The organism is Azonexus caeni (genome assembly GCF_048146105.1).
GTDB lineage: Bacteria > Pseudomonadota > Gammaproteobacteria > Burkholderiales > Rhodocyclaceae > Azonexus > Azonexus aromaticus_B.
Genome location: NZ_JBKJAD010000002.1, coordinates 160,498 through 385,364 on the forward strand (window position 1 = coordinate 160,498; position 224,867 = coordinate 385,364).

General features: G+C 64.7%; 207 protein-coding genes, 6 tRNA genes and 2 riboswitches (1 of these 215 running past the window's edge). Of the genes, 102 read left to right on the top strand and 111 right to left on the bottom strand.

Annotated elements, in window-relative coordinates; genetic code table 11:
* The 7 genes from pheT to ACLIIZ_RS03840 form a co-directional block, all read right to left on the bottom strand.
* Positions 1 to 1,253, bottom strand: the 5' portion of a protein-coding gene (gene pheT, locus ACLIIZ_RS03810) for a phenylalanine--tRNA ligase subunit beta (protein ID WP_416690872.1). The gene continues 1,144 nt to the left of window position 1, outside the view; the window shows 1,253 of its 2,397 coding nt (coding positions 1-1,253); the start codon lies at positions 1,251 to 1,253; its stop codon lies off the left edge, out of view.
* 22 nt (positions 1,254 to 1,275) lie between these two features.
* Positions 1,276 to 2,322, bottom strand: a complete 1,047-nt coding sequence (pheS, locus tag ACLIIZ_RS03815; RefSeq protein WP_416690873.1) for a phenylalanine--tRNA ligase subunit alpha — start codon at positions 2,320 to 2,322, stop codon at positions 1,276 to 1,278.
* 76 nt (positions 2,323 to 2,398) lie between these two features.
* Entirely contained in the window at positions 2,399 to 2,758 is a 360-nt protein-coding gene (gene rplT / locus ACLIIZ_RS03820) for a 50S ribosomal protein L20 (RefSeq protein WP_121459511.1), read from the bottom strand.
* Positions 2,759 to 2,769: 11 nt separating this feature from the next.
* Positions 2,770 to 2,967, bottom strand: a complete 198-nt coding sequence (gene rpmI / locus ACLIIZ_RS03825) for a 50S ribosomal protein L35 (protein WP_028995804.1) — start codon at positions 2,965 to 2,967, stop codon at positions 2,770 to 2,772.
* 90 nt (positions 2,968 to 3,057) lie between these two features.
* The gene (infC, locus tag ACLIIZ_RS03830) at positions 3,058 to 3,579 is read right to left on the bottom strand and encodes a translation initiation factor IF-3 (RefSeq protein ID WP_416691093.1); all 522 of its coding nucleotides are present in this window, start codon (positions 3,577 to 3,579) and stop codon (positions 3,058 to 3,060) included.
* Positions 3,580 to 3,604: 25 nt separating this feature from the next.
* Positions 3,605 to 5,521 carry a threonine--tRNA ligase gene (gene thrS, locus ACLIIZ_RS03835; RefSeq protein WP_416690874.1) on the bottom strand — a complete coding sequence of 639 codons (1,917 nt, stop codon included), beginning with the start codon at positions 5,519 to 5,521 and terminating at the stop codon, positions 3,605 to 3,607.
* Between the two features lie 134 nt (positions 5,522 to 5,655).
* Positions 5,656 to 5,732 (bottom strand) — tRNA-Val (locus ACLIIZ_RS03840).
* A 239-nt stretch (positions 5,733 to 5,971) separates the two neighbouring features.
* On the opposite strand from ACLIIZ_RS03840, the gene ACLIIZ_RS03845 reads away from it, so the two are divergent.
* Positions 5,972 to 6,172, top strand: coding sequence for a SlyX family protein (locus ACLIIZ_RS03845; protein WP_416690875.1), 201 nt, complete (start codon positions 5,972 to 5,974; stop codon positions 6,170 to 6,172).
* Between the two features lies 1 nt (position 6,173).
* Entirely contained in the window at positions 6,174 to 7,154 is a 981-nt protein-coding gene (locus ACLIIZ_RS03850; protein ID WP_416690876.1) for a DHHA1 domain-containing protein, read from the top strand.
* Between the two features lie 3 nt (positions 7,155 to 7,157).
* On the opposite strand, the gene ACLIIZ_RS03855 is transcribed toward ACLIIZ_RS03850, so the two are convergent.
* Positions 7,158 to 8,084: a bestrophin family protein gene (locus ACLIIZ_RS03855; protein ID WP_416690877.1), complete on the bottom strand. Its 927-nt coding sequence runs from the start codon at positions 8,082 to 8,084 to the stop codon at positions 7,158 to 7,160.
* A 52-nt stretch (positions 8,085 to 8,136) separates the two neighbouring features.
* A tRNA-Leu gene (locus tag ACLIIZ_RS03860) sits at positions 8,137 to 8,221 on the bottom strand.
* Between the two features lie 53 nt (positions 8,222 to 8,274).
* Here ACLIIZ_RS03860 and hpnC point away from each other — a divergent pair.
* Genes hpnC through hpnE form a run of 3 tightly spaced genes read left to right on the top strand, consistent with a single transcriptional unit; the run spans position 8,275 to position 11,147 of the window.
* Positions 8,275 to 9,084, top strand: a complete 810-nt coding sequence (hpnC, locus tag ACLIIZ_RS03865; RefSeq protein WP_416690878.1) for a squalene synthase HpnC — start codon at positions 8,275 to 8,277, stop codon at positions 9,082 to 9,084.
* Positions 9,085 to 9,088: 4 nt separating this feature from the next.
* Positions 9,089 to 9,922 (top strand): presqualene diphosphate synthase HpnD, encoded by an 834-nt coding sequence (gene hpnD, locus ACLIIZ_RS03870; protein WP_416690879.1) that lies wholly within the window; start codon positions 9,089 to 9,091, stop codon positions 9,920 to 9,922.
* Between the two features lie 4 nt (positions 9,923 to 9,926).
* Entirely contained in the window at positions 9,927 to 11,147 is a 1,221-nt protein-coding gene (gene hpnE / locus ACLIIZ_RS03875) for a hydroxysqualene dehydroxylase HpnE (protein WP_416690880.1), read from the top strand.
* Between the two features lie 5 nt (positions 11,148 to 11,152).
* On the opposite strand, the gene ACLIIZ_RS03880 is transcribed toward hpnE, so the two are convergent.
* Positions 11,153 to 12,127, bottom strand: a complete 975-nt coding sequence (locus ACLIIZ_RS03880; protein ID WP_416690881.1) for an alpha/beta fold hydrolase — start codon at positions 12,125 to 12,127, stop codon at positions 11,153 to 11,155.
* 180 nt (positions 12,128 to 12,307) lie between these two features.
* Between ACLIIZ_RS03880 and pqqA the strand changes: the two genes are divergently transcribed.
* Genes pqqA through pqqE form a run of 5 tightly spaced genes read left to right on the top strand, consistent with a single transcriptional unit; the run spans position 12,308 to position 15,563 of the window.
* A complete protein-coding gene (gene pqqA / locus ACLIIZ_RS03885; RefSeq protein ID WP_141353941.1) occupies positions 12,308 to 12,382 on the top strand; it encodes a pyrroloquinoline quinone precursor peptide PqqA in 75 nt (24 codons plus the stop codon).
* Between the two features lie 54 nt (positions 12,383 to 12,436).
* Positions 12,437 to 13,357: a pyrroloquinoline quinone biosynthesis protein PqqB gene (gene pqqB / locus ACLIIZ_RS03890; protein ID WP_416690882.1), complete on the top strand. Its 921-nt coding sequence runs from the start codon at positions 12,437 to 12,439 to the stop codon at positions 13,355 to 13,357.
* 18 nt (positions 13,358 to 13,375) lie between these two features.
* Positions 13,376 to 14,167, top strand: a complete 792-nt coding sequence (pqqC, locus tag ACLIIZ_RS03895; RefSeq protein ID WP_416690883.1) for a pyrroloquinoline-quinone synthase PqqC — start codon at positions 13,376 to 13,378, stop codon at positions 14,165 to 14,167.
* On the top strand, positions 14,164 to 14,439 hold the full coding sequence (gene pqqD / locus ACLIIZ_RS03900; protein ID WP_416690884.1) for a pyrroloquinoline quinone biosynthesis peptide chaperone PqqD: 276 nt from the start codon (positions 14,164 to 14,166) through the stop codon (positions 14,437 to 14,439). The genes pqqC and pqqD overlap by 4 nt, the downstream gene beginning before the upstream one ends.
* Positions 14,436 to 15,563 carry a pyrroloquinoline quinone biosynthesis protein PqqE gene (gene pqqE, locus ACLIIZ_RS03905; protein ID WP_416690885.1) on the top strand — a complete coding sequence of 376 codons (1,128 nt, stop codon included), beginning with the start codon at positions 14,436 to 14,438 and terminating at the stop codon, positions 15,561 to 15,563. The genes pqqD and pqqE overlap by 4 nt, the downstream gene beginning before the upstream one ends.
* A gap of 18 nt (positions 15,564 to 15,581) precedes the next feature.
* On the opposite strand, the gene ACLIIZ_RS03910 is transcribed toward pqqE, so the two are convergent.
* Positions 15,582 to 16,256: an ABC transporter ATP-binding protein gene (locus tag ACLIIZ_RS03910; RefSeq protein ID WP_416690886.1), complete on the bottom strand. Its 675-nt coding sequence runs from the start codon at positions 16,254 to 16,256 to the stop codon at positions 15,582 to 15,584.
* Here ACLIIZ_RS03910 and ACLIIZ_RS03915 point away from each other — a divergent pair.
* Positions 16,255 to 16,857, top strand: a complete 603-nt coding sequence (locus ACLIIZ_RS03915) for an arylesterase (protein ID WP_416690887.1) — start codon at positions 16,255 to 16,257, stop codon at positions 16,855 to 16,857. The genes ACLIIZ_RS03910 and ACLIIZ_RS03915 overlap by 2 nt on opposite strands.
* Here the strand turns inward: ACLIIZ_RS03915 and ACLIIZ_RS03920 are convergent.
* Positions 16,850 to 17,392: a class I SAM-dependent methyltransferase gene (locus ACLIIZ_RS03920; RefSeq protein ID WP_416690888.1), complete on the bottom strand. Its 543-nt coding sequence runs from the start codon at positions 17,390 to 17,392 to the stop codon at positions 16,850 to 16,852. The genes ACLIIZ_RS03915 and ACLIIZ_RS03920 overlap by 8 nt on opposite strands.
* Between ACLIIZ_RS03920 and ACLIIZ_RS03925 the strand changes: the two genes are divergently transcribed.
* Together ACLIIZ_RS03925 and ACLIIZ_RS03930 are read left to right on the top strand one after the other, a co-directional pair.
* Complete coding sequence (locus tag ACLIIZ_RS03925; protein ID WP_416690889.1) at positions 17,391 to 17,798, top strand: OsmC family protein; 408 nt, start codon at positions 17,391 to 17,393, stop codon at positions 17,796 to 17,798. The genes ACLIIZ_RS03920 and ACLIIZ_RS03925 overlap by 2 nt on opposite strands.
* Before the next feature lie 113 nt (positions 17,799 to 17,911).
* A complete protein-coding gene (locus ACLIIZ_RS03930) occupies positions 17,912 to 20,608 on the top strand; it encodes a bifunctional acetate--CoA ligase family protein/GNAT family N-acetyltransferase (RefSeq protein WP_416690890.1) in 2,697 nt (898 codons plus the stop codon).
* A gap of 68 nt (positions 20,609 to 20,676) precedes the next feature.
* Here ACLIIZ_RS03930 and ACLIIZ_RS03935 read toward each other — a convergent pair whose 3' ends face one another.
* Together ACLIIZ_RS03935 and ACLIIZ_RS03940 are read right to left on the bottom strand one after the other, a co-directional pair.
* Entirely contained in the window at positions 20,677 to 20,886 is a 210-nt protein-coding gene (locus tag ACLIIZ_RS03935; RefSeq protein ID WP_374326317.1) for a DUF3460 family protein, read from the bottom strand.
* A gap of 46 nt (positions 20,887 to 20,932) precedes the next feature.
* Positions 20,933 to 21,166, bottom strand: a complete 234-nt coding sequence (locus ACLIIZ_RS03940) for a DUF3567 family protein (RefSeq protein WP_416690891.1) — start codon at positions 21,164 to 21,166, stop codon at positions 20,933 to 20,935.
* A 239-nt stretch (positions 21,167 to 21,405) separates the two neighbouring features.
* Between ACLIIZ_RS03940 and ACLIIZ_RS03945 the strand changes: the two genes are divergently transcribed.
* Positions 21,406 to 23,046 (top strand): tetrathionate reductase family octaheme c-type cytochrome, encoded by a 1,641-nt coding sequence (locus tag ACLIIZ_RS03945; RefSeq protein ID WP_416690892.1) that lies wholly within the window; start codon positions 21,406 to 21,408, stop codon positions 23,044 to 23,046.
* Positions 23,043 to 23,663: a cytochrome b/b6 domain-containing protein gene (locus ACLIIZ_RS03950; protein WP_416690893.1), complete on the top strand. Its 621-nt coding sequence runs from the start codon at positions 23,043 to 23,045 to the stop codon at positions 23,661 to 23,663. Before ACLIIZ_RS03945 ends, ACLIIZ_RS03950 begins: the two co-directional genes overlap by 4 nt.
* Before the next feature lie 75 nt (positions 23,664 to 23,738).
* Here ACLIIZ_RS03950 and ACLIIZ_RS03955 read toward each other — a convergent pair whose 3' ends face one another.
* The 4 genes from ACLIIZ_RS03955 to ACLIIZ_RS03970 all read right to left on the bottom strand — a co-directional run bounded on the left by ACLIIZ_RS03955 (position 23,739) and on the right by ACLIIZ_RS03970 (position 27,913).
* A complete protein-coding gene (locus tag ACLIIZ_RS03955) occupies positions 23,739 to 24,209 on the bottom strand; it encodes a hypothetical protein (protein ID WP_416690894.1) in 471 nt (156 codons plus the stop codon).
* Between the two features lie 77 nt (positions 24,210 to 24,286).
* Positions 24,287 to 25,843, bottom strand: coding sequence for an alkyl hydroperoxide reductase subunit F (ahpF, locus tag ACLIIZ_RS03960; RefSeq protein WP_416690895.1), 1,557 nt, complete (start codon positions 25,841 to 25,843; stop codon positions 24,287 to 24,289).
* 107 nt (positions 25,844 to 25,950) lie between these two features.
* Entirely contained in the window at positions 25,951 to 26,514 is a 564-nt protein-coding gene (gene ahpC / locus ACLIIZ_RS03965; protein ID WP_416690896.1) for an alkyl hydroperoxide reductase subunit C, read from the bottom strand.
* 106 nt (positions 26,515 to 26,620) lie between these two features.
* Positions 26,621 to 27,913 (bottom strand): sigma-54 interaction domain-containing protein, encoded by a 1,293-nt coding sequence (locus ACLIIZ_RS03970; protein WP_416690897.1) that lies wholly within the window; start codon positions 27,911 to 27,913, stop codon positions 26,621 to 26,623.
* Positions 27,914 to 28,219: 306 nt separating this feature from the next.
* On the opposite strand from ACLIIZ_RS03970, the gene ACLIIZ_RS03975 reads away from it, so the two are divergent.
* The 8 genes from ACLIIZ_RS03975 (at position 28,220) to ACLIIZ_RS04010 (ending at position 33,388) form a co-directional block, all read left to right on the top strand.
* Complete coding sequence (locus ACLIIZ_RS03975; RefSeq protein WP_416690898.1) at positions 28,220 to 29,788, top strand: cytochrome ubiquinol oxidase subunit I; 1,569 nt, start codon at positions 28,220 to 28,222, stop codon at positions 29,786 to 29,788.
* A gap of 9 nt (positions 29,789 to 29,797) precedes the next feature.
* Complete coding sequence (cydB, locus tag ACLIIZ_RS03980) at positions 29,798 to 30,940, top strand: cytochrome d ubiquinol oxidase subunit II (protein WP_416690899.1); 1,143 nt, start codon at positions 29,798 to 29,800, stop codon at positions 30,938 to 30,940.
* 10 nt (positions 30,941 to 30,950) lie between these two features.
* Complete coding sequence (gene petA, locus ACLIIZ_RS03985) at positions 30,951 to 31,574, top strand: ubiquinol-cytochrome c reductase iron-sulfur subunit (RefSeq protein ID WP_416690900.1); 624 nt, start codon at positions 30,951 to 30,953, stop codon at positions 31,572 to 31,574.
* An 11-nt stretch (positions 31,575 to 31,585) separates the two neighbouring features.
* The gene (gene cydX / locus ACLIIZ_RS03990; RefSeq protein WP_416690901.1) at positions 31,586 to 31,714 is read left to right on the top strand and encodes a cytochrome bd-I oxidase subunit CydX; all 129 of its coding nucleotides are present in this window, start codon (positions 31,586 to 31,588) and stop codon (positions 31,712 to 31,714) included.
* 35 nt (positions 31,715 to 31,749) lie between these two features.
* On the top strand, positions 31,750 to 32,142 hold the full coding sequence (locus tag ACLIIZ_RS03995) for a NifB/NifX family molybdenum-iron cluster-binding protein (protein WP_416690902.1): 393 nt from the start codon (positions 31,750 to 31,752) through the stop codon (positions 32,140 to 32,142).
* Positions 32,143 to 32,251: 109 nt separating this feature from the next.
* Entirely contained in the window at positions 32,252 to 32,644 is a 393-nt protein-coding gene (locus ACLIIZ_RS04000; protein WP_416690903.1) for a DUF6858 family protein, read from the top strand.
* A 154-nt stretch (positions 32,645 to 32,798) separates the two neighbouring features.
* Positions 32,799 to 32,969, top strand: a complete 171-nt coding sequence (locus ACLIIZ_RS04005) for a hypothetical protein (RefSeq protein WP_416690904.1) — start codon at positions 32,799 to 32,801, stop codon at positions 32,967 to 32,969.
* A gap of 110 nt (positions 32,970 to 33,079) precedes the next feature.
* Positions 33,080 to 33,388, top strand: a complete 309-nt coding sequence (locus ACLIIZ_RS04010; protein WP_416690905.1) for a CZB domain-containing protein — start codon at positions 33,080 to 33,082, stop codon at positions 33,386 to 33,388.
* On the opposite strand, the gene ACLIIZ_RS04015 is transcribed toward ACLIIZ_RS04010, so the two are convergent.
* The 11 genes from ACLIIZ_RS04015 to acs form a co-directional block, all read right to left on the bottom strand.
* The gene (locus ACLIIZ_RS04015) at positions 33,380 to 33,652 is read right to left on the bottom strand and encodes a hypothetical protein (RefSeq protein ID WP_416690906.1); all 273 of its coding nucleotides are present in this window, start codon (positions 33,650 to 33,652) and stop codon (positions 33,380 to 33,382) included. The genes ACLIIZ_RS04010 and ACLIIZ_RS04015 overlap by 9 nt on opposite strands.
* A gap of 3 nt (positions 33,653 to 33,655) precedes the next feature.
* On the bottom strand, positions 33,656 to 33,904 hold the full coding sequence (locus tag ACLIIZ_RS04020; protein WP_416690907.1) for a DUF4212 domain-containing protein: 249 nt from the start codon (positions 33,902 to 33,904) through the stop codon (positions 33,656 to 33,658).
* Positions 33,901 to 35,934 (bottom strand): sodium:solute symporter family protein, encoded by a 2,034-nt coding sequence (locus ACLIIZ_RS04025; protein ID WP_416690908.1) that lies wholly within the window; start codon positions 35,932 to 35,934, stop codon positions 33,901 to 33,903. Before ACLIIZ_RS04025 ends, ACLIIZ_RS04020 begins: the two co-directional genes overlap by 4 nt.
* A 7-nt stretch (positions 35,935 to 35,941) precedes the next feature.
* The gene (locus tag ACLIIZ_RS04030) at positions 35,942 to 36,607 is read right to left on the bottom strand and encodes a PolC-type DNA polymerase III domain-containing protein (RefSeq protein WP_416690909.1); all 666 of its coding nucleotides are present in this window, start codon (positions 36,605 to 36,607) and stop codon (positions 35,942 to 35,944) included.
* 2 nt (positions 36,608 to 36,609) lie between these two features.
* Positions 36,610 to 38,553, bottom strand: a complete 1,944-nt coding sequence (locus ACLIIZ_RS04035; protein WP_416690910.1) for a DUF294 nucleotidyltransferase-like domain-containing protein — start codon at positions 38,551 to 38,553, stop codon at positions 36,610 to 36,612.
* A gap of 62 nt (positions 38,554 to 38,615) precedes the next feature.
* Entirely contained in the window at positions 38,616 to 39,659 is a 1,044-nt protein-coding gene (locus tag ACLIIZ_RS04040; RefSeq protein WP_416690911.1) for a DUF294 nucleotidyltransferase-like domain-containing protein, read from the bottom strand.
* 1 nt (position 39,660) lies between these two features.
* Positions 39,661 to 41,811: an exonuclease domain-containing protein gene (locus ACLIIZ_RS04045; protein ID WP_416690912.1), complete on the bottom strand. Its 2,151-nt coding sequence runs from the start codon at positions 41,809 to 41,811 to the stop codon at positions 39,661 to 39,663.
* Positions 41,812 to 41,894: 83 nt separating this feature from the next.
* Complete coding sequence (locus tag ACLIIZ_RS04050) at positions 41,895 to 42,266, bottom strand: response regulator transcription factor (RefSeq protein WP_416690913.1); 372 nt, start codon at positions 42,264 to 42,266, stop codon at positions 41,895 to 41,897.
* Positions 42,267 to 42,283: 17 nt separating this feature from the next.
* Entirely contained in the window at positions 42,284 to 44,995 is a 2,712-nt protein-coding gene (locus tag ACLIIZ_RS04055) for an ATP-binding protein (RefSeq protein ID WP_416690914.1), read from the bottom strand.
* Complete coding sequence (locus ACLIIZ_RS04060) at positions 44,996 to 45,190, bottom strand: hypothetical protein (protein ID WP_416690915.1); 195 nt, start codon at positions 45,188 to 45,190, stop codon at positions 44,996 to 44,998. It abuts the gene before it with no gap.
* A 333-nt stretch (positions 45,191 to 45,523) separates the two neighbouring features.
* The gene (gene acs, locus ACLIIZ_RS04065) at positions 45,524 to 47,488 is read right to left on the bottom strand and encodes an acetate--CoA ligase (RefSeq protein WP_416690916.1); all 1,965 of its coding nucleotides are present in this window, start codon (positions 47,486 to 47,488) and stop codon (positions 45,524 to 45,526) included.
* Positions 47,489 to 47,747: 259 nt separating this feature from the next.
* Here acs and ACLIIZ_RS04070 point away from each other — a divergent pair, with 259 nt between their 5' ends.
* From ACLIIZ_RS04070 to ACLIIZ_RS04090, 5 genes are all read left to right on the top strand, one after another.
* Complete coding sequence (locus tag ACLIIZ_RS04070; protein ID WP_416690917.1) at positions 47,748 to 48,296, top strand: TIGR00645 family protein; 549 nt, start codon at positions 47,748 to 47,750, stop codon at positions 48,294 to 48,296.
* 13 nt (positions 48,297 to 48,309) lie between these two features.
* Positions 48,310 to 49,830: a fumarate hydratase gene (locus ACLIIZ_RS04075; protein ID WP_416690918.1), complete on the top strand. Its 1,521-nt coding sequence runs from the start codon at positions 48,310 to 48,312 to the stop codon at positions 49,828 to 49,830.
* A 167-nt stretch (positions 49,831 to 49,997) separates the two neighbouring features.
* Positions 49,998 to 51,458, top strand: coding sequence for a Do family serine endopeptidase (locus ACLIIZ_RS04080; RefSeq protein ID WP_416690919.1), 1,461 nt, complete (start codon positions 49,998 to 50,000; stop codon positions 51,456 to 51,458).
* A 122-nt stretch (positions 51,459 to 51,580) separates the two neighbouring features.
* Entirely contained in the window at positions 51,581 to 52,606 is a 1,026-nt protein-coding gene (locus ACLIIZ_RS04085) for a cyclic nucleotide-binding domain-containing protein (protein WP_416690920.1), read from the top strand.
* Between the two features lie 66 nt (positions 52,607 to 52,672).
* Positions 52,673 to 52,855, top strand: a complete 183-nt coding sequence (locus ACLIIZ_RS04090) for a hypothetical protein (protein ID WP_416690921.1) — start codon at positions 52,673 to 52,675, stop codon at positions 52,853 to 52,855.
* 18 nt (positions 52,856 to 52,873) lie between these two features.
* Here the strand turns inward: ACLIIZ_RS04090 and ACLIIZ_RS04095 are convergent, their stop codons facing one another.
* From ACLIIZ_RS04095 to ACLIIZ_RS04105, 3 genes are all read right to left on the bottom strand, one after another.
* Positions 52,874 to 53,569, bottom strand: coding sequence for a UPF0149 family protein (locus ACLIIZ_RS04095; protein ID WP_416690922.1), 696 nt, complete (start codon positions 53,567 to 53,569; stop codon positions 52,874 to 52,876).
* Between the two features lie 268 nt (positions 53,570 to 53,837).
* Positions 53,838 to 54,926, bottom strand: a complete 1,089-nt coding sequence (locus ACLIIZ_RS04100) for a CobW family GTP-binding protein (protein WP_416690923.1) — start codon at positions 54,924 to 54,926, stop codon at positions 53,838 to 53,840.
* A gap of 240 nt (positions 54,927 to 55,166) precedes the next feature.
* Positions 55,167 to 55,976, bottom strand: coding sequence for an AraC family transcriptional regulator (locus ACLIIZ_RS04105; protein WP_416690924.1), 810 nt, complete (start codon positions 55,974 to 55,976; stop codon positions 55,167 to 55,169).
* Between the two features lie 90 nt (positions 55,977 to 56,066).
* Between ACLIIZ_RS04105 and ACLIIZ_RS04110 the strand changes: the two genes are divergently transcribed.
* Positions 56,067 to 57,275, top strand: a complete 1,209-nt coding sequence (locus tag ACLIIZ_RS04110) for an MFS transporter (RefSeq protein ID WP_416690925.1) — start codon at positions 56,067 to 56,069, stop codon at positions 57,273 to 57,275.
* A 1-nt stretch (position 57,276) separates the two neighbouring features.
* Here ACLIIZ_RS04110 and ACLIIZ_RS04115 read toward each other — a convergent pair whose 3' ends face one another.
* From ACLIIZ_RS04115 to ACLIIZ_RS04125, 3 genes are read right to left on the bottom strand one after another with little or no spacing between them, the layout of a single operon-like run.
* Positions 57,277 to 58,161 (bottom strand): radical SAM protein, encoded by an 885-nt coding sequence (locus ACLIIZ_RS04115; RefSeq protein ID WP_416690926.1) that lies wholly within the window; start codon positions 58,159 to 58,161, stop codon positions 57,277 to 57,279.
* Positions 58,158 to 58,586 carry an acyl-CoA thioesterase gene (locus ACLIIZ_RS04120; protein ID WP_121459029.1) on the bottom strand — a complete coding sequence of 143 codons (429 nt, stop codon included), beginning with the start codon at positions 58,584 to 58,586 and terminating at the stop codon, positions 58,158 to 58,160. The genes ACLIIZ_RS04115 and ACLIIZ_RS04120 overlap by 4 nt, the downstream gene beginning before the upstream one ends.
* Positions 58,587 to 58,629: 43 nt before the next feature.
* Positions 58,630 to 60,510: an AsmA family protein gene (locus ACLIIZ_RS04125; RefSeq protein WP_416690927.1), complete on the bottom strand. Its 1,881-nt coding sequence runs from the start codon at positions 60,508 to 60,510 to the stop codon at positions 58,630 to 58,632.
* A gap of 116 nt (positions 60,511 to 60,626) precedes the next feature.
* Between ACLIIZ_RS04125 and chrA the strand changes: the two genes are divergently transcribed.
* The gene (chrA, locus tag ACLIIZ_RS04130) at positions 60,627 to 61,808 is read left to right on the top strand and encodes a chromate efflux transporter (protein ID WP_416690928.1); all 1,182 of its coding nucleotides are present in this window, start codon (positions 60,627 to 60,629) and stop codon (positions 61,806 to 61,808) included.
* On the opposite strand, the gene ACLIIZ_RS04135 is transcribed toward chrA, so the two are convergent.
* Positions 61,805 to 62,842: a serine endopeptidase gene (locus tag ACLIIZ_RS04135; protein WP_416690929.1), complete on the bottom strand. Its 1,038-nt coding sequence runs from the start codon at positions 62,840 to 62,842 to the stop codon at positions 61,805 to 61,807. The genes chrA and ACLIIZ_RS04135 overlap by 4 nt on opposite strands.
* An 89-nt stretch (positions 62,843 to 62,931) precedes the next feature.
* Between ACLIIZ_RS04135 and ACLIIZ_RS04140 the strand changes: the two genes are divergently transcribed.
* Complete coding sequence (locus tag ACLIIZ_RS04140) at positions 62,932 to 63,444, top strand: GNAT family N-acetyltransferase (RefSeq protein ID WP_416690930.1); 513 nt, start codon at positions 62,932 to 62,934, stop codon at positions 63,442 to 63,444.
* Positions 63,445 to 63,447: 3 nt separating this feature from the next.
* Here the strand turns inward: ACLIIZ_RS04140 and nfsB are convergent, their stop codons facing one another.
* Together nfsB and ACLIIZ_RS04150 are read right to left on the bottom strand one after the other, a co-directional pair.
* Positions 63,448 to 64,101: an oxygen-insensitive NAD(P)H nitroreductase gene (nfsB, locus tag ACLIIZ_RS04145; RefSeq protein ID WP_416690931.1), complete on the bottom strand. Its 654-nt coding sequence runs from the start codon at positions 64,099 to 64,101 to the stop codon at positions 63,448 to 63,450.
* A 60-nt stretch (positions 64,102 to 64,161) separates the two neighbouring features.
* Positions 64,162 to 64,566: a LuxR C-terminal-related transcriptional regulator gene (locus ACLIIZ_RS04150; protein ID WP_416690932.1), complete on the bottom strand. Its 405-nt coding sequence runs from the start codon at positions 64,564 to 64,566 to the stop codon at positions 64,162 to 64,164.
* Here ACLIIZ_RS04150 and ACLIIZ_RS04155 point away from each other — a divergent pair.
* The gene (locus ACLIIZ_RS04155) at positions 64,538 to 64,774 is read left to right on the top strand and encodes an ATP-binding protein (protein ID WP_416690933.1); all 237 of its coding nucleotides are present in this window, start codon (positions 64,538 to 64,540) and stop codon (positions 64,772 to 64,774) included. The genes ACLIIZ_RS04150 and ACLIIZ_RS04155 overlap by 29 nt on opposite strands.
* 12 nt (positions 64,775 to 64,786) lie before the next feature.
* On the opposite strand, the gene ACLIIZ_RS04160 is transcribed toward ACLIIZ_RS04155, so the two are convergent.
* The gene (locus tag ACLIIZ_RS04160; RefSeq protein WP_416690934.1) at positions 64,787 to 67,048 is read right to left on the bottom strand and encodes an autotransporter domain-containing protein; all 2,262 of its coding nucleotides are present in this window, start codon (positions 67,046 to 67,048) and stop codon (positions 64,787 to 64,789) included.
* A gap of 276 nt (positions 67,049 to 67,324) precedes the next feature.
* On the opposite strand from ACLIIZ_RS04160, the gene ACLIIZ_RS04165 reads away from it, so the two are divergent.
* Together ACLIIZ_RS04165 and parE are read left to right on the top strand one after the other, a co-directional pair.
* Positions 67,325 to 68,164, top strand: a complete 840-nt coding sequence (locus ACLIIZ_RS04165) for a hypothetical protein (protein ID WP_416690935.1) — start codon at positions 67,325 to 67,327, stop codon at positions 68,162 to 68,164.
* Positions 68,165 to 68,251: 87 nt separating this feature from the next.
* Positions 68,252 to 70,201, top strand: coding sequence for a DNA topoisomerase IV subunit B (parE, locus tag ACLIIZ_RS04170; protein ID WP_416690936.1), 1,950 nt, complete (start codon positions 68,252 to 68,254; stop codon positions 70,199 to 70,201).
* A gap of 33 nt (positions 70,202 to 70,234) precedes the next feature.
* Here the strand turns inward: parE and ACLIIZ_RS04175 are convergent, their stop codons facing one another.
* Positions 70,235 to 70,693 carry a hypothetical protein gene (locus ACLIIZ_RS04175; RefSeq protein ID WP_416690937.1) on the bottom strand — a complete coding sequence of 153 codons (459 nt, stop codon included), beginning with the start codon at positions 70,691 to 70,693 and terminating at the stop codon, positions 70,235 to 70,237.
* Between the two features lie 25 nt (positions 70,694 to 70,718).
* The gene (locus ACLIIZ_RS04180) at positions 70,719 to 71,903 is read right to left on the bottom strand and encodes a C39 family peptidase (RefSeq protein ID WP_416690938.1); all 1,185 of its coding nucleotides are present in this window, start codon (positions 71,901 to 71,903) and stop codon (positions 70,719 to 70,721) included.
* A gap of 279 nt (positions 71,904 to 72,182) precedes the next feature.
* Between ACLIIZ_RS04180 and ACLIIZ_RS04185 the strand changes: the two genes are divergently transcribed.
* Genes ACLIIZ_RS04185 through ACLIIZ_RS04195 form a run of 3 tightly spaced genes read left to right on the top strand, consistent with a single transcriptional unit; the run spans position 72,183 to position 74,436 of the window.
* Positions 72,183 to 73,079, top strand: a complete 897-nt coding sequence (locus ACLIIZ_RS04185) for a patatin-like phospholipase family protein (protein WP_416690939.1) — start codon at positions 72,183 to 72,185, stop codon at positions 73,077 to 73,079.
* 11 nt (positions 73,080 to 73,090) lie between these two features.
* The gene (locus ACLIIZ_RS04190; RefSeq protein ID WP_416690940.1) at positions 73,091 to 73,357 is read left to right on the top strand and encodes a biotin/lipoyl-containing protein; all 267 of its coding nucleotides are present in this window, start codon (positions 73,091 to 73,093) and stop codon (positions 73,355 to 73,357) included.
* A gap of 41 nt (positions 73,358 to 73,398) precedes the next feature.
* Positions 73,399 to 74,436, top strand: a complete 1,038-nt coding sequence (locus tag ACLIIZ_RS04195) for a patatin-like phospholipase family protein (protein WP_416690941.1) — start codon at positions 73,399 to 73,401, stop codon at positions 74,434 to 74,436.
* Here ACLIIZ_RS04195 and ACLIIZ_RS04200 read toward each other — a convergent pair.
* From ACLIIZ_RS04200 to dinB, 4 genes are all read right to left on the bottom strand, one after another.
* On the bottom strand, positions 74,430 to 74,624 hold the full coding sequence (locus ACLIIZ_RS04200) for a DUF3079 domain-containing protein (RefSeq protein WP_416690942.1): 195 nt from the start codon (positions 74,622 to 74,624) through the stop codon (positions 74,430 to 74,432). The two genes, ACLIIZ_RS04195 and ACLIIZ_RS04200, sit on opposite strands and share 7 nt — an antisense overlap.
* Positions 74,624 to 75,721: a methyl-accepting chemotaxis protein gene (locus tag ACLIIZ_RS04205; RefSeq protein WP_416690943.1), complete on the bottom strand. Its 1,098-nt coding sequence runs from the start codon at positions 75,719 to 75,721 to the stop codon at positions 74,624 to 74,626. Before ACLIIZ_RS04205 ends, ACLIIZ_RS04200 begins: the two co-directional genes overlap by 1 nt.
* An 85-nt stretch (positions 75,722 to 75,806) precedes the next feature.
* On the bottom strand, positions 75,807 to 76,676 hold the full coding sequence (locus ACLIIZ_RS04210) for an EamA family transporter (RefSeq protein WP_416690944.1): 870 nt from the start codon (positions 76,674 to 76,676) through the stop codon (positions 75,807 to 75,809).
* Positions 76,677 to 76,728: 52 nt separating this feature from the next.
* Entirely contained in the window at positions 76,729 to 77,877 is a 1,149-nt protein-coding gene (gene dinB, locus ACLIIZ_RS04215; protein WP_416690945.1) for a DNA polymerase IV, read from the bottom strand.
* A 220-nt stretch (positions 77,878 to 78,097) separates the two neighbouring features.
* Here dinB and ACLIIZ_RS04220 point away from each other — a divergent pair, with 220 nt between their 5' ends.
* The gene (locus tag ACLIIZ_RS04220) at positions 78,098 to 78,733 is read left to right on the top strand and encodes a hypothetical protein (RefSeq protein WP_416690946.1); all 636 of its coding nucleotides are present in this window, start codon (positions 78,098 to 78,100) and stop codon (positions 78,731 to 78,733) included.
* 77 nt (positions 78,734 to 78,810) lie between these two features.
* On the top strand, positions 78,811 to 80,727 hold the full coding sequence (locus ACLIIZ_RS04225) for a B12-binding domain-containing radical SAM protein (protein ID WP_416690947.1): 1,917 nt from the start codon (positions 78,811 to 78,813) through the stop codon (positions 80,725 to 80,727).
* A gap of 54 nt (positions 80,728 to 80,781) precedes the next feature.
* Here ACLIIZ_RS04225 and ACLIIZ_RS04230 read toward each other — a convergent pair whose 3' ends face one another.
* Together ACLIIZ_RS04230 and ACLIIZ_RS04235 are read right to left on the bottom strand one after the other, a co-directional pair.
* Positions 80,782 to 81,615: a hypothetical protein gene (locus ACLIIZ_RS04230; protein WP_416690948.1), complete on the bottom strand. Its 834-nt coding sequence runs from the start codon at positions 81,613 to 81,615 to the stop codon at positions 80,782 to 80,784.
* A gap of 20 nt (positions 81,616 to 81,635) precedes the next feature.
* Positions 81,636 to 82,373, bottom strand: coding sequence for a tetratricopeptide repeat protein (locus tag ACLIIZ_RS04235; RefSeq protein ID WP_416690949.1), 738 nt, complete (start codon positions 82,371 to 82,373; stop codon positions 81,636 to 81,638).
* A gap of 255 nt (positions 82,374 to 82,628) precedes the next feature.
* Here ACLIIZ_RS04235 and ACLIIZ_RS04240 point away from each other — a divergent pair, with 255 nt between their 5' ends.
* A complete protein-coding gene (locus ACLIIZ_RS04240; protein ID WP_416690950.1) occupies positions 82,629 to 84,215 on the top strand; it encodes a sensor domain-containing diguanylate cyclase in 1,587 nt (528 codons plus the stop codon).
* A 10-nt stretch (positions 84,216 to 84,225) separates the two neighbouring features.
* Here the strand turns inward: ACLIIZ_RS04240 and ACLIIZ_RS04245 are convergent, their stop codons facing one another.
* Positions 84,226 to 85,581 carry a sodium-dependent transporter gene (locus ACLIIZ_RS04245; protein ID WP_416690951.1) on the bottom strand — a complete coding sequence of 452 codons (1,356 nt, stop codon included), beginning with the start codon at positions 85,579 to 85,581 and terminating at the stop codon, positions 84,226 to 84,228.
* A gap of 151 nt (positions 85,582 to 85,732) precedes the next feature.
* Here ACLIIZ_RS04245 and parC point away from each other — a divergent pair, with 151 nt between their 5' ends.
* A complete protein-coding gene (gene parC, locus ACLIIZ_RS04250; RefSeq protein ID WP_416690952.1) occupies positions 85,733 to 88,123 on the top strand; it encodes a DNA topoisomerase IV subunit A in 2,391 nt (796 codons plus the stop codon).
* A gap of 9 nt (positions 88,124 to 88,132) precedes the next feature.
* On the opposite strand, the gene ACLIIZ_RS04255 is transcribed toward parC, so the two are convergent.
* Both ACLIIZ_RS04255 and ACLIIZ_RS04260 read right to left on the bottom strand, forming a co-directional pair.
* On the bottom strand, positions 88,133 to 89,236 hold the full coding sequence (locus ACLIIZ_RS04255) for a sugar phosphate nucleotidyltransferase (RefSeq protein WP_416690953.1): 1,104 nt from the start codon (positions 89,234 to 89,236) through the stop codon (positions 88,133 to 88,135).
* A 48-nt stretch (positions 89,237 to 89,284) separates the two neighbouring features.
* A complete protein-coding gene (locus ACLIIZ_RS04260) occupies positions 89,285 to 90,466 on the bottom strand; it encodes a nucleotide sugar dehydrogenase (protein WP_416690954.1) in 1,182 nt (393 codons plus the stop codon).
* A gap of 292 nt (positions 90,467 to 90,758) precedes the next feature.
* Between ACLIIZ_RS04260 and ACLIIZ_RS04265 the strand changes: the two genes are divergently transcribed.
* From ACLIIZ_RS04265 to ACLIIZ_RS04315, 11 genes are all read left to right on the top strand, one after another.
* Positions 90,759 to 90,834 (top strand) — tRNA-Ala (locus tag ACLIIZ_RS04265).
* Between the two features lie 28 nt (positions 90,835 to 90,862).
* A tRNA-Glu gene (locus tag ACLIIZ_RS04270) sits at positions 90,863 to 90,938 on the top strand.
* A 168-nt stretch (positions 90,939 to 91,106) separates the two neighbouring features.
* On the top strand, positions 91,107 to 92,396 hold the full coding sequence (locus ACLIIZ_RS04275; protein WP_416690955.1) for a M23 family metallopeptidase: 1,290 nt from the start codon (positions 91,107 to 91,109) through the stop codon (positions 92,394 to 92,396).
* A gap of 140 nt (positions 92,397 to 92,536) precedes the next feature.
* Positions 92,537 to 92,613: transfer RNA gene (locus ACLIIZ_RS04280), tRNA-Asp, on the top strand.
* Between the two features lie 432 nt (positions 92,614 to 93,045).
* Positions 93,046 to 93,213: a hypothetical protein gene (locus ACLIIZ_RS04285; protein ID WP_416690956.1), complete on the top strand. Its 168-nt coding sequence runs from the start codon at positions 93,046 to 93,048 to the stop codon at positions 93,211 to 93,213.
* A 36-nt stretch (positions 93,214 to 93,249) separates the two neighbouring features.
* Positions 93,250 to 93,609, top strand: a complete 360-nt coding sequence (locus ACLIIZ_RS04290; RefSeq protein ID WP_416690957.1) for a NifB/NifX family molybdenum-iron cluster-binding protein — start codon at positions 93,250 to 93,252, stop codon at positions 93,607 to 93,609.
* Between the two features lie 72 nt (positions 93,610 to 93,681).
* Positions 93,682 to 95,145: a protein adenylyltransferase SelO gene (locus tag ACLIIZ_RS04295; protein WP_416690958.1), complete on the top strand. Its 1,464-nt coding sequence runs from the start codon at positions 93,682 to 93,684 to the stop codon at positions 95,143 to 95,145.
* Positions 95,146 to 95,254: 109 nt separating this feature from the next.
* A complete protein-coding gene (locus tag ACLIIZ_RS04300) occupies positions 95,255 to 95,878 on the top strand; it encodes a histidine phosphatase family protein (RefSeq protein WP_416690959.1) in 624 nt (207 codons plus the stop codon).
* Positions 95,879 to 95,885: 7 nt separating this feature from the next.
* Entirely contained in the window at positions 95,886 to 98,825 is a 2,940-nt protein-coding gene (locus tag ACLIIZ_RS04305; protein WP_416690960.1) for a hybrid sensor histidine kinase/response regulator, read from the top strand.
* 28 nt (positions 98,826 to 98,853) lie between these two features.
* The gene (locus ACLIIZ_RS04310) at positions 98,854 to 99,327 is read left to right on the top strand and encodes a hypothetical protein (protein ID WP_416690961.1); all 474 of its coding nucleotides are present in this window, start codon (positions 98,854 to 98,856) and stop codon (positions 99,325 to 99,327) included.
* A gap of 173 nt (positions 99,328 to 99,500) precedes the next feature.
* Complete coding sequence (locus tag ACLIIZ_RS04315; protein ID WP_374327886.1) at positions 99,501 to 99,701, top strand: hypothetical protein; 201 nt, start codon at positions 99,501 to 99,503, stop codon at positions 99,699 to 99,701.
* Position 99,702: 1 nt separating this feature from the next.
* On the opposite strand, the gene ACLIIZ_RS04320 is transcribed toward ACLIIZ_RS04315, so the two are convergent.
* The 3 genes from ACLIIZ_RS04320 to msrA form a co-directional block, all read right to left on the bottom strand.
* On the bottom strand, positions 99,703 to 101,019 hold the full coding sequence (locus ACLIIZ_RS04320; protein ID WP_416690962.1) for an NAD(P)H-dependent oxidoreductase: 1,317 nt from the start codon (positions 101,017 to 101,019) through the stop codon (positions 99,703 to 99,705).
* A gap of 78 nt (positions 101,020 to 101,097) precedes the next feature.
* A complete protein-coding gene (gene senB, locus ACLIIZ_RS04325; protein ID WP_416690963.1) occupies positions 101,098 to 102,066 on the bottom strand; it encodes a selenoneine biosynthesis selenosugar synthase SenB in 969 nt (322 codons plus the stop codon).
* A 66-nt stretch (positions 102,067 to 102,132) separates the two neighbouring features.
* Entirely contained in the window at positions 102,133 to 103,488 is a 1,356-nt protein-coding gene (gene msrA, locus ACLIIZ_RS04330) for a peptide-methionine (S)-S-oxide reductase MsrA (protein ID WP_416690964.1), read from the bottom strand.
* Positions 103,489 to 103,841: 353 nt separating this feature from the next.
* On the opposite strand from msrA, the gene ACLIIZ_RS04335 reads away from it, so the two are divergent.
* Together ACLIIZ_RS04335 and ACLIIZ_RS04340 are read left to right on the top strand one after the other, a co-directional pair.
* Positions 103,842 to 104,840, top strand: a complete 999-nt coding sequence (locus ACLIIZ_RS04335) for an AAA family ATPase (protein ID WP_416690965.1) — start codon at positions 103,842 to 103,844, stop codon at positions 104,838 to 104,840.
* Positions 104,749 to 106,398, top strand: coding sequence for a cobaltochelatase CobT-related protein (locus ACLIIZ_RS04340; RefSeq protein WP_416690966.1), 1,650 nt, complete (start codon positions 104,749 to 104,751; stop codon positions 106,396 to 106,398). The genes ACLIIZ_RS04335 and ACLIIZ_RS04340 overlap by 92 nt, the downstream gene beginning before the upstream one ends.
* Positions 106,399 to 106,478: 80 nt before the next feature.
* On the opposite strand, the gene ACLIIZ_RS04345 is transcribed toward ACLIIZ_RS04340, so the two are convergent.
* The 3 genes from ACLIIZ_RS04345 to ACLIIZ_RS04355 all read right to left on the bottom strand — a co-directional run bounded on the left by ACLIIZ_RS04345 (position 106,479) and on the right by ACLIIZ_RS04355 (position 108,344).
* Positions 106,479 to 107,465, bottom strand: coding sequence for an SAM-dependent methyltransferase (locus ACLIIZ_RS04345; RefSeq protein ID WP_416690967.1), 987 nt, complete (start codon positions 107,463 to 107,465; stop codon positions 106,479 to 106,481).
* 3 nt (positions 107,466 to 107,468) lie between these two features.
* Positions 107,469 to 107,756: a lasso peptide biosynthesis PqqD family chaperone gene (locus tag ACLIIZ_RS04350; protein WP_416690968.1), complete on the bottom strand. Its 288-nt coding sequence runs from the start codon at positions 107,754 to 107,756 to the stop codon at positions 107,469 to 107,471.
* Between the two features lie 78 nt (positions 107,757 to 107,834).
* Entirely contained in the window at positions 107,835 to 108,344 is a 510-nt protein-coding gene (locus ACLIIZ_RS04355) for a GNAT family N-acetyltransferase (RefSeq protein ID WP_416690969.1), read from the bottom strand.
* A 97-nt stretch (positions 108,345 to 108,441) separates the two neighbouring features.
* Here ACLIIZ_RS04355 and ACLIIZ_RS04360 point away from each other — a divergent pair, with 97 nt between their 5' ends.
* The 4 genes from ACLIIZ_RS04360 to ACLIIZ_RS04375 all read left to right on the top strand — a co-directional run bounded on the left by ACLIIZ_RS04360 (position 108,442) and on the right by ACLIIZ_RS04375 (position 110,635).
* Positions 108,442 to 108,744 carry a DUF6916 family protein gene (locus tag ACLIIZ_RS04360; protein WP_416690970.1) on the top strand — a complete coding sequence of 101 codons (303 nt, stop codon included), beginning with the start codon at positions 108,442 to 108,444 and terminating at the stop codon, positions 108,742 to 108,744.
* A 277-nt stretch (positions 108,745 to 109,021) separates the two neighbouring features.
* The gene (locus ACLIIZ_RS04365) at positions 109,022 to 109,543 is read left to right on the top strand and encodes a phage tail protein (RefSeq protein WP_416690971.1); all 522 of its coding nucleotides are present in this window, start codon (positions 109,022 to 109,024) and stop codon (positions 109,541 to 109,543) included.
* 15 nt (positions 109,544 to 109,558) lie between these two features.
* Positions 109,559 to 110,086, top strand: a complete 528-nt coding sequence (locus ACLIIZ_RS04370; RefSeq protein WP_416690972.1) for a phage tail protein — start codon at positions 109,559 to 109,561, stop codon at positions 110,084 to 110,086.
* Positions 110,087 to 110,098: 12 nt separating this feature from the next.
* Positions 110,099 to 110,635 carry a phage tail protein gene (locus tag ACLIIZ_RS04375; protein ID WP_416690973.1) on the top strand — a complete coding sequence of 179 codons (537 nt, stop codon included), beginning with the start codon at positions 110,099 to 110,101 and terminating at the stop codon, positions 110,633 to 110,635.
* A gap of 134 nt (positions 110,636 to 110,769) precedes the next feature.
* Here ACLIIZ_RS04375 and ACLIIZ_RS04380 read toward each other — a convergent pair whose 3' ends face one another.
* Positions 110,770 to 110,922 (bottom strand): hypothetical protein, encoded by a 153-nt coding sequence (locus ACLIIZ_RS04380; RefSeq protein ID WP_416690974.1) that lies wholly within the window; start codon positions 110,920 to 110,922, stop codon positions 110,770 to 110,772.
* 148 nt (positions 110,923 to 111,070) lie between these two features.
* Between ACLIIZ_RS04380 and ACLIIZ_RS04385 the strand changes: the two genes are divergently transcribed.
* Complete coding sequence (locus ACLIIZ_RS04385) at positions 111,071 to 113,008, top strand: asparagine synthase-related protein (RefSeq protein ID WP_416690975.1); 1,938 nt, start codon at positions 111,071 to 111,073, stop codon at positions 113,006 to 113,008.
* A 58-nt stretch (positions 113,009 to 113,066) separates the two neighbouring features.
* On the opposite strand, the gene ACLIIZ_RS04390 is transcribed toward ACLIIZ_RS04385, so the two are convergent.
* The 5 genes from ACLIIZ_RS04390 to ACLIIZ_RS04410 all read right to left on the bottom strand — a co-directional run bounded on the left by ACLIIZ_RS04390 (position 113,067) and on the right by ACLIIZ_RS04410 (position 116,887).
* Positions 113,067 to 113,969 carry a hypothetical protein gene (locus ACLIIZ_RS04390; RefSeq protein ID WP_416690976.1) on the bottom strand — a complete coding sequence of 301 codons (903 nt, stop codon included), beginning with the start codon at positions 113,967 to 113,969 and terminating at the stop codon, positions 113,067 to 113,069.
* Positions 113,970 to 114,238: 269 nt separating this feature from the next.
* Positions 114,239 to 115,207, bottom strand: coding sequence for a hypothetical protein (locus ACLIIZ_RS04395; RefSeq protein ID WP_416690977.1), 969 nt, complete (start codon positions 115,205 to 115,207; stop codon positions 114,239 to 114,241).
* Positions 115,204 to 115,422, bottom strand: coding sequence for a hypothetical protein (locus tag ACLIIZ_RS04400; RefSeq protein WP_416690978.1), 219 nt, complete (start codon positions 115,420 to 115,422; stop codon positions 115,204 to 115,206). The genes ACLIIZ_RS04395 and ACLIIZ_RS04400 overlap by 4 nt, the downstream gene beginning before the upstream one ends.
* 4 nt (positions 115,423 to 115,426) lie before the next feature.
* Positions 115,427 to 116,065, bottom strand: a complete 639-nt coding sequence (locus ACLIIZ_RS04405) for an aspartyl/asparaginyl beta-hydroxylase domain-containing protein (protein ID WP_416690979.1) — start codon at positions 116,063 to 116,065, stop codon at positions 115,427 to 115,429.
* A 240-nt stretch (positions 116,066 to 116,305) separates the two neighbouring features.
* A complete protein-coding gene (locus tag ACLIIZ_RS04410) occupies positions 116,306 to 116,887 on the bottom strand; it encodes an SCO family protein (RefSeq protein ID WP_416690980.1) in 582 nt (193 codons plus the stop codon).
* A gap of 92 nt (positions 116,888 to 116,979) precedes the next feature.
* Here ACLIIZ_RS04410 and coxB point away from each other — a divergent pair, with 92 nt between their 5' ends.
* Genes coxB through ACLIIZ_RS04435 form a run of 5 tightly spaced genes read left to right on the top strand, consistent with a single transcriptional unit; the run spans position 116,980 to position 121,473 of the window.
* The gene (gene coxB, locus ACLIIZ_RS04415) at positions 116,980 to 118,212 is read left to right on the top strand and encodes a cytochrome c oxidase subunit II (RefSeq protein WP_416690981.1); all 1,233 of its coding nucleotides are present in this window, start codon (positions 116,980 to 116,982) and stop codon (positions 118,210 to 118,212) included.
* Between the two features lie 10 nt (positions 118,213 to 118,222).
* Positions 118,223 to 119,821: a cytochrome c oxidase subunit I gene (gene ctaD, locus ACLIIZ_RS04420; protein ID WP_416690982.1), complete on the top strand. Its 1,599-nt coding sequence runs from the start codon at positions 118,223 to 118,225 to the stop codon at positions 119,819 to 119,821.
* A gap of 29 nt (positions 119,822 to 119,850) precedes the next feature.
* Positions 119,851 to 119,997, top strand: coding sequence for a hypothetical protein (locus tag ACLIIZ_RS04425; protein ID WP_416690983.1), 147 nt, complete (start codon positions 119,851 to 119,853; stop codon positions 119,995 to 119,997).
* A 4-nt stretch (positions 119,998 to 120,001) separates the two neighbouring features.
* Positions 120,002 to 120,604 carry a cytochrome c oxidase assembly protein gene (locus ACLIIZ_RS04430; RefSeq protein ID WP_416690984.1) on the top strand — a complete coding sequence of 201 codons (603 nt, stop codon included), beginning with the start codon at positions 120,002 to 120,004 and terminating at the stop codon, positions 120,602 to 120,604.
* Positions 120,601 to 121,473 (top strand): cytochrome c oxidase subunit 3, encoded by an 873-nt coding sequence (locus tag ACLIIZ_RS04435; protein ID WP_416690985.1) that lies wholly within the window; start codon positions 120,601 to 120,603, stop codon positions 121,471 to 121,473. Before ACLIIZ_RS04430 ends, ACLIIZ_RS04435 begins: the two co-directional genes overlap by 4 nt.
* On the opposite strand, the gene ACLIIZ_RS04440 is transcribed toward ACLIIZ_RS04435, so the two are convergent.
* Positions 121,461 to 121,661, bottom strand: a complete 201-nt coding sequence (locus ACLIIZ_RS04440; protein WP_416690986.1) for a twin transmembrane helix small protein — start codon at positions 121,659 to 121,661, stop codon at positions 121,461 to 121,463. The genes ACLIIZ_RS04435 and ACLIIZ_RS04440 overlap by 13 nt on opposite strands.
* On the opposite strand from ACLIIZ_RS04440, the gene ACLIIZ_RS04445 reads away from it, so the two are divergent.
* Genes ACLIIZ_RS04445 through ACLIIZ_RS04460 form a run of 4 tightly spaced genes read left to right on the top strand, consistent with a single transcriptional unit; the run spans position 121,660 to position 124,947 of the window.
* A complete protein-coding gene (locus ACLIIZ_RS04445) occupies positions 121,660 to 122,427 on the top strand; it encodes an SURF1 family protein (RefSeq protein ID WP_416690987.1) in 768 nt (255 codons plus the stop codon). The genes ACLIIZ_RS04440 and ACLIIZ_RS04445 overlap by 2 nt on opposite strands.
* A complete protein-coding gene (locus ACLIIZ_RS04450) occupies positions 122,424 to 122,978 on the top strand; it encodes a hypothetical protein (RefSeq protein ID WP_416690988.1) in 555 nt (184 codons plus the stop codon). The genes ACLIIZ_RS04445 and ACLIIZ_RS04450 overlap by 4 nt, the downstream gene beginning before the upstream one ends.
* Before the next feature lie 10 nt (positions 122,979 to 122,988).
* Positions 122,989 to 123,882 carry a heme o synthase gene (cyoE, locus tag ACLIIZ_RS04455; protein WP_416690989.1) on the top strand — a complete coding sequence of 298 codons (894 nt, stop codon included), beginning with the start codon at positions 122,989 to 122,991 and terminating at the stop codon, positions 123,880 to 123,882.
* 6 nt (positions 123,883 to 123,888) lie between these two features.
* Positions 123,889 to 124,947: a COX15/CtaA family protein gene (locus tag ACLIIZ_RS04460; RefSeq protein WP_416690990.1), complete on the top strand. Its 1,059-nt coding sequence runs from the start codon at positions 123,889 to 123,891 to the stop codon at positions 124,945 to 124,947.
* A gap of 90 nt (positions 124,948 to 125,037) precedes the next feature.
* Here the strand turns inward: ACLIIZ_RS04460 and ACLIIZ_RS04465 are convergent, their stop codons facing one another.
* The 3 genes from ACLIIZ_RS04465 to ACLIIZ_RS04475 form a co-directional block, all read right to left on the bottom strand.
* The gene (locus ACLIIZ_RS04465; RefSeq protein WP_416690991.1) at positions 125,038 to 125,958 is read right to left on the bottom strand and encodes a VTT domain-containing protein; all 921 of its coding nucleotides are present in this window, start codon (positions 125,956 to 125,958) and stop codon (positions 125,038 to 125,040) included.
* Positions 125,959 to 126,019: 61 nt separating this feature from the next.
* Entirely contained in the window at positions 126,020 to 126,901 is an 882-nt protein-coding gene (locus tag ACLIIZ_RS04470) for a pirin family protein (RefSeq protein WP_416690992.1), read from the bottom strand.
* Positions 126,902 to 126,952: 51 nt separating this feature from the next.
* Positions 126,953 to 127,552, bottom strand: a complete 600-nt coding sequence (locus tag ACLIIZ_RS04475) for an FMN-dependent NADH-azoreductase (protein ID WP_416690993.1) — start codon at positions 127,550 to 127,552, stop codon at positions 126,953 to 126,955.
* A gap of 154 nt (positions 127,553 to 127,706) precedes the next feature.
* On the opposite strand from ACLIIZ_RS04475, the gene ACLIIZ_RS04480 reads away from it, so the two are divergent.
* From ACLIIZ_RS04480 to ACLIIZ_RS04500, 5 genes are all read left to right on the top strand, one after another.
* Positions 127,707 to 128,609: a LysR family transcriptional regulator gene (locus ACLIIZ_RS04480; RefSeq protein ID WP_416690994.1), complete on the top strand. Its 903-nt coding sequence runs from the start codon at positions 127,707 to 127,709 to the stop codon at positions 128,607 to 128,609.
* Positions 128,610 to 128,718: 109 nt separating this feature from the next.
* The gene (locus ACLIIZ_RS04485) at positions 128,719 to 128,961 is read left to right on the top strand and encodes a type II toxin-antitoxin system Phd/YefM family antitoxin (protein ID WP_416690995.1); all 243 of its coding nucleotides are present in this window, start codon (positions 128,719 to 128,721) and stop codon (positions 128,959 to 128,961) included.
* Positions 128,958 to 129,344: a type II toxin-antitoxin system VapC family toxin gene (locus tag ACLIIZ_RS04490; RefSeq protein WP_416690996.1), complete on the top strand. Its 387-nt coding sequence runs from the start codon at positions 128,958 to 128,960 to the stop codon at positions 129,342 to 129,344. Before ACLIIZ_RS04485 ends, ACLIIZ_RS04490 begins: the two co-directional genes overlap by 4 nt.
* A 312-nt stretch (positions 129,345 to 129,656) precedes the next feature.
* The gene (locus ACLIIZ_RS04495; RefSeq protein WP_416690997.1) at positions 129,657 to 131,474 is read left to right on the top strand and encodes an NACHT domain-containing protein; all 1,818 of its coding nucleotides are present in this window, start codon (positions 129,657 to 129,659) and stop codon (positions 131,472 to 131,474) included.
* A 371-nt stretch (positions 131,475 to 131,845) separates the two neighbouring features.
* Positions 131,846 to 132,373 carry a hypothetical protein gene (locus tag ACLIIZ_RS04500; protein WP_416690998.1) on the top strand — a complete coding sequence of 176 codons (528 nt, stop codon included), beginning with the start codon at positions 131,846 to 131,848 and terminating at the stop codon, positions 132,371 to 132,373.
* A 43-nt stretch (positions 132,374 to 132,416) separates the two neighbouring features.
* Here the strand turns inward: ACLIIZ_RS04500 and ACLIIZ_RS04505 are convergent, their stop codons facing one another.
* The 4 genes from ACLIIZ_RS04505 to ACLIIZ_RS04520 are packed head-to-tail and all read right to left on the bottom strand — an operon-like array spanning position 132,417 to position 138,825.
* Positions 132,417 to 133,544, bottom strand: a complete 1,128-nt coding sequence (locus ACLIIZ_RS04505; RefSeq protein ID WP_416690999.1) for a ribonucleotide-diphosphate reductase subunit beta — start codon at positions 133,542 to 133,544, stop codon at positions 132,417 to 132,419.
* Between the two features lie 16 nt (positions 133,545 to 133,560).
* A complete protein-coding gene (locus ACLIIZ_RS04510; RefSeq protein ID WP_416691000.1) occupies positions 133,561 to 135,195 on the bottom strand; it encodes an adenosylcobinamide amidohydrolase in 1,635 nt (544 codons plus the stop codon).
* A 58-nt stretch (positions 135,196 to 135,253) separates the two neighbouring features.
* The gene (locus ACLIIZ_RS04515; RefSeq protein ID WP_416691001.1) at positions 135,254 to 136,063 is read right to left on the bottom strand and encodes an ABC transporter substrate-binding protein; all 810 of its coding nucleotides are present in this window, start codon (positions 136,061 to 136,063) and stop codon (positions 135,254 to 135,256) included.
* On the bottom strand, positions 136,060 to 138,825 hold the full coding sequence (locus ACLIIZ_RS04520) for a ribonucleoside-diphosphate reductase subunit alpha (RefSeq protein WP_416691002.1): 2,766 nt from the start codon (positions 138,823 to 138,825) through the stop codon (positions 136,060 to 136,062). Before ACLIIZ_RS04520 ends, ACLIIZ_RS04515 begins: the two co-directional genes overlap by 4 nt.
* Positions 138,826 to 138,982: 157 nt before the next feature.
* A riboswitch (cobalamin riboswitch) is annotated at positions 138,983 to 139,180 on the bottom strand.
* Between the two features lie 260 nt (positions 139,181 to 139,440).
* Here ACLIIZ_RS04520 and ACLIIZ_RS04525 point away from each other — a divergent pair.
* The gene (locus tag ACLIIZ_RS04525) at positions 139,441 to 141,078 is read left to right on the top strand and encodes an acyl-CoA synthetase (RefSeq protein WP_416691003.1); all 1,638 of its coding nucleotides are present in this window, start codon (positions 139,441 to 139,443) and stop codon (positions 141,076 to 141,078) included.
* A 36-nt stretch (positions 141,079 to 141,114) separates the two neighbouring features.
* On the opposite strand, the gene ACLIIZ_RS04530 is transcribed toward ACLIIZ_RS04525, so the two are convergent.
* Positions 141,115 to 142,998 carry a sensor histidine kinase gene (locus ACLIIZ_RS04530; protein ID WP_416691004.1) on the bottom strand — a complete coding sequence of 628 codons (1,884 nt, stop codon included), beginning with the start codon at positions 142,996 to 142,998 and terminating at the stop codon, positions 141,115 to 141,117.
* Between the two features lie 100 nt (positions 142,999 to 143,098).
* Positions 143,099 to 143,304, top strand: a riboswitch (cobalamin riboswitch).
* A gap of 102 nt (positions 143,305 to 143,406) precedes the next feature.
* Here ACLIIZ_RS04530 and ACLIIZ_RS04535 point away from each other — a divergent pair.
* A complete protein-coding gene (locus tag ACLIIZ_RS04535) occupies positions 143,407 to 145,269 on the top strand; it encodes a TonB-dependent receptor domain-containing protein (protein ID WP_416691005.1) in 1,863 nt (620 codons plus the stop codon).
* Between the two features lie 37 nt (positions 145,270 to 145,306).
* Here ACLIIZ_RS04535 and ACLIIZ_RS04540 read toward each other — a convergent pair whose 3' ends face one another.
* Positions 145,307 to 149,482, bottom strand: coding sequence for an SNF2-related protein (locus ACLIIZ_RS04540; protein ID WP_416691006.1), 4,176 nt, complete (start codon positions 149,480 to 149,482; stop codon positions 145,307 to 145,309).
* Positions 149,483 to 149,583: 101 nt separating this feature from the next.
* A complete protein-coding gene (locus ACLIIZ_RS04545; RefSeq protein ID WP_416691007.1) occupies positions 149,584 to 150,249 on the bottom strand; it encodes a GntR family transcriptional regulator in 666 nt (221 codons plus the stop codon).
* Positions 150,250 to 150,506: 257 nt separating this feature from the next.
* On the opposite strand from ACLIIZ_RS04545, the gene ACLIIZ_RS04550 reads away from it, so the two are divergent.
* The 6 genes from ACLIIZ_RS04550 (at position 150,507) to ACLIIZ_RS04575 (ending at position 157,719) form a co-directional block, all read left to right on the top strand.
* Positions 150,507 to 151,913, top strand: a complete 1,407-nt coding sequence (locus ACLIIZ_RS04550; RefSeq protein WP_416691008.1) for a short-chain fatty acyl-CoA regulator family protein — start codon at positions 150,507 to 150,509, stop codon at positions 151,911 to 151,913.
* Positions 151,914 to 152,134: 221 nt separating this feature from the next.
* Positions 152,135 to 153,271, top strand: a complete 1,137-nt coding sequence (locus ACLIIZ_RS04555) for an SPFH domain-containing protein (protein WP_416691009.1) — start codon at positions 152,135 to 152,137, stop codon at positions 153,269 to 153,271.
* 12 nt (positions 153,272 to 153,283) lie between these two features.
* Complete coding sequence (locus tag ACLIIZ_RS04560) at positions 153,284 to 154,588, top strand: hypothetical protein (protein ID WP_416691010.1); 1,305 nt, start codon at positions 153,284 to 153,286, stop codon at positions 154,586 to 154,588.
* Positions 154,585 to 154,845 carry a hypothetical protein gene (locus tag ACLIIZ_RS04565; RefSeq protein WP_416691011.1) on the top strand — a complete coding sequence of 87 codons (261 nt, stop codon included), beginning with the start codon at positions 154,585 to 154,587 and terminating at the stop codon, positions 154,843 to 154,845. Before ACLIIZ_RS04560 ends, ACLIIZ_RS04565 begins: the two co-directional genes overlap by 4 nt.
* Positions 154,846 to 154,948: 103 nt before the next feature.
* Positions 154,949 to 156,334: an exonuclease domain-containing protein gene (locus ACLIIZ_RS04570; protein ID WP_416691012.1), complete on the top strand. Its 1,386-nt coding sequence runs from the start codon at positions 154,949 to 154,951 to the stop codon at positions 156,332 to 156,334.
* Positions 156,331 to 157,719: a diguanylate cyclase gene (locus ACLIIZ_RS04575; protein WP_416691013.1), complete on the top strand. Its 1,389-nt coding sequence runs from the start codon at positions 156,331 to 156,333 to the stop codon at positions 157,717 to 157,719. Before ACLIIZ_RS04570 ends, ACLIIZ_RS04575 begins: the two co-directional genes overlap by 4 nt.
* Before the next feature lie 13 nt (positions 157,720 to 157,732).
* Here ACLIIZ_RS04575 and ACLIIZ_RS04580 read toward each other — a convergent pair whose 3' ends face one another.
* The gene (locus ACLIIZ_RS04580; RefSeq protein ID WP_416691014.1) at positions 157,733 to 157,885 is read right to left on the bottom strand and encodes a hypothetical protein; all 153 of its coding nucleotides are present in this window, start codon (positions 157,883 to 157,885) and stop codon (positions 157,733 to 157,735) included.
* A gap of 89 nt (positions 157,886 to 157,974) precedes the next feature.
* The gene (locus ACLIIZ_RS04585; RefSeq protein ID WP_416691015.1) at positions 157,975 to 158,547 is read right to left on the bottom strand and encodes a DUF2726 domain-containing protein; all 573 of its coding nucleotides are present in this window, start codon (positions 158,545 to 158,547) and stop codon (positions 157,975 to 157,977) included.
* A gap of 241 nt (positions 158,548 to 158,788) precedes the next feature.
* Here ACLIIZ_RS04585 and ACLIIZ_RS04590 point away from each other — a divergent pair, with 241 nt between their 5' ends.
* Both ACLIIZ_RS04590 and ACLIIZ_RS04595 read left to right on the top strand, forming a co-directional pair.
* Positions 158,789 to 159,349, top strand: coding sequence for a hypothetical protein (locus ACLIIZ_RS04590; protein ID WP_416691016.1), 561 nt, complete (start codon positions 158,789 to 158,791; stop codon positions 159,347 to 159,349).
* A gap of 591 nt (positions 159,350 to 159,940) precedes the next feature.
* Positions 159,941 to 161,215: an Hsp70 family protein gene (locus ACLIIZ_RS04595; protein WP_416691017.1), complete on the top strand. Its 1,275-nt coding sequence runs from the start codon at positions 159,941 to 159,943 to the stop codon at positions 161,213 to 161,215.
* 340 nt (positions 161,216 to 161,555) lie between these two features.
* On the opposite strand, the gene ACLIIZ_RS04600 is transcribed toward ACLIIZ_RS04595, so the two are convergent.
* Positions 161,556 to 161,631: transfer RNA gene (locus tag ACLIIZ_RS04600), tRNA-Asn, on the bottom strand.
* 101 nt (positions 161,632 to 161,732) lie between these two features.
* Positions 161,733 to 162,707, bottom strand: a complete 975-nt coding sequence (moaA, locus tag ACLIIZ_RS04605; protein ID WP_416691018.1) for a GTP 3',8-cyclase MoaA — start codon at positions 162,705 to 162,707, stop codon at positions 161,733 to 161,735.
* 408 nt (positions 162,708 to 163,115) lie between these two features.
* Between moaA and ACLIIZ_RS04610 the strand changes: the two genes are divergently transcribed.
* The 12 genes from ACLIIZ_RS04610 (at position 163,116) to ACLIIZ_RS04665 (ending at position 174,573) form a co-directional block, all read left to right on the top strand.
* Positions 163,116 to 163,421, top strand: coding sequence for a 4Fe-4S dicluster domain-containing protein (locus tag ACLIIZ_RS04610; RefSeq protein ID WP_374327840.1), 306 nt, complete (start codon positions 163,116 to 163,118; stop codon positions 163,419 to 163,421).
* Entirely contained in the window at positions 163,418 to 163,669 is a 252-nt protein-coding gene (locus ACLIIZ_RS04615; RefSeq protein ID WP_416691019.1) for a chaperone NapD, read from the top strand. Before ACLIIZ_RS04610 ends, ACLIIZ_RS04615 begins: the two co-directional genes overlap by 4 nt.
* A 2-nt stretch (positions 163,670 to 163,671) precedes the next feature.
* The gene (gene napA / locus ACLIIZ_RS04620; RefSeq protein ID WP_416691020.1) at positions 163,672 to 166,248 is read left to right on the top strand and encodes a nitrate reductase catalytic subunit NapA; all 2,577 of its coding nucleotides are present in this window, start codon (positions 163,672 to 163,674) and stop codon (positions 166,246 to 166,248) included.
* Positions 166,249 to 166,273: 25 nt separating this feature from the next.
* The gene (gene napG, locus ACLIIZ_RS04625) at positions 166,274 to 167,092 is read left to right on the top strand and encodes a ferredoxin-type protein NapG (protein ID WP_416691021.1); all 819 of its coding nucleotides are present in this window, start codon (positions 166,274 to 166,276) and stop codon (positions 167,090 to 167,092) included.
* Positions 167,089 to 167,964: a quinol dehydrogenase ferredoxin subunit NapH gene (gene napH / locus ACLIIZ_RS04630; RefSeq protein ID WP_416691022.1), complete on the top strand. Its 876-nt coding sequence runs from the start codon at positions 167,089 to 167,091 to the stop codon at positions 167,962 to 167,964. The genes napG and napH overlap by 4 nt, the downstream gene beginning before the upstream one ends.
* Entirely contained in the window at positions 167,961 to 168,419 is a 459-nt protein-coding gene (locus tag ACLIIZ_RS04635) for a nitrate reductase cytochrome c-type subunit (protein ID WP_416691023.1), read from the top strand. Before napH ends, ACLIIZ_RS04635 begins: the two co-directional genes overlap by 4 nt.
* A 70-nt stretch (positions 168,420 to 168,489) precedes the next feature.
* Positions 168,490 to 169,113 carry a NapC/NirT family cytochrome c gene (locus tag ACLIIZ_RS04640; protein WP_374327931.1) on the top strand — a complete coding sequence of 208 codons (624 nt, stop codon included), beginning with the start codon at positions 168,490 to 168,492 and terminating at the stop codon, positions 169,111 to 169,113.
* 98 nt (positions 169,114 to 169,211) lie between these two features.
* Entirely contained in the window at positions 169,212 to 171,077 is a 1,866-nt protein-coding gene (locus ACLIIZ_RS04645; protein ID WP_416691024.1) for a histidine kinase, read from the top strand.
* On the top strand, positions 171,074 to 171,727 hold the full coding sequence (gene narL / locus ACLIIZ_RS04650; protein ID WP_416691025.1) for a two-component system response regulator NarL: 654 nt from the start codon (positions 171,074 to 171,076) through the stop codon (positions 171,725 to 171,727). Before ACLIIZ_RS04645 ends, narL begins: the two co-directional genes overlap by 4 nt.
* 108 nt (positions 171,728 to 171,835) lie before the next feature.
* Complete coding sequence (locus ACLIIZ_RS04655) at positions 171,836 to 172,408, top strand: mechanosensitive ion channel domain-containing protein (RefSeq protein WP_416691026.1); 573 nt, start codon at positions 171,836 to 171,838, stop codon at positions 172,406 to 172,408.
* A gap of 264 nt (positions 172,409 to 172,672) precedes the next feature.
* On the top strand, positions 172,673 to 173,866 hold the full coding sequence (locus ACLIIZ_RS04660) for an acetylornithine transaminase (protein WP_416691027.1): 1,194 nt from the start codon (positions 172,673 to 172,675) through the stop codon (positions 173,864 to 173,866).
* On the top strand, positions 173,866 to 174,573 hold the full coding sequence (locus ACLIIZ_RS04665) for a hypothetical protein (protein ID WP_416691028.1): 708 nt from the start codon (positions 173,866 to 173,868) through the stop codon (positions 174,571 to 174,573). Before ACLIIZ_RS04660 ends, ACLIIZ_RS04665 begins: the two co-directional genes overlap by 1 nt.
* Positions 174,574 to 174,727: 154 nt before the next feature.
* Here ACLIIZ_RS04665 and ACLIIZ_RS04670 read toward each other — a convergent pair whose 3' ends face one another.
* The 22 genes from ACLIIZ_RS04670 to ACLIIZ_RS04775 all read right to left on the bottom strand — a co-directional run bounded on the left by ACLIIZ_RS04670 (position 174,728) and on the right by ACLIIZ_RS04775 (position 199,594).
* Complete coding sequence (locus tag ACLIIZ_RS04670) at positions 174,728 to 175,081, bottom strand: hypothetical protein (protein ID WP_416691029.1); 354 nt, start codon at positions 175,079 to 175,081, stop codon at positions 174,728 to 174,730.
* Positions 175,082 to 175,140: 59 nt separating this feature from the next.
* Entirely contained in the window at positions 175,141 to 175,962 is an 822-nt protein-coding gene (locus ACLIIZ_RS04675) for a crotonase/enoyl-CoA hydratase family protein (RefSeq protein WP_416691030.1), read from the bottom strand.
* A gap of 71 nt (positions 175,963 to 176,033) precedes the next feature.
* Entirely contained in the window at positions 176,034 to 177,836 is a 1,803-nt protein-coding gene (locus ACLIIZ_RS04680; RefSeq protein WP_416691031.1) for an acyl-CoA dehydrogenase, read from the bottom strand.
* 28 nt (positions 177,837 to 177,864) lie between these two features.
* A complete protein-coding gene (locus tag ACLIIZ_RS04685; protein ID WP_416691032.1) occupies positions 177,865 to 178,818 on the bottom strand; it encodes an NAD(P)H-dependent flavin oxidoreductase in 954 nt (317 codons plus the stop codon).
* Position 178,819: 1 nt separating this feature from the next.
* On the bottom strand, positions 178,820 to 180,478 hold the full coding sequence (locus ACLIIZ_RS04690) for a long-chain-fatty-acid--CoA ligase (RefSeq protein ID WP_416691033.1): 1,659 nt from the start codon (positions 180,476 to 180,478) through the stop codon (positions 178,820 to 178,822).
* Positions 180,479 to 180,515: 37 nt separating this feature from the next.
* Positions 180,516 to 181,088 carry a chalcone isomerase family protein gene (locus ACLIIZ_RS04695; protein ID WP_416691094.1) on the bottom strand — a complete coding sequence of 191 codons (573 nt, stop codon included), beginning with the start codon at positions 181,086 to 181,088 and terminating at the stop codon, positions 180,516 to 180,518.
* The gene (locus tag ACLIIZ_RS04700; RefSeq protein WP_416691034.1) at positions 181,006 to 181,599 is read right to left on the bottom strand and encodes a DUF4442 domain-containing protein; all 594 of its coding nucleotides are present in this window, start codon (positions 181,597 to 181,599) and stop codon (positions 181,006 to 181,008) included. The genes ACLIIZ_RS04695 and ACLIIZ_RS04700 overlap by 83 nt, the downstream gene beginning before the upstream one ends.
* 29 nt (positions 181,600 to 181,628) lie before the next feature.
* Positions 181,629 to 182,825 carry an acetyl-CoA C-acyltransferase gene (locus ACLIIZ_RS04705; protein ID WP_416691035.1) on the bottom strand — a complete coding sequence of 399 codons (1,197 nt, stop codon included), beginning with the start codon at positions 182,823 to 182,825 and terminating at the stop codon, positions 181,629 to 181,631.
* Positions 182,826 to 182,847: 22 nt separating this feature from the next.
* Entirely contained in the window at positions 182,848 to 185,247 is a 2,400-nt protein-coding gene (locus ACLIIZ_RS04710; RefSeq protein ID WP_416691036.1) for a 3-hydroxyacyl-CoA dehydrogenase/enoyl-CoA hydratase family protein, read from the bottom strand.
* A gap of 157 nt (positions 185,248 to 185,404) precedes the next feature.
* Positions 185,405 to 186,637, bottom strand: coding sequence for an OmpP1/FadL family transporter (locus tag ACLIIZ_RS04715; protein WP_416691037.1), 1,233 nt, complete (start codon positions 186,635 to 186,637; stop codon positions 185,405 to 185,407).
* A gap of 133 nt (positions 186,638 to 186,770) precedes the next feature.
* Positions 186,771 to 188,675, bottom strand: coding sequence for a 3-hydroxyacyl-CoA dehydrogenase NAD-binding domain-containing protein (locus tag ACLIIZ_RS04720; RefSeq protein ID WP_416691038.1), 1,905 nt, complete (start codon positions 188,673 to 188,675; stop codon positions 186,771 to 186,773).
* A gap of 2 nt (positions 188,676 to 188,677) precedes the next feature.
* On the bottom strand, positions 188,678 to 189,961 hold the full coding sequence (locus ACLIIZ_RS04725) for an acetyl-CoA C-acetyltransferase (RefSeq protein WP_416691039.1): 1,284 nt from the start codon (positions 189,959 to 189,961) through the stop codon (positions 188,678 to 188,680).
* On the bottom strand, positions 189,958 to 192,312 hold the full coding sequence (locus ACLIIZ_RS04730; RefSeq protein ID WP_416691040.1) for an acyl-CoA dehydrogenase: 2,355 nt from the start codon (positions 192,310 to 192,312) through the stop codon (positions 189,958 to 189,960). Before ACLIIZ_RS04730 ends, ACLIIZ_RS04725 begins: the two co-directional genes overlap by 4 nt.
* A gap of 38 nt (positions 192,313 to 192,350) precedes the next feature.
* On the bottom strand, positions 192,351 to 193,028 hold the full coding sequence (locus ACLIIZ_RS04735) for a TetR/AcrR family transcriptional regulator (protein ID WP_416691041.1): 678 nt from the start codon (positions 193,026 to 193,028) through the stop codon (positions 192,351 to 192,353).
* Positions 193,029 to 193,108: 80 nt separating this feature from the next.
* The gene (locus ACLIIZ_RS04740; RefSeq protein WP_416691042.1) at positions 193,109 to 195,355 is read right to left on the bottom strand and encodes a putative bifunctional diguanylate cyclase/phosphodiesterase; all 2,247 of its coding nucleotides are present in this window, start codon (positions 195,353 to 195,355) and stop codon (positions 193,109 to 193,111) included.
* A 61-nt stretch (positions 195,356 to 195,416) separates the two neighbouring features.
* The gene (locus ACLIIZ_RS04745) at positions 195,417 to 195,953 is read right to left on the bottom strand and encodes a dihydrofolate reductase (protein ID WP_416691043.1); all 537 of its coding nucleotides are present in this window, start codon (positions 195,951 to 195,953) and stop codon (positions 195,417 to 195,419) included.
* On the bottom strand, positions 195,932 to 196,315 hold the full coding sequence (locus ACLIIZ_RS04750) for a dihydroneopterin aldolase (RefSeq protein ID WP_416691044.1): 384 nt from the start codon (positions 196,313 to 196,315) through the stop codon (positions 195,932 to 195,934). Before ACLIIZ_RS04750 ends, ACLIIZ_RS04745 begins: the two co-directional genes overlap by 22 nt.
* Before the next feature lie 100 nt (positions 196,316 to 196,415).
* Positions 196,416 to 196,796: a hypothetical protein gene (locus tag ACLIIZ_RS04755; RefSeq protein ID WP_416691045.1), complete on the bottom strand. Its 381-nt coding sequence runs from the start codon at positions 196,794 to 196,796 to the stop codon at positions 196,416 to 196,418.
* Positions 196,797 to 196,842: 46 nt separating this feature from the next.
* Positions 196,843 to 197,055: a hypothetical protein gene (locus ACLIIZ_RS04760; protein WP_416691046.1), complete on the bottom strand. Its 213-nt coding sequence runs from the start codon at positions 197,053 to 197,055 to the stop codon at positions 196,843 to 196,845.
* A gap of 73 nt (positions 197,056 to 197,128) precedes the next feature.
* Positions 197,129 to 198,226 (bottom strand): ATP-binding protein, encoded by a 1,098-nt coding sequence (locus ACLIIZ_RS04765; protein WP_416691047.1) that lies wholly within the window; start codon positions 198,224 to 198,226, stop codon positions 197,129 to 197,131.
* Entirely contained in the window at positions 198,219 to 199,373 is a 1,155-nt protein-coding gene (locus ACLIIZ_RS04770) for an FIST N-terminal domain-containing protein (RefSeq protein ID WP_416691048.1), read from the bottom strand. Before ACLIIZ_RS04770 ends, ACLIIZ_RS04765 begins: the two co-directional genes overlap by 8 nt.
* Before the next feature lie 62 nt (positions 199,374 to 199,435).
* Positions 199,436 to 199,594, bottom strand: a complete 159-nt coding sequence (locus ACLIIZ_RS04775) for a hypothetical protein (protein WP_416691049.1) — start codon at positions 199,592 to 199,594, stop codon at positions 199,436 to 199,438.
* Between ACLIIZ_RS04775 and ACLIIZ_RS04780 the strand changes: the two genes are divergently transcribed.
* On the top strand, positions 199,594 to 200,094 hold the full coding sequence (locus tag ACLIIZ_RS04780; protein WP_416691050.1) for a hypothetical protein: 501 nt from the start codon (positions 199,594 to 199,596) through the stop codon (positions 200,092 to 200,094). The two genes, ACLIIZ_RS04775 and ACLIIZ_RS04780, sit on opposite strands and share 1 nt — an antisense overlap.
* A 176-nt stretch (positions 200,095 to 200,270) precedes the next feature.
* Here ACLIIZ_RS04780 and ACLIIZ_RS04785 read toward each other — a convergent pair whose 3' ends face one another.
* Together ACLIIZ_RS04785 and ACLIIZ_RS04790 are read right to left on the bottom strand one after the other, a co-directional pair.
* Positions 200,271 to 201,263 carry an aldo/keto reductase gene (locus ACLIIZ_RS04785; protein WP_416691051.1) on the bottom strand — a complete coding sequence of 331 codons (993 nt, stop codon included), beginning with the start codon at positions 201,261 to 201,263 and terminating at the stop codon, positions 200,271 to 200,273.
* A 13-nt stretch (positions 201,264 to 201,276) separates the two neighbouring features.
* Positions 201,277 to 202,044, bottom strand: coding sequence for an SDR family NAD(P)-dependent oxidoreductase (locus ACLIIZ_RS04790; RefSeq protein ID WP_416691053.1), 768 nt, complete (start codon positions 202,042 to 202,044; stop codon positions 201,277 to 201,279).
* 112 nt (positions 202,045 to 202,156) lie between these two features.
* Here ACLIIZ_RS04790 and ACLIIZ_RS04795 point away from each other — a divergent pair, with 112 nt between their 5' ends.
* Positions 202,157 to 203,053 carry a LysR family transcriptional regulator gene (locus tag ACLIIZ_RS04795; protein WP_416691054.1) on the top strand — a complete coding sequence of 299 codons (897 nt, stop codon included), beginning with the start codon at positions 202,157 to 202,159 and terminating at the stop codon, positions 203,051 to 203,053.
* Between the two features lie 151 nt (positions 203,054 to 203,204).
* On the opposite strand, the gene ACLIIZ_RS04800 is transcribed toward ACLIIZ_RS04795, so the two are convergent.
* The 7 genes from ACLIIZ_RS04800 to acnB form a co-directional block, all read right to left on the bottom strand.
* Positions 203,205 to 206,348, bottom strand: coding sequence for a type I restriction endonuclease subunit R (locus tag ACLIIZ_RS04800; RefSeq protein WP_416691055.1), 3,144 nt, complete (start codon positions 206,346 to 206,348; stop codon positions 203,205 to 203,207).
* Positions 206,345 to 207,316 carry a restriction endonuclease gene (locus ACLIIZ_RS04805; RefSeq protein WP_416691057.1) on the bottom strand — a complete coding sequence of 324 codons (972 nt, stop codon included), beginning with the start codon at positions 207,314 to 207,316 and terminating at the stop codon, positions 206,345 to 206,347. Before ACLIIZ_RS04805 ends, ACLIIZ_RS04800 begins: the two co-directional genes overlap by 4 nt.
* Positions 207,317 to 207,318: 2 nt before the next feature.
* Positions 207,319 to 208,428 carry an SIR2 family NAD-dependent protein deacylase gene (locus tag ACLIIZ_RS04810; RefSeq protein ID WP_416691059.1) on the bottom strand — a complete coding sequence of 370 codons (1,110 nt, stop codon included), beginning with the start codon at positions 208,426 to 208,428 and terminating at the stop codon, positions 207,319 to 207,321.
* Positions 208,421 to 209,749, bottom strand: a complete 1,329-nt coding sequence (locus ACLIIZ_RS04815) for a restriction endonuclease subunit S (protein ID WP_416691060.1) — start codon at positions 209,747 to 209,749, stop codon at positions 208,421 to 208,423. Before ACLIIZ_RS04815 ends, ACLIIZ_RS04810 begins: the two co-directional genes overlap by 8 nt.
* Entirely contained in the window at positions 209,742 to 210,908 is a 1,167-nt protein-coding gene (locus ACLIIZ_RS04820) for a PDDEXK nuclease domain-containing protein (protein WP_416691061.1), read from the bottom strand. Before ACLIIZ_RS04820 ends, ACLIIZ_RS04815 begins: the two co-directional genes overlap by 8 nt.
* Complete coding sequence (locus ACLIIZ_RS04825; protein WP_416691062.1) at positions 210,898 to 212,544, bottom strand: class I SAM-dependent DNA methyltransferase; 1,647 nt, start codon at positions 212,542 to 212,544, stop codon at positions 210,898 to 210,900. The genes ACLIIZ_RS04820 and ACLIIZ_RS04825 overlap by 11 nt, the downstream gene beginning before the upstream one ends.
* Before the next feature lie 204 nt (positions 212,545 to 212,748).
* On the bottom strand, positions 212,749 to 215,337 hold the full coding sequence (gene acnB / locus ACLIIZ_RS04830; RefSeq protein WP_416691063.1) for a bifunctional aconitate hydratase 2/2-methylisocitrate dehydratase: 2,589 nt from the start codon (positions 215,335 to 215,337) through the stop codon (positions 212,749 to 212,751).
* A gap of 329 nt (positions 215,338 to 215,666) precedes the next feature.
* Here acnB and tal point away from each other — a divergent pair, with 329 nt between their 5' ends.
* The 3 genes from tal to ACLIIZ_RS04845 all read left to right on the top strand — a co-directional run bounded on the left by tal (position 215,667) and on the right by ACLIIZ_RS04845 (position 221,655).
* Complete coding sequence (tal, locus tag ACLIIZ_RS04835) at positions 215,667 to 216,704, top strand: transaldolase (protein WP_416691064.1); 1,038 nt, start codon at positions 215,667 to 215,669, stop codon at positions 216,702 to 216,704.
* A gap of 10 nt (positions 216,705 to 216,714) precedes the next feature.
* Positions 216,715 to 219,948 carry an ABC transporter substrate-binding protein gene (locus tag ACLIIZ_RS04840; RefSeq protein ID WP_416691065.1) on the top strand — a complete coding sequence of 1,078 codons (3,234 nt, stop codon included), beginning with the start codon at positions 216,715 to 216,717 and terminating at the stop codon, positions 219,946 to 219,948.
* Between the two features lie 81 nt (positions 219,949 to 220,029).
* The gene (locus tag ACLIIZ_RS04845) at positions 220,030 to 221,655 is read left to right on the top strand and encodes a methyl-accepting chemotaxis protein (RefSeq protein WP_416691066.1); all 1,626 of its coding nucleotides are present in this window, start codon (positions 220,030 to 220,032) and stop codon (positions 221,653 to 221,655) included.
* On the opposite strand, the gene ACLIIZ_RS04850 is transcribed toward ACLIIZ_RS04845, so the two are convergent.
* From ACLIIZ_RS04850 to ACLIIZ_RS04860, 3 genes are read right to left on the bottom strand one after another with little or no spacing between them, the layout of a single operon-like run.
* Positions 221,652 to 221,972: a YkgJ family cysteine cluster protein gene (locus tag ACLIIZ_RS04850; RefSeq protein ID WP_416691067.1), complete on the bottom strand. Its 321-nt coding sequence runs from the start codon at positions 221,970 to 221,972 to the stop codon at positions 221,652 to 221,654. The two genes, ACLIIZ_RS04845 and ACLIIZ_RS04850, sit on opposite strands and share 4 nt — an antisense overlap.
* Positions 221,969 to 222,634 carry a tRNA (guanine(46)-N(7))-methyltransferase TrmB gene (gene trmB, locus ACLIIZ_RS04855; RefSeq protein WP_416691068.1) on the bottom strand — a complete coding sequence of 222 codons (666 nt, stop codon included), beginning with the start codon at positions 222,632 to 222,634 and terminating at the stop codon, positions 221,969 to 221,971. Before trmB ends, ACLIIZ_RS04850 begins: the two co-directional genes overlap by 4 nt.
* A gap of 4 nt (positions 222,635 to 222,638) precedes the next feature.
* Positions 222,639 to 223,598, bottom strand: a complete 960-nt coding sequence (locus ACLIIZ_RS04860; RefSeq protein WP_416691069.1) for a tRNA dihydrouridine synthase — start codon at positions 223,596 to 223,598, stop codon at positions 222,639 to 222,641.
* Between the two features lie 141 nt (positions 223,599 to 223,739).
* Here ACLIIZ_RS04860 and ACLIIZ_RS04865 point away from each other — a divergent pair, with 141 nt between their 5' ends.
* Both ACLIIZ_RS04865 and ACLIIZ_RS04870 read left to right on the top strand, forming a co-directional pair.
* Positions 223,740 to 224,153, top strand: coding sequence for a secondary thiamine-phosphate synthase enzyme YjbQ (locus ACLIIZ_RS04865; RefSeq protein WP_416691070.1), 414 nt, complete (start codon positions 223,740 to 223,742; stop codon positions 224,151 to 224,153).
* Between the two features lie 200 nt (positions 224,154 to 224,353).
* A complete protein-coding gene (locus ACLIIZ_RS04870; RefSeq protein WP_416691071.1) occupies positions 224,354 to 224,848 on the top strand; it encodes a Dps family protein in 495 nt (164 codons plus the stop codon).
* Positions 224,849 to 224,867 lie beyond the last annotated feature (19 nt).

Below are 224,867 nucleotides of genomic sequence, written 5' to 3' on the forward strand. Positions count from 1 at the left end.
ACCTTTTCAGCGCGCGCGGTGCGCAAACGGACCGGTTGGCGTGCCGGCAGTTCGGCACTGGCTTCGACAACCGGACCGGCCTGGCCGCCGCAGACATCGAGAATCAGTTGCGTGGCGCGCTCGATGGCGCGACGCGTACCGCCGAAATCGACGCCGCGCTCGAAGCGGTGCGAAGCGTCCGACGCAAAACCGTGGCGGCGGGCACGGCCGGCAATGGCAGCCGGCGCGAAGAAGGCGGATTCGAGGAACAGTTCGCGCGTTTCCAGCGTAATGCCGCTCTCCTCGCCGCCCATGATCCCGGCCATGGCGAGCGGCTTGGCATCGTCGGCAATCATCAAAATATCGGCGTCGACCGCAATGGTCTGCTCGTTGAGCAGAAGCAGCTTTTCTTCCGGCAACGCCAGGCGGGCATGCACCGCACCTTCAAGATGGGCGTTGTCGAAGGCATGCAGCGGCTGGCCCAGTTCGAGCATGACGTAGTTGGTGATGTCGACCAGCGCGGAAATCGAGCGGATACCGCTGCGTTCCAGGCGGCGCTTCATCCATTCCGGCGTCGGCGCCTTGGCATCGACGTCCTTGATGATCCGTCCACAGTAAAGCGGACAAGCGGCCGGCGCGTCGAGCACGACGGCGCGCGTGTCGGCAATGGTGGACGGCACCGCGTCGACCTGCGGCAGCTTCGTTGCAGCGCCGGTGATGGCACCGACTTCGCGCGCGACGCCGAGCAAGGACAAACAATCGGCGCGGTTCGGGGTGAGCTTGATCTCGAAAACCTGGTCGTCGAGATCGAGGTATTCGCGAATCGACTGACCGACCGGCGCATCGGCGGGCAGCACGAGCAGACCGGAGGCGTCTTCGGCAATACCGAGTTCCTTCGCCGAGCAGAGCATGCCCGAGGATTCGATGCCGCGCACCTTGGCCACCTTGATCTTGAAATCGCCGGGCAGTTCGGCGCCAGGCAGCGCGCACGGCACTTTCAGACCGGCGACGACGTTGGGGGCGCCACAGACGATCTGCACCGGCGTGCCGGTACCGCTCATTTGCCCAATATCAACCTGGCAGACATTGAGACGATCGGCATCGGGATGCTTGACGACTTCAAGCACCCGGGCGACGACCACTTGATTGAAGGCGGGCGCGACCGGCGACTGGTCCTCGACTTCGAGGCCGGCCATGGTCAGCAGATGGGAAAGCTCGTCGCTCGACAGGGCCGGATCGACGAAGGTACGCAACCAGGATTCGGAGAATTTCATGGACGTGTTCCGAAAAAGGGGATCAGGCGAACTGGCGCAGGAAGCGCAGATCGCCTTCGAAGAACAGGCGCAGGTCATTGACGCCGTAGCGCAGCATGGTCAGGCGGTCCGGCCCCATGCCAAAGGCGAAGCCGGTATATTTTTCCGGATCGATGCCGGCATGACGCAGGACGTTCGGATGGACCATGCCGCAACCGGCGATTTCCAGCCAGCGGCCCTTCAACGCACCACTCATGAACGCAACGTCGATTTCCGCAGACGGTTCGGTAAACGGGAAGAAAGACGGGCGGAAACGCACGGTCAGATCATCGGTCTCGAAGAAACTCCGGAGGAAATCGGCGATCACGCCCTTGAGGTCGGCGAAGGAGACATTCTCGCCGACCCACAGGCCTTCGACCTGGTGGAACATCGGCGAGTGCGTCGCATCGGAATCGACACGGTAGACGCGGCCCGGCGCAATGATGCGGATTTCGGGCATTTTCTCCAGTTGACCGTAACGGGCGACATGCGCCTGCATGTAACGCGCCTGGACAGGACTGGTATGCGTGCGCAGCAGCACCTTGTCGGCCAGCGAGCCGTCCGGGTTCTGCAGATAGAAGGTATCGTGCATCGAACGCGCCGGGTGATCCTCGGGCGTGTTCAACGCGGTGAAGTTGAAGAAATCCTCTTCGATTTCCGGGCCGTCGGCGACTTCGAAGCCGATCGAGGCAAACAGCGATTCGATGCGCTCCAAGGTGCGCGTTACCGGATGCAGCCCGCCGCGCGCTTCGCTGCGGCCGGGTAAGGTGACGTCCAGTGCCTCCTCGGCCAGACGGGCGGCCAGCGCCGCCTTGCGGATGGCTTCACGGCGTTCGTTGAGCGCTGACTCGACCGCCGTCTTGGCAACGTTGATCGCGGCACCGGCAGTCTTCTTGACCTCGGGCGGCAACTTGCCCAATTCCTTCAGAAGCTCGGTGATCTGCCCGCTCTTGCCTAGGAAACGGGCCTTGACCTGCTCCAGCGCATCCGGGTCGGAAATGGCGGCGAAGGCAGCCTTCGCTTCGCTAACGATCTGTTTGAGATTGTCCATGGACTTCTACCAACGATTACACCGTGAGGAAACAAAAAAGGAGGCTTGCGCCTCCTTTTTTTTCAAGAGCTTAAGCTCAGGCGCCGAGCTTGGCCTTGGCTTGCGCAGCCAGGGCCGCAAAAGCCGGCTGATCGAAGACGGCCAGATCGGCCAGGACCTTGCGGTCGACTTCGATGTTGGCCTTCTTCAGACCGTTCATGAAGGTGCTGTACTTCATGCCCAGCTCACGAGCGGCGGCATTGATACGGGCGATCCACAGGGAACGGAACTGACGCTTGCGCTGACGACGGTCGCGGTACTGGTACTGACCGGCCTTCATCACCGCCTGCTTGGCGATGCGATAGACGTTCTTGCGACGACCGCGATAGCCCTTGGCCTGGGCCAGGACCTTCTTGTGACGGGCGCGGGCGGTTACACCACGTTTGACTCGGGACATGTGCTATCTCCTTACGCGTAGGGCATCATGGCGCGAACGGAGGCGACGTCACGCTCGTTCACTGCTGCGGCACCGCGGAGGTGACGCTTAACCTTGGTGGTCTTCTTGGTCAGGATGTGACGCTTGAAGGCTTGGCCACGCTTGATGGAACCACCAGCGCGGACCGAGAAACGCTTCTTGGCGCTGCTCTTGGTCTTCATCTTGGGCATTTTGATGCTCCTTAATGTCATGCCGTCAGGTGGTTCCCGGCGGGAACGCTTGTACTACCCGAAAGCACTAATAACTGCTATTTACTGCACTTACTTCTTCTTGGCCGGCCCGATGATCATGATCATCTGGCGCCCTTCCATCTTCGGCATCTGTTCGACTGCACCAATCGCGTCGAGATCCACCTTGATCCGTTCCAGCTGGCGCATGCCGAATTCCTGGTGCGCCATTTCGCGGCCCCGGAAGCGCAGGGTCACCTTGACCTTGTCGCCTTCTTCCAGGAAACGCGTCATGTTCCTGAGCTTGATCTGGTAATCGTTTTCGTCGGTACCCGGGCGCAGTTTGATTTCCTTGACCTGCACCTGTTTCTGCTTCAGCTTGGCTTCGTGTGCGCGCTTCTGTTCCTGGTACTTGAACTTGCCGTAATCCATGATGCGACAGACCGGCGGTTTCGCCGTCGGTGCGATCTCGACCAGATCGACACCGGCCTCTTCGGCCATCTGTAGCGCGGAACGGATGCTGACGATCCCTAGCTGTTCACCTTCCAAACCTTGGAGACGAATCTCCGGCACCGTAATCTCATCGTTTAAACGATGGGCCTTGTTCTGAGCGATGGTAAAACCCCCGAAATATCAATAATTAGGCCGTGCCACTACGCGCCGCGACTTCCCCTTGGAGTCGCTCGATCAGTGCCTCGACAGTCATCTGTCCGAGATCCTGACCGCCGCGTGTACGCACGGCCACCAGCCCAGCTTCCTTTTCCTTGTCGCCAACAACAAGCTGATAAGGCAGCCGGTTCAAGCTATGTTCGCGTATTTTATAGGTAATTTTCTCGTTGCGCAAATCCGCCTCGGCCCGGAAACCCGCCCGGTGCAGCTTTTGCGCAACATCGGCGGCATAATCCGCCTGCTTTTCCGAGATATTCAGCACCACCGCCTGCACCGGCGCCAGCCACAAGGGCAGCGCACCGGCGAAGTTCTCGATCAGGATGCCGATGAAGCGCTCCAGCGAACCGAGAATCGCCCGGTGCAGCATGACCGGCACCTTGCGTTCATCGTTGCCGGCCACATACTCGGCGCCAAGCCGGCCCGGCATCGAGAAATCGACCTGCATGGTGCCGCACTGCCAGGAGCGGCCGATCGCATCCTTGATGTGAAATTCGATCTTCGGTCCGTAGAAGGCACCCTCGCCCGGCAATTCGGTCCATTCCAGACCGGAAGCACGCAAGCCCTGACGTAGCGCATCCTCGGCCTTGTCCCAGACTTCGTCGGAACCGACCCGCCCTTCCGGACGCAGCGCCAGCTTGACGGCGACGTCGTTGAAGCCGAAATCGGCATAAACCTTCTTGACCAGCGCGTTGAACGCCGTCACTTCGGACTCGATCTGGTCTTCGGTACAGAAGATGTGACCGTCGTCCTGGACGAAGCCGCGCACCCGCATCAGGCCGTGCAGCGCACCGGTCGGCTCGTTGCGGTGGCAGGAGCCGAACTCGCCGTAACGCAGCGGCAGTTCGCGATAGGAACGCAGGTCGGAATTGAACACCTGGATATGGCCCGGACAGTTCATCGGCTTGACCGCGTAATCGCGATTTTCCGACGAGGTCGTAAACATGTTGTCCTTGTAGTGATCCCAGTGCCCAGACTTCTCCCACAGCGAGCGATCGAGAATCTGCGGGCAGCGGACTTCCTGGTAGCCGTTGTCGCGGTAAACCTTGCGCATGTATCCCTCGACTTCCTGCCACACCGACCAACCCTTGGGGTGCCAGAAAACCAGGCCCGGCGCCTCATCCTGCATGTGGAACAGGTCGAACTGCTTGCCCAGACGACGGTGGTCGCGCTTCTCCGCTTCTTCCAGCATGTGCAGGTAAGCGTCAAGGTCTTCCTTCTTCGCCCAGGCGGTGCCGTAGATGCGCTGCAGTTGTTCGTTGCGATGATCGCCACGCCAGTAGGCGCCGGCCACCTTCATCAACTTGAACACCTTGAGCTTGCCGGTCGACGGCACGTGCGGACCGCGGCAGAGGTCGACGAAATCGCCTTCGCGGTAAAGCGAAACCTGCTGATCGGCGGGAATCGCGGCAATCAGTTCGGCCTTGTATTTTTCACCCTGACCGAGGAAGAAATTCACCGCGTCGTCACGATTCCAGACTTCGCGCGAGACCGGAATATCCCTCTTGGCCAGCTCGGCCATGCGTTTTTCGATGGCAACCAGATCCTCCGGCGTAAACGGGCGCTTGTAAGCGAAGTCGTAATAGAAGCCGTTTTCGACGACCGGGCCGATGGTCACCTGGGCTTCCGGGAACAATTCCTTGACCGCGTAGGCCAGGAGGTGCGCCGTCGAGTGGCGGATCAGTTCCAGGCCATCGGCGTCACGATCGGTGACGATGGCCAGATCGATATTTTCTTCAATCAGGTACGAGGTATCGACCAGCTTGCCATTGACCTTGCCGGCCAGCGCCGCACGCGCCAGACCGGCGCCGATGCTGGCTGCCACCTCGGCGATGGTGACCGGCTGCTCGAAGGAACGGATGGAACCATCGGGAAGTTTGATATCGGGCATGACAGGATTCTCTGGACGAAAAAAAAGTGCGGGCTGAGCCGCACTTTTTTTGGATGAACGAAAGCCGACTCGATTAGAGTTTCTGAACTGCAGTGCAAGTTCGGAAAGTGATCAAAACGACTCCGTCAGGAATTTGGTAGGCGGTATTGGAATCGAACCAACGACCTCCACGATGTCAACGTGGCGCTCTAACCAACTGAGCTAACCGCCTGAAGAAGCGCGCATTATAGACACCGCACAGGATAAGTCAACATTTCGCCACGATTATTTTGATCCGCAGTAACATGCGCGGGTCAGCGACTCTTGCCAAGGCCATGAACACCGGCTGGATTGTTTTCGGACTCTGCGTACTGACCTTGATCGGCGCCACACTACCCTTGCTTCACGAGCGCCGGCGCTCTCTGCGCGAAGACGCCGGGAAGCACAACCCAAAGAATGATGGAACACCGCATGGAATCCCGGATCACCGAACTGGAAATCAAGATCAGCTTCAATGAAGACCAGATCGAGGAATTGAACAAGATCATCTATCAGCAGCAACGCCAGATCGAGTTGCTCGCCGCCGAGTTACGCAATCTGCGCGACCAGGTGAATAGCGCACGCCCCCAGGAAGGACGTAGCCTGCGCGACGAAATTCCGCCGCATTACTGAAATGGCAACAGCGCTCGTTGCTTACCACGCCGACTGCCTGGACGGTTTCGGCGCCGCCTGGAGTGCATGGCGCGCACTTGGCGATGCGGCACTCTACCGCCCGCTGCACCACGGGGAACACCTTGCCGGCGAAGAGATTGCCGGGCGCGACGTATACATCCTCGATTTCTCGTTCGCCCCCGCCGAACTGGAGGCGATGACCGAACTGGCTCACTCGGTTACCCAGATCGATCATCACGCCACCGCCCACGGCGACTGGTGCGGGCGTTTGCAAGACAGCGGGGACGGCCGCGAAATCTATTGCGACCCGCAACGTTCGCTGACCGTGATTTTCGCCCTCGACCGCGCCGGCGCCATGCTTGCCTGGGCGCAGTTTCATCACACCACCCCGCCTTTGCTGCTCCAGCACGTCGAGGATCTCGATCTGTGGCGCTTTGCCCTGCCCGGCACCCGAAACTTTTGCCGGGCGCTGCGCCTGCAGCCGTTCTGTTTCACGATCTGGGAGCGCCTGGCCGAGGAACTCGCATCGCCAGAAGCCCCCGCCTATCTTGCTTTCGTTGAACGCGGCGCGGCGGTCGAACAGTTCCATCAGAACGAAGTCGCCCGTCTTGCCGCCCCAACACTGAGCATGCCCGCCCGCTTGCGCGGCGAACCGATCGATGCCGTACAGGCTCGCCGGCACGGCTTGCCGATCATCAGCGACGAACACGGAGACTGGCAAGCCATCGAAGGTCTCGCGGTCAATGCCGGCGCTCTCTTCGCCTCCGAACTGGGGCATCGACTGGCCGAGCGCAGCGGCAGCTTCGGCCTGACCTGGCAATTGGTGGCGGACGGCCAGGTGAAAGTCTCGCTACGTTCGCAGACGCCGTTCAATGTCGGCGACATCGCCCGCCGCTACGGAGGCGGCGGACACCCGCAAGCGGCCGGATTCCGCCTGCCAGCGGCACAGTTCTTTGCCGAAATACTCGGCCTGCCCCGGTAAGACTCAGGTCAGCACGAAGCCCTTGACCGGCGGCACCTGGCCCAACGGCGCCAGACCCGCCAACTCGCAGGTCGTGGTTTCGATGGTGTGGCATAGGGCGTCGAGCGCCAGATCGTTGGCTTCGGTGCCGAAAGGCTCCTCCAGTTGCTCGCCAACCGTTTCCAGCGCCAGGAAGGTATAGGCGACGAAAGTCGCGATCAGCGGCGTCAGCCAGCCCAGCGTCGTGGTCAGCCCAACCGGCAGCAACAGGCAATAGATGACGATGGTCCGGTTCATCAGGACGCGATAGGTATAAGGAATCGGTGTGTTGGCGATGCGTTCGCAGGCACCGGCAACCTCGCCCAGCCGATCGAGGTCGCCACCGAGCGCCAGCCACTCCATCTCGGCCAGTGCGCCGTCGCGGCGCAGCGCTGCCAGGCGCCGGGCCAGCGCGGCCAGAATCAACTGCGCCGGAAAACGCCCAGCCAACACCGCGTCGCACCATTCGGGCGGCAGCCGTACACTCAGGTCGGCTGCCGGATCGCTGCCGCGCAACTGGTGCTTGAGGGCAAAGGCAAAGGCGGCGATGGCGCGCGTCAGCTCGTGGCGCAGCGCTTCATGCTCGCGCCCCGGAAGCAGCGCGCACAGCTTGATGACCAGGTTGCGGGCGACGATCAGCAGCAAGCCCCACTGTTTGCGCGCCTCCCAGAAGCGCTCGTAGCTGACCGAATTGCGGAACCCCAGGAAGATCGCCAGGGCGATGCCCATCAGCGTAAACGGCGGAATGCTGAGGGCCGAATCGGGGTAATGCTGCATCCACCAGTCGCGCCCGAGGACACTGCCGACGGAGACTGCGAAAATCAGCAACAGGCGCCCGGAAATCTGCGGCAGAACCGAACCGCGCCAGACGAAAAGCAGGGGAAACCAATGGAGGCGCGGGCGGACGATCATCTTCGACGAGCCGCATCCGGTTCGCACAAGATGCGATGGATGCAAAAGAATATGGTGCCCAGGAAGGGACTCGAACCCCCACGTATTTCTACGCCAGAACCTAAATCTGGTGCGTCTACCAATTTCGCCACCTGGGCAGGCGGGCCGCATTCTAGCACTTAGTCGCCCCGCCCCCTATACTTGCCGCCCCATGCCCGTCGATCACTACGAAAATTTTCCGGTTGCTTCCTTCCTCGTGCCGGCGCCGCTGCGCCGGCCGATCGAGGTGATCTACCGCTTCGCGCGCAGCGCCGACGACATCGCCGACGAGGGCGAGGCGACGCCCGAGCAGCGTCTGGCCGAACTGGCCGCCTACCAGGCCGAACTCGACCGCATCGCCGCCGGCACCCCGCCGCAGACAGCACTGTTCGTCGACCTGGCCGACGTCGTCGCCGCCCACGCCCTGCCCGTCCAGTTGTTCCGCGACCTGCTCGACGCCTTCGCCCAGGACGTGGTCAAGACGCGCTACGCCGACTACCCGGAGCTGGTCGATTACTGCCGGCGCTCGGCCAACCCAGTCGGCCGGCTGGTGCTGGCCTTGTTCAAGCGCACTGGCGACACGCAACTGATGCAGTCCGACTGCATCTGCACCGCGCTGCAGTTGATCAACTTCTGGCAGGACATCGCCATCGACTGGCAGAAGGACCGAATCTACCTGCCGCAGGTCGAGATGCAGCGCTTCGGCGTCGGCGAGGACGATATCGCCGCCGGCCGTTGCGGCGAAGGCTGGGAAAAACTGATCGCTTTCCAGGTCGACCGGGCGCGCACCCTGATGCTGCGCGGGGCGCCGCTGGTCCATGCGCTGCCCGGGCGGATCGGCTGGGAAATCCGCCTAACCGTGCAGGGCGGCCTGCGCATTCTGGAACGCATAGCGCGCGTGCGCGGCGACGTCTTCCGCCACCGGCCCAAGCTGGGCAAGGCCGACTGGTTCGTGCTGCTCGCCCGTTCCATTAGAATGTGAGCCCATGAGCCCCGACCAATACTGCCAGGAGAAGTGCGCCAAGAGCGGCTCCTCCTTCTATTACAGCTTTCTCTTCCTGCCGCCCGAACGCCGCCAGGCGATCATGGCGCTGTACGCCTTCTGCCGCGAGGTCGACGACGTCGTCGACGAATGCTCCGACCTCTCGCTCGCCTCGACCAAGCTGGTCTGGTGGCGGATGGAGGTGCAGCGCGTCGCCGAGAAACAGGCCACCCACCCGGTCGGCCTGGCGCTGCAGGCGGTCGCCCCCGGCATCAACCTGCCGAGCGAGCAGTTGCTCGAAATCATCGACGGCATGGAGATGGACCTGCAGCAGTCGCGCTACCTCGACTTCAAGGGGCTGTCGCTCTACTGCTACCGCGTCGCCAGCGTCGTCGGCCTGCTCGCCGCCGAAATCTTCGGCTACCAGGACCGGCAAACGCAGAAGTACGCGCACGACCTGGGCATGGCCTTCCAGCTCACCAACATCATCCGCGACGTCGGCGAGGACGCGCGGCGCGGCCGCATCTACCTGCCGATGGACGAACTCAAGCAGTTCAACGTGCCCGCCGCCGACATCCTCAACGCCCGCTATTCGGACAATTTCACGGCGCTGATGCAGTTCCAGTACGAGCGCGCCCAGCGCTACTACGAACAGGCATTCGCCCTGCTGCCGGCGGTCGACCGCAAGAACCAGCGCCCCGGCCTGATCATGGCGGCGATCTACCGCACCTTGCTCGAAGAAATCCGCGGCGAGAACTTCCAGGTGCTGCACCAGCGCATTTCGCTGCCGGCGACGCGCAAGCTGTGGCTGGCGGCGAAGACCTGGATCAAGGGCTGAACGGGTGAAGGTCGCCGTCGTCGGCGCCGGCTGGGCCGGGCTCGCCGCCGCCGTCGACCTGACCCGGCGCGGCGCCGCCGTCACCCTCTACGAAGCCGGCCGCGTCGCCGGCGGTCGCGGGCGTTCGGTCAACATCGACGGGCGCACGCTCGACAACGGCCAGCACCTGCTGCTCGGTGCTTACCGCGAGACGCTGGCGCTGATGCGCTTGGTCGGCGCCGACCCGGATGCGCTGTTCGAGCGCCGCCCATTGCAAGTCGTCGACCGCGACGGTTTCCGCCTGGCGCTACCGTCCTGGCCGGCGCCGCTCAACGTCGCCTGGGGGTTGCTCACGGCTGCCACGGTCGACCTGCCGGAAAAGCTGAAAACCGCGCTCTGGATGCAGCACGTCAAATGGCGCGGCTTTCGCCTGACGCGCGACGAGAGCGTCGCCGACTGGCTCGACGCCGCCGGCCAGACCGGCGTCCTGCGTAAAAAGCTGTGGGAGCCGCTCTGCCTGGCGGCACTCAATACCCCGGCCGAACGCGCTTCGGCGCAATTGTTTGCGAATGTCCTGCGCGACAGCCTGGGCAGCCCGCACCGCGCCGACACCGACCTGCTGCTGCCGCGCCTGCCCTTCGGCGAACTGCTGCCGGAACCGGCCTGCCGCTGGCTCACGGCAAACGGCGCGACGCTGCGCTTCAGCCACCGGGTGCGCAGCGTCACCGATGCCTGCGTCGACGGCGAAGCCTACGATGCGGTTGTCGTCGCCGTCGCACCGCAACATCTGCAAGCGCTGCTACCGGAAGCCGACGCCTGCTTCGAATACGAACCGATTGCCACGGTTTACCTGCAATTTGCGGCAAATACCCGACTGCCCTTCCCGCTCCTGCACCTCGGCGGCGCCACCGGTGCCTGGGCAATCGACCGCGGCCACGGCCTGTTCGGCTGCGCAATCAGCGGCCACGGTGACTGGGAAGCCCGGTCGGACGAGGCGCTGGCAGGGGAAATCGAAACCGCGCTCGGCCTCGGCCCGGCCGACTGGCGGCGCGTCATCCGCGAAAAACGGGCAACTTTTGCCAGTCGCCCGCAACAGGCGCGACCGTCCCATATCACCGCCGACCCGCGCCTCATCCTGGCCGGCGACTACACCTGGGCCGACTACCCGGCAACGCTCGAAGGCGCCGTCAGGAGCGGCCGGCGGGCGGCCAGCGAAGTCCTGGCGAGAGCATCGACCATAGGCTGAACGATTCAGGCGAGCGGCAGCCGGTTCCCCGGCGGAAAGGCGGCGGTCGCCGCAAAGCAATCCAGTGCAGCGCGGATCGCCTCTTGCATCGGCGCCGCAAACGGATCGTGACCGACACCGGCGATGGCGTCCCAGGAAGCGTGCGGCAGACGCGCCAGCAACAAACGCGTCGCCGCTGCCGGACAGACATCGTCGGCCAGGCCCTGCACGACATGAACCGGCAGCGCCGCCGTAGCCAGCGCCGGGCTCGCGTCCAGAATGCCGTTCTCCGCCAGGAAACAATTCTGGCGGAAATAGTGACACTGCAGCCGATAGCGGCGCCGCAGTGCGTCGCGCTCACGCGCCGACAAGGGGCGCGCCGGCGCGCCGGCGAGCGCGCCTTCCCAGCCATGCCAGGCGGCAACCAAGGCCGCCTGCCGCGCTTCGCTGGCCGCGTGCAGGTCGGCGTCCAGCCACGGCAACATGGCGCCCGGCGCAGCCGGCGCGCCCAGTTCGGCCCAGGCAAGCCAGGCCGCCGGATGTTTCGCTTTCGCCCCGCCGAAGAACCACTCGAGATCGGCGCCCCGTGCCAGAAAGGGATTGCGCAACAGCAGCCCGCGCACGCACTCCGGGCGCGCCGCCGCATACAGCACCGCCAGCGTCGCCCCCCACGAGCCACCGACCACCAGCCAGCGCGCAATGCCAAGATGGACGCGCAAGCGGTCGAGATCGGCCAGCAGGTCGGCCGTGGTGTTGTTCTCCAGCCGGCCGGCCGGCTCGCTGCGGCCGGCCCCGCGCTGATCGGCCAGGATGACGCGGTAGCGGTCGGCGGCAAAGAAAACGGCGTGCGCCGCCGAGTTCCCCGACCCCGGCCCGCCGTGCACGACGACGACCGGGATGCCATCGGCCGCCCCGCGCTGCTCGTAGTGCAGACGATGCCCGCCGTCGACCGGCAGATAGCCGCTCGCCCAGGGTTCATCGGCCGGTGACAGGTAGCGCATGGGGGCATTCTAACCAGCACGGGCAGCCCATCCGTCATGAAAATCTGGAGATGCAAATCATGTTTCTCTGGACGCGCATCGGGCGCCGGCTTGCGATAGTTGATCCCAGCCGGTCGCCTGCTTCGACCAGCCAATCGCGACAACAACGTCACCCTATCCACCGACCAAGGAGACCAACTCATGAAATGGGAAACCCCGACCGCCTGTGATTTCCGCTTCGGCTTCGAAATCACCATGTACATCGCCGCCCGCTAAGCGCGCTGCCGTCGCCTGCTCCCAGCGGGCGACGGCTTTTTCCGGACCTCGATCATGAAACTCATCGTTCTCGGTGCCTCGGCCGGCGGCGGCTTTCCGCAGTGGAACTGCAACTGCCGCAACTGTGCCGGCGTGCGCGACGGCAGCGTGCGCGCCAAGCCGCGTACCCAGTCGTCGATCTGCGTTGCCGCCGACGACAGTCCGGACTGGGCGCTGCTCAACGCTTCGCCCGACATCCTGCAGCAGATCAAGGCGACGCCCGCCCTGCAACCCGCTCGCGCGCTGCGCGACACCGGCATCGGCGGCGTGCTGCTGGTCGATGGCCAGATCGATCACGCCACCGGTCTCTTCATGCTGCGCGAGCAGAAGACGCCGATGGCGCTGTGGTGCACCGACCCGGTTCATGAAGACCTGAGCACCGGCAACCCGGTGTTGCGCGTGCTCGAACACTATTGCGGCGTCGACCGCCAGCATATCCCGCTCGACGGCACGCCTTTCCGCATGCCCAAGGTGCCGGGCATCGAATTCTCGGCGCTGCCGCTCTCCAGCAAGGCGGCGCCCTACTCGCCGCACCGCGAGGCGTCGGTGGCCGGCGACAACGTCGGCGTCACCATCACCGACCTCAACAGCGGCAGGAAGCTCTTCTACGCCCCGGGCCTCGGCGCCCGCACGCCGGAAGTCCATGCCCGCCTGCTGGCAGCCGATTGCGTGATGGTTGACGGCACCTTCTGGACCGACGACGAGATGATCGCAGCCGGCCTATCGACCCGGACCGCGCGCGACATTGGCCACCTGCCGCAGTCCGGCCCCGACGGCATGATGGAATGGCTGGACGAACTGCCGCGCCATGTCCGCAAGATCCTCATCCACATCAACAACACCAACCCGATTCTCGACGAAGCCTCCGCCGAACGCGCCGAACTGACGCGCCGTGGCATCGAAGTCGCCGAGGACGGTTGGCTGATCCACATCTGACAACCGGAGAGACGAACCATGATCCGAGCCGACCTTCTGGCCGAACTGCACGACGCCGACGACGGCCGCCCCGCCTGGAGCCGCGAGGAATTCGAGCGGCAACTGCGCGAAAACGGCAAGGCCTACCATATCCACCACCCGTTCAACGTCATGCTGAACACCGGCCGCGCGACGCCGGAACAGATTCGCGGCTGGGTAGCCAACCGCTACTATTACCAGATCGCCATTCCGGTCAAGGACGCGGCGATCATGGCCAATTGCCCAGACCGCGAGGTAAGGCGCGGCTGGGTGCAGCGCATCCTCGACCACGATGGTTTCGAATACGGTCTGCCCGACGGCGAAAAATTGCGCGACGCCGGCGGCATCGAAGCCTGGATCCGCCTCGGCGAAGCCGTCGGCCTCTCCCGCGCGGAAATCACCGATCTGCGCCACGTCCTGCCCGGCGTGCGTTTCGCCGTCGACGCCTACATCAACTTCGCCCGCCGCGCGCCGTGGCAGGAGGCCGTCTGCTCGTCGCTGACCGAGCTGTTCGCCCCGGTGATCCACCGCCAGCGCCTGGCCACCTGGCCGGAGCACTATCCGTGGATCGAATCGTCCGGTCTGGAGTACTTCCGCAACCGGACCAGCCAGGCACCGCGCGACGTGATCCAGGGGCTCAACGTCACCCTCGATCATTTCCGCAACCGCGTCCAGCAGGAAAGGGCGATCCAGATTCTCCGGTTCAAGCTCGACATCCTGTGGAGCATGAACGACGTCATGGCCCAGCACTACGGCACCAACGGCGTCGCGGCCGAACGGCGGGCAGCATGAACGACGGCACGCCCCGCCTCGGCCACGGCTTCCGCTTCCAGTGGGAGCCGGCGCAGGACTGTCATGTGCTGCTCTATCCGGAAGGCATGATCAAGCTCAACCGCAGCGCCGGCGAAATCCTCGCCCGCTGCGACGGCACACGCAGCGTGCGCGGGATCGTTGCCGAACTCGAACAGACTTTCGCCACCGCCGGCCTGGCCGGCGAGGTCGAAAGCTTCATCGCCATCGCCGTCGAGAAGCGCTGGCTGCGCCTGGACCAGGAGACAAGATGAACGCACCGCGCCAACCCGGCCCGCCGATGTGGCTGCTCGCCGAGGTCACCTACCGCTGTCCGCTGCACTGCGTGTTCTGCTACAACCCGGTCGACTTCGCCAGCCACGAGCAAGAGCTATCCACCGACGACTGGCTGCGCGTGCTGCGCGAAGGCCGCGAACTCGGTGCCGTGCAATGCGGCTTCTCCGGCGGCGAACCGCTGCTCCGCGACGATCTCGAAATCCTCGTCGGCGAGGCCCGCCGGCTCGGCTACTACACCAACCTGATCACCTCCGGCGTCGGCCTCACCGAAGCCCGGCTCGATGCCTTCAAGGCCGCCGGGCTCGACCACATCCAGCTTTCCTTCCAGGATTCGACCCGCGAGATCAACGACTTCCTCAGCCACACCCGCACTTTCGATCTCAAGCAGAAGGTCGCCCGAATGATCCGCGAGCGCGGCTGGCCAATGGTGATGAATGTCGTCATCCACCGTCTGAACATCGGGCAGATCGGCCGCATCATCGAGATGGCCGACGAACTCGGTGCCGAATACCTGGAACTGGCGAACGCCCAGTACTACTCCTGGGCGCTGCTCAACCGCGAGCAACTGATGCCCAGCCGCGAACAGCTCCGGGCGGCCGAGGCCGTCACCAACGAATGGAAGGCCAAGCTGGCCGACCGCATGCGCATCCTCTTCGTGGTGCCGGATTACCACGAAGGCAAACCGAAGAAATGCATGAACGGCTGGGGCAACGTCTTCCTGACCGTGACCCCGGACGGCACCGCGCTGCCCTGCCACACCGCCCGCATGCTGCCCGGCCTGAGCTTCCCGAACGTCGCCGACAGCAGCCTGCGCGACATCTGGTACGACTCGCCGGGCTTCAACCGCTATCGCGGTACCGGCTGGATGAAACAGCCCTGCCGCGACTGCGAGCACAAGGAAGAAGACCTCGGCGGCTGCCGCTGCCAGGCCTATCTGATCGCCGGCGATGCCGAGGCCGCCGACCCGGTGTGTCCGAAAAGCCCCAAGCACGAGCGCGTGCTCGACGCGCTGGCGGCCGCCGAAAGGCCGGGCGCCGCGCAACGCCCGCTGATCTTTCGCGACCCGCAGGAAAGCCGGCGCCGCTGCGCCGAGGGCGCCTGAGCAGCGCCTGAGCAGCGCTCAGTCGGCCAGCCGGCCGGCCTGGATGCGCAGCACGCGGCCGCAGCGGGCGGCAATCGCCTCGTCGTGGGTGACCAGCACCAACGTCGTGCCCTGTTTGGCGTTGAGGTCGAACATCAACTCGATGACCTGCTGGCCGGTCGCCGCGTCGAGATTGCCGGTCGGCTCGTCGGCCAGCACCAGCCGCGGCGCCGGCGAAAAGGCGCGGGCCAGGGCGACGCGCTGCTGCTCGCCGCCGGAGAGGTGCTTCGGGTAGTGCTTGAGGCGATGGCCGAGGCCGACGCGCTCCAGCCAGTCGGCCGCCTGCGCCGCCGCGTCCTTGCGGCCGGCGAGTTCGAGCGGCAGCATGACGTTCTCCAGCGCGGTCAGCGCCGGCAGCAACTGGAAGGACTGAAAGACGAAGCCCAGGAGTTTGCCGCGCTGGACGGCACGCGCGTCCTCGTCGAGTGCGGCGAGCGAGACGCCGTCGAGGCGGATTGCGCCGGCCGAGGGAACGTCAAGCCCGGCGAGCAGTCCGAGCAGCGTGGATTTTCCCGAACCGGAGGCGCCGACGATGGCCACCGTCTCGCCCGGCATGACCGTGAAGGAAATATCCTGCAGAATCGTCAGCGGCGCGCCGCCGTTATCGACGGTCTTGCCCAGCCCTGTCACTTCAACCACCGGTTTTTCCGCCATGCGTGCTTTCCTGTTCCTGTTGTCGCTACTCGTTGTCGCCCCGTCGGCCTTCGCCGCCAAGACCATCCTGGTGATGGGCGACTCGCTTTCCGCCGGCTACGGCATCCGCCCGCAACAGGCCTGGCCGTCGCTGCTCGCCGAGCGGCTGGCCGATGAACGCCCGGATTATAGCGTCGCCAACCTGTCGATCTCCGGCGAAACCACGGCTGGCGGCCGCTCGCGTTTCACCGCCGCGCTGGCCGAGCACAAGCCGGCGGTGGTCATCCTGGCGCTCGGCGCCAACGACGGCCTGCGCGGCCTGCCCTTGAAGCAGATGGAAAACAACCTGGAAACGATGATCGCCGCCGCGCAAAAGGCCGGCGCCCGCGTGCTGCTCGCCGGCATGCGCCTGCCGCCGAATTACGGACCGTACGCCGAGCAGTTCTTCCAGCGTTTCGGCAGCGTCGCCAGGGCGGAAAAAACCGCCTACCTGCCCTTCCTGCTCGAACCGGTGGCCTCCCGCCCGGAACTGTTCCAGGCCGACGGCCTGCATCCGACCGCCGCCGCCCAGCCGCTGCTGCTCGACCACGTCTGGACAGCGCTGCGCCCGTTACTCAAATAGGACGGCGGGCGACGATGGCCTGGCGCTGGCAAGGTTTGGGCTCGCTCGCGTAGCCCTCGAAGAAGGCGATCTCCAGCAGCCCGGCCGCCGCCGCAACGCTGCGCAATTCGCCCGGGCGGAGCAGGAAATCGGGGTTCGACGGCTTCCCATACGCCGCATTGCCGTCCATGAAGGTCTCGTAGATCAGCACGCCGCCAGGCAGCAGCAGTGCCAGCAGATCGGGCAGCCGCGCTCGCCAGAGATAATTCGTGACGACGATGCCGGCAAAACGACGGCCGGCCAGCGGCCAGACTTCCCCCTCGAGATCCGCACAGACGGTGACGATGCCGGCCACGCCGGCCAGCCGTTCGAGCGCCGCCGCATCGCGGTCGACGGCGCATACCCGATACCCCAGTTCCGCCAGCCACCGGGCGTGGCGGCCGCTACCGCAGGCGAGGTCGAGCACCTCGCCGCCTGCCGGCAACAAGGCGCTGTAATGTTCGACCCAGGGCGATGGGCGTATCATGCCCGGCAGTTCATCAGAGGAGGTAAGCATGTCAGGCAACGTCACCGTCAGGGAAAACGGATTGGGAAGATACCAGCAGGAAGTCATCGCCGGCCAGCACCATCTGCTGGCAGGAGAACCGGCGGAACTGGGCGGAGACGACGCCGGTCCGGCCCCCTTCGATTACCTGATGGCGGGCCTCGGCGCCTGCACCTCGATCACCTTGCGCATGTACGCCGAACGCAAGGGCCTGCCGCTGCGCCAGGTCAGCGTCGATCTGTCGCTGCACAAGGTGGACGTTGATGGCGTCGCCCGCCACTGCATCCACCGTCAGATCACGCTCGACGGCGACTTGACTGCGGAACAGCGGCAACGCTTGCTGGAAATCGCCAACAAGTGCCCGGTGCACCGCGCCCTGTCGCAATCCTTCCTGCTCGATTGCGCGCTGACCGACTAAGTGTTTTCCGAGGGTAAATACCAATAGGCGATTCGTGGTATTACCCGGGCTGCCATGCGAGAATACCGCACTGCAGCATCCCTAAAATATCATCGCCTTAAGCGAGACCAGCCATGTTGGAACAGCACTATCTCACCGCGCTTTTCGAGCCGAAATCGGTCGCCGTGATCGGCGCCTCCGATCGCGAGAACTCGGTCGGCAACGTCATCTTCAAGAACATCCTCGGTTCGGGCTACAAGGGTCGCTTGTACGCGATCAACCCGAAACACGAGACGATCCAGGGCCAGCCAGCCTACAAGTCGATCGAGGAAATCGGCGCTCGCGTCGAGATGGCGGTGATCGCCACCCGGCCGCAGACGGTGCCGCAGATCATCGAACAGTGCGGCCGCAGCGGCGTGCGCAACGTCATCGTCATCGCTTCCGGCTTCTCGGAAGCCGGCCACATTGGCGCCGCGCTCGAGCGCAAGGCGATGGAAATTGCCCGCTCCTACAATGTGCGCGTCCTCGGCCCCAACTGTCTGGGCATCATCCGTCCCGAGCTTGGGCTGAACGCCACCTTCACCAAGATTTCGGCCGCCCCCGGCAACCTCGCCCTGGTCTCGCAATCGGGCGCCATGTGCTCGGCTGTACTCGACTGGGCCCAGGCCAATCAGGTCGGTTTCTCCTCGGTGATTTCGCTGGGCATGACCGCCGATGTCGATTTCGGCGAAATCCTCGATTACCTGATCTACGACAACCGCACCCACTACATCCTGATGTACGTGGAAGGCATCCGCAACGCCCGCCGCTTCATGAGCGCCCTGCGTTCGGCAGCCCGGATCAAGCCGATCATCCTGTTGAAGGCCGGTCGCCACGAGGCCGGCTCGCACGCCGCCCGTGTCCACTCGGGCATGGCGGCTGTTTCCGACACCGTCTTCGACGCCGCCGTACGGCGCGCTGGCGTCGTCCGCGTCAAGAACGTCGGTCAGTTGTTCTACGCCGCCAAGGCGCTGGCTTCCAAGTTCCGGCCACAGGGCGACCGCCTGGCGATCATCACCAACGGCGGCGGCCCGGGCGCGATGGCCGCCGACCGCGCCGGCGACCTGGGCATTCCGCTCGCCGAACTGTCGGCCGAGACGATGGGCAACCTGAACAAGGTGCTGCCGGCCAACTGGTCGCACAGCAATCCGATCGACATCGGCGGCGACGCAACTCCGGAGCGCTACCGCGACGCGCTGTTGTCAATCACCCAGGACCCCAACGTAGACAGCACCCTGGTCATGCTCTCGCCGCAGGCGATGACCGACCCGCTCGGGGTCGCCCAGGCCATCGTTGCAATCTCAGACAAGCTCAACCGCCGCATCATCTGCTGCTGGATGGGCGAGGCCCAGGTTGCCGAAGCGCGCAGATTGCTCGAAGACTCCGGCATTCCGGCCTTCCGCATGCCGGAAACGGCGATCGAGTTGTTCCACCACATCTCCAAGTACTACCGCAACCAGAAGCTGCTGCTGCAGACGCCGGAGCCGACCCGCCAGCACAACCGCCCCGAGGCTGAAGGCGCCAAGATGCTGATCGAGGCGCTGCTCGCCGAACGACGCAAGGTGCTGTCGGAAATGGAATCGAAGGCCATCCTGCGCGCCTTCAAGGTGCCGGTCGCCCAGACCATGGTCGCCCGCACCGCCACCGAAGCCCTGCTGCTCGCCGAGCAGATCGGCTTCCCGGTGGCGATGAAGGTCGATTCGCCGGACCTGCCGCACAAGTCCGACGCCGGCGGCGTCCGCCTCAACATCCAGAACGCGCCGGCGGTACGCAACGCCTACCACGACATCATCGAAACGGTGCAGAAGCGCAATCCGAACGCCAAGATCAATGGTGTCTCGATTGAGCCCTTCCTGTCCCGTCCGCACGGCCGCGAAATCATGATCGGCGTGCTGCGCGACCCGATCTTCGGGCCGGTCATCACTTTCGGTGCTGGCGGCTTCGACAACGAAATCTTCAGCGACCGTTCGGTCGCCCTGCCGCCGCTGAACAAGTTCCTGGCCAAGGACCTGATCGACTCGACGCGTACCGCCAAGATCCTCGACCAGTTCCACAACATGCCGCCAGTCGACCGCGAAGCGCTCAAGGAAGTCCTGCTCTGCATCTCGGAAATGGTCTGCGAACTGCCGTGGATCATCGAGATGGACCTCAACCCGCTGATCGTCGACGAGCATGGCGCCATCGCCGCCGATGCGCGCATCGTCATCGACCACGCCAGCAGCAGTTCCGGTGACCGCTACGCGCACATGGCGATCTACCCGTATCCGGTGCACCTGGTCCAGGAATGGACGATGAACGACGGCCAGGTCGTCACCGTCCGTCCGATCCGCCCGGAAGACGCCGACCTGGAACAGGAATTCGTCAAATCGATGTCCGACGAATCGCGCTACTACCGCTTCATGGACACCCTGCGCGAACTGACCCAGACCATGCTGGTGCGCTTCACGCAGATCGACTACGACCGTGAAATGGCACTCGTGGCGACCATCGCCGATGACGAAACCGGCAAGGAAAAGCAGATCGGCGTCGCCCGCTACGTGCTCAACCCGGACGGCGAGTCGGTCGAGTTCGCTCTCGCCGTCGGCGACGACTGGCAGAAGCACGGCGTCGGCCGCAAACTGATGACGGCGCTGATCGACTGTGCCCGCACCAAGGGTTACCGCGCCGTCGTCGGCGACGTACTGTCGACCAACACCAAGATGTTCCGTCTGATGACCAGCCTCGGTTTCACCATCCACCCGCACCCGGAAGACACCGCGGTCAAGCGCGTGGTCAAACCGCTGACCGGCTGATCGGCGTCGCGCCCACAAAAAAGCCGGGGTTGCGACCCCGGCTTTTTCATTGGTAGAACGGCTGTGGCTTATTCGCCGAAGAAATTGATGTCGTAAGGATAGGGCTTCTGCGCCACCTTCGACTCGGCGTTGCGCGCCGTCGTCTCGACATCCTGCGGTTTGTCCCACCACAGCGCGCGCCCGGCCTTCTGGTCGGCGACCCACTGCGGATTCTTTTCCAGCTGCTCGTTCATCCAGCGCGTGTGATCGGACACGTACCCACTATCGACGACACCCATGTTGCGAACCTCGGACGGATTGAAGAATGGCCGCGATTCTAGCACGTCAATGGACGACGATCGGTGTTGCAACGCCGCTGCAGTATTCGTCGAGAAAGGCGTCGATGGTTTCGATGTCGCGCGCCGCCTCGGGAATGCCGTCGATCGCCGCCCGGAAACTCCACGCTTCGATACCGTGCAGGAACAACATGCGTCGACTGTCCTTGTCCACCAGTTCGAAGCCCTGGCAAGACGGATAAGCCAGTACGGAAAAATGCTCGCTGTCGTAGACGATGTTCATGAGCTGACTCCTTTATCTCGCATCTCACGACTTCAATTACGGCCGCCAGGGCCAGTTTTCAAGAGCAGCGAACGCATTCGCAAAAGATTTTTTCATGCAATCCATTTCGCATTAAAAAATCACGCCTTGCAAAACATCAGCTTTTTCTTATAATCAATGACGGTAAGCCTGCGATTGCGGGATGTTTCGGCTTGGGGAGGCCGGACGCTCGCGCCATATACGAAGCCTGAGGAAATCACATGAAACTTCATGTGCACTTTGTCGTGGGCGCCTGCCTGTCGTTCTGCGCACTTTTCGCGCACGGCACTCAGGAACCCGCACCGCCAGCCGCTGCCGTCAAGCAGCCATCCACGTCAACCACCGACCACAGCAAGCTCGAAGCCCTCAAGGGCCCCTTCACTTCCGGACCGGAAGTGACCAAGGCTTGCCTGAGCTGCCACAACACGGCGGGACACCAGGTCATGAACAGCATCCACTGGACCTGGGAAGCAAAAAGCAAGACCACCGGCAAGACCCTCGGCAAAAAATGGGCGGCCAACAATTTCTGCGGCTCGCCGATCTCCAACGAACCACGCTGCACGAGCTGTCATGCCGGCTATGGCTGGAGCGGCAAGGACTTCGACTTCACCAAACAGGAAAACGTTGACTGTCTGGCCTGTCACGACAATACCGGCACCTACAAGAAGTTCAGCACAGACGCCGGTCATCCGCTGTACGCCGACCGCGAATTCGAACCGATGGAAGGCCCGCCAGGCAAGAAACCCTTCAAGGCCCCCGACCTGACCAAAATCGCCCAGCACGTCGGCAAGCCTGGCCGTAGCAACTGCGGCAATTGCCATTTCAATGGCGGTGGCGGCGATGCGGTGAAGCACGGCGACCTTGACTCCTCGCTGAAGAATCCACCGCGCGAACTCGACGTGCACATGGCCAAGGAGGGGGCCAACCTGGTCTGCGCCGACTGCCACACCTTCAACGCCCACCAGCCGTCGGGCAGCCGCTACGCGGTCAACCCGAAGGACACCCACGGTTTCGATCTGCCCAAGGACGACCACAATCGCGCCACCTGCGAATCCTGTCACAGCCAGACGCCACACAAGCAGGCCAAGATCAACAACCACGCCAAAAAGGTGGCCTGTCAGACCTGCCACATCCCGGAATTCGCCCGTGGCGGCATTGCCACCAAGATGTTATGGGACTGGTCAACCGCCGGCAAGATGGGCCCGGACGGCAAGCCCCTGTTCATCAAGGACGATCACGGCCATCTGAAATACTCGGCGGCCAAGGGTGACTTCAAGTACGGCGAGAATGTCCGCCCCGAGTACAAGTGGTACAACGGTACCGTTGAACAGGTTTCGATTGTCGATAAGCTGGACCAGTACATCGACAAGGACGGCGTCCTCGAACTGAACCGCATCCAGGGTTCGGCCAGCGACGAGAATGCCCGCATCTGGCCGTTCAAGGTGATGCACGGCAAGCAGGCCTACGACCCAGTCAACAACACTCTTGTGGTCAACCATGTGTTCGGCGACGACGACACCGCCTTGTGGAAGAACTATGACTTCGCGAAGTCGATCAAGGCCGGGATGGACTACGCCGGCCTGCCCTACAGCGGCAAGTTCGACTTCATCGAGACGCGGATGAACTGGTTCATCACCCACATGGTTGCGCCCAAGGAAAAGGCCGTGCCCTGTGCCGAATGCCATACCCGCGCCGCCGACGGCCGTCTGGCTTCGATCACCGGCGTCTATCTGCCCGGCCGCGATCACAATCCCCTGGTCGACCTGTTCGGCGGGCTGGCGATCGCCGGCGCCATCGGCGGCGGCCTGATCCATGGCCTGGTCCGCATCGTCACCCGTCGCCGCAAGGAGCAAAATCAATGAGTGCAGAACGCATCTACATCTACAAGCGCTACGAGCGCTTCTGGCACTGGTCGCAGGCCCTGCTGATCATCGGCATGATGATCACCGGCTTCGAGGTGCATGGCACCTACACCTTGCTCGGCTTCCAGAAGGCAGTCCAACTGCACACGCTGGCGGCGTGGACGCTGCTCACGCTATGGGCGTTCACGATCTTCTGGCAATTCACCACCGGCGAGTGGCGGCAGTACCTGCCGTCGCTGAAGAACGTGCTGGCAATGGTCAATTACTACCTGATCGGCATCTTCCGCGATGCGCCGCACCCCTTCCGCAAGACCGTGGTACAGAAACACAATCCGCTGCAGCGCCTGGCCTACCTCGCATTGCTCGCGGTGATCTCGCCGCTGATCTGGATTTCCGGGCTGTTCTACCTGTTCTATGGCAACTGGCAGCAACTCGGCATCGACCGTTACCTGACGCTGGAATGGGTGGCCGTCGCCCACACCCTGGGCGCCTTCCTGATCACCGCCTTCTTCTTCATCCACGTCTATCTGACGACCACCGGCCACACCGTCTTCGCCCACATCAAGGCGATGGTCACCGGCTGGGAAGAGGTCGACGAGCACCACAAGGCGCACTGAGCGAAACGATTTACCTTGCGTGTTTATGGCGGGGATATTCCCCGCCATTTTTTTGTCCCGCAGCCGGGCAGCGCCCTACTTCAACGCATCCTGCAGACTCTTCGCGTCGCAGGCATGGCTGGCCTCGCCGAGCTTTCCTGCTGTCACCGGCAGCAGCGTGACGCAGTTCTCGCGCGCCGGAAGCATCGCCAGATCGCCGGCTTCGCGCCCGAGAACGATGGCGTAGGGCTTGTCACGCAGCTTCGGCAAGGCGAACATGCGCGTCACCAGACTTGGCATCTTGTGGATGTCGGCCAGATAGACGCGCTTCGTCCGTGGCAGCCAGTCGGCCGGCTGCTGGTCGAGCCAGTCGGTGACCAGCGCCGACCCTGCCTTGTCGGCAGCGAAGATGATCTGCTGCAGATCGCCGGGAATGCTGGCCGGCTTGTCGTGCTGATCCTTGAGTTGCAGGCGGGGCATGGGATCGCCGGCGCGCAAGACGGGAACTTGCGCCAGCGCGGGCAAGGTGAGGCAGGCCAGACTGAGGGAAAGCAGGGTTTTCTTCATGGAAGCACCGTCAGGAGTAAAAAAAACCAATGCCCCTGCGTCGCTGACGCAGGGGCCGTGAATCGGCAGCCGGCAAATCAGCTACCGCTGCGGATCAGATGATCGAAGGCTGACAACGATGCCGTCGCCCCCGCCCCCATGGCGATGATGATCTGCTTGTAGGGTACCGTCGTGCAGTCGCCGGCGGCAAAGACGCCGGGCACGCTGGTCTGCCCCTTGGCGTCGATCTCGATTTCGCCGAAACGGCTCAGGTCAACCGTCCCCTTCAACCAATCGGTCGCCGGCAACAGGCCGATCTGGACGAAGATGCCCTCCAGCTCGACGTGCTTCTCCTCGCCCGAAACGCGGTCCTTGTAGGTGATGCCGTTGACCTTCTGGCCGTCACCGGTGACTTCGGTGGTCTGTGCCGACTTGATCACGGTGACGTTGGGCAGGCTATAGAGCTTCTTCTGCAGCACGGCGTCGGCACGCAGCGTGTCGGCGAATTCGAGCAAGGTGACGTGGGCGACGATGCCGGCCAGGTCGATGGCCGCTTCAACGCCCGAGTTGCCGCCGCCGATCACGGCGACGCGCTTGCCCTTGAACAGCGGGCCGTCGCAGTGCGGGCAGAAGCAGACGCCCTTGGCCTTGTATTCCTTCTCGCCGGGCACGTTCATCTCGCGCCAGCGGGCGCCGGTGGCGATGATCACCGACTTCGACTTGAGCGCCGCGCCGTTTTCCAGTTGCACCTCGACCAGACCGCCCTCCTCGGCCGCCGGCACCAGCTTCGCCGCGCGCTGCAGGTTCATGATATCGACGTCGTAGGCCTTGACGTGTTCTTCCAGCGCCATGGCGAGCTTCGGTCCTTCGGTTTCCTTGACCGAGATGAAGTTCTCGATGCCCAGCGTGTCCATCACCTGGCCGCCGAAGCGCTCGGCGACGACGCCGGTGCGAATGCCCTTGCGTGCGGCGTAGATCGCCGCCGCCGCCCCGGCCGGCCCGCCGCCGACGACGAGCACGTCGAACGCTGCCTTGGCGGCGATTTCCTCCGCTGCGCGGGCTGCAGCACCGGTATCGACCTTGGCCAGGATCTCCTCGATCGTCATCCGGCCCTGGCCGAATTCGGCGCCGTCCAGGAAGACGGTCGGCACTGCCATGATCTGCCGCGCCTCGACCTCGCCCTGAAACAGCGCACCGTCGATCATCGTGCTGGTCACGTTGGGGTTGAGTGCCGCCATCAGGTTGAGCGCCTGGATGACGTCCGGGCAGTTGTGACAGGACAGCGAGATGAAAGTCTCGAAATCGAAATGGCCGGACAGACCCTTGATCTGGTCGATCACCGCCTGGTCGACTTTGGGCGGGTAGCCGCCGACCTGGAGCAGGGCCAGTACCAGCGAGGTGAATTCATGCCCCATCGGCAGCCCGGCAAAACGGATGCGGGCGGTTTCGCCGGGAACGGCGACGCCGAAGGACGGGATGCGGGCATGCGCTTCCTCGCGCAGGCTGACCTTGGCCGAACAGTCGAGAATGTCGTTGAGCAAGGCGCGCATTTCCTGCGACTTGGCGTCGTCGCCCAAAGCGGCAACGATTTCGATCGGCCGCTGCAAGCGTTCGAGATAAGCCTTGAGTTGTTCCTTGATGGCACTGTCGAGCATGGTTTTCTCCCTGTTTGCGATGTTGGATTGCACTGGAATGCCGCGCCCACCGCGGCAGTCCGCTGCAATCCGCCGGGCGGACGGCCCGGCGGTGAGGGTTCGCTTGCTTAGATCTTGCCGACCAGGTCGAGCGACGGCTTCAGGGTTTCGGCGCCTTCCTGCCACTTGGCCGGGCAGACTTCGCCCGGGTGCGAGGCGACGTACTGGGCGGCCTTGACCTTGCGCAGCAGTTCGGAGGCGTCACGGCCGATGCCCAGGTCGTGGATTTCGGCGACCTTGATCTCGCCTTCCGGATTGACGACGAAGGTGCCGCGCAGCGCCAGACCTTCCGATTCGATCATGACGTCGAAGTTGCGGGTGACGGTGCCGGTCGGGTCGCCGAGCATGACGTACTTGATCTTCCTGATCGTGTCGGAAGCGTCGGCCCAGGCCTTGTGCGTGAAGTGGGTGTCGGTCGAGACGGAATAGACTTCGACGCCCAGCTTCTGGAATTCGGGGTACAGATCGGCCATGTCGCCGAGTTCGGTCGGGCAGACGAAGGTGAAGTCGGCCGGGTAGAAGAAGAAGATCGACCACTTGCCCTTCAGGTCGGCATCGGACACGGTGATGAACTTGCCGTCCTGGTAGGCCTGGACGACGAAAGGCTTGATCTTGCTGTTGATGATGGACATGTTTTTCTCCTGAGTGGGTTGGGTGATTGGCTGCGACGGAATGAATCATAAAAAAGCCGAACCAATCAATCCAATTGATTAAACAAATCCGATCAATGAGGCATGACTATCGAATCCGTCCGCGCTGCCGCAAATCGAGCAGACGGCGATACAGGGTCCGCTCCGAGATACCCAATTGCTCGGCCAGCATCTTGCGGCTGCCGCCATGGCTTTCAAGCAGGCGCTCCAGATCGTCAATGATCGCCGGTCGCGGTGCTACTGCTTCGCCGGCGGCACCGAACCTGGCCTGGGCCAGCCCGGGCAGATGTTCGACCTGGATTTCCTCGCCATCGCAAAGCAGGCAAGCCCGCTCCAGGATATTGCGCAACTCGCGCACGTTGCCCGGGTAGCGATAGCCGGCCAGCCAGCCCCGGGCCGCCCGCGACAGCGTCAGTGGCCGCCCGTTGGCCAGCCTGGCGAGCAGGGCTTCGGCCAGAAGCAGGATGTCTTCGCCGCGCTCGCGCAGCGGCGGCAGGAAGATGGGAAAGATGTTGAGCCGGAAATAGAGGTCCTGGCGGAAGGTGCCGGCCTCGACCATGTCGGCGAGCGGCCGGTGGGTGGCTGAGACGATGCGGATTTCCGCCTTGCGCAGCTCCGGCGAACCGACCCGCCGGTAGGTGCCCGTCTCCAGCAGGCGCAGCAGCTTGACCTGGATCGACAGCGGAATGTCCCCCACCTCGTCGAGGAACAAGGTGCCGCCGGCAGCGGCCTCGACCAGCCCGGTCTTGCGTGCCGAAGCGCCGGTAAAAGCGCCCCGCTCGTGCCCGAACAACTCACTCTCGAACAGGGTTTCCGGCAAACCGGAACAGTCGACGGCGACGAAAGGCTGCTCCGCCCGCTTGCTCATCCGGTGAATGGCGCCGGCAACCAGCTCCTTGCCAGTCCCCGATTCGCCTTGCAGCAACACCGCCGCCTCCGACGGCGCGACCCGGGCGACCATTTCCATCATGTGCAGGAAAGGCGGCGAACGTCCGATCAGGCCCTGCCCATGCGCCTGGCTGCGCGCCCCCGGCAGGGGTTCGAGTTTCTCGATGTAATAGACGATTTCGCCGCTCTCGGCGCGAATCGGTGACAGCTCGATATTCTCGAAAGTCTCGCCGTCCGGCGTGTGATGCAGATGCAGGACCCGCTCGCGCTGGCCCGAATGCAGACTGCGCTGCAGCGGGCAGAACTCGCCGGCTTCGTTGCATGGCACTTCGTAGCCATGGGAAACCTCGTAACACTTGCGCCCGACCACCTCGCGCTGGTCGGTCCAGGCGTTCCGATAGGCATCGTTGGCGGCGATGATCCGGTTCTCACGGTCGCACAGGATGTGCGGTTCGGGCAGGGTTTCCAGGAAAGAAATCAGTTCGCTGAGCATTGCCGCTTCCAGTCACCATGGGGTAGAGCAATTCTGCCATCAACTGCCATTACTGTCTGCCATTTAACTGCCAAATGGCAGTCGACAGCCTTCGGCGCTTTACAAGACATTAAAATAAAAATTAAATTTCAGATACTTAGCTCGAACCAACTGAGAGCAACCGGCTGGCACGCGTCTTGATAAGTAAATGCTGTTCTAGCTTCTGCTGTCCTTCCTCCGCACTCTCGCGGAAACGATCGTCCGCAGGCTGATCCCAGAGACGGGCCAGGGTCCGTCATTCGATCATTGCATCACAAGGAGAAACCGATGCTCAGTGAGCAGCTCGTCGACCTGTCCCGGTTACAGTTCGCGATCACCGCCCTGTACCACTTCCTGTTCGTGCCCCTGACCCTCGGCATGACCTGGATTCTCGTCATCATGGAAGCCAGTTACGTGATGACCGGCAAAACCATCTACAAGGACATGACCCGTTTCTGGGGCAAGTTGTTCGGGATCAACTTCGCGCTCGGGGTCACCACCGGCATCACGATGGAGTTCCAGTTCGGCACCAACTGGGCCTATTACTCGCACTACGTCGGCGACGTCTTCGGTGCGCCGCTGGCGATCGAAGGGCTGATGGCCTTCTTCCTCGAATCGACGCTGATCGGCCTGTTCTTCTTCGGCTGGGACCGCCTGTCGCGCCGCCAGCATCTGATGGTCACCATCTTCATGGCGATCGGCACCAACCTGTCGGCACTGTGGATCCTGATCGCCAACGGCTGGATGCAGAATCCGGTCGGCGCCGAGTTCAGCTACGTGACCATGCGCATGGAAATGGTCGATTTCTGGGCCGTGCTGTTCAACCCGGATGCCCAGGCCAAGTTCGTCCATACCGTATCGGCCGGTTACACCACCGGTGCCATCTTCGTCCTCGCCATCTCCTCCTTCTACCTGCTGCGCGGCCGCGACGTCGAGTTCGCCAAGAAGAGCTTCCGTGTCGCCGCCGCCTTCGGCTTTGCTTCCGTCTGCTCGGTCATCGTGCTCGGCGACGAAGCCGGCTACAGCATCGGCGAAGCGCAGCAGACCAAACTCGCGGCAATGGAGGCGATGTGGGAAACCGAACCGGCACCGGCCGGCTTCAACCTGATCGCCATCCCCAACGAGAAGGAAATGAAGAACGACTTCGCAATCGAGATTCCCTGGGTCATGGGCATCATCGGCACGCGCTCGCTGGACAAGCAGATCCCCGGCATCAAGGAAATCCGCGAAACCAACCGCCAGCGCATCCTTTCCGGCCAGATCGCCGTCACCGCGCTGGAAGCCCTGCGCCAGAACCCGGCCGACGCTGCAACGCGAGCCCAGCTCGACCAGCACGTCAAGGATCTGGGCTTTGGCCTCCTGCTCAAGAAGTACGTCAGCGACGTGCGTCAGGCAACGCCGGAAATGATCGACAAGGCCGTTTCCGACACCATCCCGTCGGTCGCCCCGATGTTCTGGACTTTCCGCATCATGGTCGCCTTCGGCTTCCTGATGCTGGCGCTGTTCGGCCTCGCTCTGTGGTATTCGGTCAAGGGCACTTTCGCCGAAAAACCCTGGCTGCTGCGCTGGGCCCTGTGGATGCTGCCGGTCCCGTGGCTGGCCTGCGAAATGGGCTGGTTCGTCGCCGAATACGGCCGTCAGCCCTGGACCATCTACGGCGTCCTGCCCACCCACCTGTCGGTTTCCAATCTGTCGGTGGCCAGCATCTATGGCTCGCTCGCCGGTTTCGTCGGTTTCTACACCGTGCTGCTGATCGTCGAGATGTACCTGATGGTGCGCTTCGCCAAGCAAGGACCGGGCAGTCTCGGCACCGGCCGCTACGCCAATGAAATCGCCCACGAACCTGCTCACGCCTGAGGAACAAGCATGATCTTCGACTATCCAACCCTGAAACTCATCTGGTGGCTGCTGGTCGGCGTGCTGCTGGTCGGCTTCGCCATCATGGACGGCCACGACATGGGCGTCGGCACCCTGCTCCCCTTCGTCGCCAAGGACGACGTCGAGCGCCGCGTCGTCATCAATACCGTCGGCCCGCACTGGGACGGCAACCAGGTCTGGTTCATCACCGGCGGCGGCGCCATCTTCGCCGCCTGGCCGCTGGTCTACGCGACCGCCTTCTCGGGCTTCTACTGGGCGATGCTGGCCGTGCTCTGGGCGCTGTTCTTCCGTCCGGTCGGCTTCGACTACCGGAGCAAGATCGCCAACCCGACCTGGCGCAAGACCTGGGACTGGGGCCTGTTCGTCGGCGGTGCCGTGCCGCCGCTGATCTTCGGCGTCGCCTTCGGCAACCTGTTCCAGGGTGTCCCCTTCCACTTCGAGAGCAACCTGATGCCGATCTACACTGGCAGCTTCTGGGGCTTGCTCAATCCGTTCGCGCTGCTCTGCGGCATCGTATCGACGGCGATGATCACCTTCCAGGGCGCCACCTACCTGATGCACCGCACCGAAGGCGACGTCTACCGCCGCACGCAGATCGCCATGCTTGCCTTCGGCGCCCTGCTGCTGGTCACCTTCTCGGCCGCCGGCGTCTGGCTGTGGCTGGGCATCGACGGCTACGCCATCGCCTCCACCGTCGATCCGGCCGCGCTGCCCAATCCGCTGGACAAGGAAGTGGTCCGCCAGGCCGGCGCCTGGCTAGCCAACTACGACAAGTATCCGCTGACCATGGCACTGCCCGCGCTGGCCTATGCCGGCACGCTGGCCGCCATGCTGCTGGCGGTCAACGGCGCGACGCTGGCCGCCTTCGTCGCCTCGTCGCTGGCCATCGTCGGCGTCATCGGTACCGCCGGTGTCTCGCTGTTCCCCTTCGTGATGCCGTCGTCGACCGACCTGCGCTCCGGTCTCACTGTCTGGGACAGCGTTTCCAGCCAGCTGACACTGAACATCATGCTCTGGGCCACCCTGATCTTCATGCCGCTCATCATTGCCTACACCAGCTGGGCATACAAGGTGATGGCCGGCAAGGTCACTGCCGCCTACATCCGCGAAAACGACCACGCTGCCTACTGAGGAAAACGCCATGACCACTTGTACCTGCCAGGGAACATCCTTCACCGTCTGCGACAGCCCGGCCCGTCGCCAGTGGATCATGGCAACGGCCGGCGCTGGCGGCGCACTGACGCTGACCGCCATCGTCCCCTTCGTGAGCAGTCTGATGCCTTCGGAACGGGCGCTGGCGGCCGGCGCGCCGGTCGAGGTCGACATCGGCAAGCTGGCCCCCGGCAACATGATGGTTGTCGAGTGGCGCGGCAAACCGGTATGGATCCTCAACCGGACGCCGGAAATGCTGGCCGCGCTGAAAAAGGCTGAGCCGATGCTGGCCGACCCGGCCTCCGAGGTCACGACGCAACAACCGGCCTACGCCGCCAACGAGACCCGCTCGCGGGTCCCGGAAATGCTGGTTGCCGTCGGCATCTGCACCCATCTCGGCTGCTCGCCGTCGGCCGCCTTCACCCCCGGCGATCCGGCGCTCGGCGCCGACTGGCCAGGCGGCTTCCTCTGCCCCTGCCACGGCTCGACCTTCGACTTTGCCGGCCGCGTTTTCAAGAACAAGCCGGCCCCAACCAACCTGGAAATTCCGCCGCACCAGTATCTGACGGACAGCCGTCTGATCATCGGCAGCGACGAATTCGACAAGACCTGAAAGGAAACATCATGTGGTATTTCGCCTGGGTACTCGGCATCGGCTTCGCCGTGCTGCTCGCCATCCTCAACACCCTGTGGGGCGACTACGAGGAAAACCGCGCGCAAGACGAAGCAGCCTCGCGCTCCGAGACTGCTTGAAGCGGTCTCCCCGCCGTAATCATCGAGGAAACGACATGCAAATCGCCATCACCAGCCAGAATCGCAAAACGATTACCGAACATGCCGGCAAATGCCGCAAATTCTGGATTTACGACATCAACCAGGAACAAATCGCCGAACGGCGACTGGTCGAACTACCGATCGAACAAAGCTTTCACGCCAGCCATGGTCTGCCGGAAGCACTCACAGGCGTCGAAGTCCTGATCAGCCGCGGCATGGGCGGCAATCTGTATCAACGACTCATCAGCTTGGGCATCCAGCCCCTGCTCACCGATAGCGAAGATCCGGACCAAGCCATTGCCGATTTCCTGAGCGGCAAACTGGAAACCCACTCCCTGGAGGACGGCTGTCACGAGCACGAGCATGAGCACAGCCACCATCATCACCAGCATTGCCACGGCAAATGACTTCAGCGTGGACTGGCGCTGGAAGACGCCTTCCCGCTCTGCTAACATCCACGATGTCATGCCATTGGCAAGCCACTTCTTTCAACACCTAGCGGATCATCTCCCTGACATGAAACAAACCCTGCTCAACGACAAATACCCCGTTTTCGTCGCCGAAATCGCCAAGAACGAAACCACCTTCCAGTCGGTTCCGGCGCTGGTCGAATATTACAAGGCCAAGATCGCCGAAAACCCGAAAGTCCAGTTCATTGGTGTCTTCGACCACCTCGCCCACACCACCAAAATCGGCGGCGAGATCATGAGCGGCCTGCAGGCCGCCGTCGACGTCATCTTCTGCTTCGGCTTCGCCCTGCCCAATCCGCAGGTCCTTGCCGTGCGTCCCCGCTCGATCGGCATCGCCGACCTCGGCGACAAGTTCGTCATCAGCTTCATGGAAGCCCCCATGGCGCCAGCCAACCAGGCCATGGAAGCCTGGACCCTGGCGCTGCGCAACGTAGGCTGACTCCGAGTACCACCTCCGCAACACGCTTCGCCCGGCCTCGCGCCGGGCTTTTTTTCGCCTGCGAAAAAATCGCCCGACAGCTGTACAAATCAACAGTATTGCTTTACGCTTCAACCACTGTTCGTTTATCCAGTTACCGCATCGGGAGCAATTCATGAAACAGCTGCAAAAATGGTTCGACATCCTCGCCGGCATTTCCGAAGCCGAACGTCACCGGCAAGCGCTGGCCCAAGCCATCTTCAACCATGCCGGCCCGGACCTCAGCGCGCTGGCGACACCGGCATGCTGGCGTCGTGCCAGCCACGTGCGCTCCGGCCGGCGCTGACGTATTTCCCCCCCACGATGGCAGCCGCGCTTGCAAAGCCGACGGCAAGCTGCGGCATAATGGCGCTCCGAAACGACCCGGCAGTCGCCGTTAACAGGGGGAAAGCACAGATGAAGGCCATCGATATCGACGAAACCATTCGGCTTCATGTCAAATGGCGGCGGCAATTCCTGAATGCCTTCGCCGGTGGCAACTACGTCGATATGCCGCTTTCCGACCATCGCGCCTGCCACCTGCTGGGCTGCAAGGAAAGCGGCCTGCCGGCCGAGGTCGTCGCCGTGCACCAGCGTTTCCATGCCTTGGCCGACGAGATTGTCGAACTCAGCCAGAACGGACTCGGCGACTCCGCCGACCTGCTGCTGCCCGAACTCAACGAAGCCGCCCACCAGTTCGCGGCGGCGCTCGACCAGCTACGCTAGCTTCAGGCGCCACGCGGCAAGCAGGATCCAGGCCGCGAACAGGGCGCAGAAACAAAGCACGCCTGCCAGCAACGGACGCTCGCGCCCCGGCAGCAGGCTGACCACCAGACGGCGTGGCGCCCGGGTGAGCAGTTCGAACAGGCGGTAGATCATGTTCTCCTGGCGCCGCTCACCGGCCAGCAGGGCCATTGCCGCAAGGCCGAGCAGGCTGAGGCCCAGCATCTCGATCACGGCGCGCAAGGCGCCGATCAGGAACAACAACACCGCCTATTCTTCCCTGATCTCGTATTCGGCATCGAGAGCGCTCATGCGCTGGCTGTAATAGACAATGATGCCGAGATAACAGAGCAATATCCCCTGCGCCGCGAAGTAGAAGCCGAAGGGAAAGCCGAAGAACTGGTATTCGTTGAGTTCGCGGGCGAACCAGATGACGACGAAAGTCAGTAGCGCCCAGATCAACAACAGCCAGGCGGTCAGCCGGCGCGTCTTGCGCCAGTACGCGGAAACCGCCTTCATCGGCCCTCTCCCGGTTCGCGTATGCAGGCCAGGAACTCCGCCGTCTGCGGCGACTGCCGGGTCAGCAAGCTGACCACGACATTGGTGACGAAACCGGCGACGATGCCGAACACACCGGCCGAGGTCGATTTGAGATGAAACCAGGGGTCGAGCGTGCCGTCGGCGAAACCGAGCCAGGAATAACCGCCGAATTCGAGACGCAAGATGTAATAAAGCGTCAGCAGCAGGCCGACGACCATGCCGGCGATGGCGCCGGCGCGCGTCGCCCGCGCCCAGAAGATGCCGAGCACCAGCGCCGGGAAAAGTGCCGCACCGGCGATTGAAAAGGCCCAGGCGACCATCGACAGGATGGTCCCCGGTTTCTGCGCGGCAACCGTCGCCGCCAACACGGCGACGAGGAGCAACAGCGACTTGGCGATGACCAGCCGGAACTGGGTCGACGACTGCGGCCGGAAGACGCGGTAATAGACATCGTGCGACAGCGCGCTGGTGATCGTCAGCAGCAGGCCGTCGGCGGTGGACAGCGCCGCCGCCAGGCCGCCGGCGGCGACCAGGCCGGACACGACATAGGGCATGCCGGCGATTTCCGGCGTCGCCAGGACGATCACGTCCGGATTGAGCGACAGCTCGGCGAACTGCAGGATGCCGTCGAAGTTGATATCCTCGATCGACACCAGACCGACCTTGCTCCACGCCGCCACCCAGCCCGGCAGCTTGGCGATCGGGATACCGGCAAGATGAGACAGCACCTCGAACTTGGCGAACACCGCATAAGCCGGCGCCGTCACGTACAGCGCGGTGATGAAAAGCAGCGACCAGAACACCGACTGCCTGGCCTGCGCCACCGTCGGCGTCGTGTAATAACGCATCAGGACGTGTGGCAGCGCCGCCGTGCCGACGGTCAGGCAGAAGATCAACGCCAGGAAGTTGATGCGCTGGGCATTGCGTTCCGCCGCCGTCTCCCCGGGAAAGGGTTCGGCGTGGGGGGTCGGCGGCTTGCTGCGATCAAGCGCCAGGTACATGTCCTTTTCCCACTGCTCGCGGGCCTGCGCCGGATCGGGCGGCAACTCGCGGCGCTGGCGTTCGAGAGCGACGATATCGCGCATCTGCGCATCGGAAGCCTTCAAGGCGTTGATCTCGATCGACAGCCGTTCGCGTTCCTGGATCAGCGAATGCGGCAACTGCATGATCTTCTGCGCATAGAGATCGGCCCGGTCGGCGTAGAGCGCGCGCACCGCAATCTCTTCCGGGGAATTGAAGAGCTTCTTCTCGAGTTCGGTGACTTCGGCCAGCACCTTGCCATACACCGCCTGCGGCACCGGCACGCCGGTGACGTTCCAGGACAGGATGGCAACCGGCGTGATGTAGGCGACGATCAGGATCAGGTACTGGGCGACCTGCGTCCAGGTCACCGCCCGCATGCCGCCGAGGAAGGAGCAAACCAGGATGCCGGCGAGGCCGACGAAGACGCCGACTTCGAACTGCAGGCTGACGAAGCGGCTGGTGATGACGCCGACACCGTAGATCTGCGCCACGACATAGACGAAGGAAGCGAGGATGGCCGCGAACACGGCGATCAGGCGGATGGCGTTGCCGCCGTAGCGGGCGCACAGGAAATCGGGAATCGTGTATTGCCCGAAGCGGCGCAGGTAAGGCGCCAGCAGCAGGGCGACCAGGACGAAGCCGCCGGTCCAGCCGATGACGTAGGCCAGCCCCTGGAAGCCCTGCAGGTAGAGGGTGCCGGCCAGCCCCATGAAGGAGGCGGCGCTCATCCAGTCGGCGCCGGTCGCCATGCCGTTGAAGAAGGCCGGCACCCGGCGGCCGGCGACGTAATACTCGGAAACGTCGGTGGTCCGGCTGAAGACGCCGATCAGCGCGTACATCGACACGGTAAACACCAGGAAGGCGTAGCCGACCCAGCGCGGCGGCATGCCGGCACGTTCGAGCACAGCCAGGAAAAAGATGAAACCGAAGAAAATCCCGGTGTAGTAGAGGTAGTAACGCTGCAGCCGGGTCAGGGAGGCGAGCATACCGGCGTCAGTGGGTACGGCGCAGGTGGCTGCTGGCCTTCGATTCGTCGATCAGCGCGGCGACGTCATCGACCCCCTTGGCGTGTGCGCGTACCACCAGCATCTGCATCAGGCGCGCCAGCAACAGGCTGTTGGCGATCGGACTGCGCCGCCCTTCGCCGGCATCGAGCCCGAAGGCGTCGAGCCAATCGTCGAGCGGCAATGGCTTGACGCTGCGCTCGCCGAACAGCGCCGGCAACAGCCAGACCAGATCGACCCAGCGTGGCTGGAAAGTGACGCCGAGGCGCTTGCGGATCAACTGTTCCAGAAAGGCCGCGACGTAGGCGGCATGGTAGGCGACCAGCGGCGACTTGCCGACGAAGCGCAGGAAAACCGCCAGTTGCCGGTCGAGCAGTGCCGGGGCGGCGCCCGCCGGGTCGAGGTCGATGCACAGGCTCTGCTCCGGGGCGATGACGCCCTTGTGCAGGACGGTCGCGGCGATCCCGGTCAAGCGGTCGCGCTCGGGGTCGAGGCCGGTGGTGGCGATATCGACGACGACATAACGGGTCAGGAAATGCGAGGATTCAAACGCTTCGCCCTGACTTGCCGACCAGGCGTTGACCGCGTTGCGCACGTCCTCCGGGAGCGTCCCGCTGGCGCCTTCCCCGAACAGGAGTTTCTTGATCCCGAACATGATCAGTTATTCACCTGGTAGTCGAGTTTCAGGCGCGACTGGATCTTGCGTGCCTGGCGGAAGGATTCCTTGAGGATGCGGCGATCCAGCTCGTTGAGCTTTTCCGGATCGATCAGGTTGTCGCCTTGGCGCCCCGGCTCGCCTTCGAGGTACTGATGCTGCAGGCGCAGTAACTGGATGAAGTTGAGGCCGTCGAGGACGGCGTTGATCTCCTCGCCGCGGATGTTCATCTTCTGCGCCGACAAGCGCAGGCGCTGCAGCGTGTTGGTCCCGTGCACGCCGGCAGCGAGCGCGTAGATGCGCGCGACGTCGACGAAGATGCGCGAGCCGTACTTCTTGAGGTCGATCTTGCCCGGATGATCGGGCTCCAGGTCGGTGACGAAATCGCGGATCTTGCCCAGCGGCGGCCCGACCTCGAGCGCGTTGCGCGCCATCGCCTGCAGGAAGATCGGCGTCGCCGACGCCTGATCCAGCAGATGGCGGCGCATCGCGTCGGGCAGTTCGACCTTGCCGTAGAGCGGCCGGAAATCGAAGAAGATCGTCGCGTTGAGCAGCGCCACCGGCTCCGGCGTGCGGATCCACTTGCTGAACTGCGCCTTCCATTCGTCCAGCGTCAGGCACCACTGCGGATTGCTGGCCATGATGTTGCCCTTGCACAGCGGGAAACCGACCTGGTCCAGGTCCTGATTGGTGGCCAGCGCGAAAGCCAGGAAGCGCTGCTTCAGCGCGTCCTTGTCCTCGCCGTCAGGAACAACGAAGACGATGCCGTTGTCCTGGTCGGTGCTGAAGGTCTGCTCGTCGCGCCCTTCCGAACCGAAAGCCAGCCAGCACCAGTCGATGCCGGTGAAATCGTGGTTTTCCAGGTTGAGCTGGATGACGCGCCGGGTCAGCGCATCGTTGAGCGCCGAGATGAACTGGGTCAGTTGCTCGGCGCCGATGCCCTGGGCCAGCATGTTGAACGACAGTTGGCGGACGTCGGCGGCCGAGGCCTTGAGCGCCGCGACATTGGGCGCCGCCTCGATGGCCTGGCGAATCTGGCGCAGGCCGACGCGCTGCAGCGCGAACAGGTCGCGCTCGGAAACGACACCGGACAGGCAGCCGGCGTGATCGGTGACCAGCACATGGCGGATGCCGTGCGTCGCCATCGCCAGCATCGCGTCGTAGGCCGTCGCGTGCTCGTCGAGGGTCAGCGGCGACGCCGACATCGCCGCGCTGATCGGCGACTCCAGCGGCAGTCCGGCGAGGACGACGCGGTCGAGCAGATCGCTGCGGGTGAAGATGCCGAGCGGCTTGCTCTCCGGATCGACCACCACCATCGAACCGATGCCGGCTTCCGACATCGTCTGCAGCGTCTGGCGCAACGGCGTCTCAGGCTGCACCGCCAGCGGATTGCGGGCGCCGATGCCGGCCAGCGGCGAGTTCAGCGTCTGCTGCTCGCTCGCCTTCTGCGCGAACTGCGCCTGCAACTGGCGCCGCGACTGGTCGAGCAGGCTGGCGATGTACTGGGTGCAGAAAAGGTTGAATTCCGGGCTGGTCGCCATCAGGACCAGGTAGTCCTCGGCCGGCAACTGGTAGCAGAAGCTATCCTCGAGCGCGGTGTAGAGGTTGGTCGACGGGCGGCCGGCGGTCACCGCGCCGATCGGGAAACTCTCGCCGGGACCGAGGCTGAGGATGGAATACTCGGTCACCGTCACCTCGCCGGCCTGCCGCGCCTGGACCTTGCCCGATTCGATCAGGTAGAAGAAACGGACGTTGCCCGAATCGGGACCGACGATCACGCTGCCCGCCGGATAGAAGGCGACGTGCGCCTTGTCGGCGAAATGCTGCAGGGCCGCCGGCGCCATCTTGTTGAACGGCGCATGGCGGACCAGGAAGGCCTGGGTCGCCGCCGCCGCCCGCTGCTGCCCGGCTTGCCGGAGCATCGCCTCGAGCTGTTGAACATCCATGACTTCCCCCGTCTCCACTGTTTCTTGTTTTTGGCTCACGACAATCCCCTGCCGATGGACTTTCAAAGTAGATAGTTTAACTTGAGTCGTTGCTGCAGACGCCTGGCCTGGCGCAAGGACTCCTTGAGTACGGCGAGGTCGAACTCGTTCAGTTCGCCCGGCCGGAACGCGCTGTCGCCCGGCTCGGCGCTTGCCATCGCCTGTCGTTCGAGACGCAGGCCGAGCAGACTGGACAAGGCCTTGGTGGCGGCGGCGACTTCCTTAGGCTGCATGCTGCCGGCCGCCCCCGCCTGGCGCAGCCGCTCGAAGCTGTTGACCGCCGGACTGCCAGCGGCCAGCGCCAGAATGCGCGCAACGTCGACGAAGATGCGGCTGCCCAGCTTCTTGAGGTCGAGGTTCGCATCGTCGTCGACCACGACATCGCCGAGCATCCCCAGCGGCGGATGAACGACCAGCGCGTTGGCCGCCATCAGGTGCAGGAAAGCCGGATTGTCACTGCTCAGGTCGGCGATGCGCCGCCGCAGGCGCCAGCCAAGCGACAACTCGCCGTACAGGGGACGCAGATCGAAAAAGATCGTCGCGTTGAGCAAGGCCGTCGGATCGGGACAACGCACCCAGTCGAAGAAGCGCTCGCTCCATTCATCGTAGGAGAGGCACCACTGCGGGTTGCCGGCCATGATCTGGCCGGGACAGAGGGTGAAGCCGCAAGCGGCAAGCTGAGCATTGACCGCCTGCGCGAAAGGCAGGAAGAGTTCGCGCAGGGCGCGCGCTTCGGCGGCGCCGTCGGCGACGAAAACCAGGCCGTTATCCTGGTCGCTGACCAGGGTCTGCTCGTCGCGCCCCTCGGAGCCCATCGCCAGCCAGCACCAGGCGGTCGGCGGCAAGCGCTGACGAGCGGCCAGCAGGTCGACGACGCGCCGCGTCAGGCTGTCGTTGAGCCGGGAAATGGTGCGCGTCGCCAGCTCGCCGGAAAACCCGAACGCCGGCAACCCGGTCAGAAACTCCCGCAGGCGTGCGGCGACTACCGGCGCCTGGTCGATCCGCTCAAGTCCCGCCAGTTCCGCCTCGATGGCAGCGATCGCCGGTCCGGGATCGGTGGTACCCATATCAGTACTTGATGCGGGAGAAATAAGTCTTTTCCGAGGCTTCCAGCGCCTGACGGACGGTGACGATGCCCTGCTCCTCAAGCAGTGGCAACAGCTTGAGGAAGACTTCGCCGGTCGCCAGCGCATCGTCGAGCGCGTTGTGCCGGGTGTTGATGCTGATCCCGAGGCGCTCGAGCAAGGCGTCGAGCTTGTGCGATTCCTGGTTCGGACTGACCACCGCCGACAGCAACAGGGTATCGAGCACCGGCTGGGTGAAGCGGATGCCGGTGCGCTCTTCCTTCAACTGCAGGAAGCGCATATCGAAGGCCGCGTTATGGGCGATCAGCACCGTCTCCTCGCAAAAGGCATGGAAGCCGGGCAAGACGATGTCGATGTTCGGCTGACCGCGCACCATGTCCTCGGTGATGCCGTGGATCGGGATCGACTCCGGCTTCAGCGGGCACTCGGGATCGACAATCTGGTTGAAGATTTCCTGCTTCAGCAGCCGGTTGTTGACGATGCGCACAGCACCGATCTGGATGATCTCATCGCCGTTCGACGGCTCCAGCCCGGTGGTCTCGGTGTCGAAGACGGTATAGGTCAGTTCGGACAGCTTGCGGTCGAGGTCGATCGACTTGTCCTCGAACTTGAAGAGGTCGAAGTCGTAGTATTCCGGCCGCCCGGTGCTGCGTTCGTCGGCGACTTCGGTGACCGGCACCGCCACCGGCAGGACGAAGCGGAAGAAGGCGCGGTGCGCGGCCTTCTCGCGTTGGTACCAGATTTCGCCGCCGTGGCGGTCGATGACGTCGCGCAAAGACAACGACGAGGTCTCGCCGAGCGCCTGCATGGTCTCCATTTCCCAGGAATAGAAGGTTTCCGAGGAAATCGCCTGGCCGATCCAGATCAGGTCGAGATAGGCGAGCTTGCCCTCGCAGACGGTGCGGAAGCGCAGGTCGCGAATCTGGTAATGGTCCTGCAGGCGTTCGGCAATGAAGAGCAGCGCGAACACCAGCGAGAAGCTGTCGGCCTTGATCCACAAGCCGTCATCGACTTCCTCGGTCTTCGTCGGCAGCTTCAGCTTGTCCTCGATGCGGCGCTGAGCGGCGCTGATGATGTCCATCGCCAGCACGTCCTCGAGCGGCCAGCGGGTCTTCATCGCATCGGTGAACTCGTTCATCGTCTGGTCGAGCCGCTTGCTCATCCGCGACGCCTCGTCATCGACCACCTTGACGAAACGCTCGCGCAGTTCCGGGTCCATGTCCGGGTAGTCGATCAGGTTGGCGACCGCCGCCCGGATGCTGCCCAGCGCCGCCCGGCTGCCCTCGGTCAGCGAATGCAGCGCGTTGTCGCGGCGCGCTTCCTCTTCCAGCGTGCGGGTGATGTTGTCCACGGTCAGCACGAAACCGCTCATTGCCGGCTCGCCCTCGTCGCCGCCCGACAGCACCGGCACCATCTGCACGCGCAGCAGTTGTCCGCCGCGCGTCGTCGTGACGAAATTGGCGATCGCCGATTTGCCCCCGACCAGACGCTGGCGGATGATTTCCAGCGAATGTTCGACCTGGTTCTTTTCGAGGATTGAAAAAATCGAGCGACCGAGACCGATCAGCGCCCCGCCCGCCGCCGACGTCGGCCCCTGCGACAGCGCCTTGAACTGCAGGCGGGCGCGGTTGTTGTAAAGGAGGATGCGACCGTCGAGGTTGCAGACGACAACCGCCTGCGCCAGTTCCGACATCAGCGCGGCGAGGCGGTTCTTCTCCGCCTCGACCGAAGCATTGGCCTCGGCGATGCGCGCCTCGACGTCGTCGAGCAAGGCGTCGCGCTGCGCCGCCAGATCGTTGGCCACCTGCGCCACGCGCTGCACTTCCGGCGGCCCCTGCAGCTTGACGCGGAAATTGCGGTTGGCGCCGAGCATCAGGCGCAACTGCTCGGCCATGCCGCGCAGCCCCTCGACGTACTGCTTGAACAGATTGTGCAGGACGGCGATACCGATGGCAAAGCCGAACAGCGTCATCAGGGTGCCGATCGGCAGGCGCGACAGCAAGAGATCGAGCAGCAGCTTGCGCTCGGTTTCCTGCATCTCGACCCAGACCAGGAAGGAAGTGACGACGAAAGGACCGGTCATCAACAGACCGAGTACGGCAATGGCAAGCAGGAAGCGGGCTTTAGCCTTCATCTCAACGACCCCGTGTATTTTTTTGCCGGTACGCTGGCAAGCGTCTGAGAGGCGACCACCGGCCGGTAGTCGCGGCATGCGTTTCAGGCTAGGCCGAGCATCTGCCTGACCCGGGCCACCAGATCCTTGGTCGAGAACGGTTTGGTCACGTAGGCATCGGCACCGATCGCCAGCCCCTTCGCCACTTCCGTCTCGCGCCCCTTGGCCGTCAGCATGACGATCAGCAAGCCACCCTGCGCCGGATCGGCACGCAGCGCCTCGCAGACCTCGAAACCCGATTTCTTCGGCATCATGACGTCAAGCAGCAGCAGATCGGGGGAAAAAGCGGCGACCTGGGCCAGCGCCTGTTCGCCATCGGTGGCAGTGGCGACTTCGAAGCCTTCCTTTTTCATCAGGAACTCGAGCGACATGACGATGTTGGGCTCATCGTCGACGATGAGTATTTTCTTGGACATTAGGTTTGTCTCCCTACTTATGCATCCGGCGCCGGCAAAGGCACCGTGAAAACGAAGGTGGCACCGGCACCCGGCGCACTTTCCACCCACAGCTTACCACCAAAATACTCGACGATTTGCCGGCTGATCGGCAGCCCGAGGCCCGTCCCCTGAGGCTTGTCGGTCATCGTGTTGCCGCCCTGGCGGAACTTCTCGAAGACCTGCGTGCATTCCTCGGCGGTCAATCCCGGCCCGTTGTCGGCAACGGCAACGCGCAAGACGGCATCGTCACGGACAACGCTGACGCGAACCTGACCGCTGCCGCCGGAAACGAACTTGACAGCATTCGACAGCAGGTTGACGACGACCTGCGTCAGCCGGTCGCGGTCGGCCAGCACGCTCGGCAAATCTGCGGCGATGGCATGCGTGAGACTCACCTTCTTCTCGCGGAACAGCGGCTCCAGCGCCACCATCGCCTCGTTCACCACCTGACCGACGTCGACCTCGCCGGTGGTCCATTCGGCGCGCCCGGATTCCAGCTTGGCCATGTCCAGCACCTGGTTGATCAGCCGGGTCAGGCGCTCGGTTTCGCTGACGATGACCCCGAGGAAGCGCGTCCGTTGTTCGAGCTCGAGGCGCGGATCGTCGTAGAGCATTTCCGACAGGGCGCGAATCGAAGTCAGCGGCGTGCGCAGTTCGTGCGTCACCGTCGAGATGAAGTCGTCCTTCATCCGGTCCACCTCGCGCAGGCGCTCGTTGGCGGCGCGCAGTTCGTTGGTTGCCGCTTCGAGCGCCCGCTGCTTGCTTTCCAGTTCGCGGCTGTAGGCGCGCACCTGGCTTGCCTCGTCGAGGATGTCGAGGACTTCTTCGAGGCGCAGATCTTCCTCGCGGGTGACGCCGGCCATCAGCGCTCGCGCGCTGGCCGAACCGATCGCCGCCGCCAGTTCGGTTTCGGCGAAATGCACGAAGCCGGCGTCCGGCGGCAGGCTGCGCCAGTCGGCCAGGCCGCGCATCCGGGCATGGGCGGCCAGTTGCTGACGGGCTCGCGCCGGGCCGAGGAAACGTTCGAGCAGACCGGTGATTTCCGGCAAGGAGGCATCACCCCGCCACAGCCGCGCATCCGGCGCCCGCTCGCCGTGCCGAAAGACATCGACGAAACGTTCGGCCTGCCCGGCCTCGACGGCGTCCGGCGTGCTTATCAGCGACACCAGGACATAAGCGCCGAGGTTGGCGAACAGGCTCCACCACAGACAATGCGAAATCTCGTCGAAGCCGCTCAGACCGAACAAGGCCTGGGCGCGCAGCCATTCGATGCCGAACAGACCATGTTCGACGAAGCCGTTGCCGATCCAGCCGGAACGGGCGAACGACGGCAGCAGCAGCGTGTAGGCCCAGACCACGAAACCGGCGAGCAGACCGGCCAGCGCGCCAGCGCGCGTCCCCTGCTTCCAGTACATGCCGCCGAACAAGGCCGGCGCGAACTGGGCGACTGCGGCAAAGGAAATGAGCCCGATGCCGACCAGCGCGTAGGCTTCGCCGGCAGCCCGGAAATAGATGTAGCCAAGGAGCAGGATGAGAACGATGGCGACGCGCCGGATGGCGATCAGCGTCCCCGAGAGATCGGCGTTCTGGCGCCGCGCCAGCCAGGTCGAGCGCAGCAGCGCCGGCATTGCCAGGTCATTGCAGACCATCGTCGACAAGGCGATGGTCTCGACGATGACCATGCCGGTCGCCGCCGACAGGCCGCCGACGAAAGCGAGCAGAACCAGCGCCTCGGCACCGTGGGCGAGCGGCAGGGTGAGCACGAAAGTGTCCGGATTGTGGCCGGCCAGCCGCGGCTCGGTCAGTCCGCTGGCGGCCAGCGGCAGGACGAAGATATTGATCAGCAGCAGGTAAAGCGGGAACAGCCAGACCGCGCGCTTGAGGTGCGATTCGTCCACGTTCTCGACGACGATGATCTGGAACTGCCGCGGCAGCAGCAGGATCGCCAGCCCGGAAAGCAGGATCAGCGCCGCCCAGTTGCCGGCACGCGCCGCATCCGGCGCAAACAGCCCGGCCAGCGCCGGCTGTGCGCTCGCCCGGGCGAAGACATCGGCAAAGCCATTGTGGATGCCGTAAGTGACGAAGAGGCCGACGGCGCAGAAGGCGACCAGCTTGACCACCGACTCGACGGCGATCGCCGCCACCATGCCTTCATGGCGCTCGGTGGCGTCGAGGTGGCGGGTGCCGAAGAGGATGGTGAACAAGGCCAGTACTGCCGCCACCAGTAGCGTCGAATCGACCCCCAGCAGACCGGCGGCGGTCCCGGAATCGGGAAACAGGATGTCGAGGCTGGCCGCCACCGCTTTCAATTGCAGCGCGATGTAGGGAACGACGCCGATCACCGCGATCACAGTGACCAGCCCGGCGAGTAGCGGGCTCTTGCCGTAGCGGGCGGCAATGAAATCGGCGATCGAAGTGATGCGCTGCGCCTTGGCGATGCGGATCATCTTGATGACGACGCCGACGCAGAGCAGCATCAGCGTCGGCCCGAGATAGATGGTGAGGAAGGACAGCCCCCCCGAGGTGGCGCGACCGACGCTGCCGAAAAAAGTCCACGAGGTGCAATAGACGGCGAGCGACAGCGCGTAGACATTGGCGTTGATGATCGAGCGCCCGGCGTCGGCGCGCGCGTCGCCCCAGCGGGCGACGCCGAACAGGAGGCCGAAATAGGCCACGGTCACCAGCGCGACGAAGCCCCCGGAAAGCATCTAGCGCCCCGGCCTTTCGGCAATCCAGGCGGCCAGCGCGATCGCCCCGCCCCAGACACCGAACAAGTAGACGAGACCGGCGGGGAAGCCCAACCATTCACCCTGCGGCAGACCCAGCAAGGGGAAAGTCAAGAGTGGCAACGCCGCCAGCGCGACTGCCGTCAGGCGTTGCCGGGTCGGCCCGCTGCGCTTCATCTCGCCCCCGGAAAAAATGGAAAAACGGCTGACACGCCAAGCGTGTCAGCCGTTCTTGGCATGCAGTCTGGTGCGACCGCATCGGCGGTCACCTTATGGGCGACCATTGTCTCCTCCTTGCCCTTTTTGTCTTGTCGAAGCAGCCTGGCAAGCGTGCTGCCTCGTGATTGGCGCGACCGGCCGTCAAGCCGGTCGCTGATGTTGCTTAGCCCTTCAACTGCTCGAGAATCGCCGGGTTTTGCCTGACGGCGAAACCCGGTACGACCGCTTTAGCCCTTGAGTTGCTCCAGAATCGCCGGGTTTTGCCTGACGGCGAAACCCGGTGCGACCGCTTTAGCCCTTGAGTTGCTCCAGAATCGCCGGGTTTTCCAGGGTCGAGATGTCTTGCGTCAGTTCCTCGCCCTTCGCCAGACCACGCAGCAGACGACGCATGATCTTGCCGGAACGGGTCTTCGGCAGGTTGTCGCCGAAGCGGATGTCCTTCGGCTTGGCAATCGGACCGATTTCCTTGGCCACCCAGTCGCACAGTTCCTTGACCATCTTCTTGGTCGCTTCCGGATCGGTCGGACGCTGACCCTTGAGCACGACGAAGGCGACGATCGCTTCACCGGTCAGATCATCCGGGCGGCCGACGACGGCGGCTTCGGCAACCAGCGGGTTGGCAACCAGCGCCGATTCGATTTCCATCGTGCCCATGCGGTGACCGGAGACGTTCAGCACGTCGTCGATACGACCGGTGATCGTGAAGTAGCCGGTGTCCTTGTCGCGGATCGCACCGTCGCCCGCCAGGTAGAGCTTGCCCTGGAAGTCGGCCGGGAAGTAGGACTTGACGAAGCGCTCGTCGTCGTTCCAGATGGTGCGGATCATCGACGGCCACGGCTTCTTGCAGACGAGGATACCACCCTGGCCCCACGGCAGTTCGGCGCCGGTCTCGTCGACCACGGCGAACTGGATGCCCGGGAAGGGCAGCGTGCAGGAACCCGGCACCAGCGGCGTCGCGCCCGGCAACGGGGTGATCATGTGACCACCGGTTTCGGTTTGCCAGAAGGTATCGACGATCGGGCAGCGCGAGCCACCGACGTTCTGGTAGTACCACTCCCAGGCGGCCGGGTTGATCGGCTCGCCGACCGAACCGAGGATGCGCAGGCTGGACAGATCGTAGCTCTTCGGATGCACCGCCGGGTTGGCATCGGCGGCCTTGATCAGCGAACGGATCGCGGTCGGCGCGGTGTAGAAGATGGAAACCTTGTGATCCTGAATCATCTTCCAGAAACGGCCGGCGTCCGGATAGGTCGGCACGCCTTCGAAGACGATTTCGGTGGCGCCGCAGGCGAGCGGACCGTAGGTGATGTAGGTGTGGCCGGTGACCCAGCCGATGTCGGCGGTACACCAGAAGGTGTCGCTATCCTTGATGTCGAAGGTGTACTTCATGGTCAGGATGGCGTGCAGCAGATAGCCGCCGGTGGAATGCTGAACGCCCTTCGGCTTGCCGGTGGAGCCGGAGGTGTAGAGCAGGAACAGCGGGTGTTCGGCACCGACCCATTCCGGTTCGCAGGTTTCCGGCTGGCTGGCCAGACCTTCGTGCAGCCACTCGTCGCGGCCGGCAACCATGGTGACGTCCATGCCGGTACGCTTGAAGACGACGACGCCCTTCAGCGTGTCGCAACCGCCAAGGGCGATGGCTTCGTCGGCGATCGCCTTGAGCGGCAAGGACTTGCCGCCGCGGAACTGGCCGTCGGCGGTGATCAGCAGGGTGGCGCCGGCATCGTTGATGCGGTCGCGCAGGGCCTGGGCGGAGAAGCCGCCGAAAACGATCGAGTGGGTGGCGCCGATACGGGCGCAGGCCTGCATGGCGACGACGCCTTCAACGGTCATCGGCAGATAGATGACGACGCGGTCGCCCTTCTGCACACCCTTGGCCTTGAGCAGGTTGGCCATCTTGCAGACCTTGACCAGCAGTTCCTGATAGGTGACCTTGGTGACGTCGCCATTGTCGGCTTCGAAGACGATGGCGACCTTGTCGCCCTTGCCGGCTTCGACCTGACGATCGAGACAGTTGTAGGAGACGTTCAGCTTGCCGTCGGCAAACCACTTGTAGAACGGTGCGTTGGACTCGTCGAGCACCTGGGTGAAGGGTTCCTTCCAGGTGATCAGTTCGCGGGCACGCTTGGCCCAGAAACCTTCGTAGTCGGCTTCCGCTTCCGCGCACAGCGCCCGGTAGGCGTCCATCCCCGAAACCGCCGCGTTCTTGACGATTTCGTCGGACGGATAATAAAGCTGCACGGACTCATTCGACATATTCTTCTCCTCTGCGTTACATCGCATTTGTGTTGAAAACAACCGGTCGGGCCTCGGGAATTTCCCGGATTGCAGCTAGGCCTTGCGCGCCGTCGCCACCTCGTTCCCCGGCGCAGCGTCAAGCCCTAATTACACTTCGATAATCTTACAATGGCCTTACGAAATCACGCTGCGGCGCAGCATTCGGCGGTTTCGGGCAAGCCTGCCGCGCCATGCTAAACTTTGCGCCCCCAAGCCAACGCCATCCCATAAGACAAATATGTCCTTGCATAGCGCCCCCACGCCGGCCCGTTTCCTGCAATCCTTCATTTTCGCCAGCCGCTGGATCCAGGCGCCGCTCTACGTCGGCCTGATCGTCGCCCAACTGGTCTATGTCTGGCTGTTCATGGTCGAACTCAGCCATCTGGTGTCCGGTGCCTTCGGGCCGCACAAGATGACCGAAGCCGACATCATGCTGATCGTCCTCGGCCTGATCGACGTCGTGATGATCGCCAACCTGCTGATCATGGTCATCGTCGGCGGCTATGAAACCTTCGTCTCGCGCCTCGAACTCGAGGACCACCCGGACCAGCCGGAATGGCTCAGCCACGTCAACGCCGGGGTGCTGAAGATCAAGCTGTCGACGGCGATCATCGGCATCTCGTCGATCCATCTGCTGAAAAGTTTCATCAACGCCGGCAACCTGCCCGAACACACGCTCTACTGGCAGGTGGCGATCCACCTGGTGTTCATCGTCTCGGCCGTCGCCATGGCCCTGGTCGACAAGATCATGACCCAGACCCTCATTCTTCAACACAACAACCACTGACCCGGAGTTGCGCATGACCGCCATCAAGCAGGAAGACCTGATCCAGTCCGTCGCCGATGCCTTCCAGTACATCAGCTACTACCACCCGCTCGATTACATCAAGGCGCTCGGTGAAGCCTACGAGCGCGAAGAAGCGCCGGCTGCCAAGGACGCCATCGCCCAGATCCTGACCAACTCCCGGATGGCCGCCGAAGGCCATCGTCCGATCTGCCAGGACACCGGCATCGGCATGGTCTTCATCAAGGTCGGCATGCACGTCACCTGGCCGGATGCCACCATGAGCATCCAGGAAATGATCAACGAGGGTGTGCGTCGCGCCTACGCCAACCCGGACAATCCGCTGCGCGCTTCCGTGCTCGCCGACCCGGCCGGCGCCCGCCGGAACACCAAGGACAACACCCCGGCCGTGGTGCATTTCGAGATTGTCGAAGGCCATCACGTCGAAGTGATCTGCGCGGCCAAGGGCGGCGGCTCGGAAGCCAAGTCCAAGTTCGCCATGCTCAACCCGTCCGACGACCTGGTCGACTGGGTCCTGCACAAGATTCCGGAAATGGGCGCTGGCTGGTGCCCGCCGGGGATCATCGGCATCGGCATCGGCGGCACGCCGGAAAAGGCCATGCTGCTGGCCAAGGAATCGATCATGGCGCCGGTCGACATCCATGAACTGAAGGCGCGCGGCCCGCAGAACCGCGCCGAGGAACTGCGTCTCGAACTGTTCGAGAAGATCAACGCGCTCGGCGTCGGCGCCCAGGGCCTCGGTGGCCTGACCACCGTGCTCGACGTCAAGGTGCTCGACTATCCCTGCCACGCCGCGAACCTGCCGGTCGCGCTGGTCCCGAATTGCGCCGCCACCCGCCACTGCCACTTCCACCTCGACGGTAGCGGCCCGGCCAAGCTGGAAGTGCCGAAGCTGGAAGACTGGCCGGCCGTCACCTGGACGCCGGACCTGAAGTCGGCGACCCGCGTCAATCTCGATACCCTGACCAAGGAAGAAGTCGCCTCCTGGAAGGTCGGCCAGAAGCTGCTCCTCAACGGCAAGATGCTCACCGGCCGCGACGCCGCGCACAAGCGCATCGCCGACATGCTGGCGGCGGGTGAAAAGTTGCCGGTGGACTTCACCAACCGCATCATCTACTACGTTGGCCCGGTCGACCCGGTGCGCGACGAAGTCGTCGGCCCGGCCGGCCCGACCACTGCCACGCGCATGGACAAGTTCACCCGCATGATGCTGGAAAAGACCGGCCTCATTTCGATGGTCGGCAAGTCCGAGCGTGGTGAAACCGCCATCGCGGCGATCAAGGATAACAAGAGTGCCTACCTGATGGCCGTCGGCGGCGCTGCCTACCTGGTCGCCAAGGCGATCAAGTCGGCCAAGGTGGTCGGTTTCGCCGACCTCGGCATGGAAGCCATCTACGAGTTCGACGTGCAGGACATGCCGGTGACGGTGGCCGTCGATTCGGGCGGCAACAACGTGCACGAAAGCGGCCCCAAGGAATGGCAGGTCAAGATCGGCAAGATTCCGGTCAAGAGCTGATCCGGCACCACCGCCGGCAAAGGCCGTCCGCGCTGCGCGGACGGCCTTTTTTCTTGGTGGAGGACGATCCGGATAAATTTCGTAACAAATCGTCGCACAAGGACTGATGGAAAAATCGCTGGCGAGCGCAAATATACGGCCCGTAACCATCACCCGAGGAGGACCGCATGTCACTCAACCGCCTGAAGCTCACCGTCGCCGCCATTGCCGTCTCCGCCGCCATTGGCGGTGCCTGGGCCCTGGGCCAGGCACCGGTTGCCGCAGCCACGCCGGTGGCGCCGCCCCCGGCCCCCGTCGTCGCCCCACTCGCCGCGCCCGTTCCCGCTGGCTACCCCGACATGCGCAGCATCGTCGCCAGCAACGCGCCGGCGGTCGTCAACATCAGCGTCAGCGGCAACCGCAAGACCGCCGCCAACGTCCCCGGCATGCCGCAGATCGACCCCGACGATCCCTTCTTCCAGTTCTTCCGCCAGTTCCGCGGCATGGTGCCACAGGACAACACGCCGGTACGCGGCCTCGGCTCCGGCTTCATCGTCAGCCCCGACGGCACCGTGCTGACCAACGCCCACGTCGTCGCCGACGCCGACGAAGTGATCGTCAAGCTCAACGACAAGCGCGAGTTCAAGGCCAAGATCCTCGGCATGGACCAGGCCAGCGACGTCGCCGTGCTCAAGATCGACGGCAAGAACCTGCCGACGGTGCGCGTCGGTAGCGCCAAGGCGTCGCAGGTCGGCGAATGGGTGCTCGCCATCGGCTCGCCCTACGGCTTCGAATCGAGCGCCAGCGCCGGCATCATCTCCGCCAAGTCGCGCAGCCTGCCGGACGGCAGCTACGTTCCCTTCCTGCAGACCGATGTCGCGGTCAATCCCGGCAACTCCGGCGGCCCGCTGTTCAACATGCGCGGCGAAGTGATCGGCATCAACTCGCAGATCTACTCGCGCAGCGGCGGTTACCAGGGTCTCTCCTTCGCCATCCCGATCGAGGTGGCGATGAACGTCGAGCGGCAGATCGTCGCCCACGGCAAGGTCGAGCGCGGCCGCCTCGGCGTCGCCATCCAGGAAGTCGACCAGGCGCTGGCTGACAGCTTCGGCCTCGCCCGTCCCGCCGGCGCCCTCGTCTCCTCGGTCGACAAGGACGGTCCCGCTGGCCGCGCCGGCCTCGAAGCGGGCGACGTGATCCTCGGCATCGACGGCCAGGCGGTGGAGATCTCCGGCGAACTGCCATCGATCATCGCCGCCAAGCGACCGGGCGAGACAGTGCGTCTGCAGGTCTGGCGCAACAAGGCGGCGCGCGACATCACGGTGAAGGTCGGCGCCTTCCAGGACGACAAGGTCGCCGCAGCCGAACCGGCCAAGGCCGACAAGGGCCGCCTCGGCGTCGCCGTCCGTCGGCTGACCCCGGAAGAACGCCGGCAAAGCGGCATCGCCGGCGGACTCCTCGTCGAACAAGCGAGCGGCGCTGCCGCCCGTGCCGGCATCCGGCCAGGCGACGTGATCCTGTCGGTCAACGGCGAATCAGTAAACGACACTGAGCAGTTGCGCCAGTTGATCGGCAAATCCGGCAAGAAGGTCGCCCTGCTGATCGAGCGCGGCAAGGCCCGGCTTTTCGTGCCGGTCGAACTGGGCTGACGCGGCAGCGCGAAAAATGACACAGGGGCCGGCGCAAGCTGGCTCCTTTTTGCTGGGTGGCGGCCAAGTCAGCTGGGCATTGCCGTAGAATCACGGCGTCGCCTGCGGCTGCCACGCCCATCATGAACGCGCAAGACCTCGCCCACCTGATTCCTCTCTCGGACCTCTCCAGCGCCGCCTTGACCCAGGCCTGCGCGCTGGCTCGCCCCTTCGTCGCCGAGCCCGGGCAACTCGTCTTCCCGCAGAAAAGCGCCGATGCTCACAGCTACTATCTGCTGTCCGGCGAAGTCGCGCTCGACCGCGAGGACGGTTCGTCGCCGACCCGCCTGAGCGCCGGCACGCCTGCCGCCCGGCACCCGCTGGCGCGCCAGAAGCCGCGCGCCTTCAGTTGCCGGGCGATGTGCCGCTCGCTGCTGGTGGTCTTCGGCGACGACGACCTCGACCACCTGCTGACGCGCGACCAGGCCACCGCCTATGAAGTCACCGAGTTCGAAGGCGACGATCCGCAATGGATGTTCGACGTGCTAAAGAATCCGGCCTTCAGCAAGGTGCCGCCGGGCAACCTGCATCGTCTCTTCGGCCGCTTCGAAGCGCTGCCGGTTGCCGCCGGCCAGGTCGTCGTCCGCCAGGGCGAGCCCGGCGACCACTACTACCTGATCCGCTCCGGCAGCGCGCGCGTCACCCGTCGTGCCGGCGAGCAGAAGGAAATCGTCCTCGCCGCCCTCGCCGCCGGCCAGGGATTCGGCGAGGAGGCGCTGCTTTCCGGCGAGCCGCGCAACGCGACGGTGACGATGACCAGCGCCGGCGAACTGATGCGCCTGCCGGCCGCCGATTTCGACGCGCTGCTGCGCGCGCCGCTGGTCCGTCAGGTGACGCTGCTCGAAGGCGCCCGCCTGATCAAGCAGGGTGCGCGCCTGATCGACGTCCGGCTGGAAGCCGAATTCGCCGCCGGCAGCCTGAAGGGCAGCAGCAACATCCCCTTGTATTTGCTGCGCCTGAAAGCCGACAGCCTCGACCGCCGCGTACCCTGCATCCTGTTCTGCCAGAGCGGTCGCCGCAGCAGTGCCGCCGCCTTCCTGCTCGCCCAGCGCGGTTTCGACGCGCGGGTGCTGAGCGGCGGGCTGGATGCCCTGGACGGAACGGCCTGAGGCCGGAAAATCCCCGGAAAACGGCCAAGTTCGGGTAAAGTGCGCGGCTTTTGCCGCCTGCCTGCCATGAAATCCGCCAGACGCCGTACCACCTACCCTGCCGTTTCCTTCCCGCCGGCACTCGACGCTCTCGTCGACGCCGAAGTTCAGGAGAAGGGCTACAGCAACCACCCGGAAGCGATGCAGAGCTTCAGCAAATACCTGAAGCGGGCCATCGCCTTCGAGCAGAAACAGCGCTACGGCCGCTGAGCGGCCGTAGCTGGCGGATCAGTTCAGTTTTTCCGGACTGCCGCAGCACTGCTTGAACTTCTTGCCGCTGCCGCAGGGACAGGGATCGTTGCGGCCGGTTTTCGGTTCCTCGCGCTGCACCGTGCCGCCGCCGCGCTTGGCGCGCCAGAAGTTGTACAGGGTCTGGACGATCACCGGCAGGTTTTCCTGGATGTCGGCGATCAGCCGCGCTTCCTCGGCCGGCGGGAACCAGCGCTCGCCGTTCTTCTCGGCGTCTTCCTTGAGCATGCCGTTGAGCACGAACAGCGGTTCGAGCAGTTCGTCGAGATCGTCGGCGTGCTTGCCGGCGAGGTCGTACCAGTCGCCGCCCAGCCCCGCGCCGTAGATGTAGGCGTCGGCCCAGGCCGCGAAATCGTATTCCTCGGAACCTTCGTCGACCGGGTAGAGCAGCGGCGAGACCATTTCGTCGGCGAGCAGCGCTGCAGCGATGCCGTTGTTCAGGCGCATCAGCAGTTCGACGGTTTCGCCGACCAGCGGATCGTCGCTCTTCTCGATACCGGCGCCGAGTACCTCGGGTAGCCATTCGCCCGGCGGGATCGGCTGCGGGCAACTGACAACGGCGCAGATCAGCGCCTGTGCTTCGTCGAGGCGCATCGCCTCCTCGCCGAAAACTTCTGCCTCGAGCAATTCTTCAAGCCGGTCGAGATCGGCTTCGGTCAATGGATTCGGATTCATCTGTGGTTCCTCGGGAATGGTTGAATCATAGCCCAGATTGCCGGTCATTCAGGCGCGGCCGGCGAATTCGCGGCCCTGGCGTCGCCCTGGGCCGGATCAGAATTCGTTCTGCAAACGTTTGTAGCCCTGTACCAGTTCGTGGCTGGTACGCACGACGTCTTCCGAGAATTCGGTGGCGGCGGCGCTGACGCGCGGGACAGAGGAGAGATCGGTCTTCGGCCTGATGCGCAGGGAACAGGCGCGTTTGCGAAGGCGAAGCGCTTGCGCATCAGCATTCGGCTTTCGTCTCGCCGACGTCGCGCACCCCACAGAACATGGCGAAGGCCTGTTCGATCATGCCCCGCGGAATGTCCCGCACGATGAAGACCAGGCGGCTGCGCCGGTCGTTGTAGGGAGCCTGCGCCGGCCAGTCGTCGAGCCGGCTGTAGGGATACATGACGTGCTGCACGCACTGCACGACGCGCGGCTTGTGGTCGCCGACCACATTGAGTAGCCCCTTGATGCGCAGGATGCGGTCGCCCATGCCGTCGAGCAGGGTCGCCACGGCGTCGGCGAACGAAACCCAGGCCAGGGGCTGATCGAAGGTCAGGGCAAAACTGTAGACATGGGCATCATGACGATCGACATCGTGTTCGTGGTGGTGATGACCAGACGCCCGCCGAGCTTCCTCGCGCACTTTCTCCTCGGCCAGCCAGCCGGCGACGTCCGGCGTCTTGGCGGCGGGGTCGTAGAGACCGCAATCGGTCAACGCGGCGACGGCCAGAACGCCTTGCCGTACCGGGAGCTGGGCAGCGGCCGGGTTGAGGCGGGCCAGGGTGCGGCCGACCGCGGCCAGTTGCTCGCCGCTGGCTAGGTCGCATTTGCTGAGCAGCAGCCGATCGGCCATCGCCACCTGCTTGACCGGCTCGGGATGGTGGGCGAGCTGGCCGAGGATGTGGGTGCTATCGACGACGGTGACGACGCCATCGGTACGGAAGCGCTCGGCAATGAAGAAATCTTCCATCAGCGTGAAAATGACCGGCGCCGGATCGGCCAGCCCCGTCGTTTCGATGATGACCCGGTTGAGCGGCGGCAGTTCGCGCCGCAGGCTGCGCATGAAGAGTTCCTTGAGGCTCTTCTCGAGGTCGCTGCGCACCGTGCAGCAGATGCAACCGGAATCGAGCATGACCAGGTCTTCGTCGATTTTGGTCACCAGATGGTGATCGACCGCGACACTGCCGAATTCGTTGATCAATACCGCGGTCCGGTTCATCTCGGGCTGCGTCAGCAGGTGGTTGAGCAGGGTCGTCTTGCCGGCGCCGAGGAAGCCGGTAAGCAGGGTGACCGGAATGCGTCGGTCGCTGGCGGAAGGATTCATGGCCTTGCCTCGCTGTTGTGCTCGCCGCCAATGCGGCAAGCGGACAGGACGGCGGCGCGCCCGGCAGGCGTGGAGTTTTTCATCGGACTGGGTTCCGGAAGGCGGCTCGCTGGCGACAAGCAGCGGCGGGATCGGGGGCGGAAAAATGCAATGTTATAACACCGCACCGCCGACTTCCATGCCGGACAGGCAGCCAGCACGTATTCGCAAGGCTCAAGGCCATCCACAAGCGCCCTTCCCCTACCCGTTCGCCCCGGCATGCGCTGCTCCGCCCCGCTGCTGCATGAAGCGCCCCGGCGGCACGCCGAAGGCGCGTTTGAACATCGCCGAGAACGCCGCTGGGCTGGCGTAGCCGAGTTCGGCGGCGACTTCGCCGCTCGGGCGGCCGCGGCCGATCAGGTCGAGGGCGCGGGCCAGGCGCAGTTGCTGGCGCCAGGCGCCGAAGCTCATCTTCAGTTCGTCGGCGAAGAGGCGCGCCAGCGTGCGTTCGCTGGCGCCGACGCGGGCCGCCCAGTCGGCGAGTGGGCGGTTGTCGGCGGGGTCGTCGAAGAGCGCGCCGCACAGCGCCTGCAGCCGGCGGTCGCGCGGTAGCGGCAGGCCGAGCGAAAGCGGCGGGGCGATGCCGATTTCGCTGAGCAGGAGCTGGATCATCTGCTGGCGGCGCGCCGTTTCGCTTTCGCCAAGCGCGCTCAGGGCTTCGATCAGCGCCCGCATCAGGTCCGAGACCTCGACCACCGAGCAGGCGTCGAGCGGCAGCGGCGCGGCTTCGGTGGCGATGTAGACGGTGCGCAGCTCGACCTGGCCGAGCATCACCACTTCGTGCTCGATGTGCGGCGGAATCCACACCGCGCGGAAAGCCGGCACCAGCCAGGCCATGCCGGCGGCAGCGATGCGCAGCGCGCCGCGCAGCGGGAAGGCGAGTTGCGCCCAGTCGTGGCTGTGCGCCGGCACATGGACGTCGGCCGGCAGGCGGCGCAGGTTGACGGTGAGCGGCTCGGCGGCGGTCGGCGCGCGACGCGGGCAGGGATCGAAAGGCAGGGTTGTCAGCATTGCGATAATTTTTGTCGGACTATCGCGTTCGCGTCAATAGGCCGGCTGGTTAAACTCGTCGCATAACAAAAGCCCCACCCCGACCCCGACATGACGACCACCACCCTGCCCCGCCCCGCCGCCGGCGACATCGAGACGATCGCGCTGATCGGCTTCGTCCATGGCGTTTCGCATTTCTTCCACCTCCTACTGCCGCCGCTGTTCCCGTGGCTGATGGCCGATTTCGGCCTCAACTTCACTGCCGTCGGCGTGACGATGACGGTCTTCTTCGTGATTTCCGGGATCGGCCAGGCTGCCGCCGGCTTCTTCGTCGACCGTTTCGGCGCCTTCCGCGTGCTCTTCGCCGGCATCTGCTGCTTCGTGCTGGCCGGCGTCACTCTGCACTTCGCCAGCGGTCTGCCCTGGCTGATCGCCGCCGCGGCGCTCGCCGGGCTGGGCAACAGCGTCTTCCATCCGGCCGATTTCACGGTGCTCAACCGGCGCGTTTCGCAGCCGCGCCTCGGCCATGCCTTCTCGGTGCATGGGCTGTCCGGCAACCTCGGCTGGGCGGCGGCGCCGGTGTTCATGACCGGCATCGCCGCCGTCGCTGGCTGGCGCGAGGCGGCGCTCGGGGCCAGCGTCGTCGCCATCATCGCCCTCGGCATCCTGAGCTGGCGCCGCCTGGCGATTGCCGACCCGCTCGCCGAACACGCCGCCAAGCAGAGCGGCGAAGCCGTGCCGCCGCTCGCCTTCCTGCGCGTGCCGGCAGTCTGGCTGTGCTTCCTGTTCTTCTTCCTGATCACCGCCGCCTTCGGCGCCATCCAGAACTTCGCCACGCCGATCCTGCAGGCGCTGTACGCCTTCAGCCTGGGTAGCGCGGCGACGGCGCTGTCCACCTATCTGCTCGGCGGCGCCGCCGGCATCGTGCTCGGCGGTTTCCTGGCGCAGAAGAACGCGCACGACGGGCTGATCGCCGGCGCCCTCGGCGTCGCCGCGTTGCTCGCGCTGCTTCTTGCCAGCGGCCTGCCGCCGGCCTGGAGCATCCTGCCGTTGATGGGGGCGATCGGTTTCTGCACCGGCGTCGCCGGTCCGTCGCGCGACCTGCTGGTGCGCCGTGCGGCGACGGCGCGCTTCGGCCAGGCGGCGTTCGGGCGCATCTACGGCTTCGTCTATTCCGGGCTCGACCTCGGGCTGGCGACGGCGCCGCTGATTTTCGGGCGGCTGATGGACAGCGGCAATTTCAGCGGCGTGTTGTTCGGCATCGCCATCTTCCAGGCGCTCGCCATCTTCACCGCGCTGCGCGTCGGCAAGGCCGGCTGAGCTACAGGCCGCGCGCCCAGGCCGGGCGCAGCGGCGCTTCGCCAGCGATGGCCTGGCGCACCTGGGCAAGCAGGCGTTCCTTGTCGGCACCGAGCGTGCCCTTGAGGACCAGCCAGTTCGACGCGTGGTCGGAACGAAAGACCGTGCGCTTGAGTTCCAGGCCGCTCAGTAAGATCTCCATCTCGGCGAACAACTCCGGCTGGGTCAGCGGTTCCCAGCCGGGAAAACCGGCGCGCAGGCGCTGTTCGCCCTTGGGAAAACTGACCACCAGCGTCGCCAGATATTCGGGCTGGGTGGCGTTGGCCAGGCACGCCGAGTTTTCGGCGTGCTGACGCGACAGTTCGCGCCCGCCGAGACCGTTGAGGATCATCACCGACCGGCTGATACCGGCGGCGCCGAGCTTGTTCAGCGCGTCGACGGTGGAGTCGAAGGTTTCGCCCTTGCTGACCGCGGCGAGCACCGTGTCGTCGCCCGATTCGGCGCCGACATAGACCATGCTCAACCCGGCGGCGGCGAGTTCGTCGATCTCCTGCTGACTTTTCTTCTTCAGGTTACGCGGCAGGCAGTAGCTGGAAATCCGCCGCACCGCCGGCAGGTGGGCACGGATCGCCTCGAGCACGGTGAGCAGGCGGCGCGTCGGCAGGACCAGCGCATCGCCGTCGGCCAGGAAGACGCGGCGGATGTCGCTGCCGTAACGTTCGCCGGTGGCGCGGATGCTGTCCAGCACCTCAGCCTCGTCGCGAGCGCGGAATTTCTTCTGCGGCGCGGTGTACATCTCGCAGAAGGTGCATTGGTTCCACGAACAGCCGTCGGTCACCGGCAGGATCAGCGATTCGGCTTCCGACGGCGGCCGGAACACCGGCTCGACGTAGCGGATCGGGATCATGCGCCGGCCATCCTTTCGGCGAACACCGCCGGCACCTTGACCTTGCTGCGCGTCGCGTAGTCGAAGAAGACGATGCCGTGCTTGCCGCGCGCCACTTCGCGGCCGCTCGCCTGGTCGTTCAGTTGCCAGACCAGGTCGCAGCCGTAATCGTGGAAATCGGCGGCGGCGAAGGCGATCACCAGCGTCTCGCCGTGGAAGGCTTCGGAACGGTACTGGGCGGCGACGTCGGCAACGACGATGCCGGGCCCGCCGACGTCGAGTTCGCTCCAGCCGAAATGCTTGAAGAAGCGCACCCGCGCCTCGGCGACCAGCATCAGCAGCGCGGCGTTGTCGAGGTGGTGGCCGTAGTTGATGTGCTGGATGTAGATCGGGATTTCGGTGCTGAAAACGAACTTCTCGGGCAGGGCGATCTTGATGCGGGGCATGGTGTCAGTCCGGCGGATAAAGGCGGCATTCTAGGCCGGCGGCTCATTTGCCGAACAGGCCCTTGAGTTTGTCGCCAAGTTTTTCTTCCAGCTTCTTGCCGGCCTTTTCCTTCAGTTCGTCCTTCTTCTCGTCGAGTTTGGCTTTCGCCGCGTCCTTGAGCAGTTCACCGGCCTCCAGCGAATAGGAAAGATTGTCGAAGGGCCCGCGCAGGCGGACCGGCACGGTGATCCCGCGCAATTCGTCGCGTTCCTTGCCTTCCTGCCCCTTCGAGGTTTCGACGACGCTGACTTTCGCCAGGTAGTCGATCTGGCTGTTGCCGATATCGATGTCGCCGGCACCGGCCAGGCGCAGGAAGGGCGATTTCATCGCCAGGTCGTCGTTGTGGGCGACGCCGTTGGCGATCCGGAAGCTGGCGACCAGTTCCGAGAAATCGGTCTTCTCGGCAGCGTTCGGCGCGCTCGCCGCGCCCTTGCCGCCGCGCAGCACCGCCTTCGCGTCGCGCAACTGCTTGGCCAGGTTGACGCCGCGGATGGCGCCATCCTTCAGTGCCAGCGAGGCCTGCCCGGCCAGCCCGCGCTTCAGCGCATCGACCGTGGCGCCACGGGTATTGACGTTGAGCGTCACCGTGCCGCGACCTTCCAGCGGCTCCTTGTGGATCAGGTCGGCGAGCAGCGGGCGGATGTCGATGCCGGAGAGGTTCTGGCGGACGGTAAACACATTGCCCCGGGCATTGACCCCGAGCGCGCCGTCGAGGCTGCCGCCGTAGAGCTTCGCCTGCATCGACGTCACGTCCAGCCGGCCGTCGGCGGCGGCCAGGCGCGCCGCCAGCGCCGAGAGTTTCAGGCCCTTCGCCTGCAACTGGCCGATGGCCAGCTTGCCGCGGAAGTTGAGCGCTTCGAGCGCGCTCAGGTCGATCTTCGCCGCCGGCTTCTCCGCCTTGCCGCCTGCGCCAGCATCGCCGCCCGCCGCGCCCGGCTTGGCCGGCGGCAGGTAGTGATCGACGTTCAACTGGTCGATGTTCAGGTCGAAATCGAAGAAGAGCGGCGACAGGCGTTCGACCGCCAGTTTCAGCGCGATGTTCGAGGCGTCGAGCTGGGTGTCGAGCGTGAGGTCGGCGGTGGATTTGCCGAGATCGAGCGCCAGCTTGCCGGACAGCGGCAGCTTGACGCTGCCCATCGGCATGGCCGGGCTGCTCAGCGCGAGCTTGCCGGAAAACGGCGTCGCCAGGCGCTGCTCGGCAAACTTGATGGCGGGCAGTTCGATGCTCGCTTCGAAGCGATCGTCGCCGCTACTGCCGCGCAGCGCCAGCTTGAGTTGGTCGATGGCGAGGCTGCCGGCGGCGCCGTCGGCCTGGACGCGGCCGGTGGAGAAATCGAGCGCCGACAGCTTGGTCGTCTTGCCGGCCATTTCGTCGCGCCAGGTGAAGCGGGCGTCGCGCAAGGCCAGGCCGGCGATGTCGAGCTGCAGCGGCTGGCTGCCAGCGGCCGGCGCCTTTTCTTCCTGGTTGGCGGGCTTTGCCGCGGCCTCGCCGGCCGTCAGGTCGTCGATGTTGAGCTTGCCGTCGCGACGCTTGACCAGGGTCAGCGCCAGGCCGTCGATGCCGATCTCGCGTGCTTCGACCTTGCCGGCCAGCAAGGGCATCACCGCGACGGCAACGCGCAACGATTCGAGCGCCGCAAACTCGGTCTTGCCGTCGGCTTCGGACAGGCTGACCTGGCCGGCGCTGACCGCCACTTCCGGCCACAGCGAGAGGCTGACATCGCCGCCAATCACCAAGGTACGACCGGTCTTGACCGCCACCTGTTCGACCAGGTGACGCTTGATCGCCGCCGCATCGAACAGCGCGTAGGCGACGCCGGCGGCGAGCCCGAGCAGGGCGATCAGCGCGGCAAGCGCCAGGGCAAGTTTGCGCAGGACTGACATGTTCAGAGCACTCCGAAAATCCGACAGGCGACAGCCTAGCAAAAGCCGGCATCGATGACTGTTCGCAAGTGTAAGACTGCAGCCGTGCAGTCATGTGACAGCGTTAAACTTTCACCATGCCGCTCAGCACCGTCCGAGAAATCTTCGTCGCCTTCCTGCACCTCGGCCTGACCGCCTTCGGCGGGCCGGTCGCCCATCTCGCCTACTTCCGCGACGAATTCGTACACCGTCGCCGCTGGCTGAGCGATGCCGCCTACGCCGACCTGGTCGCCCTGTGCCAGTTCCTGCCCGGCCCGGCGAGCAGCCAGGTCGGACTGGCGCTCGGCCTGCAGCGCGCCGGCTATCGCGGAGCGCTTGCCGCCTGGTGCGGCTTCACGCTGCCGTCGGCGATCCTGATGATTCTTTTCGCACTCGGTCTGGCCGAATTCGGCCAAAGCCTGCCCCACGGACTGCTCACCGGACTCAAGATCGTCGCCGTGGCGGTCGTCGCCCAGGCGGTCTGGGGCATGGGCCGCAGCCTCTGCCCGGACTGGCCGCGGCGCCTGCTTGCCCTGCTTGGCGCCGCACTGCTGCTGGCCTGGCCGGGTATCGCCGGACAACTGGCGGTGATCGCTGGCGGCGCGCTGGGCGGGCTGGCGCTCGGTGCCGCCGTCCCGGCCGCCGGCCCGGAACGGCTCGCCGACGGCATCGGCCGACGCGACGCAAGCTTCTGGCTGGCGCTCTTCGCCGCCGGCCTGCTCGGCCTGCCCTGGCTCGCCGCGACGCTCGCCACGCCGGCGCTGGCCATGGTCGATGCCTTCTATCGCGTCGGCGCGCTGGTCTTCGGCGGCGGCCACGTCGTCCTGCCCTTGCTGCAGACGGCCATGATCGACCTTGGCCGGGTCGACAATGAAACCTTCCTGGCCGGCTACGGCGTTGCCCAGGCGGTACCCGGCCCGCTGTTCACCTTCGCCGCTTTCCTTGGCGCCGCCGGCGGTGCCACGCCGAACGGCTGGGCCGGCGGCCTGCTGGCGCTGGCGGCGATCTTCGCCCCGGCCTTCCTGCTGGTTGCCGGCGCCCTGCCCTTCTGGGACGCGCTGCGCGCCAACGCCCGCGCCCGGGCGGCGCTGGCCGGGATCAACTCGGCGGTGGTCGGCATCCTGCTCGCCGCGCTTTACGACCCGGTATGGACCGGCGCCATCCACGGCCCCGGCGAACTGGCGCTGGCCGCCGTCGCGCTGGCCGCGCTGACCTGGGGAAAACAGCCGCCGTGGCGCGTCGTCGCCGGCTGCGCGCTGGCCGGGGCGCTGCTCCTCTAGCTTTTCGCTGCCGCGCCGCAGGCGTGGCAGAAGCGGGCGAAGGCACTCTTGCGTTCGTTGCAGGCAGTGCAGTGGTCGAACAGGCAGATGCCGCAATGCGGACAGTAGTCGATCGCCGTGTTGGCCAGATCAACGCTGCGCTCGCAGCCCGGGCAGACCTTCTTGCCCAGCCGTGCCAGGGCGACGTCGTAGGACAGTTCCTTGCGCCGTTCGACGTCGGGCAGCGCCTCGGCCAGCTTCTGGCGCTCGAGGTAGCGGTTCAGCGCCAGGATCGCGTAGCGGCCGACCAGCACGGTGAGGACGATGCCGACGCTGTAGCGGATCCAGCCGCCGTAGCTCGGGATGTAGGGCACCAATTCGACGAAGAAGGCAAACAGCGCGAAGTAGATGAAGCCCCAGACGAACGGCCACCAGGTGCTCTTGCGCTGCTTGGCGAAGAGCCAGCCGGCGACGCCGAGCAGTGGCAGAGTCAGTGCCAGGCGATAGCCGAAGACGCGCAGTTCCTGACTGCGCATTTCGTCGTGGTAGCGTTCGGCGGCGGCCGCGCGCAGTTCGCCCAGTGCCGACTGGGCGCGCGCTTCCGCCTGTTGCTGGTCGAGCAGCGTTTGCTGCTGCGCCTGCACCGCGGCCAGCGCCTTGCGCTCGAGGGCCTTCAAGGCGTCAAGCGCGGCGGTGCGGACGATCAGTTCGCGGTCCTGCTCGGGGCGCTCGGTGGCGCGCCGGGTGGCCAGCCAGTTGGCGAAGGTGTCGCGGGCGCTGGCGGCGTCGGCGCGGGCGACGTTGTGTTTCAGTTCGGCCTGGTCGAGCGCGTCCTGCGCCGCCTGGCGCGCGAGCTGGGCGGCGTCGATCTCGGCGCGCAGTTTGCCGGCGGCGACCGGGTCGAGAAAATTCTCAAGGCTCAGCGTCGCTTCGACGCGCGGCAGGTTCTCGACGATGTTGCCGCCAAGCCCGATCAGGAAACTGCCGAAAGCCAGGGCGACCAGCCACAATCCGAAGCGGAACCAGCGTTCCGACCAGCGCAATGCCTTGCTCATCTTCTTTCTCCGCAGGTGGTGACGGGTCGATGATACGCGCATGACCGGGAATTGACTTCGCCCGGCCGCCGCCTACAATCGCGCCAGTCATGAGACCCACCGCCTTCCGCCTGCGCCCCGCGCAGGCCGCCGATCTTTCCGCCATCCTCGCCGTGCAGCACCAGTGCTACCTGCCGTCGATGAACGAGGACGCCACCACCTGGGCCGGCCGTCTGGCCGCCGCCGCCGGTTTCGTCTGGGTCGGCGAACAAGCCGGCGCAGTCGGCGCCTATCTCGCCACCTACCCGTCGCGTCTCGGCAAGGTGACGCCGCTGGGCGGCGACTTTGCGCCCGCCGCCAACGCTGACTGCCTCTACCTGCACGACCTCGCGGTGGCGCCGAGCGCCGCCGGCCGCGGTCTCGGCGCGCGCCTGGTCGCGTGCGCGCTGGCCGCCGCCCGCCGCCACGGCTGGCGGCACGCCGCGCTGGTCTGTGTGCAGGACGCCTATACCTTCTGGCTGCGCCAGGGCTTCAGCGAACCGGCGACGCTGGCGCCGGCCGCGCAGGCGGCGCTCGCCAGCTATCCCGGTCCGGCGCGCTACATGACGCGCCCGCTCGACTGAGCCTCAGATCTCGCTGATCACCGCCGCCGCCGGCAGGCGCGACTTCGGCAGCCGGGCGTTGAAATCGTCGCCACTGCTGTAACCGAGCGCGGTCAACACGACGCAGCGCAGCCCCTGCGCCTCCAGGTCGAGCGCGGCGTCGATCGCCGCCGCGTCGATGCCTTCCATCGGGCAGGCGTCGATGCCGAGCGCGGCGGCGCCGAAAAGCAGCGCTCCGAGCGCGATGTAGATCTGCTTTTCGGTCCACCGCGGCAGATCGTTCAACTGGTCGCGGTGCAGGTTGGTGTAGAAGCTGCGCGCGTTGTGCTGGGTCGCCTTCGCCTCGGCGGTGGCAAAGCGGCCGTCGGCATCTTCCTGGTCGGCCAGCGCCTGCAGGTGGGCGTCGTCGAGATCGCGGCGGACACAGTGGACGACCACGTGCGACGCGTTGCGCACCTTGGGCGCGTTGTACTCGAAGCGGCCGGCCAGCGTCGCGGCAATCTTCTCCTTGCCTTCGGCGGTGCTGGCGACGATGAAGTGCCAGGGCTGCGAATTGACCGACGACGGGGCAAAGCGCAGCAAGGTCTTCAACTGTTCGATGGCGGCGGGATCGACCTTGCGGGTCGGATCGAAGGCCTTGCAGGTACGGCGGGTGGTGGCGATTTCGGCAACGTTCATGAAGGGTTCTCCAATGGGGGACGGGACTTGGTCAGCGAGCTTAGCAGGAAGTTCGCCGCTTCAGATCAGGCCCATGTCGCGCGCCAGCACCGCCGCTTCGGCGCGCGACGAAACGTTGAGCTTGCGGTAGAGGTCCTTCACGTAACCGGCCACCGTATGCTGCGAAATCGCCAGCAGGCGCGCCGTCTCGGCCTGCGTGATGCCCTTGGCAATCAGCCGCAGGACTTCGGTTTCGCGCGCGGTCAGGGCCACCGGCGGCGTCACCGGGCGGTTGAAGAAGGCCAGCATGCGGCGGGCGATGGCCGGCGACAGCGGCGGCTCGCCGGCGGCGATACCGCGCAGCGCGACGACGATGGCCGACACCGGCTGGTCCTTCAGCAGATAGCCGCGGGCGCCGGCGCGCAGGGCCGGGAAGACGTGGCCATCGTCGTCGTAGATGCTGGCGACGACGCACAGCGTCGCCATCCGTCTCGAAGCCAGCGAGGATGCCCTGCACCTGAGCATCGCCGACGACGGCCGCGGCCTGGCCGAAGACGCCCTGCCGCGCGGCCGCGGTCTGCGCAACATGCAGGTGCGCGCCCAGCGACTGGGCGGCGAAGTGGTGCAGGTCAACGGCGACGGGGGCGGTTGCCGGATCGCCCTGCGCGTCCCGCTCACCGCCCCCGTCGCTTGATTCCCGGCGCGTTTAGAAAGCCACGCGCACCCCGACGCTGCCCGACCATTGCGGGTCGTTGCCGTCCGACGCGACATTGACCGAAGTCGCCAGCGCAGCGCTGCGCGTCAGGCGGTGGTCGATCTCCAGACCGAGCCGGCCCCAGGTCTCGGTATCGTGCGAACTGCCGGTGTTGAAGGCAAAGCCGCCGGCACCCAGCAACAGACCACTGCTACCGCCGCTGCGGTTGCGCGCAACGACCAGTTCGCCGCTCGCCCGCAGGTCGGTGTTGGCACCCAGCGCCAGGCGACCGACCAGGCCGCCGCGCAACTCGTCGCTGCGCCGCTGCTGGCTGCCGTAGGCAACCGGGAAACCGCCGCCGGTTTCGGTATAGCTGTCGAGCTTGCTGCTGACGTGCGTGTAGGCGACGAAGGGGCTCCAGGAAACCTCGCCGGTCCGCCAGGCATCGTAGCGATCGACCCGCAGGCGCAGCGCCCAGCTCGTCGCGTCCGGCGTACCGGTCGACGCATCGGCGACGCCGGCATTCAGGTAACCGCGGCGCAAGCTGGTGTCCATCCGGCCATAGAGACCGGTCACGCTGTACACCCAGTCACGCCGGGTTCCGGGCGCGTAATCGGCCTCGAGCACCAGATAACTGCCGTCGGCCTTGCTACGTCCGCCAAAGGCCTGATCCTGCCGGTAGTCGTTGCGGCCGACGCCGACGCCCCAGCGCAGGTTTGGCGTCAGGTCGTGATAGACGCCGAACTCGCCGAGCACCTGACGGCCGTCGCCGTCCCGTTCGTGGGCGTAGTCGCCGGTCGCCCAGAAACCGATGCCGCGCTCGCCGCTGACGCCGGAATCGATCAGCGTCCGGTGGTGCGCGCCCCACAGGTTGAGGCCGAAGCGCTGCGAGATCGCATTCAGCGCCTGCTGCCACAGCGCCAGCGAACGGTTGAAATCGGTCAGGCCGATGACGCCGCTGCCGCCGCCGGTATTTCCGCCGCCGGTATTTCCGCCGCCCGTGTTTCCGCCGCCCGTGTTTCCGCCACCCGTGTTTCCGCCACCCGTGTTACCTCCACCCGTGTTGCCGCCTCCTGTGTTGCCGCCGCCGGTATTGCCGCCGCTGACCCTGGCCAGATAGCTTTGGGTCCGCCCATCGATCTGCCCCTTGCCGATGACGGCATTGCCGCTGGCATCGACCGCCACCGCATCGCTGAAGGTATTGCTGCCGACGGCGACGCCGTTGGCGGTGAGCCAGTCGCTGACCGTCTGCAGTCCGCCGGCGGCCGTCCAGCGGAAGGCGTAAGCGCCGCGGATGCTGGGAATCAGCGGGGTCGGCTGGTCGGCGCTGCCGACGACGACGCTGCCGTCGGCATTGACGCCGTTGGCGATGCTGTAGGTACCGCCATTCAGGGTGCCGAGGCCGAGCATGCCGCCCGCAGCGGTCCACCGGAAAGCCTCAGGGATATCGTTGACGCCGACGCCGCGCGAAATGCCGACCACCGTGCTGCCGTCGGCCGACACCGCGTAGGCGCGGCTGCTCGGGGTCATCGTGCCGACCACCGGATCGTTGTCGGAAGCGAGCACGCCCAGCCCCTGCATGCCACCGCCCGGTGTCCAGACGAAGGCCTCTTCGACCTGACCGCTGATATGGACGAGGTTGCTGCCCTGATAGCCGAGAACCATCGTGCTGCCGTAGCCGACGACCGTATCGCCGCTGGCATCGATGCTGCGGCCGAAACTGCTGGTGAAGGCGCCGCCGTTGAGATCCTGGACCGACCAGCCGGCAGCGCCGTCGAGCCAGCGCACGGCGTGGTAGCCGCCGCCGCTGGCATAACTGAAACCGGCCACCTTGCGGCCGTCGCCGGCAATCGCCCAGGCCTGGCTGGCGATGGTGCCCGGCCCGCTCGCCAGGTCCGGCAACTGGGTCATGGTGGCGCCGTTCCAGACCAGCGCCCGCGCGCTGGGGCTGCTGTAGCTGGGCAAGGCCCAGCCGGCGACGACCGAGCCGTCGGTGGACGCCGCCTGGGCGACCACCTGCTCGTAACCGGCCGGACCGTCCAGCTGCGTGTTGCCACCCGGCGAGAATTTGTAGGCGCGGTAATTGAAGGCGTCGAGACGCACCGTGCCGACCGCGACATTGCCGTCACCGGACAGCCCCATCACTGCGGCGCCGACGTTGGTCGGCAGGTTGTAATCCAGCCCGTCGATACCGGCCATGGCCGGCGCGTGCAGCAAACTGACCAGACCGCAGGAGAACAACGCGGCGACCAGACGTTTCGGCGTAAATGTCATTGCCAACCCCTGAAATATGTAAATTGTTGTAAACCCTGGCAAGTATCTTCAGAAGCCCCCTTGGTCACTACCCCGCAAACGCGGGGGGAGGCGGCATTTTCTGGCGCCGGCAAGCGCCAAGCCAGACTGGCCGAGCTGGCGCCGAGATCAGCAAAATGCGGGATTGCCCTTCCGCCCCCGGGGTATCTTCACATTCCTGTAAAAGCCCGTCGCACGACAAACCACTAGCACTACGGCATACTTCAAACCATCGTTTTGCATAACCGGAGATCAAAAGTGTCGGCAGCAGAAAACTACGTTCAGGAACTCGCCCTCGCCACCGAATTGCTGCCGCTGTCGCCAGCGGAAGAAGCCGGATTTGAGTCGCGAGCAAGCACCGCGCCCCTGGACGAGGCCAGCGACCAGGCCTCGCTCCTCGAATTCGGCATGAACCTGATGGAACGCCGCCAGCCGAAGCCGCCGCGCAAGCCGCCCCCGGCCGTCGACGCCAACGCCCTGCTCTCCTTCGTCGTCGGCGTCAGCCCGCAGGAACGCGAGGACGCACTGTATTCCGTCCAGCTCGCCTCGCGCAGCGCCAGCGCCCTGTTCGACCGCTTCAAGCAGACCGAAGCCTGGTACGGCAAGTACATCGAAACCCTGGAAAAACTCGGCTGGACCAGCGAGCAGTTCGCCTTCAGCAAGTACGAGCAGGCCGAGGGCGAACTGCGCATGGACCAGGCCGCGCTCGCCGTGATCGCCGCCATCGCCACGCAGAACCAGCTTGCCGTGCTCAACCAGTCGCTCGAAGCGCTCAAGGCGCTGGCCGAAGAAGACGGCGCGATCCGCCTGTTCGACTTCCACACCACCGCCGAGACGAGCGGCAATTTCCAGATCGGCGCCGTGCAGAAGTCGGAAGACGGCGTCATCTCGATGGCGCTCGGCGCCTTCCACTTCACCTCCGACGACCAGCGCCGCCGCTTCCTGTTCTTCTCCTGGGGCGAACGCAGCGTCGAATTGTGGACCGCCGCCCAGAAGATGACCTTCAACGCCAAGCACTACGCCCGCCTGCGCGACGCCGTGGAAGACAAGCTCGGCGACGCTGCCGAACTCTACATCGGCGAACTGGAAATCGCCTGAGCAACTGGCGACGCCCGACGCCTGACGTTAGAATCGGGCGGTTTTGAACATCCCGCGGTTTCCGCCGCGCCTGACTGAAACCGCCCGATGACCGATTACTCCGCCGCCTCGATCCGCGTTCTCAAGGATCTCGAACCCGTCAAGGAACGCCCCGGCATGTACACCCGGACGACCTGCCCGACGCACATCGTCCAGGAAGTCATCGACAACTCGGCTGACGAGGCGCTGGCCGGCTACGCCAAGAAGATCGCGGTGCGCGTCGGCGCCGACGGGGTAATCGAAGTTTCCGACAACGGGCGCGGCATCCCGGTCGAGATTCACCCGGAAGAAGGCCGGCCGGCGGTCGAGCTGGTGTTCTGCAAGCTGCACGCCGGCGGCAAGTTCAACAAGAAGGAAGCCGGCAACGCCTACCGTTTCTCCGGTGGCCTGCACGGCGTCGGCGTCTCGGTGACCAACGCGCTGTCGACCCGCCTGGAAGTCGAGATCAAGCGCGGCGGCGGCGTGCACAAGATCGTCTTTGCCGACGGCTTCGTCGTCGAACCGCTGGCGAAGATCGGCGAGGTCGGCCCGCGCACCACCGGCACGACGGTACGCATCGCGCCCGACCCGAAGTATTTCGATTCGCCCAGGATCAACCTCGGCCAGCTCGAACACCTGCTGCGCTCGAAGGCGGTGCTGATGCCCAATGTCAGCGTCGAGCTGGCGGTCGACGGCCAGGAAACCAAGACCTGGTGCTACCGCAACGGCATGGCCGACTACCTGGCCGAGATGATGGCCGGCACGCCGGTGGCGCCGATCTTCGTCGGCGAGAAATACGTCGAGGTGGAAAACGGTTTCGCCGTCGGCGAAGGCGCGACCTGGGCGCTGGCCTGGTTCGAGGAAGGCGGTGGCAAGCCGGAATCCTACGTCAACCTGATCCCGACGCTCGACGGCGGCACCCACGAGGCCGGGCTGAAGGCCGGCGTCTTCGACGCGGTCAAGGCCTTCGCCGAGCACCACGCGATCCTGCCGGCCAAGGTCAAGCTGGCGCAGGAAGACGTTTGCGGGCGGATGACCTTCCTCCTCTCGGCCAAGGTCCTCGACCCGCAATTCCAGGGTCAGACCAAGGAAAAGCTGACGTCGCGCGACGCCTACAAGCTGGTTTCGCAGATGGTGCGCGATCCCTTCGAACTGTGGCTGAACAGCCACGCCGACCATGGCAAAAAGATCGCCGAACTTGCCGTCAAGGCGGCGCAGAACCGCATGAAGTCGACGCAGAAGGTCGAGAAGAAGAAATCCTCCGGCATCGCCACCCTGCCCGGCAAGCTGACCGACTGCGAATCCGACGACATTTCGCGCAACGAAATCTTCCTGGTCGAGGGCGATTCCGCCGGCGGCTCGGCCAAGCAGGGCCGCGACAAGGAAACGCAAGCCGTCCTGCCCTTGCGCGGCAAGGTACTCAACACCTGGGAAGTCGACCGCGACCAGTTGTTCAAGAACAACGAAGTGCATGACATTTCCGTCGCCATCGGCGTCGACCCGCACGGCCTCGACCAACTCGACACGGTCGATGTTTCCGGCCTGCGCTACGGCCGCATCATCGTCATGTCCGACGCCGACGTCGACGGCTCGCACATCCAGGTGCTGCTGTTCACCCTCTTCCTCAAGCACTTCCCGGCGCTGGTCGAGAAGGGCCACATCCACGTCGCCCAGCCGCCGCTGTTCCGCGTCGATGTCGAGGCCAAGGGCCACACGCGCAAGATCTATTGCCTCGACGAGGCGGAGAAGGAACAGACCCTGCGCAAGCTGCGCGACGAAGGCGTCAATGAAAACAAGATCACCGTCTCGCGCTTCAAGGGCCTGGGCGAGATGAACCCGGACCAGCTCTGGGAAACCACGCTCTGCCCGGACACCCGCCGCCTGGTGCCGTTCCAGGCCGAGCGCGAGACGATCCGCCGCATGCACCAGACCTTCACGCTGCTGATGGGCAAGGGCGAAGCGTCGGGCCGCCGGCAGTGGATGGAGAAGGACGGCGGGCTGGTGGAAACCGACGTCTGAGGCAGGGCAACGCCAGCCTTGCCCTCCTTTCAACTACCCCCGATATTCAATCTCACCGGCGTCGGACGCCGGCCACGCCGCGCTGCCCGCGACGAACCAGGTCTGCCGCTGGCCATCCGGGAAGACTAACGCCACCCGCCAGGCCAGACGATCAGGGACGCCATCGAAGGAAAGCACTGGCATTTCCGCCCGAGCACCCCTACCCGCCGCAGCTTCAGCCCGGGCGGCGATGCTCGCCGGGTCGAGCCAGTCTGCGGCAGCCGGCGCGGCATCGAGCCGACCGCCAGCGAACAGCGAGAATCGCTGCAGGACCAGTTGCGGCGTCAGCAGGGCGTAGGCCGGCAGGTGTCCGGCGTCGACGAAGGGCGCCAGCCAGGCGTGCAAGCCGCCCTGCGCATCGAGTACCGGCAGCAAGTCGCCGGGTGGCACTTCCGGACAGCCGGGCAGGACGAAAGCGCCCGCGGCATGGAGGGCCGCGAAGCGCTTCGTCACTGCCTTGATGTCAACCGCCGTGATTTCAGACGGTATTGACGTGCGCGGTGAAGGCATAGCGATAGGTCTGCGTGTTGAAGTTCTCCCAGCGCGTGATCACGCCGGCATTGGGCGGCCAGGGATCATATACCAGCAGGCCGGAAAACCCGGGACTGCCGGCCAGCGCGAAGAGACTGCGGGTGTAGCCGGCGACGGCGCGCGAATGGCCCGGAATGAAGCTGATCAGCGGCCGGTTGGCACGGATTTCATTGACGTGCAGCGAAAAGGTCGGCGTTGCCACCATCGCCGCGCTCAGCGCCGACGAGGTCAGCTTTTCCAGAGTCTGGGGTACCTTGTTCTCGTCGCCGTAAGGCAGGCCGTTGGGATCGGCCAGCGTGCCCAGGCCGAGTTCCTCGGCGAGTCGCGTCTGCTCGTAGTTGTAGCGATAGAAATCGAGCAGCATCTGCACGCTGGCGCCGACGCACCAGACGCTGGTTTCCTGGCCGCGCAACTCGAAGCACGGCGCATGATCGCCGGCACGGTTGGAATAGCGCAACTGCTGGCTGTCGTGCAGGCGGCTGATGGCGATCGTCGCCGGCAGGAAATCGCGCGAGATGAAGAGATCGCCTGCACCCACCCGCTGACCCAGCGCCTTGCGCAAGCCGGCGGCCCGCAGTTCGAAGCGTTTGCCGGCGTCGGCCTTGCTCTTCCCCGGCAGTTCGGCGATCAGCGACCAGCGCTCGAACTGCCCGGGCTCGCCGCCCTTGCGCCGCTTTTCCGCCGTCGGGATCGCCGCCCAGGTAGCCAGTTCCAGCAGCGCCACCTCCTTGCCATCGAGCAGGAACTGAACGGCGATCTTGGGATAGCTGTAGGCAACGAAACGCAGTTCGTCGTAATCGGCAATGCGGGCGGCGCGGGCGCGGCGGGCAAAAACCGACTTGGCCTGTGCCAGCCAGGCGTTGGCGTTCCACTCGGCGTCCGGCGCCAGCGCCAGGATCGATTCGCCGAACAGGCTCTGCGCCGCGATATCGACGTAGCCGCGCTGACCGTCCGCCTGTTCCAGCGGCACCCGGTAAAACAGGATTTCGCCGTTGAGGTCGAAAATCGGCGTTCCCGGCATCAGTTCGCTCTTTTCCAGATCGACATCGGGCAGCGCCCGGGCCGCGTTGAGCAGGTTGAGTTCGGTGATGGCAAATTCATGCGCATCCTGCGCACTGAGGGAAAATGACATGATCGTTTCCTCCGTTGTGTTCCGGTTTTTCCGTGCCTGCCCCCGCCTGGTATCCTTTTCCGGGAAGCGGCAGACCATGCTCATGGCGCCCGGCAATGTCATGACATGGTTTTAAACATAGAACAACGGAATCATCAGTCAATGAAAACTTTCGCGCCGCCAGGCGGGGCCGGAAGGGCGTCGTTACCGAATGGCACAGCGCGCGGCTTCGTGACGGACTATCATCCCGCGCCATCTCCCCCCTGGCGCGCGACGCCACTTGCTGACGACACATCGTTGATGAACTCCGCTACGCCCAAGCTCCCCTTCCGCCACGCCCTGCTACTTGCCGGCGCCCTCCTGCTCGCCGCTTGCGTCACCACCCAGCCGGCACCACCGCCGGCGCCGCCGACGCCCCCGCCGACCGCCCACAAGCCGAAGATCGGCCTCGCTCTCGGCGGCGGTGCGGCGCGCGGCTTCGCCCATATCGGCGTGATCAAGATGCTGGAATCCCAGGGCATCGTCCCCGATCTCGTCGTCGGCACCAGTGCCGGCGCCGTCGTCGGCGCGATGTACGCCGGCGGCTACGATGCCTTCGCCATGCAGAAGCTGGCGATCCAGCTCGACGAGACGCTGTTCGCCGACTGGACGCTGCGCGGCCCCGGCCTGCTCAAGGGCGAGGCGCTGCAATCCTTCGTCAACCAGAACCTGAAGCGGCGTCCGCTGGAAAAGCTCAAGCTGCCCTTCGGCACCGTCGCCACCGACCTCAACAGCGGCGAGCGCGTCGTCTTCCGGACCGGCGACAGCGGCATGGCGGTGCGCGCCTCGGCGGCCGTCCCCGGCGTCTTCCAGCCGGTGACGATCAACGGCCACCAGTACGTCGACGGCGGGCTGACCAGCCCGGTGCCGGTGCGCGCCGCGCGCGAGATGGGCGCCGATTTCGTCATCGCCGTCGACATCTCGGCGGTTGCCGAGGGCCAGCCGGTCGACAGCATGAGCGCCATCCTCTGGCAGACGACGACGATCATGGGCAGCGTCATCGGCAAGACCGAGCTGGCCGAGGCCGACGCGGTGATCCGCCCGCGCCTGCCCTACGTCAAGTCCTGGGATTTCAACGCCCGCCACGAGGCGATGATCGAGGGCGAAAAGGCGGCGCTCGCCGTCCTGCCGACGATCCGCCGCAAGCTGGCGCGCTGAAGCGGGCGACCGTGGCGCACCGCACCGTCCACATGCCGAAGTACCCGGAGTGCTGGCAGAGCTGCGGCTCCTGCGCCAGCGGCGACGTCTTCATCCTGGAAGTGCTGGTCGCGCCGGGCGAACAGTTGCGCCACGACGACAACATCCTGACCCTGGAAACCGGCAAGGTGGCGCTCGACATTCCGACGCCCTACGCCGGTCGCGTCGTCGAAATCCATGTCAGCGCCGGCGACCACGTCGCCGAAGGCGCGCCGCTGGTCACGCTGGAGTGCGATTAAGCGGCTATCATCGGGGCGTCGTCACCGTGGAGTCCCTGCCGATGTCCAGCCCAGCCCTGCCCGCCCGGATCAACCTCGCCCTGCAGGGCGGCGGCGCCCATGGCGCCTTCACCTGGGGCGTGCTCGACGCGCTGCTCGAAGACGAATCGATCGATTTCGAGGGCGTCAGCGGCACCAGTGCCGGAGCCATGAACGCCGCCTGTCTCGCCCACGGCCTGCTGCACGGAGGCCGCGCCGGCGCGCGGCGGGCGCTGGCCGATTTCTGGCTGGCGATCGCCGACACCCTGCCGGCGCAATTTTCCGGCAACCAGGTGGCGAGCATGGCGCCGGCGCTGAAGATGATGCTGCAATGGACCGACCACCTCAGCCCGGAGCAGTTGAACCCCTTCGACCTCAACCCGCTGCGCGACGTCATCGAACGCCAGATCGACTTCGCCGCCCTGCGCGCCGCCAGCCCGGTCAAGCTGTTCATCGCCACCACCCACGCCAACTCCGGCAAGCTGCGCCTGTTCCAGAACCATGAACTGTCGGCCGACGTGCTGCTCGCCTCGGCCTGCCTGCCGACCATCCACCGGACCATCACGATCGACGGCGAACCTTACTGGGACGGCGGCTACAGCGCCAATCCGGCGGTCTTTCCGCTGGTCTACCACTGCCAGTCGGCCGACCTGATGCTGGTCCTGCTGACACCGCTGCACTATTCGGAAACGCCGGAAAGCGCCAAGGAAATCCGCGAACGCCTGCGCGAACTCGCCTTCAATTCGACCTTCCTGCGCGAGATGCGGATGTTCGCCCACCTGCGCGAGCAGATCGGCGACAGCAATCCGCTCCCCGACTGGCTCCTCGACCGCCTGCCGATCGCCCGCCTGGAGCGCCGCTTTGCCCGCCTGCGCTTCCACGCCATCAGCGCCGACAGCGTGCTCGGCGAACTGCCCGGCGACAGCAAGCTGGCGGTCAATCGTCAGTTCTTCGAAGAACTGCACGCGCTCGGCCGGGCGGTCGCCCGCCGCTGGCTGGACAGCAAGCGCGAGGCGCTCGGCCGGCAACCGACGCTCGACCTCGGCGCGCTGTTCTACTGAGCCGGCGGCTCGTCGACGACGATGCCCCAGTCGCCGAAGGTGTACCAGTCTTCGCCGAGCAGTTCGGCCGGATGCTGGGTGCGCCCGGAACCGTTGCCGCAGGCCATCTCGCCGGCCGGGCAATAGCGGTCGCAGCCCCAGCAGATACGCTCGGGGTGCTTCGGATGCAGCGGGAATTTCTTGGCCATCAGCCATGCCCGCCGTTGAGAATCTGCTGCATGCCGCGCATCACCGCCAGGTTGGCTTCTTCCATCCGCGTCAGCGCCTGCAGCGCGCCGGCCGGATCGCCTCGGCGATAGCAGGCGACGGCCTGGCGGGCGTGGTCGTGCACCGCCTTGTGCGGGCCTTCCATCTCGCGGTAGCCGGGTAGCCGCGAGAAGCCGGCTTTGCCCTCGCCCTCGTAGTACCAGCGACCGAGCCGGCATTCGGTCTCGTCCGGCAGGGCCTCCGGGGCAAGGCCGGAAAGACCGAGCAGGACCTTGTATACCTCGAGCTTGAGCAGCAATTCCTCGACGTTGGCCAGTTCGGCGCTAGCCACCTGCGACGACGAGGCGATCGCCGCCTGCATCTGCTGCGACATCGCCAGCAGGCGCTGCATGCTCTGCGTCGCCGCCTCGCTTTCGGCACCGTGGCGGGCCGCCTCGCCGGCGCCGAGATCGATGGTCGCCTTGGCCTGGGCGGTTTCGGCCTGGATGCCGACGACCAGCGTGCCGATCTCGGTGGTCGCCCGGGCGGTGCGTTCGGCCAGCTTGCGCACCTCGTCGGCAACCACCGCGAAGCCGCGCCCGGCCTCGCCGGCCCGTGCCGCCTCGATCGCCGCGTTGAGCGCCAGCAGGTTGGTCTGCTCGGCGATTTCCTGGATCAGCCGGACGATGCCGCCAATCTCGCCGACCCGCCGCGTCAGGTTCTCGACGCTGTCGCCGGCGGCGCTGATACGCCCGAACATGGCGTGCAGGCTGGCGGCAATCTGCTCGAAGGCGGCGCGGTTGGCGTCGGATTCGGCGGCGGCCTCGCGGGCGCTCGCGGCTTCCCCGGCCAACTGCCCGGAAAGACCGGAAAACGACTGCTGGATGCCGGCCAGCGAACTGCCGAAACGGGGAATGTTGCCGAGCACGCCATCGAGCAAGGTCTGCCGCGCCAGCAGCGTCTGGTTCGCTGCCCGGTCGTCGGCGAGCTGGCGGCGCAGCTCGTCGGCGGCGGCCTCGCTGGCCAGCAACTGCGTCCTGATCTGGTGATTCTCGGCCACCACTGCCGCCAGCTCGCGCCGGGTGCGGATTCCAAACATGCTGCTTCCTGCCTGCCACTCAATCAATGTTGAGTAATTTACTCAGGAATTAAGCGGGCGAACTTGATATCCCTCAAAACCGCGCTCAGCTTGCCGCCAGCGCCGACGTTCGCCGCCCGAGCCGGTTGATCGCCAGCGACAGCAGGATGACGCTGCCGCCGAGCGCGATCTTGGCGAGGTCGGCGTCGCGATTCCAGATCAGCAGATTGACCAGCAGGCCGAGCGGCACATGCAGCTCGTTCATCACCGCCAGCGTGCCGGCGTCGACGCGGGTGCTGCCCTTGACCCACCAGAACATGCCGAGCGCGGTGGCGAATAGGCCCATCCACAGCAGCACGCCCCACTGCATCGCCGTCACCGGCAGCTTGTCCGGGTTGCCGAAGATCAGGAAGGACGGCAGCACAAGGACCAGCGCGCCAAGGAAGAAATGGCCGAAGAAGCGGTACAGCGGCAGTTCGACCGGATGATGCAGCAGCAGATGGCGGCACAGCACCTGGCCGGCGGCGAAGGTCGCGTTGGCGATCTGCAGCAGCACGAAGCCCCACAGGAATTCGCCGGCCAGCGGCTGCCAGCGGATCAGGATGCCGCCGCCGACGGCGACCGCGGCGGCGAACAGCGCCCAGCGGTTGAAGCGGCGTTCGAGCGCGTCCTCGATCAGGGTCACGTAGATCGGCGTCAGCACCGTGAACAGCAGCACTTCCGGCACCGTCAGCACGCTGAAGCTGCGGTACAGGCAGAGGTAGGTGATGCCGAACTGCAGCGCCCCGGCCAGCCAGAAACCGGCCGCCAGCCGCGCCGGCAGGCCGCGCCAGACGGTGAACGGCAGGAACACCAGCGCCGCCACGGCAACCCGGGCAAGCACGGCGAAGTCGCTATCGACCTGGCCGGCGAGATACTGGCCGATCAGGCTGAAGGAAAACGACCAGATCAGGTTGACGATGAGCAGGTAGGACATGACGGCGGTCGGCGGCAAAAGCGCGAATGATAAAGGCAGGCGGCGCCGGCCGCTAAAAGAGTTGCAGCTCGGCCTGCACCGCCAGCGGCTGCTGCGTCGCCGCCGGCGGCTGCAGCCCGGCGGCGCGCACGCCGAGCAGGCGGATGCGCTTGCCGAGCGCGATGCGCTTCAGGCACTGCCCGGCCGCCCGGCGGATCGCCTGGGCGTCGGCCAGCGGTTCGGCCAGCGTCAGGTCGCGGGTGACCGTGCTGAAATCGGCGAAGCGCAGCTTGATGCCGATCGTCCGCGCCACCAGGCCCTTGCGCGCGAGGTCGTCGGCGACCCGGGCGCACAGCCCGGTGAAGGCTTCGGACAGCGCCGCCCGGTCGAGGCCGACGTCGAGGTCGCGCTCGAAGGTGCTCTCGCGGCTGACCGACTTGGGGTCGCGCTCGGTCACCAGCGGCCGCTCGTCGATGCCGCGGGCGGCGCGCCAAAGCCAGCTGCCGGTGCTGGCGCCGAAGCGGCGGACCAGTTCGCTCTCGGCCACCGCCGCCAACTGGCCGACCGTGTCGACGCCCATGGCGCGCAGCCGCTCGGCCGCTTTCGGGCCGATGCCGTTGATCTTGCGCGCCGCCAGCGGCCAGATCCGCGTCGGCACATCGTCGGCGCCGAGGATGGTGATGCCGTCGGGCTTGTCGAGGTCGGAGGCGATCTTGGCCAGCAGCTTGTTCGGGGTGATGCCGATCGAGCAGCTCAGCCCGGTCGCCGCGAACACCGCCTGCTTGATCCGCCGGGCCAGCGGCAGACTGTCCTCGGCGATGCCGCTCAGGTCGATGTAGATTTCGTCAATGCCGCGGTCCTCGATCACCGGCGCGACGCTCGCCACCGCCGCCTTGAAGCGCCGCGAGTAGTCGCGGTAGGCGTCGAAGTTGGCGGGCAGCAGGATGGCGTCGGGCGCCAGTTGCGCCGCCTTCATCAGCCCCATCCCGGAAAACACGCCAAGCGCCCGCGCCTCGTAGGTCGAGGTGGTGATCACGCCGCGTCCGACGTAATCGCGCAGCCGGGCAAAACGCAGGCTGCCGTCGGCCTGCTCGACCGGGCGGTCGACGCGGCGCCCGCCGACCACCACCGGCTGGCCGCGCAGCATCGGGTAATGCCGCAACTCGACCGACGCGAAGAAGGCGTCCATGTCGAGATGGGCGATGCGGCGATGACTGTTCATATCCACAGTATATCGCCGAAAAAGCTCTCTGCACCAGCATCCAGCTTATCCCCGAAAGCTGTGGATAAGTCTGTGGAAGCGCACTGGGCGGGCAATCTAGCCGACTGACGGATAAGCGATTTTGTTGCCCTGCCCATTTTTTGCGCAGTTGCCGCCAATGGCGTAAAGTGGAGGTCTGTCCGGATCGCTGATCCGGCGCACCGTTTTTCGCGAGGTCATCATGCCCACCACCGTCAATTCCAGCACCGCCGCCCAGGACCCCTACCGCAGCCAGATCACCGGCAACCGCGGCGAGCGCGCAATGAATTCGCTGACCAGCAGCCTGAAGGCCACCGAGAAGATGGCAACGGCGATCGGTGCCGACAGCAGCGGGGTGAAAAACGCGCTGCAACAGATTTCCGGGACAACGTCGACGGCCAGTGCCGGCAGTTCGACCAAGGTCACCCTGAGCAGCGAGGGGGTTGCCCGCCAGCAGGCGGAAAGCAGCCGGCCGGAGCGGCGCCAGTTCGCTTCGGTCGACGAAGCGATCGCCTATGGCGCGCAGCGCGCCAGCGAACAGCAGGGCAGCCGGGCCACCGGCACGACCGATACCACCCAGCAGGCTGCGGCGACGAACGGCAGCACGCGCCGCCAGTTCGCTTCGGTCGACGCCGCCATCGCCTACGGTACCGCCCGCGCCGCCGAACAGTCCGGCAACGGCAATCAGACCAGCCAGACCACGAACGCGAGCGAAGCGACCAGCAGCAACGGCCGCCGCCAGTTCGCCTCGACCGAGGAAGCGATCGCCTACGGCACGCAGCGCGCGCTCGAGCAGTACAACAAGCAGAAGCTGGCCCTCGGCTCGGCCAGCAGCTAAGACCAGACACACCGACACGGGGCGGCCGGCGGGCCGCCCCGTGTCGTTTACCGGCGGCAGCGGGTAAACTGCCGGCGATGACCACCCTGCCTGCCCGCCCCCGCCTGCTGTCGCTGATTCCGCCGCTGACGCAACTGAACACGCCCTACCCGGCGACGGCCTACCTGACCGGCTTCCTGCGTTCGCGCGGCTTCCACGCGACGCAGGCCGACCTGGCGCTGGGCACGGTCCTCGAATTGCTCTCACCTGCCGGCCTCGACCAGTTGCGGGCGGCGGCGGAAGCGCTGCCGCGCAAGCAGCGCTCGCCGACGATCAAGACCTTCCTCAACCAGTTCGAGCGCTACCGCGTCGCTACCGGGCCGGCGCTGGCCTTGCTGCAGGGCCGCGACAGCTCGCTGGCGCACCGCATCTGCACGCGCGCCTTCCTGCCCGAAGGGCCGCGCTTCTCGGCGCTCGACCACTATGTCGACGACGGCAGCGGTGATCCGCTCGGCTGGGCCTTCGGCGCGCTCGGCATCCAGGACCGCGCCCGCCACCTGGCGACGCTCTTCCTCAACGACCTCGCCGACGTCATCCGCGAAGCCGCCGACCCGCGCTTCGAATTCGTCCGCTACGCCGAATCGCTGGCCCAGAGCCAGCCCAGCTTCGAGCCGCTGGCGCAGGCGCTGGCGGCGCCGCCGACGCTGGTCGACACGACGCTGGAAAAACTGGCGATTTCGACGGTCGACCGTGAAAATCCGGACATTCTGCTGCTCTCGGTGCCCTTCCCCGGCGCGGTCTATGCCGCCTTCCGCATCGCGCAGGCGGTCAAGGCAAAATATCCGCAGATCGTCATCGTCCTCGGCGGCGGCTGGGTCAATACCGAGCTGCGCGAACTGACCGAGCCGCGCGTCTTCGACTACGTCGATTACGTCACCCTCGACGACGGCGAAGCGCCGCTGCTGGCGCTGATCGAGCACCTCGCCGGGCAACGGCCGCGGCTCAACCTGCGGCGCACCTTCACCCGCGTCGACGGCGCCGTGCGCTGGTTCACCAGCGGCGAACCGGACGTGCCTTTCGAGGATGTCGGCACGCCGACCTGGGACGGCCTGCCGCTAGACCGTTACCTGTCGCTGCTCGACATGCTCAATCCGATGCACCGGCTGTGGTCGGACGGCCACTGGAACAAGCTGACCGTCGCCCACGGCTGCTACTGGAAGAAATGCAGTTTCTGCGACGTCAGCCTCGACTACATCTCGCGCTTCGAGGCGGCCAACGCCAGCACGCTGGTCGACCGCATCGAGCGCATCGTCGACGAGACCGGCCACAGCGGTTTCCATTTCGTCGACGAAGCAGCACCGCCGAAGGCGTTGCGCGCGCTGGCCGAGGAACTGCAGCGGCGCAATCTGGCGATTTCCTGGTGGGGCAACGTCCGCTTCGAGAAGTCGTTCACGCCCGAACTCTGCCTGCAGCTCGCCGACAGCGGCTGCATCGCCATTTCCGGTGGTCTGGAAGTCGCTTCCGACCGCCTGCTGGCGCTGATGAAAAAAGGCGTCTCGGTCGATCAGGTGGCGCGCGTCACCCGCGCCTTCACCGACGCCGGCATCCTGGTCCATGCCTACCTGATGTACGGCTTCCCGACGCAGACCGTGCAGGACACGGTCGATGCGCTGGAATACGTGCGCCAGTTGTTCGCCGAGGGCTGCATCCAGTCCGGCTTCTTCCACCGCTTCGCGTGCACCGTGCATTCGCCGGTCGGGCGTAATCCCGCTGAATACGGCATCACGCTCAAACCGCTGCCGTTCAAGGGCTTCGCCAAAAACGACGTGGCCTTCAGCGACCCGACCGGCGTCGATCACACCAGCCTCGGCCAGGCGCTGAACAAGGCGCTTTACAACTACATGCACGGTATCTGTCTCGACGACGATATCCGCCGTTGGTTCGACGAGCGGGTGCCAAAACCACGGGTCAAGCGCGATTTCATCGCCCGTGCGCTGGGCGCCGTAAACGGCTGAACGCTGGTCGCTCCCTCGACGAGGGCCACCGGCGTCCGGACCAACCGACGCGCCTCAGTTCACCTGCAGGCTGCCACCACGCCCGAGGCCACCTTCAACGCTCTGCGCCTTGTAATTGCGCAGGCCGATCACCATCTTGTTGTAGGCATCGGAAAATGCCGCCACCGTCGCCTTGCCTTCCGGCGTCTGCGAGAATCCGCCGAGACCACCGGCTGTCCGGCCACCGAAAGCCCCCAGCGCAGCACCGAAATTGCTCGCCGTCGCGTTGCCTTCCGCAGCCGCCAACTGGACACCGGAACGGATGTCGTACAAGGTCAGGGTAACGACGGAAACCTTGCTTTCAGCCCCAGCCGCGATGATCGCGCCACCATGGCCGATCAGACCGCCCAAGGCGCCGGCGACGCGACCGGCTGGCGATTCGTCGATGACGATCGAAGGCTCCATGTAGTAGTCGGCGGCAACGCGTTGCCCCTTATGCTGGTTGGAACCGACGCGGAATTCACCGGAGTTGCGCTGCTTGTCGGCGATCGCCGAAACCTTGCTCTCGGTCCGGCTGTTGCCGATCGTGGTGATCACGAAACAGTTCGATTGCTGCACCGCCAGGCGAATCAGCGGATCGATCCGGGTCACCTTGGTGGCGCGACCGAAGCTACCGTACCACTCCTTGCCGCGACCATCGTCGAAAGCCAGCGTGCCCAGCGGTTTGGCGCAACGCTCGAGGCCGGCATTGGCGCCGACGCTGGTCGAACCGCTGGCCGAGCCGCCGACCGCCGTGGCATCGGGCGAACCGGTCGTCACCGAACCGCCGGCGCCGGGCGTCACACAGGCCGCGAGCATGAACGGCACCGACAACAGGGCCAGGGCCGAGAACAATTTGTGTTTGAACATTTTCAGCACTCCTGCAAGACTCAATAACGACGGGATCTGGATACATGGCGCTCGTGCCAGCGATCGTCATCGCGCCATTGCCACTGGTATTCGTACATGCCCAGCCAGAAATTCCGGGATTGCTCGCGCTGGCTATCTTTCCAGCGTTGATAAGCCACTTCGCTCTGCTTGGCCTTTTGCGCATCGATCAGCAATTTGGCGGCCTCCTTGTCGCCGCGGCCGGACGCCACCAGCAACCATTTTTCCGCCTCAGCCGGATCGGCGCCCATTTCCTCCAGGCCGCCCAGATAAACCCGACCGAGCGCCGTCTGCGCCGGCAGATAGCCGCGCGACGCAGCGTCGCGCATCCAGGCCAGCGCCCGATGGCTGTCCTGCTGAACACCGTCACCGCGGAAATAGCGCAACCCGAGATCGTATGCCGCACGCGGATCCTTGCCAGCCAGGGCAACGAGTTCGGCATGCTGGCGTGCCACCGCCGGATCGACATCGGCCAGGGGATTGAAGGTGGCCGTATCACGCGGCCGTTCGGAACAACCGCTTTCGTCGCAAATTCTGATGCTCTGCGGTGCATCCTGCGCATGAGCCGAAAGGACGGTCAGGCCCAGCAAAAAGACAAACAAGCCTACTCTCGACATCACGCCCTCCACCAGCGCCAAAACAAAAGACCTTAATAAATTTGCCAAAGGAATATGACAAAGCGCTTGGATTATCCGCCGCCCAATACCCAACATCAAGCATGCAAAAGTCATTTTTACCATTCATTTCAAACGCCGGATGCAACTCAGACGATCGTTATAGCCGGGTCTTTCATGGCGCAAGAGATGCCATCCCGGTTTGCCGCGTGGACGACAAGGAGGCGCTTCGTCATGAGGTAGCGACGAAGGCAGATACGACAAAAAAATATCGCTTCGGAATAGGCCATGACATCGTGACAAATATTGCATTCATGAAACTTTTCAACGCTGCGGCATCTCGCGTAAGCTAGGCGGCGCAATGTCCTTGCCCATATACCAATGAAATTGAGCGTCATCCCCAGCAGTCTGACCAGCCGCCTGATCCTGCTCGGCATCGTCCTGTTGTTGACCGGCGCCTTGGGACGCACCGTCCTGCTGAGCGATTACCTGCGCGACGACTTGCAGAAGCAGACGGCCGAACAGTTGCTGGCGATCGCCAACTACGTCGCGCAGGATATCGAACGCGATCTCGCCGACCGCCAAAGCCTGCTCGAACGGATCGCCGGCAATCTGGGCCGCGTCACCAGTCCGGCCGAGCGGTACGCCTTGCTCGGCCAGGCGCAGAACCTGAACCCTCTGTTTTCGCAAGGCATGCTGTTGGTCGACCGCGACGGCCGGGTCAGCCTCGACTACCCGGTGCTGCCTGGCCGCAGCGGCAGTTCGCTCGCCGACCGCGCCTATTTCAAGACGGCCTTGGCCGGCAAAGCCAGTATCGGTCAGCCTTTCATCGACGCCCCGGCGACTGGCGCCATCCTGCCGATGGCAGTACCGGTGCGTGACGCAAATGGTCTGGTGACAAAAGTACTGGTGGGTTATTCAGCGCTGCATTCGGCCAATTTCATGGCTGCGCTCTACGCCACACGGATCGGCAACAGCGGCGGCTTGCTGCTGGTTTCGCCGGAATACCGCTTGTTCATCGCCGCCTCCGATGAAGGCAAGGTGCTGCGACCGACGCCAGCCGATGGCGTCAACCCGATGCACGACCGGGCCATGCGCGGCTTCCGCGGCACCGGCATCACGGTCAACGCCGCCGGCATCGAGGAAATCGCCGCCACCGCCTCGGTGCCCAGCGGCAACTGGTTCGTCGTCGCCCGCCTGCCGACCAAGGAAGCCCTTGCGCCTCTGGAGCGCTTGCGCAGTTTCATCTTGAAAAACACGGCGATCATCCTGCCCGCCTTCATCGTTTTCATGATCATCGTCATGCGCAGCATGCTGCGCCCGCTGATGGAAACCGCCCGCCGCGCCGACCTGATGACGCTCGGCGAAATCCCGCTGGCGACGCTTCCGGTGGCGCGCAAGGACGAAGTCGGCCATCTCACCGGAGCCTTCAACCGGATGCTCAGCAAGCTGCTGGAAAGTCGCGCCGAACTCGCCCACATGGCGCATCACGACCCGCTCACCGGCCTCCCCAACCGCAAGTTGCTGGCCGACCGGATGTCCCAGGCGCTGGCGCGGGCGCAGCGCAACCGGACGCGGATTGCCATCCTGTTTCTCGACCTCGACGGTTTCAAGCCGATCAACGACCGTTTCGGTCACGAAGCCGGCGACCAGGCCCTGGTTGAAGTGGCCCGCCGTGTCGGCGGCATGCTACGTCAGGAAGACACCCTGGCACGCATCGGCGGCGACGAGTTCGTGATCCTGCTGTCCGACCTCGCGGAAAACGCCGAGCGCGTCGTGGCCAAGGTCGCCGAAAAGTGCCTGAGCGTTTTCGAGCCGGATTTCGTCATCGGCGGCCAAAGCTGCCGGCTCTCCACCTCGATCGGTATCGCCCTCGGCGATGCCGACGGTGACCAGTTGCTGATCGCCGCCGACCAGGCGATGTACCGCGCCAAGGAACAGGGGCGCGGTCGCTATTGCTGGGCTTGAACCAGGTGGCTCAGCCAATGACGCCGATGACGTTGAGGAAGATCAGGACGATCGCCACCGGCGAGACGTAACGGACGACGCCGAACCAGAGTCGGAAGGCGCCGCCGCGCAGGCCGACTTCCTCTTCGACGTGGGCGCGCTTCATCGCCCAGGCGGTAAATAGCGCGATCAGCAGACCGGCCAGCGGCATCATGATCTTGGTGGTCAGCGTGTCGAGCAGGTCGAACAAGCCGAGCCCGAACAGGCTGAAAGCGCTCCATTCGTTGAACGACAGCGCGACGGCGACGCCGAGCAGCCAGATGCCGGTCGACAGCAGCAGCACCGCTGCCTTGCGCCCGAGGTCAAAACGCTCGACGAGCAGAGTGACGCCAGGCTCGAGCAGCGAGATGGCCGAGGTCCAGGCGGCAAAGACGACCAGCACGAAGAACACCAGGCCGACGACGTGCCCGCCCGGCATCTGCGAGAAGGCCAGCGGCAGGGTCTGCAGCAGCAGGCCGGGGCCGGCGGCCGGTTCCAGCCCCTGGGCGAAGACGATGGCAAAGATCGACAGGCCGGCGAGCAGCGCGACGCCGGTGTCGGCGGCGGCGATCGCCAGGCAGGTACGGGGAATCGACACCTCGCGGCCGAGGTAGGAACCGTAGGTGATGATCGCCCCCATGCCCAGGCTGAGCGTGAAGAAAGCATGGCCCATGGCGGAGAACAGCACGCCGCGGTTGATCGCCGACGGGTCGAAATGGAACAGGAAGCGGAAGGCCGCCGGCAGGTCGGCGGCGATGGCGCCGTAAGCGACCAGGAAAACGAGGATGCCGAACAGCGCCGGCATCATGATCTTGTTGGCGCGCTCGATGCCGCTGGTCACCCCGCCGAGAACCACCGCTGCGGTCAGCGCCATGAACACCGTATGCCAGAAGATCAGCCGTCCGGGGCTGGCCAGCAAGGCGCCGAAGGCGTCGGCAAAGGCTTCCTTGGGCTGCGCCGCGAAACCGAGACCGGCGCGCCAAGTGTATTCCAGCACCCAGCCAGCAACCACGCTATAGAACGCCAGGATGATGAAGGCGCCGACAATCCCGATCAGGCCGATCACCTGCCACCAGCGGCTGGCGCCGGCCTCGTCGGCGAGCACCCGCATCGTCATCACCGGATTGCCCTGACCGCGCCGGCCGAGCAGGGTCTCCGCCATCAGCAGCGGCACGCCGATGATCAGGATGCAGGCCAGATAGACCAGCACGAAGGCGCTGCCGCCATTGCTGCCGGTCATGTAGGGAAATTTCCAGATGTTGCCGAGGCCGACCGCCGAACCGACGGTAACCAGGAAGAAGGCCCAGCGACTGGACCAGTGGGCGCGCGGCCCTTGCGAGGAAGTCATGATGCTGTCCGGAATTTTAAGGGGCGGGATTCTACGCGCCCCGGCGCGCGCGCAAACCTGGGGATTTCACCTAGACAGGACCCGCGCAAGCGCCACGCGCCGAGCCCGCGTGATACATTCGCCCCCGACCGGAATCCCTGCAGTCGCCACCATGAACGACCAATTCGACCTCTTCTCCCAAACCCCCGCCGTGCCGGACGAAACCCCTGCCGCGCCAGCCATCGCCCCCGCAGCCGTGGCGACCGAGGCCGCCCCGCCGCCGGCCAGCGACGACGCCGACCAACCGCCGCTGCCGCCCGCCGCCCAAGGCCCGGCCGAAGACATCCCGCCGCCGGCCGACTACGCTGCCCGACGCTACCTCGAATACGCGATGAGCGTGGTCACCGGCCGCGCCCTGCCGGCCAACGCCGACGGCCAGAAGCCGGTGCAGCGGCGCATCCTCTACGCGATGCACCGGATGGGCCTGTACAAGAGCCCGAAGCACGTCAAGTCGGCGCGCGTCGTCGGTGACGTGATCGGTAAATATCACCCGCACGGCGACTCGTCGGTGTACGACGCGATGGTGCGCATGGCGCAGGACTGGAGCCTGCGCTACCCGGTAGTCGACGGCCAGGGCAACTTCGGCTCGCGCGACGGCGACAACGCCGCCGCCATGCGTTATACCGAAGCCCGCCTGACGCCGATCGCCGAACTGCTGCTCGGCGAACTCGACGAAGGCACCGTCGACTGGAAGCCGAACTACGACGGCGTCAACGACGAGCCCTGCCTGCTGCCGGCGCGCCTGCCCTTCTGCCTGCTGAACGGCGCTTCCGGCATCGCCGTCGGCATGGCCACCGAAATCCCCGCTCACAACCTGCGCGAAATCGCCGCCGCTGCCGTCGCGCTGATCCGCAACCCGCAAACCAGCGAGGACGAAATCCTGCGCCTGGTGCCCGGCCCCGACTACCCGGGCGGCGCGCAGATCATCTCGAGCCCCGAGGAAATCGCCGCCACCTACCGGAGCGGCCGCGGCAGCCTGCGCGTGCGCGCCAAGTGGAAGATCGAAGCGCTGGCGCGCGGCCAGTGGCGCCTGGTCGTCACCGAACTGCCGCCCGGCGTATCCACCGCCACCGTGATGTCGGAGATCGAAGCCTGCTCCAACCCGGTAGCCAAGGAAAAAGCCGGCAAGAAGGTATTCACCCCGGAACAGCTCAACCTCAAGGCGGCCTTCCTCTCGGCCATTGGTGAAAGCGGCGTGCGCGACGAATCGGGCAAGGAACACGACGTCCGCCTGGTCATCGAACCGGCCAGCTCGCGCCAGGGCCAGGACGACCTGGTCCGCCTGCTGCTCGCCCACACCAGCCTGGAAACCAACGCCTCGATCAACCTGACCCTGCTCGGCCTGACCGGCGCGCCGCGCCAGGGCACGCTCTACGACATGATCGCCGAATGGTGCCGCTTCCGGCTGAGCACCGTCGAACGGCGCACCCGCCACCGGCTGGCCGCCGCCGAACGGCGCATCCACATCCTCGAGGGCCGGCAGGCGATCCTGCTCGACATCGACCGGGTGATCAAGGTGATCCGCGAATCGGACGACCCCAAGGCCGATCTGATCGCCGCCTTCAAGCTGTCCGAGATCCAGGCCGAAGACATCCTTGAAATCCGCCTGCGCCAGCTGGCTCGCCTCGAAGGCATCAAGATCGGCGAGGAACTCGCCAAACTGCGCGAGGAAGCCGCCGGTCTCAACAAGCTGCTCGACTCCGAAAGCGCGCTGCGCGACTGCGTCGCCGCCGAGATCGAGGCCGATGCCAAGAAGTACGGCGACGACCGCCGCACCCTGATCGAAGCCGCCGAACGTGTCACCCTGTCCGACGCCAAGAACGTCTCGATCCCCGACGAGCCGACCACGCTGATCGTCTCCCGGCACGGCTGGCTGCGCTCGCGCACCGGCCACAACATCGATCCGGCGCAACTGACTTTCCGCTCCGGCGACAGCCTGCTCGCCTGCCTGCCCTGCCGCACGCTCAACCACCTGATCCTGCTCGACACCAAGGGCCGCGCCTACTCGATCCCCGCCGCCGACCTGCCCGGCGGCAAGGGTGACGGCGTTCCCGCCACCTCGCTCGCCGACTTCCAGGACGGCGGCAAGCTGGTGCTCGCCCTGGCCGTCTCGGCCGACAAGACCTACCTGGTGGCCGGCGAAGGCGGCTACGGCTTCCGCGTCAAGGGCGAGGACCTGCTGTCGCGCGGCAAGGCCGGCAAGGCCTTCCTGACGCTCGACGACGGCGAAGCCCCGGCCATCTTCCAGCCCGCCCCGGCCGACGGCGACATCGCAGTGTTTACCAAGGACGGTCGCGCCCTGGTCTTCCCGCTCGAGGAACTCCGCCTGCTCGGCAAAGGACGCGGCCTCAAGCTGATCGACGCGGCGCCCGGCAAGACCGCGCTGGAGGCGATCGAAGCGGTGGTCGACGGCGTCGCCGGCAAACTCAAGGGCGAACGCCTGGACAACTGCCGCGGCAATCGCGGCGGCAAGGGCAAACCGCTGCGCGCGACGCGCAAGTAAGGCGCCGCCTCAGCCGCGCGCGTCGCCCCAGCGGTAGGGCGAATCGTCCTCGCCCAGGTAGTGCGCGACGCCATCGCGACCGACGCAGTATTGCGGCGAGACGATCATCTCGCTCAGGTGCTGCGTGTCGCCGATGCGCGTGTATTCGAAGACGATGCAGCGCTCGATGCGCGTTCCCGAGCGGATGTGGCTGCCGTGCCCGATCCACGCTGGACCGATGATCGACACGCCGGGATCGATGCGCACGTTGGAGCCGAGATAGACCGGCCCGACCAGCTTCGCACTCTCCCAGGCCACCGCGGTGTTGAGACCGACCCAGACCCCGGGCGCAACTTCCTCGCCCGGCATCTCCATCTGCTCGACCTCGCCGCGCAGCACGCGCTGCGAAACCTCCCAGTAATCGCTCAAGCGGCCGATGTCGATCCAGTTGAAAGGGCGCTGCTGGGCGTAGAAGGGCAAGCCTTTCTCGACCAACAGCGGGAACAGCTCGCTGCCGATGTCGAAGGGCACGCCGGGCGGAATCAGGTCGAGCACCGCCGGCTCGAACAGGTAGATGCCGGTGCTCGCCAGGCGCGACTTCGCCTCAGCCGGCTTCGGCTTTTCCTGGAAGGAGAGCACCCGCCCGTTGTCGTCGGCGACCACCACGCCGTAGTTCGGCACGTCGGCCAGCGGCACTTCCAGCGTCACCACGCTGGCCAGCGCGCCCTTCTCGTGATGTTCGCGCAGCGCCGCCGCGATATCGAGATCAACCAGCGCGTCGCCGCAGATAACCAACGTCGTCTCGTCGAAGAAGCCACCGAAGTCCTGGATCTTGCGCATGCCGCCGGCCGAGCCCATGGCCTTGGGGACGATTTCCCCGTGTTCGCGCGCGCCTTCGAACGAGTAGCCGAGATTGACGCCCCAACGCCGGCCATCGCCGAAGTAGTTTTCGATCTTGCGATGGTTGAAGGCGACGTTCACCATGACGTCGCGCACGCCGTAGCGCGCCATGTGCTCGATCAGGTACTCCATCACCGGTTTGCCGAGGATCGGCACCATCGGTTTCGGCATCGACTTGGTCAGCGGACGCACCCGCGTTCCCTGCCCCGCCGCCAGAATCATTCCCTTGGCCATTGCTGCCTGCTTCCTCCGTCACGCCCGGGCCGACCGCCGGGCGATCGATCAATCGCCACCGAACAGGTCGCGGGTATATACCTTGGCCGCCACGTCGCTGATTTCGTCGCTCATCCGGTTGGCGACGATCAGGTCGGCCTGCTGCTTGAAGGCGGCGAGGTCGCGGATCACACGCGAGCGGTAGAACTCGTCGTCGCTCAGACCGGGCTCGAAGACCACCACCTCGATCCCGCGCGCCTTCAAGCGTTTCATGATTCCCTGGATGCTGGAAGCGCGGAAATTGTCGGAGCCGCTCTTCATCACCAGGCGGTAGATGCCGACCACCCGCGGGTTCTTGCGGATGATCTCGAAAGCGACAAAATCCTTGCGCGTCGTGTTGGCATCGACGATGGCGCGGATCAGGTTCTGCGGCACCTCGCGATAGTTGGCGAGCAGTTGCCGGGTGTCCTTGGGCAGGCAGTAACCGCCGTAGCCGAAGGAGGGATTGTTGTAATGGCTGCCGATGCGCGGGTCGAGGCAGACACCTTCGATGATCTGCCGCGTGTCGAGACCGTGCGTCGCGGCGTAGGTATCGAGTTCGTTGAAGTAGGCGACCCGCATCGCCAGATAGGTATTGGAAAAGAGCTTGACCGCCTCGGCCTCGGTGCTCTCGGTGTAGAGCACCGGAACCTCAGGCTTCAGCGCGCCCTGCTTGAGCAGGCCGGCAAACGCCTCGCCGCGCGGGCTGCGCTCGCCGACGATGATGCGCGACGGATACAGGTTGTCGTACAGGGCCCGGCCTTCGCGCAGGAATTCGGGCGAGAACAGGATCTGCGCCTCGCGCCCGAGAGCCAGGGTGAAGGCCTCGCGGACCTTGCGCGTGTAGCCGACGGGGACGGTGGACTTGATCACCATCACGGCATCGGGATTGATCGCGACGACATCGCGGATCACCGCCTCGACCGAGGCGGTGTTGAAGTAATTGCTTTCCGGATCGTAATCGGTCGGCGTCGCGATGATGACGTAGGCGGCCCCCGCGTAGGCGTCGTGCTTGTCGAGCGTGGCGCGCAGGTTCAGCGTTTCACCGGCGAAATGGGCTTCGATGTCGGGATCGGCGATCGGCGACTGACGCCGGTTGATCATCTCCACCTTCTCGGCAACGATGTCGAGAGCGACCACCTCGTTGTGCCGCGCCAGGAGCACGGCGTTGGACAGTCCGACATAGCCGGTACCGGCAATGGCGATTTTCATGCACGCTCACTTTGCAATCGATTTTTCCTCGGGGTCTGCTTGTTGGCAGGATGGCAGGCAGCGTAGCGAGCGGATGTTGCAGGCAGATGATGGCGCACCGGCAAATGAAATTGCCGCGCCCCTACCCAAGCCCGAAAAAGCTGTGCTATAGTTCGCGCCGCGCTGGAGACAGCAACCGGGCAGCAAAAACAAAGCGCCAATACGGTTCGCCGCTCCAGGCCAGGTTTTGTTGTATTTCCGGTTTGTTGCCACGGCGGCAGATTGGAAAATGATTCGGCTGTCTCTCGGAACTGGGGGTATAGCTCAGCTGGGAGAGCGCTTGCATGGCATGCAAGAGGTCAGCGGTTCGATCCCGCTTACCTCCACCAGGCACCGAATCACTACAAATCAGTCCAGGTCCCCATCGTCTAGAGGCCTAGGACACCGCCCTTTCACGGCGGTAACCGGGGTTCGAATCCCCGTGGGGACGCCAAGGTCAGGCAAAGTATCTGACTCAGGACCATGCTCAGGCACCTTTTCTTCCGGATGCCGAAAAGAGCCTCTTCTCTCGAAACAAAGCCAGCGGGCATGACTCGCCGCGAGTGATTTGCGCTCATTTCTGCCTTCCCGAGTATCGCCCGACGCGAGAAAGTGACAAGCAATGATCCAAAATTCGCGCGCCTTGCTGCGCACGACCGCCATCCTCACCGCAACTGCCGCCCTGCTCGGCTGGCTGCTCTGGACAACCGGCACCCCCAGCCCGCATGATGCGAAAGCTGCCACGACCGCAGCGCCAGCCAATGTAACAACACCGGACCAGGCACCGGGGCAGACGATCAAGCTCGGCGATGGCGACACGATGGTCGCCGCCTTGCTACGCCACGACATCCCTTCCGACACGGCCTACGAGATCACCGCCGCGCTCGAAGCCGCCGGCGCCAACCTGCGCTCGCTGCGACCGGGCGACTCTTTCCTGTTGCATCGCGACGACGATGCCCGACCGACCATGTTGGTCCATGCACCAAGCGCCTGGCTACGCTTCAAGGCGATCAACCGCGACGGCCGCTGGAAAGTCGAACGCAGCACGACCAAACCGGAAATCCGGGTCGAAATGCGCCAGGGAGAAGTGAAGAATTCGCTCTGGGACGCTGTCGAGAGCGGCGCCATCGCCCCCTCGGCCTTGCTCGACCTGGTGCAGATTTTCGAATCCGAGTTCGACTTCACCGCCGACACGCAGCCCGGCGACCGCTTCAACATCCTGATCGAAACACGCTACGCTGATGGCGTGCCGGTCGATTTCGGACGCATCCTGGCGGCCCAGTACGTCAGCGGCGAACAGACACTGACCGGCATCGGCTTTGCCACCCTGGGCGGCGCCCCGGAACGGCTGAGCTATTACGACGCGCAAGGCAATTCGCTGAAAAAGATGTTCCTGCGCTCGCCACTGGAATTCTCCCGCATCAGCTCCGGCTTTACCTACCGTCGCCCGCACCCGGTGCTCGGCGGCGTCAGGCCGCACCTGGCGATCGATTACGCGGCGCCGATCGGCACGCCGGTATGGGCGGTTGCCGATGGCGTGGTGAGCTTCGCCGGCCGCAACGGCGGCAACGGCATCCAGGTCAGGGTGCGCCACCGCGCCGGCTACGAAACCTACTACAACCACCTGTCGCGCCTCGGCAAGGGCATCCGCCGCGGCGCGCGCGTCGAGCAGAAACAGATCATCGGCCTGGTCGGCTCGACCGGCATCTCCACCGGCCCGCACCTCGACTACCGGGTGAAACACGGCAACGACTTCGTCAATCCCCTGAGCGAAAAATTCCTCCCCGGCAAGAAGCTCGACGCCGCACAGCTTCCGCAATTCACCCAGCAGGCCCGTGCCCTGCTCGCGCGACTGGAACAGGATAATGCGCTGCAACTGACCATCGACCCTAGCTGGCAAGGGAAACCGTGAGCACGACACGCTTAAATCGAAAAAGCGCCTTGCGCCTCCCGTCGGAGTTCACTATAATGCGCGGCTTCGGTTGCTGCACGGCGTATCCCAGCCGAAGCCCGGTTTCATAGCCGGCATTTCAGCAAGCCAAGGTTTAGCGCGGAGTGGTAGTTCAGTTGGTTAGAATACCGGCCTGTCACGCCGGGGGTCGCGGGTTCGAGCCCCGTCCACTCCGCCAATTTATTCCCAGGTGCCTGATTGCATTGAACAATCAGACACCCTGGCGAATAAAGGGGTACAACAACAGGGTACAAGGCGCAGTCGGAAGCGACTGCTCAAGCCCCCCCACCCGGGGATTTCCTGCAGGTTTTCCCTCTCCCCCACGCCTTCCCCCCTGAGAAGGCCGCAACCAATCCCGCTTCAACCGTCTTCTTCCTCAACATCCTGCGCTCGGTGCCCGGCTGGGTCTGGGGCGTCATCTTCGTCGCCGCGCCGACCCTCCACTCCACCAAAATTCTCGGCAAATTATGCGCCGAGACGCTCGAACAACTCGCCCCCAGCGCCATCCAACAACCGGCTCAACCTGTTCAGCGCCTGGCTGCGCCAGCGCTTCATTGTCGTGGAAAGCAAAACCTGATTTCAACCCACCTGTATGGACCGAAGAACTAGCATGTCCGTAGCCTCGGCTGTCGCCTACATCAAGCGCATGCGCGGCGATGATGCCTTTCGTCAAGCCGGCCGGGAATTCCTGAAGCAGGAAGGATTCGAATTCGCGACGGAAGACTTCCGCAAGGCGCAGGACGCCATCTATGCCGCGTATGACATCACCCCCATGTAAGCTGACGGCAGCCCCCACGTCCCAGGAGAACGAACCATGAGCACGCCCGCAGAGCAACTTCGCGTCGCCGTCGCCACCAAGAACCAGAGCCAGATCGACCTGCACTTCGGCCACGCCGACGAATTCAGCATCTACCTCATCGATCAGGGGCAACCCGTGTTTTGCGAAAAGCGTCTGGTCGAACATTACTGCCAGGGCGGCCACGGCGACGAGGACAAGCGCGAGGTCATCCTGCGCGCCCTCGCCGATTGCCGCGCGCTGTTCGCCGCTCGCATCGGCGACGGCCCGAAATCGCGCCTGGCGGATGCCGGGATCGAGCCGGTGGACGACTATCCCTATGGCGCGATCGAGGAATCGATCCGTTCGTGGCTGGATGGCGGCGCCAGGGCCGGCTGATCGCCGGCGCCGGCAAGCGGAACCAAGGCGGCGGCGCCCGGTCGAACCGGCGCCGCCTTCCGGATGCCGTCCATGCCCGACCTGTTCACCTTCGACAACAGCTATGCCCGCGACCTTGCCGATTTCTGCGTCCGCTGGCCGCCGGCGGCCGCCTCGCGACCGACGCTGCGTTTCCTGAACCGCGAGCTGGCGCGCGAACTGGGCGCCGACCCGGCGGCGCTGGCGAGCGAAGACGGCGTCGCCGCGCTGGTCGGCAACCGCGTCCCGCAAGGCGCCGAGCCGGTCGCCCAGGCTTACGCCGGCCACCAGTTCGGCGGTTTCTCGCCGCAACTGGGCGACGGCCGCGCGTTGTTGCTGGGCGAAGTCATCGACCGCGCGGGGCGCCGGCGCGACATCGCTTTCAAGGGTTCCGGGCGCACGCCGTTCTCGCGCGGCGGCGACGGCAAGTGCGCGCTCGGTCCGGCGCTGCGCGAGGCGCTGATCGGCGAGGCGATGCACGCGCTGGGCATTCCCACGACGCGCGCCGTCGCCGTCGTCGCCACCGGCGATCCGGTGCGCCGCGAACGGGCGCTGCCCGGCGCCGTGCTGACCCGCGTCGCCGCCAGCCACGTGCGCGTCGGCACCTTCGAGTTCCTGGCCCAGCATTTTGGCGAAGTGGCGGTCAGACGCTTGGCCGATTACGTGATCGCCCGCCATGGCGGGCCCCGGGAAAGCTCCGGCCAACCCTACCGCGACCTGCTGCAGGCGGTCGCCGAACGGCAAGCCGAACTGGTCGCGCGCTGGCTCGGCGTCGGCTTCATCCACGGCGTGATGAACACCGACAACATGACGATCTCCGGCGAGACGATCGACTACGGCCCCTGCGCCTTTCTCGAAGCCTACGACCCGGCCGCCGTCTTCAGTTCGATCGACCACCAAGGCCGCTACGCCTACGGCCGCCAGGCGGCGATCGCGCAGTGGAACCTCGCTCGCTTCGCCGAAACCCTGCTGCCACTGCTCGACGCCGAGCAGGAGCGGGCCGTCGCCATTGCCACGGATATCATCGCGGCCTTCCCGGACCGCCACGCCGCCGCCTGGCTGGACGTCTTCCGGGCCAAGCTGGGGATCGACGAGCGCGGCGACGCCGCCGATGACCGCCGCCTGATCGAGGATTTCCTCGCCCTGCTGCAAGCCGGCAAGAACGATTTCACCCTCGCCTTCCGTGCGCTTTATGAGCTTGCCACCGGCAGCACGCCGGACCTGATCGCTGGCGAAGCGCGCTTTACCGCCTGGCTCGCCCGCTGGCAAGCCCGCCAGCCGCAGCGCCCGCCGGGGCTGCTGGCGGCGATGCGGACCGCCAACCCGCTGTACATCGCGCGCAACCATCAGGTCGAGGCCGCCCTCGACGCCGCCGTAGACGGCAACGACTTCGCCCCGTTCGAACGCCTGCGCGAGGTCGTCCGCGCCCCGTTCGACGCCCGCCCTGCAGCCGCCGCCTACGCCACCCCGGCGCCCGCCGCCTTCAGCGACAGCTACCGGACTTTCTGCGGCACCTGAAAATCCCGACCCGGCCAGGGGAATTACGAACGCATAAACCGCTCGCGTATAAGCATTTGCTGTGCTTTAATGTACAAAACTTTACAAAAACCCCCGCGGAGGCAAATTCATGAAGACCTTGACTTGCCTGTTGTCCGGCATCCTGCTTTCGCTGTCCGTCGCCGCAGCCGATACCCCGACCTTCATCGAACAACCGATCACCCGCGAACTCTTCGAGCAGATCCGCAGCGGCGGTTTCGTCCTCTACATGCGTCACGGCAATACCGACAACAGCCACGCCGACCGTTTTCCGGCGGTGGATCTCAGCGACTGCTCGACCCAGCGCCTGCTTTCCGACGCCGGCCGCCAACTGATGCGCGACATCGGCCGCCATCTGCGCAGCGCGAAGTTGCCACTCAACCGCGTGCTGGTCAGTCCGATGTGCCGCACCCGGGAATCGGCCCAACTGGCAATCGGCGAAGCGTTCGAAATCAGCGAACCGCTGATGTATTCGGCCAACATGACCAGCGAGCAAAAGCAGCCGCGGATCGCCGCCCTGAAAAAGCTGCTTGCCGAACCGGTGAAAGCCGGCGGCAACACGCTGATCATCGCCCACGCCCCCAATCTCGACGATCTGATCGGCTTCTTCGTCAAACCAGAAGGCACCATCGTCGTCTTCCGGCAAACCGGCAACGCCGGTTACGAATACGCCGCCAGCATCCACCCGGCCGACTGGCCCGGCCTGCTCAAGTGATGCGGCGATGGAAAACTTCCTCCGTCGCGGCGGTCGGCGCACCCTGACCCTGATCATCCTGCTGCCGCTGTTGCTGGTCGGCGGCAGCGCGATGATCTTCAACCTGAGCACGGTGTACAGCCTGAAGCAGCAGCAGGCCGACGACAACGCCGAACAGCGCGAACTGCTGGCCCTGCTCAACGAAGCCACCGCGCTCAGCGAAACGCTCGCCGCCAAGCAACTGAAAGTCAGCGAAACCCTCGGCCTCGCCCGCGACGGCAAAATGGCCGAAGCGGCTCTCTACCGCAGCCATGCCAGCCTGGTCGACCAGATGGCGGCGCTCGACCGCCGCGTCACCGACCTCGCCGAACACACGCGGCGCCTGGTGATTCCGGAGCGCGAGGCGCAGGCCCTGATCGAGGACTTTCAGGGCTACCGCAATTACGTGGTGATGGCCTCCGACATCGCCGCCATCGATCCCGGCACCGCCAGCCGCCACATCGACCAGGCGCGCGCCCATTTCATCGCCTTTGCCGAACATGCTCACCACCTCGCCCTCGTCCTCGGCAAACGCGTCGAGGCACGCAACGAGGCGGCCACCAGCGCCTTCGCCAGACACTTCGCCAGCGTCCGCCTGACCGTCATCGCCGGCATGCTCGCCATGCTGGCGCTGGCGCTGCTGATCGCCAACTACTTCAGCCGCCGGATGTCGCTGCTCGCCGAGGGCATGATGAGCCTCGCCGCGAGCCGCGAAAGCCCGGCGCCGCTACCAGAAATCGAACGCCTGGCACGCCGCAAGCACGGCGAAATCGCGCCGCTGGCGGCGGCCGTTCTCGATTTCCGTCAGGCCCTGCTCGACCGCCACGACGCCGAAAAACAACTGCGTGACTACCAGCAAAATCTGGAAAGCCTGGTCGAACAGCGCACCGCCGAAGTGAACCAGGCGCGGCTCGCTGCCGAAACCGCCAACCGCGCGAAGAGCGCCTTCCTGGCCAACATGTCGCACGAAATCCGGACGCCGATGAACGCCATTCTCGGCCTCACCCACCTGATGCGGCGTGACGCGGTGCTGCCGCGGCAGTTCGAACACCTCGACAAGATCGGCGACGCCGCCCAGCACCTCTTGGGCATCATCAACGACATCCTCGATTTCTCGAAGATCGAATCCGGCAAGCTCGCCCTGGAAAACGCCGACTTCGACCTCGACGGCCTGTTCCGCAGCATCCACGTGCTGATCGGCGACAAGGCGGCGGACAAGAATCTGGAAGTCGTCACCCGCATCGATCCGGCACTGCCGATGATGCTCTGCGGCGACCGCATGCGGCTCGGCCAGATCCTGCTCAACTTCGCCAACAACGCGGTCAAGTTCACCGAGCACGGCGTCGTCAGCCTGCGCGCCCGCAAGGTCGATACTCCGCGGCCGGAGGAAATTCGCATCCGCTTCGAAATCAGCGACACCGGCATCGGCATCACCCCGGAGCAGCAGTCGCGCCTGTTCCAACCCTTCGAGCAGGCCGACCTGTCGACCACCCGCAACTTCGGCGGCACCGGTCTCGGTCTGGCCATTTCCCGGCGTCTCGCCGAATTGATGGGCGGCCGCGTCGGCGTCACCAGCGCGCCGGACCAGGGCAGCACCTTCTGGGCGGAGATTCCCTTCCAGCCCGCCCGGAGTCCGGCTGCGCAAATCCAAGCGGGCCGCGGCATCGAGCGCCGCCTGCGCGTCCTCGTTGTCGACGACCTCGACGAAGCGCGCGACGCGCTGGTCGACATGCTGCTCATGCTGCAGTTGCAGGGCGCCAGCGTCAGCGGCGGCCAGCAGGCGATCCAGCAAGTCGCCGCCGCCGCACAACGCGGCCAGCCCTTCGACCTCGTCCTGCTTGACTGGAAAATGCCCGGCCTCGACGGCATCGAGACGGCACGACAGATCCAGGCGCTGCATCTGCCGCGCCCGCCGTTGATGATCCTGGTCACCGCTTACGGCCGCGACGAACCGGCCGATCAACTGCACGATGCCGGCATCCGCCTCAGCCTGAGCAAGCCGGTCACCCCTTCAACCTTGCACGACGCGATCCTCGAATCCTTGAGCGGCGAAGCGACCACCCAGCCGCTGCCGGTCAGCGCACTCGATCTTGGCCGTTTGCGGGGACGCCGCGTGCTGCTGGCGGAAGACAACCCGATCAACCAGGAGGTCGCACTCGAATTGCTGCGTGAGGTCGGCCTCGCCGTCGACCTCGCCGAGGATGGCCTGGCTGCTGTCGAACTGGCCAGGAAAAACACCTACGACTTGATCCTGATGGACATGCAGATGCCGCGTCTCGACGGCATCGCCGCCACCATCCAGATCCATCGCCTGCCCGGCGCCAGCGAAACGCCGATCCTGGCAATGACCGCCAATGCCTTCGCCGAAGACCGCCAGGCCTGCCTCAATGCCGGCATGGCCGACCACGTGGCGAAGCCGGTCGATCCCGAGCAGCTCTACAGCACCATGCTGCGCTGGCTGCCGGCGCAAGCGCTGACCGCTCCCGCCGCAAGCAGCGCCGCCGATCCCGAAGTCCAGGATCAGATTGCCCGCCTCAAGCAGATGCTTGGCGGCATCGAAGGACTCAACGTCGACGCCGGGCTGCGCGCCGTACACGGCAAGCTGGCCACCTACCGCCGGGTCATCGAACTCTTCATTGCCACCCACGCCGACGATGCCAGCCGCCTGCGCGAACTGATCCTCGCCGGTCAGCTCCGCGAGGGCGAACAACTCGCCCACGCCCTCAAGGGTTCCGCCGCCAACCTCGGCGCCGGCGAAATCCGCTATCTCGCCGAACGCATCGAACAAGCCCTGCGGCGCAGCGAGATTCACGAAGCGGAAGTCGTCCTCAGCATGCTCGAAATCAAGCTACCGATGATGGTTTCGGCGCTCGCCGGCAAACGCGAAAGCACTACAGAAGGAGACGCTAATCTAGCAAGAGAGGTATGATGAATTATTTTTTCATCACACAGACACCATGAATCGCCACCTCCCTCCCCTGCTTGCCGCCGCCCTGATCACCGTCAGCCCGGGGCTGGCCGCCCATGACGATTTCGCAGCCACCTTTGCCGCCAAGGCCAAAGCCGACATCAATTTTGCCCAGCTAATGCAGATCATGCAGCGCGCCACGTCGATGATCCTCGATGGCATCCTGGCCGAGAACAAGGAAATGACGGTACTCGGCGCCCATCTCCTTGACGCTCACCCGGCACCGGCCCAGGGCCCCGGCGCCGCCATGGTCCCGGAACAGCGGGAAGCCTTCAAGAATGTGATGCCCGCCTACGACAAGGTCTTCCACAGCGCGACCGAGCGCCTGTCGGTCGCCGCCAGCCAGGGACAGTGGCCGCAAGCCTACGCCGACTACCGGGAAATCATGGACGCCTGCATGGCCTGTCACGAAACCTGGCGCCCGCACGCGCTTTCCCGCCAGCAGACTGCCGGCAAGCGCTAGCCACCCGCCACCGGCGGTGAACAGGCCCGGTCCACGCACCGCCAGGCGGCGATAAACGCCGGCCACGCACCTGGCTTGTGCCGGTTTTGACCTGGTGTTCCGTTAGTGGCTGCGATCACTCCTGATGGAACAGATGTTGCATGATTGTGCGCACTGCTTCCCGGGAGATGATCATGGACCCCCGACTGACCGAAGAAACCCTGTTCTGGATCCGGCTGGCCGCTTTCGCTCACCTGTCCGAACAGATCCTCTGCTCCGGCGCCAGCGTTGCCGATGCCGAGGAACTGTTGTTCGGCTGGTCGCTGCCCGGAGCCCTGCCTGCGACCTACGCCTGCCTGACCGGCGGTGTCGCTTACGCGACCAATCCGGGCTGATTCAGGTAGTGCCGGAATGCGGCTGCAGATCGAGTGCCGCGCGCGGCAAGTGATTGGCGCGCGCATCCCTGACCCAGCGGATAGCCGCCAGCCGGCGGAACAAACCGGCCGGCACCAACAGCCGGGTCATCAGATGGATCGCCGGTTCGGGTACCGGCAGCCCGGCGCCGAGCGCGGCACCGGCCAGGCGTAAGGCGCGGATCGGCCGGCGCAGCAGCAGCGGGTGATCGTCGATCGGCCGACCATGGATGATTTCTCCGGCACCGAGCGCCAGTCCCCCGCCCCAAGCCAGTCCGTGCTGTTCGGCAAAATGCCGTAACTGGCGCAGCGCGCTGCGGTTATGGACAGCTTCCGGGTAGCCGCAGTTGAGGATGCCGACCAGACGGCGCGGCCCAACGTCAAGCGCCGCGAGTTGCCGACCGAGGCGTTCGAGGGCGCGGGTCGTCAGGTAGGGCAAACCATCGACGTAGAGCGGCGCTGAGACGACCAGCAGATCGGCCGCCAGCATTGTTGCCAGCGCCCGCTCGGCGGCCGCACCGGGCTTGATGAAGGCGGCTGCGTGCAGCAGCGTGCAACGCGTTCCCTTATCCTCCAGCGCCGCCGCCAGCCCGCGCGCCAGCGCTTCCGAGGTGCTGCCGCCCTTGGGTCGGGCGCTGCCGATGAAAATCGCCGCCGTTGCCGGCGCCGCCAGCGGCGGCCCGGGATCGGCACGGCAGACTGCGGCGAGCGCGTCGGCGGCGGGGGCCGGGAAGACGTCACCGACATCGGCGGCCAGCGCGCTGTCCAGCGCGGCGGCGAGTTGCGCAGGACAGTCGTCGGCCTGCGGCGAGACGATGCGGCAGACATAGCGCGAAGCCAACAGGTTGATCGCGTTACCGCCGGCGTACTCGCGGAAAGTCGTCGAGGTCGCGTCGTCGCTGCGGTCGCTGAGGCCGAGGAAAAGCATCGGCGGGTAATCCCGGTAGCGCGGCCGATGCCGGGTCAGGCCGTCGCGCTTGGTGAAGAAGGGATGCACCAGGCCGATCAGGCGGTCGACGGCCTTTTTCAGATCGGCGCTGTAACCGCCAAAGACGACCGGCGACAGGAAGATGACCAGGCGAGCGTTGCGCATGGCGCAGGCGATCTCCTGCGCCGCATCGCGGGTGCGGCAAATGCCCGGGGTGCGCGTCCAGCAATCGAAATCGCCGGTGCATGGCGCCAGATTGATGCCGGCCAGGGCGAAGTGGCTGACCGAAAGAGCGCGCCCGGCGACCAGTTGCCGCAGTTGCTGGCTGACCGGATGACTGGCGGCGCAACCATCAAGAATGACGATATCCATGGGCGGCGGCGAAAGAACATAACGCCAGCATTCTTTCACCGGCGACCGTCGATGTATACCCCGGGCATACCCCAGGCATCAGGCGGCGAGTTGGTGTACCAGTTCGCGCAAGGCCGCCTGCTCGCGCGACGGCTGGAAAAGTTCGGCGCGTGCCGCCACCGCGGCCCGCAGCCGGACCAGCAGGCCGTCGGCAGCACCCTGGCTGCGCCGCAGTTCGCGCAGGCATTCAGCCAGCGCGGCGCTGTCGCCGCAGGGGAAATAGCCCGGATAATCGGCACCGAGCAGGCCGATGTTACCGTCCACCGCCGAGGCGAGCACCGGCGTGCCGCAGGTGATGGCTTCGATGACGACGTTGGCGCCGCCTTCCATCCGGCTCGGATGGACCAGCAGATGCGCCCGCTGGATCGCCCGCCGCGCCGCCGCATGGGGCTGCGCCCCGAGCCAGCGGTAGGCGGGACAGTCGGCCATGGTCGCCGCGGCGGCGGCACCGAGCGCCGGATCGAGGACGCCGCCGAGATGGCGGATGTGGATATCGCGCGCTCCAGCCAGTTGGCGGGCGGCGGCGAACAGTGTCTCCGGGGACTTTTCCGGGCGCAGATGGCCGACCGCCACGACATTGAGATGGCGCCCGGTCTTGGCCGGCGTGCGTCGGGCGGGCGCCGATTGCAGGATGACCCGCGCCTTGCCACGCACTTCCGCCGGCAAGCTGGCGATGCCGCACTCGTGCAGGACGACCAGCGCCTGCGCGGCGTACAACGAGGCGATGGCGGCGGGATCGACGGCGATGTCGCGGTGCAGATCGGTGCCGGTCAGCACCACGGCCAGGCCGTGACTGCCGCGCCGAGCATGCCAGGCGGCAATGGCCGCCGCCGAACGCCGGGCATGCAGGGCGATCATCGCCTGGTCGGCGGCCGCTTCGGCATCCGGCCAATCGCGGACGATGCGCAAGCGCCCTGCCCCGGCCAGCAGACGCTGCCAGCGGCAGGCGGTACGCCAGTTGCCGTTGTTGGCGTCGCCGAGAAAAGGACTGACGATGACGAGGTTCATGGACGGGACCGCGGGACGAAAGCCGCCCATTGTAGCGGCTCGCCTTACCCGGCAGCCGCCGCCCGCCTACTTGCCCGCCTGCTTAACCTGATCGGGAACGAATTTCAGCACGTTGCCGTTGATGCAGTAGCGCTTGCCGGTCGGCGGCGGGCCGTCGTCGAAGACGTGGCCGAGGTGGATGCCGGAGCTGGCGCTGCGCACCTCGACCCGGCGCATGCCGTGGCTGACATCGACATGCTCGGTCAGCGCGCCGGGCAGCGGATTGAAGAAGCTGGGCCAGCCGGTGCCGCTGTCGAACTTGGTGTCGCTGCGGAACAACGCGGCGCCGGTGATCGGATCGACGAAGGTGCCGGGCCGCTTCTCGTCGAGGTGCGAACCGGTACCCGGATACTCGGTCCCCTGCTCGAAGGCGATCTTCTGCTGCGCCGGCGTCAGCAGGTGGAAGCCCAGCCATTTCCAGAAGCGTTCCTGGTCGCCGTTGTAGCCGGTATAGCGCGACACTTCCTTGCCCTTCTCGAAGAGGACGATGGTCGGCGTCGCGAACAATGCCTTCTCCAGCGTCCAGCCGACCGGCGGCTGCGGATTGAGCGTGCGCGCGATGGCGACCGGCGATTGCCAGCGGTCGAGCACTTCGGCCTTGAACTTGCGGCAGTAGGCGCAGTCCTCGGCTTCGAAGACGATCAACTGGCGCTGGAAATCGAGCTTCGCCGCGTCCAGCCGGGGCGCCTGGGCGGCGGCCGCCGGCATCGGCGTCGTCGCGGCAACGCCGGCCTGCGGATACTTGACCCCGGTACCGCCCAGCCCGCAGTAACCGTTCGGGTTCTTGACCAGGTAATCCTGGTGGTATTCCTCGGCGCTGTAGTACTTCTGCAGCGGCGCGATCTCGGTGGTGATCGCCCCACGCCCGGCCGCCTGCAAAGCCTTCTGGTAGACATCGCGCGTCTTCAGCGCCAGCGCCTGCTGGACGTCGTTCTGCGTATAGACCGCGCTGCGGTAGTTGCTGCCGACGTCGTTGCCCTGACGGTCGCCCTGGGTCGGGTCGTGGCTTTCCCAGAACTGGATCAGCACCTTTTCCAGGTCGGTCTTGGCCGGGTCAAAAGTCACCTTGACCACCTCGGCGTGGTTGCGCTTGGCCGAACGTCCCCACTGGCGCAACTTTTCCTGCGCCAGCACGGCCTCATAAGTGCCATCGACCTCGCCGTTGGCGTAACCGCTCTCGACATCGACAACGCCGGGCAGCGCCGCCATCCGCTTTTCGGCGCCCCAGAAACAACCCATGCCGAGGACGATGCTCTCGGTGACCGCCGGCATTTTCGGCTTCACCGCCTGGGCGGCGGACGTGGCATCGCCGCAGGCGCCGACCAGCAGCGCGGCGGCCAGCGCGAAAGTGATGCCGTTGAAGACAAGTGTTTGCGAAATCATGACGAAACCTTCCGGACTGCGGCAACCAATGGCGGCGGGATTGCCTTCCGCCTCTCCGTGGACCGGGCCACGAAGGAGTAGTTTCCATTGGTCGCGCCAGCCGGCGCGATTCTTACACAAGCGCCAGCGTTTGGCCGTGACCGTCTGGCTGACACTTCAGCCAACCCGGTTTCCATCGCTCCCCGATTGGTTCATTCAAACCTCCCCGGAGACGAGCCAGTGACAATCGCCGAATTGTTCGCACGAACACATTGACGGCATTGCGCGCCAGAAAAATTTATCGCAAGCTGGCGGTCTCCGCTTACAAAGTTATGCACGAGGCAAGACACGTTGCCCCAGACGCAAATCACCCCATGAACATTCCCGCAGACGCTTCAGCCGCCCCCCTTTGGCCGGGGCCCGATACCACCCTGTCTGTCCGCGACACATTCGGGATCGATTCCGACCTCAGGGTTCCAGCCTTTTCCACCAGATCGGAACACGTTCCCCTGCGCGATGACAGCTATCAATTCGATCCGGAAACCACCCTCGCCATTGTTGCCGGCTTCACCCACAACCGGCGAGTCATGCTGCAGGGATACCACGGTACCGGCAAGTCCAGCCACATCGAGCAGGTCGCGGCCCAGCTCAACTGGCCGTGCCTCCGGATCAACCTGGATAGCCACGTATCGCGCATGGACCTGGTCGGCAAGGACGCCATCGTCGTCAGCAACGGCCAGCAGATCACGGAGTTCCGCCCCGGCATCCTTACTTGGGCCTTGCAGCACCCAACCGCGTTGATCTTCGACGAATATGACGCGGGTCGCCCGGACGTGATGTTCGTCATCCAGCGCGTGCTTGAGGTGGAGGGAAAACTCACCTTGCTGGACCAGAACCGCGTCATTACCCCACATCCGGCCTTCCGCCTCTTTGCCACCGCCAATACCGTCGGCCTTGGCGATGTCAGCGGTCTTTACCACGGCACCCAACCGATCAATCAAGGCCAGCTCGACCGCTGGCACATCGTCGCCACGCTCAATTACCTTGCCCATGACAAGGAGGTCGAAATCGTCCTGTCCAGGATGCCGGAATACGCCACACCGGAAAATCGTGCTCTGGTCTCGGCCATGGTCTCGCTGGCCGACCTGACCCGCACCAGTTTCATGCATGGCGAGTTATCGACGGTGATGTCGCCCCGCACGGTAATCAGCTGGGCCGAAAACACCCGTATCTTCGGCAGTCTGAGCACTGCTTTCCGGCTCACTTTCCTGAACAAGTGCGATGACGCTGAAAAGCCACTGGTCGCCGAATACTTCCAACGCTGTTTTGATCAGGAACTCGCTCTTGAGTCGGGAAACGCCAGCTTCTACTGAGGCAAGACAGCAGGCACTCAACGCCGCCTGTGCCCGTACCTTGGCTGGGCAAGCCGACCTGGTATTGGTCGACAGTCACTGTGCGCTACGTGGCAACGCCGATGCCACCGCTTGCCACATCCGCTATCGACTGCCCGAGACGGCTCGGCAAAACCGACCGCGAGCACTGGGTGGCAGCCTGTTCGATGCTCTCGAAGAAGCGCGCGCCGAAGCACTGGGTGCACGCTGGCTAGCCGGCATTGCCAGCAATCTGGCCTTGCGCCCGGCGCTTCCGGCAAACCCGCGAGATCGCTTGCGGGCCTGGGCCTATGGCATTTTTCTTGGGCAATCGACAAGTTGCCCGGAGGAAGTCGCCAAGGCATTGAGCCTTCTTGCCCGGTACATCGACGACCCGATCGAATTCGCCAATCGGGCCAGCAGCCTGGCCCTGGCACTGGAAAAAAAATTTCCCGCCACATCCAGCCTGGATCCGTCCGGACCAGACCCGAATTCCGTCCCCGCTGCAGATGAGGGGTTTTCCGGGGAAAACAGCCAGGTTGAAGGCAATGAGGAAGATTCGGACGGCGAGCCTCAGGTCGCCGAGTCGCCCCGGGACAGCATCCCCGGCACCGCACCGCCACCTCTACCCGAGGTTCTGATGCGCGACTACCAGGTTTACGACTCGTCCCATGACCGTGTGGTAGATGCCCGCGAGCTCGTCGACGCTGCAGAACTGAATCGTTTGCGTCTGCGTCTCGATGGGGAACTACTGCCTTATCGCGGGCTGGTAACCCGGCTTGCCCACAGGTTGCAGCGCCTGCTGCTCGCACGCCAACGCCGCAACTGGTCGCTGGATCAGGAAGAGGGGCTGCTCGACGCCAGCCGTCTGGCCCGTCTGGTGGCCGACCCCAACCGAACCGAGATATTCCGGATCGAGGAAGACGGGCTGTTCCCCCAAACCTGCGTCACCCTGCTGTTTGACAACTCTGGCTCCATGCGCGGCCATCCCATCACCGTCGCCGCGCTCTGCGCCGACATCCTGGCCCGCGCGCTGGAACGCTGCGGCGTCAAGGTGGAAATATTGGGTTTCACCACTGCAGCTTGGGAAGGCGGCCCCCCCGCGGAACGCTGGACCCAGGCGGGCAGTCCTCCCAGCCCCGGTCGCCTCAACTCGTTGCGCCACATCGTCTACAAATCCATGGATACGCCTTGGCGACGTGCGCGACTGAGCCTGGGGTTGATGTTGAAAGAAGACTTGCTCAAGGAAAACATCGATGGAGAGGCCCTGTGGTGGGCCTGCCAGCGCCTGACAGGAAGGGCGGAAACACGCCGCCTGCTTATCGTCGTCAGCGATGGTGCTCCAATGGATAAAGCCACGCTGACGGCCAACCCCCGCAGTTATCTGGACCAGCATCTGCAGCAAGTCATTTCCTGGGTGGAAAAAAACACCGATATCCAATTGCGAGCCATCGGCATCGGCCATCAGATTGGCCGTTACTACCGGAATTCAATCAGCCTGCGCCAGGTCGATGACTTGGGCACAACACTTGCCAACCATCTGGGCGCATGGCTGGACTGAAGCTCCCGGATAACAGCCGCTGATGCAAAGAACACCGTCCCGCTGCCAGAAACCATCACCCCGCCTGAACGCTTGAAAACTCAGCCTGTCGCCATCGTTGAAAAGTGCATCCTCGGTCGCGGGTGCCACAAGTACGCGTAATCCAGGACCTGCCCCGCCGCCAAAACCGGAAGCGTTCTGATCGGGATGGGAATGGTCAGACTACACTCGTTCTCATCCAGGCAAATATCGCCGTAGACCCGGATGCGCGTATTGATGACTGGAATAGCGTTGCTGGGCAAGGGCGTCGGTAACGTTATCCGACCGGAAAGCGCCGCCTCAGGATTATCCGGCGTCAGTTCGAACACGGTGGCAACGGGATGGCTCCGCGATATTGGCACCTCGTTATTGTCCCTGTGATGGGTGAGCAGCGAAAAATCCAGAGCCACCGCTTCAGGCAAGAACAGACCACCGGGCAGGCGTTGCGGCGCAAGGTTGCGGGTAATCGCCAGCTGGGGTTCGTTCTTCAAGCCGTTCTGCATCGTTTCGGAGACCACCACATGGGGCCGCTTCGCTTCCGGACAACGCCAAGTGGCGGCGTCGGTTCGCACGTAGCCCTCGACATAGTCGGCCAACCCGAGCGTCTCGACAATGCGGCGTGCCGCACTCAGGGAGCGTTCATGAACATCGAGCAGGGTGAAGCCCACTTCGCCCGGCTCAAAGCGGCATGCCAAGGGCAATGCCAACAAGGCGAACGGCCCGCAGCCGGCTTCCAGCAAGCGCAAGCGTTGACCGGGAAAACGTCGTTGCGCCTCGCGTAACGCCGCCTCCACGCCGCGCAGAAATTTACTGGTGCGTGCATATTCCCAAAGGCAACGCGCAGCGCCTTGGAAAGCAATAGCCTTACCGGTGGGCAGAAAGATATCTGTCACCTCGGTCCGGGTGGGTGCCGTGTCATCGTAACCGACGATGCCACTGAGCAGATCGAACAACTGGTGTGCCGCTGCCAGTTGCTCCCCGGGAAAGGCTGATTCGGAAAACAAGGGGGCACAGATATTCCGGAATTCAGCAAGGCGATCGACGGCCACGAATCAATCCGTCCGCGTGTCGATCAGTTTCTGCGCTGCCATATCGTTGAGAAAACACAGGATATCTGCCTCGCAAGTGGCTCGATCGACAGCGAACTCAACGACCAGTCGCTCGCACAGTTCCCTGACGCTGCACGGTTCGGCGATGAGTTCCCAAACCCGCCCACCGATACTGTCCAAACCGTAGTAATTGCCTTGGGCGATGCTCATCATCACTACCTCGCCATCCACCTCGGCACAAATCTGTTCGCGTCCCTGAACAACGACACTGTCCAACTCGACGTTCATCATCTAGCTACTGCTCCCATGTCAATTCCCGCCGCAGTTAACAAGCCCCATGTCCTTGAATCGTTTTCCGACGGAAATCACTCATTGCATAAAGGCGGCGGTTGGATACCACGCCATATACTCTGTCATCACATCGCTCTGTTCGACACGAAATCCGAGAGAGAGATAGAGTTGACGAGCGCGGACATTTGTCCGGTTCACCGCCAGGGTCAGTGGTGCCCTTGACTGTCCGGCGGCGAACTGCATCGCCTTGATCACCGTGACGCCAAATCCGCGCCCCCGTGCCTGAGGGACGAAAGCCAGATCAACCAGCCGAATCTCGTTCGGGCCGAAGTCCACCACGATACGGCCGATGCGCTCGTTGAGGTGTTCCACCACGAAATACATGGCATTCGGAAACATCTCTCCGTAGCCCTGCCCCTGGGCGCGCTGCTGCATGCCGATCAATTCCTCGATGAAATCCGTCTCGGCATCGATCAGGCGTAGATCGTCCCGCGTCGACCGATACAGGGATTCGATAAATCCCTTGTCCTCCGGACGCGCCGGGCGGATGCCCAGATTGTCGGGAAGGGGTGAATTACCCATGAGCATTATTTAATCCCCTGTACATAACTTTGACCAGACAAGTTTATGATAACTTACTATGACATCTCCAAAGTCGGCAATCACCGCAATACAGGAGGAACACATGACCGCCCCAACCGCGCTCGACATCGACAATTTCCTTCCCATGCTGGACCAGGAGTTCAAACTCCCCCTGGAACAAGGAGGCATCCTGCTGCGACTGACTGAAGTCGCCCCCTACCAGCGCAAAGGCGGTTTCAGGGGAGGCCGCGATCCCTTTCATCTAATTTTTCAAGGCCCGCTCGAACTGCCACTGCAACAAGGAACTTACCTGCTCAGCGCAGAGGGTGACTTTGAGCACGCCATATTTCTGGTCCCCGTAGGCCGGGAAGAGACGGCCATGATTTACCAGGCAGTCTTCAACTGAACCTCCCTGTAAGGCATGCATCATGGCATGCCCGAAACTGACGCAGTTGGTCGCTGTTCTTGCCACACCATGAAAAACGATGCGCCGACGGCTTTCCCGGCATCGCCTGGGAGGTTATCGCGACGCACGGCTCACGCGGTGAATGTGGTTTTGCGTGGAGGGCTGGCATTACGTCCTCGATGTCGACGCCACCAAGCCGTTTACCAAGCCGGCGGAGGTTTTATTGATGGAGCTGCCATCCCCCCGCCACCGTTCCAAACTCATCAGGAGAAATGCTATGGCGGATCCATTCCTCGGCCAGATCAGCACTTTCGGGTTCAACTTCGCGCCCCACAACTGGTCGTTCTGCAACGGGGCAATTTTGCCCGTCAATCAAAACCAGGCGCTGTTTAGCCTGCTGTACAACAGCTTTGGCGGCGACGGCAGCAGCACCTTTGCCCTGCCCAACCTGCAAGGCCGGGCACCGATGCATTACAGCGCACAGTTTTCCACGCGCGGCGCTATTGGTGGAAGCGAAACCGAGGCACTCACCATCAATACCATGCCGGCTCACAACCACATGGTGAAGGCCTCCAACGAAGTGGCCAATCTGGCGGTTCCCAATGCCACCTTCTATCTGGCGCAAACACCATCCGGAAAGGCAACCGCCTATGCCCCCTACGCCAGCGGCAGCGCTTCGGTCATGGGGCAGCAGTCGGTCTCCAATGTGGGGGAAGGCACTCCCCACAACAACATGCAGCCCTACCTGGCAATCAATTTCTGTATCGCCATGCAGGGCTATTACCCCAGCCGCAACTGACGAAAGGAACTTCCCATGGATGCATTTGTAGGTGAAATTCGGCTATTCGCGGGTAACTACGCACCGGTGAATTGGTCGATGTGTTTCGGGCAGACAGTCCCGATTTCTCAATACCAAGTCCTCTTCAGCCTGTTTGGCACGATCTACGGTGGCGATGGCGTGCAGACCTTAGGCCTGCCTGATCTGCGCGGCCGGGTACCCATCCACTTCGGCACCGGCACCGGCTTGACCCCACGCCTCTTAGGGTCCGCTTCCGGCACGGAAACCGTTACCGTGCTCACGGCCAATCTGCCCCAGCACAACCATGCCTGGATGGCCAATACCGATCTTGCCAGCTTGCCGTCTCCCAACGGCAACGTATTGGCCAATGTCGGAGCCGGCAACACCCTGTACGAGACCCAGGCGACTTTCGACAAACCCGTCGCGGCCCCGAGCGATACCTTGAGCATGGAGGGAGGCAACCAAGCCCATGCCAACATGATGCCCTACATGGCCCTCAGCTTCATCGTGGCGCTGCAGGGTGAATATCCGAGCCGGAATTGAACGGAGACCACCATGGCTGAACCATTCATCGGGGAAATCCACATTTACCCCTACACCTACCCCCCCTACAACTGGGCGGACTGTAACGGGCAGCAGATGTCACTCGCCCAGTACCAAGCGCTCTACGCCATCGTTGGCACCACCTTCGGAGGGGATGGCAGGACCAACTTCAACCTGCCCAACCTCATGGGTCGCTTGCCGATGGGCCAAGGTAGCGGTCCGGGGCTCACTCCCCGAGCCTATGGCTCCACCGGCGGCGACTACACGGTCACCCTGAACCAGAGCCAAATGGCCAACCACAACCACACGCTATCCTTCGAGCGTGAAGTCACCGAGACGGCGGCCCCCACCGGCAATTATCCGGGGGTCTTCCGTCAAAATGGTGCCGGGACGGAACTCTATGACACGAATGGCACGGCCAATACCGTCTATATGAGTCCCCAGGCTGTCGGTGTCACCGGCGGTAGTCAGCCTCACGCCAACATGCAGCCTTACATGGTGCTGCGTTTCTGTATCGCGCTGGAGGGAGTTTGGCCTTCTCGTAACTGATCCAACGGCATGATAACGACAAAGCCCCAGCCAAGGCAGGGGCTTTTTTTACATCACCTAGAGGCGCGGAAAGGCAAGTGCAAGAATCAGCTTATGAGGCGAATCACCGCACCGCGCCCTGTTGCCGTATCGAATCAGGACAGCAAACCACCGTCATCAGAACCAGCCAAGTCAGCTTGCGTACTGAGATCGATCCTGGCGGAGCGCAGCTTCGGGGCTTGCCATTCCTTGCGGCCTTCAACGATGGCTTCTTGAACCATGACATCAACTGTTTCTTGCTCTTGCATGACGGATGACCTCCAAACCAGAATGAATGATGAATAAGAATGCTACGCTACCGATTTTATCGACCAAACGCTGACCGAGACAAGCAATATTATGCCGAGGATATTGCCTGGCGACGATCACACCCAACCCACGCATTGACCCCCAACCATGAGCACAATTGCCGGAATCATCAGGAGACAAGGGGACGCCGTCAGCCAGGATGACACCGAGCGTCTGCTACAAGCCTTGGCAATTTACCGACCGGAAGTCAGCCGCGCCTGGCGGCGCAATCAAGCCGCCTTGGTTTGTAGCTTACGCCGCTTCACGCCGGAAGACGTTTTCGATCGTCAGCCCTTGAACAACGGCGGCAACAAGCCAGTACTGGTCTTTTCCGGACGCCTGGACAATCGGGATGAACTGGCCCAGAAACTGCGAATCCCTTCCGCTCAGGTACGGAACATGGCAGACAGCGCCCTGGTGCTGTCCGCCTATGAGGCCTGGGGTGAAGAATCCCCCCGGCACCTGTTGGGGGATTTCGCTTTCGCCGTCTGGTCACCCTTGACGGAATGCCTGTTCCTGGCCCGTGACCCGATGGGCATGCGCCCCCTCTACTGGCATCAGGGCAAGGGATTTTTCGCCTTCGCCTCCGCTGCCCAGGCCTTGCATGCGCTACCGCAAATCCCTCGGGAATTGGATCAGGAACGTCTGGCGGAGTATCTGGCCCTGATCCCCTGGGTTGGCCCATCGAGCTGTTTTCTGGGCATCCAGCGCCTGGAACCGGGACACCGCCTGATCATGCAAAACGGCGGCGTACGTACGACCTGTTACCACCGTTTCTCTGCGGAACGCCGCATTGAGCTTCCACAAGACGAGGATTACGTCGAAGCCTTCAGAGAACACATGGAAACCGCTGTCCGTTGCCGGCTACGGGCACGGGGAGAAATAGGGGCGCATCTCAGTTCCGGCTTCGACAGCAGCTCCGTATGTGCCGTGGCAGCCCCCATACTGGCGGAACGAAACAAGAAATTGCTGGCCTTCACGCATGTCCCCAGGGAGGGATTTGACGGCCCCACCCCCAGGGGGCGCCACGCCGACGAAGGCCCCGCCGCCGCCGCGCTGGCGGTACGCCACCCGAATATGGATCACATTCTGATTCGTACCGACGAGCGGCATTTAAGCGAGCTTGACCGGCATTCCCAACACACCTCAAGACCGCTGCTTAATCCAAGCAATGCCCTGTGGATCAACGCCATCCGCAACGCAGCGGAGGCGCGAGGGGCACGGGTCGTTCTGACCGGGCAATGGGGCAATATGGGATTGTCTTTCGATGGCCGCATGTTATTACCGGCATTGTTACGGCAAGGCCGGCCCTGGGCCTGGTTGCGCGAGTCCCGCGCCTTGCAGCGACAAGGCGCCATGGGCTGGAAATCGATCCTGAGCCAATCGCTGGGGCCGTTCATGCCCGAATGGCTTTGGTCCAGACTCAGCCGACAGCGGCGAGGCGATCTCTCTGGCCTGTTCAGACTCTCCGCACTGCATCCTGATGTCGCCCATGCTCTGGATATTCGCGCCAGGGCTGAGAAGGGCAATCTCCGGCTCAGCTACCGCCCTTGGCACGACGGCCGGGCTGCCCGTCTCATGGTGCTTTACCGAGTTGATCTGGGTGACAGCTATCTCGACGCCTTGGCCCAGGCCGGCGTCGTCGAGCGCGACCCCACCGCCGACGTACGCTTGCTGGAATTCTGCCTGGCCATCCCTGAAAACCAGTTCCTGCGCAATGGACAGATGCGCTGGCTGCTGCACCGTGCATACGGCGACCGGCTACCGCCGGAAATCCTGTACGCCCGAAGCAAGGGGCTGCAATCCGCCGACTGGTATGAGACAGCAGGCCGGGAGCGGGACGAAATGGCGGCCGAGCTGGATCGGCTGGAAGCTTCGCCGACGGCGGCCCGCCTGCTGGATTTGAAAGCGATGCGCCAGGCCCTGGACGATTGGCCCACGACGGGCTGGACCCGGCCGGAGGTGATCAGCGAATACAAACTCAAATTATTGCGTGGTCTCTCGGTCGGAATGTTCATCCGCAAGATGGAAGGAGGGAACGAATGAATGGTGCGAATGGGCGTCAATTCGTTGCTGTCGCCCCGAATCTTCAGGCATCCTGACGCTAGGCCAGCGCCACACGATCCAATACCTCTTCCATGCGAGCGAGAGATTTGGGGCGGCATAACCGTAGTACCTGGATGCGGTTCGCGGTTCGACTACACTGCTGGAATTGCCACTGCCCCAGCCCCAGCGCCTTGACATGCTGGGGCCTGTAGGTAATTTGCGCCAAAGCATTGACGGCATCCAGACCGCGCAACGGCTCAATGACGACGCCATCGTCGAGGCGGTTTTCCTCCAGAAGATAAACCCGTGCCAGAGGCAGGGGCAGGTCGCGGTGATCCTCTTCCAGCGCCAGATGAAATTTCTCCAGACGGGAATGATCGCGCACCAGTCGCTCGGGTTCGTGGCGGATGTGGCACAGGGCGTCTGCCCAGAGCTTGATGCGGGCGAAGCTGGGCTGGGCCCAGGGCTGGCCTTCACGATCCAAACTTATCGCCAGCAGATCGTCGCCGATGAGACGATGACCGCGTTGGCGCAAATGTGCCACCAGGGTGGACTTGCCGGCACCGGAATTCCCCGCGAACGCCACGGCCTGACCGCTCACCTCGACAGCGCCGGCATGCAGGGCCAACAGACCGCGTTGGTGCAGCACAACCCCCAGCACCGCGCCGAGCAGATACAAGCGGATATCGCCGGGCGCCACGCCAGGCTCGGGGTCGATTCGGACTTGCTTGCCATCCGTGACCAGATAGCGGGCGACCTCCGGCACCTCCAGAAGAAAGCGCCCCTCGCCGGCCTGCCACATCGGACCTTGATCGGCAATCGACGGCAATCGCCCGGAAATTTCGCCAAGATCGACAAGGACATCCGCCGGGATATCGATCGGCGCCTCAAACAGTTCTGGAAGCTCCAAGGCTGAGAGAACAGTCAGGCCATGGATGCGGTAACTACGAAATGGGCTCATGGGGACAAGACACACGCTAGCAATTTAAGAAACCTCGGTTAGGCCATACTCAAGAGCCCAATCAGAATCAGGGATTTCGCATGCCAATTTCGTATTCTTCATCTATCGATGGGTTTGAGAATCGTGTCCCGCCAAGTGATGCAAGAGCCAAGGCTTCCACGCTACGCTAGCACACTTCCCGCGGATTTCCGGCGACGAGAGCGGGCACAGGCCGCGTTCCGTGTGCATGCGATCGAACATTTTCTCCATGTCACGCCCTCAACCCCGCCTCAGGCAGAGCCCTTCTCCTTGCGGATTTCCTCCAGGGATTGATAGGGCTCGATCAGCCAGCGTTCCACCATTTCAAGCACAGCAGAATCGGCGGTTGCGCGTTTGTCGGCGCCATCGGGTTGAAAAACCATGTAAGCCCGCTTGGCGCTACGCCCGGTTAGCGCGCGCAGGCTGTCCACATCCTGCCTCGCCAGATCGATGCCGAAGTGGGCGGCCAGTCGGTTTTCCAGGGCCTCAGGCAATTCGTCGTAATTGATCAGCAAACCGTTACCGTGATGCTGCATGGCATGCCTGGCCTGTTCCAGAATGACGGACAGCACCCAAGCGCCATGACCGAGCGGCTGGCTCATCAGTTCATCGGGCGGATGCAGGCCGTGGACTTTCATCGAGCCCGGCACCAGATGCCAGCCGGGCATTCTCTGATGCGACACCAGTACCTCCAGCGGATCGCGGTAGAGAAAAATCCAGGGCGTATCGGGATAGGCCGCCAGCAAACGATCGATGTGGGCGGTATGCCAGCAATCGGTTTTCAGAAACAGGCGGCGATCACCAACGCGGCGCGGCTGACCCAGTGCGGCGAGCAAGGCGCGAATTGTTTCCGCCCCCGCCGCCGGGGCGGGCCATTGCAACAAGCTATCCACAGCTTCCGGCTCTGACAGCACAACGCTATCGGTGAGCGCCGAAAGCCATTGCGCCACCAGCGTCGAGCCACAACGGCTCAGGTGAAACACCATACCTTGCAGTGGCAGGCCAGGATGGCTCGATGCGCGCTCCAGCAACAGATCCAAACTGCTCTGCTGGCGCAACAACTGGTTGAATGGCCGAGCCGCCAGCCTGGCCAAGGTGTCATGACAGAACGGCTCGGTGAATCGCTCCGCTCCCATATAGCCCCAATCCACTTGCGCCTTGGCGTCGCGCATCGACAAGAACAACGGTATCCAACCGGCGAGCCTGTCCATGTCCGTCATGGCCGCTTTCTGTCGGACCAGGAGCGACGACCGCTGCGCATGGCTTGCCACACGGTTTCTTCCTGTAGCCCTATCCCTTGGGATTGCGCCATTTGCAACACGGCGGCAACAAACTCGCCGGCATTGGTCAAGGCAAACAGGCGCGCTTGCCGGACGGGATCGTCATGCACGACTCGACGCAGGGCCTGAATTGCCTCTTCGCTGCTTCCGTCCATCTGCTCAGGCCTCAAGCAAACCGCGCAACCAATCGTTGAGCTTGCAATCGAGCACGATATGCAAGCGCTCGGTCGTACCACGATTGGTGAAACTATGCGGCAAGGTGAAGTTCCCGTACCAGCATTCGCCGGCCGCCCAACGATAACTGACCCCGTCGATACGACACTCCACATCGGGGTTCGTCGCCACCACGACATGGATGCGCACTTCACCATGTTCCGGGCTCAGCATCGGATCGCGGTGTTCCTTGATGACTGAGCCCGCACCCAGTCTGAGCAAACGCACCGCCAACAGAGGGCATTGGAAAGTCGCCAGAACTTCCGGAAAGTAGTCGCAGCTTTGCAGCAGTGGGGTGTCTTCCCAGGTTTCGGCCTGCGGGTCCGAATACATCGGGATGACGCTACCGGGCACGGCGCGCAGGGGCAAGCCGCTCCAGTCACCGTCATAGATGCGGGTATTGAAATGAGGCAACCACTGTTGCGATTGCAGATGCGCCAAATCAGCCTGCAGGCGGTTGGGCGCAAAATTCAACGGCAGGCGAAGTACGGACGGTATCACGAGGTCACGCCTCCAGGGAAAGGGGGGAATGAATTGGCAAGCAAGCCCCAGGAAAACATCAGGGCACTTCATTTCCCATGACATACAAGAACACCGGAAACTCATGCCAAACGCACAAACCCAAGCATCATACACACCAGGACGCTCGGCATGCCATCCACCTTGACCTCAAGGCCGCCCCCCTGCTCTCGAAGATCTCCCCTTCCGTCCTCTCTCTGGCCTGTTGGTGAAGTCGGGACAAGACGTTTTCTGCTCCGGAAAGATACACCCCGACCTTGCACGCCTGACGGTTGGCGAAGAAGCAGAACTGCTAGACGCGCATGGCTAATGCAGCAAGACGCGCAGATCCGCCACCAGGTCCTGGACGCTGTTCGGGTCGCGCACATGGAGCCGCAGCCTGCCGGCCGGGTCGTAAACATAAGCGCCGCTGGAGTGGTCGACGACGTAGCCGAGCGCACCTTCCACCGCGTGACGGCTGGCAAAGACGCGGTATTCCGTGGTCAGCGCCTGGATCTGCGTCGGCTCGCCGCGCAAGCCGAGGAAATCGGGGTGGAACCAGGGAACGAAGGTTTTCAGTTGGGCCAGCGTGTCGCGCTCGGGGTCCAGGGTGATGAACAAGACCTGCACCCGCTTGCTGTCTTCCCCGAGTTCCTTCATCGCCTCGGCCAGCCGGGCCAGGGTGGTCGGGCAGATGTCGGGACAGGAGGTGTAGCCGAAGAAGACGATCACCGCCCGCCCCCGAAAATCGGCCAGGGTGCGTGGCTGGCCATGGTGATCGGTGAGCGAGAAATCCCTGCCGAAGCTGGCGCCGGTGATGTCGGTGTTGCGAAAGCTGACCGGTTCCGGCTGGCATCCAAGCAGCAGGAACAGGGCGACATTGAGCAGGAACAAGCGGTAGCGCTTCATGGGTGTAGGTGTCATTGAGTTAAATAATACGGAACTAATTAAAAAATATCGCTTCAGATGGCAAAGCAGGTTGTCAGAAGGGGGGAGCCGGGATGACGATCACAGCGCATTTTTTGCGAGAGACGGCGCATTGCCGCGCCGGAATTTCGTCTTCAAGCCTGCTGACCTGGCGCCACCTTCGGCGCCTCGCCCTCCTCGCCCCGGCAATGCTGCCGGGTGCCGCGCACGCGGCCTACAGTTTCAACTTCCCGGAACCGGTGACGCCGATCGCGCGGGAGACGCTGCACATCCACAACGAATTCATGCTGATCATCACCGTGCTGTTCGTCGTGGTGTTCGCGATCATGATCTATTCGATGATCCGCCATCGCAAAAGCGTCGGACATCAGGCGGCCAGGTTCTCCGGACCGCGCGGCGCCCTGCAGTGGTTCTGGGCGCTGGTGCCCTTCGCCATCCTGCTCTTCATCGACTTCGTGCTGATGGGCATCCCGGCGGTCAAGGCGGTGATCAACATGGAGGACACCCAGACGCGGGCCGACATGGTGCTCAAGGTCACCGGCATGCAGTGGAAATGGCAGTACGAATACCCGGAAGCCGGCATCAAGTTCATCAGCACCCTGTCCACGCCGCGCGACCAGATCGCCAATGCCGAAGCCAAGGGCGAGCATTACCTGCTGGAAGTCGACCAGCCGGTGGTGCTGCCGGTGGGCAAGAAGGTGCGCGTGCTGCTGACGTCGACCGATGTCATCCATACCTGGTGGGTGCCGCAATTCGGCGTCAAGCGCGACGCCATCCCCGGCTTCCTGCGCGAGACCTGGGTGCTGATCGAGAAGCCCGGCATCTACCGCGGCCAGTGCGCCGAGCTGTGCGGCAAGGATCACGGCTTCATGCCGGTGGTGGTGCATGCCGTGCCCGAGCCGGAGTACCTGGCCTGGGTGGACAGCAAGAAGGCCGAGGCCAAGGCCGCGGCCGGCAGCAGCGAGCGGACCTGGAGCAAGGACGAACTGGTCGCCGCCGGCAAGGAGGTTTACGCCAAGCAATGCGTCGCCTGCCACCAGAGCGAGGGCCAGGGCCTGCCCCCGGCCTTCCCGGCGCTGGCCGGCAGCAAGGTGATCGCCGGCCCGCTGTTCGACATGAACGGCCAACCCGCCAAGGACGGTCACGTGGATCGGGTGATGAACGGCAAGGCAGGCTCCGCCATGCAGGCCTTCCGCAACACGCTGTCGGACGTCGAACTGGCCGCCGTCATCACCTTTGAACGCAACAGCTTCGGCAACCAACAGGGCGACATGGTCCAGCCCGCCCAGATCAAGGCCCTGCGCTAGGAGTCGAGCGATGAATACAGCCACCACCACGCACCCCACCCCGCACGACGCCGGGCACTACCCCGGCGGCCTGATGCGCTGGCTGACGACGACCAACCACAAGGACATCGGCACGATGTACCTGAGCTTCTCGCTGATCATGTTCTTCGTCGGCGGGTTGATGATCCTTGCCGTGCGCGCCGAACTCTTCCAGCCCGGCCTGCAGTTGATGAAACCCGAGTTTTTCAACCAGCTGATCGGCGTGCATGCGCTGGTGATGATCTTCGCGGCGCTGATGCCGGCCGCCACCGGCTTCGCCAACTGGATGCTGCCGCTGATGATCGGCGCCCCCGACATGGCGCTGCCACGGCTGAACAACTGGGGCTTCTGGCTGCTGCCGCCGGCCGCCATCCTGCTCACCCTGCCGTTCACGCTGGCCCTGTTCGGCATCGGCGACGGCGCCATCGCCACCGGCTGGACCTTCTACGCGCCGCTCTCGGTGCAGGGCGGCATGGGCGTCGACTTTGCCATCCTCGCCGTGCATATCCTGGGCATCTCGTCGATCATGGGGTCGATCAACATCATCGTCACCATCTTCAACATGCGTGCCCCCGGCATGACCATGATGAAGCTGCCGCTGTTCGCCTGGGGCTGGCTGATCACCGCCTTTTTGCTGATCGCTACCCTGCCGGTGCTGGCCGGCGCGGTCACCATGCTGCTCACCGACCGCCATTTCGGCACCCATTTCTTCGACGCCGCCGGCGGCGGCGACCCCATCCTCTTCCAGCACCTGTTCTGGTTCTTCGGCCATCCCGAGGTGTATATCCTGCTGCTGCCGGTATGGGGGCTGATGCCGCATGTGCTGGCCACCTTCTCGCGCAAGCCGGCCTACGGCTACAAGGCGCAGGTCTACAGCTTCATCGCCATCGGCCTGCTCTCGGTGGTGGTCTGGGCGCACCACTTCTTCACCGCCGGCCTGCCGGTGCCGGCGCTGATCTACTTCATGTTCAGCACCATGGCCATCTCGCTGCCGCTGGCCGTGCTCTTCTTCTGCTGGATCGCCACCATGTGGAAGGGGGCGATGAGCTTCGAGACGCCGATGCTGTTCGCCGTCGGCTTCATCGTCCTGTTCGGCATCGCCGGCCTGACCGGGCTGATCCTCGCCGACGTCGCCGCCGACGCCCAGTATCACCACAGCTACTTCGTCGTCGCCCACTTCCATTACGCGCTGTTCGCCGGCGGCATCATGGGGGTGATGACCGGCGTCTATTACTGGCTGCCGAAATGGACCGGCCACATGTACAGCGAAAAGCTCGGCAAGCTGCATTTCTGGCTGACGGTGATTTCCTTCAACCTGACCTTCATGCCGCAGTTCTTCCTCGGCCTCGCCGGCATGCCCCGGCGCATTCCCGACTATGCCCTGCAGTTCGCCGAATTCAACGCCATGTCGACGGTCGGCGCCTTCATCCTCGGCCTCAGCCAGTTGATCTTTGCCTGGAACATCTGGTGCTGCGTGCGCGGCGGCCCCAAGGTCGATGGCCGCGTCTGGGAAGGCGCCGAAGGGCTGGAGTGGGAACTGTCCTCGCCGCCGCCCCACCACAGTTGGGAAACCCAGCCGGTGATCAAATGAAGCCGGGCAACTTTCAGATCGGAGAGCCGATGCCCCCCGCCCCCCCATCCGCCGACGCAGCGGCGTTTTCCCCGGCCGACTTGTCCTCACGGCGCGCCGCCGCCCGCCGCCTCGGCTGGTGGCTGGGCGCCGCCGTGCTGGCCATCTACCTGCTCGGGCTGTTGATCCCGCGTTAGCGCCATGGAACAGGTGCCCGCCGCTCCCGCCAGCCACCGCCGCCTGATCGGCCGCCTGCTGTTGCTGGTGGCCGGCGCCTTTGCTTTCGCCTTTGCACTGGTGCCGCTCTACAACGTGCTCTGCGAGGCCACCGGCTTCAACGGCAAGACCGCCGGAGCGGGGCGCGGCTTTACCGTCGGCGGCCTCAGCGCCAGCGCCGCGCCGGCCGCCGTCGTCGATACGGGCCGCAGCATCCGCGTCGAATTCACCGGCACGGTGATGCCCGGCCTGCCCTGGGAGATGCGGCCGCTGCTCACCCACCTCGACATCCACCCCGGCGAATTGCAGCAGGTCGCCTACCTGGTGCGCAACACCTCCGACCGCGCGGTCACCGGCCAGGCCGTGCCCAGCGTCACGCCGGGCCAGGCGGCGCAGCATTTCGACAAGATCGAGTGCTTCTGCTTCACCCAGCAGACCCTCGGCCCCGGCGAAGCGCGCGAGATGCCGCTGGCCTTCATCGTCAAGCAGGAAGTCGCCGCCGACATCCGCCACATCACCCTGTCCTACGCCTTTTTCAGCATCGACGGCCAACGCCGGACCCTTACCCGCACCGCGGAGGCAAGATGAAAAACGCTCCAGCCCACGCCGGCCACGGCGCGCACTACTTCGTTCCGCAGCCCAGCCTGTACCCGGTGATCCTGTCCGCCGGCATGTTCCTGCTGGCGCTCGGCTTCGTGCAGACGATGAACGACGCCGGCCCCGGCCAGTGGGTCATGCTGGCCGGCGCGGCGGTCATCGTCTATGTGCTGTTCGGCTGGTTCGGCCACGTCATCGCCGAATCGCAGAGCGGCGCCTACCGCGACTGGGAAGACCGCTCCTTCCGCTACGGCATGATCTGGTTCATCGCCACCGAGGTGATGTTCTTCGCCGCGTTCTTCGGCGCCCTGTTCTACATGCGGGTGATCTCGGTGCCGCGCCTGGGCGAGATGATGGCGGTGCATGGCGTCACCCTGTGGCCCGACTTTGCCGGCACCTGGCCGACCAGCGGCCCGCAGGGCGCGCCGTTCACGCCGATGGGCGCCTGGGGCATCCCGGCCTTGAACACCGCGCTGCTGCTCAGTTCCGGCGCCACCGTCACCTGGGCGCATTGGGCCCTGTTGCGCGACCGGCGCCGGCAACTGGTCGCCGGGCTGGCGGCGACGGTCCTGCTCGGCGCCATCTTCCTCGGCTTCCAGGCTTACGAATACCACCACGCCTACAGCGAACTGGGCCTGACCATGGGCGCCGGCGCCTACGGCGCGACCTTCTTCATGCTCACCGGCTTCCACGGTTTCCACGTCACGCTCGGCACCGTCATGCTGGCGGTGATCCTGTTGCGCAGCCTGGCCGGCCACTTCAGCGCCGAGCGCCACTTCGCCTTCGAGGCGGTGGCCTGGTACTGGCACTTTGTCGACGTGGTCTGGCTGATCCTTTTTGTCTTCGTTTACTGGGTGTAACCGGGAATGAAGCCAAACCGGAAACTGCCGAGCAGCAACAGGAAGAGCACGATGGACAGGCCGATGCGCAGGGTCAGCGCGCGTACCGTGCGTTCGCCCTGGCCGCGATCGCGATAGAGAAGGAAGAGCCCGGAGAACAGGCTGCCGACGATGCCAAGCAACAGCAAAACCACCACAATCCTGAGCATGGACGACGCCTCCGGGTCAGTTGCCACGGCCCAGTATGCGCGCCGCCCGAGCGCGCCGGCAAGGGCCAGCCGCAAGCAGGTGGCGATCCTCGGCGGACTGCTGCTGGCGCTGCTGCTGCCGGCTTTCGTTTCGCTCGGCCTGTGGCAATGGCGCAAGGCCGAAAGCAAGACGGCGCTGCAAAGCGAACTCGACAGCCGCAGCCACGACGCCGCCATCGCCATACCGACGACGCCCGCCGACGTCGATGCCCTGCGCCATCGCCGGGTCATCCTGCGCGGCAGCTACGACGCCGCCCACCAGGTGCTGATCGACAACCGCCCGTATCGGGAGCAAGCCGGCTATCACGTCATCACCCCGTTGCAGCTTTCCGGATCGACCATGCATGTGCTGGTCAATCGCGGCTGGCTGCCGGCGCCGGCCGATCATCGCCAGCAGCCCGTGGCCGAGGTGCCGGCCGGCGAAATCGAAGTGAGCGGCATCGCCGTGCTGCCCGCGCAACGCTTCTTCACCCTGGCGGCGCAACCGACCAGCGGCTGGGCGCCGGTCTGGCAGAACCTCGACCTCGAACGCTTCCGCTCGGCCGTGCCCTACCCGCTGCAAGGCCTGGTCGTCCAGCTCGACCCGACGGCGGCGGGCGGCTACGTGCGCGACTGGCCGCGCCCGGACGAACGCGCCGACCGCCACCGCAGCTACGCCTTGCAATGGTTCGGTTTTGCCATCGCCAGCCTCGGCATCTGGGGCTATTTCCTGATCCGCCGACCATGAACAGCGTCGCCCTCCCCACCCCGCCCGACCAGCGCCAAGGCCGCCTCACCCTGGCCCTGATCGTCGGCCTGCTCGCCCTGCCCTTCGTCATCGCCGCCGCGCTCTACTTCGGCGGCTGGCACCCGTCGCGGATGACGCACCACGGCCACCTGCTCAACCCGCCCCGCCCGCTGCCGGCAGAAATCCTGCGCTCAACCGAAAAAAACGCCGAAAAATGGCAACTGGTGCTGCACGTCCGCGACCCCTGCGCCGCCGATTGCCTGCGCCGCCTCGACGAAATGCGCCGCGTCCACGTCGCCCTCTACAAGAACATGGGCCGCCTGGGCCGCGCGCTGCTCACCGGGCAGGCCGACGACCCCGCGCTGCCCGGCGTGCGCGCCAGCCAACCCGACCTGATGCTGCTCAGCGCGCCGCCGGACACCCTGGCCGACATCGCCGATCCGCTGCTGCTGGTCGATCCGCAAGGCCGGATCATCATGACCTATCCGCCCGACGCCAGCCCGCAAGGCCTGCGCGCCGACCTCGACCGCCTGCTCAAATACGCCGGCTAGGAGAACTGCCATGCACACCGCCGCCACCGTCTCCCCCCTGAGTCTCGGCCAACGCCTGGCCGCCTTCGGCCACCTGTGCAAGCCGCGGGTCAACAGCCTGATCGTGTTCACCGCGATGATCGGGATGTGCCTGGCGACGCCGGACTTCCCGCCGCTCTTGCGTTTCATCGTCGCCGCGCTGGGCATTGCGCTGGTCTCCTTCGCCGCCGCCGCGCTGAACTGCCTGGTCGAGCGCACGGTCGATGCCAAGATGGCGCGCACCAGTTGGCGCGCCACCGCCCGTGGCGACATCTCGCCGCTGGAAACGATCAGCCTGGCCACCGCCCTCGGCGCGGTCGGCCTGTGGCTGCTGCACACCTACATCAACGACCTGACGATGTGGCTGACCCTGGCCACCTTCGTCGGCTACACCGTCATCTACACGCTGATTCTGAAGCCGGCGACGCCGATGAACATCGTCATCGGCGGCGCCTCCGGCGCCATGCCGCCGCTGCTCGGCTGGACGGCGATGACCGGCGTGGTCTCGGCCGAACCGCTGGTCCTCTTCCTCATCATCTTCCTGTGGACGCCGCCCCACTTCTGGGCCCTGGCCTGCTACCGGCGCGACGACTACGCCCGCTCCGGCCTGCCCATGCTGCCGGTCACCCACGGCATCGCCTTCACCTGCCAGCACATCCTCTGGTACACCGTGATGCTCGCCGCCGCCAGCCTGATCCCGGTCTCGCTCGGCATGAGCGGCACGTTCTACCTGATCGCCATCAGCCTGCTCGACCTCGTCTTCCTCGGCTACGCCATCGCCCTTTGCCGCAACTACAGCGACGCCCTGGCGCGGCGCACCTTCCGCTATTCCATCCTCTACCTGACCCTGCTCTTCGCCGCCCTGTTCATCGACCGCCTGTTCTGATCCATCGTGCGCCTCTTCCATCGCCTGCTCCTGCTCGCCACCCTGCTCGCCTTCGCCGTCATCGCGCTGGGCGCCTACGTGCGCCTGTCCGATGCCGGCCTCGGCTGCCCCGACTGGCCGGGCTGTTACGGCCACTGGCTGGGCGTGCCCGAAGCACCGGCCGAGCAACTGGCGGCGGCGCAGGCCTATCCGGAACGACCGCTGGAAACCGGCAAGGCCTGGAAGGAGATGCTGCACCGCTACCTGGCCGGCAGCCTGGGCCTGCTCGTGCTGACGCTGTGCGTCCTCGCCTGGCGCCGGGAATGTCGCCAACAGCAGTCGCCGGCGCTGCCCACCGTCCTGCTGCTGATCGTCTGCCTGCAGGCGGCGCTCGGCATGTGGACCGTGACCTATCTGCTCAAGCCGGTCATCGTCACGCTGCATCTGCTCGGCGGCATGGCCACGCTCTCGCTGCTCGCCGGCATGCTCTTTGCCCGGCGCGAAACAAGCGGCGCAGCGCCCGCCAGCCCCGCCTTGCGGCTACTCGCGGGCGGCGCCTTGCTGCTCATCGTGCTGCAGATCGCGCTGGGCGGCTGGGTCAGCAGCAACTATGCGGCCCTCGCCTGCGCCGATTTCCCGACCTGCCAGGGGCAATGGCGGCCGGAGATGGAGTTTGACCATGCCTTCAGCCTGCACCGCGAACTCGGCCAGACCGCGGACGGCCAGTTGCTGCCGCTGGCCAGCCTGACCGCCATCCACTGGAGCCATCGCCTGGGCGCGCTGGCGGTGACGCTGATCGTCGGCGCGCTGGCCATTTCCCTGATCCGCACCGGCCATCGCCGCTGGCAGCGCTGGGGCGGCCTGCTGCTCGGCCTGCTCGTGCTACAGATCGGCCTCGGTCTGGGCAATGTCCTGCTCTCGCTGCCCCTACCCGTCGCCGTCCTCCATACCCTGGGCGCCGCCGCCCTGCTGACCGCGACGCTGGCCATCAATATCATGCTCCAGCGCAGCCCGAGCCCGGCCGGTAGCGGCTGGTCGCCTTCGGGTAAAACGCGTTCGCTTGGAGCCGGGGCGTGTTCAGAGTAAGCGGCGGGCCGCCGTCGGCAACACTTCGCCGCGAGTATCAAACTCAAACGCCCCAAACTGCACCAACGTCGGATCAAAAGCAGTTCTGACTCAGCCAGCCTTGCCCGCCCGCCACGCATCGTAGCCACCGAGCAGCGGCCGCACCGAGCGATAGCCGGCGTCGAGCAGGCGGTTGGCGGCCTGGATGGCGCCGGCGTCTTCCGGGCAATGGCAGAGGGTGACGATGGGCTGGTGTTTGGGCCAGTCGCCCACCGCTTCGAACAGGCGGTCGTGCTCGGCGACGACGGCGCCGGGGATGGGGCCGGTTTCGGCGATCATGGTGGCGCCGCGCAAGTCGAGGACGAGCGGCGGCTGGTTTGAGTCGAGGGCGGCGAGCAGTTCGCCGATGCTGATGTGCGGCACCGCCGACAAACGGCGGAAGCGGTATTTCTGCCACAGCTTCCAGCCCAGCCAGAGGCCGATCACGGCGGCGACGACGAGCAGCGCGCCAGCGGCGTTGCGGTCGAGCGCGGCGATCACCGCCTGCACCTCGCTGCGCAGCACCCAGCCGGCGACCAGCGCCAAACCGGCCCACAAGGCGGCGCCGGCGGCGGATGCGAGGACGAAGCCGGTCAGGCTCATGCGCAGCGCGCCGGCAATCGGCGGCGCCACCGTGGAAAACCCCGGCACGAACTTGGCGACCACCAGCGAGCCCAGCCCCCAGCGGACAAAACGCGATTCGGTCTGGCTGACGCAGGACGCCGGATTGATCGACAGCCGGCACAGCCCGGCCAGCAAGCGGTAGCCGAAGCTGCGCCCGGCCAGGTACCAGAGCGCATCGGCCAGCACCGAGGCAAGAATGGCGGCGGCGAGCATGGCCGCCAGTTGCCCGGACGACAGCGCCAGGCTGCCGGCGAGCAGCAGCGTCGGCACCGCCGGCACCGGCAGGCCACCCTGCTGCGCGAAGACGTTGAGGAAAACCACCCAGACGGCGTCGCGCTGGAGCGATTCGGTAATCTGGGCGAGGTCCATGTTGGTGGGGCTTTCAGGAAGGCGCGGGAACCGGCTTACGACCCCGGCCCCGCCGGAGGGTTCACAAGGATTGCACCACCGCCGCCTCGAACTTGCCGTCGCGGTAGTCGCGCAGCGTCTGTTCGATCTCGGCGCCGGTGTTCATCACGAAGGGGCCGTACTGGGCGATGGGTTCGCCCAGCGGCTGGCCGGCGATGATCAGCGCGCGGGCCTCTTCGCTCGCCGCCAGCACCACACCTTCGCCGCTGTCGTTGGCGAGGATGGCCATGTGGCGGTCCACCACCACCGTGCCGCCGACCTCGACGCTGCCGCGATAGACATAGACGAAAGCGTTGTGCCCGGCCGGGATGGCTTGTTGAAAGCGCCCGCCGGCCGGCAGATGCACGTCCAGATAGAGCGGCTGCGTCGCCTCGCGCTGCACGGCGCCGGCCACGCCCTGGCTGCTGCCGGCGATGATGCGCACGCGCACGCCCGCCGCCGTGGTCGCCTCGGGAATCTGTTCCGGCGGGATGTCGCGGTAGCTGGGGGCGATCATCTTGTCGCGCGCCGGCAGGTTGAGCCAGAGCTGGAAGCCTTCCATCAGCCCCTCTTCCTGTTCCGGCAGTTCGGAATGGATCAGGCCGCTGCCCGCCGTCATCCACTGCGCGCCGCCCGGCCCGAGCAGGCCGGCGTTGCCGGCGCTGTCGTGGTGGCGCATGCGCCCGGCGAGCATGTAGGTGACAGTCTCGAAGCCGCGGTGCGGGTGATCGGGAAAGCCGCCGATGTAGTCCTCCGGGTTCTCGTTGCGGAAGGCGTCGAGCATCAGGAAGGGGTCGAGCCGGCGTTGCAGGTTCTGCGTCAGCACGCGGGTCAGGCGCACCCCGGCGCCGTCCGAAGTCGGCTTGCCCTGGACCAGGCGCTCGACTCGGCGGCTTTGCAGGACGGTGGATAGCGTTGCAGTCATGGCATCAGTCTCCATTGGGGTTGGGGTGGCAAACAGCGGCGTGGCGAGCAATCAGACCACGACTTCCTCGATCCGTGCGGTAGCTTCGGCAAAAGCCTTGCTGGCCGAGTCGGCGCCCATCGCCAGGCCTTCGGCGTAGATGAACTCGACGTCGGTCATGCCGAGGAAGGCGAGCACGCTCTTCAGGTAAGGCACCTGCGAATCGGCCGGCGTATCGCGGTAGAGGCCGCCGCGGGCCAGCGCGACATAGACCTTCTTGCCCTTGAGTAGCCCTTCCGGCCCGTTGGCGGTATAGCGGAAGGTGACGCCGGCGCGGGCGATGGCGTCGATCCAGGTCTTCAGTTGCACGGGCACGCCAAAGTTGTACATCGGCACGCCGAGCACGATTACATCGACCGCCTGCACCTGGGCGATCAGCGCATCGTCGAGCGCTACGCGGGCTGCCTGCTCCGGCGTGCGCTGCTCGGCCGGGGTGAACAAGGCGCCCAGCGCCGGCTCGTCGAGCACCGGGTGCGGCTGCGCGGCGAGGTCGCGCAGCTCAAGCGTAGCGCCGGGATTGCGGGCGAGCAGGCGGGCGCTGATGGCATCGGCAAGGCGGGTGGAATTGGCCCCGGCAGAACGGGCGCTGGCGTTGATTTGCAGGATCTTCATGATGGCTTCTCCAGGTGGTTGCTTGGGTTCGGTTCGGCGTTGGCTTGCGGATCAAGCGCGCCGTCACCATGGAGCCCATTCTATTGACGCAAATTCAGCACCGGAAGCCGTTGAAATGGGTATCATCGTTCCATAAATGGAACAATAAGCCGCCATGGAACTCGACGCCAACGACCTCATCCTCTTCGCCCACGTCGTGGACAGCGGCAGCTTTGCCCGCGCCGCCGAGCGCGTCGGCCTGCCCAAATCAACGCTGTCGCGGCGCCTCGGCGCGCTCGAAAGCCGCCTTGGCGAACGCCTGCTGACGCGCAGCACGCGCCGCCTGAGTATCACCGAATTCGGCGAACGCATCCTCGACCACGCCCGCCGCCTGCAGGAAGAAACCGAAGCCGCCGCGGCCATCGCCCAATATCGCCAAGGAACGCCGCGCGGCGTGCTGCGCGTCTCCATGCCGCCCGACTTCCGCGAACTCGACCTGACGCCCATCCTGCTCGACTACGCCACGCGCTACCCGGAAGTGCGCCTGGAACTCGACCTCTCACCGCGCCGCGTCGACCTGCTCGCCGAACGCTTCGACCTCGCCATCCGCGCCGCCGCCCGCCTGCCCGACGACGCCACGCTGGTCGCCCGCCAGCTCTGCGAAATGGCCAACGGCCTCTACGCCAGCCCGGCCTACCTCAAGCGCTACGGCGAACCACAAACGCCGCCCGAACTGATGCAGCACAACGCACTGCAACTGATCGGCGGCAACGGCAGCGCCCTGCCCTGGCGCCTGACGCGCGGCAACGAACACTGGGAAGGCCTGCCCAATGGCCCGTTGGCCGCCAACTCGCCCGGCCTGCAACGCGAAATGGCCGCGCACGGGCTCGGCATCGTCGGCCTCGACGACCGCATGGCCCGCCCCTGGGTCGAACGTGGCCTGCTCCAGCGCATCCTCCCGGACTGGTCCCTGCCCTCGGTGACGATCTGGTGCGTCACCCCCGGCCGGCGACTGATCCCCAGCCGGACGACGGCGTTTATTGAATTGCTGAGGGCGGCGTTGATTGGGGAGCGGTGAGCGTTCGCAGCAAAGCAATTGATTGCGCGAGATTTTCCAGAACCCGCCCATGCTTGAGAAAACAACTTAGCCAGACTAGACTAAGGCACCGAATGCGTAGGAGCCTTTCATGACAGCCATCAACATGCTGCAAGCCAAAAGCAATCTTTCCCGCCTGGTCGAATCCATCGAGCAGGGCGAGGAACGGGAAATCATCATTGCCCGCAACGGCCGGCCGGCTGCCAAACTGGTCCCGCTGGCTAGCGTTCCCGCATCCAGGCGCATCGGGGTGGCCAAGGGCCTGTTCGAGGTTCCCGACGACATCGACGCCAACAATGCCGAAGTGGCCCAGATGTTCCTGGGCGCATCATGAACCTGCTGCTCGACACCCATGTCGCCCTGTGGGCGATTACCGATCACCCGAACCTGACCGAAAAAGCGCGTGAACTGATCCTATCGCCACGCGCCACAATATGGATCAGCGTCGCCAGCATCTGGGAAATCGCCATCAAGCACAGCCTAGGACGGGGCGACATGCCGGTATCGGGCGACGATGCAGTCCGCCATTTTCGCGCTGCGGGTTACCAGCTCCTGGCCATCGAGGCAGAACACGCCGCCGCCATCGAAACCCTGCCCAAGCACCACCAAGACCCCTTCGACCGCCTGCTGATCGCCCAGGCCCTGGTCGAACCCATGCGCTTACTGACGCACGACCAGACCGTGGCCCGCTACAGCGATACCGTTGTTTTGGTTTAGCGGGGAATGCTGTCCATGAGGGTCTGCAAACTGGCCCGCCATGCTCGTTGCGATACGCACGGAACCCCTTGGGCAGAGGGGCTTCTGATGTTTTGGTGGGAGGCTGGAGTTCGGCCTATGCAGTCATTAGAGAATGATAGCGGATTTGGTCCAATGAGTCGTTGAGCAAACTTTCAGAGCAAACCACCCGGAATGACATATTCACAATCTGAGGAAAATTCCTTTCCCGATGCCAACATTCCAAACCTAAAAATTGCGCCGCAACAAATAGCGGGATAGCATATTTCATCACTGTCACTTTCGGAATCACACATGGCAATAACTACGGCTGCAACTATTACCGCAACGGCACGCTTACTGTCTCCCTTAATTTCCGACGTCTACAAATCGGCGAAAGGAGGGGCGGCCAAGGGTCTCAAGCGCTGGGAGGAAAGCGCATTCCCGCGGAGATTAGCGAAGAAAATAGACACTCTAGCCAAAGTAAAAACCTTATGGAGTCCAGACGAAGATATTTCGCTTTTGGATTTTTACTACCCACCAAGCCTTGGTGGTTTTTCTAGGCCAAACAAGAAAATCGGTTCCATACAAGATCTCGGTGATGGGAATATTGTAATCCAAGGGATTGTCGGTCAAGGAAAGTCTATTTTACTTCGCTATCTAGCCATAAACGATGCAAGATGCGAATCAAACAATAGGCTGCCCATATTTATTGAGCTAAGAACATTGCAGCAAAACTACTCCTTGCGCGATGCCATTTACAAAACTCTTTCAGCATATGAAATCGACGTAGACGTTGATACTTTTGACCATATAGCGAAATCTGGACGCCTTGTTCTACTTCTGGATGCCTTTGATGAGCTTGACGAGGCTTTAACAAGAACAACATTAACTGAGATATCCCATCTAACCCAGCGATATCCAGAGTTACAGATAATTGTTACTTCAAGACCTGGCAATGAGATTCAGAAAGCGAGCGGCTTTCGTACATTGCGAATCAACCCATTAAACAACGATGATTACGGCCCTTTCCTTGCCAATTTAAAACTTGGCCCAACAAAGGTAATAGCCATTAAAGATGCCATCAGGCAGAGCCCTAGCAAGTTATCGGGCCTGATAACAACACCGTTGATGCTAACGCTTGTAGTTATCGTATATGAGTCGGAGAAGGAGATTCCCCCAACCCTTCCAGAGTTTTTTGAGCGCCTTTTTCAGGTCGTCTTTACTAGGCATGACAGGCTCAAGGCAGGATTCAATCGAAAGCGTCACTCGGGGCTTTCTGAGCGTCGACTTCAGGGATTATTCGAAGCATTTTGTTTTATGGTGCTCCAGAATTCGTTTGGACGCTCTCTCTCTGCGGAACAATTCTCTACAGCATTTGATAACGCATTAGAATACTCTGGAGACAACAAATGCGATGAAGAAAAATTTCGATTAGATGTCGTAAAAGTTGCGTGCCTAATGCTTGAGGAAGGCATTGATACGACAACTTTTCTACACAAGAGCGTCCTTGAGTATTATGCCGCTGCGTTTATTAAGCACTCCACTGACGAAGTTGCAAAGCTCTTTTATCAGGCAGCCGATGAAACCCCACGAGTCTGGATTGAAGTTATTAGATTTTTATCTGATATCGACCCATATAGATACTCAAAGGATTTTGCGCTTGATCAGCTAATAAAATTGCGCACTGAATTTATTAATCCATTATCCGACAGAAAAGATAGTTCTTTGCTTAAATCCATACAATCAATCCATCCTTTGTTTGGCGTATCATATGGTCGTACGGGCGATGGCCGATTTGAAATTTTAAGTTACGGACCATTTAATGTCCGAACTAGAATAATGTATGAGTCACTTGATGATCTTTTAGTGTCTGCCGTACAGGACACACTGCCCCATGAAATTTCCCGCGGCACTCTCGAAGATATTTTGGGGCGTGAAATTGACGATCAAGAACCTACGGACGATATACAAATTGAACTTCACAGAATTTTTTCCTACGGCGGAACGAAGAATTTCTGGCGGGCTGTTAATATATTCCAACAGCGCTTGGAAGAAATGGAGCGCGAAGCTAACGAAATAATTTCTCAACAAGAAAAGAAAAAATTGATATTCCAACGAAGAAAAACATAAGATTTTCAACACGCAACAACTTTTATTTCAATATTTTAACAATAAATACACACACCCTTGCCGGATAAAACAAGCGGAGGTTTAATAACGAACTTTTGAAAAACACCACCAAAATATTTCACCGTGAATAATTGACAAATAGCCGAACCGGTATCGGGTAATATACTGCCCCACTGAATTATCTGTTCTTTACGCGACTTTCAGTTCAACGACAGTTTATCAATGCCCTTGCAACCAGATACGGGTTCCTAGCACAAAGTCGGCTTCGGCTGATCTCTTGCCAGACAACACCAAAGAAACCATCCGCTATTTCCTAACCGCCCATCCCGCAACAGCGCGAAGCATCAACCGCCAACCCCTCAAAATCGCCCATGAAATCCCCCCGCCGCACCCGCTACTGGCTGGCACTGGCCGCTTGCTGCCTTGCTTTCTCGACTGCCCGAGCGGACGCGGAGCCATTTCAGGGCAGTTGCCGGCTGGGCGATGCCCGCCAGGCCAGCAGCATTGAAATGCGCCAGGACCCCGAGAGCCGCGTGCTCACCCTGGTTGTCGACGGCCAAACTTTACCAGCCTTCGGCGATCTGGACGCTGCCGACTACGAGGTCGGCGAAATCGTCGCCAGCCATTGCAGCAAAGACCTGTTTGTCTTTGTTTTCAACTACGGCTCGCCCTACCTCAAGGGGTTTGTTTATCGCAAATGCGGGCCGCGCCTGAGCCGCCTCGATTTTGCCGAAAAGCTTCCGCCGATTGCCGTGAGCCGCTGCCCGGAAGCGCTCTTCGCGGTTTTCCCGGACACCGAGACGGAGGCGTTCAAGATCGTCGATGCCCGCCATACCCGCCGCGTTGCCCGGATCAACCGGGCACGGCTATGGTCCTTGCCGGATAGCCGGCAACCCTGATCCGTCGCGGGCGATCGCGCGGTGAGGAGAAAACCTCGCCCCCTCAATCCCAAGCCAGCGCCCCACCCGTCTGGTATTCCGTCACCCGCGTCTCGAAGAAGTTCTTTTCCTTCCGCAGATTAGCCTGCTCGTCCAGCCAGGGCAGGACGTTCTCGGCGCTGGGGAAGGGTTCCTCGACGCCCACCTGCCGTGCCCGCCGGTTGGCGATGAAGCGGAATTGCTGGACGTGCAGGTCGGCGTTGTAGCCGAGGATGGGGTCGCGCAGGATGTAGCTGGCGTAGGCGCGTTCGGCGGCTTCGGCTTCGTCCCATAGGGTGCGCAGGGCCTGCGGGTCGAGCTCCAGGCCCTCTTCCTTCAACAGTTCGCGCACGACGCGGATGCCGAAGGCGCAGTGCAGGACTTCGTCGCGCATGATGTATTGCAGTTGCTCGGCGGCGCCTTTCATCAGGCCGCGCCGTTGCAGCGCGAAGATGGGGGTGAAGCCGTTGTAGAACCAGCAGCCTTCGAAGATCACCGCGAAGAAGAAGTAGGAGAGCGCGAATTCGTGCAGGTTGGCGCGCTCGGTGAGGTCGAAGTCGGAGCGCAGCACCTTTTCCAGCCGGCGGTTGGCGAGCGCGATCTTGCCGTGGATTTGCGGCACGACGCGGTAGCGATTGTAGATTTCCTGCTGATCGAGGCCGATGCTTTCGATGCAGTGCTGGTAAGTCCAGGTGTGCAGCGCTTCTTCGTAGACCTGGCGGGCCTGGTAGATCTGCAGTTCGGGCGCGCTCATCTTTTCCATCACCGCCAGGCCGATGTTGCGCATGGCGAGGATGTCGGAGGTGGTGAGATACGCCAGCACGTTCTCGAAAACGTGGCGCTCGGCCGGGCTGAGCTTGTGGTGGTAGTCGTGCACGTCCTGCGCCATGCTGATTTCGAGCGGCGTCCAGTGGTTACGGTTGGCCTTGAGGAAGAACTCCCAGGCCCACGGATACTTGAACGGCGCCAGCTGGTTGATGTCGGCCTTGCCGCCCACGATGCGCTTGTCGGCGGCGTTGATCGGCGCCAGCGCGGCGGCGGGAAAAATGCTGCGGTCGACCTCGATTTTTGGCGCAATTTTGGCGTCGACCGCAGGATTTTGCGGTGCGGCAGCGGGGGTTTCCCAGTCGTCGAAGCGGTAGGCAGCATTCATGGCATGAACCTCGTGGTCAGTCGGTGCGGACGGACCGGAAGCGCCGGTGGCGATCCCAGTCCACGTAGAAAATGCCGCCCTCGGCGGCGGTGAAGGTGAAGACGCGGCGGCCGTCGATGGCGACGGCGCTCTCGCCGCGCGAGAAATCGAGTTCCGGTTCCTTGCCGCCGCGATTGACGACGACCAGCGGCAGGCCGGTCTGGCGTGAGCGTTTTTCCCAGACGTCGCCCGGCCCCATGCCCTCGACCGGCGGCCAGTTGGCCGGCGAGAGCAGGATTTGCGCGCCGCGCGCGGCGAGTTGGGCGGCCGGTTCCGGGCGCCAGGCGTCGGCGCAGATCAGGGTGCCGACGCGCAGGCCATCGACCAGGAAAGGCTGCCCTTCCCCGCCGGCCACCGACCAGGCTTCGGCGCCGCCGACCGGGCGCTGCTTGCGGTAGCTGCCGAGCAGCTTGCCGCTGCGGTCAATGACTGCGACGCTGTTGTGCAGCTTCTGCGTCGCCGGGTCGCGCTCGGCAACGCCGACGAAGAGCGCGATGCCGTTGTCGCGGGCAACGGCGGTGAGGCCGTGCAGCCAGTTGCTCGGGAAGGGATGCACCCAGTCGCTGCCGATGCGTTTGGCGAAGTTGTAGCCGGTTTCGGCCAGTTCCGGCGTCACCACCCAGTCGGCGCCGTGGCGCACCGCGTCGCGGATACCGGCTTCGATGCGGACGCGGTTGCCGGCGATATCGCCGGGCACCGGGTCAAGATGAAGCAGCGCGATGCGCAGGTCGCCGGCGCGCTTGGCCGGGCCGGCCGGGGCATCGCCAAAGCGGCGCGCGCCGGGCAGGTAGTAGCCGTTCTGCTTGCCCAGCGCCTCGACCACCGCGGCATAGGTGGCCTTGCCGATCAGCTCGCCGATGCGGCTGTGGCCGCCGGTGTAGGTGGCGCGCGGCGCGGCGCTGCCGGAGACGACGATGATGCTGTCGGTGCCGGTACCGGTCGCCTGCACGTCCTTGGTATAGCTGCTGGGCACCTTGAGGTCTTCGAGCGCCGCCGTCTTGCCTTCGGTGACGGTGATCAGCGCGCGGGCGAGCGCCGCGTCGCTGAGTTCGATATTGCTCAGCACCAGGATGTTGATGGTGCCGGCCGGCTTTTTCTCGTCGTCCAGGCCTTCGATGTAGGCGCCGGCATCGACGCCGGTGCGGATGGCGTTGCTGCGCGCGCCGGCGGTGGCCAGCACGGTCACCGTCAGCGGCCCGTGGCGGAGCGTGGCGACGGCGATGTGGTCCATGTCGGCGGCCGTGGACATCTGCGCGACGGCGGCCGGCGGCAGTTCCAGCTGCGCCGCCAGCGCATCGCGCACGCCCAGCGCGTAGCCCTTGCTGTCGCTGCCCAGGCGGTGCCAGAGGAAGGGATGGGCGGCATGGTTGATCGCCGCGCGGGCGCTGAGCATACCGTCGCTGGTCGACAGCACCCGCCGCTCGCCGGCAAAACGCACCAGCAGCGTCTTCTCCCACAGCCCGTCACGCTCGCCACGGCGGACTTCGGCGCTGGCGGCGAGTTCGGCCGGCAGGTCGAGGTCGGCGGCCGGCACGATGGCGGGCCGCGCCAGCAGCAGGAGCGGGAGCAGGAGCGGCGCCGAACGCAGCAAAAGGGCGAGCAAAGGTTTCATTGCAATCTCTCGTGATACGAAAAGGCGGCAAGCTTAACCCTGGAAACCAGCTTCGACCTCAAGCGCCGAACTCGGCCATCGTCCGGCGCAGCTCTTCCAGCCCCTTGAGCAGTTCCGGGCCGGGATGGGTGAAGTGCTCGCCGGTGAGCGGCAGGATGGGGATGCCGGGTTTGGCGATGGCCGGGTTGCAACTGCCTGCCTTGTGGTCCTGCAGCGCAAAGAGCAGATCGGGCCGCCGCTCGCTGATCCACGCCGCGACATCGCCCTGCGGCGTCCGCGGATTGAAATTGCGTATCTGCTCGTGATCGGCCACGACGTCGAAGCCGGCGGCGGAAAACACCTCGAACAGCGTGCTGCCGCGCCCGAAGGAATACGGCGCCTCGCCGCAGGCGGACAGGATCAGCACCCGGCGCTGGCGGCCATCGACCCGCGCCGCGGCCTGCCGCCAGTCGCGGGAAAACTGCGCGACGCGGCGCTCGATGTCGGCCACCCCGGCCGCTTGTCCGACCTCGCGCAACATGGCCTCGACCCCCGCCATGCCACGAAAACCGCCCACCCGAACGGCCCGCGCGCCGGGCGGCGTGGCCGACTCGACGGTTGCCTCGGCGGTCCATTCGGAATAGATGACGACATCGGGCTCCAGATCGGCCATCGCCGCGGCGTCCGGGTCCTTGACGCCGCCGGTATGCGCGAGCGGCAGCCGGTCGTAACGGCTGACGCCGACGATGCAATCACCCCGCCCCAGCCAGTCCAGCGCCCGGCTGATGTAGGGCGACTGGCTGATGATGCGCGGACAATCGGCCGCCTGGGCGAAGTTGGCGAGCAGCGCCAGGGCGAGGGGTAGCCAGGTTTTGAGGGGGGAGTTCATTGGCAGGCCTCGCAAGTCGGATCATCGATGGCGCAGAACTTCGGCGCCTCTTCCTGCACCACGGCATCGTCGCGTCCGCCGGCCTTTTCCGCCTGGCTGGCGCCCAGCGTGCGCAGGTAGTAGGTGGTTTTCAGGCCGCGCTTCCACGCCAGTTTGTAGATTTCGTCGAGCTTCTTGCCCGAGGGCAGCGCCAGGTAGAGGTTGAGCGATTGCGCCTGGTCGATCCATTTCTGGCGGCGGGCGGCGGCTTCGATCAGCCACACCGGGTCGATCTCGAAGGCGGTGGCGTAGCGCGCTTTCAGCTCGTCGGGCACGCGGTCGATGCGGGCGAGCGAGCCGTCGAAGTACTTGAGGTCGGCGACCATCACTTCGTCCCACAGGTCGAGTGCCTTGAGGTCACGCACCAGCGCTTCGTTGACCACGGTGAATTCGCCGGAAAGGTTGGATTTGACGTAGAGGTTCTGGTAGGCCGGCTCGATGCTGGCCGAGACGCCGACGATGTTGGAGATGGTCGCGGTTGGCGCAATGGCGACGCAGTTGGAGTTGCGCATGCCGTGGCGGGCGATGCGCTGCTTGAGCGCGTCCCAGTCGAGGTGGCTGCCACGATTGAGTTCAACGGCCTCGCCGCGCCCGGCTTCGAGCAGCGCGATGCTTTCGTGCGGCAGGATGCCGCGCTCCCACAGGCTGCCGGTGAAGCTGGAGTAGCGGCCGCGCTCCTTTGCCAGTTCGGTCGACGCCCAGTAGGCTTGGTAGCAGACGGCTTCCATGCTGCGGTCGGCGAATTCGACGGCTTGCGGCGAGGCGTAGGCGATACCCAACTGGTACAGGCAATCGGCAAAGCCCATGATGCCCATGCCGACCGGGCGGTGGCGCAGGTTGGCGTTGCGCGCCTTGGGCGTCGCGTAGAAATTGATGTCGACGACGTTGTCGAGCATGCGCATGGCGGTGCTCACGGTGCGGGCCAGTTTTTCCTGATCCAGCGCGCCATCCTTCAGGTGCGCCAGCAGATTGACCGAGCCGAGGTTGCACACCGCCGTTTCCGAATCCGAGGTGTTCAGCGTGATTTCGGTGCACAGGTTGCTGGAATGGACGACGCCGACGTGCTGCTGCGGCGAGCGCAGGTTGCAGGCGTCCTTGAAGGTGATCCACGGGTGCCCGGTCTCGAACAGCATGGTCAGCATCTTGCGCCACAGCTGCACGGCGGGAATCTTCTTGTGCAGCTTCAACTGGCCGGCGGCGGCCTTGGCTTCGTAGGCTTCATACGCCTCGACGAAAGCACGGCCGGACTTTTCGTGCAGGTCGGGCGTATCAACCGGCGAGAACAGCGTCCACTCGCCACCGGCGATCACCCGCTGCATGAACAGGTCGGGAATCCAGTTGGCGGTGTTCATGTCGTGCGTACGGCGGCGCTCGTCGCCGGTGTTCTTGCGCAGTTCGAGGAATTCCTCGATGTCGAGGTGCCAGGTTTCCAGGTAGGCGCAGACGGCGCCCTTGCGCTTGCCGCCCTGGTTCACGGCGACCGCCGTGTCGTTGACCACCTTGAGGAAGGGAATCACGCCCTGACTCTGGCCGTTGGTGCCCTTGATGCGGCTGCCCAGCGCGCGCACCGGCGTCCAGTCGTTGCCCAGGCCGCCGGCGTACTTCTGCAGCAGCGCGTTTTCCTTGATCGACTGGTAGATGCCGTCGAGGTCGTCGGCCACCGTCGTCAGGTAGCAGGACGACAGTTGCGAATGCAGGGTGCCGCTGTTGAACAGGGTCGGCGTCGAGCACATGAAGTCAAAGCGGGAAATCAGATCGTAGAACTCGATGGCGCGCGTTTCGCGGTCGATTTCGTTCAAGGCCAGGCCCATCGCCACGCGCATGAAGAAGAGCTGCGGCGTTTCGATGCGCCGGCCCTCTGTATGCAGGAAATAGCGGTCGTAAAGGGTTTGCAGGCCGAGGTAGCCGAACAGCTGGTTGCGCTCGGGCTTGAGCGCGGCGGCCAGGCGCTCCAGGTCGTAGTCGGCCAGGCGCGGGTCGAGCAGTTCGGCGGCGATGCCGCGGGCGATGAATTTCGGGAAATAGTCGGCGTCGACCGCGGGATTTTGCGCCGCCTCGGCGCCGACCGCCTCTTCGTTCAGACTGGCCAGCAGCAGGCGGGCGGTGGCGTAGTCGTAGCCCGGTTCGCGCTCGATCAGCGTGCGCGCGGCGAGGATCAGCGCCTGCTGGACGTCGGCCAGGGCGACGCCGTCGTAGAGGTTGCGCAAGGCGTGGTCGAGGATGCTGCGCGCCGACACCTGCTCGCCCAGCCCGGCGCAGGCGGCCTCGCAGCGACGCAGCAGCGCCGCCACGTCGAGCGGCCGGCGTTCGCCATCGACCGTCACATGCAGTTGCGGCACGCCCTGCACTTCCGCCAGCGTGGCACGCTCGGCAGAACGCCGCTCGCGGTAGAGCACGTAGGCGCGGGCGACGTCGTGTTCGCCGGAGCGCATCAGCGCCAGCTCGACCTGGTCCTGGATGTCCTCGATATGCACCGTGCCGCCGTCCGGCAGACGGCGGGTCAGCGAGCGGACGACGGCCTCGGTGAGCTGGGCGACGACTTCGCGCACCCGCGACGAGACGGCGCTCTGGCTGCCCTCGACGGCGAGAAAGGCCTTGGTCATGGCCACCGAGATCTTCTCGGCGTTGAAGCCGACGACGGCGCCGTTGCGGCGAATGACCTGGAGGGCCGCCGTGCTGTGGGCGGAAAGATCGGAAAGACGGGCTAGGACGTTGGCGGACAAGGCGATTCTCCGGCATGGGGGGCGGAGAACCGGGACAGCGTGCGCCGGGCAAGACGAACGCCGCCGCGGGCAAAACCCGTTGCGACCTGCGACTCACGAACGAAAACCGGCTGCGACACGCTCATACCTTTCGCCAGGGACACCCCGCCCCATCGTTGGTTGGAAGGACGTTACGGCAGGTCTCCTGGCTCTCGGCTCAACGCTTTCCACCGCCTTCCCGGTACGAAACCAGTGGCAAAGATGGGTGGAACGCTCGCCGATGACAGTTGCGGGGGCAGCCCCGGATTCAAGGTCACAGACCTTTCACCGGATTCCCTTTTGATCCCTTGCGGGAACCGTCAACGCGGCGAAGTCTAGCTTCGCGTCATTGCCGCGTCAAGGCGCGGACACCATATTTAGTGCCCAGCAGAGCAATTTCAACTAACTGTAGTAAGCAAACCTCAAGCAGGCACAGACCGGAATATCGCGTAATTCAATTCGCAATAGTTAACTGAAACAATCCGTTGTTTATTAAACGAATTTTTGCATTGCAACAATCAGCAGGCTTCCGTTATAAATTGCGCTTTACTAATTATTAATTTTTGCCAACCCATCAACACACGCAGGAGACAGCACGTGACCAACCCGTACGCCAACGGCCTCGACAAGAATCCGGCCAACTACGTCCCGCTTTCCCCCCTCACCTTCCTCGAACGCTCCGCCTTCATCTACCCGAAGCGGATCTCGGTGATCCAGGGCGAGCAGCGCTACACCTGGAAGGACAGCTACGCGCGCTGCCGCCAGCTCGCCTCGGCGCTGCAGCAACGCGGCATCGGCAAGGGCGACACGGTGGCGGCGATGCTGCCCAACAGCAACGCCATGTTCGAATGCCATTTCGGCGTGCCGATGAGCGGCGCCGTGCTCAACACGCTGAACACCCGCCTCGACGCCGAAGCCATCGCCTTCATGCTGACCCACGGCGAAGCCAAGGTGCTGATCACCGACCCGGAATTCTCGGCCGTCATCAAGGACGCCCTGGCCCTGCTCGAAGGGCCGAAGCCGCTGGTCATCGACAGCCTCGACCCCGAGTTCACCGGCGGTGAAGCGCTCGGCGAAATCGACTACGAAACCTTCATCGACAACGGCGACCCGGAATTCGCCTGGGAACTGCCGGCCGACGAATGGGACCCGATCACCCTCAACTACACCTCGGGTACCACCGGCAACCCGAAGGGCGTCGTCTATCACCACCGCGGCGCCTACCTGAACGCCGCTTCCAACATCATCTCCTGGGGCATGCCGCCGCACTCGGTCTATCTGTGGACGCTGCCGATGTTCCACTGCAACGGCTGGTGCTTCCCGTGGACACTGGCCGCCAACGCCGGCACCAACGTCTGCCTGCGCAAGGTCGATCCGACGCTGATCTTCGGCCTGATCAAGGAACACAAGGTGACCCACATGTGCGGCGCACCGATCGTCTACGGCATGCTGATCAACGCCCCGGCCGAGCTCAAGACCGGCATCGAACAGACGGTCAACGGCCTGATCGCCGGTGCCGCGCCCCCGGCGGCGATCATCGAGGGCGCCCAGAACATGGGCTTCAACATCACCCACGTTTACGGCCTCACCGAAACCTACGGCCCGGCCTCGGTCTGCGCCAAGCAGCCGGAATGGGAGCGCCTGCCGATCGACCTGCAGGCCGCCCGCAACGGCCGCCAGGGCGTGCGCTACCACATGCAGGAAGCGATCGCCGTGCTCGACCCGGTGTCCCTGCAGCCGGTACCCTGGGACGGCGAGACGATGGGCGAGATCATGTTCCGCGGCAACCTGGTGATGAAGGGCTACCTGAAGAACGAAAAGGCCTCCGAGGAAGCCTTCGCCGGCGGCTGGTTCCACACCGGCGACCTGGCGGTGGTGCATAGCGACGGCTACGTCAAGATCAAGGACCGTTCCAAGGACATCATCATCTCCGGCGGCGAGAATATCTCCTCGCTCGAAGTCGAGGACGTCCTCTACCGCCACCCGGCGGTGATCGCCGCCGCCGTCGTCGCCAAACCGGACGAGAAATGGGGCGAAGTGCCGGCCGCCTTTATCGAACTGAAGGCCGGCGCCGCGTGCGCCGAAGCCGACATCATCGAGCACTGCCGCGGCCACCTGGCCCGCTTCAAGGTGCCGAAGCAGGTCGTCTTCGGCGTCCTGCCGAAGACCTCGACCGGCAAGATCCAGAAATACGTCTTGCGCCAGCAGGCGAAATCGGCGCTCGCCATCGAGTGATCGACCGGGAATGGACCGCCACGGCGGTCCATTCCTTCAAACGGCGGCGGCCTTGCTGAGGACCACCGTGAACCAGAAGGTACTGCCCTCGCCCAGCCGGCTTTCGCAGCCGGCATCGCCACCCATCAGCCGGGCGATCTTGCGGGTGATCGCCAGACCGGCGCCGAGCCCGCCGTACTGGCGCGTCGACGAGTTGTCGACCTGCTCGAAGACCTTGAACAGGCGCTGCTGGTCGGCTTCTGCGATGCCGATCCCGGTATCCTCGACCGCGAAACGCACCAGCACCGTCTCCGCCTCCTGCGCCAGCACGCTGCTGCGAACGGTGATGCTGCCCGATGGAGTGAACCGCAAGGCGTTGGCCAGGTAGTTGTGCAGCGCCAGCTTGATGTAGGCGACATTGCCGAACAGCCCGGACGGCATCGGCGCCGCATCGACGATCAGTTCCAGTTGCCTGGCCTCCGCCTCGCCCCGGATTTCCTCGACCGCGTCGCGCATCAGTTCGTCACCGTCGAAGGGCTGCCTCGCCAGTTCGAGCTTGTCGGCTTCCAGGCGGGTCAGCTCGAGCACCGCGACGATGCTGCCGGTCAGCTTCTGACAGGCCGCGTCGATCTTCTCCAGACGTTCCGACTGTTTCGCCGACAGGGGTTCGCGGCGCAACAGCGTCAGCATGCCGATGATATGGTTGAGCGGCGTGCGCATCTCGTGGCTCATGTTGGCCAGGAAGGCATTCTTGGCGACGTTGGCGACTTCCGCCGCTTCCTTGGCCTGAGTCAGCGCCGCCATCGCCCGGCGGCGGCCGCGCGCGATGTGCAGCAACAGGCCGACCAGCAGGGTTTCCACGAGCAGCAAGCCGGTCACGCCGACGATCTTCCAGCGATGGCTTTCCCAGAGCGAGACCGGCCGGTCGATGATCACGGCACCGGGCGGCAGATCGGCCTCGCTGACGCCGAAGCGCTGCATCACCGGGTAATCGAAGACATCCCGGGTCGGCGTGGTCATGACCACCGGAATGCTGTCGGCCGGCGTTCCGTCGAGAACGCGCAAGGCCATCCCGGCCATCGTCCGTCCCTGCTCGTCGGGCGGGATGATGTGGCCGCCCAGAGCACCGTTACCGAGATGGAAATCCCAGAAGGTGTAGGCCGGAAACGGGCTGCCGGCGGTGATCCGCCGCCCGTTCTCGGCCGGCGACAGGCTGCGGCTGCCGCTCTTGTCGCTCACCTGACCGCTCAGAAAAAGCAGGCTGTCGGCCGGCAGCTTGGCCAGACGCTGGTGGACTTCCTCGATCGAGGCATCCTTGAGGACGACCACATCGTAGCGTTTGCGCAATTCGGGAAAGACGGATTCCTCGGCCACTTCACCAATGCGCTTGCTGCTGGCATCACCGGTGGAAACGATGAAAGCCAGGGTGCGGGTACGCGGATGCACGCGGAGCGCCATATTCACGGTGTCGCCAATGGCAACTTCCTCATTGACGCCGGTGATGTTGGCAATCCCCTCGATCACCGCCGGGCGGAAATTGTTATACCCGCCGAAAACGATCGGCCGCTGCGGAAACAGACGATCGCGATAGCGGATGGCGAAATCGAAAGCGGCATTGTCAGCGACCACCACCACATCGGGCTGGTAATCGGCGTACTTGACCGCCATCGCCTGGGCCAGCGGTTCGATCTGGGCGCCGTAGCTGAAGCGGCGGCTGTCGAGGTACTCGACCGAAAGCTCGATCTTCCTGTCGGAAGCGACAAGGCGCTCGCGAAAACCGTCCTCGATGCCGTCGCTCCACGAATAGCCGCGATGGTAGGAATTGATGAACAGGATGCTCGCTTCCGGCGGATTCGCCGCCTGCGCGCCAAAGCCGGCCATTCCCGCGAGAAAGACGAGAATGGCAGCGCACGAACGCAGGATGGCGGAAAAAGCTGGCATGGGCTCGCGGAATGATCAATTCTGACGGGCATCATAGCTCAGTGCTGCGCGGCCATGCGCGCCGCGCACGACCACGCGCCGTCGCGCCTCCCGCTCCGCTATAATTACGCCCGTTTCAGGTGCCGCTCGCGAGATTCCTCGCGACGGTGAAACGGGAAAGCGGTGCGCCTCGAACGAGGCAATTCCGCTGCTGCCCCCGCAACGGTAAGCAAGTGCGGGCGCGCCATCGAGCCACTGGGTTGATCCCGGGAAGGCGGCGCGTCAAGACTTGCGAGCCCGGAGACCGGCCTGTGACGCAAGCGAAAGGACCACGGGGTGGTGGTGCCGGCTGATTCAGCCCATCTCCCCCGTGCACTTTCTTTTCATCACACACCGGCATGCGGGGACGCCTGCCGGCAGGGGAAAATCATGCACATCCGTCTCAAGCCCGGCGCAGCGCTGCTGTTGCCGCTATTCGCCGGCAGCGTCCAGGCTGCCACCGATCTCGACACCGTCGTCGTCACCGCCACCCGCCAGGAAAGCCGCATCGCCGAAGTGCTCGCCGACGTCACGGTGATCGACCGCGCGGAAATCGAACGCAACGGCCAGGACACCGTGACCGAGCTGCTCGCCCGGCAGCCTGGCATCCAGACCGCAAGCAACGGCGGCCCCGGCACCACGACCAGCTTCTACATCCGCGGCAGCAACTCGAACCAGACCAAGGTGCTGGTCGACGGCATCGCCATCAACTCGGCCGACCTCTCCGGCTCGCCGCTGCGTTTCATCCCGCTCGCCGACGTCGAGCGCATCGAAATCCTGCGCGGCCCGGCGGCCACGCTCTATGGCGCCGACGCGCTCGGCGGCGTGATCCACATCATCACCCGGCGCGGCGCGCCGGGCCTGCGCGTCGACGGCTTCGTCGGCTACGGCAGCGACAACACCCGCGAAGCCAGTGCCGGCGTCAGCGGCGGTGACGAACGCTGGCGCTTCCGCGTCGAGGCCAACCACCGCGCCAGCGACGGTTTTTCGGCGCAGCGCCACGCCAGCAACCACGATGCCGACGACGACGCCTACCGCAACACCGGCGGCAGCGCCGCGCTCTCCTTCATTCCCGCCGCCGGCCACGAAATCGGCGGCACCTGGCGGCGCAACGACGGTGTCGTTCACTACGACAGCGGCAACCAGCCAGCCACCGGCGATTACGACGACCGCGCCCGTTTCACCACCGAACAATGGCAGCTCTTCAGCCGCAACCGTCTGAGCGATGCCTGGACCAGCCGTCTGCAGTACGGCGAAGCCGAGGACCGGCAGAAGTCGTATTACTGGGATGCCTGGGCCTGGCCGGTGGCACTCGAAGTGGTCACCCGGCAGAACACGCGCAACCGGCAATTGAGCTGGCAGAACGACATCACGCTGCCGCTCGGCAAGCTGCTGCTGGCGGCCGAACGCCACGAACAGGAAATCAGCCCGGCCAGCGGCTACGCCAGCCGCCCGGAAGTCGACAACGACTCCTTCCTTGCCGGCTGGACCGCCAACCTCGGCGACCATAGCTGGCAGCTCAACGCCCGCCGCGACGATCATTCCGAATTCGGCGGCGAAACCACCTGGGGCGTCGCCTACGGCTACCGCCTGAGCCGCGAACTGCGCGCCCACGCCAGCTACGGCACCGCCTTCAAGGCGCCGTCGGTGTACCAGTTGTTCATGACCTCGCCCTGGGGCAATGGCAACCCCGACCTCAAGCCGGAGAAATCGCGCAACCGCGAGATCGGGCTGAGTTGGGACAACGGCGTGCACGCGCTGAGCGCCACCTGGTATCACAACCGGGTCAGCAACCTGATCGACTGGGTTTCCGATCCGGTCACCTGGATCGGCACCTACGAGAACGTCGACAAGGCCCGCCTCGAAGGCGCGACGCTCACCTACGCCGGTCGTTTCGGCGTCTGGAACCTGCGCGCCAGCTACGACTGGCTGGATGCGAAGAACACCAGCAACGGTTTCGAACTGGGCCGGCGCGCGCGCGACAAGGCGATGCTCAGCGTCAGCCGCAACTGGGGTCCGCTCGAAACCGGTGTCGAAGTGCTCGGCGTCGGCAAGCGCTACAACACCAACACCGAAACCGGGCGCATGGGCGGCTACGGTCTGGTCAACCTGACCGCGCGCTACGCGATCAACAGCGAACTGGCGATCGAGGCCCGCCTGAACAACCTGTTCGACAAGAAGTACGAAACCGTGCTCGGCTACAACACCCCCGGCATGAACGCCTTCGTCGGCCTGCGTTACAGCCCGAAGTAAGGAAACCGGCGGCGGGATTCCCGCCGCCCCCCGCTCCCTACTCGCCCCGGATCAGCGCCACCAGGTCTTCCGTCGACGGCAGCGTCGAGGCGTCGCCCTCGTCGAGGATGCTGTCGGCCAGCGCCCGCTTGTCGTGGTGCAGATCGACGATGCGTTCCTCGATGCTGCCCTTGCTGACCAGACGATAGACGGTCACCGGCCGTAGCTGGCCGAGGCGGTGGGCGCGACCCATCGCCTGGTCCTCGGCGGCCGGATTCCACCAGGGATCGGTGATCACCACGTAGTCGGCGGCGGTCAGGTTGAGGCCGAAACCGCCGGCTTTCAGGCTGATCAGGAAGAGGTCGCTGTCGCCGGCCTGGAAGGCGGCGACGCGCTTGCTGCGTTCGGCGGCCGGCGTCGCGCCGTCCAGGTACTGGTAGCTGATGCCGGCGGCGTCGAGCGGCGCGCGCAGGATCTGCAGGAAATCGACGAACTGGCTGAAGACCAGGGTCTTGTGCCCGTTGGCGGTGAGTTCGGCGGCCAGTTCGGCGAAGGCCTGCACCTTGGCGCCGACGATGCCGAATTCCGGACTGACCAGGCGCGGATCGCAGGCGGCGCGGCGCAGCCGGGTCAGTTGCGCCAGGATGTTGAAACGCGCCTGCCCGGCCTGGGCGTCGAGCGTCCCGACCTCGTCGATCGCCTGCCGGCGCAAGGCTTCGTAGTGCGCCGCCTCGGCGGACTCCGGAGCGACCGAGAGGATCAACTCGGTACGCGGCGGCAGATCCTGCAGCACCTGCGCCTTGGTGCGGCGCAGGACGAAGGGGGCGATCAGGCGTTTCAGGACGTGCTGGGCGTCGCGGTCGCGGTTGCGTTCGATGGGGCCGGCGAAGCGTTCGTTGAAGCGGCCGCTGCTGCCGAGCAGGCCGGGGTTGGCGAAGCGCATGATCGACCACAGTTCGGCCAGCCGGTTTTCCACCGGCGTTCCCGAGAGGGCCAGGCGGAAATCGGCCGGCAGCTCGAAGACCGCCTGCGAACGCTTGGTCGCCGCGTTCTTGATCGCCTGCGCCTCGTCGGCGACGACGGTGTGCCATGAACGGCCGGCAAAACGTTCCTGGGCCAGTTGCAGCAGGGTGTAGGAGACGATCAGCACGTCCTGCGGGCCGGCTCCGTCGATCAACTGCTCGCGTTCGGCGTCACCGGCCTCGCTGTAGATGCGGGCGTTCAGGCTGGGCGCGAAACGCAGCGCCTCGGCCAACCAGTTGCCGCACACCGAAGTCGGCGCGACGACCAGGGTGGCGCCGCCTTTCGCCCGTTCGAGCATGACGGCGAGCGCCTGCAGGGTCTTGCCGAGCCCCATGTCGTCGGCCAGGCAGCCGCCCATGCCGGCGGCGGCAAGGCGCATCGCCCACTGGTAGCCCTCTTCCTGGTAAGGGCGCAATTCGGCCTGCAGGGATTTCGGCAGCTTCGGCATGATGTTCTGTGCCGCGCGCAGGCGGTCGATGGCCTGACGGAAATCGGCCCCGGCCTCCAGCCCGGTGCCGTCGAGCACGTCGTCGAGCCAGGCGGCGGCGATCTGCGGGACTTTACTGCCCTGCTTGTCGACTTCGGCGACCGCCGCCAGATCGAGCAGTTTCTGTTTCAGCGAGCGGGTCAGCGCCGCATAGACGCCGTCGCCGATCGGGATGAAGCGGCTCTTGTCGCGGGCGGCGGCGAGCAGGCTGGAGAGTTGCACGACGAGGCCTTCATCGAGCGCCGCCTGGCCGGCGACGCGGAACCAGTCGCGCTCCTTGTTGACGGTGATGCCGAGCTTGCCGGCGTCGACGCTGATGACGCGGACGCTCTTGCCCTTCGGCCAATCGACGGCGGCGATGCCGGCTTGCGCCGGCAGGCCCTCGACCAGGCCGAGCGCCTGCTCCGGGTCTTCGATCAGCCACTCGCCGGCCGCCGGATCGCCGATCTCTTCAAGGTAAGGGAAAGCGTCGAGCAGACTTTCCAGATGTTTCCTTTCCGCCGCAAGATTCCGCTCGGTACCCAGGGTTTCGCCGCCGATCGCCGCCATCAGCCGGACCCGGCCACTACCCACCGGCAGGCGCGGGCCGTCGGCGCCGAAGGGCGCGGCGACCAGGCGCAGCGACAGCGCTTCGCCGACCGGCGCCAGTTCCGCCCGCAGGCGAGTTTCCGCCGCCACCTGCCGCGAAGCCTGCGCCGCATCGGCCTGCACCTGGAAATGCCCGGCCAGCGCCTGCAGGGTCTTGTCGAGTTCGGCCTGCGCGCCCTCGGCCTTCGCCGGCACCGCAAAGCGCCCGGACACCAGTTGCGCGGCGCGTTTTTGCGCCGCCGTGTAGCGCACCAGCCGGACGCGCTGCGCCCCGTCCGGCAACAAGGTGATCAGGCGCAGCGCCTCGGCGTCGCGTTTGGCCTCCGCATCCAGGTAATAACTGTCGGTATCCTCCGCGCGCAGGGGCGGGTTGATGCGCATGACGATCTTGTCGCCCTGGCGGACGGCTTCGAACTCGGGCGGCGTTTCGACCAGATCGACCAGCTGCCCCGGCGCCTTTTCCAGGGTCACCGCCGGGTGGCCGACCAGGGCGCCAAGCGCAGCGGCCAGATCGATATTGAAACGCTTGGCGTAATAGCGATCGGCGCGCAGGCAGCGGGCGACGCGAGCGTCGGCCGGCGACAGCGCCTGATTGGCCGCCAGACGGCCGAGCGGCAGCGCCTTCGGCGTGCTCCAGCCACGGCTGCCGCGTTTCTGCTCAAGGGGCTTGATGTCGAGCAATTCGCCCTGCTTGCCGATGCTCAAGGTCCACAGGATGCGGGTCTTTTCGGCGTCGTCCTTGCCCTTGGCGGCTGAGGCGCCTTCGCCCGCCAGCGCCTGGAGCGCGCCGAGCACTTCGCGCCAGCGCTCGCCCTTGCCGGCGACAAAGAATCCGGCCGGCGGCTCGTCGCCGCCAAGCACGGCTTCGGCGGCGTCCAGCATACCGAGCAGGCGCTTGAATCCGCACTCCTGCAGGCGGCGGCGCAGACCGTCGAAAACCAGCACCGTCTTCTTGCCGGCCTTGGCGACGCCCAGGACCTCGGTGCCGATCCAGGCGGCCAGCATGACCTTCCAGAAAATTGTCAGCGAATAGGGCTCGTAGCCTGAGTCCTGCAACGAAAACGCGCCCGGTACCAGCGGCGCGTTGCCCAGTCGGGCATCGATCGCATTGACCCAGCGCCCCCAATCGTCGTAAGCGCTGGGGGTTCGCGTGCCGGCTTCGCCGACGCAGAATTTGCGCGCCAGTTCGAGTTGCTTCGGACCGCCCTGCGCCAGCAGGGAGAGAGGGTAAAGCCAGGCGACCGAGTCCGGAAACACCCGTTTGCGCACGCCCATCTCGGCCTGGCCGCGCTTGAGGGCAGCCTCGTAGGCCTGTTGCCCAACCGCCCACTGTCCATCGGCAATCAGCGCCGCTGCCCGCAGAACATCGCAACCGGCACCATCGATGCCGTCCAGCGCCAGCCCTAGCACGGCCGTATCGCCGCGCTGCAGCGCGAGATCGGCGAGTGCCATGCGCAAGTGGGGAGCCAGGCTTTCCGGTCGGGACTGCAATCGCGCCCAGGCCCAGTCGACCACCGGCAGGAAGCCGCTCTCCCAATGGTTGCTGAGCGAAATGACCGCCCGGTTGGCCAGTTCGGCTTGCCAGTAGGGATCGAGACGTTCGAAACTCTCGCCGTCAAAGGGCAGAAGAACCGCCTCCGCCGCCAGTTGCCACCAGTTCTGTTCCTCGTTGAGCACATTGGCCAGCGGCGCAATTTCCTCCCGCCCCGCTCCAGCCAGGAACATGGCGCGCAACAGGGCGATGCTGCCCGACTGCTTGCCGCGAAAGCTGTACAACCATGCCCGCCGCAAGTCGAATTGATGGACACGGCAAACCAGTTCAGCCAGTTGACGCGCGCCCTTGAGTTCGAGCAATTGCCGGTAGAGCGGAACACGCAGCGAATCGACCAGCCGGAAATAACCGGGACGTTGCGCGTGTTCGTCAAGCAACTGGCGCTGGTTCAGTTCCTGGAGCGCCGTCTTGACCTGCTCGCCGGTGAAGTTGCGTCCGGCCGCGTTCTTGAGTGCCAGCAGCGAGAGCAGCTCATGGACCTGGGTCCGGGTGAAATACGACCACAACAGCGCGCCGGCCAGAGCCACCTTGTGGGTGTCGGCGGACAAGCCCTGGATGTCGCATGACGGGGCGGTGTCAGTCATCGGCGGCAGCGGGAAAAAATCGTCGGTCATGGGAGTGACAGGAGGAAAGGGCGAAAAAGCTGACGCCAAACCGCAAGTATTTTCGCCCTAAGCGCCCCCCGTCAACCAGAAACCGCGATCTCCCGCTGTTGTTCATCGCAGGCGCCGAGCAGACTGACGCGAAAATCAGCCGCCAACTCACGATACGCCGCCAGCACCGCCGCCGGGTCGGCCTGTTCGATAGCCTGGCACAGGGCTGCGCGCAGCGCCGGCGACCCGCCCCGGTCGGCGAATGCCAGCGCCGGGCCGAGGCAGAGCTGCAGTTGCTGGTGCAGGTTGCGGCTGACCGCCGCCAACGACGGCTGGGCGAGCAGTTCGACGGCGATGTGGCAAAACCCCGCCCAGCTACCGCCCGCCGCAGCCTGACTCAGCCGCATGCGCCCCGCTGCCTCGGCTTGCCCGAGCAGGCGAAGCAGCGCGTGACGCGCAATGAGTTCGACGACGTCGAGCGCCGCGGCAAGATCGTCGCCGGCGATGCGAGCCACCCGGCAACCACGATAAGGCACAACCTCGAGCAGGCCTTCGCTGGCCAATACCTTCACCGCCTCGCGTACCGGCGTCCGGCTGACGCCGTAATGGCGGGCCAGTGCCACCTCGTCGACCGGGCTGCCTGGCGCCAGTCGATGGGCGAAGATGCGTTCGCGCAGCGAATCGGCGATGCCCTCGTACAGCGCCAGCCCGCCCGGCGCGGGGGAGCCGGCGGCCACTGCGCCGATCAGTCCGGACATGACGCGTCGCTTTCCGCTTGCACCACCGCCTCCTCCGGCGGGCTTGGCGGCGGCGAAGGGAAGAGTTCTTCGAAATAGAGGTAGGGATTGACGAACATGCATGATCTCCCGAAAGGATGATGAAGATTGACTTGCCGGCGGCGCCGGTTTTTTGCAATATACGCATCGCAAAAAATTCATAAACCACTGAAATTGCGTGACTTTGCGAAACAAGCAGCACGCGTTTGCGAATTTTGCGAATTCGCTGAGGAATCCTTGTGAAAAAAACCTTCATGGGCCTGCGCCTGAAGCGCCTGCGCGAGGAACGGCAGATGACGCAGGTCGCGCTGGCGCAGGCGCTCGGCCTCTCGCCGAGCTACCTGAACCAGCTCGAACAGAACCAGCGGCCGCTGACGGTGTCGGTGCTGTTGCGCCTGAACGCGGCTTTCGGCATCGATGTCCAGCTATTTTCCGAGGACGACGAAGCGCGCCTGATCAGCGAACTGCGCGACCTCTTCGCCGATGCGCCGAACGACGACGCACCGGGGCTGGCGGAAATCCGCGAACTGGCCAGCCGCTTGCCCGGCGTCGCCCGCCTGCTGCTGCAACAGGGCCGGCAACTGCACGAGGCACGCGAACGCGAAGCGATCTGGGCGAGCCGTCTCGGCCTTGACCGGCAGGCCGAGACACTGCCGCGACCGATGCCTTTCGAAGCGGTGCGCGATTTCTTCTACCGCCGCCACAACCATGTCGCCGAACTCGACGAACTCGCCGAGCGCTGCTTCGCCGACTGGCAACTGCGCCCCGGCAACACCGGCAACGGCCTCGCCCGCCGCCTGAGCGAGCGGCACGGCATCCTGGTCAGCACCGACGACAATGATCGCGGGCTGCTGCGGGATTTCGACGAGAAAGCCCGCCGTCTGCGCCTGTCGGCGTCGCTCAGCAGCGGCCAGCAGGCCTTCCACATGGCAACCCAACTGGCCCGGCTCGAAGCCGGCGAACTGATCGACGAACTGGCCGCCGGCGCCGCCCCGGACGACGAGGAAACCCGGCGCCTGGCACGCATCGGACTGGCCAGCTACTTCGCCGGCGCCTTGCTGCTGCCCTACGGCCGCTATCTGGAAAGCGCCGAAGCCTGCCGCTACGATATCGAACAACTCGGCCGCAGCTTCGGCGTCGGTTACGAAACCGCCTGCCATCGGCTGTCCACGCTGCAACGCCCGCAGGCCCCCGGCGTCCCCTTCTTCTTCATCCGCGTCGATCGCGCCGGCAACATTTCGAAGCGCCAGTCAGCGACCGACTTCCACTTTTCGCGCATCGGCGGCACCTGTCCGCTGTGGAACGTCTATGAAGCCTTCGCCCAGCCCGGCAAGATCCTCACCCAGCTTGCCGCCATGCCCGACGGCCGCAACTACCTGTGGATCGCCCGCAGCGTCCACCGCGGCCACGGCGGCTATGGCGCCCCAGGCAAGACCTTCTCGATCGGCCTCGGCTGCGACCTGCGCCACGCCGAGCGCCTGGTTTACAGCAAGGGCCTCGACCTCAAGGCCGTAGACGGCTTCACGCCGATCGGCACGGCCTGCAAGGTCTGTCCGCGCGCCCATTGCCCGCAGCGCGCCTTCCCGCCCAGCGGCAACGCCCTGGTCGTCGACGAGAACCGGCGGCACTTCTCGCCCTACGCCTGAAGCGCCCCCCCCACCCCGCCAGGGGATGACGCCAGCCATGAGCAAGATCAGCCCGTGCCTTTGCTGTCCCGTTTGACATGCGGCGAAAGGCCCGGGGATACTTGCCACCGATCAAGTCATCGAGCATCGCCCCTGGCGCGTTTCCCGGTCGGAATCGGCATCGCGCCTAGCCGGGCGGCTGGTCTCTGGTGGTCTCAACGAATCTTCAGTGGGGAGTTGTCATGGGTCTTTTGCGGGCGGTGAGCGGTGCGGTCGGCGGTGTATTGGCGGACCAGTGGAAAGACTTCTACACGGTGCCGGCCGGCCTGCCGTCCACGGCGGCACTGTTCGCGGCAGTGCCGCAGGGCACCAATGCCGGGCGCGGCTCGAACACCAGCGGCTCCTCCAACATCATCAGCAACGGCTCGAAGATCGTCGTCCCCGAGGGCTACGGGCTGCTGCTCTTCCAGGAAGGCAAGATCACCGCCTTCGTCGCCGAACCGGGCGGTTACGAGTGGCGCTCGGACGACCTCAACTCGCAGTCGATCTTCGCCGGCGACAACATCGTCAGCGCGCTGATCATGCAGAGCTGGGAACGCTTCAAGTTCGGTGGCCAGCCCGGTTCGCAGCAGGCTGCGTTCTTCGTTTCGCTGAAGGAATTGCCGGACAACCGCTTCGGCACGCAGTCCGAGATCTACTGGGACGATGCTTTCCTCAATACGCAGGTCGGCGCGATCACCCGCGGTTCGTATACGCTGAAGATCGTCGACCCGATCCTGTTCGTGAAGAACTTCGTGCCGGCGACCTACCTGCAAGCCGGCAAGGTTTTCGATTTCAGCGACTTCGACAACGCCGCCGCCAGCCAGTTGTTCAACGAGGTGGTCGCTTCGCTGGCGCCCGCCTTCAGTCTGTACACCAACGACCCAGGCAAGGGCAACCGCATCGCCCGCATCCAGCAGGACACGGTCGGCTTCGCCAGGAGCCTGTCCGATGCGGTCGAGCAGGCTTACCAGTGGAAATCCGATCGCGGTCTGGCGATCACCAAGACCGCCATCGTCTCGATCGAATACGACGCGGCCACGCGTGAGTTGCTGAAGACTGTCCAGCGCGCCGACGCGCTGTCCGGTGCGCGCGGCAACTCGAACCTGCAGGCCAGCGTCGCGCAGGGCATCCAGTCGGCGGGCGAACACAGTGGCGCCGCCGGGCTGGTAGGCATCGGCATGGCCACCGGTGGCCTCGCCGGGCTGCAGCAGCAGCCAGTGGCGCCCGCCGCGGACGACCCGGTCGCCAAGCTGAAGAAAGCCAAGGAGATGCTCGATCTCGGCCTGATCACCCAGGCCGACTACGACGCGCTCAAGGCGAAGGCGCTGGGCCTGTAGCGCAGCGCGACCATGGCCGATTCCGAATTCCCTCCGCGACGCCCGGTCGCCGGCCCCGGTTCGCCGCGCGACGTGCCGCCGCGCCCAGGCAGCCAGCCAGTCGATCCGGCGCTGCCCAAGGCGATCCGCCAGGAACTGGAGGCGCCCGACCCGGCCATCATCGACACCGCCGCAACCGAACTCAGCGATGGCATCAACCGCTGCCCGAAGTGCGGTTCGACCGACATCCGCCTCAAGCCCGGCAGCGATTCGCTGGTTTGCCTGCACTGCCGCAACGAATGGGACGGCACGCGGGTCGAGGAACTGTTCGGGCTGGGGGAAGGCATTGACGATCTCCAGGGCACCGTCATCGCCTCCGGTGCCCGCGACATCGCCGCCGATGCCGCAGCCCTGATGACCTTCAAGTGCACCGGCTGCGGGGCCGAGGTGACGATCAACACGGAAAACGCGATGACCGCGCGCTGCCACTGGTGTCGCCATACCCTGGGGGTGAACGAGCAGATCGCCAACGGCGCGGTCCCCGACGCGGTTCTGCCCTTTCGCATCAGGAAGGAAGACGCGGTGGCACGTATCCGCCAGTTCGTCGATAAACGCCGACTGTTCGCCCTGAAGGCGTTCAAGACGCAGTTCACGCCCGAGAACGTGATCGGCGTCTACCTGCCCTACATGATCGTTGACGGCAACGTGAGTGTCGAGGTCGGCGGCAAGGGCGAGATCAAGACGCGCGAATACACGCGCGGCTCCGACAAGAACAAGCAGACCTACTACGACGCCGACATCTACCAGGTTGACCGGCACGTCGATTTCACCGTCGACGATCTGCCACTGGAATCGTCCAGCGAACGCGGCAACCTCGACACCCGCGCCAATACCAACAACATCATCAACACCATCCTGCCCTTCGACACCAAGAACGCGGTGAAGTGGAACGCGTCCTACCTGTCGGGTTTCTCCTCGGAAAAACGCGACAGCAACATCGAACACCTGCGACCGCGGCTGGAAGACCAACTGCTGTCGATTGGCCGCGCCCAGGTCGAAAACTCGGTGCGCCGCTACAACCGTGGCGTGCGCTGGGAACAGGAAAAGCTCGATGTGCACGGCAGCCGCTGGGTTTCCATGTACCTGCCGGTCTGGTTGTACTCCTACCACCAGACCGGCGCCAATGGCGGCATGCTGCACTACATCGCGGTCAATGCCCGCACCGGCGAAACCATGGGCAGCGTGCCGGTGCAGCAATGGAAACTGCTGCTGGCCGCGCTCACCGTCGGCACCATCCTCGAAACCATCGCCATTGCGATCCTGGTGAATTTCTCATGAGCGACGACAGCGGACTCTGGCTGCTCCTGGCTGGCCCGGTCGGCGCAAGCGCGCTGTACTGGACTTTGTACCGTTACTACCGCAACACCGACAAGTCGCACGGCTTCGAGCGCGAAACCAAGGTTGCGGCGCAGCCGGTGCAAGGCACGGACATCAAGGTCGACGAGATCACCGGTACGCAGCGGACGCGTATCGACGGCGACAACGTGAGCGACTATCGCGCCCGGGTGCGGCGGATCAGGGATGAGTTTTCCTGAACACGGAGCAGTCATGGGCATTGCGGCCTGCCGGTGACAGCCGACGACTTTTTCGCCCTGCCCCTGAATCGCCACGCCACCCAGTCATGAGACAATCCCGGCCATGACCGCCATCGCCTTCGTCGACCTGGAAACGACCGGCGCCACCGCCGCCAGTGACCGCATCACGGAAATCGGTATCGTCGAAGTCGATGCCGATGGCAGCGTTCGCGAGTGGCAACAACTGGTCAATCCGGGACGGCGCATCGCCCCTTTCGTCGAACGCCTGACCGGCATCAGCAATGCCATGGTCGCCAGCGCCCCACCCTTTGCCGATGTTGCCGACGAAGTCCGGCGCCGCCTGCAGGGGCGGCTGTTCGTCGCCCATAACGCGAGTTTCGACTACGGCTTCCTGAAAAGCGAATTCCGCCAGCTCGGCATCGATTTCCGGGCGCCGGTGCTGTGTACCGTCAAGCTGTCGCGCGCGCTCTACCCCGAATTCAAGCGCCACAGCCTGGACGCGCTGATCGAGCGGCACGGCCTGCACGCCAGCGGCCGCCACCGGGCACTGGCCGACGCCCGCCTGATCCACCAGTTCTGGCAGAAGATCCACGACGACCGCAGCGCCGACGAAATCGCCTCGGCGCTCGCCGAACTGAACCCCTATTCCAGCCTGCCGCCGCACATCGACGCCGAAATCGTCGACGCGCTGCCCGACACCCCCGGCGTCTATCTGCTCTACGGCAGCCGGAACGACCAGGACGACCTGCCGCTCTACGTCGGCAAGGCAAAGAACATCCGCGGCCGGATCCTGGCCCTCTTTTCCGGCAAGCAGCGTTCGCCGCGCGAACGCGCGCTGGTACAGCAGACGCGGCGCATCGACTGGATCCAGACCGCCGGCGAGATCGGCACCCGGCTACGCGAAACGGCGCTGGTCAAGCAGTTGCGGCCGACCCAGAACGGCCCGCTGCGCGACGACGAGGAAGTCTGCACCTGGACCTTCATCAACGCCGGCGACGGCTGGCTGCGGCCGCAACTGAGCCTGGTCCGCAACCTCGGCGTCGGGACCGGCAAGGCCTGCTACGGGCTGTTCAGCAACGCGCGCCAGGCCAAGGAATTCCTGCGCAACCTGGTCGAAACCAACCAGCTCTGCGATATCCTCAGCGGCCTTGAACACGCGCCGGCCGGGCAGGCCTGCCCGGGGCACGCCGCCGGACGCTGCAAGGGCGCCTGCGTCGGCAAGGAAACGCTGGCCAGCCACAGCGCCCGCCTGGTCGGCGCGCTGGTCGCCCTCAAGCTGCCGAGCTGGCCCTTCCCCGGCCCGGCGGTGATCCACGAGGGCGACGAGATTCACGTCATCGACGGCTGGCGCTACCTCGGCACGGTACGCAGCACAGGCGAGATCGATGCGCTGCTTGCTGCCGGCCGGCCGCCTTTCGACCACAGCACTTACACCATCCTGAACAAGCACCTGCGGCTGATGAAACCGCTGCGTCAGGGCCAGCCATGAAACGCCTGCTGGCAGCCGCGCTGTGCATCGCCCTCCGCGCGACGGCGACGGAAGCCGAAAACACGGCGCCGCTCATCGAGCTCACCGCCACCGAACAGGCCTACCTGGCCGCCATGCCGATCGTCCGCATGTGCGTCGATCCGGACTGGGCGCCGTTCGAGCAGATCGACGAGCGCGGTCGCCATGTCGGCATCGCCGCCGACCTGATCCAGCAGGTCGCGCGCCGCACCGGCCTGAAGATCATGCTCTACCCGACGCGCACCTGGGAGGAAAGCCTGGCCGCGTCGAAAGCCGGCCGCTGCCAGATCATGAGTTTCCTCAACCGGACGCCGGAACGCGAGCGCTGGCTCGACTTCACGGCGCCGATCTTCGTCGACCCGAACATGATCATCGCCCGCGAAGACCATCCCTTCGTCGGCGATGTGCGCTGGCTGCGCGACGAAAGCGTCGCCCTGCCGCGCGGCACCATGGTCGAGGAGCACCTGCGCCGCGACTACCCCAACCTGCGCATCGTCCTCACCGAAAGCGAACCGGAAGCGATGACCCTGGTTTCCGAACGCAAGGCCGATTTCACCGTGCGCTCGCTGATCGTCGCCGCCCACGCGATCCGCAAGCAGGGCCTGTTCAACCTGAAGATCGCCGGCCAGGTTCCGGAACTCGGCAACCAGTTGCGCATCGGCGTGATCAAGAGCGAGCCGGCCTTGCGCGACATCCTCGACAAGGGCGTCGCCACCTTGAGCGCGGCCGACCGCGAGCAGATCGTCAATCGCCACGTCTCGATCACCGTCCAGAACGGCACCGATTACCGGCTGGTCTGGCAACTGCTGGCCGGCGGCCTGGTCATTGCGCTGATCGGCGCCTTCTGGATGCGCAAGCTCAGCCGCTTGAACCGCGAACTGGCGCGGCTTTCAGTCACCGACCGGCTGACCGGCATCTACAACCGGATGAAGCTCGACGAAGCGCTGGCCGCCGAAATCCAGCGCTGCCGGCGCTACGATCAGGCGCTGGCGATCGTCCTCCTCGACATCGATCACTTCAAGCGTATCAACGACACTTACGGCCACCAGGCCGGCGACCGCGCGCTGATCGACATCGCGCGACTGCTCAGTGAAGGCAGCCGCGAAACCGATGTCGTCGGCCGCTGGGGCGGCGAGGAATTCATGATCGTGCTGCCGCACACCGATCTCGCCGGCGCTGGCCGGCTCGCCGAAAAAATGCGCACCACCATCGCCGCCCACGAGTTCTCCGGCATCGGGCAGCAAACCGCCAGCTTCGGCGTTGCCGCCTACCGCATCGACGACCAGCCGAACGATCTGGTCGCCCGCGCCGACGCCGCACTTTATGAAGCCAAGCATGCCGGTCGCAACCGAGTGGCCGGCGGCTGAATCCCGACGCGTTTCAATCGGCAGCGGGCGCCGCCTCTTCCTCGTCGTCGCCAACCGCCGCGTCAACGCCAGCGGCGGCCACATCGGCCGCCGTTTCCACCACCGTCGCGCCGACCTTCACCGTCGTCGCCACCACCGTCACTGCGGCGTCGGCCACTGCAACCACGGCACAAGCTTGAAGCCCTGCGCAAAACAGCAAAACAAACCAACGAACACGCATTCAAGCTCCAATCATCGCACCGGCAAGTTCCGGCCTCAGCTACTCCCCGCCCCCCGGCAAGCGGCAAGCAACTCCGGGAAAACCACATCGCCGTCCGCCGCCTGCATCTGGGGCGCACCCAGCGCCACCGCCACCGCACCGCGCACATCGTCCGCCAGATAAGCGCGCTGCGCCGGGAAGAATACCAGCGGCAAACCGGCAGCGGCACAGGCATGATGCAGGAAATCGTCGCGCCGCTTGCGCTTGCCGCGGGTATGGGAGATGTCATTCAACTCGATGGCGCAAACCGGCTGCAGATCACCCGGGCGACAGAGCAGGAAATCGAAATGCTTGCCGCTGATCTGGTTGAACGCTTTCTGCCAGGCCGCTCGCGTCTGGCAAGTGGCGATGCCCAGCACATCGGCAACGCGAACCTTGCCAAAGACCCGGAACTCGTCGCCCAGCGACTGCTCCAGCACCCCGAAGAACGAGCGCTCTGCGGGCGAGAACAGCCGCTCCACCAGCACGTAGGGCGCCTTTTCCTCCACGGACACCACGTTGCGCCGCTTACGCGTCGCCAATACCAGAAGCGCGGCAACGGCAAGCAAACCTGTCACGAACCATTCCATTTCTGCCTCCTGTTTTAGTCGTTTGGAATGACAAAAAAGGCTACGCCTTTGCCGTTTCCGGCTCAAGGCGGGAAATGGCCAATCACCGGCCAATTGAGGGTTTTCGACGAAAATTTCTGTCGCCCGTCAGCGACAGCGGCGCGCACAAGGCCTTGCCGGCATCGTCAGCCAATCGACATCCAATATTGAATACATCATAAGCCAAAGAGATAATGCCGCCTTTCAAACTGGAACACACATCATGCAAACCACCAGGTTAACCCTCGCCCTCACCATAGCCGTCCTCGCCACCGGCTGCGCCACCATCACCGGCGACACCGTCCAGTCGATCCGGGTCGAAACCCGGACCGCCGACGGCACCGAAATCCGCGACGCAGACTGCGAATTGAGCAATGAATACGGCAGCGTCCGCCTGCGCACCCCGGGCAGCGTCACGATCCGTCGCTCGCCGAGCGACCTCAACGTGCTGTGCAGCAAGGCCGAACAGGAACCCGCCCATGGCCGCGGCGTCTCCCGCGCCAACGCCGGCATGTGGGGCAACATCATCTTCGGCGGCGGCATCGGCGCCATCATCGATCACAGCAAGGGCACCGCCTACACCTACCCGCAATGGATGCAGATGACCTTCGGCAAGGTCCTCACCTTCGACCGCGGCGACGACAAGGACGGCCAACCCTCAGTCGCCCGCGAAACCGCAACCCAGCCCCCCCAGCCCACTGCCCAGAGCAGCGCCAGCCCGCAAGCCGCGAGTGGCAGCCAGCCGGTCACCCAGCAGGGCAACCCGGCCGGCAACAAGCTCTGACCAAGCCGGCTGACGCCCGGCGACGACGCCAGGCGTCAGCCCCCAAAACTCACTCAGCAGTACGGCCAGGCGGCTGCCATAGATCGACAAGAGCCAAATATGGAGAACACATCGATGTATTATTTGGCATCGCCTTACTGATCATTCCGCTCTGGCGAATCTGCGGCCGGGCGGGTTTTCCCCCGGCCTTGTCACTGATCGCCATCGTTCCGCTGCTCGGCTTTCTCGTCGTCGCCGGCATCCTCGCGTTTTCCGACTGGCCGGCGGCAAAGCCGACCGCCGCTGACCAAGGGAGCTGAACATGGGTGCCTTTTCCATCTGACACTGGCTGATCCTCATCGCCATTGTCGCCCCGCCTGGTTCTTCGCACGCATCTTCACGAAGGCTGCTCTGTCGCCGTGGTGGGCCCTGATCGCCTTTGTCCCGCTGTTCAACCTGATTGCACTGTGGTCGTTCGCCTTTTCGCCCTGGCCGAAGTTTCCGGAGAAAACGTAAGGCAAGCTGGAGGCCGGCGCTTAGCCTCGGGCATAAGCTTCTGGACAGGCAAGGGGCGGCGCTGTAGCATCGCCGCCCCATCCAAAAAGCCCCTCCATGGTTTCACCTACTTCAGCCCATGCCCTCGGGATCGATTTCGGCACCTCCAACTCAACCGTCGGCTGGCTGAGGCCGCAGCAGGCAACGCTGCTCCTACTCGAAGATGGCAAGCCGACCTTGCCTTCCGTCGTTTTCTTCAATGCCGAGGAAGACACGGTCCGCTTCGGTCGGGCCGGTCTTCAGGACTACCTCGACGGCCACGAGGGACGGCTGATGCGGTCCCTCAAGAGCCTCCTGGGCAGCAGCCTGATTGACGGGGTCACCGAAGTCCAGGGGCGCCCCATTCGCTTTCGCGATCTGCTGACCCAGTTCATCGCCACCCTCAAGACGCGGGCGGAAGCGCACGGCGGTCGCTCGTTCAATCAGGCAGTTTTCGGGCGGCCGGTGCATTTTGTCGATGACGATACCGCAGCCGATCGGCTGGCCGAGGCCACCTTGGGCGAGATCGCCCGGGCGGTGGGGTTCAAGGAACTGAGTTTCCAGTATGAACCCATCGCCGCCGCCTTCCATTACGAGACCGGCCTTGCCCGGGAGGAAGTGGTCCTGGTCGCCGATATTGGCGGTGGCACTTCCGATTTCTCCATCGTTCGTCTTTCCCCGGATCGAGTACACGCAGTCGACCGATGGAGCGATGTCCTGGCCAACGATGGCATCCACATCGGCGGCACCGATTTCGACAAACAACTGAGCCTGGCCGAAGTCATGCCCCTGCTGGGTCATCGCAGCCAGTTGAAGAGCGGTCGGGAAATGCCGTCCAGTATCTATTTCAACCTGGCGACCTGGCACACCATCAACTTTGCCTACACCCGCCAGGTCTGGGCCGAACAGCAGCGACTCCAACTTGAAACCATAGCGCCGGAGCGCCTTGATCGTCTCCTGGCCTTGATCCGCGAGCGCGCCGGCCATTGGCTGGCCCACCAGGTTGAACAAGTCAAGATTGCCCTTTCCAGCCAGGAGACGGCCCAGCTTTCCCTGGAGCGATTCTCTCCAGGGGAGCAAATGCTGCTGACTCGCAGCCAATTTGATCTGTCAGCCCAGATTCTGGTGGAAAAGATCGAGGCTGCCGTCTCTCGACTGCTGCCCGAGGCAGGGCTGGCAGCCTCCGGTATCGATACGCTCTTCTTCACCGGCGGATCGAGCGGCATTCCCCTGCTGCGTCGGCGCCTTTCAGCGCTGTTTCCCCAGGCCCGGATCGTCGAAGGCGACCTCTTCGGCAGCATTGGCGCGGGCCTGGCAGTCGATGCAGCGCGCCGTTACGGGATGGGGCGTTAGCCAACAAGCGGCCGGCTTCTTGCTGTTGCCCGGCAGAAAATCGGCACAGTGAATCGCCCCGGGAATTGAAGAAGCTCAGTATTATCAGCAACTCACCGTACAAGCCGAACGCGCCTGCAATTAAACCGCAGAGCCTCTACAAAACCCGGAGCGATTCAGATGGCCTTTACGGCGAATGACTGCTTGATACTGGTATTCACCACGTTCGGTGATGGTTGCCATCGCTGACTCCTGAAATCGAGTATAGCGATGCCGCAGCGAATCTCGCGCGGGACACTGCAGCAACAATGCCTTCAGACAGCAAAAAGCCCACCAAACGGCGGGCTAAGTGCTTGAATTTTGGCTCCCCGACCTGGGCTCGAACCAGGGACCTACGGATTAACAGTCCGGCGCTCTACCGACTGAGCTATCGGGGAATCTTGCCGTCGTTGCGACAGCGGCGCGCATTATAGACGCAAAGACGAGCGTCGGCCTAGCATTTTTTGCCGGTTTTTCCCGTTCGCCGCCTTCCCGCCTTTCAGCCGCCGGTGGCCGACATCAGGCGGACGACCTTGTGCGGCGCGCTGGTGAAGTCGTGCTGCAGCGGTTTGCGGTCGATGGCATCGCGGATCAGCGCCTCGATCGCACCAAGAGAGGTGTTGGGGTCGCGCAGCAGCGGCCGCAGGTCGACCTGGTTTTCCTGGCCGAGGCAGAGCTGGAGCTGACCGGCGGTGGTGACCCGGACCCGGTTGCAACGGTCGCAGAAGTGCTGCGAGATCGGCGTGATGAAGCCGATCGAGAACTGCCGGTCGGGCGAGCACAGGTAGCGGGCTGGGCCGCCGCCGGGCAGGACGTGGTCGATCAGGCCGTGGCGCGCCTGCAGCGTGTGGATCACCGATTGCAGCGAGCGGCTGCCGATCGCTTGCGCGGCGGTGCCCATCGGCATGTTTTCGATCAGGCGCAGGATGAAGCCGCGCTGGCGGCAGTAGTCGATCATGCGGTCGAGTTCGGCTAGCGAGGAGTCGGGCAGCCAGACCTGGTTGATCTTGATCAGCCGGAAATCGAGGGCTGCCGCCGCGTCGAGCCCGGCGAGCACATCGTCCAGACAGTCGCGGCCGGTGATGCGGGCGAATTCGCGACGATCCAGCGTGTCCAGGCTGACGTTGAGGCGGGCGACGCCGGCCCGCTTCAGTTCGGCGGCCTGCGCCGCCAGGCGGGTGCCGTTGGTGCTCAGCGAGAGGTCGTCGATGCCGTCGATGGCATGCAGGCGGCCGATCAGTTCCGGCAGGCGGGCACGGGTCAGCGGCTCGCCGCCGGTCACCCGGATGCGACGCACGCCGAGGCGGGCGAAGGCTTCCGCCATGCGGACGATTTCGTCGAAGCTCAGCCAGTCGCCGGCGGCCGAGTAGCAGGCGGAGCTTTCCGGCATGCAGTAGGAGCAGCGCAGGTCGCAGCGGTCCGTCACCGAGAGACGGAGGTAATCGACGACGCGATTGTGGCGGTCAACAAGCATGGTGGAATCGCTCCCGGCGCTTCTGAGATGCGCCGATTATGCGAGTTTCCGGCGCCAGACAAGCCGCCCTACCCCTTAATTGCCGGCCACCTCGCCGAAAGCGCCGGAAAAACCGCCGCCAGGCCGGCAAAACCGTGGTTTTCCCGGCACTGCTCTCTGCCGATGCCCGGCCGCCAACGCTCCTGACATCGATTGCGGCGTACCACCATTGCGCGAGGCGGTAGCGCCCGCCCGCGCCGGCCGACCGGCACAAGAACACAAGCCCTTGTTTTTACGTCATTTCAGAAATATCCGCAGCTACCTCTTTCGGCGTAGGCGCCGGTGCCAGCGGCGTTTTACCCCCCCTGTCGGTGGCGCCGCGCACTTTCTAAGATGCGCTTGCCATCCATGCCGGACCGATTCCAGACCATGCAACCAACCACCCTGTCGCGACGCAACTTCCTCCTCGGCCGCCGCACCGCCGAGCCGGGGCCGCAGGTCGTGCTGATCGGGCCGGGCTGCCTGGCCGCCAACGGCGTCGTCTGCCGCAGCTGTGCCGAATCCTGCGACGCCGGCGCCATCCGTTTCCGCCTGCAACTGGGCGGCATCGCCTTGCCGGAACTCGATGCCACGCGCTGCACCGGCTGCGCCGAATGCCTGCCCGCCTGCCCGACCCGGGCGCTGGTGCTGCAGGCCGTACCCACCTCGCCCACTTTGACAGGGGATTGCTCATGAAAATCGTCAGCCTGGTTCTCAAGTACCTGCCGGAACACCTCGCCGACGTCCAGGCCGGGATCGAACGCATCCCGGGCGCCGCCGTCGCGCAGGACGACGGCAAGGGGCAGTTGATTGCCCTGATCGAAGACGGCGAAGGCTACGCCGTCTCCGACTCGATCATTGCCGTACATCAGGTGCCGCACGTGATGTCGGTGACGCTTGCTTACGAATACAGCGACGAAGTGTTCGCTACTGAGGAGGTTTGACCATGAGCATGAATCGACGTGAATTCCTGAAGGCACAGGCCGTCGCCGCCGCCGCGGCAACCGCCGGGATGCCGCTGGCCGGCATCGCCACCGCCGAGGCGGCCCCGAACGCCACCGACATCCGCTGGGACAAGGCCGCCTGCCGCTTCTGCGGCACCGGCTGCTCGGTGCTGGTCGGCGTGCAGAAGGGACGTATCGTCGCCACCCAGGGCGACCCGGACGCGCCGGTCAACCGTGGCCTCAACTGCATCAAGGGCTACTTCCTGTCGAAGATCATGTACGGCGAGGATCGCCTGACCCAGCCGCTGCTGCGCATGAAGAATGGCAAGTTCGACAAGGACGGCGACTTCCAGCCGATCACCTGGAAGCAGGCCTTCGACATCATGGAACAGAAGTGGAAGGCGGCGCTCGCCGCCGACATGAAGGCCAACGCCGGCAAGCCGCTGAACGAGATGGTATCGACCGTCGCCATGTTCGGCTCCGGGCAATGGACGATCTGGGAAGGCTACGCCGCCAGCAAGCTGTGGAAGGCCGGTTTCCGCTCCAACAACCTCGACCCCAACGCCCGCCACTGCATGGCTTCGGCGGTCGCCGGCTTCATGCGCACCTTCGGCATCGACGAGCCGATGGGCTGCTACGACGACATCGAGAACGCCGACGCCTTCGTGCTCTGGGGCTCGAACATGGCGGAAATGCACCCGATCCTCTGGTCGCGCATCACCGACCGCCGGCTGACCCACACCGACGCCCAGGTCCACGTGCTGTCCACCTTCGAGCACCGCAGCTTCGAACTGGCCGACAACGGCATGATCTTCGTGCCGCAGACCGACCTCGCCATCCTCAACTACATCTGCAACCACATCATCCAGTCGGGCAAGGTCAACAAGGCCTTCGTCGACAAGCACGTCAATTTCAAGATGGGCGAAACCGACATCGGCTTCGGCCTGCGTCCGGCGCACGCGCTGGAAAAGGACGCCAAGTCGAACGGTTACCCCGGTGCCGACGGCAAGCCGAAGGGCGACACCGGCGCCGCCAAGCCGATCAGCTTCGAGGAATTCAAGAAGTTCGTCGCCGACTACACGCTGGAAAAGGTCAGCAAGATCTCCGGCGTCCCCGCCGACCGCCTGAAGAAGCTGGCGGAAATCTACGCCGACCCGAAGAAGAAGGTGGTCAGTTTCTGGACCATGGGCTTCAACCAGCACACCCGCGGCACCTGGGTGAACAACATGATCTACAACGTGCACCTGCTGGTCGGCAAGATTTCCGAACCGGGCAACGGGCCGTTCTCGCTGACCGGCCAGCCGTCCGCCTGCGGCACGGCGCGCGAAGTCGGCACCTTCGCCCATCGCCTGCCGGCCGACATGGTGGTGATGAACCCCGAACACCGCAAGCACAGCGAGGAAATCTGGAAGCTGCCGGAAGGCACCATCAGCGCCAAGGTCGGCTACCACGCCGTGGCCCAGAGCCGGGCGCTGAAGGACGGCAAGATCAAGTGCTACTGGACGACGACCACCAACAACATGCAGGCCGGCCCCAACATCAACGGGGAAATCTACCCGGGCTGGCGCAATCCGGAAGCTTTCGTCGTCGTCTCCGACTGCTACCCGACGGTGTCGGCGATGGCCGCCGACCTCGTCCTGCCGTCCGCGATGTGGACCGAGAAGGAAGGCGCCTTCGGCAACGCCGAGCGGCGCACGCAGTTCTGGCGGCAGCAGGTCAAGGCACCCGGCGACGCCAGGTCCGACCTCTGGCAGTACATCGAATTCTCCAAGCGCTTCAAGGTCGAGGAAGTCTGGCCGGCCGACCTGCTCGCCAAGGCGCCGCACCTGAAGGGCAAGACGCTGTTCGACGTGCTCTACAAGAACGGCCAGGTCAACAAGTTCCCGCTCGCCGATCTGGAAAAGGCCAACGGCCACGCGATCAAGGGCTACATGAACGAAGAGTCGAAGGAACTCGGCTTCTACCTGCAGAAGGGCCTGTTCGAGGAATACGCGATGTTCGGTCGCGGCCACGGTCACGACCTCGCCAATTTCGACGTCTATCACAAAGCGCGCGGCCTGCGCTGGCCGGTGGTCGGCGGCAAGGAAACGCTGTGGCGCTTCCGCGAAGGCTACGACCCCTACGTCAAGGCCGGCGAAGGCATCCGCTTCTACGGGCACAAGGACGGCAAGGCGGTGATCTTCGCCCTGCCCTACCAGGACCCGCCGGAAAAGCCGGACCGCGAGTTCGACCTCTGGTTGTGTACCGGCCGCGTGCTGGAGCACTGGCACACCGGCACGATGACCCGGCGCGTTCCCGAACTGCACCGCTCGGTGCCCGAAGCCGTCGTCTTCATGCATCCGGACGACGCCAAGAAGCGCGGCATCCAGCGCGGCATGAAGGTCAAGGTCGCCTCGCGGCGCGGCGAAATCCAGCTGCGCGTCGAGACCAAGGGCCGCAACAAGCCGCCGCAGGGCCTCGTCTTCATCCCCTTCTTCGACGAAGGCAAGCTGGTCAACAAGCTGACGCTCGACGCCACCTGTCCGATTTCCAAGGAAACGGACTACAAGAAGTGCGCCGTCAAGATCGTCCGCGCCTGAGTCACGAAGCCACCGGCAATCCACCGTGAAACCCGAACCCACCCACCAGCAGAGAAAGGAAACCGGCGCGCTTGCCTCCCAGGCGCGCCGGAAATTCCTCAACCGCATCGCCGCCGCGGCGGGCGGCGCCGGTGCGCTGGCGCTGGGTTCGCTGTTCGCCATGCCGCCGGCGGCGGCCCGTCCGGCGCAGGCGCTGCGCCCGCCCGGCGCCCTGCCGGAAGCCGACTTCGCCGGCGCCTGCCTGCGTTGCGGGCTGTGCGTCCAGGCCTGCCCCTATGGCACCTTGCGCCTGGCCACGCCGGGCGACGGCCTGGCCACCGGCACGCCGATGTTCACGGCGCGTAATGTGCCGTGCGAGATGTGCGAGGACATTCCCTGCATCAAGGCCTGTCCGTCGTCGGCGCTCGACCATCGGCTGACCGAGATCAACAACGCCCGGATGGGTCTGGCGGTGCTGATCGACCATGAATCCTGCCTCAACTTCCTGGGCCTGCGTTGCGACGTCTGTTACCGGGTCTGCCCGGTGATCGACCAGGCGATCACCTTGGAAAAGCTGCACAACCCGCGCTCCGACCGCCACGCGCTGCTCTTGCCAACGGTACACGCCGATCATTGCACCGGCTGCGGCAAGTGCGAAAAGGCCTGCGTGCTGCCGACGCCGGCGATCAAGGTGCTGCCCAGGCCGCTCGCCCAGGGCGCGCTGCCCGAGCATTACCGCAAGGGCTGGGAAGAGAAGGAGCGCCACGGCGGATCGCTGATCGGCGAACAGGTGCAGATGCCGGTACGCGGCCTGGAAGACAAGGCTCCCGGCGACACTCGCCTCAACTCGGATTGGAAACCATGACCCCCGGTCGCGAAGCCATCCGCAGCAAGGGCTGGTGGGCCGCCCAGCGCTGGTTGCTGCTGCGCCGCGCCAGCCAGTTGCTGGTGCTCTCGCTGTTCCTCAGCGGGCCGTGGTTCGGCCTGTGGATCGCCAAGGGCAACCTGGCCTCGTCGCTGACCTTCGACCTGCTGCCGCTGAGCGACCCCTTCGTCCTGCTGCAGTCGCTGGCCGCCGGCTTCATGCCGGCGCTGAGCGGGCTGCTCGGCGCGGCGCTGGTTCTCGTCGCCTACAACCTGATCGGCGGTCGCGTCTTCTGCGCCTGGGTCTGCCCGGTCAACGCAGTCACCGACAGCGCGGCCTGGCTGCGCCGCCGGCTCGCCATCAAGACCGGCCGTGTGCCCGACGCCGCCACCCGCTACTGGCTGCTCGGCGCCGTCTTCGGGCTTGCCGCGCTGAGCGGCAGCCTGGTCTGGGAAACCGTCAACCCGGTGCACCTGATGCAGCGCAGCCTGATCCAGGGGCTGGCCGGCGCCCTCGCCGGCGGCATGACGATGACCCTGAGCGTGCTTCTGCTGGTTTTCCTCTACGACCTGCTGGTCGCCAGCCGCGGCTGGTGCGGCCACCTCTGTCCGATGGGCGCCTTCTACGGCCTGCTCGGGCCCAAGGGGCTGCTCCGCGTGGCGGCCAGCCAGCGCGCCGCCTGCAACGACTGCATGGACTGTTTCGCCGTCTGCCCCGAGCCGCAGGTGATCCGTCCGGCACTCAAGCAGGACGGCCAGGTTTCCCCGGTGATCCTCGACCGGGACTGCACTGCCTGCGGACGTTGCATCGACGTCTGCGCCAAGAACGTCTTCAACTTTACTCATCGGTTCGACCAAAGGAGCGATTCATGAACACTACGAGCCGCCTGTTTTCCTCCGCCATCCTGGCGGTTTTCCTGGCCCTCACCTCGCTGACCTCGGCAGTTGCCGAACCGAAGCTGAAATCGCTGCGCGGCAGCGAGATCCAGGGCGCCGACACGGAGTCCGCCGACCCCTTCAAATCCGAGAAGGACCGGGCGCCGATCGAACGCAACTACGTCCAGCAGCCGCCGCTGATCCCGCACAAGGTCGAGACCTACACGGTGACCAAGAACTTCAACAAGTGCATGGATTGCCACGCCTGGACCCGCTACAAGGAAACCGGCGCGACCAAGGTCTCGCTGACCCACTTCAAGACGCGCGACGGCCAGGAACTCTCCAACATCTCGCCGCGCCGCTACTTCTGCCTGCAGTGCCACGTCCCGCAGGCCGACGCCAAGCCGCTGGTCGGCAACCGTTTCCAGGCCGCCGAAGGCATCGGCCACTGAGCGCCGACCAGGGAGGAAGATCATCATGCAAGCACTCATATCCCGTCTCAAGGCCATCGGCAGCTGGGCGATGGCCCGCGTCAACGTGATCGGCCCGCTGGCGCTGGCCGGCATCTTCGTCGCCGGCATCGTTTTCTGGGGCGCCTTCAACACGGCGATGGAATGGACCAACCGCGAGGCCTTCTGCATCTCCTGTCACGAGATGGAGGAAAACGTCTATCGGGAGTACCGCAACACGGTCCATTACTCGAACCGTTCCGGCGTCCGCGCCACCTGCCCGGACTGCCACGTGCCGAAGGAATGGGGACCGAAGATCTGGCGCAAGATCCAGGCCTCGAACGAAGTGCTGCACAAGGTCCTGGGCTCGATCGACACGCCGGAGAAGTTCAACGCCAAGCGTCTCACCCTGGCCCAGCATGAATGGGACCGGATGAAGTCGACCGACTCGCGCGAATGCCGCAACTGTCACAATTTCGAGTACTTCGACTACGGCGTCCAGGGCAGCCGCTCGGCACGCATGCACCAGACCGGACTCAACGAGGGCAAGACCTGCATCGACTGCCACAAGGGCATCGCCCACTCGCTGCCCGAGGTTAATCAGTCGATCGGCGCAGCCAATGCGGAAGGCGCCACGCCCGAGCAGTTCCATCCGCCGCAACCGGCCAAGCCGGAAGCGCCGCCCGCGGCCAGATAGCGGGGACAGCGGGGGGCCGGAGCGCCCCCCTGTCGCTTTTGGCCAGCCGATCTTCGATAATGGACCGCCCGATGCCCGAGTCTTCGCCCGCGCCGCCCGTGATCCCCGCCCTGCTCAACACCCTGCGCCATTCCATCCTGGCCCGCATTGGCCTGGCCATGGTCGTCCTGGCCACCCTCTCCTTCCTCTCCGTACTGATTTCGACGGTGATCGCCGACAGCAGCGTCGGCAAGGCAAGCGCGATCAACCTTTCCGGTTCGCTGCGCATGACCAGCTACCGCCTGCTCAGCGAACTGCAGCAGGCCGACCGCCGGCCGTTCGCCGGACAAACGCTGGAGCAGTTCGAGCGCCGCCTGGAAACGCTGGAACGCGCGGTCGCCGGCCATACCGGTTCGGCGCTCGACCAGTTGCTGGCGCAGGTGCGCCACCGCTGGGAAGAGGAAATCCGCCCGCTGGCGCGCGTCGCCACCGCGCCGGAAGGCAGCGCCAGCCCGGAAGCGATCCAGCAACTGGCGCAGGACATTCCCGGTTTCGTCAACCGCATCGACGAGGTCGTGCAACTGATCGAACTCGACCTCGAGGAGCGCATCCGCCTGCTGCGCGCCACGCAGTTCGCGCTGCTCGGGCTGATGGTGGTGGTCAGCCTGATCACCACCTGGATGCTGCGCACCCTGCTCTTCCGGCCGCTCGCCGACCTGCTGAAAGCGGCGCGCAGCGTCACCGCCGGTTCCTTCGGCACCCGGGTCCGCCACACCGCCCCCGACGAACTCGGCCAGCTCGGCCAGGCCTTCAACGCGATGATGGACGAGATTGCCAGCATGTACGGCCAGCTCGAAGCCAAGGTGGCGCAGAAGACCGAGGCGCTGACGCGCACCAACCAGTCGCTCGAACTCCTGTACCGGACCAGCCAGCAGCTGTCTTCCGGCGACCTTGGCCTGGAGACCATCCACCAGGTGCTGCGCGAAATCGAGGAAGCGCTCGAACTCGGCCACAACGCGATCTGCATCAGCGAACACGGCCAGTTTCCGGCGCAGCAGGTAGTCGGCAGCCTGAGCCCCGGCGAAAACCTCCGGCTGCGCGCCGAACGCGATTGCGCCACCTGCTTCCACCAGGCCACCCTGGCGCCGGAACAGCAGACCGGGCGCACCGCCGACGGCCGGCAGATGATCGTCTTCCCGCTCGGCGGCGACGAGTCGCTGCACGGCGTGATGCCGGTCATGCTCGACAGCGCCATGCCGCTGCCGCGTGACAAGCTGCGCACGCTGGAAACCGTCAGCCGGCAGATTTCCAACGCTTTGGTCAACATGCGGCGCACCGAGGAACGCCACCGTCTGGCGGTGCTCGAGGAACGCGCGGTGATCGCCCGCGAACTTCACGATTCGATCGCCCAGTCGCTGAGCTATCTGAAGATCCAGGTCACCCGGCTGGAGAAGCATCTCGGCGACAACCCGCAGGCGACGCCGATCGCCGAGGAGCTGAAGGTCGGCCTCAACGCCGCCTACCGCGAACTGCGCGAGCTGATCACCACCTTCCGCCTGCGCCTCGACGAGCGCGGCTTCAGCGCCGCGCTGCAGGAAACCGTCGAGGAATTCTCGCGCAAGTGCGGCTTCACCATCGCCCTCGACAACCGGCTGTCGGGCATCGTCCTCACTGCCAACGAGGAGATGCACGTCATCCGCATCATCCGCGAGGCGCTCGCCAACATCGAGAAGCACGCCAAGGCGAGCAGCGCCGGCATCGAGATCGGCCTCGACGACGACCGCCGCGTCCGCGTCTGCGTCCGCGACAACGGCCGCGGCTTCAACCCGGAGACGCCGCCGCGCAACCACTACGGGCTGATCATCATGCGCGACCGGGCGCAGATTCTCGACGGCAGCGTCGAGGTCGTCAGCCCGCCGGAAGGCGGCACCCTCGTCTGCCTGGGCTTTCGCCCCGAACAATTCAGCGCCAAGGAAAACCGATGAACGCCACTGCCCCGCTCACCCGCACCCTGGTCATCGACGACCACCCGCTGTTCCGGCGCGGCGTCTGCCAGCTGCTCAGCCTCGAACCCGGCTTCGAGATCGTCGGCGAGGCGGCAAGCGGCGAGGAAGGACTGGAACTTGCCCGCCAGCTCGATCCCGACCTGATCCTGCTCGACCTCAACATGAAGGGACTGAGCGGCATCGAGACACTGCGCGCCATGCGCGATGCCGACATCGCTGCCCGCATCCTCATCCTCACCGTCTCCAACGCCGCCGAAGACCTGATCGCCGCCATCCGCGCCGGCTCCGACGGCTACGTGCTGAAGGACGCCGACCCCAACGACATGCTGCGCCTGATCCGCAGCGCGATGGACGGCCAGGACGCGATCAGCCCGGAGCTGATCGGCCTGCTGACCCTGGCGCTGCGCCAGGAAAGCCTCGGCGAGACGCGTAGTCAGGCCAGCCTGACCGAGCGCGAAACGGCAATCCTGCGCTGCCTGGCCGCCGGCAAGTCGAACAAGCTGATCGCCCGCGAACTCGACATCATGGAAAGCACGGTCAAGGTGCATATCCGCAACCTGCTGAAGAAACTCAAGTTCCGCTCCCGCGTCGAAGCCGCGGTGTGGGCGGTGAACAAGCAGATCACCTGAGCGACCAGCCTTGATCGCCCGCCGGGCTGACCGGATAATTGGTCTTCCCGACGCCGCTGGAATGGCCATGCCCTCTACGAAAAACGCCGGCAAGCCGGCTGCCACGCCATGAAGGACTACCTCCCCGACTGGGCGCATCCCTGGCTGGACGTCATCACGCTCGGCCTGCAGATCGTCCTCATCGTCGCCGCCGCGCTGCTCCTGCGCAGCCTCGTCGTGCGCATCATCACCCGCCTGGTGCGCAGCCACAACCTGCCGCTCGAGTTGATCGTCGGCGGCCGGCGCTTCGCCAGCATCGTCATCTTCTTCGGCGTCGTCCTGCTCGTGCTCGACCGCTTCAACGTCTCCGGCGCGGTGCTGTGGACCGCCATCACCGGCTTCGCGACGGTCGCCGCGGTCGCCTTCTTCGCCGCCTGGAGCGTGCTTTCCAACATCTTCTGCGCGGTGCTGATCTACACCACCCGGCCCTTCCGCCTGCACGACCACATCGAGATCCTGGAGAACGGCGACAAGCCCGGCCTCGGTGGCGAAGTCCTGGACATCCGGCTGATCTACACGACCATCCGCGAAACCCAACCCGGCCGCGAACCGACCTTGCTGCAGGTGCCCAACAGCCTGTTCTTCCAGCGCCTGTTGCGGGTCCGCATCGTCGACAACGAGCTGCCGTCGCTGCACGACTGATCGGCGCTTGACAGCCGGCCGGCCGCTCGCCGACACTGCCCCCATGAACTTCACCGCCAACGCATTCCGCCGACGCCACAGCGCCGCCCGACGTCAATCGGGCGAGCCGGGCCGCGCGTACGCGCAGCGACGGCGGATGGCAGCGCGCCAGGCAACGGCGCCGACGCAACCCTAGCGTCACCTCCCGCTTTCTCGCACCAGGCCACGGCTCACCCCGTGGCCTTTTTGTTTTCCCCGTGTTTTTCTCAACGCAAGGAGTCGTCCGTGAACCATCCCGCATCCCTTCCCACTCCCGCCAGCCTGATGCCGATCGCCGCCCGCCCGGACGTCGTCTTCGTCCGCGGCGAAGGCGCCTGGCTGTTCGATGCCGCAGGCCGCCGCTACCTCGACTGGATGCAAGGCTGGGCGGTCAATTGCCTGGGCCATTCGCCGCAGGTGATCGTCGATGCCATCGCGCAACAGGCGGCGACGCTGCTCAACCCCGGCCCGGCCTTCCACAACCTGCCAGCGATGCGCCTGGCCGAAAAACTGACCGCGCACAGCGGCTTCAACCACGTCTTCTTCGCCAGTTCCGGCGCCGAGGCCAACGAAGGCGCGATCAAGCTGGCGCGCAAATGGGGGCAGTTGCACAAGGGCGGCGCGCACGAGATCGTCACCTTCGTCGACGGCTTCCACGGGCGCACGCTGGCGACCATGTCGGCGAGCGGCAAACCCGGCTGGGACACTCTCTTCGCGCCGCAGGTGGCGGGCTTTCCGAAAGCCCGGCTGAACGACATCGCCACCGTCGAGCGGCTGATCGGGCCGAATACCGTCGCCGTCATGCTCGAACCGATCCAGGGCGAGGCCGGCGTCATCCCGGCCAGCGGCGACTTCCTGCGCCAGTTGCGGCAGTTGTGCGACGAACGGCAACTGCTGCTCATCGTCGATGAAGTGCAGACCGGCGTCGGCCGCACCGGCCACCTTTTCGCCCATAGCGCGCACGGCATCCAGCCGGACATCATGACGCTCGGCAAGGGCCTCGGCGGCGGCCTGCCGATCTCGGCCCTGCTCGCCACCCGCGCCGCCTCCTGCTTCGCCCCTGGCGACCAGGGCGGCACCTACTGCGGCAACCCGCTGGTCTGCGCCGCCGGGCTCGCCGTGCTCGACACCCTGCTCGCCGACGGCTTCCTCGCCGCCAGCCGGCAGCGCGCTGAGCAGCTTGCCGAGGCGCTGCGCGTGCTGTCCGCCGAACTCGGCCTCGGCGCAGTGCGCGGTGAAGGTTTCCTGCTCGCGCTCGAACTCCGCGCCGACCTCGGCCCGGCCATCGTCGCCCGCGCCTGCGACCGCGGCCTGCTGGTCAACGCGCCACGCGCGCACTGCCTGCGGCTGATGCCGGCACTGAACACCAGCGAAGCGGAGATCGCCGAAGGCATCGCCCTGCTCCGCCGCGCCATCGCCGATGCCCGGGAGGCGCAGTGATGAGTCGATTGCCTTCGATGTGTTCTGGCGCCTTGATATTCCAGATGATTCACGGCACGATCCAAGACTCAAGCAGACGTTTTTCCATGGCACCATTGGGCATCAAGGACACCGCAATGATCACTGCCGCCTCCAAACGAAAGCTGTTTTTTGTCGCCATCACCATCGCCGCCATTTCCCTGGCTGTAGCCCTGAACTGGCCGCGTGCCGACGCCTTGACCGCTGCGCTGCAGCCGCTGATCAGCCAGCAGAATACCGATCAATCCCGCGTCGCCCGGGCGATCCTGGACAACTACGTCGAAACCAGGTCCAACGCCGCAAAATGGAGTGGTGTGTATTGGGGGTTCACATTCTGTGCCGCCCTGTGCAGTGCCCTTGCCGGGCTCATTCTCAAATTCGAGTCGATCATCAGGAACGGCGAAACAAAGAAAGATATTGCCGCCCTGCTCTCCGTGGGCGCCGCACTGTTGATCACCCTGTCGACAAGCGGAGATTTCCAGCGCAAATGGCAAGCCAATCGGGTCGCTGCTTCCGAGCTTGAGCGCATGGGCTATGCACTCCTTGAAAACAAGACGACCGATCCACGCACGTATTTCTCAGGCATTGGCGAAGTTCTTCACAAACGTAACTTGACGGTCGTCGGCAACATGGAAAATCAGCCTCACGCGGCGAAGCAAGCTGGGCCAGCCTCCGCCAGCGAGCAGTGATTCGAAGCCGTTGCCGCCTGGCGGGACTGCTGGAAAATCCGACTATTGAGTTGCGCCTCGGCAATTCGCCGCCGCGTTGTAAGCTGCGGAAGAACTGACGATTGCTGCCTTCAAGGAGAGGGCGAAATGCCCGATCCGGATTTTGCCAGAGAGCTCAGCGCAGCCAGGCGGCGAGCGCGACGGCGGCGGTGACGAGGTTGGCGAGCGCGAGCAGCCACAGGCGGCGGCGGGTCTTCTCGACGCGGACGATCAGTTGCGCGTTCTGCTCGGCGAGCGACTGGATCACCTCGCCGGCGTTCTGCAACTGCGCATGCATTTCGTCGACCCGGAGCTGCAGCGCGGCCAGTTGGTCTTCCGGGGTCGCGACAGGCGCGCCGGGGGCGGCGGCCGGACTGCGGCTGCCGACCTTCTGCCAGAGTTTCCTGGCACCTTCGGCGACGGCCGGGGCGTTCTTGATCACGTCGGACCAGGGGACGTTGGAAAGTATCGTCAGCCAGCCGATGGCCATGCTTGCTCCTTGATTGCTGCGCGGCCGGTCAGCATAACAGGCGCTGGCCGCGCCTGCATTCAGTCGGCGAAAAGCGGCGGGCGACCGGCGCGCATCGCCGCGCCGGCCTCGCGCAGGTCGGCTGAAAGCAGCATGGCGGCGTTCCAGGTTGCGACGTGAGCGAGGCCGTCGGCAACCGAATGATCGCGGCTGTAGTTGAGGACTTCCTTGCTGCCGCGGATGGCGAGCGGCGATTTGCCGGCAATCGTGCGGGCAGTTTCGCGCACGTCGGCCAGCAGGCGGTCGACATCCGGGCTGACGGCATTGACGAAGCCGTGGCGCAGCGCCTCGTCGGCGGCGAACTCGCGCCCGGTGTAAGCGAGTTCGCGGGCGATGCCGGGCGGAATCAGGCGCGGCAGCCGCTGCAGGGTGCCGACGTCGGCGACCATGCCGAGGTCGATCTCGCGCACCGCGAAGCGCGCGTCGGCGCTGGCGTAGCGCAGGTCGCAGCAGCAGGCGAGGTCGAGACCGCCGCCCAGGCAGGCGCCCTGGATCGCGGCGAGCACCGGCTTGCGGCAGCGCTCTGCCGCCGTCAGGCAATCCTGCAGGTCGACGATCAGGCGGCGCAAGGCTTCCCGGCTGCGCGCCTCGTCGGCGTCGGCAATGCGCGCCATGACGCCGCCCAGCATGGCGAGGTCGATGCCGGCGCAGAAGTGGCGGCCGGCGCCGGCGAGGATGACGACGCGCACCGCCGGCGTCGCGTCGGCCCAGTCGAAGAGGCTGCGCAGTTCCTGCCACAGCGCGTCGTCTAGCGCGTTGGCCTTGTCCGGCCGGTTCAGCGTCGCCTCCAGCACGCCGTCGGCAAATTCGAGTCCGATCGCGCTGAGTTCGGGGAAAGTCATGATGGTCTCCAAAAAAAAGCCCCCGGCGGGCGGGGGCGAAAGACGCGAGGTCGCAGAGATAAGCGGGGGAATCAGGCGTCGAACAGTTCGTCGCCGAGACCGGCAATTGCCGCGTCGCCGGCCTTGACCGTTTCGGCAAAGGCAATCGCCTGCGGCAGCATCTGGTCGGCGTAGAAACGGGCGCTGGCCAGCTTGGCGCGGTAGAACGGCAGGTCGCCCTCGCCCTTGTCGAGATAGCCGGCGGCGGCCAGTGCGGCCTTGGCCATCATCCAGCCGTTGCAGACGACGACGGCCAGGCTCAGGTAGGGGACGGCGGCGGTCAGCACACCGCCGAGACTGGTTTTGGCGTTGGCCGCCAGCCATTCGGTGGTGTCGGTCCACATCTTCAGCGCGATGCCGAGCTTCTGGGCGATCGCCGCCAGTTCCGGCTTGCCGCTCGCGGTCAGCGTCTTGACCGTGGCGTAGATTTCGCCGAAGACGAGCTTCGCGGTGGCGCCCTGGTCGCGCATCAGCTTGCGGAACAGGAGGTCGTTGGCCTGGATGCCGGTGGTGCCTTCGTAGATCGTCGTGATGCGGGCGTCGCGGAAATGCTGGGCGGCGCCGGTTTCTTCGACGAAGCCCATGCCGCCGTGAATCTGGATGCCGAGCGAGGTGACCTCGATGCCCATTTCGGTACCGCCGCCCTTGACGATGGGGATCATGAATTCGGCCAGCCACAGCGCCTTCTTGCGTTCTTCGGCGTCGGCCAGGTGGCGGGCGCGGTCGAGCAGGCCGGAGGTGTAGTAGGTCAGCGCACGGGCGGCTTCGACGCGCGACTTCATCAGCATCAGCATGCGCCGGATGTCCGGGTGTTTGTCGATGCTCACCAGCATTTCGCCGGTCAGCGCGTCGCGCCCCTGCTTGCGGTCGCGGGCGTAGGCCAGCGCCTGCTGGTAGGCGCGCTCGCCGATGGCGACGCCTTGCAGGCCAACGCCGAGGCGGGCTTCGTTCATCATGATGAACATGTATTCGAGGCCGCGATTGGCTTCGCCGAGCAGGTAGCCGATGGCGCCCTCGCCCTTGTCGCCATAGGCCATGACGCAGGTCGGGCTGGCGTGGATGCCGAGCTTGTGTTCGAGCGAGATGCACCAGGCGTCGTTGCGTGCGCCGAGGCTGCCGTCTGCGTTGACCAGGAACTTGGGGACCAGGAACATCGAGATGCCCTTGACCCCGGCCGGCGCGTCGGGCAGCCGGGCGAGCACGAGATGGACGATGTTGTCGGTCATGTCGTGGTCGCCGTAGGTGATGAAGATCTTCTGGCCGAACACGCGGTAGGTGCCGTCGCCCTGCGGCTCGGCGCGCGAACGGATCAGCGCCAGGTCGGAGCCGGCCTGCGGTTCGGTCAGGTTCATCGTGCCGGTCCATTCGCCGGACACCATCTTTTCCAGGAACATCGCCTTCAGTTCGTCGCTGGCGCAGGTGAGCAGCGCTTCGACGGCGCCGGTGGTGAGCAAGGGACCGAGGCTGAACGCCATGTTGGCCGAGCAGAGCATTTCCTTGGCGGCGATGCCGAGCGTGTCGGGCAGGCCCTGGCCGCCGAACTCGGGCGGCAGCGTGATGCCGTTCCAGCCCGCTTCGCGGTACTGGGCGTAGGCTTCCTTCCAGCCGGCCGGCGTGCTCACGCCGTCGGCGCCGAGCTTGCAGCCCTGCTGGTCGCCGACGCGGTTGAGCGGGGCGATGACTTCGCCGGCAAACTTCGCCGCTTCGTCGAGAATGGCATCGGCCAGGTCCGGCGTCGCCTCTTCGAGACCGGGCAGGCTGCTCAGTTCCTTGAAGCCGGCCAGTTCATCCATGACGAAGCGCATGTCCTTGATCGGGGCGCGGTAGTCGCTCATTGTCTGTATCTCCTCTTGATGGTCTTGTTCAGAATGGATTGCTGCACAGCGCCGCCTTGGCGCGCCGGTATTCCTCGCGCATGCTGGCGATCACCTCGGCGGCGGGACGCACCTGGTCGATCGTGCCGACGCCCTGCCCGGCGCCCCAGATTTCCTTCCAGGCCTTCGGCCCGGCCGCGGCGGCGGCGCCGAAATTCATCGCCGTCTTGTCCTTGTCGGGCAGGTTGTCCGGGTCGAGGCCGGCAGCGACGATGCTCTTCTTCAGGTAGTTGCCATGGACGCCGGTAAAGTACGGCGTATAGACGACGTCCTTGGCCGCCGAATCGACGATCGCCTGCTTGTAGGCGTCGACCGCGTTGGCTTCGCTGGTGGCGATGAAGCGCGTGCCGATGTAGGCGAAGTCGGCGCCCATCGCCTGCGCGGCGAGAACCGCCGAGCCGTTGGTGATCGAACCGGAGAGCGCGATCGGACCGTCGTAGAACTTGCGGATTTCGCCGACCAGCGCGAACGGGCTGAGCGTGCCGGCATGGCCGCCGGCCCCGGCGCAGACCAGGATCAAGCCGTCGACGCCGGCTTCCAGCGCCTTCTCGGCATGGCGCACACTGATCACGTCGTGGAAGACCTTGCCACCGTAGGCATGCACATGCGGCACGATCTGCGTCGGCGCCGACAGGCTGGTGATGATCAGCGGCACCTCGTGCTGCACGCACAACGCCATGTCGTGCTCAAGGCGGGTGTTCGACGGGTGGATGATCTGGTTGACCGCGAACGGCGCCGCCTGCGGGTCGGCGGCCAGTTCGCGCTTGATGCGCAGCAGCCAGTCGTCGAGCACTTCCTGCGGGCGGGCGTTGAGCGCCGGAAAGGAACCGATGACGCCGCTCTTGCACTGGGCGATCACCAGGTCCGGGTTGGAGACGATGAACATCGGCGCGCAGATGACCGGCAGCGTCAGGTTCTTGTTCAGGGAATCGGGAATGGGCAACTCAGGCTCCTTCTTTCAGGGCGCGACGCAGGATCTTGCCGACGTTGGTACGCGGCAGGTCGTCGCGGAATTCGACATGCTTGGGAATCTTGTAGCCGGTGAGCAGGGTACGGCAGTGCTCGATCAGCGCGTGTTCGGTGAGATTGGGGTCCTTGCGCACGACGAATATCTTCACCGCCTCGCCGGAATGCTCGTCGGCAACGCCGATGGCGGCGACGTCGATGACGCCGGGGTGCATGGCGACGGCTTCCTCGACTTCGTTCGGATAGACGTTGAAGCCGGAGACCAGGATCATGTCCTTCTTGCGGTCGACCAGGAAAACGAAACCCTGGGGATCGACATAACCCATGTCGCCGGTGCGCAGGAAACGATCCGGGTAGAAGACGTGCTCGGTTTCGTCCGGGCGCTGCCAGTAACCCTTCATCACCTGCGGGCCGCGGATGCAGATTTCGCCGACCTGCTTGACCGGGACTTCCTTGCCGCTGTCGTCGCGGATCGACACTTCGGTCGACGAGATCGGCAGGCCGATGGCGCCGTTGAACTCGTGCATGTCGAGCGGGTTGATCGTCGCCGCCGGGCTCGTCTCGGTCAGACCGTAAGCCTGCAGCAGCGGCACGCCGACCACCTTCAGCCAGCGCTCGGCAACCGGCGCCTGGACCGCCATGCCGCCGCCCAGCGTGACGTTCATCGTCGAGAAATCGAGCTTGGCGAAGTCCGGGTTGTTGAGCAGCGCGTTGAACAGGGTATTGACGCCGGTGACGACGGTGACCGGATACTTGCCCCATTCCTTGACGAAGTTGGGAATGTCGCGCGGGTTGGCGATCAGCAGGTTGCGCGCGCCGATCATCAGGAAGGTCAGGCAGTTCGCGGTCAGCGCGAAGATGTGATAGAGCGGCAAGGCGGTGATGATGAATTCCTTGCCTTCATGCACCACCGGCCGGATCCAGTTGTAGGCCTGGGTCACGTTGGAGGCGATGTTGGCATGGGTCAGCATGGCCCCCTTCGAAACCCCGGTGGTGCCGCCGGTGTATTGCAGGAAGGCGATGTCGTCGTGGTCGAGCGGCACCGGCTTGTAGCCTTGCCGCCGCCCGGCCGCCAGCGCCGCCTTGAAGCCGATGCTGCCCGGCAGTTTCCAGGCCGGCACCATCTTCTTGACGTGGCGGATGACGAAATTGACCAGGATGCCCTTGGCGCCGAGCATCTCGCCGAGCGGCGTGACGACGATGTGGCGGATGGCGCTGCCGGCGATGGCCCGCTGCAGCGTGTGCGCGAAGTTCTCGACGATGACGATGGCCACCGCCCCCGAATCCTTCAACTGGTGTTCGAGTTCGTGCGGCGTGTACAGCGGGTTGCAATTGACCACGACGCAACCGGCGCGCAGCGTGCCGAACAGCGCCACCGGGTATTGCAGCAGGTTGGGCATCATCAGCGCGACGCGCTCGCCCTTCTTCAGCCCCAGCGACTGCAGCCAGCCGGCGAAATCGCGCGTTGCCGCCTCCAGTTCGCCGTAGGTCATTTCCTTGCCCATGCTGATGTAGGCCACCTTGTCCGCGTACTTGCGGCAGGCGTCCTCGAACAGTGCGACGAGCGAGGGGATGTGGTCGATGTCGATATCGGCCGGGATGCCTTCGGGATAGCTCTGCAACCAGATTCTTTCCATGATGCGCTCCTCCTTTGCCTATTCTCTTGGTGCCGTCTCAACCGCCGAGCAGCGACTTTTTCAGCCCGGCGTCGGCAGGCTTGTCGCCCAGCCAGACCCGCAGCAGACCCTTGGCGAAAGCCGCTCCGGCGACCTTGCCGGCGGCTTCGCCGTTACGCGTCAGGACGATGCCGTCGGCGGTGAAATCGATGTCGATCACCTCGCCTTCGCGCACCTTGCCGAAGGCCCGCATCAGCGCACCGAGCTGTTCGGCTTGCGCCTTGATCTCGGCAAACTGGGCCGGCGTGTGGTTGTTGCGCAGGCCTTCGTCGAGCGCCGCGTAGAAGCTGTCGGCATCGACGTCGCGCATCATGCGCAGGCGCATGCGGCGCGGCTGCGTGCTGTCGATCAGCGCCTGCGCGTCGCTCGCCTTCTGGCCGACGTACAAGGCGCCGACATAGACCTTGAAGAACATCTTGCTGCGCAGGCCGGCGCCGTTGAGCACCAGTTCGCTGTCGCCGACCTTCACCTGATCGGCGATCCGCACCTCAGCGACTTCCGCCGCCTGCAGCCCGCCCGCCGTCGCCAGCGCGGCGACCAACAGCCCCAGGCGCAGCCTTTTCATTGCCATCATTTTTGTCTCCTCCGGTTTTTTTCCGATAGTAGTTTTTGTCGGCGATATAGACGGTGCGCTCGACCTCGGTATGGACCGTGCCGTGCGCATCCTTCAGTTCGACCGTGTAAGTCCGCTCAAGCTCCGGGTTTTCCGCGAGGCAGGCGCGGATGAACGCGACTTCCGTCTCGTCGATCACGAAGTCGGCGTACAGCGTGCTGTAACCCGGCTTGCGGTAGCGGATACTGGCCGCCTTGTCCCAGACGATGACGGACTCACCGAGCGCCGCCATCAGCATCATCGGATGCGCGCCGTCGGTTATCGCGAAGAGCGAACCGCCGTAGAGCGAGCCGACGATGTTCCTCGTCTTCCAGTTGAGCGGCAGGCAGACGCGGATGTGGCGCAAATCGCGCGCCACATGCACGACCCGCCCGCCGGTACCGCGAAAGGCCGGATGGAAGTTGAAGCCGAGACGCACCATGCGCGCCCGCCAGGCCGGCGGAAGTTTGGCTAGCCAGGCGGGTTTCATGGTCTTTCCGCGTTGCGCACGGGGCTCGCTCAGACGCGCTCGAAGATGCCGGCGGCGCCCATGCCGGTGCCGATGCACATGGTCACCATGCCGTACTTGCCGCCGGTGCGCTGCAGGCCGTGCACCACGGTCGCCGTGCGGATGGCGCCGGTGGCGCCGAGCGGGTGACCAAGGGCGATGGCGCCGCCAAGCGGATTGACCTTGGCCGGATCGATGCCGAGTTCCTGCATCACCGCCAGCGACTGTGCGGCGAAGGCTTCGTTGAGTTCGATCCAGTCGAGATCGGCGAGGCCGATGCCGACCTGCGCCAGCACCTTGGGAATCGCCGCCACCGGGCCGATGCCCATGATCTCCGGCGCCACGCCGCCGACCGCGTAACCGGCAAAGCGGGCGAGCGGGGTCAGGTTGTGTTCCTTGAGCACCTGTTCCGAGACCAGCATCACCGCGCCGGCGCCGTCCGACATCTGCGACGAGTTGCCGGCGGTCACCGAACCGCGCGCATGGAAGACCGGCTTCAGCTTGCCCAGGCGCTCGACGCTCGAATCCGGGCGCGGACCTTCGTCGTTCTCGGCGACGCGCAGGCGCTCGCGGATTTCGCCCGCCGCCAGGTCGGGCAGGTATTCGTGGATCGCGTAGGGCGTGATTTCCGCCTTGAAGTGGCCGGCGGCAATCGCCGCGCAGGCCTTCTTGTGCGATTCGGCAGCGAAGGCATCCTGCGCCTCGCGGCCGATCTTCCACTGGTTCGCCACCTTTTCGGCGGTCAGCCCCATGCCGTAGGCGATGCCGACGTTCTCGTCGGTGAAGACGGCCGGGTTCATCGCCATCTTGTTACCCATGATCTGCGGCATGATGCTCATCGACTCGGTGCCGGCGGCGATCATCACGTCGGCCAGGCCGAGGCGGATCTGGTTGGCGGCATCGGCCACCGCCTGCACGCCGGACGAACAGAAGCGGTTGATCGTGATGCCCGGCACGGTGATCGGCAGGCCGGCGAGCAGCGCGCCGATGCGTGCGACGTTCATGCCCTGCTCGGCTTCCGGCATGGCGCAGCCGACGATGACGTCGCCGATGCGCGCCGGGTCGATGCCCGGCACCTGGGCGACGACCGCCTTGATGACGGCGGCCAGCATGTCGTCCGGCCGCACGTTCCTGAACATGCCGTTCTTCTTGGCCACCGGCAAGCGGGTGGCGGCAACGATGTAGGCGTCCTGAATTTGTTTGCTCATTTGTCTTTGTCTCCTTGCCGTCTCAGTTACGGAGCGGCTTGCCGGTTTCCAGCATGTGCTTGATCCGGGCCTGGGTCATGGGGTCCTTCAGCAGATCGACGAACAGGCGGCGTTCGACGGTGATCAGCCATTCCTCGTCGACCCTGCTGCCGCCCTCGATCTCGCCACCGCACAAGGCGACGGCGGCGGAACGGGCAACCTTGTAGTCGTGCGCCGAGATCATGCCGCCCTCCTTCATGTTGACCAGCATCATCTCGAAGGTGGCGATGCCGGTGCGTCCGGCGACCGGGATGTCACGCGCCATCGGCGGCGGCGCGTAGCCGGCGTCGGCCAGCGCGCGCGCTTCGCGGATCGCCACCCAGAGCAGTTCGTGGGCGTTGAAAAGGATGCTGTCGGTGGGCCGGGCGAAACCGAAATCGATGACTTCCTGGGCGCTCTTGGCGACCTTGGCCATGGCGATGGTGGTGAACACCGGCTGCAAGAAATTGAACAGCTCGGTCGGCGTTGCCGATTGCGCCGCCCACTGCGCGGCGCGCACGGCAAATTCCTTGCAGCCGCCGCCGGCCGGAATCAGCCCGACGCCGGCCTCGACCAGGCCGACATAGCTTTCCAGCGCCATGACCCGCTTCGCCGCGTGCATGACGAACTCGCAGCCGCCGCCCAGGGCCATGCCCTGCACCGCAGCGACCACCGGCACCTGCGCGTACTTCAGCGTCTGCGAGGCGCGCTGGAATTTCTCGACGGTCTTTTCCAGCACGTCGAACTGGCCGGCGGCAATCGCCTCGCTGACTTGCGCCAGGTTGGCGCCGACGGCGAACGGCGCCTCGTGCCAGACGACGACGCCGTCGAGCGTCGTTTCCGCCTGGCGGACGGCGGCAATGACGCCGTCGAGCACTTCGTCGCCGATCGTGTGCATCTTCGACTTGAACGACAGGATGCCGATCCCGGCATCCACCGCCGGCAGGCACCAGAGGCGGACGCCGTCGTTCTCGAACAGCGTTTCGCCGGATTTTTCCGGACGCGACGCCCCTTCGCCGAGCACGCTTTCCGGGAACAACTGGCGCTGGTAGACCGGCAAGGAAGAACGACCGACGTAACGCTTGCCGCGCGCCGACCAAGAACCGAAAGGCGTATGCACGCCGGCACGCCCGCTTTCGGTCACCCAGGCCGGCAACGGCACGGCGGCCATGGTCTGGCCGGCGGCGATGTCGGCGGCAACGGCTTCGGCGATCTCCGCCCAGCCGGCGGCCTGCCAGGTCTCGAACGGGCCTTGCGTCCAGCCGAAGCCCCAGCGCATGGCGAGATCGAGGTCGCGCGCGTTGTCGGCGACATTTTCCAGTTGCACCGCGCAGTAGTGGAAGACATCGCGGAAGATCGCCCACAGGAATTGCGCCTGCGGATGGGCACTGGCGCGCAACGCGGCAAACTGCTCGGCCGGATTGCGCAGTTTCAGGATGGCGGCAACTTCTTCGGCAATCTCGCCGGCCGAGGTCCGGTAATCGCGCGCGGCCAGGTCGAGCACCTGGATTTCCTTGCCCTGCTTGCGGAAGATACCGCAGCGCGTTTTCTGGCCGAGGGCGCCCTGGGCGATCAAGGCTTGCAGCCAGGCCGGCGTGACGAAGTGGGCGTGCCACGGATCGTCCGGCAGCGTGTCCTGCATGGTCTTGACCACATGCGCCAGGGTGTCGAGGCCGACGACGTCGGCGGTGCGGTAGGTGGCGCTCTTCGGGCGGCCGATCTTCGGGCCGGTCAGCGCGTCGACTTCGTCGAAACCGAGGCCGAAGGCCTGCGTGTGATGCATGACGGCCAGGATGGAAAAGACGCCGATGCGGTTGGCGACGAAGTTCGGCGTGTCGAGCGCGCGGATGACGCCCTTGCCCAGGCGCGAAGTCAGCCAGGTTTCCAACGCGTCGAGGGTGGCGGCGTCGGTGCCTGGCGTGGCGATCACTTCGACCAGATGCATGTAACGCGGCGGGTTGAAGAAATGGATGCCGCAGAAGCGCGGCTGAACATTTTCCGGCAACCCCTGCGCCAGGGCCGCCATCGACAGGCCGGAGGTATTGGAAGCGACGATGGCGGTGGCCGACAGGTGCGGTGCGATCTTCGCGTAGAGGTCGTTCTTCCAGTCCATGCGCTCGGCGATGGCCTCGATCACCAGATCGCAGCCGGCGAGCAGCGGCAGGTGCTCGTCGTAGTTGGCGGCTTCGATCAGTTGCAGCTTGTCGCGGCTGGCCAGCGGCGCCGGATCGAGTTTCTTCAGGCCATCGAGCGCCTTGTTGACGATGCCGTTCTTCGGGCCTTCCTTGGCGGCCAGATCGAACAGCACGACCGGCACGCCGGCGTTGGCGAGGTGGGCCGCTATCTGCGCCCCCATCACCCCGGCGCCGAGCACGGCAGCTTTCTTGACGATCAGCTTGTTCAAAGCTTGTCTCCTTTCGTGGTCTTATCGTTGTCGTAAAAATAAAACGAACGTTTGAATTATAGACATCGAAGCCTGACGGTCAATGCCTTGGCGCGGAAAAACTGTAAAAAAAATCCCCGGGACATGCCCGGGGATTTTCCATTGTGCTCACGTAGCCTCAGAAAGCCATCGAGAACTGCCCGCCGAGGATCCAGACATCGCTGTCGTAGTCGCCGCGGATCAGACCGCTGGCGCCACCGTTGTTGTTGATCTTGGTATCCTTGACGAAGAGATAGGAGGCACCGAGATCGACCGTCGTTGCCTTGCTCGGCTTCCATTGCGCACCGAGCGACAGCCACAGGCGGTCGTTGTCGGGCAACGAAACCAGGCGATGTTCGGCATCCGGCACCGGCGTCTGGTCGTAGGCGACGCCGAATTTCAGCTTGGTCGTCGGATTCAGTGCATAGTTGGCGCCGAGCGCGACGCGCCAGCTATCGTCGAACTTGGTGTCGAGCGTCTGGTTGCCCAGCGCATTGGTGATCACGACTTTCGGGATGCTGCTCCAGCCGGTCCACGACACGTCGCCGAGCAGTTCCCACTTGTCGTTCAGCTTGTGCGTCAGGCTGACGATGGCGGTATCCGGCAATTCCAGCTTGGCCTGGGCATCGACCTGGGTCACGCCGACGACGGTCAGGTCGCCGTCCAGCTTCTGCTTGACCTTGGAACGATAGGAGAGACCCAGCTTGGTCGACTCGGACAGCGTGAACAAGGCGCCGATGTTCCAGCCCCAACCCGTGTCGTCCGCCTGCAGCTTGGCTATCGGCGCGACGGTGGCCGCTCCGGCACGCTTGATGTACTCGACATCCATCAGCATGTAGTTGATGCCGGCACCGAGCGAAACCTTGTCGTTGACGCGCCAGGCGATCGACGGATTGATGTTGTAGGTCTTGATGTCGAACTTGATCGAGTGCGCCGCCCCCAGCCAGTTCTTGTCGTACTCGGTCATCAGGCCGAAGGGCGCACCCAGACCGACACCGAGATAGACATCCTTGTTCAGCGCCCAGGACATGTAGGCATTCGGCAGCGCTGCCCAGCTACCGCCGTCGCCACCATCGCCGGAAAGCGACACCGGACCGAGAGCGGGAACGACCGAGCCCTTGTTGCTGAAGTTGAAGCTCGGCCGGACCAGCGACAGACCGACCGAGAATTCGCGCGCCTGCAGTTGGGTCATGCCGGCGGGGTTGTAGAAGATGGTGCTGGCGTTCTCGGCAACGGCGGCCGAACCGGCGTAGGCGTTACCGATCCCGCTGGCGTTCTGTTCGATCAACTGGAAACCGGCGGCGGCGGCCGAACCGGAAAAGCTCAAGGCGATCAACGCCGGGATCAGGCGCGGGGCGAGGCGAGTATGCATTGGTTTGTCTCCTGTGGTTTTGCTTATGATGGGCAAATGCCCGTTTGCACTACGATTAAATCCCCATACAGCGTTTGAAACCTCGTTTTAACGACGAAAAATCAAACGTTCGTTGGGAATAAACAACACTATTTCAAGATTGCATCGCCTCCCGGTAATGCAGCGGCCCACCGGTGAACGGTGCGAAACCGGTGCCGAAGATCACGCCGGCGTCGGCCAGCTCGGCGTCGGCGACGATGTTGTCGGCAACCAGACCTTGCGTACGTTCGATCAAGGGCTGCACCAGGCGTGCCGCGAGACCTTCCGGCGCTGTCGCGGCACTGCCTTTCTGCGGCTTGCCCTGCGTCCAGGTGTAGAAACCCTGGCCACTCTTTTTACCCAGCTGCCCCTGCTCCACCCGCTGCGTCAGGCAGCGCGGCGCTACGGCGCCATCGGCGAGTTGTTTGCCGGCGGCCATGGCGATGTCGAGGCCGACGGTGTCGGCCAGCTCGATCGGCCCCATCGGCATGCCGAAGGCGAGCATGGCCTCGTCCACCGTTTCCGGCGCGACGCCCTCGTCGACCGCACGCATGGCAGCCAGCATGTAGGGCGCCAGCACGGCGTTGACCAGGAAGCCCGGCGCGCTCTTCACCGGCAACGGCAGCTTGTCGATCTGTTTGACGAAGGCGCAGGCAGCACGCACGGCGGCTGGATCGGCACCGGCGGCTTCAACGACCTCGACCAGCGGCATCATCGCCACCGGGTTGAAGAAGTGGATGCCGACCAGGCGCTCCGGCCGCGCCAGCACCGTGCGCAGATCTTCGAGCTTGAGGCTGGAGGTGTTGCTGGCCAGGATGGCATCCGGCTTCATCCTCGGCTCCAGCGACTTGAACAGCGCGTGCTTGGCTTCGACGTTCTCGAAGATGGCTTCGATCACCACATCGGCCCGCGCAACGCCGGCGCCGGCCAGATCGGGAATCAGGCGGTCGAAGGCGGCGCGCACTTTCAGCGGTTCGCGCAGCTTCTTCCTGAACAGCGCGTCGGCCCGCTTGATGGCCGGCGCGATGCGTTCCAGATTCTGGTCCTGCAGCGTCACCGTCAGACCGCGCAGCGCGCACCAGGCGGCGATGTCGCCGCCCATGACGCCGGCGCCGATCACATGCACGTGCTGCGCGACAAACTCGCTGTCCTTGCCGAAGCCCTTCAACCGCTCCTGCAATCGGAAGACGCGCAGCAGGTTCTTGGCCGTCGGCGAGGCAATGATGCGATCAACCACCTCCGGCGCCGCCAGCGCATTGCCGCCGTGCTGCTGCCACAGGTCGATGATCGCGTAGGGCGCCGGGTAATGCTCCGGCCGCGCCTTCTTCGCCACCTGCTTGCGCGCGCCGTTGGCGACGACGCCTTTCAGCAGCCCGGCCAGCAGTTTCTGGACGAAGGGCAACGGCCGGCGCGGCTGCTTGGAGAGCAGCAGTTGCCGTGCCGCCATTTCCATGACGCGCGGCGGCACGCAGTCGTCGGCCAGGCCCATCTTCTTCGCCCGTTTGGCGTCGATGCCCTTGCCGGTCAGCATCATGTCCAGCGCCGCTGCCGGGCCGACACGTTGCGGCAGGCGCAGCATGCCGCCCCAGCCGGGGAAGATGCCGAGCATGACTTCCGGCAGCGCCATTTTCGTGCCCGGCTCGTCGACCGCCAGCAGGTAGCGGCAGGCCAGCGCCAGTTCGAGGCCGCCGCCCAGGCAGTGGCCACGGACCAGCGCCAGCGTCGGGTACGGCAGCGCGGCGAGGCGGTTGAACAGGTCCCAGCCGCGCGCCACCAGCGCCCGACCCTTTTCCGGGGTATCGAGCTGCGAAAATTCGCCGATGTCGGCGCCGGCGATGAAGCCGGCCGTCTTGCCTGAGCGGATGATCAGCCCCGTGGGCGGATAGAGGTCGAGCTGGTCGAGGACCTGCGCGAATTCGGCCATCACTTCGGCCGACAGCGCGTTGGTACTTTCGCCAGCCCGATCAAGCACGGCGACGACGATGCCGCTCTCTTCCTTGTTGAGTTGCCAGTGTTTCATGGTCAGCAGGCCTCCACGAGCATGGCGCCACCCAGGCCGCCACCGATGCAGATGGTCGCCACGCCGCGTTTGGCCTGATTCCGCCGCAGTACATGAAGCAGGTGCAGGACAATGCGCGCGCCCGAAGCGCCGACCGGGTGGCCGATAGCCACCGCACCGCCGTCGACGTTGAGCCGGTCGTCGGCAATCTTGCCGAAGGCGCCGGGCAGGTCCAGTTGTTCGCGGCAATAGGCGTCGTCCTGCCAGGCGGCCTGGCAGCCGAGCACCTGTGCGGCGAAGGCTTCGTTGAGTTCCCAGTAATCGATGTCGGCCAGTTGCAGGCCTTGGCGTTGCAGGATCGGCGTCGACGCATGCACCGGCCCGAGCCCCATCTGCTCGGGCTCTAGCCCGGACCACTGACTATCGACGATCCTGCCGATCGGCTGCAGCCCCCATTTCTGAACGGCCTCCTCGGAAGCCAGCAGCACCCAGGCAGCGCCGTCGGTAATCTGCGAGCTGTTGGCGGCGGTGATGTTGCCGTATTTCTTGTCGAAGAAGGGCTTGGGCTTGGCCATGCTGGCGAGGTCGGCATCGGGCCGCACACCGTCGTCCTCGGCGTAGACCTTGCCGTCGCCATCGACCAGCGGCACGATTTCTTCCAGATGCCCGGCCTGCCGCGCAGCAAAGGCGCGCTGGTGGCTGCGCACGGCGAACTCGTCCATCTGCTGGCGGCTGATGCCGAACTTCCAGGCCAGATTCTCGGCGGTCTGGCCCATGAGCAGGCCGACGACCGGGTCGGTCAACCCTTTCATCAGGCCGATCACCGGGGTCAGCAAGGCGGCCGGGCGCAGCTTGAGGAAATGGCCGACCTTCTGGCCGAGCGTGCGCATCGCCATCATGCCGGCGAACCAGCGCACCATCGTGTCCGAATAAAGCAGCGGCGCCCGCGACAGCGCATCGACACCGCCGGCCAGCACCAGTTGCGAACGACCGAGCTGGATGTTGGCGATGGCCGAGTCGATGGCCTGCATGCCGGACGCGCAGTTACGCATCACCGTCCAGCCCGGCACTTTCTTGCCGCAACCCAGGCGCAGCGCGACCATGCGGCCGATGTTGGTCTCGTCCGGCGACGGCGCTGCGCAGCCGAGGATGACTTCGTCGAGATCGGACGGCAGGAAGGGCTGGCGCAGCAGCAAGGCGCGGCCGGCCTGCGTCGCCAGATCGGAGGCGGCGAATGGCCCGGGACCTTTCTGCGCTTTCAAAAACGGCGTGCGGGCGCCGTCCACCACGTAGATCGTCTTGTTCATGCCGCCATCCGGTTGTCGGCCGGCTTGTTGGCCGTCGCCACGCCGTAATCGAAGGGGAAGTCATCGACGCGGACGACGATGTCGCGCAGGTGGTTGCGCCGCTTCATCACTTCGTACTCGGCGGCGTTGATGACGCCGGCCTCGAAAGCGACGACGGCGATGTCGCGCACATTGGCGCGCGGATTGCCGTCGAAGCGGCCGTCCTTCTCGGCGGCGCGGATCTTCGCCTCGATCTGCTCGGCTTCCAGCGTCGCCTTGAGCGCCAGTTCGATGGCGCCGACCGGTTCGTTTTCCTGCAGCGGCAGGTAGCATTCGGCGGTCAGCCGGTCGCGCGTTGCCGACGGCGCGATCAGCGCCTTCGCCACCTGGTGGCCGACCTCGTCCGAGGGCACGACATAGGGATGGCCCCAGGGGAAGATGATGCGATTGACGACGGCGGCGATGAAGCGCACCGGGAAGTTGGCGATGACGCCGTCGAAAGCCTGTTGCGCCTTGTACATCGCGTCCCAGATCGCCCAGTGGGCGAGCGGCGCGTCTTCCTTCCTGCGGCCTTCGGCCTCGTAACGCTTGAGGGTGCAGGAAATCAGGTACATCTGCGCCAGGATGTCGCCGAGGCGCGCGGAGAGCTTTTCGCGGCGCTTGACGCTGCCGCCGAGGACCAGCAGCGAGACGTCGGAGAGGAAGGCAAAAGCCGCCGAAAAACGCGTCAATTGCTGGTAGTAGCGCCGCATCTCCGGCGCCACGTCGGTGTTGACCGTGACGAAGTGCGAGCCGGTCAGCCCCTGGCGGAAAGCGCGCCAGCCGTTCTTCATGGTGAAGCCGATGTGGCCGAACAGCGCCCGGTCGAAATCAACCAGCCCCTGGCGGGCATCCGGGTTCTGCGCGGCGCGCATTTCCGGCAGCAGGTAGGGATGGCAGCGGATTGCCCCCTGGCCGAAGATGATCAGCGAGCGGGTCAGGATGTTGGCGCCTTCGACAGTGATCGCCACCGGAATCTGCTGGTAGGCACGGCCGAGGAAATTCGACGGGCCAAGGCAGATGCCCTTGCCGCCGATGACGTCCATGCCGTCATTGACCACCTGGCGGGCGCGTTCGGTGACGTGGTACTTGGCGATCGCGGAGACTACCGACGGCTTCTCGCCAAGGTCGATGGCACCGGCGGTCATCTTGCGCACCGCGTCCATCAGGTAGGTGTAGGCGCCGATGCGGGTCAGCGCTTCCTCGACGCCTTCGAACTTGCCGACCGCCATCTTGAATTGCGAACGCACCCGGGCGTAGCCGCCGACGGCGCGCGCCGTCATCTGCGCCATGCCGGTGTTCGACGAGGGCAACGAAATCGAGCGCCCGGCAGCCAGGCACTCCATCAGCATGCGCCAGCCCTGGCCGGCCATCGCCGGGCCGCCGATGATGAAGTCGAGCGGCATGAAGACTTCCTTGCCGCGCGTCGGGCCGTTCATGAACATCGCGTTGAGCGGGAAGTGGCGGCGGCCGGTATCGACGCCCGGATGGTCGTAGGGCACCAGCGCGCAGGTGATGCCGATATGCTTCTTGTCGCCGAGCAGGCCGTCCGGATCGTAAAGATGGAAAGCCAGGCCGAACACCGTGCACACCGGCGCCAGCGTGATGTAGCGCTTGTCCCAGGAGACGCGCATGCCGAGCACTTCCTTGCCCTGATAGATGCCCTTGCAGACCACGCCGGAATCCGGGATCGACGCCGCATCCGACCCCGCCCACGGGCTGGTCAGCGCGAAGGCCGGCACCTCGATGCCCTTGGCCAGGCGCGGCAGGTAGTGGTTTTTCTGTTCCTCGGTGCCGTAGTGCAGCAGCAGTTCGGCGGGACCTAGCGAGTTCGGCACCATCACCGACACCGACAGCGCGGAAGAGCGCGTCGACAGCTTGGTCACCACCTGCGAATGGGCGTAGGCCGAGAACTCCAGGCCGCCGTACTTCTTCGGGATGATCATGCCGAGGAAGCCCTTGTCCTTGATATAGCGCCAGGCTTCGTTCGGCAGGTCATAGAGTTCGTGGGTGACTTTCCAGTCGTCGACCAGGCGGCAGGCTTCCGCGCATTCGTTATCGAGGAAGGATTGCTCCTCGGCGGTGAGCTTGGGCACCGGGTAGGCGTGCAGTTTCTGCCAGTCGGGCCGGCCGCGGAACAGCTCGCCCTCCCACCAGACGGTGCCGGCTTCGAGCGCCTCGCGCTCGGTATCGGACATCTGCGGCAGGACCTTGCGGTAGGCGGAAAAAACCGGCCGGGTGAGCACGGCGCGCCGCAGCGGGCGCACCGTGAGCAGCCCGGCCAAAGCCACCAGGGCTAGCACCCCGAGCAGAGGGATGGGGTTTTCGAACATGCGTGTCTCCTTTTTTTGTATTAGGTTTGGCCGCCGGCTTACTGGCCCGGCGGATCGAAATGCGGCAGCGGCGCGCGCAGGCCGCCAATGAGGAAGGACATCAGGCGCGGCACCAGGCGGTCGAGGCGGTCGACCGAGTCCTCTTCCTCGATCTGCCAGTCGGTGACCAGGCGCAGCGCGTCGGTCCCGGCGATGGCGTAGGAAGTGGCGCCGAGCATGAAGTGGAAGCGCCAGACGATCTCGGCCTTGGGCACGTCGGGCAAGGCCCGGAACAGCGCTTCCTTGAAGCGGTCCATCACCGCCTTGTACTCGTGGGCGAGAAAGGCGCGGATGAACTCGGAAGGCTCGGTCAGCGTCCGCCCGAGCAGGCGCAGGAAGGTCATGCCGCCGCGCGCTTCGTCGTCGGCCATGCGCAGCAGGGTGCCGAAGAAGGCGTCGACGATCAGCGAAGGCTTGACCGGCTGCCCGCCGGCTTCCGCCTCGAGGCGGTCGAGGACGCGCATGCGCTCCTCGTTCAGCCAGTCGAGGCGCCGCCGGAACACCTCGCGGATCAGCGCTTCCTTGGATCCGAAGTGGTAATTGACCGCCGCCAAATTGACGCTGGCTTCGCCGGTGATCTGGCGCATCGACGTACCGTCGTAGCCGTAGGCCATGAACAGGCGCTCGGCGGCGTCGAGGATGCGCTCTCGCGTATCGGCATTGCGAACTTCAGCCATTCTTGCTTCCTATGATTCATACGTTCGTTTGAATCATAGGAAAAGGCGCCCGCCTTGGCAAGCCTTTTCTCTTACGAAAGTTAGCCTGGCGAGCCGTTACGCTGGCGGATGAAAGCTTCCGCCTCGAGCGCGGGCAATGGCTTGCTGAACAGGTAACCCTGCACCAGATCACAGCCGCGAGCCCGCAGATAGTCAAGCTGGGCTTCGGTCTCGACGCCTTCGGCGACCAGCGTCAGGCCCAGGGCGTGGGCGAGACCGATCGTCGCGTCGCAGATGACCTGACCGTCGATGTCCTCGCCGATACCCTCGACGAAGGAACGATCCAGTTTCAGCTTGTCCAGGGCGAACATGCGCAGGTAGCTGAGCGAGGAATAGCCGGTGCCGAAATCGTCGAGCGCCAACGTCACCCCCATGCTACGCAGGACATCAAGGACACGGATGGTTTCGTCCGGCTGCTCCATCGCCACCGATTCGGTGATTTCGAAGATGAGATCGCCGCGGGCCAGCGAGTAGGCGTCGATGACGCCGTGGGCGACCACCGGCAGGCTGCTGTTACGCATCTGCACCGCCGAGATGTTGATCGCCATCTTGACATCGGCGATGCCTGCCGCGCGGAACGCCGCAAGCTGCCGGCAGGCGGTCCAAACCACCCAGTCGCCGATCGGCTGGATCAGGCCGGTTTCCTCGGCGACGCCGATGAACAAACCCGGCGCGACCAGGCCGCGTTCCGGGTGCCGCCAGCGGATCAGGGCTTCGACGCAGGATACCCGGCCGCTGCCGAGGTCGATCACCGGCTGGTAGTACAACACGAATTCGTCGCGTTCGAGCGCCTGATGCAGCGCGTGTTCGATGTTCAGGCGTTCGATCGCCGCTTCGTTCATGCGCGCGTCGAAGAACTGGAAGTTGTTCCGCCCGGCCGCCTTGGCGTGGTACATCGCGGCGTCGGCGTTCTTCATCAGCGCTTCGCCATTCTCGCCGTCCATCGGATAAACGGCGATGCCGATACTCGGCGTTGTATATAGCGTGTGCGGGCCGATCGCATAGGGTTCGCCGACGACCTTGACGAGTTTCTCGGCGACCGTCGCCACCGAACTCATCTGCTCCACACCACTCGCCATGACGACGAATTCGTCGCCGCCAAGACGGGCAACCAGATCGCTGTCGCGCACCGCGCTGCGCAGTCGCTGGCTGACCTGGATCAGCAGTTCGTCGCCGATGTGATGCCCCAGCGTGTCGTTGATCACCTTGAAGCGATCGAGATCGATGAACAGCAGCGCGACCCGCGAGCTTTCCCGGCGTGCCACCGCCAGCGCGTGCTCGAGACGTTCCTTCAGGCTGAAGCGATTGGCCAACCCGGTCAGCATGTCGTGGTGCGCCATGTGATGGAGGCGCGCTTCGGCCGCGCGCTCGGCCGAGACATCGGTGAAATGGGCGATGTGATAGCGGATTTCACCGGCATCGTCGCGCATCACCGAAATCGACAGCCATTTCGGATAAACCCCGCCATCCTTGCGCCGATCCCAGACCTCGCCTTGCCAGTAGCCCTTCTGCCTGATCGACGCCCACATCCGCTCATACTCCTCGGGCAAAGTCCGACCGGCCGACAGCAACTTGGGATTCTTCCCGGCCACATCTTCCAGCGTGTAGCCGGTCAAGGTGGTGAACGCCGGGTTGACGGTGACGATGCGATTGTCGTGATCGGTGATCAGGATGGCTTCGCCGCTGTGGTGGAAAGCCGTGCCCAGCAACTGCATCTGCGATTCCATGCGCCGCAGGTCGGTAATGTCCTGCGCGGTACCGATCGTGCGCAGCGGATTGCCCAGCGCATCGAAGTGGGTTTCCCAACGCGAACGAATCTGCTTGATCTGACCGCTGCCGGTGATCAGTCGATGCTCCACCTCGTGCGGTTCGCGTTCCCGGAACGATGCACGATAGGCTTCGTCGACGCGTTCGCGATCCTCGGCCGGGACCATCTGCAGGAAACGCTGATAATCACCCGGCCCCGCCTGCGGATCGATGCCGAAAATCCGGTAGAGTTCTTCCGACCAAGTCAGACGGCCGGTCGGAATCTCGAGTTCCCAACTGCCGATCTGCGCCAGCCGCTGCGCCTCGCGCAATTGCTGGCGCCCCTGCCGCAACCCGGCGATCACCCGTTGGTTGTTGCGCTGCCGGCTCCACAGCAGCCAGGCGACGACGGCCAGTCCGGCAACCACCAGCAGCCAGGCGACGAAATAATCGAGATGCATGGAAAGCAGGCCGCTGACAAGCAAGGCTAGCGCCAACAGCGCGTAGCCCCTCCCCGGCTTGATGATCTGGCGCCCGCTCATGACATGCGGCCCTTTATCTGGTTCTTTGCGCCATTTTGCGCACTTGACGCGCAAACATCAATCAGGAATACGGCAGTGGCCGGGGTCGCGCCTGCTCGAAGACCTGGAAACGGCAGTCGACCGGCTCACCGGACTTACGTTCGACATAGCGCTCACGACGCTCGGATACCAGGCGCCAGTCGGCCAGCGGGATCTCGTCGGGAAAACGCACGTCGCCGGCAAAGTCCCGTTCGATGCGGGTCAGGTGGAAATAGCGGCAATAAGGCCAGGCCGCCGCATACACCGAAGCGCCGCCGATCACGAACACCGGCTTGCCGGTTGCCAGCGCTCCGCGCAACCCCGCTTCGACCGAGCCTACCCGGTAGCAACCGGGACGCGGCACGAAAGCCGGATCGTGGCTGAGGACGAAGGTATCCCACGGCACTTCAGCCATCGATTCGTAAGTGGCGCGGCCGACGACCAACGCTGCCCCGGCGACGGTCCGCTCGAAATAGGCGAGTTCCTCGGGAATGTCCCAGGGCAGCCAGTTCTCCAGACCGAGCATGCCGTTGGCAGCAACGGCACCGATCGCCGCGATCACCCCCGCGCCTTCAGCCATTGCTCGCGACTCAGCGTCAGAGTGATGGCCGGCGTCGCCCGCCCGTTGTAAACATGCGGCTTGTGCATCGAAACCAGCGCCGACGTCACCACCGGAATCGTGAAGATCGCATCCATGACTTCCAGGATGCTCGACTCCAGGCACTCGCAATGGGCGTTTTCTTCGAGGCGCAGGATCGCCAGGTAGATGACTTCGTAATCGACGACCTCGCGAATGTCGTGGGGATTGGCGATGGCGGCGACCGGCGCCCAGGCGTCGGCATGCACGACGACGGCCTGCGGGCCATGTTTTTCCAGCGGATTGCACCCGGTGCGCAACTGTATCGTCGCATCGACCGAGGCACACCAGTGATTGGCGAGCACGATGGCATTCCTTGCAATGATGGGGAAACGAAAAATACCAGAGCGCCGGCAAACGCGCACAAAAAAGGCGCCCGCCGACGCCATCCGGGGAAGAAACAGTTCAGGCGGTCACGTTGATCAGCGTCCCCGTCGCCTGCCCTTCGCTATTGATGAAACCCGCGCTCGACGCTGAGGTTTCGGGTGGCGCCAGAACGGCGGCGATCTGCGAACTCAAATCGCTCAAACCGGCGTTGATGTCACCGAAGGCTTCCATTGAAGACAGATTTCGTCTTGCGCTGGCGGCGTCGTTGCTGGCCTGCGATGAACTGCCCTGCAGGCGGCTGGCGTTTTCCTGAGCCCGGTCGGCTTCGGTCTGGGCGACCCTCGCCTGCGCCTGCAAGGCACGCGCTTTCTGTTCCGCCTGTTCGGCGTTGCGCTGGGCCTGCTGCATCTGCAACTGACCCATCACACTTGATGCACTACCCTGTGCACCGGAGACCATTTTTCTCTCCCCGCCGCCAGCCTGTCGCTGGCGGCACGTCTCAAGATCAGGCCGTGGTGTTGATCAGCCTGCCGGTTTCCTGCCCCTGGGCATTGACCACCGGCGCAGGCGTCTGCTCAACCTGCTGAACCTGTTGCTCCGGCCGCAACTGCTGTTGCCGCTGTTCGACCTGCTGCTGTTCCTGAGCCGACTGAGGACGCGCCGATTGGACGGTGGTATTGGCGTATGCACCGGATGCGCCTACTGATGCAAGTTCCATGATGATCTCCTGATTAGCACTGCCACAAACTCACTCTACACCATTTACAGCCGTTCGCCAGTAAAAAACCCGTTTAAAAACAGACATTACCATTGTCATTGGCGAGTTCCTGGCGCAACGGCAGGTAGACTGTGAACTCGCTGCCGCGGCCGGGTTCGCTGTCTACTTCAATGCGTCCGCCATGATGATCGACGATCCCGTAGGTCACCGACAAGCCGAGACCGGTTCCCTTGCCAACCGGCTTGGTGGTGAAGAAGGGATCGAAAATGCGGTCGCGGATTTCCGGAGCTATGCCGGAACCGGTATCGGCCACCGCGATGCTGACGAATTCGCCGAGACAGCGGGTGCGGATGGTGATCCGGCCATGTTCGGCGATCGATTGCGCCGCGTTGACCAGCAGGTTCAGGAAAACCTGATTCAATTGCGAGGGCAGACATTCGATCTCCGGCAGTTGGCCGAAATCGCGCACCACCTCGGCCTTGTACTTGATTTCGTTCCAGACCACGTTGAGCGTACTCTCCAAACCGGCATGAATATCCACCAGTTGCCATTCGGCATCGCCACTACGCGAGAAGTCGCGCAGATCCTGGATGATCTTGCGTACCCGCTGGGTGCCGTCGATCGATTCGCCGATCAGGTCGGCAATGTCACGCCGCAAATAATCGATATCGACCCGTTGCCGCAACGCGCCAAGGCGCTCGCGCGACCCCGGCGACAACTCCTCCTCGACCGCCAGATGCGCGTCAAGTACCGCCAGCAGGTCCTCGACATAGGCCTTGAGGGTACCGAGATTGGAACTGACGAAACCGATCGGATTATTGATTTCATGCGCGACACCGGCCGCCAGCTGACCGATTGAAGCGAGCTTTTCCGATTGCAGCAACTGGTTGTGCGCTTCCTCGAGTTTCCTGATCAGCCCGCGCTGTTCCTCGCGCTCCCGGGTCAGGGCCCGGTTGATCCGTTCGTTTTCGCGCAGCGCCGCTTCCAGTTCCGCAGTGCGCCGTCGCACCTGACTTTCCAGCACCACCGAGTCGCGGAACATCCCGTAGTTGCCGCGCCGTACCTCGGAATCCCGCTCGACACGATGCAGCAAGGCCCTGACCACCTTGTTCAGACGGTCGACTTCGGCCTGCAGCGCGGCCTCGCCTAGCGCTGGATGACGCTCACTCATCGCCCCCCCTCCGCTCGCCGATGACCAGGCCGGTCAAGGTCTGATTGATGTGCACGCCGTCGCATTGTTCGCCATAAGTGCTCAGACCAACCGCTGGAGAGGCCTGCAACATCGCCCCTACCGCTTCCTGCTGGCCGGCGCGGGCAATCTCCAGCGCGCGTAGCACGCAGTCGAAAATCAGCACGCCGGCCACCGCGCCAACCTCAGCCTGCACCTCGTCCAGTGCACTGGCCAGATTGCCGAGCAGATCCTGACCATGGGCGACGCGCAGCACGACCCCTTCGTCGAGGGCACAGAAAAAAGTCAGGCTGCCATCGCGATTGGCACTGCGAATCGCGCGCACGTAATCCTGCCCGTCGATCTTCACCACCACCGGCCGGGCAGCGAACCGGACCGGATTGAGCTGGGCGGGTTTGACGCCGATCAGTCGGGCATACTCATCAACCGCCGGCAAACCGTTGAACTCGCGCACCACCCGGTGCTCGCTGTCGACATCGGTGACAACCAGGCACTCACCGTCGGCGACGAAATGCTGGGTGCGCAACGACCGGAACGGCAGTCGCGTCGCCAGCACGGCAAAGACCGCGGCATCGTCGTGAAAACGGCCATCATGAAACACCTGCGTGCGCTGGAAACGCAGATCGTCGCCTGCCGAGGCGCCAATCACATGAATCCCGCCGAGGCCGTCCTGCAGCGCCATCGCCACCTGTTCCTCACGCATCGACAGGCCGTCGATCAGCGACAACGCGAAATAACCGCAACCGGACTCGACTTCGCGACGCTCGCGCAGACGCAGCATCAACTCAAGCGCCCGATCACGCCCGGCGTCAACCTCGAACTCCTGCAGCTTGTCGAAATGCCCGCACTCGACGGTGAAATCGGCCGCCGCAAAGGCGATTCCCGAGACGCCGCTCTCGCCATACCCGAGCGGCCCGATGGTCCCCGCCGCGGTACAGCCGATCACCGGAATCCCGGCAAAGCGGCGATTGATTTCGGTCGCCAGCAGGGCGAGGTCATAACTCGCCGAACAGAAGAAAATCACCAGCGCCGGCGCTTCCCCGGTCAGTTGCGCGTGAAGTTCGTCAATGGCGACGGCTTCCTCCATCGCCAGCGACTGTCCGATACGTAGGGGTCGTTCATGCTTCATGGCTTGTCCTTGATAGCTTTCTGTCGCGCCTCAATTCGACGCGAAGCAGAAAATTTCTGCCATCAATATTCCTTCAAAACAACAAAAACGTCAAATTTATCTTTTGCATCATTTCCCCACGCCGCTCTTCCACAAAAAAACACTCTCTTGAAAAACGCACCAAGGCCGATGTCATAATCCGCCAGAAATTCCCGTATGCCGTAACCGACAGCCCATTCCAATGTCCCCGCCATCCTATCGCTGGACTTGTCAGAACTGCCAACAGCACAACGCTGCCGGCACCGAATCCTGCGCCGCGTGCGATTTTCCGGCCTGCGCCACCGGACACGAAGTGGCGGCATTCAAGAAGGGCATTGTCCCAGAGCGTCCCGTGAAGACCCGCCCTCCCCGCTCCGACCCACCGAAAAATCCGCTCCTGCCCCTGGCCAAACTTTTTTGGTGGGCAGGAGGACTGTTCGCGCCGTTCAGCATTTTCCTCGCAGCCCACTTCGGCACCCCTGGCCACGGCGGCCCCGGCGGCTGGGGCAGCGGCTTCTTCATCCTGCTGACCGGTATCATGTTCATCAGCCCGAGCCTTGTCGTCTCCGGCGTCCTGGCCCTGCTTGCCGGCGACCACCTGAAAAAGGAACGGTACTGGCTTGGCGGCCTGTTCGGACTGCTTCTGGGCGGCTGTGTGTTGCTTCTGAGCGGCGAGATCTACTTGCTGCTGCTGTTCCTCTAGCCCGCACGCCAGCCCCAAAAACCTCGAGCCACTCGCAACAATCGGGAGCCGAACCAGACGCGGGTAACGATACCTGTCCCGGTCAACGAACGCCCCTATGTAAAAGGCCCTCGCCTTTTCCGACAAGGGCCTTTGCCAACTGAACTGCTACGGAAAGCTTAGCTGCCCGCGACGCCCTATTCGATGCCGACCATGCCGGCCTCGGCATAACGCGCCCCGGCGACCCGTTCAGGGGCGAACATCCGGTCGAGTTCGGCGATCTCCTCCGGCTTGAGCGACACCGCCGCGGCGCCGGCATTCTGCTCAAGATAGGCGATACGTCGGGTGCCCGGAATCGGCACGACATGCGGCTGCTTGCCGAGCAGCCAGGCGAGCGCCACCTGGGCGTTGCTGAGGCCGCGGGCCGCGGCGAAGCGGCCGAGTTCGGCAACCAGCTGGGCGTTGATCTGCTCCGCCGCGCCGACGAAGCGCGGGTTGTGCTTGCGGAAATCGCCCTCGGCCAGTTGCCCGGAGTGCACGGCGCCGGTCAGGAAGGCGCGGCCGAGCGGGCTGTAGGCGACAAAAGTGGTACCCAGCTCGGCGCAGGTGGCGAGCATTTCGCGCTCGGCTTCGCGTGTCCAGAGCGAATATTCGCTTTGCACGGCAGCCACCGGATGCACCGCACCGGCTTGCCGCAAGGTAGCGGCCGACACTTCGGAAAGACCGATCTGGCGGACCTTGCCGGCAGCGACCAGTTGCGCCAGCGCCCCCATCATCTCCTCGATGGGCACTTCCGGGTTGCGGCGATGGCAGTAATAGAGGTCGATCTGCTCGACGCCGAGACGGCGCAGCGAGGCCTCGCAGGCCTGCCGGATGTAGGCCGGGCTGTTGTCGATGCGTCGCTCATACTTGCCGGGCTCGCGGACGATGCCGAACTTGCTGGCGATTACCACCTGACGCCGGCGCGCCGCGCCGCCTTCCTTGAGAAAACGGCCGAGCAGGCTTTCATTGTGGCCATGACCGTAGGTGTCGGCACTGTCGAGGAAATTGATCCCGAGTTCGAGCGCCCGGGCCAGCGTGCGCAGGGATTCGGCATCGTCGCTGGCGCCGTAGAATTCGCTCATCCCCATGCAGCCGAGGCCGATGGCGGAGACCGGCTGCCCTTGCGGGCCGAGAAGGCGGGTGTGCATGTTTCCTGCCCTTTTACTGAACGGTATAGCCGCCGTCGATGGCGAAGCCCTGGCCGCTGATGTAGCTTGCCGCCGAAGAAAGCAGGAAGAGCACCGGCCCGGCGATTTCCTCCGGCTGCCCGGGACGGCCGGCCGGACTGCCCTTGAGCGAGGCTTCGAGATTTTCCAGGCCGCCAAAACCGATCTCGGCCATCGGCGTAACGATCGGGCCGGGATTCACCGCATTGACGCGGATGCCCTGCTGGAAACCTTCGAGCGCGGCGCTGCGGGTGAGGCCGAGCACGGCGTGCTTGCTCGCCGTATAGGCCGCAAAGTTGGCGAAGCCGATCTGGGCGACGACGGAAGCCGTATTGACGATGGCGCCGCCGCCCGTCTTCAGCATCGCCGCCATTTCGTACTTGAGCGACCAGAACACACCATAGACGTTGGCCTGCATGACCTCGGCGAAATCGGCGCTGCTCAGTTCATGAATCGGCGCCACCTTGCCCAGCACGCCGGCGTTGTTGAAGGCGCCGTCGAGGCGGCCGAAGTGGGCGACGGTCTGCGCCACGGCGTTCGCGACATCGGCTTCGACGGCCACGTCGGTCTTGATCGCGATGGCGTCGCCGCCGTCGGCGCGAATCTGCGCCACCAGGTCTTCCAGCGCCTCCAGACGGCGGGCGGCCAGCGCCACCCTGGCCCCGGCCCGGCCAAGCGCCAGGGCGGTGGCGGCGCCGATGCCGGACGAGGCGCCAGTGATGAGGATGGTTTTGCCGGACAGGTCAGCCAGAATATTTTGCATGTTGTTCTCCATTGAGAGGGTTGGGGATAGGACGGAAAACAGGCTACGCCCTGTCCAACCGTGCAACAATCCGCACATTGCTTTACAGGCTACTGAGAATTCCTCATTAATCATGAATCCCGCCAGCCTTGCCGATCTCCAGTCGTTTGCCGCCGTCGCCCGCCTGCGCAGCTTTCGCAAGGCGGCAGCCGAACTTGGCGTTTCACCGTCGGCGCTGAGTCACGCCTTGCGCGGCCTGGAGGCCCGGCTCGGCGTCCGCCTGCTCAACCGGACGACACGCAGCGTGGCGCCGACCGAGGCCGGCGAGCGCCTGCTCGACCGCCTCTCGCCCGCCCTGCAGGAGATCCACGGCGCGCTCGACGAAGTCAATGCCTTTCGCGACTCGCCGCTCGGCACGCTGCGCATCAACGCGCCACGAGCGGCGTGCGAACTGGTGCTGGCGCCGCTGCTCGGGCGCTTTCTGCGGGCCAACCCGGGCATGCGCATCGAACTGGTCGCCGACGACGCCTTCGTTGATATCGTCGCCACCGGCTTCGACGCCGGCGTCCGCTTCGGCGAAAGCCTGCAGCAGGACATGGTGGCCGTACCGCTCGGCCCGCCCCAGCGCTTTGTCGTGGTCGCCTCGCCCGACTATCTGGCGGCGCACGGTGTGCCCGGATGCCCGCGCGAACTACAGCAACACCGCTGCATCCGCATCCGTTTTCCCAACGGCAGTTTCTATCGCTGGGAATTCGCGCGCGGCAGCGAGCAGTTCGAAATCGAAGTCGACGGGCCGGTCGGCGTCGGCCAGATGCCGCTGATGATCGCGGCGGCGGAACAAGGTCTCGGGCTGGCCTACGTCTATGCCCAGTACGCGGCGGCGCCAATCGCGGCAGGGCGCTTGCAAACGGTGCTGGACGACTGGTGCCCGGAAATTCCCGGCTTTTACCTGTATTACCCGAGCCGCAAGCTGATGCCGGCCGGGCTGAAGGCTTTTGTCGAGATGCTGCAGGAGCTGTCGGAGTTTTGATCGCTACGGCTCTCTCATCCAATCAACGGAGGGACGTCTGCCCGGCAAGGCCGGCGGCAAAACCGGCAAGAATGTGCAGCACCCTCTCCACCTGTGCGACACAAAAACCTGTCAGTTCTCTACCTGAGGTTTCAATTTCTTTGCATAGTCTTCAACGCGACCACGCATCCGAAAGCCGCTCCGCCTGATCCAGCACCAGCCGGATCGCCTCTTCCTGCATCTCCGGCGGGTACTTGTAGCGGCGCAGGGTGATGCGCACCAGGTTGCGCAAACGGGCGCGCACGCTGTCCCGCTTCTGCCAGTCGACAGTCGTACTGTTGCGCAGCTTTTCGGTCAGCTCATGGGCGATCTTCTTCAGCATTTCGTCGCCCATTTCGCGCACCGCGCTTTCGTTGTCGGCCAGCGCATCGTAGAAAGCCAGTTCGGATTCGTTGAGTCCCAGGGCATCGCCGCGCTGGGCGGCGGCGCGGAACTCCTTGGCCATGGCGATCAATTCCTCGATCACCTGGGCGCTTTCGATGGCCCGACCACGGTAGCGGTTGAGCGCCGCCTGCAGGCGCTCGCTGAACTTGCGTTCGAGCACCACATTGGTCCGCGAACGGGATTTCACCTCGTCGTTGAGCAGCTTCTGCAACAACTCCACCGCAAAATTGCGTTGCGGCAGGCTGCGCACTTCTTCAAGAAAGGCGTCGGAAAGAATGCCGATGTCCGGCCGCTCCAGCCCGGCCAGCTTGAAGATGTCCTCGACGCCCTCGGCCACCACGGCATTGTCGAGAATCTGCTTGAGGACGGCATTTTTCTGATCTTCCGACAAGCGCTTTTCAGAAGTCGTCGCCTTGGCGATCACCGCCTTGATCGCCTGGAAGAAAGCGATTTCCTCGCGCAAGGCCAGCGCCTCGTCGAGCGTGCCGCACAGCGAAAACGCCTTGGTGATGGCCAGCACCACGTCGGCCCAGCGCTTCTTGCCATCCTCCAGCCCGAGCACGAAATTGGCCGCCGGCAGCAGCAAGGCCACCGCCTGCGTGGCAAAGGCGCCGAATTCGAAGCCATGCAGCAGCCCGCGCGCCACATCCATCAACTCTTTCAGCTTGGCCAGCGCCTCTGCCGCATCCAGCGTCGGCTGCCCCTTGCCCCGGCTTTCGGTGTAGGCCTTCAAGGCATTGCGCAACTCGGCGGCAATCCCGATGTAATCGACCACCAGCCCGCCTTCCTTGTCGCGGAAGACGCGATTCACCCGCGCGATGGCCTGCATCAGGTTGTGGTCGCGCATCGGCTTGTCCACGTACATCGTATGCAGACAAGGCACGTCGAAGCCGGTCAGCCACATGTCGCGCACGATCACCAGCTTGAGGCTGTCGTTGGCATCCTTGAAACGCTTTTCCAGCAACTTCTTGGTAGCCGCGTTGTAGATATGCGGGCGCAGCAGTTCGCTATCCGCCGCCGAGCCGGTCATCACCACCTTGATCGCACCCTGCGCCGGGTCGTCGCTGTGCCATTCAGGGCGCAGCGCAACAATTGCCTGGTAGAGCCGGGCGCAGATGTCGCGGCTCATGCCGACGATCATGCCCTTGCCGGCCACCGCCGTATTGCGCGCCTCAAAGTGCTGGACGATGTCCGCCGCCACCTGGTCGATGCGCGGCTGCGCGCCGACCAGCTTTTCCAGCGCCGCCCAGCGCGTCTTGGCCGCCTCGCGCAGCGCCACGTCTTCCTCGTCCTCGAACACCTCTTCGACATCGCTGTTGAGCCGTTCCATCTCGGCCTGGTTGAGGTCCAGCCGGGCCAGGCGGCTCTCGTAGTAGATCGGCACCGTGGCGCCGTCATCCACCGCGTCCTGGATGTCGTAGATGCTGACGTAGTCGCCGAACACCGTGCGCGTATCCTTGTCGCTGCTCTCCACCGGTGTCCCGGTGAAACCGACGAAGGTGGCGTTCTTCAAGGCATCGCGCAGATGCTTGGCGAAACCGTACTTGTACTGGCCGGTCTTCTTGTCCAGCACGGCGCGAAAACCGTACTGCGAGCGGTGCGCCTCGTCGGCGATGACGACGATGTTGGTGCGCGCTGACAGCAGCGGGAAGACCGCCTCATCCGGCCCCGGTGCGAATTTCTGCACGGTCGTGAAAATGATGCCGCCGGACGGTCGACCGTCGAGCAAGGCGCGCAACTCGTCGCGGTCGGACGCCTGTTGCGGCATCTCCTTCAGCAACGCCCGCGCCCCGGCAAAGGTCTGGAACAACTGGCCGTCGAGATCGTTGCGGTCGGTCACCACGACCAGCGTCGGGTTCTGCATCTCCGGCTGCTGCATCAGCTTGGCGGCAAAGCAGACCATCGAAATGCTCTTGCCTGAACCCTGGGTGTGCCAGACGATACCGCCCTTGCGCGCCTCGACCCGCTTGCCGTAGGTGGCGCGCGGCTCTTCCACCCGGCTGCCCTCGAGCAACAGCGGCAGGGTCGCCGCCGTCACCGTCGCCCGCACCGCCTCGCGCACGGCGTGGAACTGGTGGTAGCCGGCAATCTTCTTGATCAGCTTGCCGTCGAAGGTCTCGAACAGCACGAAATAGCGCAGGTAATCGAGCAGCAATTCGGGTGCGAAAAAGCCGCGCACCACCTTTTCCAGCTCGAATTCCAGCAGCGGCCGGTCGTTCTCGTTCTTCACCGTGCGCCACGGCAGGTAACGCTCGCGGCTGGCCGTCAACGAACCGATGCGGGCCTGCACCCCATCCGAAATCACCAGCGCCTCGTTGAAGACGAAGAGATCGGCAATCTCCTCCTTGTAGGTCGCCAACTGGTTGAAAGCCGACCAGATGTCCGCCTGCTCGGAAGCGGCGTTCTTCAGCTCGATCACCGCAATCGGCAGCCCGTTGATGAAGCAGACCAGATCGGGCCGGCGCGGCTGCTTGCTGCCCTGGATGGTGAATTGATTGACCACCACGAAACGATTGCGCCCCGGATTCGCGAAATCGACCAGGCGCACCCGGTCGCCGCGCCGTCCGCCCTCGCCCTCCACCTCGACCGGCACACCGTCGATCAGCGCCTCATGGAAAGCCCGGTTGCTCTGGATCAAGGACGGATGATCGGGCTTGGCGAGGTGATGCGCCACGTCGTCGAGCACCGCCGCCGGAACATCGGGATTCAGTCGCCCCAGCGCCGCGCGCAACTGGCCGGGCAGCAGTACCTGGCGGTAATCGCTGCGCTCGGGCGTCTCGCTATCCGGCGCAATGTCCGGACCGTGACGGTACTCCCAGCCGGTGTCCTGGAACCAGGTGAGTGCGAGCTGTTCGAGGTCGGATTCGGTCATACCCGCACCAGCCCCGGCTTCAAGCCGAGCCGTTCCTGAAAGTCGGGCGGAATATCGGCCCAGTGTTCGACCAGCAGATCGACCAACTGTCGCCCATTGACCAGGCCGATCCGCGGGAAACCCGGCTCCAGCGCGACCTCAGCAGCTTTCGACTGAAAATCCGCAGTCGTGATGAAAGCCCCCTGCCCGCCAAACGGAATCGCCTGCCGCAGTTGTCTGACCGTACCCGGCGCGATCTTCTGCCCTTTCTTGTAGCGCTTGGCCTGGACAAAGACCTTAACCTTGGCCAGGTTCGCCACGTTCAGTTCGCCCGTCGCATCGACGCCGCCGTCGCCCGTCTTGCCGGTTACTTCCGACCCCTCGAAACCGAGCGCCGTCAGCAGATGGCCGACCAGAATCTCGAATTCCTTGTCGTCCAGTTCCAGGACCTGATCGAGCACGACGCCATAGGGATCGTAAGGCATTGCCGCCGGCTTGGGCACCAGCGCGCCCTGGCCGATGGCGGTAAGGAACTCCGTCCCCTGCGACACGGCGAAAACGGTCAGCGAGGAGCGCATGGTGTTCTGGAACGGCACGGAAAAATCGCCCCGCCGCACCGGCTTGGCGTTCCACGCCACCCGCCGCCGATGGGCATAGGGACAGGCCGGATCGCTCGGCGCGTGAAAGTACGACGGATCGTCCAGCACCCGGCCGTAGTGCAGCCATTCCGTATCTGCCGCCGGCGTGATCACGTAATCGCCCGCCTTGATCTCCAGCAGGAAGCGGCCGATCTGCCCGACCTGCTGGCCGATGACGATGTTGCTGGTATCCTGCGGATGCGCCGCCTTGTAGAGCGGATACAGTTCCTCACGGCTTTTGATGGCGTCCAGATCGTTGTCGTGTATCCAGCCGATGGCGACATAAGCGCCGTTGAGAAAGGCTTGGGTATGCGTGCCGAAATCGGCGCGGACGCACCAGACATTAGTCATTTTCACCCCTTGAAAACGAAGCTTTTAGCCGTGACATCGCAAATCAACTCCAGCAAGCAGTCTACGTCGCCATGCTGACCATCCGGATACCAAATAGGCTGGATATTCAGGTTCAGTAACCGACTTTCCTTTTGCTGCTTTGCTTGTGCATCGACCGGCGCAGGCAACATGGCGTAATGATTGGGAACCTGATAGCCCCCATCCTCAACCGCCTTGGCAAATAAGTCCATCGTCCAATCCTGTTCCAAACTGCATCCGAGGAACAGGAGAGACTGCGAGATAAAAATCTGGCGCAATGCCTTCGGCAATGGCTTTTGGAAATCGAAGGGATTGCCGTAAGCCTCCTCATACTGACCTCGCGTCAGAATGTGGGTTGCCGGGTTCTCTGCGTCACCATGTAATTTCAAGAGGCAACGATCGCCGCGAACCAGGCGTTGGAAGAAATTGTGTTCCTGCGTACCGTGCATGTAGGCTTCAAACCGATTGTCATCGCCATATGTCTTCTCGATGGCATCGTCGAAGTTGGTCGTAACGATGCAGCCCTTGGCAAATTTCGGCAGCTTCAGCAATGGTCCAGCAAGCTTCAACTTGTTCGCCCGATAGGTCGTGCGAATGAAATGCGAGCATTGCACCGCATCGTGCCCCGCTAAGGCCTGGGCCGCCTCAAGGTATCTGCCGGTGACAATCATCTCGTTGATAGCTTCAGCATCAGCGCCCGGCAGACGCTTCAACAGCTGCCCAAGTGCCTCGCCCCATAAAGGCATGCCGTGGGGTTTCGATAATCCTGCCCCGACAAAGGGAACCACACGCCCCCGCTCGACCGCCTGCAGCAAATCCTCAAATTGGCCCGCACAAGCGTTGTCGCGCAGCAGGGTCAGCGCCCTGTCGTGCTTTTCCTCGTTGGCGTTGTTTTCCCACGCCGCCAGCTCGGCGCCGTAAGCTCTTTGATCCAGCCAATACAAAACCTTGCTTGGCGAGTATGAAGCTTCGCCAATCTGCACCAAGCCGTTGCTATCGAAATCGTCGTTGAACACCGAGTTTTCCTCGTACTGCGTGTTCAACAGTCCCAGCACATGCTCCAGCAGTCTTTCGTCGATTGAGATTTCACTCATCGCGCATCTCCACACCGGCAATATCCATTTCCCCTGCCAACAATCGGGGCAGAAGCGTATCGCGCTGTTCGGTCAATGCCGCCGTTTCCCTCTCGTTGGCAACCATGCGCTGATAGATTGGCTCCAGCAAACGGTGGAATGCGTCGAGCACCGCCTTGGGCGGTGCAACGAGGGGAATCGGGCGGAAGTTGCTCTTGCTGATCTCCAGAAAGGTGGAGCCATTTGCCCGGCCCACAATTTCCTGATGCGCCGACTCGGCCCAGTACAGAAGGAAGTAGGAGGAAACGCCGGCTTTCGCTCGCATCGCGATAAACCCCTGGTTGACTGCGACGGGCACCTCGGCGATTGCACGATAACCAATCGGCGCTCGCGAAGAGAGTAAAACAGTCCCCTTTGGCAGCAAGCCAGAACCAATCTGAGCCAAACCTGCATCGGTAATGCGGCGCTCACTAGTCAGAAGCACTGGGGTCGCCAATCTGGAAAGGTCCTTGGGCGTGACCCAGCAGTGCTCGCCTCCATCCCAATACGCCGGTTCCTTGGTACTCGGCGTGCCACCACCAACGATTTCTGCCAACGCGCCTATTGTCGAAACCGTCCAGCCCGAGGGGATCGGGCCCAGTTCTGATTCCTGAAAATCATCCGGAAAAAGCGCAAGGAGTTCAGGAGTGAGCCCCAGGCGGCGGCAGATGGATTCGGGGAGCTCGCCGCTGGCTTTGGCGCGAACGGGGTCGAAGTCGACGAACCAGGATTTGAAAATCGCCCGCGCCATGGCTTCCAGGGTTTCGTTGGTGCGGCGATTCAGTTCGATCTTGTCATCAAGAGAATCAAGGGTGCCTACCAGCAGTCCTTGTACATCGGTCGGTTCAGCAGCCGGAAATGACAAAAAGTCCTCGCGACTCAATCCCAGATTGGTTGTACCAGTCGCACATCCTCTGCAGTAGCTGCGGTACTCCGGGGTACGCATCAACCAGTAAAGGTAATCGACAGGCACATCGCCGTTCTTGGGCTCAAGTTTGACCGTATCTTGCGTCAATCGACCCGGCGCATGATCTCGTGGCAGGCGAGCAACAGCTCCAAGAAGATCGGCAGACTGGGTTACATCCTTCAGGGAGACGTAAAGTTCCCCAGGCCTAACAAGCAACTTATCTGGAGAGTCCCCCCCATAGGTCCGAAGCGAATCTGACCGAAACCCTCCATTTCTCTGTATTGTCCCCAATCCCAGAAGCACCGGCCCGGGAAGGCCAAGTAGCTTGCTCTCGTAGGTGGTACCGCGCTGAAGCGTGAAGTAGTCACCGAGCACTTTGGTGTGCTTCTCACTCATGCCCCAACTCCTCCACCGCCTTGTGCAGGAAAGCCGCGATCTCGTCCTTGCCTGGCAGTTGCACCTGGTAGCGCGAGACGAATAGCTGGTTGCTCATGCCGGCCAGGGCGTATTCGACCAGTTCCTCGTTCTTGCGCGTGCATAGCAGGATGCCGACGGGCGGCTGGTCGCCTTCGGCCATTTCGTGTTTCTGGTAGTAGCCGACGTAGCTGTTGAGCTGGCCCAGGTGTTCGTGTTTGAAGGCGTCGTTTTTCAGTTCGATCAGCACGTGGCACTTGAGGATGCGGTGGTAGAAGACGAGATCGACGAAGAAGTGTTCGCCGCCGATCAGCAGGCGTTTTTGCCGGGCCTCGAAACAGAAGCCATGGCCGAGTTCGAGCAGGAAGTCCTGCAGCTTGTCGAGCAGCGCGTCTTCGAGCTGGCCTTCGCTCATTACCTCGCGCGGCTGGAGGCCGAGGAATTCGAAGACGTAGGGGTCGCGGATAAGGTCGCGGCGGCTGGCCGGCTCGGCGCCGGCCTGGGCCAGCTTGGCCAGCGTGGCTTTGTCGGTGGATAGGCCGCACCGCTCGAAATACTGGCTGGCGATCTGGCGCTTGAGTTCGCGCACCGACCAGTTGCCGCGCAGGGCTTCGGTTTCGTAGAAGGCACGCTGGAGCGGCTCGGCGCATTGCAGCAGTTCGGCGAAGTGCGAAAACGACAGGCGCTTCAGCAGTAGGCGGCCGGCGTTTGCCGGCGGCAAGGATGGCACCTCGGCCATTGACGATTCGGGAGACGCCTCCCGCATGTCGGCAACGGGCCATTGGGCCGAGAGTGTCTGCCGGATTGCCGGCGGGAAAAGTTGGCTACCGGATTCGGGAGACAGCGTCTCCCGAATCTGCGGGTAAGCGAGGTAGAACTGGCGAAAGCGGCGCAGTTCGCGTGCTTCGACGCGCTTGAGACCGCCCTGCTGCAGCCGTTGCGCCAGGGTGTCGAGCAGGCGCTCGCCGTAGCGGGCGCGGTCGGCGCCGGACTGTTCGTAGGTCTGAATGTAGTGGCCGATCATCCAGTTGCGCAGGGTCAGGCTGACGTTGACGGCCTTGGCGGCCTGATCGGCCAGCGCTGCATGAGCGCGCTCGATGGCCGCGACGAGGTCGTCGAAGCCGGGCGCCTTAGAGTTCATAACCCAGCCCGGCCAGGTTCTTGCGGATTGCCGCTTCCAGCCGGGCGCTTTCGGCAAACTGGTCGCGCAGGGTGGCGGTCAGGCGGGCCATCTTTTCTTCGAAGGGTTCGCTGTCTTCTTCCTGCGCGGCGGCGCCGACGTAGCGGCCGGGGGTGAGGACGTAGTCGTGCTTGCGGATGTCGGCGAGGGTGGCGGCCTTGCAGAAGCCGGGTTCGGTCACTTCCCGGCTGCCTTTCTTCCAGGCGTGGAAGGTATCGGCGACCTTGGCGATGTCTTCCGGTTTGAAGTCGCGTAGCACGCGATCCTTCATGTAGCCGAGGTTGCGGGCGTCGATGAACAGGGTTTCGCCCTGGCGAATGCGCGCACCGTTCCTTTCCCCCTTGTTGCGGGTGAGGAACCAGATGCAGGCGGGAATTTGCGTGTTGGTGAACAGTTGACCGGGCAAGGCGACCATGCATTCGACGAGGTCGGCGTCGATCAGCGCCTTGCGGATTTCGCCTTCGTTGTTGGTGTTGCTGCTCATCGAGCCGTTGGCCAGCAGCAGCGCCATGCTGCCGTTGGGCGCCAGGTGGTGGATCATGTGCTGCATCCACGCGAAGTTGGCGTTGCCGGCCGGCGGCACGCCGTATTTCCAGCGCACGTCGTCATCTTTGACGCCTTCCTTCCAGTCCTTCATGTTGAAGGGCGGATTGGCCATGATGTAGTCGGCGCGCAGGTCCGGGTGCTGCGGGCGGGTGTAGGTGCTGGCCGGTTCCTTGCCGAAGTCGAAATCCATGCCGCGGATGGCCATGTTCATTGAGGCCAGGCGCCAGGTGGTGGGGTTGGCTTCCTGCCCGTAGACCGAGAGCTGGCCGATGCGCCCGCCGTGCTCTTCGACAAAGCGCTCGCTCTGCACGAAGAAGCCGCCGGAGCCGCAACAGGGGTCATAGACCCGGCCCTGGAAGGGTTCGAGCATTTCGACGATGAGGCTGACGATGCTCTTGGGCGTGTAGAACTCGCCGCCGCGCTTGCCGGCGGCAATCGAGAATTCGCCGAGGAAGTATTCGTAGACGTGGCCGAGGATGTCCTTGGCTTTCAGCGCTTCGTGCTGGAAGGGCACGGTGGACAGCAGGTCGATCAGGCCGGGCAAGGCTTCGTCCACGCGCTTGCGGGCGTAGTCCTTGTCGAGCACGTTCTTGAGCCGGGGGTTTTCTTTTTCGACCGCTTCGAGGGCGTCGTCGAGCAGGCGGCCGATGCCCTTGAACTCGTACTGGTAGACCTTGCCGTTTTTGACGTCGAGTTGGGTGCCGGGCGCGACCTTGGCGTTGGCCTTGATGAAATCCCAACGGGCCAGCGCCGGCACCCAGAAGACGTTCTTCTCGGTGTAGTAGTCGCGGGCTTCGAGTTCCTGTTCGATCATTTCGGCGTCGACCTTGCCGGATTCGTCGCCGAGGTAGTAGTCGTTGGCCGGGTCGTGGAAGGCTTCTTGCAGTTCGTTGCGACGCTCCTTGAAGGCGTCGGAAACGTATTTCAGGAAGACCAGGCCGAGCACCACGTGCATGTAGTCGCCCGGATTGACGTTGGCACGCAAGCGGTCGGCGGCGGACCACAGGCGCTTGTCGAGATCGTTCAGGTATTGTTGCCCGGCGTTGTTCATGTTTGTTGTCCTGACTGGCGAGCGGAATTTGCCGGTGGCAGCAGCGGCCACGAAAGCCGGCATTTTACACGGGCCAAAAACGAAAAGCCGGATGGCATGAGAAGCCAGACTTGATGCACCAATACAAAGCCCCCGCCAGTTTCCCGACGGGGGCTTTTTTTACGTTGTTGCGGTCGACCGGCAAAACCGGCCGATTTTCGCTACTTACATCTCGACGGTCTCAGCCACTTCCACAAACGCCGGAATCTGGTCGAAGTTCATGTAGCGATAGACGTCAGCCGCCTTGGCGTTGACCAGCTTGATCTGCTCCATGTACTCCGGCACCGTGACGATGCGGCCGGCCAGGGCGCACATCGCGGCGAGTTCGGCGGAGCCGAGGTAGACGCGGGTGTCGATGCCAAGGCGGTTCGGGAAGTTACGGGTCGAAGTGGAGATCGCCGTCGAGCCCTTGCGGATCTGCGCCTGGTTACCCATGCACAGCGAGCAGCCCGGCATTTCCATGCGCGCGCCGGACTTGCCGAGAACGCCGTAGTAGCCTTCTTCGGTCAGGATCAGCGCATCCATCTTGGTCGGCGGGGCGATCCACAGGCGGGTCGGGATGTCCGACTTGCCTTCGAGGACCTTGCCGGCGGCGCGGAAGTGGCCGATGTTGGTCATGCAGGAGCCGATGAAGACTTCGTCGATCTTGTCGCCGGCGACTTCGGACAGCAGCTTGACGTCGTCCGGGTCATTCGGGCAGGCGAGGATCGGCTCGGTGACTTCGGCCAGGTCGATTTCGATCACTGCGGCGTACTGCGCGTTGGCGTCAGCCTTGAGCAGCGTGCCGTTGGCGATCCAGTCTTCCATGGCGTTGATGCGGCGCTTCAGGGTGCGGGCGTCCTGGTAGCCTTCGGCGATCATCCACTTCATCAGCGTGATGTTCGAACGCATGTACTCGACGATCGGTTCCTTGTTCAGGGCGATCGCACAAGCGGCGGCGGAACGCTCGGCGGCAGCGTCGGAGAGTTCGAAGGCTTGTTCGACCTTGAGGTCCGGCAGGCCTTCGATTTCCAGGATGCGGCCGGAGAAGATGTTCTTCTTGCCCTTCTTCTCGACGGTCAGCAGACCGGCCTTGATCGCGTAGTAGGGAATCGCATTGACCAGGTCACGCAGCGTGATGCCGTCCTGCATCTTGCCCTTGAAGCGGACCAGCACCGATTCCGGCATGTCCAGCGGCATGACGCCGGTGGCGGCGGCAAAGGCGACCAGGCCGGAACCGGCCGGGAAGGAGATGCCGATCGGGAAGCGGGTGTGCGAGTCACCGCCGGTACCGACAGTATCCGGCAGCAGCAGGCGGTTCAGCCAGGAGTGGATGACGCCGTCGCCCGGACGCAGCGAGACGCCGCCGCGGGTGCTGATGAAGGACGGCAGTTCGCGGTGCATCTTGACGTCGACCAGCTTCGGATAAGCAGCGGTGTGGCAGAAGGATTGCATGACGAGGTCGGCGGAGAAGCCGAGGCAGGCCAGGTCCTTGAGTTCGTCGCGCGTCATCGGGCCGGTGGTGTCTTGCGAACCAACGGTGGTCATCTTCGGCTCGCAGTAGGTACCCGGCAGGATGCCGGCGACGCCGCAGGCCTTGCCGACCATCTTCTGGGCCAGCGAGTAGCCCTTGCCGTCGTCGGCCGGGTTCTGCGGCAGGCGGAACAGGGTCGATTGCGGCAGGCCGAGGAATTCGCGCGCCTTGGTGGTCAGACCGCGACCGATGATCAGGGGAATACGGCCGCCAGCGCGGACTTCGTCGAGGATGACCAGGGTCTTCAGTTGCGATTCGGCGATCACGGCACCGTTCTTCAGCGCGGTGACCTTGCCGGTGGCTTCGTCGACCTTCAGTTCGATCTCGTCGCCCATGTCCATCTGGCCGGCGTCGATTTCGATCGGCAGGGCGCCGGCATCTTCCATCGTGTTGAAGAAGATCGGAGCGATCTTGGAGCCCAGGCAGACACCGCCAAAGCGCTTGTTCGGGACGAAGGGGATGTCTTCGCCGGTGAACCACAGCACCGAGTTGGTGGCGGACTTGCGGGAAGAGCCGGTACCGACCACGTCACCGACGTAGGCGATCAGGTTGCCCTTGGCAGCCAGCTTTTCCAGTTGCTTGATCGGACCGCGGGTACCCGGCTCGTCGGCTTCGATACCCGGACGCGGGTTCTTCAGCATGGCCAGCGCGTGCAGCGGAATGTCGGGACGCGACCAGGCGTCCGGGGCGGGCGACAGGTCGTCGGTGTTGGTTTCGCCGGTGACCTTGAAAACGGTCAGCTTCTGCGAGGCCGGGACGGCCGGGCGCGAGGTGAACCACTCACCGTCGGCCCAGGATTGCATGACGGCCTTGGCGTTGGCGTTGCCGCCCTTGGCCAGTTCGGCGACATCATGGAAGAAGTCGAACACCAGCAGCGTCTTCTTCAGGCCTTCGGCGGCGACGGCGCCGCAGGTCGGGCAGGCGAGCAGGTCGATCAGCGGCTTGACATTGTAGCCGCCGAGCATGGTGCCGAGCAGTTCGGCCGCCTTTTCACGGGAAATCAGAGCGCAGGTCTCTTCGCCCTTGGCGACCTTGGCCAGGAATTCGGCCTTGACCTTGGCGGCATCGTCAACGCCGGCCGGCACGCGGTAGGTCAGCAGTTCAACCAGCGCGGCTTCTTCGCCGGCGGGGGGATTCTTCAGCAGGGCCACCAGTTCGGTGGTCTGTTGCTTGGTCAGGGGCAGCGGCGGGATACCGAGGGCTGCACGCTCTGCTACGTGGGCGCGATAGGCTTCAAGCACGGCGACTTCCTTTCGTAAAGGGTTGCTCTAGGGGTAAAGGACGAATTTTACGACAACGGCGACGGCCTGATGGTTCTGGAAAACCTCCCCGCCGGCACCCGCAGGTCTTATATATTTTATATGTTAGTTCACCACTACGCCACTGCCTGCTGCAGTGCGAGGACGAATTCGCCCAAAAAACAGGCAACGGTCGCAAGTTCCTTGCGGCTCAGGCATTTGCCGCCGCTATCCCGAGCTTATCCACAGCCTTGTCCGACCCGGACGGGGATAAATGCGCTTCCGTGCCCAGGCTGTTAGACTGAGGGCTTTTCCACGACTCCTGAAATTCCATGTCCCGCATCGCCGCGATTTCCCGCCTGGGCCAGCAGGTCTGGCTCGACAATCTCTCCCGCCAATTGCTCGAATCCGGCGAGCTGGCCCGCTGGATCGCCGATGACGCGGTCGCCGGCGTCACCTCGAACCCGGCCATCTTCTACAACGCGATCCGCAACGATCCGGCCTACCAAAAGGCCGTCGCCGAACTCCAGGGCAGCGCGCTGGACGCCGAACAGCGCTTCGAAACCCTCGCCCTGCCGGACGTCCAGAAAGCCTGCGAGCTCTTCCTGCCGATGCACGAACAAAGCGGCGGCCGCGCCGGCTTCGTCAGTTTCGAGGTCTCGCCCGGCCTGGCCGACGACGCCGTCGGCACCGCCGCCGCCGCCCGCCGCCTGTGGGCGGAGATCGACCGCCCTAACGCGATGATCAAAATCCCGGCAACGCCGGCCGGCATGGTGGCGATCGCCGACAGCATCGCCGCCGGCATCAACGTCAATGTGACGCTGATCTTCTCGCCCGGCCAACTGGCCGACGTCCAGGCCGCCTACCGCACCGGCATCGAACGGCGCTTCGCCGCCGGCCTGCCGGTCGACCGCATCGCCTCGGTGGCCAGCGTCTTCATCAGCCGCCTGGACAGCCTGCTCGATCCCAAACTGCCCGCCGAACTGCAGGGCAAGACCGCCATCGCCATGGCCCGCCAGGCCTACGCCGACTGGCAGGCACTGCCGGCCCTGCCCGGCAACGCCCGCCAGCAGATGCTGCTGTGGGCGTCGACCTCGACCAAGAACCCGGCTTACCGCGACGTCATCTACGTCGAGCAACTGATCGGCGACGGCACCGTCAACACGGTGCCGGACGCGACGCTGCTCGCCTTCCGCGACCACGGCGAAGCGGCGCCGACGCTGGCCGCCAATGCGGCCGGCACGGCGGCGCAACTGGCCGGCGTGGCGGCGCTCGGCATCGACCTCGACGCGGTCGGCGAGGAATTGCAGGCAGCCGGCCTCAAGCAGTTCGACGAGGCCTTCGGCAAGCTGCTCGACCTGGTGCGCTGAAAGGCGGCGCGTGACGCTCCGGCCTCTCCGCTGCCTGCTGAGCGCCGCGCTGCTGGCGGCGACGTTCGCCGCCCAGGCCGGCGAAGCGCTGACCCTGCAGCTGAAATGGACGCACGCCTTCCAGTTCGCCGGCTATTACGCGGCGGACGCCAAGGGCTATTACCGCGACGCCGGCATCGAAGTCCGCATTGACGAAGCGGCGCCGGAAACCGACGTCGTCGGCCGGGTCATGAGCGGCGAAGCGCAGTTCGGCGTCGGCGGCAGCAACCTGATCCTCGAACGCCACGCCGGCAAGCCGGTGGTGGCGCTGGCCGCCATCTTCCAGCATTCGCCGGTGGCGATCATCGCCCGCCGCGGCAGCAATCTGCAGAGCATCCACGACCTGGCCGGCAAGCGGCTGATGCTCGAAGGTCAATCCGACGAACTTGCCGCTTACCTGAAATACGAAGGTCTCGGACCGGACAAGCTGCACCGCCTCAAGCACAGCTTCAATGTCGAAGACCTGATCGAGGGCAACACCGACGCCATGTCGGCCTACCAGACCTTCGAACCCTTCCTGCTGCAGCAGCGCAATTTCCCCTACCTGCTGCTGACACCGCGCTCGGCCGGCATCGACTTCTACGGCGACGTGCTGTTCACCAGCGAGCGCGAACTGCGCGAACAACCGGAACGGGCACGCGCCTTCCTGCAGGCCAGCCTGCGCGGCTGGCAGTACGCGATGGCCCATCCGGACGAGATCATCGCCCTGATCCGCGAACGCTACCCCGAGCGCCTGAGCCGCGAACACCTCGAATTCGAAGCGGCGCGGACGGTGCCGCTGGTACGCGCCGATCTGGTGCCGGTCGGCTACATGAATCCCGGCCGCTGGCGCCACATTGCCGACACCTACGCCGGACTCGGCATGCTGCCGGCCGACTTTCCGCTCACCGGTTTCCTGCCCGCCGACGAGTCGAGCGATGCCTGGAAGCGCCTGCTGCTACCGCTGATCGCCGCCCTGCTCGCGGTCGCCGCCCTCTCCGCCATCGCCCTCAACATGCGTCGGCTCAATCGGCGGCTACGCCAGAGCCAGCGCCAGCTAGCCGAACGCAGCCAGGAACTGGCATTGCAGAACCGGGTGCTGCAACAGCTCAACCATGGCGCGCCGCTCGGCGAAGTGCTCGACAGCCTGACCCGCGAGGTCGAAACACAGCGCCCCGGCGTGCTCTGCTCGATCCTCCTGCTCGACGCCGACGGCAGCCACCTGCGCCACGGCTCGGCGCCCAGCCTGCCCGATTTCTACAACCAGGCGATCGACGGCGTCGCCATCGGCGACGCTGTCGGCTCCTGCGGCACTGCCGCCTGGCGCGACGAACGGGTGATCGTCGACGACATCGAGCGCCACCCCTACTGGGCCGACTACCGCCCGCTGGCGGCGCGCGCCGGGCTGCGCGCCTGCTGGTCGCAACCTTTCCACGGGCGCGACGGCAAGGTCCGCGGCACCTTCGCGCTTTACCACCGCCAGCCCGCCACGCCCGACCAGCGCGACATCGCGCTGATCGAAGGCTACGCGCAACTGGCCGAACTGGCGGTTGAACGCAGCCGCTCCGACGAAGCGCTGCGGCTCGCCGAAAGCCGTTACCGGCTGATCTCGGAAAATGCCAACGACGTCATCTGGCTGCTCGAACTGCCGAGCCTGCGCTTCAGCTACATCAGCCCCTCGGTCGAACGCCTGCGCGGCTGGAGCGCCGAGGAAATCATGGCGCAACCGATGAGCGCCGCGCTGACCCCGGAATCGGCGGCGCGCGTCGAGCAGGCCCTGCGCGAAACGATGGCCGCCGTCGCCGCCGGTGCTCCCGGCCCGCATGCACGAACGATGGAAGTCGACCAGCCGCACCGCGACGGCAGCATCGTCCCGACCGAAGTCGTCACCACCGTGCTGCTCGACGACAACGGCCAGCCGACGCGCATCCTCGGCATCACCCGCGACATTTCCGAACGGCGCCGCAACGAAGCGGCGCTCGCCCGCCACCAGGCCGAACTGGAACAACGCGTCGAAGAGCGCACGGTGGCGCTGTCGATCGCCAAGGAAGCGGCGGAAGCGGCGAGCCGGGCGAAGAGCACCTTCCTGGCGACGATGAGCCACGAGCTGCGGACGCCGATGAACGCCATCCTCGGCATGACCGACCTGGCGCTGCGCCGTGCCAGCGACGCCAAGCAGAAGGACCAGTTGGGCAAGGTCGCCGACGCCGCCCGCCACCTGCTGGCGGTGATCAATGACATCCTCGACCTGTCACGCATCGAGGCCGACCGCCTGACGCTGGAGCACATTCCCTTCCAGTTGAACGAGATCGTCGCCCCGGTGCAGCGCCTGCTCGAACACCTGGCCGCCGAAAAGGGCCTCTACCTGGTTTTCGAAGTACCGGAAACGCTCGCCCGCACCCAGGTCAGCGGCGACCCGCACCGGCTTAAGCAGGTGCTGCTCAACCTGTGCATCAACGCGATCAAGTTCACCGACTGCGGCGGCGTCACCGTCCACCTCGCGCTGAGCGGCGAGGCCCCGCATTTCGTCCTGCACTGTTCGGTCGAAGATACCGGGATCGGCGTCACGCCGGAAATCCAGCGCCGTCTGTTCGAACCCTTCGTCCAGGCCGACGGTTCGATGACCCGCCGCTACGGCGGCTCCGGCCTCGGGCTGGCGATCTGCAAGCGGCTGGTGGAGATGATGGACGGCCGCATCGGCCTCGACAGCCAGCCCGGCCGTGGCAGCCGCTTCTGGTTCGAAGCCCGGCTGGGCGGCAGCGATGCGCTCCTGCCGCTGCCGCGCAACAGCACGCTGGACGCCATCGCAGCCCTGGAGCGCCGGTTTGCCGGCAAACGCATCCTGCTCGCCGAGGACGAACCGGTGAACCGCGAGGTGTTCTGCGAACTGCTCGGCGACGCCGGGCTGCTGGTGGATACCGCGAAAGACGGCGAAACGGCGATCGCCATGGCCGGCAGCCACGATTACGCGCTGATCCTGATGGACATCCAGATGCCCGGCATCGACGGCGTCGTCGCCAGCCAGGCGATCCGCGCCCTGCCCGGCGGCAGCCAGCTGCCGATCATCGCGCTGACCGCCAACGCCTTCAGCGAGGATCGCCAGCGCTGCCTGGACGCCGGCATGGACGACCACATCAGCAAGCCGGTCGACCCGGAACGCCTGTTCGCGACGCTCTACCGCTGGCTGGCCATCGCTGACGAAAGACACGAGCACCGCCTTTCCTGATCGGCCAACATTCCGCCATGGCTGTCGCCTGGATTACCATGTCGTCAGTGGTATCCTCCAGCCATTGCATCAGGAGGAAACATGCTGAACCATCTTTCGCTCAGGGCTCGTCTCTGGCTGCTGGGCATCGTCGCCGCGCTGGGCATGCTGCTGCTCGCCGTCTCTTCGCTCATTTTCACCGGGCGTAGCGAAGTCCTGTTCACTTCCTTCGTCGATGAACGGATCGCCGTTCGTCACATGGCGACGCTGGCTTACGCCAACGGCCTGCAGAAAGGCCAGGCCATCCGCAACATCCTGCTCGACCCCGGCAAACAGACGGCTTACGACAACTTTGACAAGGCGCATGCGGTTTTCCTGCAGGAAACCGAAAAACTGCTGCCAGCCCTGGCCAACGACGCCGCCACCCACGATATCGCCCCGCGCCTGAAAGCCAATCTCGAGCGCTGGCAACCTTTGCAGAAGGAAGTCATCGATCTGGTCCGGGCGGGCAACGGCGAGGCTGCCAAGGCACTGCTGGTGAGCCAGGAAACCCCGGCCTGGCGTCAGGTGCGCGACGACCTGCTGGAAATCGGCAAGCTCGCCGAGACGGCTGCAGCAACCGAGCGCGCTGAATTGATCGATGGCCTCGACTGGTTGAGCAAGCTGTCGATCATCATCGGCTCGCTCAGCCTGCTGCTGGTGGCCAGCATCATCGTCCTGGTCGGCCGCAGCATCTATCGGCAGATCGGCGGCGAACCCGCCGTCGTCGCCATCGCCCTGCAACGGATCGCCCAGGGCGACCTGAGCGAATCCCTGACCCTGATCCCCGGCGACGAGAGCAGCGTCGTCGCTGCCATGCAGCGCATGCAGGGACAGATCCGCCAACTGATCGCCGAAACCGTCCATAGCGCCGATTCCGTGGTCAAGGAAAGCGAAGCGATGCTCACCGAAGCGGCGCAACTGGACAAAACAGCCGAAGAGCAAAGCAACGCAACGGCAGCCATTGCCGCCGCCGTCGAGGAATTCACCGTCAGCATCGGCGTCATGTCGGATAACGCCGGCGAAGCCGGGCGCCTCTCCGGAGAGTCCGAAAACCATGCCCACGAGAGTCTGGGCGTGGTCTCCGATGCCACCGGAATCATCCAGCGGGTGGCCACCGGAATGTCCGACGCAGCCGGCACCATGGAGGAACTTTCAGGCAAGGTTGCAGCGATCACCGGCATCGTCAAGACGATCCGCGACATTGCCGACCAGACCAACCTGCTTGCCCTCAATGCCGCCATCGAAGCCGCACGCGCCGGCGAACAGGGCCGTGGCTTCGCCGTCGTTGCCGACGAGGTGCGCAAGCTGGCGGAATCGACGACCAAATCGACCCAGGAGATATCCGACATCGTCAACGGCGTCCGGCAAAGTACCGACAAGGCTTTCGCCACCATGACCCAGGCCAAGGATCTCGCGCTGTCGAGCGCCGGCCGCACCGAGGAAGTCCGTCAGACCGTCGCCAACATGGATCAGTCGTCGGCCCGGGTCAGCCAGGCGATCGACGCCATTGCCGCATCGCTGCGCGAGCAGTCGTCGGCCAGTACCGACATCGCGCAGCGGGTGGAACTGATTGCCCTGGGCATCGACCAGACCCACGCCGCCGCGAGCGAATCCAGCCAGCGCGCCGAAACCCTGGTCAATCTCTCCCGCCGGCTCAAGGAAAACGTGCGCCGCTTCCGGGTTTAAGCCAACAGCGGCGGCAACCCGCACTGACGCCTCGCCCGGGCGCAAGCCGCGTGTTCGACATCGAATTCGCGGCAGGGCGACGGTCGCGCATCGTAAATCGTGCAGCGCACCGCGCCCCCGATTTCGCCCTCCAGCGCGACGCAGCGCGGCGGCGCCGCGTCTGTGCCGCGCATGCGAACGATCTTCGCCGTTACCGGCAGCGTCATCGCCAAGGGCACACCGTCCGCCCAGGCGTAGGCGCCGCCGGCCAGTTCGGCGGGATGGAAATCGACGCGCAGGCTGGCGCAGCAGGCGCCGCAGGTCTGGCAGACGCTCATCCCAGATCCGCCCGGCAGCGCCATAGCTCGTGGCCGGAAGCGAGGTACTTCTTCTCGAACGGCGTCAAGGGATCGTCCGTTACATAGGGCTCGGCCGCCACCGCGCAAGCGCCCAGCCAGCCCAGCGCCAGCGCCATTTCCTCGATGTAGATGCGCCAGTTGCTGCGGCATTCGACGATGCCGCCCAGCTCGCGCCAGACCGGGAAGACGGCGTGGCCGTGCCAGCGCCGGGCAAGGTGGCCGATTTTCGGCCAGGGGTTCGGGTAGAGATTGTAATGGCGCGTCAGGCGGACGCCGCGCTCGACGAGCAGGCGCCAGAAATCGACCAGATCGGCCCGCAGCAGCAGCGCATTGGCCGGCAGCGGCAAGGGTTTGCCGCGTTCCAGACGGTCGCTCGACTGGTCGACGCCGATCACGAAATGGTCCGGGAATTCGGCCGCCAGGCGCAGCGTGCTCCAGCCGACACCGCAGCCGGCATCAAGGATCAGCGGCGAATCCGGTTTCCAGGCGGCGTGCGCGGCGAGCGCCCGGTCGCAGGCGGCGCGGTTGTAATCGAGCAGCGGCTTGCGGAAAGGCTGCGCCAGGTGACGGCGAACCAGCGTTTCCAGGTCGGCGTGCGGGCCGTCCTGGGCGCTGGCGATGAAGCGCGAGTTGCCGTCCATGGTCTCAGGCGGCCAGCGGCAGTGCGCCGAGGATGCCGGCGGCGAGCAGCAGGCGGTCGATCTCCTCGGCCGCCTTGACCGGACGCAGTTGCTGGTAGAGCGCCTCGGCCTCGGGATAGTTGCGGCGCAGCAACATCAGCCACTGCTTCAGGCGGCCGCCGGCATGTACCGGCAGCACGCGGACGCGCACGCCGCGCCAGAACATTTCCAGCCATGGCCGCAGTTCGCCCCAGCCGCCCAGCACCTCGCCACGGATGCGCCGGGCGAGGAAGGGGTCGGCCAGCGCGCCGCGCCCGATCATGACGTCGGCGCAGCCGCTCTCCTCGCGGATGCGTCGCCAGTCGTCGACGGTCCACACCTCGCCGTTGGCGATCACCGGGATGTCGATCGCCGCCCGCACCCGGTCGATCTGCGCCCAGCGCGCCGGCGGCCGGTAGCCATCGGCCTTGGTCCGGCCGTGCACGATCAGCGCGTCGGCGCCGCCGGCCTCGATCGCCTGCGCGCAATCGACTGCCAGACAGGTGTCGTCGATGCCAAGCCGCATCTTGGCGGTGAAGGGAATGGCCGCCGGCACCTCGGCACGCACCGCAGCAACGATGTCGTGCAGCAGTTGCGGCTCGCCGAGCAGCGCCGAACCGCCGCGATGGCGGAACACCGTCGGCGCCGGACAGCCGAAGTTGATGTCGATGCCGGCCGGATTGTGTTTCACCAGGCGCCGCGCGTTGCCGGCCATGAAATGCGGGTCGGAACCGAGCAACTGGACCCGCATCGGCGTCCCGGCTGGCGTCCGGCTGCCGTTCTTCAGCTCCGGACAGGTGCGCAGGAAGGTCCGGTTGGGCAGAACGCTCTCGGTCACCCGGACGAACTCGCAGATGCCCCAGTCATAGCCGCCCACCGCCGTCAGCACGTCGCGCATCAGCGGATCGGCGAGGCCTTCCATCGGGGCAAGAGCGATTCGTGACATCCGCAACCTTTCGGCAAATACTTGAAATGGCGCGCATTATCGCGGATTGCGCAAGACCGTGCGAGCCGCGATAATGCCAGACAGCCGTTTACGGACCCGACTGCAATTCCTGCAATTACACCTGCCGCGTGAGACCTGGCGATGAAACATCAGAAAAGCATTCTTGTTGAAACGCTACCGCGCATGATGACGGAAATCACCAGCGAAATTGCGCATATCGTCGCCACATCAGGCGTCCCCAGCGGCCTGGTCAATGTTTTCGTGCGTCACACATCCTGCTCGCTGACCATCACCGAAAAAGCCGACGCCGACATTCGCGGCGACCTGGAAACCCTCGCCAGACGCTGGGCCCCCGACGGCGATCCGGCCTATCGGCGCGATACGGAAGGCGAGGACGACATGGCCTCGCTGGCCCGCAGCGTGCTCACCGGCGTTTCCCTCAACATCCCCTGCGCCAACGGCCGCCTGCTGCTCGGCAGACTGCAAGGCATCTACCTCTGGGAACACCGCGCCCAGGCCCACCAGCGCGAGATCGTCGTCAGCGTGCTGGGGTGATAGGCAGGCGCCAACCCTCCCATAGTCCCGATTGATTGGCCTGGCGAAGCTGATATGCGCTATATTTGCCAACGACGTAAGCCCCTGCCGCCAACGCAGGATTCGCCCGGAAACGGCCCGCCGAGGTAAGCCAGCGCCGCTCCCGGTCAGGTCGCGCAGCGATGCGCCCAACCCGCTGTTTTCACGAAGGAGAACCGTCCATGGCAAACAAGAAAGCCAAATCCCCGAGCATCGACATCGGCATTTCCGACGCCGACCGCAAGAAGATCGTCGAAGGCCTGTCCGGCCTGCTCGCCGACAGCTACACGCTGTACCTGATGACGCACAACTTCCACTGGAACGTCAAAGGCCCGCAGTTCAACAGCCTGCACCTGATGTTCATGGGCCAATACACCGAGCAGTGGAACGCCCTCGACCTGATCGCCGAGCGCATCCGCGCCTTGGGTTTCCCGGCGCCGGGCACCTACAAGGAATTCGTCAAGCTCGCCTCGATCAAGGAAGTCGAAGGCGTGCCGAGCGCCGACGACATGGTCCGCCACCTGGTCGCCGCCCAGGAAGCCACCGCCCGCACCGCGCGCAAGCTGTTCCCGGTGGTCGCCGAAGCCGACGACCAGCCGACCGCCGACCTGCTCACCCAGCGCCTGGAAGTCCATGAAAAGACCGCCTGGATGCTGCGCAGCCTGCTTGAAGACTGAGGCGCCAAAGCGCTAACGC

Coding starts and splice junctions, on each gene's coding strand:
- ACLIIZ_RS04225 (WP_416690947.1), top strand. CDS start 78,811: ATGACCACCCTGCCTGCCCGCCCCCGCCTGCTGTCGCTGATTCCGCCG.
- ACLIIZ_RS04870 (WP_416691071.1), top strand. CDS start 224,354: ATGGCAAACAAGAAAGCCAAATCCCCGAGCATCGACATCGGCATTTCC.
- ACLIIZ_RS04080 (WP_416690919.1), top strand. CDS start 49,998: ATGTCACTCAACCGCCTGAAGCTCACCGTCGCCGCCATTGCCGTCTCC.
- moaA (WP_416691018.1), bottom strand. CDS start 162,707: ATGCTTGTTGACCGCCACAATCGCGTCGTCGATTACCTCCGTCTCTCG.
- ACLIIZ_RS04825 (WP_416691062.1), bottom strand. CDS start 212,544: ATGAACAACGCCGGGCAACAATACCTGAACGATCTCGACAAGCGCCTG.
- ACLIIZ_RS04845 (WP_416691066.1), top strand. CDS start 220,030: ATGCTGAACCATCTTTCGCTCAGGGCTCGTCTCTGGCTGCTGGGCATC.
- ACLIIZ_RS04005 (WP_416690904.1), top strand. CDS start 32,799: ATGAAACAGCTGCAAAAATGGTTCGACATCCTCGCCGGCATTTCCGAA.
- pqqC (WP_416690883.1), top strand. CDS start 13,376: ATGATCCGAGCCGACCTTCTGGCCGAACTGCACGACGCCGACGACGGC.
- ACLIIZ_RS04560 (WP_416691010.1), top strand. CDS start 153,284: ATGGCCGATTCCGAATTCCCTCCGCGACGCCCGGTCGCCGGCCCCGGT.
- ACLIIZ_RS04495 (WP_416690997.1), top strand. CDS start 129,657: ATGGCAATAACTACGGCTGCAACTATTACCGCAACGGCACGCTTACTG.
- ACLIIZ_RS04010 (WP_416690905.1), top strand. CDS start 33,080: ATGAAGGCCATCGATATCGACGAAACCATTCGGCTTCATGTCAAATGG.
- ACLIIZ_RS04125 (WP_416690927.1), bottom strand. CDS start 60,510: ATGTCAGTCCTGCGCAAACTTGCCCTGGCGCTTGCCGCGCTGATCGCC.
- ACLIIZ_RS04000 (WP_416690903.1), top strand. CDS start 32,252: ATGAAACAAACCCTGCTCAACGACAAATACCCCGTTTTCGTCGCCGAA.
- senB (WP_416690963.1), bottom strand. CDS start 102,066: ATGAACCTCGTCATCGTCAGTCCTTTTCTCGGCGACGCCAACAACGGC.
- ACLIIZ_RS04795 (WP_416691054.1), top strand. CDS start 202,157: ATGAATCCCGCCAGCCTTGCCGATCTCCAGTCGTTTGCCGCCGTCGCC.
- ACLIIZ_RS03855 (WP_416690877.1), bottom strand. CDS start 8,084: ATGATCGTCCGCCCGCGCCTCCATTGGTTTCCCCTGCTTTTCGTCTGG.
- ACLIIZ_RS04785 (WP_416691051.1), bottom strand. CDS start 201,263: ATGCACACCCGCCTTCTCGGCCCGCAAGGGCAGCCGGTCTCCGCCATC.
- ACLIIZ_RS04720 (WP_416691038.1), bottom strand. CDS start 188,675: ATGAAACACTGGCAACTCAACAAGGAAGAGAGCGGCATCGTCGTCGCC.
- ACLIIZ_RS03945 (WP_416690892.1), top strand. CDS start 21,406: ATGAAACTTCATGTGCACTTTGTCGTGGGCGCCTGCCTGTCGTTCTGC.
- ACLIIZ_RS04735 (WP_416691041.1), bottom strand. CDS start 193,028: ATGGCTGAAGTTCGCAATGCCGATACGCGAGAGCGCATCCTCGACGCC.
- ACLIIZ_RS04120 (WP_121459029.1), bottom strand. CDS start 58,586: ATGCCCCGCATCAAGATCGCCCTGCCCGAGAAGTTCGTTTTCAGCACC.
- ACLIIZ_RS04440 (WP_416690986.1), bottom strand. CDS start 121,661: ATGCTCAGGATTGTGGTGGTTTTGCTGTTGCTTGGCATCGTCGGCAGC.
- ACLIIZ_RS04690 (WP_416691033.1), bottom strand. CDS start 180,478: ATGGAAAGAATCTGGTTGCAGAGCTATCCCGAAGGCATCCCGGCCGAT.
- ACLIIZ_RS04150 (WP_416690932.1), bottom strand. CDS start 64,566: ATGGCGACGCTGTGCGTCGTCGCCAGCATCTACGACGACGATGGCCAC.
- nfsB (WP_416690931.1), bottom strand. CDS start 64,101: ATGAACGTTGCCGAAATCGCCACCACCCGCCGTACCTGCAAGGCCTTC.
- acs (WP_416690916.1), bottom strand. CDS start 47,488: ATGTCGAATGAGTCCGTGCAGCTTTATTATCCGTCCGACGAAATCGTC.
- ACLIIZ_RS04095 (WP_416690922.1), bottom strand. CDS start 53,569: ATGAATCCGAATCCATTGACCGAAGCCGATCTCGACCGGCTTGAAGAA.
- ACLIIZ_RS04435 (WP_416690985.1), top strand. CDS start 120,601: ATGAAAAACGCTCCAGCCCACGCCGGCCACGGCGCGCACTACTTCGTT.
- ACLIIZ_RS04450 (WP_416690988.1), top strand. CDS start 122,424: ATGAACAGCGTCGCCCTCCCCACCCCGCCCGACCAGCGCCAAGGCCGC.
- rpmI (WP_028995804.1), bottom strand. CDS start 2,967: ATGCCCAAGATGAAGACCAAGAGCAGCGCCAAGAAGCGTTTCTCGGTC.
- cydB (WP_416690899.1), top strand. CDS start 29,798: ATGATCTTCGACTATCCAACCCTGAAACTCATCTGGTGGCTGCTGGTC.
- ACLIIZ_RS04680 (WP_416691031.1), bottom strand. CDS start 177,836: ATGAGCGACTACCGCGCCCCGATCAAGGACATGCGCTTCGTCATGGAT.
- ACLIIZ_RS04595 (WP_416691017.1), top strand. CDS start 159,941: ATGGTTTCACCTACTTCAGCCCATGCCCTCGGGATCGATTTCGGCACC.
- ACLIIZ_RS04135 (WP_416690929.1), bottom strand. CDS start 62,842: ATGAGCAAGGCATTGCGCTGGTCGGAACGCTGGTTCCGCTTCGGATTG.
- ACLIIZ_RS04780 (WP_416691050.1), top strand. CDS start 199,594: ATGTCCCCGCCATCCTATCGCTGGACTTGTCAGAACTGCCAACAGCAC.
- ACLIIZ_RS04820 (WP_416691061.1), bottom strand. CDS start 210,908: ATGAACTCTAAGGCGCCCGGCTTCGACGACCTCGTCGCGGCCATCGAG.
- ACLIIZ_RS04555 (WP_416691009.1), top strand. CDS start 152,135: ATGGGTCTTTTGCGGGCGGTGAGCGGTGCGGTCGGCGGTGTATTGGCG.
- ACLIIZ_RS04515 (WP_416691001.1), bottom strand. CDS start 136,063: ATGAACTCCCCCCTCAAAACCTGGCTACCCCTCGCCCTGGCGCTGCTC.
- ACLIIZ_RS04030 (WP_416690909.1), bottom strand. CDS start 36,607: ATGTTCGGGATCAAGAAACTCCTGTTCGGGGAAGGCGCCAGCGGGACG.
- ACLIIZ_RS04575 (WP_416691013.1), top strand. CDS start 156,331: ATGAAACGCCTGCTGGCAGCCGCGCTGTGCATCGCCCTCCGCGCGACG.
- ACLIIZ_RS03920 (WP_416690888.1), bottom strand. CDS start 17,392: ATGCTTACCTCCTCTGATGAACTGCCGGGCATGATACGCCCATCGCCC.
- ACLIIZ_RS04385 (WP_416690975.1), top strand. CDS start 111,071: ATGAGCACAATTGCCGGAATCATCAGGAGACAAGGGGACGCCGTCAGC.
- ACLIIZ_RS04310 (WP_416690961.1), top strand. CDS start 98,854: ATGAATCGCCACCTCCCTCCCCTGCTTGCCGCCGCCCTGATCACCGTC.
- ACLIIZ_RS03975 (WP_416690898.1), top strand. CDS start 28,220: ATGCTCAGTGAGCAGCTCGTCGACCTGTCCCGGTTACAGTTCGCGATC.
- ACLIIZ_RS04260 (WP_416690954.1), bottom strand. CDS start 90,466: ATGAAAATCGCCATTGCCGGTACCGGCTATGTCGGACTGTCCAACGCC.
- ACLIIZ_RS04320 (WP_416690962.1), bottom strand. CDS start 101,019: ATGGATATCGTCATTCTTGATGGTTGCGCCGCCAGTCATCCGGTCAGC.
- ACLIIZ_RS04140 (WP_416690930.1), top strand. CDS start 62,932: ATGAGACCCACCGCCTTCCGCCTGCGCCCCGCGCAGGCCGCCGATCTT.
- ACLIIZ_RS04300 (WP_416690959.1), top strand. CDS start 95,255: ATGAAGACCTTGACTTGCCTGTTGTCCGGCATCCTGCTTTCGCTGTCC.
- msrA (WP_416690964.1), bottom strand. CDS start 103,488: ATGATTTCGCAAACACTTGTCTTCAACGGCATCACTTTCGCGCTGGCC.
- ACLIIZ_RS04655 (WP_416691026.1), top strand. CDS start 171,836: ATGAAGGACTACCTCCCCGACTGGGCGCATCCCTGGCTGGACGTCATC.
- cydX (WP_416690901.1), top strand. CDS start 31,586: ATGTGGTATTTCGCCTGGGTACTCGGCATCGGCTTCGCCGTGCTGCTC.
- ACLIIZ_RS04220 (WP_416690946.1), top strand. CDS start 78,098: ATGCCCACCACCGTCAATTCCAGCACCGCCGCCCAGGACCCCTACCGC.
- ACLIIZ_RS04545 (WP_416691007.1), bottom strand. CDS start 150,249: ATGTCCGGACTGATCGGCGCAGTGGCCGCCGGCTCCCCCGCGCCGGGC.
- ACLIIZ_RS04355 (WP_416690969.1), bottom strand. CDS start 108,344: ATGCTCATGGGTAATTCACCCCTTCCCGACAATCTGGGCATCCGCCCG.
- ACLIIZ_RS04085 (WP_416690920.1), top strand. CDS start 51,581: ATGAACGCGCAAGACCTCGCCCACCTGATTCCTCTCTCGGACCTCTCC.
- ACLIIZ_RS03950 (WP_416690893.1), top strand. CDS start 23,043: ATGAGTGCAGAACGCATCTACATCTACAAGCGCTACGAGCGCTTCTGG.
- ACLIIZ_RS04230 (WP_416690948.1), bottom strand. CDS start 81,615: ATGTTCAAACACAAATTGTTCTCGGCCCTGGCCCTGTTGTCGGTGCCG.
- ACLIIZ_RS04375 (WP_416690973.1), top strand. CDS start 110,099: ATGGCTGAACCATTCATCGGGGAAATCCACATTTACCCCTACACCTAC.
- ACLIIZ_RS04070 (WP_416690917.1), top strand. CDS start 47,748: ATGTCCTTGCATAGCGCCCCCACGCCGGCCCGTTTCCTGCAATCCTTC.
- ACLIIZ_RS04760 (WP_416691046.1), bottom strand. CDS start 197,055: ATGGAACTTGCATCAGTAGGCGCATCCGGTGCATACGCCAATACCACC.
- ACLIIZ_RS04490 (WP_416690996.1), top strand. CDS start 128,958: ATGAACCTGCTGCTCGACACCCATGTCGCCCTGTGGGCGATTACCGAT.
- ahpC (WP_416690896.1), bottom strand. CDS start 26,514: ATGTCCATCATCAACAGCAAGATCAAGCCTTTCGTCGTCCAGGCCTAC.
- ACLIIZ_RS03955 (WP_416690894.1), bottom strand. CDS start 24,209: ATGAAGAAAACCCTGCTTTCCCTCAGTCTGGCCTGCCTCACCTTGCCC.
- ACLIIZ_RS04255 (WP_416690953.1), bottom strand. CDS start 89,236: ATGGCCAAGGGAATGATTCTGGCGGCGGGGCAGGGAACGCGGGTGCGT.
- ACLIIZ_RS04235 (WP_416690949.1), bottom strand. CDS start 82,373: ATGGTAAAAATGACTTTTGCATGCTTGATGTTGGGTATTGGGCGGCGG.
- ACLIIZ_RS04060 (WP_416690915.1), bottom strand. CDS start 45,190: ATGAAGCGCAGCGGGCCGACCCGGCAACGCCTGACGGCAGTCGCGCTG.
- ACLIIZ_RS04770 (WP_416691048.1), bottom strand. CDS start 199,373: ATGAAGCATGAACGACCCCTACGTATCGGACAGTCGCTGGCGATGGAG.
- petA (WP_416690900.1), top strand. CDS start 30,951: ATGACCACTTGTACCTGCCAGGGAACATCCTTCACCGTCTGCGACAGC.
- ACLIIZ_RS04360 (WP_416690970.1), top strand. CDS start 108,442: ATGACCGCCCCAACCGCGCTCGACATCGACAATTTCCTTCCCATGCTG.
- ACLIIZ_RS04105 (WP_416690924.1), bottom strand. CDS start 55,976: ATGCTGACAACCCTGCCTTTCGATCCCTGCCCGCGTCGCGCGCCGACC.
- ACLIIZ_RS04365 (WP_416690971.1), top strand. CDS start 109,022: ATGGCGGATCCATTCCTCGGCCAGATCAGCACTTTCGGGTTCAACTTC.
- ACLIIZ_RS04860 (WP_416691069.1), bottom strand. CDS start 223,598: ATGTCACGAATCGCTCTTGCCCCGATGGAAGGCCTCGCCGATCCGCTG.
- ACLIIZ_RS04815 (WP_416691060.1), bottom strand. CDS start 209,749: ATGAGTGAGAAGCACACCAAAGTGCTCGGTGACTACTTCACGCTTCAG.
- ACLIIZ_RS04040 (WP_416690911.1), bottom strand. CDS start 39,659: ATGGGTACCACCGATCCCGGACCGGCGATCGCTGCCATCGAGGCGGAA.
- ACLIIZ_RS04505 (WP_416690999.1), bottom strand. CDS start 133,544: ATGAATGCTGCCTACCGCTTCGACGACTGGGAAACCCCCGCTGCCGCA.
- ACLIIZ_RS04410 (WP_416690980.1), bottom strand. CDS start 116,887: ATGAAGCGCTACCGCTTGTTCCTGCTCAATGTCGCCCTGTTCCTGCTG.
- napH (WP_416691022.1), top strand. CDS start 167,089: ATGACCCCCGGTCGCGAAGCCATCCGCAGCAAGGGCTGGTGGGCCGCC.
- ACLIIZ_RS04670 (WP_416691029.1), bottom strand. CDS start 175,081: ATGGCCATCGGCTGGCTGACGATACTTTCCAACGTCCCCTGGTCCGAC.
- ACLIIZ_RS04025 (WP_416690908.1), bottom strand. CDS start 35,934: ATGCTCGCCTCCCTGACCCGGCTGCAGCGTTACTACCTCTACTACACC.
- ACLIIZ_RS04295 (WP_416690958.1), top strand. CDS start 93,682: ATGCCCGACCTGTTCACCTTCGACAACAGCTATGCCCGCGACCTTGCC.
- ACLIIZ_RS04700 (WP_416691034.1), bottom strand. CDS start 181,599: ATGAAACCCGCCTGGCTAGCCAAACTTCCGCCGGCCTGGCGGGCGCGC.
- ACLIIZ_RS04850 (WP_416691067.1), bottom strand. CDS start 221,972: ATGAGCGTCTGCCAGACCTGCGGCGCCTGCTGCGCCAGCCTGCGCGTC.
- ACLIIZ_RS04335 (WP_416690965.1), top strand. CDS start 103,842: ATGAACATTCCCGCAGACGCTTCAGCCGCCCCCCTTTGGCCGGGGCCC.
- chrA (WP_416690928.1), top strand. CDS start 60,627: ATGCCGCTCAGCACCGTCCGAGAAATCTTCGTCGCCTTCCTGCACCTC.
- ACLIIZ_RS04510 (WP_416691000.1), bottom strand. CDS start 135,195: ATGAAACCTTTGCTCGCCCTTTTGCTGCGTTCGGCGCCGCTCCTGCTC.
- ACLIIZ_RS03925 (WP_416690889.1), top strand. CDS start 17,391: ATGTCAGGCAACGTCACCGTCAGGGAAAACGGATTGGGAAGATACCAG.
- ACLIIZ_RS04050 (WP_416690913.1), bottom strand. CDS start 42,266: ATGTCCAAGAAAATACTCATCGTCGACGATGAGCCCAACATCGTCATG.
- pqqD (WP_416690884.1), top strand. CDS start 14,164: ATGAACGACGGCACGCCCCGCCTCGGCCACGGCTTCCGCTTCCAGTGG.
- ACLIIZ_RS04160 (WP_416690934.1), bottom strand. CDS start 67,048: ATGACATTTACGCCGAAACGTCTGGTCGCCGCGTTGTTCTCCTGCGGT.
- ACLIIZ_RS04020 (WP_416690907.1), bottom strand. CDS start 33,904: ATGAAGGCGGTTTCCGCGTACTGGCGCAAGACGCGCCGGCTGACCGCC.
- ACLIIZ_RS04755 (WP_416691045.1), bottom strand. CDS start 196,796: ATGGTCTCCGGTGCACAGGGTAGTGCATCAAGTGTGATGGGTCAGTTG.
- ACLIIZ_RS03935 (WP_374326317.1), bottom strand. CDS start 20,886: ATGGGTGTCGTCGATAGTGGGTACGTGTCCGATCACACGCGCTGGATG.
- ACLIIZ_RS04805 (WP_416691057.1), bottom strand. CDS start 207,316: ATGACTAATGTCTGGTGCGTCCGCGCCGATTTCGGCACGCATACCCAA.
- tal (WP_416691064.1), top strand. CDS start 215,667: ATGTCCCGCATCGCCGCGATTTCCCGCCTGGGCCAGCAGGTCTGGCTC.
- ACLIIZ_RS04395 (WP_416690977.1), bottom strand. CDS start 115,207: ATGACGGACATGGACAGGCTCGCCGGTTGGATACCGTTGTTCTTGTCG.
- ACLIIZ_RS03940 (WP_416690891.1), bottom strand. CDS start 21,166: ATGAACATCGTCTACGACAGCGAGCATTTTTCCGTACTGGCTTATCCG.
- ACLIIZ_RS04430 (WP_416690984.1), top strand. CDS start 120,002: ATGGAACAGGTGCCCGCCGCTCCCGCCAGCCACCGCCGCCTGATCGGC.
- ACLIIZ_RS04390 (WP_416690976.1), bottom strand. CDS start 113,969: ATGAGCCCATTTCGTAGTTACCGCATCCATGGCCTGACTGTTCTCTCA.
- ACLIIZ_RS04540 (WP_416691006.1), bottom strand. CDS start 149,482: ATGACTGACACCGCCCCGTCATGCGACATCCAGGGCTTGTCCGCCGAC.
- ACLIIZ_RS04100 (WP_416690923.1), bottom strand. CDS start 54,926: ATGAATCCTTCCGCCAGCGACCGACGCATTCCGGTCACCCTGCTTACC.
- narL (WP_416691025.1), top strand. CDS start 171,074: ATGAACGCCACTGCCCCGCTCACCCGCACCCTGGTCATCGACGACCAC.
- hpnD (WP_416690879.1), top strand. CDS start 9,089: ATGAGCCCCGACCAATACTGCCAGGAGAAGTGCGCCAAGAGCGGCTCC.
- pheS (WP_416690873.1), bottom strand. CDS start 2,322: ATGGACAATCTCAAACAGATCGTTAGCGAAGCGAAGGCTGCCTTCGCC.
- ACLIIZ_RS04800 (WP_416691055.1), bottom strand. CDS start 206,348: ATGACCGAATCCGACCTCGAACAGCTCGCACTCACCTGGTTCCAGGAC.
- ACLIIZ_RS04725 (WP_416691039.1), bottom strand. CDS start 189,961: ATGAACAAGACGATCTACGTGGTGGACGGCGCCCGCACGCCGTTTTTG.
- ACLIIZ_RS04340 (WP_416690966.1), top strand. CDS start 104,749: ATGACGCTGAAAAGCCACTGGTCGCCGAATACTTCCAACGCTGTTTTG.
- ACLIIZ_RS04370 (WP_416690972.1), top strand. CDS start 109,559: ATGGATGCATTTGTAGGTGAAATTCGGCTATTCGCGGGTAACTACGCA.
- ACLIIZ_RS04155 (WP_416690933.1), top strand. CDS start 64,538: ATGCTGGCGACGACGCACAGCGTCGCCATCCGTCTCGAAGCCAGCGAG.
- ACLIIZ_RS04535 (WP_416691005.1), top strand. CDS start 143,407: ATGCACATCCGTCTCAAGCCCGGCGCAGCGCTGCTGTTGCCGCTATTC.
- ctaD (WP_416690982.1), top strand. CDS start 118,223: ATGAATACAGCCACCACCACGCACCCCACCCCGCACGACGCCGGGCAC.
- ACLIIZ_RS04210 (WP_416690944.1), bottom strand. CDS start 76,676: ATGTCCTACCTGCTCATCGTCAACCTGATCTGGTCGTTTTCCTTCAGC.
- cyoE (WP_416690989.1), top strand. CDS start 122,989: ATGCACACCGCCGCCACCGTCTCCCCCCTGAGTCTCGGCCAACGCCTG.
- ACLIIZ_RS04745 (WP_416691043.1), bottom strand. CDS start 195,953: ATGGCTGAAGGCGCGGGGGTGATCGCGGCGATCGGTGCCGTTGCTGCC.
- ACLIIZ_RS04290 (WP_416690957.1), top strand. CDS start 93,250: ATGAGCACGCCCGCAGAGCAACTTCGCGTCGCCGTCGCCACCAAGAAC.
- ACLIIZ_RS04675 (WP_416691030.1), bottom strand. CDS start 175,962: ATGACTTTCCCCGAACTCAGCGCGATCGGACTCGAATTTGCCGACGGC.
- ACLIIZ_RS04200 (WP_416690942.1), bottom strand. CDS start 74,624: ATGGCCAAGAAATTCCCGCTGCATCCGAAGCACCCCGAGCGTATCTGC.
- ACLIIZ_RS04470 (WP_416690992.1), bottom strand. CDS start 126,901: ATGACTGCAACGCTATCCACCGTCCTGCAAAGCCGCCGAGTCGAGCGC.
- ACLIIZ_RS03995 (WP_416690902.1), top strand. CDS start 31,750: ATGCAAATCGCCATCACCAGCCAGAATCGCAAAACGATTACCGAACAT.
- ACLIIZ_RS03880 (WP_416690881.1), bottom strand. CDS start 12,127: ATGCGCTACCTGTCACCGGCCGATGAACCCTGGGCGAGCGGCTATCTG.
- ACLIIZ_RS04865 (WP_416691070.1), top strand. CDS start 223,740: ATGAAACATCAGAAAAGCATTCTTGTTGAAACGCTACCGCGCATGATG.
- ACLIIZ_RS04055 (WP_416690914.1), bottom strand. CDS start 44,995: ATGCTTTCCGGGGGCTTCGTCGCGCTGGTGACCGTGGCCTATTTCGGC.
- ACLIIZ_RS04565 (WP_416691011.1), top strand. CDS start 154,585: ATGAGCGACGACAGCGGACTCTGGCTGCTCCTGGCTGGCCCGGTCGGC.
- ACLIIZ_RS04585 (WP_416691015.1), bottom strand. CDS start 158,547: ATGGAATGGTTCGTGACAGGTTTGCTTGCCGTTGCCGCGCTTCTGGTA.
- dinB (WP_416690945.1), bottom strand. CDS start 77,877: ATGAACAGTCATCGCCGCATCGCCCATCTCGACATGGACGCCTTCTTC.
- ACLIIZ_RS04790 (WP_416691053.1), bottom strand. CDS start 202,044: ATGCAAAATATTCTGGCTGACCTGTCCGGCAAAACCATCCTCATCACT.
- ahpF (WP_416690895.1), bottom strand. CDS start 25,843: ATGCTCGACAGTGCCATCAAGGAACAACTCAAGGCTTATCTCGAACGC.
- ACLIIZ_RS04465 (WP_416690991.1), bottom strand. CDS start 125,958: ATGGACCTCGCCCAGATTACCGAATCGCTCCAGCGCGACGCCGTCTGG.
- ACLIIZ_RS04730 (WP_416691040.1), bottom strand. CDS start 192,312: ATGTTCGAAAACCCCATCCCTCTGCTCGGGGTGCTAGCCCTGGTGGCT.
- ACLIIZ_RS04115 (WP_416690926.1), bottom strand. CDS start 58,161: ATGATCCCGATCCGCTACGTCGAGCCGGTGTTCCGGCCGCCGTCGGAA.
- ACLIIZ_RS04205 (WP_416690943.1), bottom strand. CDS start 75,721: ATGTTTGGAATCCGCACCCGGCGCGAGCTGGCGGCAGTGGTGGCCGAG.
- ACLIIZ_RS04475 (WP_416690993.1), bottom strand. CDS start 127,552: ATGAAGATCCTGCAAATCAACGCCAGCGCCCGTTCTGCCGGGGCCAAT.
- ACLIIZ_RS04305 (WP_416690960.1), top strand. CDS start 95,886: ATGGAAAACTTCCTCCGTCGCGGCGGTCGGCGCACCCTGACCCTGATC.
- ACLIIZ_RS04615 (WP_416691019.1), top strand. CDS start 163,418: ATGAAAATCGTCAGCCTGGTTCTCAAGTACCTGCCGGAACACCTCGCC.
- napA (WP_416691020.1), top strand. CDS start 163,672: ATGAGCATGAATCGACGTGAATTCCTGAAGGCACAGGCCGTCGCCGCC.
- ACLIIZ_RS04090 (WP_416690921.1), top strand. CDS start 52,673: ATGAAATCCGCCAGACGCCGTACCACCTACCCTGCCGTTTCCTTCCCG.
- ACLIIZ_RS04110 (WP_416690925.1), top strand. CDS start 56,067: ATGACGACCACCACCCTGCCCCGCCCCGCCGCCGGCGACATCGAGACG.
- ACLIIZ_RS04590 (WP_416691016.1), top strand. CDS start 158,789: ATGCAAACCACCAGGTTAACCCTCGCCCTCACCATAGCCGTCCTCGCC.
- ACLIIZ_RS04425 (WP_416690983.1), top strand. CDS start 119,851: ATGCCCCCCGCCCCCCCATCCGCCGACGCAGCGGCGTTTTCCCCGGCC.
- ACLIIZ_RS04045 (WP_416690912.1), bottom strand. CDS start 41,811: ATGAAGGCTAAAGCCCGCTTCCTGCTTGCCATTGCCGTACTCGGTCTG.
- ACLIIZ_RS04715 (WP_416691037.1), bottom strand. CDS start 186,637: ATGCATACTCGCCTCGCCCCGCGCCTGATCCCGGCGTTGATCGCCTTG.
- parC (WP_416690952.1), top strand. CDS start 85,733: ATGAACGACCAATTCGACCTCTTCTCCCAAACCCCCGCCGTGCCGGAC.
- ACLIIZ_RS04445 (WP_416690987.1), top strand. CDS start 121,660: ATGGACGACGCCTCCGGGTCAGTTGCCACGGCCCAGTATGCGCGCCGC.
- ACLIIZ_RS04380 (WP_416690974.1), bottom strand. CDS start 110,922: ATGCAAGAGCAAGAAACAGTTGATGTCATGGTTCAAGAAGCCATCGTT.
- rplT (WP_121459511.1), bottom strand. CDS start 2,758: ATGTCCCGAGTCAAACGTGGTGTAACCGCCCGCGCCCGTCACAAGAAG.
- ACLIIZ_RS04240 (WP_416690950.1), top strand. CDS start 82,629: ATGAAATTGAGCGTCATCCCCAGCAGTCTGACCAGCCGCCTGATCCTG.
- ACLIIZ_RS04570 (WP_416691012.1), top strand. CDS start 154,949: ATGACCGCCATCGCCTTCGTCGACCTGGAAACGACCGGCGCCACCGCC.
- ACLIIZ_RS04610 (WP_374327840.1), top strand. CDS start 163,116: ATGCAACCAACCACCCTGTCGCGACGCAACTTCCTCCTCGGCCGCCGC.
- pqqB (WP_416690882.1), top strand. CDS start 12,437: ATGAAACTCATCGTTCTCGGTGCCTCGGCCGGCGGCGGCTTTCCGCAG.
- ACLIIZ_RS04640 (WP_374327931.1), top strand. CDS start 168,490: ATGGCCCGCGTCAACGTGATCGGCCCGCTGGCGCTGGCCGGCATCTTC.
- ACLIIZ_RS04035 (WP_416690910.1), bottom strand. CDS start 38,553: ATGGATGTTCAACAGCTCGAGGCGATGCTCCGGCAAGCCGGGCAGCAG.
- ACLIIZ_RS04665 (WP_416691028.1), top strand. CDS start 173,866: ATGAGTCGATTGCCTTCGATGTGTTCTGGCGCCTTGATATTCCAGATG.
- ACLIIZ_RS03850 (WP_416690876.1), top strand. CDS start 6,174: ATGGCAACAGCGCTCGTTGCTTACCACGCCGACTGCCTGGACGGTTTC.
- ACLIIZ_RS04810 (WP_416691059.1), bottom strand. CDS start 208,428: ATGAGTGAAATCTCAATCGACGAAAGACTGCTGGAGCATGTGCTGGGA.
- ACLIIZ_RS03915 (WP_416690887.1), top strand. CDS start 16,255: ATGCGTGCTTTCCTGTTCCTGTTGTCGCTACTCGTTGTCGCCCCGTCG.
- ACLIIZ_RS04285 (WP_416690956.1), top strand. CDS start 93,046: ATGTCCGTAGCCTCGGCTGTCGCCTACATCAAGCGCATGCGCGGCGAT.
- ACLIIZ_RS03970 (WP_416690897.1), bottom strand. CDS start 27,913: ATGCTCAGCGAACTGATTTCTTTCCTGGAAACCCTGCCCGAACCGCAC.
- ACLIIZ_RS04195 (WP_416690941.1), top strand. CDS start 73,399: ATGTCCAGCCCAGCCCTGCCCGCCCGGATCAACCTCGCCCTGCAGGGC.
- pqqE (WP_416690885.1), top strand. CDS start 14,436: ATGAACGCACCGCGCCAACCCGGCCCGCCGATGTGGCTGCTCGCCGAG.
- ACLIIZ_RS04180 (WP_416690938.1), bottom strand. CDS start 71,903: ATGTCATTTTCCCTCAGTGCGCAGGATGCGCATGAATTTGCCATCACC.
- ACLIIZ_RS03930 (WP_416690890.1), top strand. CDS start 17,912: ATGTTGGAACAGCACTATCTCACCGCGCTTTTCGAGCCGAAATCGGTC.
- ACLIIZ_RS04705 (WP_416691035.1), bottom strand. CDS start 182,825: ATGAGCAAACAAATTCAGGACGCCTACATCGTTGCCGCCACCCGCTTG.
- parE (WP_416690936.1), top strand. CDS start 68,252: ATGACCGATTACTCCGCCGCCTCGATCCGCGTTCTCAAGGATCTCGAA.
- ACLIIZ_RS04695 (WP_416691094.1), bottom strand. CDS start 181,088: ATGGCAATGAAAAGGCTGCGCCTGGGGCTGTTGGTCGCCGCGCTGGCG.
- hpnC (WP_416690878.1), top strand. CDS start 8,275: ATGCCCGTCGATCACTACGAAAATTTTCCGGTTGCTTCCTTCCTCGTG.
- ACLIIZ_RS04765 (WP_416691047.1), bottom strand. CDS start 198,226: ATGAGTGAGCGTCATCCAGCGCTAGGCGAGGCCGCGCTGCAGGCCGAA.
- ACLIIZ_RS03845 (WP_416690875.1), top strand. CDS start 5,972: ATGGAATCCCGGATCACCGAACTGGAAATCAAGATCAGCTTCAATGAA.
- ACLIIZ_RS04740 (WP_416691042.1), bottom strand. CDS start 195,355: ATGAGCGGGCGCCAGATCATCAAGCCGGGGAGGGGCTACGCGCTGTTG.
- ACLIIZ_RS03910 (WP_416690886.1), bottom strand. CDS start 16,256: ATGGCGGAAAAACCGGTGGTTGAAGTGACAGGGCTGGGCAAGACCGTC.
- ACLIIZ_RS04500 (WP_416690998.1), top strand. CDS start 131,846: ATGAAATCCCCCCGCCGCACCCGCTACTGGCTGGCACTGGCCGCTTGC.
- ACLIIZ_RS04350 (WP_416690968.1), bottom strand. CDS start 107,756: ATGATGAACGTCGAGTTGGACAGTGTCGTTGTTCAGGGACGCGAACAG.
- ACLIIZ_RS04400 (WP_416690978.1), bottom strand. CDS start 115,422: ATGGACGGAAGCAGCGAAGAGGCAATTCAGGCCCTGCGTCGAGTCGTG.
- ACLIIZ_RS04530 (WP_416691004.1), bottom strand. CDS start 142,998: ATGCCAGCTTTTTCCGCCATCCTGCGTTCGTGCGCTGCCATTCTCGTC.
- ACLIIZ_RS04635 (WP_416691023.1), top strand. CDS start 167,961: ATGAACACTACGAGCCGCCTGTTTTCCTCCGCCATCCTGGCGGTTTTC.
- thrS (WP_416690874.1), bottom strand. CDS start 5,521: ATGCCCGATATCAAACTTCCCGATGGTTCCATCCGTTCCTTCGAGCAG.
- ACLIIZ_RS04275 (WP_416690955.1), top strand. CDS start 91,107: ATGATCCAAAATTCGCGCGCCTTGCTGCGCACGACCGCCATCCTCACC.
- ACLIIZ_RS04075 (WP_416690918.1), top strand. CDS start 48,310: ATGACCGCCATCAAGCAGGAAGACCTGATCCAGTCCGTCGCCGATGCC.
- trmB (WP_416691068.1), bottom strand. CDS start 222,634: ATGGACGGCAACTCGCGCTTCATCGCCAGCGCCCAGGACGGCCCGCAC.
- ACLIIZ_RS04185 (WP_416690939.1), top strand. CDS start 72,183: ATGAACTCCGCTACGCCCAAGCTCCCCTTCCGCCACGCCCTGCTACTT.
- ACLIIZ_RS04315 (WP_374327886.1), top strand. CDS start 99,501: ATGGACCCCCGACTGACCGAAGAAACCCTGTTCTGGATCCGGCTGGCC.
- coxB (WP_416690981.1), top strand. CDS start 116,980: ATGACGATCACAGCGCATTTTTTGCGAGAGACGGCGCATTGCCGCGCC.
- ACLIIZ_RS04480 (WP_416690994.1), top strand. CDS start 127,707: ATGGAACTCGACGCCAACGACCTCATCCTCTTCGCCCACGTCGTGGAC.
- ACLIIZ_RS04245 (WP_416690951.1), bottom strand. CDS start 85,581: ATGACTTCCTCGCAAGGGCCGCGCGCCCACTGGTCCAGTCGCTGGGCC.
- ACLIIZ_RS04485 (WP_416690995.1), top strand. CDS start 128,719: ATGACAGCCATCAACATGCTGCAAGCCAAAAGCAATCTTTCCCGCCTG.
- ACLIIZ_RS04405 (WP_416690979.1), bottom strand. CDS start 116,065: ATGTCATGGGAAATGAAGTGCCCTGATGTTTTCCTGGGGCTTGCTTGC.